Below are 184990 nucleotides of genomic sequence, written 5' to 3'. Positions count from 1 at the left end.
CTACGCGCGAAGTTCCTCAACCAGCCCGCCGACCTCGGCACCAAGAAGAAAACCAACCCCGGCGGCAGGGCCGGCGGGGCCAAGAAGAGCAACACCGACAACGGGCTGACCTCCACCAAGGCAGCCGTGAACGCATAGGAAGGACCCGATGGGTGGTCTGTTCGTGATGGCGCTGGGGGTCTGGGTGCTGGTCCAGGTCCTCGGCGGCGACGCGCTCGGCCGGCTCGGGCTGGTCGCGTGAGCTGGCGCGGCGTGTTCGCCGGGGTGCTGGTGCTGGTCGCGCTCGAGGCGGTGCTGCGCACCAACGCCTCAGCCAACCGGTTCGTCGCGATGCTACAACTCGGTCGCCGGCGGCATCGAGTGGCTGATGGACCCCAGCGTCCCGGCCATCCCCGACCTGGCCGGCCGCGGCACCCCCGACCTGCTCTCCGGGCTCGGCGGCACGGGCGGGCAGAAGGGCAAGGGCGGATCCGGTGGCTCGGGTGGGTTCGCCGGCGGTGAGGGCGGCGGCGCCGGCGGCGGCGGGTCCTGGTAATCGACAAGCAACCAAGACGAAGAGGGAGGCCGGGATGAAGACGGCACTGAAGTACGGCGGCGGGGCTGATCGCGCTCTACCTGGTGGTCGCGCACGGCACGCAGTTCGGCAAGGCCGCGCGCGGCGGCGCGGCCGGCGCGAGCAACATCATCAAGACCCTGCAGGGCCGCTGAGATGGGGTTCCGCAACCAGATCACCCGACCGGTGGCCGACTTCACCGTTGACCCCAACCGGCCGGGCGTGGACGTGTTCCGTGACGTCATCACCCGAGTGCAGGGGTTCTTGGTGCCGGCGATGGTCGGCGGCGACACCAACCCGGGCCTGCAGTTCTTCGGCTATGCCGAGTCCCCCCAGGAGTTCCGCGGGGTCGCTGCCCGGGTCACCACGCCCTCGGTGCTGCCTGACGGCACCGCCGACCTGGCCGACGCCGCGACCGCCGACCCGATGGGTGACCCGATCCACAAGATCTTCGCTGACCGACTCCGCCGGCGGATCACATGAGCGCCGGCCCGGAGAAGGTCTTCCCCGCCGACCCCGCCAGCTCGAACAGCTCGAGCGAGCTCGGGCGGCTCGGGGCGCTCCCGGGCACCATCGGGGTCGGGAAGCTCCGGATCCGCAAGCGCACCGCCGCGATCACCGGCGCCCGTGGCCGTGGTCGCCGGCCTGATCGCCGCCAACCGCAACCCCGCCGACGACACCGAGGAGGCCGACGGCGAGGGCTCGACCGCGATCCTCGACACCACCGACACCGACGTCTACAACGACCTCCAGGGTGCGATCGAGCAGCTGACCGACGGGCTGGGCGACCGGCCCCGCCCACCCAAGCCCGGCGGCGGCAACGGCGGAAGAGCACCGCGGCAACAAGCCCGGCCCCCGCGGCGGATCGGGCACCAAGGGCAACACCTACCGAGTCGGCAAGGGCGACAAGCTCAGCGTGATCGCGAAGAAGTTCAAGATCTCCCCGGTCCGGCTGTACCACCACAACCGGAAGGTGATCGAGGCCGCGGCCCGTGCGCACGGTCGCAAGTCTTCCCAGGCCGGCCGCTACCTCTACGCCGGCACCGTGCTGGAGATCCCGAAGAAGAAGTAGCCGATGGCCAGCTTGTCATACGCCCAGGTCTACGGCCTGGCGCGCGGCGCCGGGCTGGGCCGTGACGCCGCGATCACGGCCACCGCGGTCGCGTTCGCTGAGTCCGGCGGGAACAGTGCCGCGGTCGGTGATGTGAACCTGCAAGACGCCACCTGGGGGCCCTCGATCGGGCTGTGGCAGATCCGGTCGATGAAGGACGACCGCGGCACCGGGAACGTCCGCGACGCCACCCGGCTCAAGCAGCCGAGCTTCAACGCCAGGTCGATGGCGACGATCTCGAGCAACGGGCGCGACTTCGGGCCCTGGTCGGTCTACAAGTCCGGCGCCTACCGGGCCCACCTCGCCGCGGCCAGGAAGGCCGCTGGCGGCTCGTCCGGCCCCTGGCCCGACGTTCCTGCCGCCGGCGGCGCCACGGGCGCCGCAACAGGCTCTGGTGGCGGCTCTGGCGGCATCAGGGCACCGCACCCGACCCGAGGTGATACCCAGACCGCCGGCTGGGACTGGTCCCCGCTGCCCGGCGACGACGGGCTGCCCGGCTACTTCGATGACTTGCTGGGCGCAGCTGGTGACGAGATCCGCGGCGCGGTCCTCCAAGGCGTCGTGCTGGCCTCGCTGGTCGCGCTCGGCGGCACCCTGATCGTGCTCGGCGCCTGGCGGGCGGTCCAATGAGCTGGCAGCTGGGCGGGACCAAGCCGTGGGTGGCGGCCGCGGGCCGCGAGATCGGCCACAAGTTCGGGGTGGGCACCATCTACGGGCTCGGCTCGAGGCCCACCGCCGGCTCGGACCACCCCAAGGGCCTGGCGCTGGACTTCATGACCGGATCCGGGACGCCGATCGCGAACTACGCCAAGGCCAACGCCGGCCGGCTCGGGGTGACCTACGTGATCTGGCGCCAGCACATCTGGTCGGTCGCCCGCTCGAGCGAGGGGTGGCGGCTGATGGAGGACCGAGGTGACCCGACCTCGAACCACATGGACCACGTGCACGTCAGCTTCCAGGCCACGGCCCCAGCTGGCGGCGGTGGGGTGAAGTCCGGGGCCGGCGGCGGCGCCCCCGGTCCCGGCAGCAGCACCGGCACCAGCACCGGCAGCGGGGCTGGTGGCGCGAAGGGCGGCAAGAGTGGGTCGGGGTCGGGACCGAAAGGCGCTCAGAACGCCGCTGACACAACTGTCTCGATGTCGAGCTTCATTCTCGGTGGGGTGGTGTCCCCGATGAGCAACGCGATCGTGCTCGGGGGGGTCTTGTTCACCGGCGTCGCGCTGATCGCGGTCGGGCTGGCACGGATCACCAAGCCGCTGACCGACCAGGCCGCCGAGGCCGGCACCCAAGCCGCCATGGTCGCCGCCCCCGAACTCAGGGCCGCCGGCCTCGCTGCCGGCGCCACAACGAAAGGCACCAGCAGATGAGCGAACAGTCCGAACTCGACGCCCAGATCATGTTCACCGAGTGGCTCGAGACCCTCCGCACCCAGGTCATCGAGTCGGTCAACGGCGTCGCCCTGCACGGCTCCCGGCCCGTCCCTGTCGGCGCCGGCGTCACCCGACTGGCCACCAGCCCCACCAGCCTGGTCGGGTTCGCGCTCCGCAACACCAACGCCGGCGTGAGCACCCTGCTGCTGCGCGACGGGTTCGACGCCACCGGCGAGGTGATCGTCCCTATCACGCTGGCGCCCGGGGAGTCCGTGCGCGACTGGTTCGGCCCCGCCGGCGTCAACCTCTCGATCGGGCTCTACGCCGAGCTGACCGGCTCCGTGGACGGCGCGGTGTTCCTGCGGGGTGCACAGTGAGCTCGAGCGGCGTCGTCGGCGGCGGTGGCGGCGGAAGCCCCTACGAGCTACGCGGCGCCGGAAGCCCTCAAGGTGTGGTCGCCGCCCCGGTCGGCTTCTACTACACCGACGAGGCTGGCACCAACGGCGCGGTCCGCTGGGCCAGCTTCGAGGGGATCGGGACCACCGGCTGGCGCTGCATCGCCGGCGACACCGGCCGGCGTCAGCTCGACGCGCTCCTGGTCAACGGCTGGACCGTTGACATGCACATCTACGTGCGCCGAATCAACGACCAGGTCGAGTGGCGATTCGAGGGCATCAACGGCGCCGCTCGCACGCACAACGTGGGCGGCGCCGCCGAAGACTTCCTGGCCCACATCAACGGGTTCCGGCCCGCGATCCAGCCCAGCGGCCAAGGCAACGGGTTCGGGATCCCGCTCAACACCGGCTCGTTGGTGCTGCTCAACCACCACCAGTCCGGCTACTGGCGAGCCGATGGCCCGGTCTACAACGCCTGGGACTCCGTGAGGCTGCTCACCGCCGATGACTGGCCTGCCGCGCTGCCCGGGGTGGCTGGGTGACCGCCATGGACGTCTTCTGGGTAGCGGTGACCGTGCTCGTGGGGCTGGCGGTGACCGCGCTGTGGCGTGCGCTCGCGCGGATCGCGCAGCTGCCCGAAGCCGTTGACAAGCTCCGCGAGACCGTCGAGCACGCCGTGGAGCGCTACCGGGACCACGAGGCCCGGCTCCGGGCCCTCGAGGTGCCCGCCCAACAACAGAAAGCAGGACGACGATGAAGTCTCAGCTCGACCTCCTGGTGCTCGCCGCCCTGACCGCGCTCGCGCTGATCGCGGTGGTGGTCCTCGCGCTCGCCGGCGTGGCGGTGCCCGATGTGTTCGGGTACGTGGTCGCGGCCTGCATCGGCGCGGTCACCGGGATCACCATGCCCAAGCGCCGAGGCGGCTCGCAGTGAGCAGGGCCCGCAAGCCGTTCATCCCCGACCGGCAGGTGGCGCTGTGGATCGGGTACGGCGGCATCATCATCGGGGCGGTCGCGCTGTGGGACGCCTACGAGGGCCGCGGCCGGCGGCGCCCGTTCGCGACCAAGCTGCTGCCCGGCGGATAACCCCCGTGCCCCGCACGCACCTGCCCACCCAGCTCGCGCCGGCCTCGGCGTGGCTGATCGAGGACTACCGCCGCGCCGCGGTCCGCTCCCAACCGGCCGCCGGCGGTCTCGCCCAGGTCGAGCTGCCCCAAGTCCCGCAAGACGAGCTGTGGCTGGTCGAGCGGATCGTGGTGCACTGCACCTCGAGCAACCAGACCGCCGCGAGGCTCTACCTCGACAGCATCGCTCCGGCCGGCGTGCTCGACGGCTCGAGGGCGGGGAACTTCGACGTGGCCGACCAGGGCTCACCCATCCAGGTCCCTGGCGGGTCGGTGCTGATCTGTCAATGGACCGGCGCCGACAACAACGCGGTCGGCACCATGCGGGTCCAATACGTCGTGCTCAAGCAGCGCCGCTAGGCCAGCGCCACCCAGAAGAACCCGACCGTCTGGCCGGCGTCGGCGACCGCGTTGGTGGTCACGTTGCGGGCCTCGAACCACAGGGTCGTCGCGGTGTTGCTGCCCCGCATGTTCAGCATCCGCCAGTTCGCCGTGGTGGTCACCGGGCCGGTGAGCACCGCCACCGGAGCACGGCCCAGGTCGTGTGCGACCGAGACCTGCCCCGAGGCGTCCGTGGTCGGGTTGACGAAGCCGAAATCGACGGCCCGCAGACCCCTCGAGCCGTTGAGCACCAGGCCGTCACCGGTGGTGTGGATCCCGACCTTGTCGGCGTAGGCGTCGAGCTGGTTCCACGACCCGTCAGCTGCGGCCGAGAGGATCAATGAGGCGTTGCCGGCCGGGTTCTCGCCAGGGCCAGCCAGGAGCAGCTGATAGGAGTCCGGCGCAAACACCCGCGCGGCCGACAGCTCGGCCGGGAAATCTGAGGCCGGGTTCGTGAAGTAGTTGATGATCCCGCGGCCGGCGACCTCAGCGATCTCGACCCGGTTGCCGGTCTCGGCGGTCTTGATGATCGCACCCACCAGCTTGTCAGCCACCAGCTCACTGATCGCGGTCAACGGGTTACGAAACCCCACCTCGGTCTCCTCCTGGTGCTCACTGCTCGGCGTGCTTGTAGCCGGCGCTGATTGGCAGGGGTGGGCACCGGTAGGCTCGTGCGCGCGGGCGTCATAGAGCAGGTACCAGTGCGGGCCCCGGGCGCGGGTCTCGTCCAGCGCGCGGTTGAGGTCGCCGGGCGGGACGCCGATGCCGGCGGCGACGCGCTCGCGGTCGCGCGGGTGCGGGAGGTCGTAGATCACCACCCGGTCGGCCTGGGACAACAGCAGCGGGTCGATCGTGACCGGCCGCGGCGTGCACGCGATCAGGGAGGCGTACCAGTGCCGAGACTGCTGCAACAGGGTGCGAGCTGACGGACCGGTGCGGCCGGCGGGGAACACCTCGCCGGCCTCGTCCACCCACAACAACACCCTGCGGTGCTTGGGATACAGGGCCAGGCCCACAGCCCGGTCGAGATCCTCGCGGTAGGTCTTGCTCGAGGGGTCCGCGATCCAGCGGGTGGTCTTGAAGTCACCCTTGCGGATGCCCTCGGGCAGCTGGGCCGGCAGGGTGCGGATCGTGGTCGCTCCCGGGCCCGGATCGGCGTCGCCGGTCGGGTCGATCACGAACTTGTCGATGTAGGGCCAGCTAATGAAGACCTCGCGGGCGAACACCGACTTGCCCGACCCCTTGCGGCCGATCACCAACAAGATCTGGTTCAGGTCCGGGTTGAGCAGCGGGAACGAGACCGCATCGCTCACAGGGCAACCTCGTCGGGCTGCTCGGGCTCGGCCTCGTGGGGCATGTCCCCGGCGAAGGCCTGGTAAAGCTGGGTGCGCTTGACCCGCTGCTTTACCACGTAGCCGAGCAGACCGATCGCCAGACCGATCAGGTCGGTCACGTCAGGGTTCTCCGGGCCGTCGCCCATCCGCCTCGAGGCCAGCCCGGCCAGCGGGTCACCGATCGCCTTGGCGTCGTCGTCATCGGGCACCCACAGCTGCGCCTCCCGCTCGGGGGTGCCCGGGCGGGTCAGCAGCTCGGCCACGATCCCGCCGGCGGTGTGCACGCCGGCCCGGAACGGTTTGAGCAGCTGCTTGCGAGACCTAATCCAACGGACTCTGGAACCGGAACCGGCGTCGGCGCCGAGGTTCGGGCTCGCGTTGAGAGGGCCCGACAGTGGGTCCGGGCTCGGGATCTCCTCGCTCGGGGGCGGGGTCGCCTGGGAGAACAGGCTCGCCCCCGGCCCCGTCGTCTCCGCCGGCGGGAGCGGGTCGCTCAGGTCCGGGTTCGGGATCGGCAGATCGCTGCTCACGCTTGGGGACGGGCACATCGTAAGAGACCTCTTTCACCGGGGCGGCCGGCGCAGCGGGAGGGGTCGAAGCTCCCGCCGCGCCAGCCTGATTTGTGGGGTTGGACTCAGTGGCACGCGAGGCCGGCACCCGCCTGGCCGTCACCGTCAGCTCACAACCCGGCTCAGCGCACACGCCGGTCCAGGTCACCCGCTTCGGCGCGCCGTGGGTCTCGGTGACATGCCCAGCCCGGCAGGTGCCCCGCACCAGCGGGCCACGCCGAGACGCCGGCGCTGATTCAGTGCTCACGCGTCCGATACTCAGGGCAACCCGGGGTGTTCCCCCAGGCAATCACCCGCCGTGTCGTACCAACTTCCCCAAGGAGTACTCCATGACCACCGTGCTCGAGGACCTCGACGGCCTACCCGACCGGCTCCGCACCTCAGCGGCTCGAATCGCTGACCTCAACCAGCAGCTCCACGACGAGACGGTTCGCCGCAACCAGCTGATCGTCCAAGCCGTCGACGAAGCCGGCCTCCCCCAACGTGTCGTCGCCATAGCCGCCGGCATCAGCCCGCCCCATCTGACCCGGATCCTCGCCGCGAACTAGCGACGGTCGGCCTCGAGCTGGCTGCTTCCATCGCGGCCCTGATCGAGGCCGGCGCGACCTCGGTGTAGATCGCGGTCGTCTCGGGCTTTGCATGCCCGAGCAGCTCCTGGACCGCGCGCAGGTCGTGGGTGGCCGCGTACGTGACGGTGCCGCACCGGTGGCGCAGCGTGTGGGTGGTCAGACCCTCGGGGAGCCAGGCGGAGATGACCTTGCCGAGGTGGTGCGGGGTCAAGTGCCCGCCGTGCGACGAGGGGAAGATCCAGCCCGCCGGCTGCTTGAGCAGAGCCGTCGCCACCTCATCGGTGATCGGGACCAGGCGCTCGTTTCCGCCCTTGCCGATCACCCGGAGCACCTGGCTGCCGGTCACATCGGTCACGACGTCCTCGCGGCGTACGCGTGCAAGCTCGCCGCGGCGCAGGCCACACACCCCGCCGAGCAAGATCGCCAGCCTCGCCCGTGGGTCGGCGTGATCGACCGCCCACCAGTAGGCGTCCTCCGGAGTCGGCCTGGGCTTGGCTCTCGGCACTCGGATCGGTGGTTGCGTGTGGGCCGGGGAGCGCCGCGCACGACCGGTCAGCATCGCCCAGCTGTAGAACGATCGCAGGCTCGAGCGGTAGGCCTTGCGAGTGTTGGGCTTCCAGTCGTGCGCTGCGAGCCAGTCGGTCAGCTGCTCGGCCGTCAGCGCCTGAGGGGTTCCGCCCAGCTCGCGAGCGATCCGGCCCACGTGATACAGCCGCAAGTCGATGGTGCTGGGCGAGGTGCCGGCAGCCTTCATGTACTTCGACCACGCCCGCAGATCGCGGACCCAACTACCCCCGAGACGTTCCCACGCCTCCAACCTAGACCGAGCTATGCCCGGCCGTCAGGCCCGGTCTGGACCGGCCGACTGGTGCGACTTGGCCCAACCACACCCGGGATACCACAGCTCGTCCTCGAGCCTGGCGATCTCTCGCCGGCCGTACGCGAGGCGCTCCCGCAACAGGGCACGCACCTGCTCGAGATCCTCGAGCGACTCGACAGCTTCCAGCTCGAACAGCGCTTGGCTCAGAGCCTGTTGTACGGCTAGCTGTCGGTTCAACGCCGTCCGGAGCCTCACACAACCCATCCTGGCAGCCGCGGAACACTCAAAGCCACACCAGCCCGGGTCGGCGCGCCGCCGCGCGCTCCAGCTCGACCATCAGGCCGTCCAGCAACGTCTTGACGCAAGCCGGGCACCACGCCGGCGAGAACGGGTCGTCAGCTCGGTAGCGCTCCCACCGCGGCGGGAGTGGTAGCCCACTTCCACGTCCAGTTGAGAGGCCAGGCCCACCTACTCGACCCCACTCGACCTTGCCGCACCGATCACAGGTCCAGCTTCGGGCCTTCATGCGGCACGACCTTGCAGGTCAGCGCGATTTGCTTCTAGCCAGCGGGTTCGGGGTTCGAGTCCCTGATGGCGTACCACAGTGATCTGCCGATCAGGGCAGACTCACCTCGGCGAACACCGGACGCCCGACCTCGGGGTCGTTGAGCAGTCGGGTCAGGTCGGAGGTGTTGCGGGAGACCGACACCAGCAGATGACCTGGCGCGGTCGGGATCTCGGGATGGGCCAACGGAGCGTACTGATACTCCCCGGTGTCGAAGCCAGCGGGCGCCTTGAGGGCCTGGTGCGGCGCGAACGGACCAGTCGGCTGGGAGGACACCCAGGTGTAGACGAAGTCGCCGAGGTCGCCGCCACGCTTGGAGACGACCACGAACTTGCCCCGGGTGTAGTTGACCGACAGGGTCTGGGAGACCCCCTCCTCGGCGCTGATGACCGGCGACGCCCGACCTCGATCCGACTGCCACCGGCCTCCGTCCCAGAACTGCCACTTCGACCGATCCCGGGGGTTGCTCTGCGGCGCCCGGGCGGCGTATAGCGCGTGGCCGAAGACGCCGGCCTGCCCGGTCAGCCTGCTGCCGTAGACGTAGAACCAGGGGCCGTGGACCATCGCGGCCGCGCCCCAGTTGACCTGGTCCTCGGCGCCGTTGTCGGGCGTCACCTCGTAGACGTCGACCAGCGTCGGCACTCCGCCACGTTCGACGGTGAAGATCGCGGCACTGGTGCCCCGGAACTGGAAGTCCATGGTGCCGCCGGTGCCACGCTGGGTGCGCGCACACAGAACAACGAGGACCTCGGTCCCGGCCGGGACCTTGCCCGCGTGGTCGAGGGGGGCCACCGACATCGGCCAGCGCACCTGCGTCGAGGACACGTCGGGGATGATCGGGCCGTCGTCCGACGTCGTGAGCTGCGACACGCACCGGTTGGACGAGACGAGCATCGAGTTCGCAACGATGCGTGGCTGCAGCGCCGAGCTGCGCACGGTGTCCCCGAACACCCACACCAGACGCCCGTCGGCGAGCTTGACGCTCGCGCCGATGTCCGCGGCCTGCCATCCGGCCAGGTCGGTGGCGGCCACCACCCGGTTGACGAGCTTGGCCGTCGCCGGCCGGTCCGGCGCGACCGGTGCCGGGCAGGATGGCACGAGGCGGTAGCCCACCGTCGAGGATGGCTCATCGGCCGGCGGCCCCTTCCCCGAGCAGGCGCTCGTCAGGGTGAGCACGACGAGGAGACCGACAGCGAACCGTCGGCCCCGGCGCCTCATGCCTCGACGGCCTCGATCCGGCCACTGCCGACCGCAGCAGCCAGGTCCGCATGGTCACGCTCGGTCTGGTCGGCGTAGGTCTCGGCCAGATCCGCTAGTGCCCGGTCGAACTCCTCGGTGTCCCCGAGGTAGGCGGCGATCGCGATCCGGTCACCGGTGCGAGCATGCGCGCGAGCCAGCGTCCAGCCACACAAGGTGCCGTACTTCGCCATCTTCCCCGGGCCCAGCCGGGAGACGTCCACGGCAAACTTCCAGTCCCGGAGTTGCCTCAGGTAGTAGTCGACCGGCGCATTCCCCCGTGCCGACACCCGCTGCCAGCCCAGCAGGATGTCACCCACCGCCTGCATCAGCCGCTGGCCCTCGACGACTCGCTCACCCTGCTCGTCGTGCTCGCTGTCACCGAGATAGTCGGCCAACACCGATCGGTTGGCCTGCTTGGCCTGCAACAGCAGCGGATCGAGACCATCGCGTGGCTCCATCAGCAAGATCCAGGCGCGGGTGCCGACACTGCCTACGCCGACGACCTTCCGGGCGACCCTGGTCAGATGGAAGTTCTCCAACAGACGGCGACGATCGGGCGTGAGAGTCTCGGCGTACCGAGCAACGAGGTCGCGCAAGAACGCATACAACTCGTCGACCGCCATCTCCCCGGCCAGATCTTCGATCGGCACGATCAGGGGCGGGTCGCTGATGATCCGTCGCTCACCGTCGACCGTGCGCGACAGCTTGGCCAATGCCTGGGTGCTGTCGCGCGTCATCGCCTTGGCCACCTGGGAGCGCACTCGGCGGACGGTCTTCTTCGACAAGGAGTGCTCGAAGTCCTCGAGCGTCTGCGCGACGTCGAGCCTGGCGTACCACACGTCCAGCATGGGCTGGGCGGCGAAGGTGGCCATCGTGCGGCGGTACGCCGACACGGTCGTGCGGACCACCTTGCGGCGTTCCTTGGCGGTGAAGCCGTTCTCCCGACCGGCGACCGCCATGCTGACCGCCAGCCGTTTGACGTCCCACTCGAACGGGCCTGGCAGGGTCTCGTCGAAGTCGTTGAGGTCGAAGACGAGACGGCGCTCCGGTGAGCCGAAGGCGCCGAAGTTGGACAAGTGGGCATCGCCGCAGAGCTGCACCCGAAGACCTGAGGATGCTGTCGTCGATAGGTCGGCGGCCATCGGCAGCGCCGCCCCTCGATAGAACGTGAACGGCGAGACGAGCATTCGGCCATGCCGCACCGGGACGAGCTCTGGCTCGCGGTCGGCGTTCTGGGAGTCCAGCAGACCGACCACGTCACGATCCGGGCCGAACTCGATCGTGCCGTGCGACTCGAGGGGTGCCGACGATCGGGCCGCCGATCCCGTGGCCACACTGCGTTCCCGTTCGTCGACCATGGTGCTCCGATCCTAGAGATAAAGCCCAGTCGCAGAATCCCCCAGCCGCTCGGCGGCAACGGCGTGGATGTCGCGCTCGCGCATCACGGCGTACACCTCCCCGTTGACCTCGACCTCTGCCTTGTCCTCGGGGTCGAAGAGCACCCGATCGCCATTCTCGACCGATCGCGCGTGCGGGCCGACCGCGACCACCCGCGACCAGGAGAGCCGTCGGGCGCCCATCGCGGCCGTAGCCGGGATGACGATGCCGCCGGAGGAGCGGCGCTCACCCTGCTCACCGTCCAACTCGACCAGCACCCGATCGTGCAGCATCTTGATGGGCGTCTTCTCCGACATCTGGCACCCGGTCGCGCTCAGCGGACGAGCTTGCGGATGATCGCGAGCACCACGACCACACCGACCACGCCTCCGGCAACCTTGAGGATGTTGTCGGTGCGCGGCGCGCCGGTCTGGGGATCCACGAAGTGTGCCTTCGTGGACTCCAGTTGCCTGCTCACAATCGTCTTCGGGCTGCTCCGGTAGACCAGCTCGTCGATGGTCCCGGCGAGCCGCTCGCGGGTCTGCTCGATCTGGGCCTCGAGGTCAGACAGTTCCTGGTTCACGTCGGCAGGTTACCAACCGCCTGGGGATCGAAGCCCAACGGCAGCTCAAGTCGGTTCCGACTCATCAGTTCTCGATCGGTGAGCAGGGCGTACGTCGACCCGTCGGCGACCAGCGCGCCGTCGCTGAGAACCACCGAGCGGGGGCAGAGCTCGAGGGCATAGGGCAGGTCGTGGGTGACCATCAAGACGGTGACGTCCAGGCCGCGCAGGATGTCGGCCAGCTCGCGACGGGAGGCGGGATCGAGGTTCGACGAGGGCTCGTCGAGCACCAAGATCTCGGGCTGCATGGCCAGCACGGTCGCCACGGCGACCCGGCGCCGCTGACCGTAGGACAGGTGGTGGGGCGGCCGGTCGACGAAGTCGACCATGCCCACCTGGGCGAGGGCCTCCTCTACGACCCGGTCCAGCGCCGCGCCCCGGACGCCGAGGTTGGCCGGGCCGAAGGCGACGTCTTGGCGGACGGTGCCCATGAACAGCTGGTCGTCGGGGTCCTGGAACACGATCCCGACGCGGCGACGGATCTCTTGGAGATGGGGCTTGGCGACCGGCAGTCCGCTCACCGACACACTGCCGGCTTGGGGGGTGAGGATCCCGTTGAGATGCAGCACGAGCGTGGTCTTGCCGGCGCCGTTGGGGCCGAGCAGGGCGACCCGCTCACCTGCGTGAACATGCAGGTCGACGCCGGAGAGCGCACGATGGCCGTCCGGGTAGGCGTAGCTCAACTCGCGAACGTCCAGAACCGGGATGCTCACTGGTGCTCACCGCGCCCCAGGTCGGGCAGGCTGCCGGAGTAGCCCCGCGAGAGCATCGCGAGGTGAACCCGCTCCCCCCGCTCGTAGGAGCGCACGAAGAGGGCACCCAGCGAACGAGCCAAGGTCGGCCAGTGGCGCGGTGAGCGCGGATCGCAGCCGCGCGACCGCAGCGCAACGTTCATCCGGCCGAGCTCGGCGGTCACCACGTCGAGATAGCGGATCATCAGCCCCATGATCTGCACGATCAGGGTCGGGAAGCGCAGCCGCTGAAGGCCGCGCAGCACCTGATCTGGCTCGGTGGTGGCTGCCAGGGTCAGCGACGCAAGCACGCCGAGAGTGCCCTTGGCCAACAGGCCCCACGCGGCGAGCAGGCCCGGCTGGGAGACGGACACGCCGAGGACATCGATCCGCTCACCCGTGGCCACGAATGGCATCAGCACCGCGAACAGGACGAACGGGAGCTCGATCACCATCCGCTTGGCGATGAAGCCGTAGGGCACCCGGGCCACCCCGATGACCACCACCAGCGCGGCCAGGTAGACACCGAACATCAGGTAGCGCTGAGGCGGGGTCGCAACGACGAGCACCATAAAGGCGAGCACCGTCAGCAGCTTCCAGTGTGCTGGCGCGCGGTGGATGACGCTGTGCCCGTGGACGTAGAGCCGATGGGTGTGACCCGCGCCCACTAGCGGTCACCGTCGGCGGTCTTGCTACGGCGCCTCAACACCCAGAACAGGCCACCCCCCGCACCCAAGACGAGCAGGGTCCCGGTCACCCCGGCGATGCCGCCGCTCAGCCGGGCGTTGGACACGCCCTTGGTCTGATAGCCGGCCATCGGGCTGTCCTCGGCCGCCGAGGGCCGCTCGGTGTGCCCGAAGCCGGTCTGGTGGGCGACGTACTCCAACCCGTCCGGGTGGCTGCTCGCATAGAAGCTGACGAAGCCCGCGACGACCAGGGCGACCGCCAGGCCGACCCACCACCAGGCACGGTTGCTGAGGGATCTCGCGGGCCTGTTCATGCCGTCACCTCACTGCTCGGCGAGGCGGCGCGGGCAGCCAGAGCAGGCCGCGCGCCGTACACCAGATCGGGGCGGACGGAGACGACGCTGCGCACCACCAGCCCGGTGATCAGCGCCTCGCCGAGGCCGATCAGAACATGCCAGCCGACCATCGCCGACGCGACCGTGCCGAGCGGCACCGGCGCGGTGGGCGGCACGTCGAACCACTGATCGGAGAGCTGGCTGAATCCGAACAGCGCGGTGAACCCGAGCGCCGCTGTAGGGACGCTGACCAGAGCCGCGATCGCCGCGGCGACCGGGACCATCGACAGCCGGGTCGGCAGGACCCCGCGGACCAGCCGGAAGACCAGCCAGCCGACGCCCACGCCGACCAGCCCCATCAAGGTGATGTTGGTGCCGAGCGCGGTGAGTCCTCCGTCGGCCATCACTAGTCCCTGGACCAGGAGGACGACGCTGAGGCAGAGCACCCCCGTCCAGGGTCCGACCAGCACGGCGGCCAGCGCTCCACCGAGCAGATGGCCGCTGGTGCCACCGGCGACCGGGAAGTTGATCATCTGGCCGGCGAAGATGAAGGCGGCGACCAGGCCGGCCATCGGAGCGGTCCGGTCGTCGAGCTCACGCCGAGCGCCGCGGAGGGCGAGCCCTACCCCTGCGGCCGCGATCACACCGGTCGTGACCGAGGTCGGGATGTTCAAGAAGCCGTCGGGGACGTGCACGCGGGCTCCTCCCGGTGAGGCCCGATCCGACGGGCGGTAGGTTGGACGACGCGCGTCAGTGCGCCACTTGCCCACTCTACGTTATTGCACATTTATTGCAACAAGCCTCTCTCACAGGACCCTGAATGACCACTCCGCTCCGGCTCAGCCCCGGCGACCCAGCCCCCGACTTCACCCTCTCCGACGACCGAGGCGGCTCGGTGACCCTGAGCGACCTGCGCGGGCGCAAGGTGATCGTCTACTTCTACCCGGCCGCGATGACACCGGGCTGCACCAAGCAGGCCTGCGACTTCACCGACTCCTCGGACTCACTGCACGCCCAGGGCTTCGAGGTCGTCGGCATCTCGCCGGACAAGCCGGAGAAGCTTGCCAAGTTCCGCGAGCGGGACGGGCTGACCATCACCCTGCTCTCCGACCCCGACAAGCAGGTGATGACGTCCTACGGCGCCTTCGGTGAGAAGAAGCTCTACGGCAAGACCGTGCAGGGGGTCATCCGGTCTACCTTCGTCGTCGACGAGGAGGGTGACATCGAGATCGCACGGTACGCCGTCCGCGCCACCGGTCACGTCGCCAAGCTGCGCCGAGATCTCGGCCTCGCCTGACCGCGCGCACGGACCGCATAGACTCCGGCTGCACGCGCCCGTAGCCCAATTGGCAGAGGCACCAGGTTTAGGTCCTGGCCAGTGCGAGTTCGAGTCTCGCCGGGCGCACTCCCTCAGCCGACCTCCAGCGCGGCAGCGACTCGGGGAGCCAGTCGACGCAGGGCTCGACCACGGTGCGAGATGGCGTCCTTGTCGGCCTGTGGCAGCTCGGCCGAGGTCAGCTCGCGACCGTGAGAGGCGGACTCGTCGGGCACGAACAGCACGTCGTAGCCGAAGCCGCCGGACCCGCGGAGCTCCCGGATGATCCGGCCGGTCATCTGGCCGTGCTCGACGAGCTCGGTGCCGTCGGGGTGACAGAACGCGACGACACACTCGAAGTGCGCGCCGCGCCGCTCGTCGGGGACATCCTCGAGCTGCGCCAGGAGGAGCTGGTTGTTGCGGTCGTCGGACTTCGGCGGCCCCGACCACCGCGCCGAGAGCACCCCCGGCATCCCGTTGAGCGCGTCGACGCACAGCCCGCTGTCGTCGGCGAGGGTCGGCAGCCCGGTGGCCTGCAAACCGGCGCGCGCCTTCACCAGCGCATTGCCCTCGAAGGTGGGCTGGTCCTCGCGCGGCTCGTCGTACGCCGCCACGTCCTCGAGGCCCAGCACCCGGATCCCCGGGGCATGGGCCACCAGGATGCGCTGCAGCTCGCCGAGCTTCTTGGCGTTGCGGGAGGCGAGGAAGACCTCGGTCACCGGTCGGCGTTCCCGTCGGCCAACGCCTCGCGCTGCAGACGGGTCAGGTCGGCACAGCCCTTGGTCGCCAAGGTGAGCAGGGCGTCGAGCTCGCCACGATCGAAGGGCTGGCCCTCGGCGGTGCCCTGCACCTCGACGAAGGAGCCCTCCCCCGTCATCACGACATTCATGTCGGTCTCCGCCCGGACATCCTCCTCGTAGGGGAGGTCGAGCCGCGGCACGCCGTCGATGATGCCGACACTCACCGCTGCCACGGAGCCCGTCAGCGGCTCGCCGGTCAACGCACCAGCCGAGCGGAGGTGGGCGACCGCGTCGGCCAGGGCGACGTACGCCCCCGTGATCGAGGCGGTGCGGGTGCCTCCGTCGGCCTGCAGCACATCGCAGTCGAGCACGATGGTGTTCTCGCCGAGCGCCTGATAGTCGATCACGGCGCGCAGGGAGCGACCGACCAGCCGGGAGATCTCGTGAGTGCGCCCACCGATCCGACCGCGCACCGACTCCCGGTCGGAGCGGGTGTTGGTGGAGGCGGGCAACATGGCGTACTCAGCGGTCACCCAGCCCAGGCCCGAGCCCCGACGCCAACGCGGCACACCCTCCGTCGCAGAGGCGGCGCAGAGCACCCGGGTCTTGCCGAACTCGACCAGCACCGATCCGGCGGCGTGGTCGAGCCAGTGGCGGGTGATCGTGACCGGGCGCAGTTCATCGTCCGCGCGGCCGTCGGCGCGCGTCACTACTTCACCTCCGCGCGGACCGCGCGCCAGACGCCCACGACCAGCGGCAGAGCCAGCCAGAGCAGACCGGAGACGACCAGGTGGGCCCACTGCTTGCCGACGCCGGACTCCCCGATGAGCACCGACTGAGCGTCGTTGAAGTCGATCCACGGCTGGACCTTGGCGAACCAGTCCATCAGCTGCGCACCGATCGCGAAGATGCCTGGCAGCACGAAGGAGTAGACGAAATAGATGACGATCGCGACCGCGGAGTTGAGGAAGAGCACCCCGAACGCGAAGCCGGTCGCGAGGCCCAACACATGCAGGAGCAGATAGCGGGCCAGGTCGCCGATGCCGACCCCCCAGACGGCAGAGTCGCCCGACATGGCCGCGAAGAGAATGTTCGACAGGGAGGCGAGCGCCAGACCGACGATCAGGGCTGCGATCGCCCAGACGAGCAGACCCACGAACTTCGCTGCCAGCACCCGGACTCGAGAAGGCACCAGGGTGAAGGTGACCAGCGCGGTGCGCTGACCCCACTCCTGGGTGACGCCCAGGATGCCCAGCACGGGCAACAGGATGCCCATCGGAGTGTTCATGCCGATCATGAAGTCCTGAAAGGTCAGGTGCAGGTCGTTGGCCAGGCCGACCCAGAACTGGATCACCATCACGAGCGCGGTGATCAGGCCGATCGAGATCAGCAGCCACAGCCCGGCCCGGGTGTCGGCCATCTTCCGCAGCTCCACCCGGACCAAGCTGACGAAGGAGACCGGCCGGACGCTGGCGATGTCGAGGGTGAGCTGGTCCGCAGTGGGGGTGGCGCTCATCGGTGAGCTCCTTCCGGAGAGGCACCAGCGAGCACGGGGTCGCCCTGGAGGACGTCACGCTGGCCCTCGCTGGTGAGGGACATGAACAGGCTCTCGAGGCCGCCACCGTCGGGGCGGAGGTCGCTCAACACGATCTGGTGCCTAGCGGCGACGGTGCCGACCTGGAGGGGTTCCGCATCCACCGACAGACCCGTGCCGGAGGGGGCGACGGCGAGGCCCGCCTCGGCGAGCGCTGCGGCCAGCGCCGCGTTGTCGGTGGAGGTGACCAGGGCGCCGGTGTGGGTGCTCGCCAGCAACGTCGCCTTGTCACCCCCCGCGACGATGCGGCCCTGGTCGATGAGCAGCATGTCGTCGGCGACCTGCTCCACCTCGTGCAGCAGGTGGCTGGACAGCAGCACGGTCCCGCCGCGCGCCGCATAGGAGCTCAGCAGGTCGCGCATCCACCGGATGCCAGCCGGATCCAAGCCGTTGGCCGGCTCGTCGAGGATCAGCACCGAAGGATCGCCGAGGAGCGCATTGGCGATCCCGAGACGCTGCCGCATACCGAGGGAGTAGTTGCGGACTCGGCGCTTGGCCTCGGTCGCGTTGAGCCCGACCACCTCCAGCATCTCGTCGACCCTGGAAGAGGGCAGACCCATGGTGGCGGCACTGATCGCCAGCACCTCACGCCCGGTGCGTCCCGCGTGCTGGGCGGAGGCGTCGAGGAGCACGCCCACCAGCCGGCCCGGGTTGGGCAGGTCGGCGAATCGGTGGCCCCCGATGGTGACGGAGCCGGATGTCGCCGGGGTGAGCCCCACCATGACGCGCATCGTGGTGGTCTTGCCCGCGCCGTTCGGGCCGAGGAATCCGGTCACGCGTCCCGGCCGGCACGTGAAATCCACGTGGTCGACGGCGGTGAAGGCGCCGTACGTCTTGGACAGACCGCTCACAGTGATCATTGCTCCACCCTTACAGATCACCCCACAAGCCCCTGAATCCTGGGCGGCGTCGGCGCAGCTCAGAGGTGGTAGACCGCTCCGGTGCGGGCGAGTTCCACCGAGCCGTCGTACGTCGTCCGCGCGGCGGCCAGCGACACCTGGGGGTCGTGCCACGGTGGGATATGGGTCAGCACCAGACGACCGACCCCTGCCGTGGTCGCCACGCTGCCGGCCTGGGCGCCGGTGAGGTGGACCCCCGGCGGGTTCTCCGCTCCGTCCAGGAAGGACGACTCGGCGAGCAGAAGGTCGGCGTCAGCCGCCGCCTGCAGCAGTCCGTCACACACGGCCGTGTCCCCCGAGTAGGCCATCACCCGACCGTCACCACTGACCCGCAGCGCGTAGGCCGGGACCGGGTGCTCCACCGGCACCGGCTCGACCAGGAGCGGGCCGACCCGCACCGCGGCGTCGTACTCCTGGAAGTCGAACTCACCGGACATGCCCGGCTCGGGTGGGAGGTCGTAGGCGGCGGCCAGCCGACCGGCCACCCCGGCCGGACCGAAGACGGGGATGCGCGGCGGCGACCCCCGCGGGTGATATCTGCGCAGCACGTAGTAGCTGCACAGGTCCAGGCAGTGATCCGCGTGCAGGTGGCTGAGAAAGACCGCGTCGATGGCCAACGGGTCGACGTGACGGTGCAAGGCGCCGAGCGCCCCGTTGCCGAGGTCGAGCACGATGCGCCAGGTGCGGCCCTCATGATCGGCCTCGACCAGGTAGCAGCTGGCCGGGGAGTCCGGGCCCGGATAGGAGCCCGAGCAGCCGACCGCGGTCACCCTCATGCCCGGCCCCCGGATGCCAGCCCCTCCGATGCCAACCCTCCGGCGAACTGTGAGGCGGCACGGAGCTCCGGTCCCAGGAAGCGACTGCCGATGGACTCGAACTCCTCGGGCTCGCCAGTGGTCAAGAAGCGATACGTCGGCTCGCCGCCCGGGCGCATCAGGTCGGACTCCACCAGCATCCGGTAGACCTCCTTGGCGCACTCCTCCGCCGAGCTGACCAGGGTCACGTCGTCGCCCATCACATAGGAGATGACGCCCGTCAGCAGCGGATAGTGGGTGCAGCCCAGGACGAGCGTGTCCACGCCTGCGTCCGCCAGCGGGTCGAGATACTCGTGCGCCGCGGCAAGCAGCTCCGGCCCGCCCGTGATGCCCTGCTCCACGAAGTCGACGAAGCGGGGGCACGCCTTGGTGACCAGATCGACCTGCGGGGCAGCCGCGAAGGCATCGACATAGGCCATCGAGTCGATGGTCGCCCGGGTGCCGATCACGCCGATGTGGTGGTTGCGCGAGGCGGCCACCGCGCGGCGGGTGGCAGGGTAGATCACCTCCACCACCGAGACGTCGTACCTCTCGCGCGCGTCGCGCAGCATCGCGGCGCTGGCCGAATTGCAGGCGATCACCAGCGCCTTGACGCCCTCGGCGACCAGGTGGTCGAGGCACTCCAGCGCATATTCCCGCACTTCCCCGATCGGCTTGGGGCCGTAGGGCTGGCGGGCGGTATCGCCCAAGTAGACGATCGACTCGTGCGGCAGTTGGTCGATGACCGACCGGGCCACCGTCAGGCCGCCGAATCCGGAGTCGAAGATCCCGATCGGCGCCTCCCGGGTGAGCGCCACCTCGTCGACATCCAGTCCATCCAACACAAGGAGACAGGCTAGGCGTCTCACGCCGTCGATGCATGCGAAGGCGATGCACCTCACGTTGGGAGTCGCGGGTGGTTGCCCGTGGGTCGACAGCCTGGGCCACTCGCTCCCTGCGAGCGCCGAGCCGAAGACCCAATAGGGCCATCGATTGGACCGAAACTGCACCCCGCTCCGTCTGCCGCGCGCGGTCAGGCAGCACCAGCAACCCGGCCAGCGATCCCGACCACGAGCGGCGCTCTCCCGCCGTCGTTGCCCTGTCGGCCAGCGCCGGCTACTCGAACAGCTTCGGCTGGGGCGGGCCGAGGGACGGGTCGACGCCGTCGAAGAGGCTGCTGACGGACTCTCCGGCGTGGATCCGGGCGACCGCTTCGGCGAAGAGGCCGGCGACGCTGCGGATCTTCAGCTCGGGCCAGTCGGCGGGTGCGGGCACGGTGTCGGTGGTGACGACCTCGGTGATCATCGGGTGATTGCGGAGACGATCCACGGCCTTCCCGACGAAGAGACCGTGGGTGCAGGCCACCGAGGCGCCGGTGCAGCCAGAGTCCTCGAGCCGGTCGAGGAGCTCGACGATGGAGCCGCCGGTGGCGATCTCGTCGTCGAGCACGATCGCTCGCTTGCCGGAGACGTCGCCGACGATCGCGTCGATCACGACCCGGTCGTCGGCGAGTCGGCGCTTGCTCCCCGCCGCAACGGGCAGCCCGAGCAGGCGGGAGAACTGAGTGGCGGTCTTGGCGTTGCCGAGGTCGGGTGAGACGACCACGGCGTCGCTGAGGTCCTGGCTCGAGTAGTGGTCGGCGAGGATGCCGAGCGCGGTGAGCTGATCGACGGGAACGGAGAAGAATCCGTGCACCTGCGGTGCGTGCAGGGTCATCGTGATCACCCGATCGACGCCCGAGGTGGCCAGCAGGTCGGCGACCAGGCGACCACCGATCGAGATGCGGGAGGCGTCCTTCTTGTCCGACCGGGCGTAGGAGTAGTGCGGGATGACCGCGGTGACTTGGGAGGCCGACGCGCCGCGGGCGGCATCGATCATCAAGAGCAGCTCCATCAGGTGCTCCTGGGTGGGCGGCACCAGGGGCTGCACGATGTAGACGTCGCGCTGGCGACAGTTGGCCTGGAGCTGGGCCTGGAGACAGTCGTTGCTGAACCGGGTCATCTCCACGGGAGCGAGATCGACGCCGAGGTCGTCGCAGATGGCCCGCGCGAGCGGGCGGTGGGCGCTGCCGCTGAAGACGACCAACTCGTGCATCAGATCGCGCAGACTGTTGACCAAGGCGGGCTCCGTCAGGCCGTTCCGGTGGTGTCGAGGCTCACCCTAACCGACCTTCACTCGACCCAGACCCGGCCGACCATGGTCGTCGACGCCTGCTTGCCTCCGGGTCGCGCCCACAGCTCCGAGGGCAGCGGCCACGGATTGAACCGGCAGCCCGCCCGCCCCTTGGACTGCTGCATCATCACCGGCGCCAGCTTGCCCCGCCCGGGGCAGGAGGCGTGGCCGTGGCCGAGCCAGTGACCGGTCTCGTGGTTGACGACCATGGTGCGGTAGTCGCGCACGCTCCGCCCTGCCGCGCGCCAGGCCGGGCTGGCGTGCAGCCACCGGGTCTGGTTGACGATCACGTAACGGCCGACCCGGCAGCTCCACCGAGCGCTGCAGCTGGAGGAGAAGCGAGGCAGCCAGCTCGCCTCCGCGAGCACAAGCGTGAACGAGCCGCCCTTGGCCACCTGTTTGAAGCCGATCCCGGCGCCGCGCCACCCGCGCGGGTCGGCGTAGGTCTGTCGGGCCTGCGCCTTGAAGGTGGCCAGGCTCGCCTTGATCTTGCCGCGGGTCTCGACGTGGAAGGTGACCGTGCGGCGCAGCGGCACCCGCTGCCCGATCTTCGAGGTGCGCCCGGAGACCACGCTCAGCGGCCGGTAGCCGTCCCGACGCGCGGTCACCTGGACCCGGAGGCGATGGCCGACGTCGGCGGCGCTGAGCAGGTACGACGCCCTGGTCGCGCCGCGGATCCGGTCACCGTCACGGAGCCACCGGTAGCGCACTCGCTCGGCCGCGGGCGCGAACCGACCAGCGGTCGCACGGAGCCGGTGCGCGAACCGCTTCACCCCGGAGACTCGCGGTCGGGCCACCGTGGCGAGATCGGCCCGGGCAACGGCGCCGGTCTCGGCGCTGGTGGCGGAGGAGGACCCGCCTGCGGTCGAGGTTGCCGTCACCCGCACCGACATCCGGGCGCCCAGGTCGGCGACCTGAAGTCGATATCTGCGGGCAGTGGCGTCCTTGACCGCTCGGCCGTCCCGCAGCCACTGGTAGGCGAAGGTCAGCTCGTCGACGTCCCAGGTGCCAGGGCCGGCGCGTAGCCGCTGATGGAAGACCGACTCACCCGACACCGTCGGCGGAGTCAGGTTCACCGGATCGGTGTCGTCCGCGCGGGCCGGCCCCGACATGGAGAGCGCCACGGCCACGGTGCCCCCGATCAGGCGTCCCCTCAGGCCCATAGCTGGCCCTCCAGACCCTCCTCGGCCTCGTCGATGGTGCCCTCGTAGGCACCGGTCGAGAGGTACTTCCAGCCGCCGTCCGCGACCACGAACGCGATATCCGCCGACTGACCAGCGCGCTGTGCACGCACGGCCTGACCGAGAGCCGCATGCAGGATCGCACCGGTCGAGATGCCGGCGAAGACGCCTTCCCGCTCGAGGAGCTCGCGCACTCGGCGGACGGCATCGCGTGGCCCGACGGAGAAGCGGGTGTCGATCAGCTCGGGGTCGTAGAGTTCGGGCACGAACCCTTCGTCCATGTTGCGCAGGCCGTACACCAGTTCGCCGTACCGCGGCTCGGCGGCGACGATCCGCACGTCGGGCTTGTGCTCACGGAAGAAGCGCGAGACACCCATCAGGGTGCCGGTGGTCCCGAGGCCGGCGACGAAGTGCGTGATGGTGGGCAAATCGGCGAGCAGTTCGGGGCCGGTGCCGCGGTAGTGCGCCAGCGCGTTCGCCTCGTTGCCGTACTGATACATCATCACCCAGTCCGGGTGCTCCTCGGCGACCATCTTGGCGACCCTGACCGCCTCGTTGCTGCCGCCCGCGGCGGGTGAGGAGACGATCTCCGCACCCCACATCCGCAGCAGCTGGCGGCGCTCCTCCGACGTGTTCTCCGGCATCACGCAGACCAGTCGGTAGCCCTTGAGCTTGGCGGCCATGGCCAGGCTGATCCCGGTGTTCCCCGAGGTGGGCTCGAGCAGCGTGCAGCCGGGCTTCAGCCGGCCGTCGGCCTCGGCCTGCTCCAGCATCGCCAGCGCCGCGCGGTCCTTGATCGAGCCGGTCGGGTTGCGGTCTTCGAGCTTGGCCCATAGCCGTACGTCGGGACTCGGGGACAGGCTCGGGAGCCCGACGAGCGGAGTTCCGCCCACCGAGTCCAGGAGGTTCGCGAAGCGGGTCACCCGCCCGCGACGGCCGGGAGGATGACGAGCTGGTCACCGTCGCTGAGAGCCGCGTCCAAGCCGCCGATGAAGCGGACATCCTCGTCGTTGACGTAGACGTTGACGAACCGACGCAGCTCGCCCTGGTCGATCAGCCGCTCGCGGATGCCCGGGTGGTTGGCCTCGAGGTCGTCGATCAGCGCGGTCAGCGTGGCGCCGGACGCCTCGACGGACTTCTCGCCGCCGGTGTAGCTGCGCAGGATGGTCGGGATGCGGACCTCGATGGCCATGTCGTCGGTGCTCCAGTCTCTGGTGGGTTTAGTCGGGCAGGCGATCGACGACGGTCACGTCCTCTTCGGTGACCACGCCGTCGCTGATCCTGTAGGACCGAAACTCGACCGGGCCCTCGTTATTCCCGCTCTCGCGGGTGGAGACCAGCACGTAGTGCGCTCCCGGCTCCATCGCCAGGTCGGTGTCGGTTCGGCTCGGATAGGCCTCGGTGGCGGTGTGGGAGTGGTAGATCACCACCGGCTCCTCGTCGCGCTCGTCCATCTCCTTGTAGAGCGCCAGCAGCTCGGTGGAGTCGAACTCGTAGAACGTCGGGCTCCCGGCAGCGTTGACCATCGCCACGAACCGCTCCGGCCGGTCGCTCCCAGCCGGGCCTGCCACCACTCCGCAGGCCTCGTCGGGGTGGTCCCGCTTGGCGTGGGCGACGATGGCGTCGTAGGTCTCCTGGTCGATGGTCAACACGGTGCCCCACCCTACCGAGCGGTCACAGTCTGGATCCGGTTAGCGGGTCAGGGCGCTGACCAAGGTCTCCTGGAGATAGCCGACCCACTCGTAGATGTCGTGCGCCCGAGCTCGAGGGTCCTCGTCGGCAAGCGTCGCCCAGTAGGCCTCGTCGCCCTCCTCGACGCCGAGGCGGGTCGCGAGGGCGAGACGGAGGTCGGTGAAGCAGCGCAACCAGGTCTCGGCGGCCGCCTCGTCGAGCTCGACGTCGACGACCAATCCCTCCTGGTCGAGCTGGGGCGGCAGGCCGGCGGACTCGAGGGCGTCGATGACCGCACCGGCGGCAGCGGCCTTGCCGTCGCGCAGAGAGCCCTCGGTGAACCTGCGGAACTCCGCGGCCGCCTCCTCGTCGTCGGGATAGGCGGTCGGGAAGAGCCGCTGCAGCACCGGGTCCTCGGGCGCCGAGGTCGGGCCCGAGAAGTCGAGCATCGCCTCCAGCGGATCGACGGCCTCGGCTGGTGCGGCGCGCTCGTTGCGCAGCAGCTCGATCAGCTGAGACGCCAGCGACCGCAGCAGCTCGGCCTCGAACCCGGCGAACGTCGCGAAGATCAGGCGGCTGCGACGGTGGCGGGTGAACCCGCTCACCCGTCCTTCTCCATCGTCGCCCAGAGACCGAACTCGTGCATCGCCTGCACGTCGCGCTCCATCTCTTCTCGCGTGCCGGAGCTGACCTTGGACTTTCCGTCGTGGTGCACCTCGAGCATCAGCTTCTCGGCTTTCTTCTTGTCATAGCCGAAGTACTTGGTGAAGACGTAGGTGACATACGACATCAGGTTGACGGGGTCGTTCCAGACGATGGTCACCCACGGCAACGCCGGGACGACGACGTCGTCGGGGGTCAGGGTCGGATCGACCTCGACGGGACTCGCGGTGGACACACCTGCATCGTGGCACATGAGCGCCACCTGCCGAAGCGCCCTCCCGGACGCCTACGCTGTGCTCCGTGACCTCGACGGCGTTGCTGACCGACCACTACGAGCTGACCATGCTGCAGGCCGCGCTCCAGGCCGGCACGGCACATCGCCGGTCGGTGTTCGAGCTGTTCCCGCGGCGTCTGCCGGAGGGACGACGGTACGGCGTCGTGGCCGGCGTCGGTCGGGCCCTGGACGCGGTCGAGCGCTTCCGCTTCGACGACGAGGTGCTCACGGCGCTGCGCAACGGCCACGTGGTCGACGAGGCCACCCTGGCTTGGCTCGCCGACTACCGCTTCAGCGGTGACATCTGGGGTTATGCCGAGGGCGAGATCTACTTCCCCTACTCCCCCATCCTCATCGTCGAGGGCACCTTCGCCGAGGCCGTCCTGCTGGAGACCGTGCTGCTGTCGATCTACAACCACGACTCGGCGATCGCCTCGGCGGCCTCACGGATGACCACGGCCGCGGCAGGCCGACCCTGCATCGAGATGGGGTCACGGCGAACCCACGAGGAGGCGGCTGTGGCGGCCGCGCGGGCGGCGTACCTCTCCGGCTTCGCGACCACCTCCAACCTGGCGGCCGGGCACCGGTACGGCGTCCCGACCGCCGGCACCAGCGCGCACAGCTTCACGCTGCTGCACGACAGCGAGGCGGACGCATTCCGCGCTCAGGTGGCCTCGCTCGGCACCGGAACGTCACTGTTGGTCGACACCTACGACATCACCGAGGCGGTCCGACTCGGGGTGGAGATCGCCGGGCCGGAGCTGGGCGCGGTGCGCATCGACTCCGGAGACCTGGGCGTGCTCGCGGTGCGTGTCCGTGAGCAGCTCGACCGGCTCGGTGCCACCGAGACGCGGATCATCGTGACCAGCGACCTGGACGAGTTCGCGATCGCGGCGCTGCGCGCGGCTCCGGTGGATGGCTATGGCGTTGGCACCCAATTGGTGACCGGGTCTGGACACCCGACCTGCGGCTTCGTCTACAAGCTGGTCGCTCGCGCGGACGACCAGGGCGAGATGGTGTCGGTGGCGAAGAAGAGCACCGACAAGATCTCCATCGGCGGTCGCAAGTTCGCCCTGCGCCGACGCAACGCACAGGGTGTCGCCGAAGCCGAGGTGATCGGGGTCGGCGAGCCACCCGTCAACGACGGCGACGATCGCCCCCTCCTCGTGCCCCTGGTCCGAGACGGCGAGGTGGTCGGCCGGGAGCCGCTCGATGCGGCCCGCGAGCGCCATCTCACCCGCCGCAGCGAGCTCCCCCTCGCCGCCCGCCAGATGTCCAAGGGCGAGCCGGTGATCGACACCCTGCACGTCGGCGACGACCACTGACGCGGCGACTACGCTCAGGAGCATGAAGCGCGCGCTGATCGTGGTCGATGTCCAGAACGACTTCTGCGAGGGCGGATCGTTGCCTGTTGACGGCGGCGCCCAGGTCGCTCACGACGTCGGCGTGCTGCTTCACCACTGGAGCCGGCAGGACCCGGAGTCGCCGGACTATGCCCACGTGGTGGCCACCAAAGATCACCACGTCGACCCCGGGGAGCACTGGTCCCGCGAGCCGGACTTCGTCGACTCCTGGCCGGTGCACTGCCGGGTGGGCACCGAGGGCGAGGCGTTCCATCCCAACCTCGACCCGCAGCCGTTCGACGCGATCTTCCTCAAGGGCGAGCACCAGGCGGCGTACTCCGGCTTCGAGGGCGAGGACGCCTCCGGAGCCGGGCTGGCCGACTGGCTGCGCCACCACGAGGTGACCGAGGTCGACGTATGCGGGATCGCGACGGACTACTGCGTGCGCGCGACGGTGCTGGACGCGGTGGCTGCGGGCTTCTCGGTCCGTCTGCTGACCGACCTGTGCGCGGGTGTGGCTCCGGGCACCACCGAGGCCGCCTTGGTGGAGATGGTGGCCGCCGGTGTCACCGTCACCTGACCGCCTCGGCGCTCAGCACCAGCGGGTCACGATCTCCCGAAGCACCTTGGCGTAGCGGGCAGTGCCCACTCCCAGCGCCTTGAACTCCTTGCCGGTCAGCGTCTTGGAGTCGAGGATGCTGTTCGTCACCAGCACATGGGCGGCACGGCCCCGCACGAGCGCATGGTCGCCCAAGGCAAGCGCCTCGAGTGCACGGGCCGCTGCTTCCGGGGGCGGCTGCGAGTAGAGCGTCACCGAGTGCGCGGCGAATCCGTCGAATTGGCCGGCGAACTCGTCCGCGTCGGCCACCACCTGCCGCAGCTCGTCGACGGTGAACACGATCGTCGGCACCTCGAAGCCCCGGTCCGCCGCGAACGCGTCCTCGAGCGTGGCCGCCACCTTCTCGACCGAGCGCATCCGGCTCGTCAGCCGGACGTTGCCGGTGTTGATGTAGGTCGCGACATCGGTGGCACCGACCGACTCCACGGCCTCCTTGATCGCCTCCTTGGGGAACTTCCGGGTCGGCCCCAGGTTGATTGCGCGCAGGAAGGCGACGTAGGTCGGCATGGGGTGATTGTCGCGCATTCCGGTCTCACGCCGGCTCCAGTCGTGGAACCCTGATCGAGCAGTCGACCCAGGAGTGACCCCGTGGATGAGCCGACCCAGACCCTGGAGGGCAGGTCCAACCTGTCCTGGTCGAGGCGCGCCCGCCGGGTCTCGGCTATGACCCTGGTCGCCCGGGCCCGCCGCTGATCTTGGGCATCATCGTGCTGTTGCTGGCGCCGGTGGTCTGGTTTGGGCTCACCGCGAAGGCCGCCATCACTCACCTGGATCTCGAACACACCGGGATCATCGGCAACCGCGAGCCGGTCCTGCTCTACGAAGGCTCGACCTACCTGTTCGCCACCGAGGCCCAGCAGGCCGGCAAGCGTGACTGCGTGGTCCGGCTGCGCAACGGCCCGCAGATCTCGGTGAGCTCGGTCGGCGTTACCGAGGCGGGCGACGCGGTGATGTGGGGTGAGGACGCCTACGTGCCGCGCGGCAGCTTCTACACCGAGACGACCGGGCAGTACATCGTCAACTGCCCGCGTGCTGGCGCCACCCTGTTGTCGGTGCCGATCAAGGGCACCACCAGCGAGCTCGGGCTCGAGCTGGGCAAGGGTCTCCTGGCCGGCGGACTCGTGGGCCTGCTCGGGCTGTTGATGATCATCTTCCGGCGCAAGAACCCGCGCGAGCGGCGCTACTAGCCACCGCTTCCATCGGTCTCGGCGAGGCGTCGGCCTTGCCGACGATCCGGCCCCACAATGGAGCCGTGGACCTCACGAACATGTTCCGGGTGTTCGGCGGGGACCTGCTCGAGGTCGTGATACTTGGACTTCCCGCTGCGGTAGTCATCGTCGGCGTCAGATGGCTCATGCTACGAACAAATCGTCCCCAGAGGCAGGCGCTCCTTGATGCTGTGCTGGAAGCCGGCATCGTGCTCAACGTGGGAGCAGTCGCGTCGATCACGCTGATGCCCGAGCCGTACACCGAAGTTCAGAAGCGAGTGGTCTGGGAGCCGTGGACAAGCGACCTTGCCTATGGTCCCGAGCGCGTCCAGGTGATCGGCAACCTCATCTTGCTGGCGCCGCTTGTCCTCTTCCTGCTTTTGCGGCTGCGCCCCAGCCGCCGCCTAGCCGTCGGAGTCACCTTGTCGGTCGCCCTTCCGCTCGCTATCGAGTTGGGGCAGGCCACGATCATTGCCGGACGCGTCGCTTCCATCGAGGATCTGATCCTCGGTGCAGCCGGAGGCCTCCTGGGCACCGGAGCTGCTGCCGCGCTAGCGCCACGGCTGGAGCGATGGGCTACACCACAGGCGGTCCCGGACGACTACAGCTACGGCACCGTCAGCCGCTGATGTGGTGCAGCATCCTTGTCGCATCGTTGCTGCTCAGGGCCGACCTCGGCAGCGACCGCTGAACTCTGCTGTGCGTTGCGCACCGGAGAGGCGGCGCTACTGGGCGCGGCTGCGGGCTGCCCACTCACGTAGGCGGGTGATGCGGGCGGTGAGCTGCTCGGCCGAGGCCACGGCCGCAGCTGGCCCGCCGCACTCCTTGCGCAGAGCGGCATGGGTGACGCCATGCGCCTGTCCGGTGCGGTGGTGCCAGGCGGCGACCAGGCCGTTCAGCTCGCGGCGCAGGGTGGCCAGATGCTCGTGGGCGGTGACCTCGGCGACGTCCGGGACGACCGGCCCCTGCGGACGGGCCCGCTGCCGCTGACGTCGGTGCAGCAGCTCGCGGACCTGGTCGGGCTCGAGCAAACCGGGGATGCCGAGGAAGTCCATCTCCTCCTCGGAGCCGACGTGCACCTCACCCTCGTGACCGAAGCTCGCGCCGTCGTAGAGCACGTGGTCGAAGGTGGCGCTCGACCCGAGCGCCTCGAAGGGCAGGCCCTCTTCCCCGTCGACGGCGCCGGTGTCGGCCAGGGCCCGCGCCAACAGCTCGTCTTCGGCAGCGAAGATGTCCGCCTCGTCGGTGATCGGGCGACCGAGCGCATGGTCGCGCTCAAGCTCCATCTCGGCGGCGTACCCCAATAGCGTGGACACCGACGGCAAGAACACCGAGGCGGTCTCTCCCCGGCGTCGGGCTCGGACGAACCTGCCGACGGCTTGAGCGAAGAACAGTGGCGTCGCGGTCGTAGTGGCGTAGACCCCGACCGCCAACCGCGGGACGTCGACGCCCTCGGAGACCATCCGCACGGCGACCATCCAGCGCTGCTCGCCCTCGGTGAACGCCGCGATCCGCTTCGACGCGGCCTTCTCGTCGGAGAGTACGACGACCGGCGCCTCGCCGCTGATCCGCTTGAGAAGCGCAGCGTAGGCCCGTGCGGAGTCCTGGTCGGAGGCGATCACCAGGCCACCGGCGTCGGGAACATGGCGGCGCACTTCGGAGAGCCGGGTGTCCGCAGCTTCGAGGACGGCCTGGATCCAGGAGCCGGCCGGATCGAGGGCTGTGCGCAGCGCCTGTGCGGTGAGGTCGCGGGTGAGCGGCTCGCCGAGCCGAGCGGCCACCTCGTCTCCGGCCCGGGTGCGCCACTGCATTTCCCCGGAGTAGGCGAGGAACAGCACCGGTCGGACGACCTGGTCGGCGAGCGCGTCGGCGTACCCATAGGTGTAGTCCGCCACCGAGCGCGACACCCCGTCCGGCCCGGGTGCGTAGGTGACGAACGGGATCGGGTTGACGTCGGAGCGGAAGGGCGTGCCGGTCAGGCTGAGCCGGCGGGCGGCCGGGCCGAACGCCTCCAGCGTGCCCTCGCCCCACGACAGCGCATCGCCGGCGTGGTGCACCTCGTCGAGGATGACCAGAGTCTTGAAGCGCTCGGTCCGGATCCGCATGGCCAGCGGGTTGACCGCCACCCCGGCATAGGTGACCGCCACGCCGACGAAGTCCTTGGCCGTCCGGCCCTGCCCGGCAGAGTAGGTCGGGTCGATCGGGATGCCGGCCCGAGCCGCCGCCTCGGCCCACTGGACCTTGAGGTGCTCGGTCGGCGCCACGATGATGATCCGGTCGACGATCCGCCGACCGAGGAGCTCGGCGGCCACCGTGAGCGCAAAGGTCGTCTTGCCCGCCCCGGGCGTCGCGACCGCGAGGAAGTCACGCGGCGAGTCGGTCAGATAGCGCTCCAGTGCCGCCGCCTGCCACGCGCGCAGCGACCCGGCCGTGCCCCAAGCCGCCCGGTCCGGCCAGGCAGGTGAGAGAGGGACGGCGTCATGCCGTCCCGTCATCCGTCGGAGCCCTCGCCATCTCCGGGCTTGAGCGACTCCCAGATCTCCTTGCACTCCGGGCAGACCGGGAACTTCTCCGGCGCTCGGCTCGGCACCCACACCTTGCCGCACAGCGCCACGACCGGCGTGCCCATCACCATCGCCTCGGTGAGCTTGTCCTTCGGCACGTAGTGCGAGAACTTCTCGTGATCGCCATCCTCGGTCGGCAGCGTCCGCCGGTCCTCCAGGGTCTCGGTGCCGGGCGCGAATCCGATGGTGGGGTTGCTCACCGGGTCAGTGTAGGCCGACGGGACGGGGTCTCCGCGCAGGCTGCGCCGGGCATCCCGCATCGTCGAGGTCTGAGGCCGTGGTTGCGGTCCCGGGGGTTGCGGTCGGTGTGCGGGTGCGGCGTCCGGGCCGGCACAGGGGCCCCGCGCGCCAACCACCCCTGCGACCAGAGCTGCGCCAGCGACGGGATGGGTGCGTCGATTGGGCTGAAACTGCATCCCGCCCCGTCTCCCGCGGTGCTGTGGTGGCCCTGACCCAACTCCCGCGGTCCTATGGTGGCTGAGGACCCGGAATACGAGGCACTTTGCCACGACAAGACCGCGGCAGACGCAAGAAGACCGCAGTAGATCGCGCGACCGCGAGCGAGAAGCGCCAGCAACCCGGCTGCCAGGCACGACCAAGAGCGGCGCTCATCCGGCGTAGCTGCCATGTCGGCCGGAACCACCTGCGGCCAGCAACCCGACCGCCACTTGCACAGAGTTGTCAGTTCAGGTTCGGGTCGTGGGGGCGTGTCGAGTGCCAGGCGAGCTCACCGGGTTGGCGGCGCAGGACCTCACGCCACAGATCGGTGGGGTCGGCGCGGAAGACGTCCGGGGCGAGGGCGGGCACGACGTACCAGCTCCCCTCGTCGACCTCGGCCTGCAGCTGACCGACGCCCCAGCCGGCGTAGCCGGCGAAGATCCGCATGCCGACGAGCGAGCCGTCGACCAGCTCGACCGGGGTGTCCAGGTCCACCAGGCCCAGGCGGCCCGCAACCTCACGGAAGCCGACCGGCGCGTCGTCGGGAGTGCGCAGCATCCCGACGGCCAGCGCGCCCTCGGTGCTGACCGGTCCACCACGGAAGAGCACCTCTGGCTCGCCGACCACGCCTCCCCAGCCCTCGAGCACCTCGGCGACCGGCACCGGGGAGGGCCGGTTCAACACAACGCCGAGCGCGCCGTTCTCGTCCACGTCGAGGAGCAGCACGACGGTGTCGGAGAAGTTGGGGTCGAGCAGGGCCGGCGTGGCTACCAGCAGCATCCCGGCGCTGAGGTCGCTCATGGTCACATCATGGCAGGACCGCAGCCGGTGCCACTTCTTGGTGATGCGGTGCTACTTCTTGGTGATGGTGAACCCGCCGCCGTCGATGGGGACCAGCTCGAGCCAGGTGTGCCCAGCCGGGACGGTGAGGTCGCCGGCCTTGTTGCTCAGCGTGACGGTGCCGTCCAAGCCGTCCTTGTGCCACTGACACGGCACCATCCGACCGCCGTGGAAGAGCTGGCAGACGCCGTCGCCCTCGAACTTCGTCTCCGGCACCGGGTTGCCGGCAGGGTCGAGATAACCGGCGTCGCCGACCTTGACGTGCAGCACCAGCACAGTGTCAGCGGGAAACTGCTGCCCGGCATCCGCGTTGCTGTTGGTGTTGACGTACTTCCCGCCCTGATAGGACCACTCGGTGCGATGGCCACCGGAGAAGTTCGCCGTGAACGCGCTGGCGGGCTTGCCGCGCGGCAGATCCCCGGCGTCCCCCCAGGGGAGGTACTCCGGTGGCGTCGCCGCCTTGGTCTCGGCCTGCTTGGCGACCTTGCTCAGGTCGGCGAAGAGGTTGTACGGCGCGACGCGGCTCTCCTCGCGGTAGATGCCGGCGGCGCCCTCGGCGAAGAACGGGATGCCCGCCGACTTGATGATCGAGATGGTGCGCGCGGCAGCGCCGCTGGTGACCACCGAGGCGTCCACCGGCGAGACGATCCCGACGTCACTGGCTCGCATCGACCGGACCGGGCCAACCTGGTCGGGGATGTCGGAGTAGTAGAAGACAGCCAGCCGGGTCAGCCCGCCCTCGACCAACTCCTCGACCACCATGTCGGCATGGTCGAGCCCGATCTGGGGGCTGCTGGAGGTGGTGTTGTCGATCTTGGTGACCAGCACCGGATGCTTGAGTGCCACACTCTCGCCCGCCTTGGCCTGCAGGCCGGTCAGCGGCCAGATCTGCGGTGGCGCGTCGGGGCTCTTGGTCGGCGAGGTCGACGGGCTCGTGGGCTCGTCCTTGCTGCACGCGGCCAGCGCGAGGCTGGCGGCGAGCAGGCCGATCAGGGCGAGACGTCGCACGGAGGCTCCAATCATGCAAGGCGCTGTAGCGCTCGTTCGAGGGGATGCCGTCCAGTGTGGATGGTGGCTGGCGGTCGGGCGGGCAGGCGCGCCCAAGGCTCGGTTGCCGGGCTTGACTCAGACCAGCGTCGAGCCGCCGTCGACATAAAGCGTCTGGCCGGTGATGTAGGACGCCTCGTCGCTGCACAGGAACGTCACGGCCGCCGCGATGTCCTCGGGGCCGCCGACCCGTCTCACCGGGTTGTGCTCGGCGCTGAGCCGGCGGAACTCCTCGACATCCAGTCCGAGTCGCGTGGCCGTCGCGTCGGTCATGTCGGTGGCGATGAAGCCGGGGGCGACGGCGTTGACGTTCACGCCGAGCGGGCCGAGCTCGATCGCCAGCGTCCGGGTGAAGCCCTGGAGCCCCATCTTCGCGGCGGAGTAGTTGGCCTGTCCGCGGTTGCCGAGGGCGGAGGTGCTGGAGGTGTTCACGATCTTGCCGTACTTCTGGGCGACGAAGTGCTGCTGAGCGACGCGGGACATCAAGAAGGCGCCGCGCAGGTGCACCGACATCACTGTGTCCCAGTCGTCCTCGGTCATCTTGAACAGCAGGTTGTCCCGCGTGACACCGGCGTTGTTGACCAGGATGTGCAGGCCACCGAGTGCCTCGACCACCCGAGCCACCGCGGTCGCGACCGAGTCGGCATCGGCGACATCGCAGCCGATCCCGATCGACTGACCGGGCAGGCGGCCGGCCGCCTCTGTTGCCGCCGCCTCGTCCAAGTCGAGGATGGCCACGGAGGCACCCTCCTCGGCAAACCGGCTGGCGGTGCCGAATCCGATGCCGCGCGCCGATCCGGTGACCAGCGCGACGCGTCCGTCGAAGCGACCCATGGCTCCTCCTGCCCTCAGGTTGTCGAACCGAGCCTAGAGTCCGGCAACGTAGACCTTCCGCAGGGGGCTGGTGATCGACCACGTCGTCTGCTCCCCCGCGTGCAGGCGTACGGCGACGCCGGGCGACAGCTCGACCACGGAGCCGTCGGCGAACCGCACCTGCCCGGAGCCCGACAGCACGATGAAGATCTCGTCGGCCTCGGTGTCGCGCGCGGTGCCCTCGGTCATCTCCCACACCCCGACCTCGACGCCGTGCGCGCCCGCCAGCACACCCAACTCTCTGGTCGCGGTGGTCGGTGACCCTTCGTCGACCTCGTCGGCGGGCAGCGGTTCGTGCTCCAGCGGAACGGCGAGCAGGTCCTCACCCAGGCTGCGGTCGGTCATCGTGCGTCTCCCTCCATCACCGCGTGCAGACGGGCAGCGTAGTCGGCGGCCTCCTCGGCTGAGGCGTATCTCGTGCGTGGCCAGAAGAAGCCGCGCAGCCCGTCGCCCTTGGTGCGCGGGACGACGTGGCAGTGCAGGTGCGGCACGGACTGCGAGACAGTGTTGTTGAGCGCGACGAAGGAGCCCTGCGCCCCGAGCCCGTCGATCATGGCGGTCGCCAGCCGCTGCTGCCAGACGACCCAACCGGAGTGCAGCTCCGGTGGCAGGTCGGGCAGAGTCACCAGATGGGTGCGCGGGATCAGCAGGACGTGGCCCTTGAAGACTGGATGGTTGTCCAAGAAGCCCACAAAGTCGTCATCGGCGAGCACGATGTCCGCGGCCGTCTCTCCCGCGGCGATCGCGCAGAACAGGCATCCGTCACTCACCAGGTCACCGTAGCCTGACCCGCGGACGCCGAGGTCGCGCAGATAGTCGGCCATCCAACTTTCTCCCGTAGGCTGACCCCATGACAGCCGAGCGCGACCCGATCGCCGAGGCCCGGAGCCAGTGGGTCGGACACGGCTGGGAGGACGCCGCCGACGGCATGGTGATGGTGACCTCGCTGGTGCGCGCCCAGCAGCTGCTCATGGAGCGGCTCGATGCGGTGCTCCGGCCCCTCGGGCTGACCTTCGCACGCTACGAGCTGCTCCGCCTGCTCTCCTTCACCCGCACCGGCGCGATGCCGATGAGCCGGCTCGGCTCGCTGCTGCAGGTCCATCCGACCAGCGTGACGAGTGCGGTGGACCGGTTGGTGGCCCAGGGGTACGTCGAACGGCTGCGCCGCGAACAGGACCGCCGCGTCGTGCTCGCGTCGATCACGCCGAGCGGGCTTGAGGTCGTGGAGCAGGCGACCGAGGGCCTCAACGCCGAGGTCTTCACCTCCCCCGGGCTGACGGCCCAGCAGGTCACTGATCTGGCCGAACTGCTGGGTGCTCTCCGCGCGGCGGCAGGCGACGTGGTTGCTCAGCCGATCCGATGAGTGATCGGTTTCGCGAAATATCTGGATGTCCTACTATTGACGGATGGCCACCCCTCCGCGCCGTCTGCATGTGCCCCACCATCCGGTCCGGTTCGTGACCGCTGCCAGCCTCTTCGACGGTCACGACGCGTCGATCAACATCATGCGGCGGATCCTGCAGAGCCAGGGTGCCGAGGTGATCCATCTCGGGCACAACCGCTCCGTGCAGGACGTCGTCGAAGCCGCGCTGGAGGAGGACGTGCAGGGCGTGGCGGTGTCGTCGTACCAGGGCGGCCATGTGGAGTACTTCGAATACCTCTCCGAGCTGCTGGCGCAGGCCGGTGCGGGACACGTGAAGGTCTTCGGTGGTGGCGGCGGGGTGATCGTGCCCGACGAGATCGAGCGACTGGGCGAGGCCGGGGTGACCATCTTCTCCCCCGCCGACGGTCAACGGCTCGGCCTGTCCGCGATGGTCAACACCATGGTCGAGGCCTGCGACCTCGACCTGTGGGCGGGCCGGGGAGTGAGTGCGGAGGCCGTCCTCGGCGGTGAGCGGGCAGCGCTGGCACGCGCCATCACCGGGGCCGAGACGGGCCATCTGGACGAGGAGTTCCTGGCGACCATTCGGGCCGCGGCGGCTGCGCGGACGGTCCCCGTGCTGGGCATCACCGGCACCGGCGGCTCCGGCAAGTCCAGCCTGACCGACGAGCTGGTCCGCCGGTTCCGCACCGACCAGCAGGACAAACTGCGCATCGGGGTCGTCGCCGTCGACCCGACCCGGCGCAGAGGTGGCGGGGCGCTGCTGGGTGACCGGATCCGGATGAACTCCCTCGACGGCGACCGGGTCGGCTTCCGCAGCCTGGCGACGCGGGGTCAGCGCGAGCTGCCCGACAGCCTGCCCGACGTGATCGCGCTGCTCCAGACCGCCGGACACGACCTGGTCATCGTCGAGACGCCGGGCATCGGCCAGGGTGATGCCGCGATCGTCCCGTTCGTCGACCTGAGCCTGTATGTCATGACACCCGAGTTCGGCGCGGCCTCCCAGCTGGAGAAGATCGACATGCTCGACTTCGCCGACGTGGTGGCGATCAACAAGTTCGAGCGCCGCGGCGCGATGGACGCGCTGCGCGACGTCGGTCGTCAGCTGGTCCGCAACCGGGAGGCGTTCGGGCAGCGGCCGGACGACATGCCGGTCTTCGGCACCTCCGCGGCGACCTTCAACGACGACGGCGTCACCGCGCTCTACCAGCACCTGCGTGGCCTGCTGGCCGAGCGAGGACTGACGCTCGACGAGGGGACACTTCCCCACGTCGACGTCCGGCACTCGTCTGGCATCGCCCAGGTGGTGCCGGCCCAGCGGGTGCGCTACCTCTCCGAGATCGCCGAGACGGTGCGCGACTACCACACCCGGACCGTCGAGCTCGCCGAGCAGGCCCGCCGCGTGCAGCGACTCGACGCGGTGGCCGCGGAGCTTGCCGACGCCGACGCCGGCGACGTTCCACGCCTGCTCGATCAGGTTCGCGCCGAGCTCGACCCGGATGTCGCGGCCCAGCTCGCCGACTGGCCGCGGGTGGTCGAGTCCTATTCCGGGGACGAGCAGGTCGTCCGGGTCCGCGACCGGGAGATCCGCACCGCGCTGACCAAGGAGTCCCTCTCCGGCTCACGGATCCCGCGCGTCGCGCTGCCGGCGTACGCCGACCACGGCGAGCTGGTCTCGTTCCTACGCCGGGAGAACCTGCCCGGCTTCTTCCCGTTCACCGCGGGCGTCTTCCCGTTCAAGCGCGACAACGAGGACCCGGCCCGGATGTTCGCCGGCGAGGGCGACCCGTTCCGCACCAACCGCCGCTTCAAGCTGCTCTCGGAGCACGCGCCAGCCAAGCGACTCTCGACGGCGTTCGACTCGGTCACGCTCTACGGCAACGATCCCGCTCCGCGGCCCGACATCTACGGCAAGGTCGGCACATCCGGGGTCTCCGTGGCGACGTTGGACGACATGAAGGCGCTCTACGACGGCTTCGACCTGACCTCTCCGTCGACATCGGTGTCGATGACCATCAACGGACCGGCGCCGACGGTGCTGGCGTTCTTCCTCAACACCGCCATCGACCAGCAGGTCGACGCCTTCCGCGAGCGGGAGGGCCGCGAGCCGAGCGGGACCGAGCGCGCCGAGCTGACGTCGTACACCCTGCAGCACGTGCGCGGCACCGTGCAGGCCGACATCCTCAAGGAGGACCAGGGTCAGAACACCTGCCTGTTCTCTACCGACTTCAGCCTGAAGATGATGGGCGACATCCAGGAGTGGTTCATCGAGCGCGGGGTCCGCAACTTCTACTCGGTGTCGATCTCCGGCTACCACATCGCCGAGGCCGGGGCGAACCCGATCAGCCAGCTCGCCTTCACCCTCGCCAACGGGTTCACCTACGTCGAGTCCTACCTCGCCCGCGGCATGGACATCGATGACTTCGCGCCCAACCTGTCCTTCTTCTTCTCCAACGGGATGGATCCGGAGTACTCCGTGATCGGCCGCGTCGCCCGCCGGATCTGGGCGCTCGCGATGAAGGAGAAGTACGCCGCAGGCGAGCGGTCCCAGAAGCTGAAGTACCACATCCAGACCTCCGGCCGTTCACTGCACGCGCAGGAGATGGACTTCAACGACATCCGCACCACGCTGCAGGCGCTGATCGCGATCTACGACAACGCCAACTCGCTGCACACCAACGCCTACGACGAGGCCGTCACCACGCCGTCGGCTGAGTCGGTGCGACGCGCGCTGGCGATCCAGCTGATCATCAACCGCGAGTGGGGCTTGGCCATGAACGAGAACCCGCTCCAGGGCTCCTTCATCATCGACCAGCTCACCGATCTGGTGGAGGAGGCGGTGCTCGCCGAGTTCGACCGGATCACCGAGCGCGGCGGCGTGCTCGGTGCGATGGAGACCGGCTACCAGCGTGGCCGGATCCAGGACGAGTCGATGCTCTACGAGCAGCGCAAGCACGACGGTTCGCTCCCGATCGTCGGGGTGAACACCTTCCTCGACCCCGACCCGCACGAGGAGCACCGAGTCGTCGAGCTGGCCCGCGCCACCGAGAAGGAGAAGCGCTCCCAGCTCGATCGAGTCGAGAGGTTCCGAGAGATCCACCGCGAAGAGGCCCAGGTCGCCCTGGCCCGCCTCAAGGAGTCCGCGGTGGCCCACGAGAACGTCTTCGCCGTCCTGATGGACGCCGCGCGGGTCTGCTCACTGGGTCAGATCACCGAGGCGTTCTTCGAGGTCGGCGGACAGTATCGCCGCAACGTCTGAACCCCTCGGATCCGGTCAGGGCCTGCGTGGGAACTGGGTGAAGTCGGGCTTACGCTTCGCCTTGAACGCCTCGCGGCCCTCCTGGGCCTCGGCCTGGCCGTAGAAGAGCAGGTTGGCGTCGTGGGCCAGCTGCTGGATCCCGGCGTAGCCGTCCTCGTGGGCGTTGAAGCTCAGCTTGGACAGCCGCAGCGCCCACGGTGAGAGCTGGAGCATCTCTCGGCACCACGTCACCGTCTCGGCCTCGAGGTCGGCCAGCGGGACGACGGCGTTGACCAGGCCCATCTCGAGTGCTTGCGCGGCGTCGTATTGCCTGCACAGGAACCAGATCTCCTTCGCACGCTTGGGGCCGACCAGGTCGGCGAGGATCGAGGCGCCGTAGCCGCCGTCGAAGGAGCCGACCTTGGGACCCACCTGACCGAATCTCGCGTTGTCCGCGGCGATGGTCAGATCGCAGACCAGGTGCAGCACGTGCCCGCCGCCGATCGCCCAGCCGGCCACCATCGCGACGATCGGCTTGGGACAGCGGCGCATGGCCACGTGCAGATCGGTGACGTGGAACCGGCCGGTCGCCGCGGCATCGGTCTGATAGCCGCTGTCCCCCCGGACCCGCTGGTCGCCTCCGGAGCAGAACGCCTGTTCGCCCGCGCCGGTGAGGATGATGACCCCGATCGACTCGTCCTCCCGGGCGATGGTCAGCGCCTCGGAGACCTCGATCAGGGTCTGCGGCCGGAAGGCGTTGTGCACCTCGGGCCGATTGATGGTGATCTTGGCGATGCCGTCCTCGGTCGTCTCGTAGACGATGTCGTCGTAGCTCCCGAGGGCCTGCCAATCGATCCCGGTGACGGTGTCCATGGGCGTCATTGTGCCGGGTGTGATCGGCCTCCTCCGCGCGGGGCAGGCGGCCCGTGTCTAGACCGGCTAGCAGCAGAAGGTAAAGCCCTCCCGGATTCCGCCACGACGACCCCGCTCACCGGGTTTGCATGTGGGCACGCGACAACGAGGAGGCAGCGTGACCACCCCGACCATCCGCACAAGAGTCGGCCTGACGGTCGTTACGGCCGTGATCGTCGGCGGCCTCCTCAACCCGGTTGGTTTCACCGCTGCCGACGCTGCCGGGTCTACGTCAAGCACTTCCTCGAAGCCCACCCTCGTCAACGGGGAGTTCGACAACGGCACCCAGGGATGGCAGACCAACCGCAAGCGGCAGGTCTTCACCACGGTGCGCCAGGGCGCCGACGGGCACTCCGGGCGGCTGAGCATGGCCAAGCCGGGCCGGATGCTGCTGAAGACGACCACGCCCGCGGTCGCCGCGGCGAGCACCGCGGCGACGTACGTCGTCACCGCTCGCGTCCGCGCCACCAGCTCCCCGGTGTCTGGTCACCTGCGCGTCCGCGAGCTCGCGGACGGCTCCTGGAGCAAGCAGCACGCGATCGCCTTCCGGGCGACCAGGAGGTGGAAGGTGGTGCGACTCGCCGTGGATCCCACCAGCGCCGCTCCCCTCCAGGTTGCCGTCGTGGGTCTGGACATGCGCCCCGGTGGGACCGCCCTGCTGATCGACCGCGTGCGGATGACGACCACCGACGCGGACCTCGACACCCCGCCGACCCCGACCGGGTGCGTGGAGAGTCCGATGGGGATCCCGCCGACCGGTCAGACCTATCTGGGTGGTGCGGTGAACGGCACCTCGGACCTGACCACCCGGGAGAAGCAGCTGGGCCAGCGGCTGGCGCTGCACCGGACCTACTTCAAGAACTACGCCTTCGACAAGGCGGTCAAGCAGGCCAAGGCCGATCTTGCCGCCGACCGGCTCCCCTGGATCAGCTTCAAGGCGCCGTTGAGCTGGGAGCAGATGGCCGCCGGCGACGGCGACGCCTGGATCACTCAGCTGTCCGACGCCCTGGCGACCGTGCCAGGCCCCGTCTGGCTCGCGGTGCACCACGAGCCCGAGGGTGACGGCGACATGGCCGAGTGGACCGCGATGCAGCGCCGGATCGCCCCCATCGTGCATGCGCGGACCGATAACGTGGCCTACTCGGTGATCTACAGCGGCTGGAACACCTACGGTGGCGGCAAAGACACCGTCGCGAGCAAGTGGCCCGGCGACGCCAACGTGGACATCTTGGCGATCGACGCCTACAACGACTACGGCGTCAAGCGTGGCGGCCATGTGGGCACCACGACCCTCGACCTGTCGACGTACTTCACGAAGATGTCGGCCTGGGCGAAGGCCCACAACACCGCGTGGGCCCTCGGCGAGACCGGCCAGTCATCGGCGGCCTCGGCCGTCGACCCCGACTGGATCGCGCGCAGCTATCAGTCGATGGTCGAGCTCGGCGGCGCCGGCTTCTCCTACTACGACTCCTCGGCCAACTCGGCCGCGGACTGGACCCTGGACGACAGCGCCAAGTTCGCCTCCTTCCACAGCCAGCTGCCCGCCTCCGCGAGGCTCTGCTAGGCGTCAGCCGAGCGAGGAGTCGAGCAGCGCGACGATCGGCCAGGCGATGTCAGAGCTGGTGCCGAGCACGGTCCAGGTCAGCCCCCGGCTAGGGTCGTGCCAGGTGCAACAGGACACGCCCGCGTCGGAGCCGACCAGGTAGGCGCCGGGGCTCTCACGCTCCAGCCAGATGCCCAAGCCGTAGCACGCCCGGTCCTCCCCGATGTCCGTCGAACGCCGTCGAACCATCTCGCGCACCCAGGACTCGGGCACGATCTCACCGGCGAAGAAGCTCTGCCAGAGCCGGTGCAGGTCGGCGAGCGTGGTGTGTACGCCGCCGTCGCCGCTGCCGCGAACCGGCAGATGCAACACGTTGGTGCGCAACCCGTCCCGATGCAGGTAGCCCTTGGCCACGTCTCCGGGCAGCTCGTCGTTGCGCAGGAAGTCGGTGTCTGCCAGTCCCGCCGGTCGGCACACCCGATCGGTGACCAGCTGGTGATAGCTCACCCCGGCCACCCGCTCGGCGATCAGAGCGAGGACGACGAAGCCCCCGTTGCAGTAGGAGAACTCCGACCCCGGGGCGAACTTCTGGGGGTGCCCCTCGAGGGCAGTCAGGAAGTCCTCGGTGGTCGCGAACTGGTGCACGGGCACCGGCATGACGTAGTCGTTGGTCGCCACCTCGTCCTCGTCGAGGTAGTCGCCGATCCCCGATCGATGGGAGAGCAGATGCTCGACCGTCACGGCGTCGTCGATCTCGGGCAGGTCCTCACCCAGGATCGATCGGACTGCAGTGTCCAAGGTGAGCTTGCCGTCGGCGATGAGGCTGATCACCACCATCGCGGTGAGGCCCTTGGCGATGCTGGCCACGCCGAATCTGGCCTCGAGGGTGATCGGCACCCCCAGGGCGCGGTCGGCGAGGCCGAACGCCGAGGCGTACTCGACGGCACCGGCGCGGTCGACCCGCACCACGCCGGAGAACCCATGCTCGGCGGCCAGGCCAGCCACTGGGTCGGCCAGGGTCGCTGCGGACACAGGCACCTCACCGTCGAAAGTTGAGTGGAGCTGGGGGGAATCGAACCCCCGTCCTCGAGCGTCGAACCAGGTCTTCTCCGGGCGCAGTGAGTGAGGTCGTCTTCTCAGCCCCGGCGCTCGCACTCACACGTCGCCGACGGGCTCAGTCACGAAAGAGTCCCGCTCACCCCTCGCGACAGGAGATGAGCAGCAAGCCTTCTAGATGAGGCCTGGGTCCGGGACGAAGGCGGATGCCCGGTCAGACCCTTCGATCACCGCAATCAGGCGGCGAGAGCGAAGTCAGTGCGCTTAGCGTTGGCACTTATGGTTTTCCAGCGATCGTTAACGAGATGGCGCTGGCTCCTCGACCCGCTTCCCCTGGAACTAACGTCCCAAGTCGAAACCGATCAGCCCCTCTTGAGTTGTGTCCGGTGAGTCTACCGGTCTCAACCGACACCGCACGACTTGTTATTCCGCCTGCTCATTCCATGCCCTTGAGCCGCCGACCGATGGCCTGCTCCTTCTCGCGGTTGGCCTGACGCTCGGCGAGCGCATGGCGCTTGTCGTAGGTCTTCTTGCCGCGAGCCAGGGCGATCTCGACCTTCGCGCGGCCGTCCTTGAAGTAGAGCGAGAGCGGCACCAGGGTGTAGCCCTTGTCGCCCACCTTCCGCTCGATCTTGCTGATCTCGGAGCGATGCAGCAACAGCTTCCGCTTGCGGCGGGCTGCGTGGTTGGTCCAGGTGCCTTGGGTGTACTCCGGGATGTGGACACCGAGCAGCCACATCTCGTGATCGTCGACCTCGGCGAATCCGTCGACCAGGGACGCCCGACCCGCCCGCAGCGACTTCACCTCGGTGCCGGTCAACACCAGACCGGCCTCCCAGGTGTCCTCGATGAGGTAGTCGTGCCGCGCCTTCTTGTTCTGCGCGACGAACTTGCGCCCCTGCTCCCTGACCATGCGGGGATTCTCTCATCCTGCATAGCGGCCAGCCGGACAGGCAAACGACGAACGACGGCGCGGCGCCAAGCGCGAGCAGCGGTCAAGCCACCTCGTTTGCCTGTCCGGCTGGCCTGTGGATAGACGTTCGCGCCACGCGGCGCGGAGCGCCACGCTGGTTGGGTGAGGGTGGAGCAGGCATTGCAACAGTTGGGCGGGATAGCCACTGCTGCCCAGCTCGGAGACTTGACCTCACGTCGGAAAGTCCGCACAGCGGTGGCGGCAGGGAGAGTCGTCATGCTCCACCCCGGCCGCTACGCACTTCCCGAGCTCGCCCGAGCACGACAAGACGCGCACGCTGTTTCAGGAACCGTCTCGCATCTGAGTGCGGCGCTGCTGTGGGGCTGGCTGGTGAAGTGGACGCCGGAACGGAGTTGGGTGACAGTGCCTCGTAAACGCCACCGGCGCAGCCACCACGCTGGGCGCGTGCGCGTGGTGCACGCCGACCTGGCACCCGCCGAGATCGTGAACGGGGTCACCTCGCCCGTGCGGACGGTGCTGGATTGCGCCCGGCTACTCCCCTTTGACGAGGCCCTCTGCGTCGCCGACTCGGCCTTGCGCAGTGGTTCGCTCACGCGCCCCGAGCTGGAGGTGGCAGCAGTCAAGACGCGAGGGCCTGGGGCAGCGCAGTGTCACCGCGTTGCCGCTGAGGCGACGCGCTTGGCTGCCAATCCGTTCGAGTCGACGCTGCGAGCCCTCTGTCTGGAGTTCACCGCACTCCAGGTCGAACCACAGGCTCCGGTGAGGACCGCGAAGAGGACCTTCCACCCGGACCTGGTCGAGCGGTCACGGCGACTGGCACTCGAGGCCGACTCCTGGCAGTTCCACGCCGAGAGGGACGCCTTCGGACGCGACTGCGTACGGTACACCTCACTGACCCTTGCCGGTTGGCGGGTGATCCGATTCACCTGGGAGCAGGTGATGCAGCACCCCGACTACGTGCGGCAGGTGCTTGCCGAACTGGCCACCTGGCCGACCCTGAACGAGCAGGACCTCACAGCCACTTCATCGGGTCGACGGGGGTGCCGTTGACCATCACGGTGAAGTGCAGGTGGCAGCCGGTCGACCAGCCGGTGGTGCCGACGTAGCCGATCACCTGGCCGCGCGTAACGTGGTCGCCGACACCGACGGTGTAGCGGATGGCGTGATTGTAGATCGTGGCCAGGCTGACACCGCGGACGAAACCGTTGTCGATGATCATCCGGTTGCCGTAGGCGGTGTTCCAGTAGGACTGGATCACGGTGCCATCGGCGGCGCTGTAGAGCGGCGCACCGCAGCCGGCGCCGAAGTCGGTGCCGTCGTGCAGGGAGTAGTAGCCGTAGATCGGGTGGATCCGGTAGCCGAACGGCGAGGTGACCGGCCCGTTGACCGGATAGCTCAGGTAGCCGCCCGAGGGCTGCGGGGTGCTGCTGCCACCGTTCCTCGCGGCCGCTTGCTCAGCCCGTCGCTTGAGCATCGCCTGGATCCGCTGGTCCTCGCTCTTGAGGCGCTGCCACTCCTTCAGGTCGGTCTGCCGTGCCTCGGCGGCCGCCGCCTTCGCGTCGCGCGCCTTGGCCACGGTGGTCTGCAAGGTCGACTTCGCGGCCGCAGCCTCCTGCTCGAGCCGCTGCTTCTCGGTGAGCTGCTGGGCTGCTTCGCGACGCTTCGCTGCGGTGTCCGCCTTCGCGTCCGCAACCCGCTGCTCACGCACTTGGAGAAGCACCTCGGCGGCACGCAGCTCGTCGAGGGCCTGGACGTTGTTCTCCACCACGACATCACCGGTCTGCGCCTCGCTGGCGAGCTCGGCCGGCGTGGTCGAGTTGAGCAGCGCCACGAAGTTCAGCAGTTGCGGGTCACCCTGCTGATAGGTGTCGGCCAGCATGTCGGCGATCTGCTCCCGCTTGTCTGCCACCTCCTGCTGCCCCGTGGCCAGGTCGCCACGAGCCGCGGTCAGCTTGGCGATCGCCGCGTCGAGCGCCCGCTGCATCTGCCGATCCTTGATGCGCGCAGCAGTGAGCCGGGCCTGCGCAGCGGCCAGGGCGTCTCGGGCTGTGCTCAACTGCTCGCGAGAGCGCTGCAGCGCCAGATAGGTGCGATGCGCCCGTGCACTGGACTCGTCGAGGTCCTGGCGAGCCGACTTGATCTCCCGCTGCACCCGCTGGTGCTTCTCCTTGAGAGGGTCGTCGGCCACGGCGAGGTGAGGACTCACCAACGGCGCGCCGAGGGCACCAGCCAAGAGAACGGCGGTGAGGGACGCGAGCCCGAGACGGCGCTGCGGCCGGCCGGGGCGGCGTACGGCGGAAAGGGCACGGGGGAAGGGACGCACCTGTCGCAACCAATCGGGTGTTCGGGGAAGTGAACAGCCACGAGGCTAACCGGCCACGCTCACACTTTGGTGTATTTGCGGGTGAGTACGAGTGTCGGGAGCAGCGTGAGCAGCGGCCCGAGGATCGCGATGACCACGACCGCGGACCCGAACTCCGGCCATCGGATCCAGGGGATGAACTTAAGGTCGTCGCTGAGTCTTTCGAAGACATAGAACTGCATGAACGCCGCGAGCGCGCCGATCGCCATCGCGACGCTGAGCAACGCTGTGACCAGCGCTTCCAGCAAGAAGGGCAAGATGATGTAGAGCGTCGAGGCGCCAACCAGCCGCATGATGCCGATCTCGCGACGCCGCGCCAGCGCCGCCAACCGGATGGTGTTGCCGACCAGCAGCACCGCTGCGATGACCAGCGTCGCCGCGGCTCCGATGGCACCGAGCCGGAAGCGACTGATCGTCGCCAGGATCGGCTTGAGATAGTCACGCATATCGGCGATCGACGAGACGCCGTCGAGGCCCTGCACCGCACTCTCGATCCCTTGGTACTCCTTCGGATCCTTCAGCTGGATCCAGATCGACTCCCGCAGCGACTCCGGCGTCAACACGGGATGGGAGCCCTCGAAGAGCTTGGGCTCGTAGAGCTCCTTCGCCTTCTCGTAGGCCACCTGCTGGGACTCCACATGGTAGGTGTCGACCTCGGGGTTCTCCTCGATCACCTTGATGATCGCGTCGCGCTGGGCGTCGGTGACAGCACTGGAGCAGGACGGGCTGGTGTCCTTGTCCTTGCACAGCCAGACCATGATCTCGAGCTGGCTGCCCCAGAAGTCGGTGGCCTTGGTGGCTTGGGCGCTGAGCAGCACACCGAGCCCGACCAGGGTCAGCGAGACGAACAGGGTCAGCACGACCGCGACGTGCATGGACAAGTTGCGGCGCAGCCCTTGGCCGAGCTCGGAGAAGACATAGCGAAGCGTCATCGCAGGAAGGCTCTTTCGTTCGACTCAGTTTTGGAACCCGTAGACACCCTGGGCCTGGTCACGGATGACCTGACCCTGCTCCAGCTCGATCACGCGCTTGCGCATCTGGTCGACCACACCGTGGTCGTGGGTGGCCATCAACACCGTGGTGCCGGTCCGGTTGATCCGGTCCAGCAGCTTCATGATCCCGACCGACGTGGTCGGGTCGAGGTTGCCGGTGGGCTCGTCGGCGATCAGGATCATCGGCCGGTTCACGAACGCACGCGCGATCGCCACCCGCTGTTGTTCACCGCCGGAGAGCTCGTCGGGCATCCGGCCGCCCATGCCCTCCAGCCCGACCAGCTCGAGGGTCTCCGGGACGGTCCGGTTGATGTGCGACTTCGGCTTGCCGATCACCTGCAACGCGAAGGCGACGTTCTCGGTCACGGTCTTGTTGGGCAGCAGCCGGAAGTCCTGGAAGACGGTGCCGATCTGTCGGCGCAGCCGCGGCACCTTCCAGCCCGCCAGTCGGTTGATCTCCTTGCCCGCGACGTAGACGCGGCCCGCGGTGGGTCGGGCCTCGCGCAGCACCAGCCGCAGGAACGTCGACTTGCCAGAGCCCGAGGCGCCGACGAGGAAGACGAACTCGCCCTTCTCGACGTCGACGGAGACCTGGTCGAGGGCCGCGTGTCCCTGGCCGGGGTAGGTCTTGGAGACCTTCTCGAAGCGAATCACTGTGTCGAGGTTAGTGGGTGGCCCGCAACGGTCCCGGCAACCGGGTCCTCCGGCGCGCCCAGGTGGCCACCTCGGGCACGTATCTTGGGCGCATGCTCCGTGCCCGTTCTGCGTCCGCTCGGCGCCTGTCGACGGTGTTGCTGACGGTTGCCGTGGTCGGCGCTGGAGTGGCCGGATGTACGTCGGGCGACGGGGGCCACCAACCGACCGCGACCTCCACGCCATTGGCGCAGGTCGACACCCGCGCAGCAAGCGTGACTCGGGGCGCCTTCTGCGACCGGCTCCCGGTCGCCGGGATCGAGCATGCTCTCGGGGCGGCGGTGACGGACCACTCGTCGTACGCCAGTGGTGACCGGGCGTCGATCGCCGACGGGGTCAAGGACGTGGCGCACGAGTTCTCCTGCACCTTCACCGCCGAGGACGGCACCACCGCGCGAGCCTGGGTCTTCGCGCCGCCGGTGACTCGTGACCGCGGTCGCGACCTGGTGGCGCTCGCCACCCAGGGCGCCGGATGCAGCGACCTGGCCCAGGCACCCACCTTCGGCCGACCCGGGGTTGCCACCCGATGCGTCGTCGACGGGGTCACCACGGTGACCTTCGCCGGGCTCTTCGCGGACGCCTGGCTGAGTTGCTCCTTGGCCGTGCCGGCCGGGCAGTCGGCTGCAGACCTGCCCGATCGCGCTGGCACCTGGTGCGTCACCGTGCTTGCGGCCACCGCGCCGGCGTGAGAGACAGCGTCGGTCTGACGGTAGGCGCTCGTCCAGCCGTCAGTTCTGGGCGGCTCGGTCGGCGCCGCGACGCCAGCGGATGCCGGCCTCGATGAAGTCGTCCAGGTCACCGTCGAAGACCGACTGCGGGTTGCCGGTCTCGTAGCCGGTGCGCAGATCCTTGACGATCTGGTAGGGGTTCAGCACGTAGTTGCGCATCTGGTCCCCCCAGGAGGCGGCCACGTCGCCCTTGAGCTCCTTGAGGTGCGCCTCCTCCTCGGCCTTCTTGCGAGCGAGCAGCTTGGCCTTGAGCACGATCATCGCAGCGGCCTTGTTCTGCAGCTGCGACTTCTCGTTCTGACACGAGACCACGATGCCGGTCGGCAGGTGCGTCAGCCGCACCGCGGAGTCGGTCGTGTTGACCGACTGACCGCCCGGGCCCGAGGAGCGATAGACGTCGACCTTGACGTCGTTCTCGTCGACCTCGATCTCGTCGGTCTGCTCCAGCACGGGCACCACCTCGACCGCCGCGAAGGAGGTCTGCCGGCGGCCTTGGTTGTCGAACGGGCTGATCCGCACCAACCGGTGGGTGCCGGCCTCGACCGAGAGCGTGCCGTAGGCGTACGGCGCGTGCACGGCGAAGGTGGCGGACTTTAGGCCCGCCTCCTCGGCGTAGGAGGTGTCGAAGACCTCGGTGGGGTACTTGTGCTGCTCCGCCCAGCGCAGATACATCCGCATCAGCATCTCGGCGAAGTCGGCGGCGTCGACGCCGCCCGCGCCGGAACGAATGGTGACCAGCGCCTCGCGGGCGTCGTACTCCCCCGACAAGAGGGTGCGCACCTCGAGCGCCTCGACTGCCTTCTTGATCCGGCCCAACTCGGACTCGGCCTCGGCGAGCGAGTCGGCGTCGTCCTCCTCCTGGCCGAGCTCGACCAAGACGGCCAGGTCCTCGACGCGGCCGTTGAGCTCGGTGAAGCGGTCGATCTCGGCGTTGAGCGCGGACAGCCGACTGGTCACCCGCTGAGCGTTGGCCTGGTCGTCCCAGAGGTCCGGGGCAGCCACCTGCTCGCCCAGATCGGCGATCTCAGCGCGCATCGAGCCCAGGTCCAGAACCTGCTCGATGGTATGCATCGTCGCCTGGAGCTGCTTGATCTCGGGGTCGAAGTCGGGGCCTGCCACGAGCAGCAAGGGTACGGGATCAGCCGAGGACGCGACTCCGGTCGGGGTCGAAGAGCGGCCGCAACGAGGCACGAGCTGGGACGCGGGTCCCCGCCACATCGATCTCGACGGTGGCCGCAGCCAGATCGGCGCCGGTGAACCCGTGCTCGCGGGTGACGTCGGCGATGCCGCAGGCAGCGCCCAGGCTGTGGCCGAACCCGCCGCTGCGCACGATGCCGACCGGCTCACCGTCCCAATAGACCGGCTCGGTGCCGATCAGGTCGTAGTCGGGTGACTCCAACAGCACGTTGACCAACCGCTTGGCCGGCGGACCCGCCTCCCGCTGCTTCAGCAAGGCGTCCCGGCCGACGAAGCCGCCGGGCTTGTCCCAGGCGACCGCGAAGCCGAGTCCGGCCTCGAGCGGGGTGTCGGTCGAGTCGATGTCGGCAGCCATCTCGCGGAAGGCCTTCTCCAGGCGCATCGTCTCCAAGGCGCCGAGGCCGGTCGGGCGCAGACCGAGGTCGGTGCCGGCCTCGCGCAGCTGGTCGTAAAGGGCGGCGCCGAACTCCGTCGGCACCAGCAGGTCCCAGCCGAGCTCCCCGACGTAGGTGACCCGCAGCGCCCATAGCGGGGTGTAACCGAGCTCGACCTGTTGCGCGGTGAGATAGGGGAATGCCTCGTTGGACCAGTCCTGCGGGCTGAGCCGCTGCAGCAGCTCCCTCGACGCAGGCCCCTGCACCGACAGTAAGGAGTAGCTGCCGGTCACGTCGGTGACGGTGGCGAACTCCCCGTCGCGGGTGCGCCGGCGGATCCAGGACGGGATCCGGCGGTGCAGGACGTCGGCGCTGATCACCATGTAGCTGTCCTCGGCCAGCCGGGTGACGGTCAGATCGGCGACGATCCCGCCCCGGTCGTCGAGCCACTGGGTGTAGACGACCCGGCCGACCGCGGTGTCGATGTCGCCGGCGCAGACCCGGTTGAGCACCCGCATGGCGTGCGGTCCTTGGACCAGGTAGTGCGACATCGAGGAGAGGTCGAACGCCGCCACGTGCTCGCGGGCGTTGAGGTGCTCCTCCTTGGTCCGCTGGAAGCCCTCCCCCCTGGCGAAACCCCACTCGACGGATGGCGTGCTGCCTGGCTCACCGAAGAACTCGGGATACTCCCACCCGCTCGAGGCGATCAGGTGCGCGCCGTCCTGGACGTGGCGGGGGTGGTAGGGCGAACGGCGTACGCCGCGGCCCATCCTCGGCTGGGCGTTGGGCCACGACATGTCGTTGAGCAGGAAGCCCAGTCGCTCGACGGTGCGCTCCTTGCGGAACAGCCGGGTCGCCTGGAAGTCGTGGGTCCGGTCCGGAGCGACGGCGGTGAGGTCGATCGGCGGGTGCTCCTCGACCAGCCACTGGGCCATCACATGACCGAGGCCACCGCCCAGCAGGATGCCGGTGGAGTTGAGCCCGCAGGCGAGGTAGAGCCCGTCCACCTCCGGGGACTCCCCCACGAACGGGCCGAGGTCGTCGGTGAAGCTCTCGGGTCCGCAGAAGAGGGTCCTGATGCCGACGTCCTCCAGCGCCGGGAAGCGACGCATGGCCGTCTCGAGGAAGGGGGCCAGCCGGTCCCAGTCGGGCGGCAGCACCGTGAACGCGCTGTCGCGCGGGGTGCCGTCGAGCGCCCAGGCCTTGCCTACCGGCTCGAACATGCCGACCAGCAGCCCGCCGACCTCCTCGCGGTAGTAGCCGTAGGCCTCGGTGTCCTCGATCACCGGCACGCTCTCCGCGGTGACGCCCTCGATCGGCTCGGTGAGCAGGTAGTAGTGCTCGGCGGCCTGCAGCGGGACGCTCACACCGGCCTTGGCGGCCAGCTCGCGGCCCCACAGGCCCGCGGCGAGGACGACCTTCTCGCACTCGATGGTGCCCCGCTCGGTGACGACGCCGACCACCCGGCCCTGCTCGATCACGAAGTCGGTGACCTCGGTGTCCTCGAAGATCCGGGCGCCCTTCTGGCGGGCGCCCTTGGCCATCGACATGGTCACGTCGACCGGGTTGGCCCGGCCCTCGTCAGGTGTCCAGAAGCCGTGGATCAGGTCGTCGGTGCGCATCAAGGGCACCAGCTCGGCGACCTCCTGGGGCGAGAGGATCTCCTTGGTCATCCCCTGGGCGCGCATATAGGCCGTCTCCCGGCGATAGGACTCGTCGGAGCGCTCGGTGGTGGCGAGCTGGAGGTAGCCGCACTGGCGATAGCCGGTCGACAGGCCGGTCTCCTGCTCGAGCCGGGCGTAGAGGTCCCGCGAGTAGCGTGCCATCCAGAGCTGGTCCTCCGACGAGCCGCCGGACACCACCTCCCCCGCGGCGTGCCAGGTGGTCCCCGAGGTCAGCTGCTTGCGCTCCAGCAGGACCACGTCGGGTTGGCCCAGGGTAGCCAGGTGGTAAGCGATCGACGTGCCGATCACCCCGCCCCCCACCACGACGTACTGCGCTCGCGCCGGCAGATCCCCCGTCGTCGCGGTCTCGGCGGCGTGGGCCGCGGCGGGGTTGATGTCGCTGAACTCGAGGGCCATGCCAGCAGCCTGCCAGATGACTGACTGGCTGTTCAATCAATCCGGCGAAGTGCCCTTGCCCTACCTCGCGTTGCGCGTCGGCGGGTCACCCCAGCAAGACCATCCGCGCGCCGCTGACGATCAGCGATCCGGGGCGACGATCGCCGACCCAGCCGCTCCGATGACCGGATGGGCGGGTGAGCCGGGCACGGTGAGTGGGAGGTCCAGCGGTGCCCGGACGGACACGGTGACGGTGCGGCGAGCCGAGTCGACCGAGACGGCGTAGGTCAGGCCTGGATAGCGGCCACGGGCATCAGACCGAGCGAGGTAGTCTGCGACCCCGGCTCGGGCCCGTGCCGCGAACTGACGCAACCGCTCCGGGTCGACGCCCTCGGTGTAGACCTCCTCACCCGCAGCGCCCGCGTCGGCACCGGCGAGAGCGGCGCCGTCAGCCAGGTTGTCCAAGCCTTGGCGACGCAGGTAGGCCGCGGAGGCGTCGACCACCATGACGACCGTCATCAACAGCACGATCGCCAAACCGACGATGAAGATCGTGGTCTGCCCGGTCTCGTCTCGGACCCTCCGGTGACTCACCGCGCTCATCAGCCACCCGCCGCGATCTCGACGTACTGCCCGATCGGCACAGTGTGCCGCGACTCGATCCGGAAGCTGGGTGATCCGCCGCCCAGGGCATCGGGCAGCATCGGCACATCCACCCGCGATCGCACCACCACGGTGATCACCGAGGTGCCGCTGTGACAGTTGTGGGGGTACGGCGTGCAGGTCACGGTCAGCTCGAAAGGCGCCTCCACACCTTGATCCGTCAACGCCAACCGAGCCGCTTCCCGGGCACGCTGTTGACCGGTCGCATCGTCAGGAGCCAGGGCGTAGGCGCGGCCCGCTGCGCGAGAGGCGGCGCTCACCCCGAAGGCCCCGCGCTGCACATCGAAGACGGAGAGCACGATCCAGATCATCGGCACCAAGAGCAGGAGGCCCAGCCAGGTGAGCTCGACGAGCGCACTGCCGCGCTCGTCAGGAGTGTGGCGGGCGCGCAAGGAGCCGGGCCTTCTCACGGTTGCTCCTCGATCGCGTGACCGGTGACGGACAGATGGATGCCCGGTCCGCCGAGGCCTAGCGCCGGCACCGTTGCCTCCACCCTCACCTCGAGGGTCGGCGCTCCGGCCTGGTCGACCTGGTGGGCGGTGACCGCGCGGGCATACCGCTCGGAGAGGGTGGTGCGGATCTGCTCACGGGTCTTGAGGACTGCATCGCCGGGACCACGGTCGGCCGTCGCACCGTACCGCGCACCCTCGGAGGCGGCCGACACGAGGGTGTTTCGCACATGCAGGACGAGCGCCAGCTGCAAGATGCCGAGGAACAACGGCAACAACACAACCACGACCAGCACGAAGTCCACGACCGCCGACCCGCCCTCTCGGCGGCGGTGCGTCATCGGAATCAGTGGACCGAGTCGAAGGCGGCACCCAGCATCGCGGTCAACCGTCCCTCGGCCGTGCTCCAGATCAGGGCCACCAACCCGCCGGTCATCAAGGTGATCATCACCCAGCCAGGCACATCACCACGCTCGTCACGCACCCGCGGCGCGGTCAGTCCGATCCAGATCCTCAACAACCACGTGCTCCCCATCGTCATCCTCCCCATCACGGTGTGGTGAAACTCAGCCCGAGCACACCCGGCCAGAGCGCGAACAGGACGGTCACCGGCAAGACCAAGAAGACGACCGGCACCATCATGAAGATCTCCTTGCGCGACGCCGCTTCGATCAACTCGCGACGTCCTGCCTCTCGGACGTCGGCAGCCTGGGCGTGCAGGACATCGGCCAGCGGTGTGCCGCGCTCGACGGCGACGGCAATGCCGTCGGCGAATCGGGCGACCAGGGGGATCCCGGTCGTCGCGGCCAGCCTGTCGAACGCGACGCCGACCGGCTCCCCGGTGCGGACTGCCGCGAGCACCTTGGCCAGGTCGCGGGACAGCTCACCGCCGGAGCGGCGTACGACTCGGTCCAGCGCGGACACGGGGCTCTCCCCCGCCGCCACCGCCAAAGCCAGCAGCTCGGCGACTGTGGGGAACTCCATCAGGATCGCTCGCTCACGGCGCTTCACCTGGCCACTGAGGTGGCTGTCACGGGCCATCACACCGAGCACCAGAGCCAATGCACACACGACCAGCGACGAGATCGCGGCCGACGGCTCGGCAAGAGTGCGGACGACGCCAATGGCCGCGGCGATGACGAAGGCGACCAGCCCCCAGACGACCTGCTCGATGCGGAAGTCCTGCACGCTCCGCTGCAGGCCCGCGCGCTCAAGCCGACGGCGCACCGACGCAGACCCACCCAGGGTCCGCTCGACCAAGTGGCCCGCCGAGACCAACATCGGGCCGAACACCCCGGCGGCCGCCGTCGTTGGTGAGAGCTGTGTGCGTGGTGCTGCGCCGAGCGCCTGCGCCGCCTCGGGAAGATCGCGCAGGTAGGGCAGCACCCGCACCGAAAGCTGTGGGCGCCGGATAGTGGATAGCCGTGCCACGATCAGCATCACTCCGAGACCGAGACATCCCCCGAGCACCGCACCCCAAGTCGCCATCGTCATGCCAAGATCCGCTTCTCATCGGGGAGGCGGCCCAGCCGCATCATCAGCCAGTAGGCGAGCACACAGCAGCTTGCCCCGATGATCAGCACCACCACCCCGCCCGGGCTGGCATAGCGCCGGATCACCTCGCCCTGGAGCGACATGATCAGCAAGATCAACCAAGGCGATGCGGTTGCCAGCCTGGCCCCGTTGATCGTCCACGCCTGGCGGGCCTCCATCTCCGAGCGGGTCCGCGCTTCGTCACGCAGGTAGCCCGACAGGTTGCGAAGGAGCCGACCCAACTGTCCACCACCCACTTCGCGGGCGATGCGCAGCCCTTCGACGACCCGGTCTCCGACGGGGTCGGCTAGGCGCTCCTTGAGCCGGTCGAGCGACTCACCGAAGCGCCCACTCACCTGATAGTCGATGGCAAACCGATCGAACGCCTCACGCAGCGGCTCCGGCCCGCGCACCCCCAGAGCGGACAGTGCGTCCGGCAGCGACATGCCCGCCCGGACCGCCGAGGCGAGGTTGTCGACAGCCTCCGGCCAGACTTCGGCGAACTCCCGTTGACGTCGCCGAGCGCGGCCGCGGATGACCGCGATCGGGAAGTACGCCGCCCCGACGCCGAACGCCAAGGCCACCGGCAGAGTCCGCGACACCGCCTGGATGGCGACCGCTGCGACCACAGCAAGGCCGAGGCAGAGCGCGACCAGGCTGGCGCTGGACACGCCCGACATGCCGGCGGTCGCAAGCAGCCGGGAGACGGCCGAGGTGTGGGTGCTCCGTCTCGGCTGGCGAGGCAGCGCAAATGCCGACCAGACGAGGAGCAGGCCCAACCCGACGCCGAGGCCGATCAACGCGCCCATCAGCGATCAGCGCCCAGGATCTGGTGCAGGTCGATGCCGACCCGTTCGTAGCGCTCCGGTCGCGGTGGCATCCCGCCCACCCGGAGCAGCTCTCCTCGACTGCGCTCGAAGATCGGCTCCACCTCGATCACGTCGTTCTCGGCACGTCCAGGGACCGCCACGATCTCGTTCACGCGGCGTACGCTCTGCTCGTCGATGCCGAGATGCACCACCAGATCGACCGAGGAGGCCACGGTGGGCACGACGAAGCGAGCCGAAATGTTCTCGCCGGCTAGGAGCGGCAGCGTGCACATCTTCACCAGCGCTTCCCGCGCGCTATTGGCGTGGATCGTGCACATCCCCGGCAGTCCGGCGTTGAGCGCGAGGAGAAGATCCAGGCACTCCTCGGCCCTGACTTCCCCGACGATGATCCGGCTGGGCCGCATCCGTAGGCTCTCCTTGACCAAGTCGCGCAGCCGGATCTCGCCAGTGCCCTCCAGGCCAGCCTGGCGGGTCTGAAGTTGCACCCAGTCCGGATGGAGAACCCGAATCTCGAACACCTCCTCGACGCTGACGACGCGCTCACCACCGGGGATAGCCGCCCCCAAGCAGGTGAGCAGGGTCGTCTTCCCGGCCTGGGTACCGCCCGCGACGAGAAGATTCAGACCGGCCTTGACCGAGGCATCCAGGAAGGCTGCGGCTGATTGCGTCAGCGTGCCCAGGTCGACCAGGTCGCCGAGGCGGCCGGCCTTGAGCACGAACTTGCGAATGTTGACAGCGCTGAAGCCCCGGCTGATGCCTTGCAGAACCACGTGCAACCGGTGACCGTCGGGCAGCATCGCGTCCACGAACGGGGAGCTGAGGTCGACCCGACGGCCGCTGGACTTGAGCATCCGCTCCACCAACTCTTGGACCTGCCCAGCGGTGAGCATCAAGTTGGTGAGCTCGTGGCGGCCGTCGCGCGCAATGAAGACACGGGTTGGATCGTTGATCCACACTTCCTCCACGGTCGGGTCGTCCAGGAATGGCTGAAGCGGCCCGAAGCCGGAGACGCGAGCCAGCAGTTCGCCGACCATCCCGTCGGCGTCGGTGACGGGCGCGACCAGGCCGGCGAGACTGCGCTCGTCGTGCTCGCGCACCGCTTGCTCTGCGATCCGGCGAACGACGCCGGCGTCGCGCTGGGGATCCACGCCCTCCGTGCGGACCAACTCCCGCACCCGGGCATCGAGCAGCAACACCAGCTCGTCGTGGGTCTCGGCGCCCAACGCGGTCATCAGCACCTCCCCGAAGAGGTCAGTTCCCGAGAACCTAGGGCAATCTCCGTCCCGGGCGCTAGACACACAGGTATGGCCTGTGGATAGTCGGCGCCGGCCTCCGAGTCCCACCAGGCCCAGCAGACACACCGGTCCCAGAATGGTTTTCCTCCGGATGTCATCCTGAGAGCCCGTTCGAGCGAGTAGATGGGTGTGAGGACGATGGATCACCTCGACGTGTCGACCGCGGCTGCCGAGCAGCACCGCGGCCTGCCGTCGTTCGAGGAGTTCTATGCCGCCGAGCTGCCGCGGTTGGTCGTGCTGGCGCGGGGACTGTGCCCACCGGGGGTGGCCGAGGACATCGCCCAGGAGGCGATGCTGGCGGCCTACCGCAAGTGGGACCACGTCGCCCGGCTGGAGCGACCAGATCTCTGGGCCCGGCGGGCGTGCGCCAACCTCGCGGTCTCCAGCTTCCGGCGCAAGATGGTCGAGCTGCGTGTGGTCGGACGGCTGGCCAACCGGCGCGATCTGCCGCCGGTGAGCGAGGACACCGAGGAGTTCTGGCGCGCGGTCCGGGCACTGCCCAAGCGACAGGCGCAGGCAGCAGCGCTGCGCTTCGTCTACGACCTGCCCATCGCCGATATCGCAGCCGTGCTGTCGTGCAGCGAGGGCACCGTGAAACAACATCTGAGTCGAGCGCGCCGGGCGCTCAGCGACACCCTGGGCATCGCCGAGGGGTCGGCCGAGTCCGCCGCCGACGGAGGGGACGAGTGATGGATCTGAATGCGCGAGCCAAAGAGGCCACCGACGAGCTGCTCCGCACCACCCCGGACGTCGAGCAGGGCTGGCAGTCGCTGCGCCAGCTCCGCCGTCGCAGGCGGGCGACCAGGGCAGGCGCGGTGGTTGCCGTGCTGGCGGTCGTCGGCGTCGGCGTCGGCGTACAACAACTCCGTCCCGACAGTGCGCCGCCCGTTGCCGCCGGCCCGGTGTTCGACGCCAACGGCGCCCTCGTCGGCCTGTCCGTCGACGGCGACGGCCAAGCGGCGGTGACGCGAGCGAGTGGGAAGCCGACCACGCAACTGCCGGCGACCGCGGCCGGCGCGTTCGGCCCCTTCCAGTTCACGACGGACGGGTCGACCCTGATCTATACCTATGACGGCAAGCTCCGCAGCCGCTTCCTGGCCACCGGTGAAGACAGGGCGATCTACGACTGCCCCGACCGGACCTGCAATGTCGCCGTCTCAGCCGACGGCACTCAACTGGCCGCCTGGGACGGCAAGACGATCACTCGGGGCAGCATGGGCGGCGGCAGCGCGCCCCCACTGGCCGTCGGGCACGAGGTGATCTTCGCGGCCTGGTCGCCGGACGGTAGCCGGATCGCGTTCTCTGCCTACGCCGGCGCCTACCGGCAGGTGGCCTACTTCGTGGTCGACGTCGCCAGCGGGAAGGTGACCCGACTCGGCGCGGTCGGCGGCGTGCCCGCGGCTGGCCCGGCCTGGTCACCCGACGGCTCGAGTCTCGCCCTGCTGCAGGCGCACGGTTGGGACGCGGTGCGCGACATCGATCTGGTGGTGCTGCCGACCGACGGCAGCGACTCGACGGTGCTGCGCAGCATCGGGAGCTGCGGCTGCAAGCGCTACAACCCTGCGGTGACCTGGTCCCCGGACGGTGACTACATCGCGACCACGGCGGTAGGGCAGCCCGACGCGCACACCGTGGGCGGTCCGGTCTACGCCGTCCACCCCGACGGCAGCGACTGGCACCAGATCGCCGACGGCCGCTGGGTCAACCACCTCGCCTGGCAGCCCGTGGTGGACGAGGCAGACAAGTAGGTCCTGCGGGTCCCCGCCGATCAGGGTCGTTGGTGTCCTGGTCTGCCGCGGTGTTCTTGCGTCTGCCGCGGTCTTGTAGTGGCAAAGTGCCTCGTACACCGGGTCCTCAGCCACCACAGCACCGCGGGAGATGGCTCACGGCCGCCAGCAACCCGCGGCCGGATAGCCAGGCGACGCGCGGCGTAGGGATGACGCCCTTACGCGGCGACGACAGGCAGGTCGCTGAGCTGGGCGACCAGGGCAGCGATCTCGGCGTCGACGGCGGCATCGGCCACGACACCGTCCACCAACACCTGGTGGGCGATCGGGACGCCGACGGTGCTCTCCAGCGGCGCGGCGCCGGCGACCTTGAGGATGCGCACGGCGTCCTCGCGAGCCCACTGCGCGCCGCGCGGCGAGCCGCTGGCGGCGAGCACGGCCACCGGCTTGCCGGCGATGGCGGCGCTGCCTCGGGGCCGGGAGAGCCAGTCGATGGCGTTCTTGAGCGAGCCTGGCAGGGAGCCGTTGTACTCCGGGGTGACCAGGATCAGCGCGTCCGCCGACGCGACGGCATCGCGCAACTGCTGCACCCGGGCAGGAGCGTCGGCGCCGTCGAGCTCCTCGCTGTAGTGCGGCAGCTCGGCGATCCCGTTCCAGATCACTGCCTGCGCACCGGCTGGCAGATGCGAGATCGCGGCGTCAGCCAGCCGACGGTTCACCGAGTCGTCGCGCAGGCTGCCGACGAGGACCAGGACCTTCATGTGTTGCTCCCAGAAGCGATTGATTCTTCAACAAGCCTTCGAGAGGGACAACCGCGTGGCCGAGCCAGACATTCCCGGCTCGAGGTGACCTCCGCCACGACTCCGACCGGGCAACACGTTGCGTATCGAGTGCGGATGCTGCTAGTCCATAGGGATGACCGCACCCTCGGGCGAGGTGGTCGAGCTCCGAGTCCACGGCGTCCACGGCACGTCCCCCCAGTCGATGCTCGGCCTGCGCTCGGACCAGGTCGCCCAGGTCGCCGGCGACCGGCTGACCGGGATCTTTCGAGCGCGGCCGGGCGTCGCGCTCCCGCTGCGAGACCTGGCGGACACCCGCGTCTCGGTGGAGGCCTACTCGTGGGGGGCGCTGACCTCCGGCGCCCGCGGCGCACTGGGCTGGGTGTGGCGTGCGCTGTGGCTGCTGCTCCTTCCCTTCGCGCTGGCCAATCTGTCCTACTGGGCCCGGGTGCGGCTCCACGAGGACAGCGGTACGGCGCGCTGGGGCGCCCGCGCCACCCGGCTAGGCGCCGTGCTGCTCACCGTCTTCATGGTGCTCACCTCGTGCCTGGTCGGTATCGACCTGATCTCCTGGCAGTGCTATCGCGGCGACAGCCCCGGCTGTGCGCTGCCGAGGGCGTTCGACTTCATGGCCCAGCTGGACGCGACCCAGCGGATCGCCGTCGGCTGCGGTGTGCCGCTGGCGGTGATCCTGGTGTTGTGGGCGCTCTCTCGGGCGACCCTGGCACGCTACGAAGCGTGCACGGGCGCACCCGCCCCGGCCAGCACTGGCGGCGTGCTGGAAGACCCGCGCCTGTGGCGCGGCATGACCCGCACCCGGCAGCTGCAGCGCATCCATCTCACGGTGGCCCTCTGGGTGGTCGTGGCGTTCTCCGGAGTGCACGTCTACCTGGTCGGCTCGGAGCGCTCGCTCCGGGTCGGCCTCACCGTCGCCACCGCGACCGCTCTCGCCGGGACCGCGGTCTGCTGGTGCCAGGTCGTCCAGCGCGACGACATCGACTACTTCCCCGAGCACACCTCGCCAGTGGTGCGGCTGCGGCGGCGCCTACCCACATCTCTACGACGCTGGCTGCGCGATCAGCTCCCGCTGGCACTCCTCGGTGCGATGGCGGCGGTGACCGTCGTCCATCTGATCGTGCTGCTGACTCTGCCCGAGACCCTGGACGAGAGCCGCGACTTCGTCGGCCACAACCTCTGGTTCATCGGCGTCTTCGTCGCGCTGACGGCGGTGCACCTCAGTGTGTTCACCGGCGGGCGGATGCGGCCGCGCTGGGCGATCGCGGTGATCCTGACGGTGTTCGCGCTCGCCGGGGTCGCCCTCGCGCTACATCTGCACTCCCGCTGGGTGCGCGACGGCACCCCCGCCCTGGTCGTGGGCGGCATCGGCCTCGCGGCCCTGTGGCTGGCGCTGGTCGTCTGGCACTTCCGACAGCGCGAGCGGTTCGCGGCCGTGGCCTGGAACGGCGCCGGTGCCTCGGTCATGCTGGCCGCCGCCGCCTGGGTTGCGCTGCTGTTCACCACCGGCGTGGTCACCGGGACGGCGACCTACCTCAACGGTCGCGACCACGGCGTCGCCGATCTGGTGTCCCGGTCCAGCGTGGTCGCCCGCGCCGCCGCCGAGCCGACCAGCTCCGAACGCGGCGGCACCCCGCGCTATGCCGCCACCGGCGAGGTGATGGCTCGGCATGCGATCATCCACCGCTCGGCCGATGGCCCGGTGCTGACGGCTGGCTCGTTGCAGATGACCACACTCCTCGACGCAGCCGACCAGAAGACCGGCGCAGAAGAGGGGCTGGCCCGCGCAGTGACCAGCACCCGCGTGGATACGGCCGAAATCACCCTCCCGTCACGGCTCCTGCTCCTCGAGGACAGTTGCTTGCGCGGCCCGGCCCGCGCCAACGACACCACCTGCTCCGCCGAAGACCCGGACTTCGTGGCCGGCGGCGCCCTCGCGGCTCCGAGGCGGCTGGTGACCGTCGCCGCCCCGGGCGACCCGGTCACCCTCGCCGTCACCGACCCACCCGCCCGGCCCTTGGTCGTGCCCCAGGTGCTGATCTGGTCACCGATGTTCCAGCTGCTGTGGCTACTCCTGGTCGCCGTCTTCTTCTTTGTGGCGGTCATCCGCTTCCGGGGGTGCCTGCCTGCGCTGGACCAACAGCTCGAGGCTGACATCCCCATCCCGATCCAAGCCTGGACAGCTGCACAGAAGGCACGCCGCACCGCCGCGTTCGCGCATCGAGCCGAGCGCCTCCTCGACGGGATCGGAGCGATCACCGCATTCCTGGCCCTTCTGCTGATCGCGCTCTCCTCGGTCGGAGAGCCGCCCTGGGACCTCTGGCCGTGGACCCGCAACCTCGCGACGCTGTCGATGTATGTCGTCCTGCTCCTCGGGCTCGCCCTCCTGCTGCTCGCCTCCCAACTGCGCAACTCCGACGGTGCTCGACGCGGGGTCGGAGTCGTCTGGGACCTGGCCACCTTCTGGCCACGCGCCGCACACCCGCTGGCGCCACCCTGCTATGCCGAGCGGGTCGTCCCGGAAGTCCACACCCGCCTGAACTGGGCGCTGCACAGCAGCCCGGGTGAGGAGAACTTGGTGGTGCTCTCCGGGCACAGCCAGGGCTCAGCGATCGTGGCCGCCGTCGTCAGCCGGCTGTCCCCCGACGATCTGCGCCGCGTGCGAGTGATCACCTACGGCAGCCAGCTTCGAGCCTTCTACGGCCGGGTCTTCCCCCAAGTGCTCGGTCCGGACCGCTTAGGCTACCTGCCCACCAGAGGGGTGACCCGACTCGGGGACGCCTTCCCGGACGCAGGCAACGGCGAGCGGGCGACGTACCACCCGCCCCGACCAGCACCGCCCACCGACGCCGTCGACGACAGCGGGGCGAGCCGTCCACTCCTGGACCGGGTGTTCGGGGTCGGAGGGGACTGGGCGAATCTCTTCCGGCGCACGGACCCGCTCGGCTTCCGAGTCTTCTCCGACGCCGATGCGTCGCCGGACCACTGGGTGCCGGAGGTGCCGCCGGAGAGCGCCGGAGACCCGGGCGCCGTGGTGCACGGCCACAGCTACTACCAGCACTCCGGGGAGTATCGCTTACTGGTGGCCGGGTGGACCGGTGAGACGGTCGTGTCCGATCCGGTCGGCACGATCGACATTCCACCACTGCCAGAGCCCTGAGCCTGGGTCCAAGACAGCCCGGCCCGGCATTGTCCCACCTCCGGCGCTGGGGCGCCATGACTAGATCTGACTATTCGGTTCGCCCGAGCGGCGAGGAAAGATAGACCCCGTCGCAGAGTCCGCCGCTGTGGGGACGGGGGTCGGCCACCTCAATCGAGCAAGGTCGGCACAACCGTTGCGGCGACGATGACGCAAGGCCGCGAGGGAGCATCAGCACTCTCGCGGCCCGTCACGTGTGGCCCTTCGCCCGGCAACCCTCTATTGCAGTGCAGCGGTCAACCGCATCACGTTGTCGACGTAGCGCAGCCGCCATGGTCGATCGGCCCACTCCACCCGAGTCAGCTCGCGAGACCGCGCGCGGTAGTCGTCTTGCACCTCCCGCATCGCGGCGACCACGCTCGGCCCGAGCAACATCGTGCTGACCTCGTAGTTCAGCGCGAAGGAGCGCATGTCCATGTTGCTCGAACCGATCACCGCCACCTGGTCGTCGACGGTGAAGTGCTTGGCGTGCAGGATGTACGGCGCCGGGTAGAGGTAGATCCGCACCCCAGCATCGAGCAACGCCCGGTAGTACGACGCCTGCGCGTGGCCCACCATGAACTGGTCGGACACCTCGCTGACGAACAGCTCCACATCCACGCCACGCTGGGCGGCGGTCGTGACGGCGTACAGCAGCGACTCGTCCGGCACGAAGTAGGGGCTTGGTGATCGACAGCCTCCGGGTCGCCGCATAGATCAGCGTCGTGAACAGCCGCAGGTTGTTCTCCGCCGGGTAGCCGGGGCCACTCGGCACCAGCTGACCGGCCACGTCGTCCAGCTGGCCGGGCCGATCGACCGGGTCCACCAGCAGGGCGGGCCGAACCTCAAGGATATCGCCGGTCTCGGCAAACCAGTCCTGGGCGAAGATGCCCTCCAGGCTCGTCACCAGGCGACCCTCGACCCGCATCATCAGCTCGACCCACTCCCGGCCGGCCTTGTGGTTCTTCGGCTTGTTGTAGCCGGGCTCGGTCAGGTTGAGCGAGCCGGTGAACCCGGTCCGTCCGTCGACGACGAGCAGCTTGCGGTGGTTGCGCAGATCGGGGCGACGGATCTTGCCCTTCAAGGGCGCGATCGGCAGCATCGCGTGCCACTCGATCCCCGTCTTCTCGAGTCGCCCGAGCATCTGCTGGTAGCCGGGGATGCCCCGCGACCCGAGGTGGTCGAACAGCAACCGCACCTCGCAGCCGCGCTCGGCGGCATCGGTCATGGCCGCAAAGAGCGGGTCGGTCAACCGATCCCAGGCGGTGATGTAGAACTCCGCGTGCACCGATCGCTCGGCGCGCGCCACGGCCTCGGTCATCTGCTCGATGGTCTCGCCGTAGTCGGGGAGCAGCTGCACGGCGTTGCCGGCGCACAGCGGCAACGACCCGAGGGTGCGGTTCAAGGTCACCACCAACGGCACGTAGTCCGGGGCGGCATCCTGGGGCAGGTCGTCAACCACGACCTGAGCCCGCTCTGCGATGAGGCGCTTGATCTCGTGCTGGCGCGCGCGACGCTTGCGGTCGAGTCGATTCGACCCGAAGAAGGCGAACGCGATCAGGCCCAGCCCCGGGCTCAGCAGCACCAGGAGCAGCCACGCCATGCCGGTCGACGGCCGCCTGTTCTCCGGAATGACGCCCAGCGCGAGAATGCGCAGCGCGATGTCGACGACGACCACCAGCGCGCCGATCACGGCAGCGAGTGTTGAACCCGACATGGACATGCGCGCACGGTAGCGTGTTCCGCGGGCGCGTCGCCGACTTCCCCGCGACGCCACGACCTATGGAGGACCCATGGAGACCGACTCGTTGACCCCGTCGTGGCAGATGATCGTGCTGCGGGGGTTCGTCGCCATCATCTTCGGCATCCTGGCCATTGCCTGGCCGCTGAGCACCGCGCTGGCACTGGTGATCCTGTGGGGCATCTACGCGCTCGTGGACGGCGCCTCCTCACTGGTCCAGGTGTTCACCCGAGAGCACTCCGGCCTCGCTCGGATCGGCCTGGCGCTGATGGGTGTGATCGCACTCGCCGCCGGCCTGATCGCGATCTTCCACCCGCTCAAGGCGGGCCTGATCCTGGCCTGGTTCCTCGGCATCTGGCTGATCGCGCGAGGCATCATCGAGCTTGCGATGGCCATCGGCGGCGGGACCGCCGCACCACGCGGGCTGCTGGTGCTGGGTGCCCTACTGGACTTCCTGCTCGGCTACCTGTTCATCTCCCACCCGGGTCACAGCGCCCTCGGCATCACGGTGTTCATCGGGATCGTCGCACTGGTCTGGGGTGTGGTGTTCATCGCCCTCGGCTTCACGCTCCGCAAGGCCACCAAGGAGTTCGCGGCGGCCTGACTGGTCGAGCGCGCTGGTGGTCCCCTGGGAAGTGCGAAGACAGGTCAGGGCGCGACCAAGTCGCCCTGGTCGGCGGCACGCTTGAGGACCTCGGTCAAGGTGAGTTGAGAGATATCCAGTGGATCGGCCGCTCCAGCCTCCACCTCCGCCCAGGTCAGCGGGGCAGCCACGAGGGGCCGCTGCCGCCCGCGTAGGGAGTAGGGCGACACGGTGGTCTTCGCGCCAGCGTTCTGCGACCAGTCCAAGAAGACCTTGCCCGGACGCCGGGACTTGGTCATCATGGCGGTGACGAGATCGCCGTGCTCGGTCTGGAGCTCCTCGGCGATCTCCTTGGCCAACGCCGTGGTCTCCTCCGGGTTCAGCTTCCCCGGCAGGGCGGCGTACAGATGCATCCCCTTGGAGCCGCTGGCGACCGGCCTTCCGACCAGGTCGCGCTCGGCGAGTCGGTCGCGCACCAAGAGAGCGACCCGACAGCAGTCCGACAGCCCCGCCGGCTCACCGGGATCGAGGTCGATCACCAGACGATCGGGGTTGCGCGGCTGCCCGTTCCGGCCGACCCGCCACTGGTGGACATGCAGCTCCAATGCGGCCAGATTGGCCAGCCAGGTCAGCGTGGCCAAGTCGTCGACGATCGGGAACACGAGATGGTCGCCGTTGCGTGACGGCGCCCGGCTCCCGGTCGTCGGGACGCGCGCCGTGTGCACCCAGGACGGCGTCCCGGCCGGCGTGTTCTTCTCGAAGAAGCTCGGGGCGTCCACGCCGTTCGGCCACCGGATCCGGGTCACGGCACGGCCAGCCAGATGCGGCAGCAGCACCGGCGCGATCTGCGCGTAGTAGTGCAGCACCTCTCCCTTGGTGGTGCCGGTCTGGGGATAGAGCACCTTGTCGAGGTTGCTCAGCTTGAGCGTGCGCCCCTCGACATCGACGCGCACCTCGCTGGCGGCTGGGCTCACGGCAGATCCTCCGGGCCGAGGTCAGGGCGCAGCCCACGGTACGACGGCTGCCGCAGCCGCTGCTGGCCGGACAGACCGAGCGCCTCCACCTCGACCACGAGGAGCGGCTCCACCCATCGGGTGCCTGCGGCATCGATGGTGGGGACCTCGTCGGCGAAGGGGCTGGTCGGTCGACCGATCGACAGCAGCGAGTCCAAGAGCCGTTGTCCCACCCTGCCAGCGAGGCCGCTGCCGACCCTCCCGCGGTAGAGCAGCCCCTCAGACGTCGGCTGCCCGACCAGGACCGCCCCGAGCCGACTCGTCGAGTCCACCTCGGGTCGCCACCCGCCGACCACATAGGACTCTCGACGGCGGTGCGGGAACTTCAGCCATCGACGAGTGCGCGTCCCGAAGTCGTAGCGCGAGGCCCATTGCTTGCTGACGATCCCTTCCAGATCCTGCTGCCGGGTCGCTTCGAAGAGCATCGCTCCGTCCGGGTGAGTCTCCGGCACCAGCCAATGGTCACCGGCAAGCTCCAGCTGTTCGAGCAGCTCGCGTCGCCGCCACAGCGGCTCTCGGGTGAGGTCACGCCCACTCAGGCGGAGCAGGTCGAAGACCAGGAACGTCGTCGGGATCTCGGTCGCCAGCCGTGCCGCCCGATCAACCCTGCTCACGTGCATCCGGTCGGCCAGCGTGCCGAAGGACGGCCGGCCGTCCACGAGCGCGACCAGCTCGCCGTCTAGCAGCAGGTCGTCGCCGGGGAGACCGAGCAGCTCGGGGAAGGAGACCGTGACGTCGCGCTCGGTGCGACTGGTCAGCCGGACCCGCCGATCGCCTCGGCTGGCGTCCAGGTCCGCCAGCACCCGCATGCCGTCCCACTTGACCTCGTGGACCCAGTCCGCGCTCTCGGGCACGTGATGGCCACGGGTGGCCAGCATCGGACGCATGGCGACCATTGTGGCGCGTCGTAACGATGGGCGCGCCGGAGGTGGAGCGGAGCCTCTGGGTGCATATCGCGACGAGTTCACGGATACTGGACCGATTGCGGTCCGCCGCACTGCTGCGAAAGGTGCTTCCCCATGCGAGCGATCTGGAAGGGCGCGGTGTCCTTCGGGCTGGTGAACGTCCCCGTCAAGCTCTACTCCGCGACCGAGTCCCACGACGTGACCTTCCGTCAGGTGCACGCCAAGGACGGTGGCCGGATCAAGTATCAGCGGGTGTGCTCCCTCGATGGCGAAGAGGTCGAGTACGCCGACATCGCGAAGGGCTATGAGACCGAGGACGGCGAGATGGTCATCCTCAGCGACGAGGATCTAGCCGAGCTCCCGGTCAGCTCGTCACGAGAGATCTCGGTCGAGAAGTTCGTGCCGAGCGACCAGATCGACCCGATGCTGTTCGAGAAGTCCTACTACCTCGAGCCGGAGAAGAGCGGGGCGAAGCCCTACGCCCTGCTGCGGCAGGCATTGCAGGACTCCGACCGGATGGCGGTGGTGACCGTCGCGCTGCGCCAGCGAACCTCGATCGCCGTGCTTCGTGTCCGCGACGACGTGATCGTGCTGCAGACGATGATGTGGCCCGACGAGATCCGCCAACCCGACTTCTCCGTCGAGGTCGGCGAGATCAAGGACGCCGAGGTGAAGATGGCCGACTTGCTGGTCCAGACGCTGGCCGGCGACTTCGACCCCGAGGAGTTCGAGGACGACTACGCCACCGCTCTGGAGGCGCTCGTCGAGGCCAAGATCGAGGGCGGCGAGGTCAAGCGAACTCCCACCACGACGAAGTCGTCCGGCGAGGTGGTCGATCTGCTGGCCGCCCTGCAGCGCTCGGTGGAGGCCGCCAAGGCATCACGCGGCGAGGACACCGAGGACGAGGCTCCGGCCAAGAAGCGGGCCGCCAAGAAGCCCGCCAAGAAGAAGGTCGCCTCCTAGCTCAACTCCCGGCCAGCAACCCCCGGACCACCCGCAGACCTACCGACATCCGGGCCAGGTCGGCTTTGTCGTCGGCGCAGATCTCCTCGAGCGTCTCGGCCGCACGCTGGACCAGGATGCCGCGCTCCTCCTCCCAGTCGGCGATCCGCGCGGCGGCCGGCTCCGCGGCGGGGGTGCTGGTCAACGCCTGGGCGGTGAGCTGGGCGTGCACGGCGTACAAGTCGTCGCGAAGCGCCGCTCGGGCCATGGTCTGCCAGCGGTCGGCGCGAGGCAGCTCCAAGATCCGGGAGACCAGGGCCGGCAACCCGAGCCGCTCGCCGAGGGCAAAGTGCACCCGGCCCACGTCGGCCGGGTCCAGGTCCTCGCGAATGGCCGTCTCGACCACACTGAGCAGCATGTACGACGGGTGCAGGACGGCCACCTTCGTGGCCAGCTCCTCGGGCACCTGGGCGGCGACCAGCGCGTCTCGACGCGACTCGAACGCCTCCAGCTCCCGTCCGGTCATCAGCTCGGGCAGCTGGCCCATCACCCGCTGGACCGGGACGGTGAAGAACTCGGCGACCGCCTCGCTGTCCATGGGTGGGCGCCGGTTGTTCACCAGCCAGCGACTGGACCGCTCCACGAGCGTGCGCATCTCGACCCGCATCCGAGTCTGCACCGCAGCATCCAGCACGTTGTCGAACTGCTTGATCTCGTCGCGCATGGCCAGCGACCCGAAGATCTCTCGCGCCACGAAGTTGGCGTTGGTCAGCTCGGCGGCCGAGACCCCGGTCTCGCCGGAGAGCCGTGGCCAGAAGGTGATCCCGGCACCGTTGACGAGGTCGTTGACCACCTGGGTCACGATGATCTCCCGCTTCAGCGGATGGGTGAGCATCTGCTGGCGGTAGGTGTGCTGCATCTTGGTCGGGAAGTAGGCGAACAGATCGGAGTGCAAGAACGGGTCGTCGGGGAGATCGGAGTCGAGCAGCTCTTCGGCGAGCACGATCTTGGTCCACGACAACAGCACGCTGAGCTCGGGCACGGTGAGGCCCTCCCCTCGCTCCAGCCGCTGGTTGACCTCCTTGGTGCTCGGCAGCCCCTCCAGGACGCGGTTCAAGACTCCTTCTCGCTCCAGCTTGACCATCCAGTCCTGGTGGACGTGCAGCAGCGACGGCGCGTTGGCGGCGGCGTTGGCGAGGGCAAGGTTCTGCTCGTAGTTGTCGCGCAGGACCAGGCTGGCGACCTCGTCGGTCATCTCTGCGAGCAGCAGGTTGCGCTGCTTCTCGGTCAGGTCCCCTTCGGAGACGATGTTGTCGAGCAGGATCTTGATGTTCACCTCGTGGTCGGAGGTGTCGACCCCGGCGCTGTTGTCGATGAAGTCGGTGTTGATCCGACCACCGGCCAGGGCATACTCCACCCGGCCCAGCTGAGTCAGACCCAGGTTGCCGCCCTCGCCCACACACTTGGCGCGGACCTCGTTGCCGTTGATCCGGATCGCATCGTTGGCCTTGTCGCCGGCGTCGGAGTTCTGCTCGACGGAAGCCTTGACGTAGGTGCCGATGCCGCCGTTCCAGAGCAGGTCGACCGGCGCCCGCAGGATCGCCTTCATCAACTCGGCCGGCGTCATCTGCGACACCGACGGGTCGATTCCGAGCGCGTCGCGGACCTGGGTGGTCAGCTTGATCGACTTGGCCGCGCGGGAGTAGACCCCGCCACCCTCCGAGATCAGGGTCTGGTCGTAGTCCTGCCAGCTCGACCGGGGTAGCTCGAAGAGTCGCCGCCGCTCGGCGTACGACGTCGCGGCGTCGGGGTTGGGGTCCAAGAAGATGTCGCGGTGGTCGAAGGCCGCCACCAGCCGGGTGTGCTCGGAGCAGAGCATGCCGTTGCCGAAAACGTCGCCGGACATGTCGCCGATGCCGACGGCGGTGAAGTCCTCAGTCTGGCAGTCGATGCCGCGCTCGCGGAAGTGGCGCTGCACCGAGACCCAGGCACCGCGCGCGGTGATGCCCATCGCCTTGTGGTCGTAGCCCACCGAGCCGCCGGACGCGAAGGCGTCGCCGAGCCAGAAGCCGTAGTCCTTGGCCACTCCGTTGGCGATGTCGGAGAAGGTCGCGGTGCCCTTGTCGGCGGCGACGACCAGGTAGCTGTCGTCGCCGTCGTAGCGCACGACGTCTCGCGGCGGCACGGTCTGCTGGGCCACCAGGTTGTCGGTGATGTCGAGCAGGCCGCTGATGAAGGTCGTGTAGCAGGCGATGCCTTCGGCCAACCATGCGTCTCGGTCGCCGGGGTCGGGGAGCTGCTTGCAGAAGAAGCCGCCCTTGGCGCCGACCGGCACGATCACGGAGTTCTTGACCATCTGGGCCTTGACCAGGCCGAGCACCTCGGTGCGGAAGTCGTCGCGGCGGTCCGACCAGCGCAGGCCACCGCGAGCAACGGCGCCGAACCTGAGGTGGACGCCCTCCACCCGTGGGGAGTAGACGAAGACCTCGAACCGGGGCCGTGGCTCGGGCAGGTCGGGGATCACCTTCGGCTCGAGCTTGAAGCAGATGTAGGGGTGTGCCGCTCCGTCGTCAGCGGTCTGGAAGTAGTTCGTGCGCAGCGTGGCGGTGATGTGGGCCAGGTAGGAGCGCAGGATCCGGTCGTGGTCGAGGCTGGCGACGTCGTCGAGGGCGAGCCCGATGCTCTTCTGGAGCTTCTCGACCCGCTTGGTGCGCTCCTCCGCCTCGTGGTCCAGGCCGCCCTGACTCGGGTCGAACCTCGCCTCGAACAGCTGGACCAGCATCCGGCTGATGTCGACGTTGCTGCGCAGGGCCTCCTCGATGTAGTCGACCGCGAAGGGGCTGTTGCCCTGCTTCATGTACTTCGCGTAGGCCCGCAGCACGCTGGCCTGCCGCCAGGTGAGGCCGGCCGCGAGCACCAGGCTGTTGAACCCGTCTATCTCGTTCAGCCCGCCCCAGATGGCAGCCAGGGCGTCTTGGAAGAGCTGCCGGCGGGCGTCGGGGATCCCGCCGGCGCGGTGCAGCCCGAACTCGTAGACCACGCTCTGCCGAGGCAGGTTCTCCAGCTCGTAGGGTCGCTCGTCGACGACCTCCACGCCCATCGACGAGAGCATCGGCAGCACCTGGGACAGGGAGAGCGGTGAGCCGATCCGGTAGACCTTCAGCCGACCCTCTCCCCGCTCGGAGTCGATGGGCTCGTAGAGGCTGAGGTCGATTCCTTCGCCACCTGAGATCGCTTCGAGTCGACCGACGTCGACGGAGGCTGTCCGGGGCGGGAAGTCCTCCTTGTAGGCCTCGGGGAAGGCGTCCGAATAGGTGCGCGCGAGCCGGGAGGCGCGCTCCTCCCCGAAGTCGGCGTTGAGTGCCCCGAGCAGATCGTCGCGCCAGGACCGGGAGGCCTCCGCGAGCTTGCGCTCCAACTCGTCGAGGTCGAACTCGGGGATCAGCTCGCCGCGGCGCGGGCGCACCACGAAGTGCACCTGCGCGAGGTAGGACTCGTTCATCCGGATGGTGAACTCGACGGTCTCCGCACCGAGCTCGTCTCGCAGCAGGTTGGCCAGCCGCTCTCGGACCGCCGTGTTGTAGCGGTCGCGCGGCAGGTAGACCAGGCAGGAGACGTAGCGGCCATAGGTGTCGCGGCGGGTGAACAGACGCAGCTGCCGACGCTCGCGGGTGATCATCACCTGCTCCGCGATCGGCACCAGCTCCTCGATCGGGGTGTGGAAGAGCTCGTCTCGCGGATAGTTCTCGAGGACGTTGATGAGGGTCTTGCCCGCGTGGCTCTGCGGCTCCGTCTCGGTGCGGCGCAGCACTTCGTCGACCTTCTCGCGCAGCATCGGGATGCGCATCACCGACTCGGTGTAGGTGGCGGCGGAGAACAGGCCCAGGAAGCGCCGCTCGCCCACCACCGTGCCGTTCTCGTCGAAGCGCTTGACGCCGATGTAGTCCAGGTAGGCCGAGCGGTGCACGGTCGCCATGGAGTTCGCCTTGGCGAGCACCAGCACCTTGGCCTCTCGTGCCCGTGCCCGGACCATGGTGGGGAGAGCCGAGAAGGCCGCCGACTGCAACTGGTCACCGCGCAGGATGCCCAGACCCGAGCCCGGCAACGCGCGGAGGAGGAGATCCGGGCCGTCCTCGACGAGGTCGTACTCCCGGAACCCGAGGAACGCGAAGTGGTCGTCGGCGAGCCACCGCAGCAGCTCGACGCTCTGAATGAGCTCCTCAGCGGCGATGCCCACCGGTGGAGCCTCGACCAGCTCGTCCACGATGTCGAGGAGCCGGGTCTGCATGCGCGGCCAGTCCTCGACGGCGTCCCGCACGTCGCGGAGCACCCCCCGCAGGGCGTCCTCGATCGCCTGGCGATCATGCTCGTCGCTGACCCGGTCGATCTCGACGTGCATCCAGGACTCGGCCAGGATCTCCAGCCCGTCGACGACGCCGTGCTCGCCCGCATCGATCTCGGGGGCCGCCTCCCTGAGCTCCCCGGTGACGTCGCGGAGCACCTCCAGCACGGGGTGCACGACGAGGTGGACGGTGCGCTGCTGGGCCGCCAGCGCCATCGTCACCGAGTCGACCAGGAACGGCATGTCGTCGGTGACGATCTCGATCACCGAGTGGCCGCCTGCGGACCAGCCGTTCTCGGAGACGCTGGGCGTGAACACCCGGACCTGGGCGGTGCCCTGGGGTCGGTGTTCGGCCAGGCGATAGTGCGAGGCCACCGCACCGTAGAGATCGACGTCCGCGCGGTCACTCAGGTCGTCCGGCGCGACGCGATGGTAGTAGGCGCGTAGCAACTCCACGGCGCCCTCGGGCGGCGGCCCGCCCTTGCCCTTGCGATGGGCCGCGAGGTCCGCGGCCTTGCTCAGCAGATCAGAGAGTGGATCGTCCAGGCTCAGCGTCACCCTCAGACAGTAGGACGCCACGCTGGACGGAACAACCGAACCGCCGATCCCCCTCGGCACGGATCATCGCCAACCTGCCCCGAGTCGGTGATGATGGCGCCATGAAGTTCCACCACGAGGTGACCTATCCCGCTGCCCCCGATGCCGTCCACGCCATGCTTACCGACGCAGACTTCCGGGCTCGGGTCTGCGAGTTCCAACAGGTGCTGCGCCACACCATCCGGGTGGAGGAGTCCGTCGCCGGCTTGGTGGTGGACGTGCGCCAGGTCCAGTCGACCGAGCTCGCCCCGGCCGCCGCCCGCAGCCTGGTCGGCCCCGAGATCGAGATCGAGCAGCGAGAGACCTGGACCTCCACGGGCCTGGCGACCTTGCTCGTCACCATCCCCGGCAAGCCGGGCCGGATGGACGGTCGAATCTCGCTTCTCGAGCGCGGCCGCGACACCGTCGAGACGGTCACCGGCGACATCAAGGTGAGCGTCCCGCTGCTCGGCAGCAAACTGGAGGCGATGGTCGGCCAACTCTTCACCTGGGCGCTCGACGCCCGCGGCCGCTTCGCGCAGACGTGGTTGGACGGCTCCGGAGCACCGTGACCCAGCGGTCGGGTCAGCCCATGTGCGGGTAGCGGTAGTCCGTCGGCGCGACGAACGTCTCCTTGATCGAACGGGTCGACGTCCACCGCAGCAGGTTCTGCGGAGCACCGGCCTTGTCGTTGGTGCCTGAGGCCCGGGCGCCGCCGAACGGCTGCTGACCCACCACCGCGCCGGTGGGCTTGTCGTTGATGTAGAAGTTGCCGGCAGCGAACCGCAGCCGCTCGGTCGCCCAGTCGACGACCCGCCGGTCGCGGGCGATGATCGAGCCGGTCAGGGCGTACGACGCGAACCCCTCCATCTGGTCGACGGCCTTCTCGAAGTCGGCGTCGTCGAAGACGTGGATCGCCAGGACCGGTCCGAAGTACTCCGTCGAGAACATCTCGTCGGTCGGGTCGTCGGAGAGCACCACCGTGGGACGCACGAAGTAGCCCACCGAGTCGTCGTAGGTCCCACCGGCGGCGACGGTGAGCTTGCGACTGCGGCGGGCACGGTCGATCGCCGCCTTCTGGGTGGCGAAGGAGCGGTCGTCGATGACGGCCCCCATGAAGTTGCTCAGGTCGGTGACGTCGCCCATAGCCAGCTCATCGACCTCGGCCAGGAACCGCTCGCCCATCTTCTTCCAGACCGAGCGCGAGACGTAGGCGCGCGAGGCGGCCGAGCACTTCTGGCCCTGATACTCGAACGCGCCGCGGATGAGCGCCACCCGGAGCACGTCGGGATCAGCCGACTTGTGGGCGACCACGAAGTCCTTGCCTCCGGTCTCGCCGACCAACCGCGGATAGCTGCGGTACGACGCGATGTTGGCGCCCACCTGAGCCCAGAGCCGCTGGAAGAGCCCGGTCGACCCGGTGAAGTGGATGCCGGCCAGATCGGGGTGCTGGAGGGCCACCTCGGACACCTCGACGCCGTGACCGGGCAGCAGGTTGATCACGCCGGGCGGCAGGCCCGCCTCCTCGAGCAGCTCCATCAGGTAGTGCGCGGCCAGCATCTGGGTGGTCGACGGCTTCCAGATCACCGTGTTGCCCATCAGGGCGGGTGCGGTCGGGAGGTTGCCCGCGATCGCGGTGAAGTTGAAGGGGGTGATCGCGTAGACGAAGCCTTCCAGCGGCCGGTGGTCGGACCGGTTCCACACGCCGCGGGAGTTGGCGATCGGCTGCTCGGCCGCGATCTGCTTGGCGAAGTGCGCGTTGAAGCGCCAGAAGTCGATCAGCTCACAAGCGGAGTCGATCTCGGCCTGCCAGGCGGTCTTGGACTGGCCCAACATGGTCGCGGCGTTCAACTTGGCGCGCCACGGCCCGGCGAGCAGGTCGGCCGCCCGCAACAGCACGGCGGCACGCTCATCGAGGGGCAGCGCCCGCCACGCCGGTGCGGCTTCGGTCGCCGCCTTGATGGCGGCCTTCGCCTCCGGCTCTCCCGCACTGCGCAGCACACCGAGCACGTGCTGGTGGTCGTGTGGCTGGACGACCTGGATCTCCGCCCCCTTGCCGGCGACCTTGCGACCGCCGATGGTCGCTTTGAAGGCGTGCTGGATCTTCTCCAGTCGGGCCAACTCGGCAATCAAGGTCTCGCGTTCGGGGCTGCCGGGGGCGTAGTCGAGGTTGGGCTCGTTCACCGGGGTCGGGGTGTGGGTGATGGCATCCATATCGCGATGCTGTCAGACAGCCTTGTCGTCACTCAACGCTGCCCCCTGCGAGCGTGTGGCCGCCGCGGCGTCACGGTGTCCTTCAACTCCTCGAGTGCCTCGGCCAAGCAGGGACCGAGCAGGTCGATATCGGGGAGCAGATCCCGGTCGGCGGTGATCCCGTAGTGCACCGCTCCGTCGTACGACGTCACCCCGATCGCGAGGGCGTGATCGGGCAGCAGCGGCGGCACCGGATAGGTCTCGGTCATCCGAGCGCCGGCGGCGTAGAGCGGGAACTGCGGGCCCGGGACGTTGGTCACCGAGAGGTGGAAGCCGCGGCGCAGCTCGGCCGCCGCGACCCGCGACCCGAGTGCGTGGAAGGTGGTCGGCGCGAAGCCCGCGATCCCCGCGAGTCGGTTGGCCGCGACCGCACGGCCACCCGCTCTGTGCGCCTCGAAGGAGTAGGAGACCTGATGCAGTCGGACCAACGGGCTCGGCTCGCCGATGGGCAGGTCGACGAAGTGGCTGGCCACCTGGGCCCCGAGCGAGGTCGCCTCCATCTCGTCGTCGATCACCGACATCGGCACCACGGCCTTGAGTTGGCGGACACCGCCGAGGGATTCGCTGCGGGCCATCAGCCAGCCACGTAGTCCGCCGGTGATCGTCGCCAAGATGACGTCGTTGACCGTGCCGCCGTGGGCTTGGCGCACTGCGCGATAGTCGGCAAGGTCGGTCCGCAGGGCCACGAACCGACGCTGCTGGGACAGATGGCCGGTCACCGGCGAGTCCCAGGGCGAGCGTCGGTTCGACAGCAGGCTGATCACGTCCCCGGTGCGTTGGACGGTCGACGCCATCGAGCGACCGGCGCCCGCGAGCCGGCCGCGCACGTTGGAGGCCAGCACCCGTGGGTCGCGCACCGAGTCGTGGAGCGCGTCCAGCATCAGGTTCACCGAGCCGGGCCGCCGGCGCGGGGCCCAGTCGTCCTGGGCGACTCGCTTGGGATCGGGTGCGACGTCGAGCAACACCTGGCCGAGGTCCACGGTCTCCACCCCGTCGACCAGGATCTCGTGGGACTTCGACAACACCGCCACCCGGCCACCCTCGAGGCCCTCGACGAAGTAGACCTCCCACAGCGGTCTGCTGCGGTCGAGCGGACGCGAGACGATCCGCGCGACCAGCTCACGGAGCTGATCGAGGTTGCCCGGTCGTGGCAGCGCGGAGCGCCGGACGTGGTAGCCGAGCTCGAAGTCGGGGTCGTCCACCCAGACCGGGTTCGCCAGGTTGCCCGGCACGGGCTGGAGCCGCTGCCGATAGCGGGGCACGAACGCGATCCGGTCCGCGATCAGGTCGACCAGCTGTGCGTAGTCGAAACCCGAGCCCTCCGGGTCGAAGATCTCGACGGTGGCGTTGTGCAGGGGGGTGGTCGGCGCCTCCCAGGCCAGGAGCTTGAGGTCCCGCGCACGCAGCCGCTCGATCAACACCAGGGCTCCGTGCTCATGGACTCTCCTCACAACAAGGGCGGCGAGATCCGACCGTCAGAGATTCTGGCATGACGACGCTGCGGCACGGGGGAAGCGATCAGTGGTTCGCCTAGCCCCGGCGACCCCGACCCGCCGCGCGCCGCTTGATCCGGCGACCGTTCGCCGATGCCTGAGAGGGCGGCACCAGGTCGGTGACCAGGCGGCCGACGGCCTGGCGCAGCGGCGAGTCGCCCACCTCGACGATCGTGCGCCCGGACACCAGGGCACGATCCACGATCGGGTCGTCAGGGAAGAAGTAGACCTCGGCGACCCGGCCGAAGCCACGCACCATCGAGATGACATCCGCCTCGGACCAGCCCAGGCTGGCGCGCTGCCGGTTGACGACCACCCACACCGACCGCGGTCCAACCGACTCCCGCAGATCCACCAGACCTCGAGCCAGGCGGGAGAGTCCGACCGGGTCAGGCGCCCCGACCACCACCACCTGGTCGGCCGTGCCGAGCGCTGCCAAGGTGAGCCCGTTGCGAGAAGGCCGCCCCGCGAGCTCCGCGGAAGGATCGGGCTCCAGGCAGAAGCCGGTGTCGACGACCACCGGGCCGCGCGGACGCAGGGCCTCCAGCAGCGTCTCCAGGGCACCCGGTCGCATCTCGACCCACCGATCTGCCCGAGGGAGCCCGGTGACCACGGCCAGTCCACCGCCGACATCGCGCGGAACACCGGCCACCCGCTCGGCGAGGCTGCCGGTGGATGCCAGTCGAGCCGCCGCCAGCAGCCCCGAGACCTCGTCGAGAACACCCAGTTGCTGGGCCACGGCACCGCCGTAGGGGTCGGCGTCCACCAGGGTCGTCGCGCCCGTCCGATGAGCCACCTCCGCGGCGATCGCCGAGGCGATAGTGGTGCGACCCGGGGCCCCCTGGGCTCCCCAGACCGTGATCACCGGACCATCTTCGGCTCCCCCGGTCTCTGCCAGGTCATCGGCCGCGATGGATCGTGGCGGATCCGGATCGTCGTCGAGGAGCACTGCGGGAAGGTGGGCCAGGGCGTCGGTCTCGACGATGGCTTGGATGCCGATCCGGTTGGCGTGGGCTCGGCCTTGGTCTCCGGCAGGTCCGGGGTCGACGACACCGATCGGACGAACCTGCTGCCGACGTAGTTGGTCGACACTGGTGGCATCCAGGCCGGGCGCGTCCACCGAGATCACCGCGGCATCCGCCTGTCCCGCGGCAGCGGAGGCGAGCAGGTCGTCGATATCGACACAGCGTTTGAGGACGGCCAGGTCTCGGTGCCCGGCAACGGAGCCCAGCACCGCTGCCTCCCAGGAGGCGCCCGCAGCGACCACCAGCACGCAGATCATGGCCGGCTCAGTCCCGGCCGATGACGGTGATCCCGGCGTCGCCAGCCGCCGCCAGCACTCGGCCCAGCGCCTTCTCCTGGATCGGATCCACGCCGAGCACGAGTTGACGATCGCCGGTCGCGCCGAACCCGTCGGCGGAGGCGGGAGCCGCCAGGATCACGACGTCACGCAGGACCGGCCGAGCGACGACCCGGCCACTCCGGCTCTCGGCGGTCACCCACACGTCCACTCGCGAACCGGCATCCAAGCCGGGCGGTACGCCGAGAGCAGGCAGCGCCAGCGGCACCGTGAGCAGCGGGTCCCCGTCGTCTGCGCCCAACGCGCTGAGAGGCACCAGCTCACCCGCGCCCAGCGCGCGGATCAGATGCATGTCGCCCGGGAACTCGTGGCTGACACCGAGATAGCGGTCCAGGTCGGCGTCGGAGTCGAACCGCACCCGGACGGCGGTGAGGTCGGCCTCGGTCAAGGTGTCACCGGGTGCGTGGTCGGCGGTGACCGCCCACACGGGGACGGTGTCGTCGGCCCGCGCGAGCAACCTGGCTCCGGCGAGCACTGAGACGGCCACGATCGCGACGCCGAGCCAGAGCCGCGGGTCGCGCCAACCCGGCCGTCGAGGGCGCACCGCCGGCGTCGGTGCCGGAGTCCCGAGAGTGGACGTCATCGGGTCATCATGCGGCAAACCGGCGCGAATGGGCACCCCGTTCTCCACAGCGGACGTTTCGGGGTCCCATTACTTCACCCTGGGTGTCACCATGGAGGACATGGACCACCAGGACGCACAACCCCGCTTCCTCACGCTCTCAGACGTTGCGGAGATCTTGAACACCTCGGGTGCCCAGGTCTACGCCTTGGTCCGTCGCGGTGACCTGCCCGCCATCAAGATCGGTGGCCGTGGTCAATGGCGGGTCGAGTCGAGCGAGCTGGAGACCTATATCGAGCGGATGTATGCCGAGACCAAGACGTTCGTCAAACAGCACCCCTATGTCGAGTCGGAGACCGGCACCGAGGTCAACTGAAACTTCGCGGCCCCGAGGCGCCACCGTGGTCGGGGTTTGCCGGTCGGGTCGCTGGTCGCCTTGGGTTGCGACCGACAGGGCAACGACGACGGGTGAGCGTTGCTGTTGGCTGGGGTTGCTGGCCGGGTCGCTGGTCGTCCGGCTTGCTGCGCGGTGGGCCGTCTGCCGCGGTCTTCTTGCGTCTGCCGCGGTCTTGTAGTGGCAAAGTGCCCCGAATACCGGGTCCTCAGCCACCATAGGACCGCGGGAGTTGGGTCCGGGCCACCACAGCACCGCGGCAGACGGACCGACGGCGACGTGGCAGATCAGCCGACCTTGGCGTCCAAGGTGACCTCGACGGCCCGCTGGACACTGCCGCGCTGGATGGTCAGTTTCACGGTGTCGCCCGGGAGGTGACTGCGGATCGCCACGATCAAGGCGATGCCGTCGCCGACCCGGACCCCGTCGATCGCGGTGACCACGTCGTCGGGCTTCAGACCAGCCGCCGACGCTGGGGTGTCGGCGGGCACCTCGTCGATGACGGCACCCCGGCCATCGCTCGCCCCCGTCTTCACGGTGGCGCCGATGACCGGATAGCTCGCTTCGCCGTCGGCCAGGATCTGCCGCGTGGTCACCCGCACCTGCTCGATCGGGATGGCGAAGCCAACCCCGATGTTGCCCGCCTGACCGGTCGATGCCCCGGTGGTCGCGATCGCCGAGTTGACCCCGACCACCTGACCGCGCAGGTTGACCAGCGGCCCACCGGAGTTGCCCGGGTTGATGGCCGCGTCGGTCTGGACGGCGTTGATATAGCTGGTCTCGTCCGCCGAATCGCCCGTGGTCACCGGTCGATTCACCGCGCTGACGATGCCCGCCGTCACAGTGGAGGTGAGGCCGAGTGGCGACCCGATCGCGACGACCTCGTCGCCGACGAGCAGCGCCGAGGAGGACCCCAGCGCTGCCGGGCGGAGCCCGCGGGCCTCGGAGACATGCAACACCGCCAGGTCATAGACGGGGCTACGGCCGACCAGCTCGGCCGTGTGCTGGTTGCCCGACTCGTCGACGACCACGATCGGCTCGTCATCGGCCGCGGAGCCCGCGACGACGTGGTTGTTGGTCACGACGTGGCCCTTGCGGTCCAGCACGAAACCGGAGCCGCTGACGGCGCCGTCCTCGCCCTGATAGCTCGCGATCACCTGAACGGTGCTGGGCAGGACGCGCTTGGCCACGGCGCTGACCGAGGTGTTCCCCTTCGGCAGCGGCGCCCGCTCTTCGGCGATGTCGGTGCTGCTCGCCGCGTCGGGCGTTCGGTCGCCGTCAGTGGCGAGGTTGTACGCCGCGCTGCCGAGCGCTCCGCCCAGCAGCCCGACAGCCAGCGCCAGACCGGTCACCGCAGGCCACAGCCACCCCGGACTCTTGCCCGTCGAACCAGTCGGCGCCGCCCAGGGCTGGCCGTAAGGCCCGGGCGCCGGCGGGCCGGCGCGATGCCCAGGCGCGGAGTAGGCCGGCAGCGGGTGGGTCGGCGGTCCGGGTGGATACGGCTGCGCCGGGTAGGGCTGAGCTGGGTGCGGCTGGACCGGCTGCTGCTGAGCTGCGGGCGGCTGAACCCGATGCGGCTGGACCGGGTGCGACGGGGGTGGTCCCGCGAGGGGTCGCTGAGGCTGACCCAGGGAATGACCCAGGGGCTGGGTCGGGTCCTCGGCAAGATGCCGCGGGCGGGTGCCTTCGGGCGTGCCGCCAGCAGCCTCGGCTGGGTCTCCGGAGGGTTCGCGGGGGTCGGTCACCACACCATTGTGTCGTGTGGACGAACGCCGTGGGCGACTTCTCGGCGCTCTCGCTGCAGGATGCCGTCACCGGTGCTCGACACCGGGCTGCTCGGCCGCGTGCTGACGCCGGGCGAGCGGACCTCCATCGTGGGCGAGGAGCCCGGCACGCCGACGAAGGCAACCATGCCGACCAGGGCGGCCCCGAGCGCGCCACCTCCGAGAGCGGCTAGCGCCGGTCGCACGCGAGGACGCTCGCTCTCCAGAAATCCACCGGTGGCGACGGTGCCGAGCGCCGAGGCGTCGAGCAGGGACCCCTTCAGGTCGTCGGGCGCGGTGCCCTGGCCGAACGAGAGGCCCGCGAGCCTGGTCTTCACCCAACCCTCACGCTCGACCAGGTCCCGACACTGATGGCAGGTCATCACATGGTGCCAGGCCCGGTCCTCGTCCTCCGAGGTGAGCTGTCCGTCGAGAAGCTGGCTCACCCGCGCACCGAGATGACCGATCACGAGCGGGACTCCTGCGCCGGAACGGCCTGGGGGCCGGCGTACCGCTGCCGTCCTGCGGTCGGTGCGCGGTGCGCCAGCGCGGCGCGCAACTGGGCACGGCCACGGTGGATGCGAGACCGGACCGTGCCCAGTTTGGCGCCGAGAATGTCGGCGATCTCCTCGTAAGTCAGGCCCTCGACGTCGCACAGGACGACGGCGGCGCGGAACTCCGGCGGCAGAGCGGCCAACGCCTGCGCCACGTCGTCGTCGAAAGTGGTGTCCACGAGCGCGGCGTCAGGGCTCGGCGCTCGACTCGCGAGCCGGCTGGCTCGCTCGTCGGAGAGCGCGTCGAACCGGATCCGCTGGCGCCGGCGGGCCTGGTCGAGGAAGAGGTTGGTGGTGATCCGATGCAGCCAGCCTTCGAAGGTGCCCGGGGTGTAGGTGTCCAGGCTCCGGAACACCCGGACGAAGACCTCCTGGGTGAGGTCCTCGGCATCGTGCCTGTTGCCAGTCAGGCGGTAGGCGAGGCGGTAGACCCGATCGGAGTGCAGCTCGACGATCTCTTGCCAGGACGGGACCCCGACCTGCCCCACGGCGCTTTCGGCGTCTGGGCCTTCCCTCACGGGGATCTCCTTTGCGCGCTGACGCACCATCCGACTAAACAAGACCGTCCTCACGCTAAGAAGTTGGGCTGAGAGGATGCTGTGAACAACCCCCGGCATTTGCTGGGAACCTCGTGAGGAGAACGATCCTGTGCGCTCCGGTGTTCCCGGCAGCCACCACGGTAGGGTCGAGACAGCCGTCACGCCCGCGAGCGGCTCGATCCAGGGAGGCCGCCATCACTACACCGATCGCAGCGACGAGCTGGACCTACGCCGAGCAGTTCGTGCCCGAGGACGAGGTCCTCGCAGCGGCTCGGACGCGTGCCGAAGAGGTCGGCGTGGTGCCGATCGGCGCCGGCGCCGGCGCGATGCTGCAGTTCCTCGCGGCAGCGCTGGATGCCCGCGCCGTCGTCGAGATCGGCAGCGGGACCGGCGTCTCCGGGGTTTGGCTACTGCGCGGGATGCGCTCGGACGGTGTGCTCACCACGGTGGACATCGAGGCCGAGCACCAGTTGCTGGCCCGGCAGTCCTACACCGAGGCCGGCTTCGCCACGCAACGAGTGCGCACCATCGCGGGGGCCGCGCTCGAGGTGCTTCCCCGGCTGACCGACGGCCACTACGACCTGGTCTTCTGTGACGGCGACAAGCGGGAGTACGCCGCCTACCTGCGCGAGGCCCTGCGCCTGCTCCGTCCTGGCGGCGTGGTGGCCTTCGACAACGCGCTGTGGCACGACCGAGTCGCCGACCCCGCCGTCCGCGACGTGCAGACCACCACTATCCGAGACCTCGGACACACCGTCCGCGACCACGAAGGCCTGGTGCCGGTCCTGCTGCCGGTCGGTGACGGGCTGCTGGTGGCGAAGAAGGAGTGGTCGCCGGAGGCCAGCGACTGACCCACCCCTGGCCGGTCCGACTGTTCGGTCAGACGCCGTCGAGCGGGTCGGGGTGGCCCAGCCAGGCGAGCAGGGCGCGCACGGAGTAGCCGGTCGGCCCTTCGGTCCACTCGAAGCTGTCGCTCGGTGAGTCGCCGACCGACGCCACGTCCAGATGTGCCCACGGCACCGAGCCCACGAAGTGCCGGAGGAACAGCGCTGCGGTGATGGCCCCCGGCCCGCCGGGTGCGTTGTCGGCGTCGGCGACCTTCGAGGCGAGCTTCTCTTCGTACTGCTCGGCGAGCGGGAAGCGCCACAGTGGCTCACCCGACTCCTCGCCGGCCCGCTCCAGGGCCGCGGCGAGGGCGTCGTTGTTGGCGAAGAAGCCGGCCATCCGCTGGCCGAGGGCGACCTTCATCGCGCCGGTCAGGGTGGCCACGTCGACGATCGCGGCAGGCTTGACCTGGTCGACGGCGTAGGCGAGCGCGTCGGCCATCACGAGGCGGCCCTCGGCATCGGTGTTGGTCACCTCGCTGGTGCGACCGCCGTAGTGCCGCACCACGTCGCCGGGCCGCAGCGCGTTGCCGGAGACGGCATTCTCCGCGGCTGCCACCAGGCCGACCACGCGAACCGGACAGCGGACGGCGCTGAGGGCGTCCATGACCGAGAAGACCACGGCGCCGCCGGTCATGTCCCGCTTCATCGTGGCCATCGATTCGGCGGGCTTGATGGAGAGGCCGCCGGAGTCGAAGGTGATGCCCTTGCCGACCAGCACGACCGTGGCCGTGCGTCGCCCCGCGCTCGCAGGCGCGTAGTCGAGGCGGATCAGGCGTGGCGGCGTCGCCGAGGCCTGGCCCACTCCGAGCAGGCCACCCATGCCGAGCTCGGCGAGCTCTTGCTCGTCCCAGACCCGCATCTCCAGGCCAGCCTGTTCGGCGATCTCGGTGGCACGCTCCACCAGCCAGGCCGGGTTCTTCAGGTTCGACGGCACCGTCGCGAGGGTGCGCGAACGCCAGCCGGCGCCACCGACGGCGATCGCTCGGAACAGGTCCGGCGTGCGCTCACCCGCATCCTCGAGACCGGCGAGGACGACCCGCTGGACCGGCTGGTGACGCGGTCCGCCGGAGCGCCAATGGAACTCGAAGGAGCCCAACATGAGCCCCACGACGAACGCCTCCAACCCGTCAGTCGGAGCGACGGCAGGGATCGAGGTCGCGAGGCTGTCGGTGTCTCGGCAGGCGCGGGCAAGCGTGGCTCCCGCGCGGCGGAGGTCGACCAGCCGCGCCTCGCCGATGCCAACGAGGTGGACCGTCAGCAGCCCGCCGTCACGGCTCACCGGAACCGACGCGATCTCACCCACCGCTCCGGTCGCACGGTTGGCCTCAAGAACCGCCATCAGGTCGAGGCCCACCTCGGCACCGAGTGCGTCGGCATCCGCGGGCAACAGGGGAGCATCCGTCCCCGGCTGGACGGCGTACGCAACAGCGTCGACGCCTTGTAGGGCTGCCGCGGGCAGCCCGCTGAGCGCGAACTCCGGAGGACTGACCTGAGCTGGAAGGGTGGCCGGAACCGATGTCACCGCGTCAGCCGACGACGGCCTTGAGCGCGTCACCCAGCGAGCCCGCCTCCTCGGCGTTCAACTCGACCACGAGGCGACCGCCGCCTTCGAGAGGCACCCGCATGACGATGCCGCGCCCTTCCTTGGTGACCTCCAGGGGTCCGTCACCGGTACGAGGCTTCATCGCCGCCATCCGCACACCTCTTCCTGTCCTTGCTGCAGGTCGCGGCGTTCCCGGGCCGCCCCGACTTCTGTTGTCCGGGACCCATTATTCCTCACCGCCCGCGCGATGCGCCCAGGACCCGGATCAGCTGCTTCGGCGCACGCTGCCGCATGCGGGCGCGGGCGGGGTGGGCGTTGTACTCCACGGTCAGCGCACTGCCCTTGAACCGGTGGTTGTACCAACCGGTCATGGTGCCGTGGCAGACACCGCCGCAGTCGAACGACGTGGCGGGCAGGTGCAGCGCTCGGGCCAGCCGGCGGGCGAACGCGGGTCGCTTGGTGTCGGTGTCCACGCCGTACAACGGCTGGTGGAAGCTGATGATCTGACTGGGCCGGACCTTGCGGAGGAACCTCATCACCGCGCGTGTCTCCGGCTCCGAGGCGGGCTTTCGACCGGAGTTGTAGGTCCCGCGCAGCTTCACCCAGCGGTAGGGGAAGTTGCGATTGAGGTCCACGCCGCGCGCGTTCTGCCGGGTGTGGCGTGCGACGCCGTCGGGGTTGTACGTCGGAACCACCCACAGGTCGATGCCATGCACCGGCGGGCCGTCGGCCAGCGAGTGCAGGATCTTGCTGGGCGCGGTCTCGTTGCCGTGCATGGCGGCGAACATCACGATCACCCGCTTGCCCGGCTCCCCGAGCCGCAGCGCCACGATCGGTCGCTTCTTCACCGAGTGCCCGATCACCTTGCGCTGGATCACGGCGTCGTGGGCCAGACTCTGCGACACCGCAGGCGTGGTGGCAGTGAGCAGACTCAGCGTCACTGCCAAAGCCAGCGCCCAGACCGCAGAGCGCTGTCTCATCGTGGCGCCGGCTCGCCGCCCGATCACAGCGTGTTGAGCATGTAGGAGATGGTGAAGAAGGCGACCGCGAGGAACATCCCGACATGGGCAAGCACCGAGAGACCGGGCCCGTCACTCCAACTGTCCTCGGTCGCCGCCGAGGCGTGCCGACCCCGGCTCGGCAGCCAGCGAAGCAGGATCATCAGCCCGAGCACCGACAAGATCCACAGGCAGGCCAGTGCCACGATGCCGACCAGCTCCCGGTCCACGCCAAGGGTGGTGTCGTGACCGTGGGTCAGCAGGTAGGCCAGCCAGGAGACCAGTCCCAGCACCCCGGAGACGGTGTGCCCGAGGACCACGCCCCGAGGCACCTGGTGGACACCGGCAGCACCCTCGCGGCGCATCCGGATGCGGGTCAGGACGACGACGAGCGCGCCGAGCGCCACCAGGACATAGGCGATCAGGCGGGGGGACACAGGCGGAAGTCTGCCCTAGTCGTTCCGCAGGCTGCCATCGGTGGTCGCGGAGTCGGGCTCCATTTCGCGGGCCAGTCGGTCGAGCAGCTCGTCGACCTCCGACATCCGATAGCCGCGGAAGGCGAGTGAGAAACGGACCCGGCGCAGGTCCTCGGCCCGAATCGCTCCGGAGGCGGGCACCAGCGCGTCCGGGCGGTCGCCGTACTCCTCCGCGAGCGGATCGCCCCTGCCTGCCGCGAGCAGGGCAACGCCACCCATCGCCAGCACGATCAACACAGCGAAGAGCCAGATCATTGGTCCTCCCCCTCTCGTCGGTGGTGCGCCTCGACCATCAGCCGCACCGCCTCGTCCACGTCGTCGGTGATGCTGATCAGATCCAGGTCGGTCGCCGAGATGTTGCCGGCCGCCAGCGCGGTGTCTCGCAGCCAGCCGACCAGACCGCCCCAGTAGGCGCTGCCCAGCAGCACCACCGGGAAGCTGGTCACCTTCTGGGTCTGCACCAGAGTCAACGCCTCGAACAGCTCGTCGAGGGTGCCGAGCCCGCCGGGCAGGACGATGAACCCTTGGGCGTATTTGACGAACATCGTCTTGCGAGCAAAGAAGTAGCGGAAGTTGATGCCGATGTCGACCCACTGGTTCAGCCCGGACTCGAACGGCAGCTCGATGCCGAGGCCGACGCTCACACCGCCTGCCTGTGAGGCGCCCTTGTTGGCGGCCTCCATCCCGCCCGGGCCACCGCCGGTGATCACCGCGAACCCGGCCTCGACGAGCTTGCGGCCGGCCTCCTCGCCCAGCGCGTAGTCCAGGGTGCCGGGCCGCAACCGGGCCGATCCGAACACACCGATCGCAGGCCCGAGCTCCGCTAGCGCGCCGAACCCCTCGATGAACTCGGCCTGGATCCGCAGCACCCGCCACGGATCGGTGTGCACCCAGTCTCCGGTGCCCTTGGAGTCCAGCAGCCGCTGATCGGCCGTGCCGTCCTCGACCTGATCCCGACGCATCAACACCGGTCCCTTGTAGGTCGGCTCTTCCGCTCCAGGGGTGTTCATCGGGGGTCCCCGAGCCAGGCGGCGAGCCGGGCTTCGCAACTGCGGATCTGGTCGACGGGCACGTGCTCCTCCTGCTTGTGCGCAAGCATCGGATCACCGGGGCCGAAGTTGACCGCCGGGACGCCGAGGCTGCTGAACCGAGCCACGTCGGTCCAGCCGAACTTCGGGTTCACCTGCCCGCCGACCGCCTCGACGAAGGCGCGCGCGGCTGGCACCGCCAGTCCGGGGAGGGCTCCGGGCGCAGTGTCGGTGACCTGGACGTCGTACCCCTCGAACAGCTCGCGGAGGTAGGCCTCGGCCTCGGCTTCGCTGCGATCGGGGGCGAAGCGGTAGTTGATGACGACCACGCATTCGTCGGGGATGACGTTGCCGGCCACGCCGCCACGGATGCCGACCGCGTTGAGACCCTCGTAATAGTCGAGCCCGTCGATCTCCGGGCGTCGCGGCTGGTAGGCCCGCAAGCGGTCGAGAACCTCGCCGGCCTGATGGATCGCGTTGCGACCCATCCAGGATCGAGCCGAGTGGGCCCGCTCCCCCGCGCTGCGGACCTCGACGCGCATCGTGCCCTGGCAACCGGCCTCGACCACGGCGTTGGAGGGCTCCATCAAGATGGCGAAGTCGGCCCGCATCAGCTCGGGGTCGCTCTCGGCAAGCTTGCGCAGGCCGTTGTGCTCGGACTCGATCTCCTCGCCGTCATAGAGGACAAAGGTGACATCTCTGGTGGGCTCGGGCACGGTCGCTGCCAACTTGAGGATGACCGCGTCGCCACCCTTCATGTCACAAGAGCCGAGACCGTAGAGGAGGTCGCCCTCCATCCGCGACGGCAGGTTGTCGTTGAGCGGCACCGTGTCGAGGTGACCGGCGATGACCACCCGCTCGGGTCGATCCAGCGCGGTCCGTGCCACCACCGTGTTGCCGCGCCGGGCCACCTCGAGGTGAGTGCACGGCGCCAGCGCGTCGGCCACCGCATCGGCGATCTCCGTCTCGTCGTGACTCACCGACTCGATGTCGACAAGCTGCCGAGTCAGCGCCACCACGTCGGAGTTCAGGTCCAGTTGCACGGGCCCATCCAACCAGGCTCGCGGATGGATCGGACTCAGAGGTTCCGCCGGGAGGGGCTGTCGAGTCGGGCGTCGTCCCAGTGCGTGGATGAGTGCCGCGACGAGGGAGACGGGCCGGAGGCCCGGCGACCGAGGAGAAGGTGCTCAGGTGCGTGCTGGGGCGGCGGCCAGCCGGCATTCGCCCTGCTGGCGGGACCTCTCAACTCTTGGCGACGGCAACCTCGATCCGGCCCGTCTCGGTCCCCTCGGTCGGCGGGTCATCGGCGACCACCAGGACCTCCGCCAGCGTCTCCCCCGCGATCAGGGCCTGGTGCTCACGGGCCGCTGCGCGGACGTCGGCCGACCCGTCGACCGCCAGCTGGATCCGGTCGGAGACCTCCAGCTCGGCATCCTTGCGGGCCTGTTGCACGGCTCGGATCACATCGCGAGCGAGCCCCTCCGCGGCCAGCTCGGCCGTCACGGCGGTGTCGAGCACGACGAAGCCTCCGCTCGGCAGCAGACCGGTCGCGGACTGTCCGTCGGACTCCGCGGCGACCGTCTCGAGGGAGAACTCACCGTCCTGCAGCGGCACGCCGGCACAGGTCACCACCCCGTCCTCGGCCACCGACCAGTCGCCGGCCTTGGCGCCTCGGATCACGCTCTGGACCTCCTTGCCCAACCGTGGTCCGGCCGCGCGGGCGTTGACGGTGAGCCGCTGCGTGACGTCGTACGACGACGCGGCGGGGTCGTCGATGTCGAGCAGCCGGACCTCCTTGACGTTGACCTCGTCGGCGACGATGCCGGTCAGGTCTGCCAGTCGGCCGGCGTCCGGGACGACGACGGTCAGCGCCGCCAGGGGCAAGCGGTTGCGCAGGCCGGCGCCCTTGCGCAGCGCGGACGCCGCCGAGCACACCTCTCGAACCTGGTCCATCGCGGCGACACCCTCGGCATCAGCCGGGAGGTCGGCGGCCAGCGGCCAGTCGGCCAGGTGGACCGAGCGCTCTCCGGTCAGGCCACGCCAGACCTCTTCGGTGGTCAGCGGCAGCAGCGGCGCCGCGGCTCGGGTGGTCACCTCGAGCACGGTGTAGAGCGTGTCGAAGGCGTCGCGGTCCAGGCCGTCGTCGGTGCCCCAGAACCGCTCGCGGGAACGCCGGATGTACCAGTTCGTGAGCACGTCGAGGAACGCCCGAGTCGAGTCGCACGCGTTGGCGACCTCGTAGTTGTCCAGCTGGCGCGTCATCGCCTCGACGTAGTCGTGCAGCTTGGCCAGGATGTAGCGGTCCATCGGATGCTCGGCGTCGGTGCGCCAGCCCGCGCTGTAGCCGGTCACTCCGGCGGCGTTGGCGTAGAGCGCGAAGAAGTACCACGAGTTCCACAGTGGGATGAGGACCTGCCGCACCGACTCGCGGATGCCCTGCTCGGTCACGATCAGGTTGCCGCCACGCAGGATCGGTGAGCTCATCAAGAACCATCGCATCGCGTCGGCGCCGTCGCGGTCGAACACCTCGTAGACGTTCGGGTAGTTGCGCAGCGACTTGCTCATCTTGTTGCCGTCCGAGCCCAGCACGATGCCGTGCGAGACGCAGGTCGAGAATGCCGGCTTGTCGAACAGCGCCGAGGCGAGCACGTGCATGGTGTAGAACCAGCCGCGGGTCTGGCCGATGTACTCCACGATGAAGTCGCCCGGGAAGTGGTGCTCGAACCAGTCCCGGTTCTCGAACGGGTAGTGCACCTGGGCGAACGGCATCGACCCCGACTCGAACCAGCAGTCGAACACGTCGGTGACGCGGCGCATCATCGACTTGCCCTCCCCGACCGGCCGCGGGTCGTCGGGGTTCGGGCGCACGAGCTCGTCGACGAAGGGACGGTGCAGGTTGTCCGGCCGCACCCCGAAGTCGCGCTCCAGCTCGTCCAGCGAGCCGTAGACGTCGATCCGCGGATAGGCCGGGTCGTCGGAGCGCCAGACCGGGATCGGGGAGCCCCAGAAGCGGTTGCGGGAGATCGACCACGGGCGGGTGTTCTCCAGCCACTTGCCGAACTGCCCGTCTCGAACGTGCTCGGGGACCCAGCGGATGTCCTGGTTGATCTCCAGCATCCGGTCACGGAACATGCGGGTGTCGACGAACCACGACGACACCGCCATGTAGATCAGCGGCTGCCGGCAGCGCCAGCAGTGCGGGTAGGAGTGCTCGTAGCTCTCTCGCCGCACCAGGACGGTGCCGGGCACGACGCTGCCGATCTCCCCCTCGCCGCGGGTGGCCGCCTTGAGGTGCCCGATGATCGGGACGTTCGCGTCGAAGACGTGCATCCCGGCGTAGTCGGTGATCGGGTAGGTGAACCGGCCGTCCTTGCCGACGGCGACCACGAGCTCGATGCCCTCGCGGTCGGTGATCACCTTGTCCTCCTCACCGTAGGCGCCGGCCGAGTGCACCAGCCCGGTGCCGTCCTCGGTCGTCACGAACGGCGCCTCGACCACCCGGTGCGCATGCGCCGTGCCCTCGAAGTAGGTGAACGGCGGGGTGTAGGCGCGCCCGACCAGGTCGCGTCCCTTCAGCCGCTCCACGACCGGCGCGTCCACGCCCAGCTCTCGTTCGTACGCCGGCAGCCGCGCCTCGGCCAGCAGATAGCGCTCGGTGGATCCGGTCGGCTGGTCCGACTCCACCACCACGTAGTCGATGTCGTCGCCCACCATGATCAGCAGGTTGGACGGCAGCGTCCACGGGGTCGTGGTCCAGACCAGCGCCAGCTCACCGGTCTCCAGCCGCATCCCGACGGTGACCGCGGGATCCTGGCGATCCTGGTAGACGTCCTCGTCCATCCGCAGCTCGTGGTTGGACAGCGGGGTCTCGTCGTTCCAGCAGTAGGGCAGGACGCGGAAGTCCTCGTAGACCAGGCCCTTGTCGTAGAGCTCCTTGAACGCCCATAGGACGGACTCCATGAAGTTCAGGTCGAGCGTCTTGTAGTCGTTGTCGAAGTCCACCCACCGGGCCTGACGGGTGACGTAGTCACGCCACTCCTGGGTGTAGGTCAGCACCGAGCGCCGACACTCCGCGTTGAACTGCTCGATGCCCAGATCGAGGATCTCCTGGGTCGTCTTCATGCCCAGTTGGCTCATCGCCTCCAGCTCGGCAGGCAGGCCGTGGGTGTCCCAACCGAACCGGCGCTCCACCCGACGGCCGCGCATGGTCTGGAAGCGCGGGATCAAGTCCTTGACATAGCCGGTGAGCAGGTGCCCGTAGTGCGGCAGTCCGTTGGCGAACGGCGGGCCGTCGTAGAAGACGAACTCGTTGTCCCCGTCGACACCGGAATCGCGGAGCTCGACGCTCGCCTCGAAGGTGTGGTCGCGCGCCCAGTAGGCCAGCACCCGCTCCTCGATCGCCGGGAAGTTCGGCGTCGCTGGAACGTGCTCGTGCTCACCGGACTGGCCGGTGGCGACCTTCGGGTAGGTCATCGCGTCTCTCCTGGTCGTCGTACGTCGTGCTCCTGCACGAGGACGACCCGACCGGGCCGCGGTACCACCTCGCTTGCCCCGACCGCCTGCGCGGCGGGACCGCTCGTTGCCGGCTGTGACGGGCCTACCCGTCCGGTTCTACTGAGCCGGTCTCATCCGAGGCCAGCTGTTCTTCCGGAGGCTCGCCGCTGATGACGGCTCGAACGCCTGTGTGAGCAAGGGTACGGCGCCGCACCCACTCCTTGCCAATCACTTCCCCTTGGAGTATGCCGTCTAGGGTTGCCGCATGACCACCGCCGCCTGGGGCTTCGGCCTGGCCACGCTCGACGCCACCGGCGCCGTGCTCGATCTCTGGGTCCCCGAGCCCCGTCTGGGCCAGCCGGACGCCGATCCGACCGCGCCCGAGGCGTTGGCCGGGTTGGCCACGCCCGACCCGGTGCGCAAGGTGACCCGGGAGGTGAAGCTGGTCGTCATCGCCGACCTGGCCGCGGCGCCCGAGTCGACCGAGGACGTCTGGCTCCGACTGCACCTGCTCTCCCACCGGCTGGTCCGGCCGCACGGATTGTCGACGGAGGGCGTGTTCGGGCTGCTCACCAACGTCGTGTGGACCTCGGCAGGGCCCTGCGCTGTCCCCGACTTCGAGGCGACCCGCGCGCGGCTCAAGGCGACCGGGCAGCAGGTGGCGGTGTACGGCGTCGACAAGTTCCCGCGGATGGTCGACTACGTGGTGCCCAGCGGGGTGCGGATCGCAGACGCGGACCGAGTGCGGCTCGGCGCCCACCTCGCGCCCGGGACCACGGTCATGCACGAAGGCTTCGTGAACTACAACGCCGGGACCCTCGGCACCTCGATGGTCGAAGGCCGTATCTCGGCCGGTGTGGTGGTCGGCGACGGCTCCGACATCGGTGGCGGCGCCTCGATCATGGGCACCCTGTCGGGAGGCGGCAAGGAGACCATCCGCATCGGCGAGCGCTGCCTGCTCGGCGCCAACTCCGGCATCGGCATCTCGCTGGGTGACGACTGCATCGTGGAGGCGGGCTGCTACGTCACCGCCGGAACCAAGGTGACCATCCACGACGAGACCGGTGAGACTGGCGTGGCCAAGGCGCTGGAGCTCTCCGGCGCGAGCAACGTGCTGTTCCGCCGCAACTCGGTGTCCGGCGCCGTCGAGGCCGTGCCCCGCAAGGGCATGGGGATCGCTCTCAACTCCTCGTTGCACGCCAACGACTGACCTCCGGGTCACCCGCCGCCATGAGACGACTCCCATGAGACGACTCCGCCTGATGTTCACGCTGCTGGTCGTGGTGGCCATCTTCGTGGTGGTGGGCGTGGTGGCGTGGCATCACAAGGACGATCTGCTGCCCTTCGCCGAAGGGTGTCATGCCGAGGTTGGCGGCCATCGGGTCGATCTCGACCTGGAGCAGGCCCAGAACGCCGCTCTGATCTCGGCGGTCTCGGTGCAACGTGGTCTCCCCCCGCGCGCCGCCACGATCGCGCTCGCGACCGCCTTCCAGGAGTCCAAGTTGCGCAACCTGGAGCACGGCGACCGGGACTCCATCGGCCTGTTCCAGCAGCGTCCCTCGCAGGGATGGGGCACCCGCGACCAGATCCTGGACCCCTACTACTCGATCAACAGGTTCTACGACGCGCTGGTGAAGGTCGACGGCTACACCGAGATGGAGATCACCGACGCGGCCCAGGAGGTGCAGCGGTCGGCGTTCCCGGGTGCGTATGCCGACCACGAGGCGGACGCTCGTGCGCTGGCGTCAGCGCTGACCGGCGAGACCACCGGCGGAGCCTTCACCTGCCAGATCCGCGACGACGCCGAGCCCGCGTCCACGAAGCTCAACTCCCGCGGTCTGACCCGGCGCGCGGAGACGGTCCGCAAGGAGCTCCTGGGCGTGTTCGGCGACGTGTCGTTGGGGGGCTTCGAGCCCGGCGGCGCGCGCTCAGGTCACATGACGGGCTCGGCACACTACGACGGTCGCGCCATCGACATCTTCGTGCGTCCGGTCTCGCCGGCGAACAAGCAGCGCGGGTGGGCGATCGCCGCCTACCTGGTCGCCCAGGCCGGCCGCCTGGACATCCAGCACGTCATCTTCGACAACAAGATCTGGACCGCCGGCCGAGCCTCTAGCGACGGGTGGCGCGCCTACCATGTCCCGTCCGGATCGAGCGGCAGCCGGGTGATCCTCGAGCATCGCGACCACGTCCACGTCGACGTCGCGCCCTGACCGGTCCGGCCCTGCTCCACGGGGTGCCTAGTCCGATCGGACTATCCAACCCTGACCGGATTCTCGCCTCGACCTCCGTGTTGCCAAGGTCCAATGGATCCACCCATCCGACCGATTCCCGAGTGAGGTCACCGATGAGCGGCTCCAATGTGTACACCGTCGGCTCTGCCCTGCGTCAGGCCGAGAACGACGACCTCTCCGTCAGCCTGTTGGTCGGCGGCGAGTGGTTCTCCGGCGCCGTCGCCGGACTCGACGGTGACGGGGTGATGCTCAGCTCGGTCGAGTCCGATGTGCTCGTCCGGCTGACCGCGATCTCCGCAGTGCGGATGGGCCAGGCGAGCGCTGCGGTCGCACCCGCTCCCGCACCCGTTGCTCCGGTCGCCCTCGCTCCGGTCGTGGAGCCTGTCGTTGAACCGGTCGCGGTCGAGGAACCCGTTGCGGAGGCGGTCGAGCCGATCCAGTCCGGCAAGCCCGAGCCGCTGGTCGTGGCTGAGCTGGAGCAGGTGGCAGCCTGCGACCCGGTGCTGGCGGCGGCCGAGGAGATCCTTGAGGAGGCGCATCTGAGTTCCGCCTCGGTCCAGTCCGACGACTGGCGGGCGATGCTGGTCTCGATCCGCGAGGAGGCCCGACCCGTGGTCGAGACCGAGAAGCGACGGGCCTGGAAGCTCGCGCGCTGAGTCTGACGCTGCCACGCCAGCCTCAGACTCAGATTCAGCCCAGCCGTTCCACGGCCGCACCGACGCGTTCGTCGGTGGCGGTGAAGGCGACCCGAACGTGCTCATGCCCGGTGGCGCCGTAGAAGGCGCCGGGTGCCACCAGGATGCCCCGATCGGCCAGCCACTCGACGGTCTGCCAGCAGTCCTCACCACGCGTGGCCCAGAGGTAGAGCGACGCCTCGGAGTGGTCGATCCGGAAGCCCGCGCCCTCGAGCGCATCCCGGAGCCAGCGTCGGCGTCGTGCATAGACCGTGTGCTGGGCTGCCACCTGCGCGTCGTCGTCCAGCGCCGCGATCATGGCCCGCTGTTGTGGGCCTGGCATCTGCAGCCCGAGGTTCTTCCGCACGGCCAGCAGCTCTCCGACCAGCGCCGGGTCGCCGGCCACGAAGGCGCAGCGGTAGCCGGCCATGTTGGACCGCTTCGACAAGGAGTGCACCGAGAGCAGGCCTTCGTGGGAGCCCCCACAGACGTCGGGGTGCAACACGCTGACCGGTGGGCTGCTCGGGTCCCACGAACATTCCAGGTAGCACTCGTCGGAGACCAGCACCGTGCCCCGGTCGCGGCACCAGTCGACCATCTTGCGTAGGTGCTCGACTGGCAGCACCCGCCCCGAGGGGTTGGCGGGTGAGTTGACGAAGAGCAGTCGCGGGCGCCGCGGTCCGATCGCCGTGAGGGCATCGGTGGCCAGCACCTCCGCGCCGACCAGCGCCGCTCCGACCTCGTAGGTCGGATAGGCGAGCTCGGGATGGACGACCAGATCACCGGGCCCGACACCGAGGTGCAGGGGCATGCTGCCGATCAGCTCCTTGCTGCCGATCACCGGCAGCACGGCGTCCAGGCCCAGCCCGGTCACTCCCCAGCGTCGGGCCAACCAGTCGACGGCCGCCTGGCGCGTCTCGGGCAGGCCGATGGTGAGCGGATAGCCGGGCGCATCCGCGGCCTCGGCCAACGCGGCCTGCACCACCACAGGCGTCGGATCGACCGGGGTGCCGACCGAGAGGTCGACGATTCCGTCGGAGTGCGCTCGCGCGCGGGCGGCGTACGCCGTCAGGTGGTCCCAGGGAAAGTCCGGGAGCCGCGAGGAGACCGAGCGGGCGGGGCCTGGCGGTGCGGTGCCTGGCAGTGCGATGTTCAGTCCTGGTTCTGCGGGGGCAGGCCTGCGACGAACGGGTGATCGTGGTCGATCTCACCCATCTTGGCGGCGCCGCCGGGCGAGCCGAGGTCGTCGAAGAAGCCCACGTTGGCGGCGTAGTACTCCTGCCACTCCTCCGGCGTGTCGTCTTCGTAGAAGATGGCCTCGACCGGGCAGACCGGCTCGCAGGCACCACAGTCGACGCACTCGTCGGGATGGATGTAGAGCATCCGCTTGCCCTCGTAGATGCAGTCGACCGGACATTCGTCGACACAGGCGCGGTCCTTGACATCGACGCACGGCTGGGCGATGACGTAGGTCACCAGATCCTCCTGAGGGAGCATGTGAAGGGCAATCGGGCTCAGCCTAGTATCCACCCGTGGGTGCGGCACCAGGACACGCGGTCGGTCGGCATGGACTCGGTGCCCACGTCGTCGGGCAACGAGTCGTCGTGCGCCATCTGCTGCCGGGCCAGACCGGTCCGTCCGGAGGGCCGGCCGTCACGGACGTGCTCGGTGTCTGTACGTCGTGGGACGACGACTCGATGACCGTCGAGCGGGCCGACGGGAGCGTGGTCACCATCTCGCGCCGCCTCATCGTCTCCGGCAAGCCGGTGCCGTCGCGGCCGTCGGTGCGCGGGCGCGTCACCCCGGCCGAGGCCCACGAGCGCGCCTTCGCGCAGTGGACCGACCTGACCATCGAGCGACTGGGTGGCTGGACCTTGCGTCGATCCGCCACCCACCCCAACCGACGGGCCAACTCGGTGCTGGCCATGACACCCGCCGAGGTGGAGGACCCAATCGCTCGAGTCGTGGAGTGGTACGCCGCGGCCGGGCGGCCGCCGATCGCCTGCGTGCAGCCCGACTCCGACGAGCACGACCGGTTCGTCGGGGCCGGCTGGCAGGTGCACCGTCAGGAGGCGGACACGCTCTTCTGCCTCGCCGGTGTCGCCGCAATCCGGCGTCAGCTCGTGGAGCTGCCTGACTTCGGGGTGCGCCTGGTGGGCTCCGGCGACCGGGTCGAGGCCCGGATCGGCGAGGACGCGCGCGGCCAGGCGGCGTACTCCCGCGACTGGATCGGCCTAGGTGGCCTGGAGGTGCGGCCAGAGCGCCGCCGACGGGGCCTCGGCCTGGCCATCATGGCCGCACTCCTCGACTGGGGCGCCGAGCACGGCACCACGACGGCGTACCTCCAGGTCGTGGCCGACAACGCTCCCGCCGTCGCCCTCTACGACCGGCTCGGCTTCACCACCCACCACGCCTACCGCTACCTGGCGCCGGGCGGATAATGCGTCCGCGGCCCGGGTGCGACCCGGGTAGACTGCCCGCCGTTCCTGCTGGGGCGTGACGACCCCCGACGAGCGGGGGCCGCGCGTCCGGCGAACCGACGAGAGGCCGGCGGCGTTGCCGGCGAAGGTGTGGTGGCACCGCGACCTAGCCCCCGCCCGCACCTCCAGGGCTCACTCGAGACCGGAGGTGAACCCCTGATGACCGACCCTGCCCGTCCCCACCGCAGGCTCGCTGCCGACCTACCCACCGCTCCGCCCGGGGACCTGGTCCTGCTCCAAGGCTGGGTGCATCGGCGCCGTGAGCTGGCCACGGTGACGTTCCTGGTCGTGCGCGACCGCACCGGCCTGGCCCAGGTCGTGCTGCCCGCAGACGCGGACGTCCCTCCCGAGGAGACGCCGGTCGAGGTGATCGGCACGCTGGTCGCCAACGCCCAGGCGCCCGGCGGCGTCGAAGTGACCGAGGCGAGGGTGCGGCCACTGAGCGAAGCGGCCCAGACTCCGCCGTTCGAGCTGTGGCGCCCGCACCTGTCGGCAACCCTGCCCGTGCAGCTCGACCACGCGGCGGTGGCGTGGCGCCACCCCGCTCAGCGCGCCCGATGGGAGCTGGCCGCGGCGAGCATCCGCGGTTTCCGCGGTGCGCTGGACGGGCTGGGCTTCACCGAGATCCAGACCCCGAAGCTGGTGGCCCAGGCCACGGAGTCGGGCGCGAACGTCTTCGAGGTCGACTACTTCGGGCGGCCCGCCTACCTGGCCCAGAGCCCGCAGTTCTACAAGCAGCAGATGGTCGGTGTCTTCGAGCGTGTCTACGAGGTCGGTCCGGTCTTCCGGGCCGAGCCGCACGACACCGTGCGACACCTGGCGGAGTATGTCTCCCTCGACGCCGAGCTGGGCTTCATCCGGGACCATCGCGATGTGCTCGCGACTCTCCGCGCCGCGTTGGCGGGGATGATCGGCGCTATCGAGCGGGAGGCCGCCGCTGCGGTCGACCGGCTCGACCTGACCCTGCCCGCGCTGCCGGAGGAGATCCCGGTGGTGCACTTCCGTGACGCGCTGCGACTGGTCGGTGCCGCCGAGGACGAGCCCGACCTCGCCCCCGACCACGAGCGTTGGCTGGGCGAGTGGGCGCAGGCCGAGCATGGCTCAGACTTCATCGCGGTCGAGGGCTATCCGATGGCGAAGCGGCCGTTCTACACCCATCCGCAGCCCGACGACCCACGCTGGTCCAACAGCTTCGACCTGCTCTTCCGAGGCCTCGAGCTGGTCACCGGCGGACAACGCCTGCACCGCCCATCGGAGTACGACGCCGCGATCTGCGCCCGCGGCGAGAACCCGGCCGACTACGCGTCGTACCTCCAGGCGTTCCGGCACGGCATGCCACCACACGGTGGCTTCGCCATCGGGCTCGAGCGCTGGGTGGCGCGACTGGTCGAGGCGGCGAACATCCGCGAGGTCACCCTGTTTCCCCGGGACCTGCATCGGCTCGGTCCGTAGGCGGGCTCCCGCTGGTCGGGCCGCTGCCGCGGTCTTCGTGCGTCTCCCGCGGTCTTGTAGTGGCAAAGTGCCCGGTATACCGGGTCCTCAGCCACCACAGCACCGCGGCAGATGGGTCACGGCCACCACAGCACCGCGGCAGATGGGTCGGCGCCGCTACTTGCAGATCACCGTGTCGGAGGGGATGTAGTGGGTGTGGAACTTCTCCGAGCGGACCACGTCGGTGGAGCCGGGCTTGCGGAAGTAGCGCCAGACGTTGATGTCGAAGCCGCCGTATCCGGTGTTGGGGTAGCAGTCGGCGGTGTCCAGCACCCGGGTGGCCGGTGAGGTGAGGTTGTAGCGCTCGCCGGTCTTGGTGCCGATGTCCCAGTACTTCGTCGACCACATCGAGACCGTGACGACACCTTGGGCGGTGGGTGTGGACGGGGTGACGTGCGCTTCGATCAACACGCCGTAAGGGGTGTCGTTCTTGAACTTCAGGTCGACCGTGGGCCAGGCGACGGTGGCCTCGCGGCCGACCGGATAGCGGTCGATGTAGAACGAGTGTGGCTTGTGCTCGATGTCTTCGAGGCCGGCGAAGAACATCGCATTGAAGGTCGTGGTGGCCATCTGGGAGACGCCGCCGCCGAGGTCCTCCTTGAAGATGCCGTTGCTGATGATGAACCCCTCGGTGAAGCCGTTCTCCCGGGTTCGTTCACCGACCACGCCGTTGAGCGAGAACACCTCGCCCGGCTTCAACACGGTGCCGTTGACGAGTTGAGCCGCGCGGCCGATGTTGACATTGCGATACTCGGCGTAGGGGTAGTAAGTCGTGAAGCTCGACACCTTCTCGGTGATCTTCAGCTTCCTGGCGTCTCGGGTGGTGAAGTCCGGCTCGGCCACGGTCGACTTCACCGCCGCGGTGCGCTTGCCGGCGGGTTGGTCCACCACCGAGAGCAGGGCCGTGGCGACGTCGTCGGGGTCGTAGGTCACGCCGGGCTTGGCGGGGACCACCTGTGGCTCGCCGTCGACCAGGGCGACGGTGGCATCGACTGGTGCGCCAGGCTCACCGACCTCCTCGTCCACCAGCGCCTGCAGCTTCTTGGCGTCCACCCGGGCGGTCAGGGCGCCGTCCTCGACGACCACCTCCAGCGCTCCGGTGTAGTCGGCCGGCCGCAACACCACCGGCGACTTGCCGAAGCGAAGCGTGACCGGACCTGACACGGCTGGATTGGCGAAGGTGTCGACGAACTGTTGCGCGTCGTCGTCGGAGACGTCCGGGTCGGTCTCGACCAGCGGCATCTCGGCGACCGGATCGTCGGCGAGGAACGCCTGCACCAACGCCTCGCGGCCGGTCTCCGGGTCGATCGCCTCACCCTCGACGGCCGAGGTCGTCCGGATCCGGGTGCCCCGAAAGACCACGCCGGCATCTCGAGGAGGGGTGCCGAGCTGCCCGGTCACCTGGTCGAGCGCCTTGTCCATGGCGCCGTCGTCGACCTCGACGACCGCATCCAGGTCGGCGCCGTCGGTGTAGTAGTGCCACAACCGGGAGGGTGACCAGCTGGCTCCGCCGCCCGCGGCGGCGACCGAGGCGTCGTAGTCGACGCTCAGGCCGGCCTTCGCCGGGTCGACCTGTGTCTCCTGGTCGCCGACCTGGGCAGTGATCGGCCGGTCCACCAGGTCCGCGAGACCGTCCTGCAGCGCGGCGACGGCGTCATCGGGCGCCAGTCCCCCGAGCTCGACTCCGGCCACGGTGGTGCCGCGTGGGACCTTGTCGCCCGCGGCGAAGTGGGCGACCGCGTAGGCGCCGCCGAAGAGGACGAGCAGCCCCAGCACCAGCAGCACCACGACCCAGCCGCCCTTGCGGTCGGGCCTGCCTCTCGGCGCGTCGGCGGGGTCCTCCCAGTCGGCCACCGGGTCATCCTAGAGGCCACTAGGTGCCGGCGGAGTGGGCCGGCTGGCGCGGAAGGTCAGGATGGCCATCAGCAGCACGACCGGCACCACCAGCAACAAGGCGTAGCCCTGCACGTTGCCCGGCACCAGATAGTCACCCTCCGGTCGCGGCACACTGGCCCGCACGACGACCGCGCTCCAGGCGCCAGCGAACGCGAGTCGGGCACCACCACGAGAGAGCGCCGCAGTCACAGCGAGCACGGCGAGGACGGCAAGCACGAGCCCCCACCAGCGCTGATGGACGACGACCGAGGCCACCCCGGTCACCCCGCCGAGGAGCAGCGCGCCGGCCCACGAGACCAGGCGGGCCAGGAGGCGCATGGACGGGGCGGCGGCCGTCAGAGGCCGGCGAACAGATCGGTCTCGAGGCCGTCGGCGCCGACCGGGCCGCGGTGCCCCTTGGCGAGGCGGAAGAACTCCAGCCCCCACACGGAGTTGCCCAGGTTGTTGCTGAGCGCGAAGAACGGCCCGTCGACCGTGATCTGGGTGGCGTGGGCACGCAGCGCCGCCATCTTCTGCTCGACGTGCTCGCCACCGTCCACACAGGCGTCGAGGTCCTCGTCCTTGGAGACGATGCGAGGCAGCGGCCCGTCGGGGTCCATCCCCTCGAAGGTCGTCGTGTCCCCCGCGTCTCGCAGCGCCCGCAGGCCCTGTCGCATCCGGCTCTCCGACATCGTCCCCCAGTAGATCTTGGGGATGTCCCAGGCCTCTCCGAGATCGCGACGGTACGACGGCACCGCGGCCAGCAGGGCGCCGTACATCGCCACCCGATGGGCCTGGATGTGGTCGGGGTGGCCGTAGCCACCGAACTCGTCGTAGGTCACCAGCACCTGGGGACGCACCTCGCGGATGATCTCGACCAGATGGGTGGCGGCCTCGGTCAGATCGGCGTGCCAGAAGCCGTTCTCCGGGACGAACTCGCCGGCCACCGCGTGGCCGTCCTCGTGCCAGGCCATTCCGGAGTCGTGGTAGCGGCCGAAGCCACCCAGCCAGCGGTGGTCGGTGACGCCGAGAGCCGCCATCGCCTCCGCGATCTCCTCTCGGCGATGCTCGCCGAGGCCACCCTCGCGCTCGAAGGCGAGGTGCTCCAGATCCGGGACCAAGACCTCGCCCATCTCGCCTGCCGTGCAGGTGACCAGGGTGACCCCCCGGCCCTCGGCGGCGTACTTCGCCATGGTGGCGCCCTGACCGATCGACTCGTCGTCGGGGTGGGCATGGACCAGCAGCATCCGCTGCGCGGGCAAGTCAGTCACATTGGCAGAGCCTACGGGTGCGCCGGTGGCCAGGCGGACGCCCGTCACCTGCATCCAAGGCGCTACTACTGTTGCCGCGTGGCGCAGCACAGGGAGCCCGGGGTGCACCTGGTCCGGACCGACGAGAACGTCGAAGAGATCGCCGCACTCGGTCAGCTGCTCGGTGGGCCGGTCGGCATCGACGCGGTGCTCGGCGATCTGAACCGGCAGGGCCGCCGGTCGCACGGCTGGCACGGTCGCAGGGTTGGCCGCGCGCTGACCTGGGATGCCGCCGATCGGAGCACCCGGGACTGGTGGCCGCAGGGCGTCTCCACCTCCGCCGACGCCTCGGACACCGAGGAGATCGCCGGCCGGCGGGTGTTGGCCGTCACCTGGTATGCCAAGCAGGTGGGCGGGATCCACCAGGGTGCCCGGATCACCTTCTGGGATCTGGCTGACAACCACTACCGGCATGTGCTGCTCGTGGTGCCGACACTGCGCGACGGACGCCTGGAGCTGGAGCCGTTGAAGGTGCATGCCGGCGGCGTGGTCTGGCTAGGCCCCTACTTGCACGTCGCGGCCACCTCCCGCGGCTTCATCACCTTCCGGCTCGACGACCTGATGCGGATCCCGGACGACCTCGGCGGGGGCGAGCTCCGCGCGCTCGGCGTGCGTGGTGACCAGGTGGCGTCGTACGGCTATCGCTACGTGCTCCCGGTCCGCTTCTCCTACCGAGCGGTGACCGACGACGGACATGCCAAGCTGCGCTACTCGTTCCTGTCCTTGGACCGAGGCTCGACGCCGCCGGCGCTGGTCGCCGGGGAGTACGCCCTCCGTCGGGACCAGACCCACCGGCTGGCCCGCTTCCCGGTCGATGTGGGCAGTTGGCTCCTGGAGACCGGCGAGGACGGCCGGTCGCAGCCCACCGAGCTCGACCGGGGTGTTCCTCGGATGCAGGGCGCCTCGGTCGTGGACGGGACCTGGTATGCCACCGTCTCGAACGGCCCCTTCCTGCCAGGCTCGCTCGCCGTCGGCCGGCCCGGACGACTGCGTCGGCACCTGCTTGCGCTTCCGGTGGGACCCGAGGACATCGCCTTCTGGCCGTCGACGGACTCCTTCTGGAGCGTGACCGAGCATCCCTTCCGGCGTTGGATCGTCGAGATCCCCCGCGCCGGTCTGCGTGAGCGCTGACGTCCGCCGCTCACCGCTCGGCGATCAGCGCCGCCGCGATGGCCAGGTCGTCGACCCCGCGGCTGAGCTCCTCGGGACGGTCGGTGGTCAGGTCCAACAAGAAACCCACCAGCGCAGAATCCACCAGCGTGATGATGCGGTCCACTCGGTCGACTGGGGTGCCGCTGCGCGCCAGGAAGTCACGCAGTCCACGGCACCATCGATCGTTGCTGGCGCGCACGTCGGTGACGAAGGGCTCCTGCCCGATCACGCCGGTAGCGGCTGCCTGGAGGTAGACCGACAGGCAGCCACGCAGCGGGTCGACCTGGTACGCCGCCCAGAGGGCGCGGACGGCGGCGCGTACACCGCGCGCGGCCGGGAGTCGGTGCAGTTCGACCGTCCCGCGGTCGCTGGCCCGCTCGACGACGGCCGAGACCAGCCCTTCGCGGGTGCCGAAGTGATAGATCAGCATCCGATCGCTGGTGCCGATCGCCGCGGCCACCGGACGCAGGGTGAGGCCGATGATTCCGTGCTCGAGCACGTGGTCGGTGACCGCGTCCAGCAACTCGTCGCGACGACTCACCGAGGCAACGTAGCATGTGCTACATTGTTCGATGTAGCGACCGCTACGTTGTGGTTGAGGAGGAGTTTCCCATGGTGGGCGCAGGCCTGCTGCTGCTGGTTGCCATCGCTGTCGAGATCGTTGCCACGGCACTGCTGCCGCGAGCCGAGGGGTTCACCGACCCGCTCTGGAGCGTGGTGGTGCTGGGCGGCTACGGCGTCTCGATTTGGCTGCTGGCGATCGTGGTGCGCACCATGTCGGTGTCCGTTGCCTATGCCGTCTGGTCGGGCCTGGGCACCGCGATCGTGGCGGCCGTGGGCTATGCCTTCTTCGGCGAGACGATGAGCTGGGCCAAGGCCCTCTCGATCGGCCTGATCGTGGCGGGCGTGGTCGGCCTCAACCTCTCCGGCGCCTGACGCTCTTCGCTCAGGCGTGCAGGACCGGCCGGGTGCCCCGGGTGCGCAGCACGACGGCCAGGAGCAGCATGGCCACCGCGAAGGCGGCGTGGCGCGGACCCGGGTGAGGGCTGTTCAACACGTAGCCGGCCAGGACCACGTAGAAGAAGGCCGTCGCGGCCTGCACGCTGGTGCGCAGCCGGCAACCCCGGCCGAGGACCCCGGCCGGGAGGTAGCTGCCCAGCACCAGCCCGCCGAGCACGGCCGTGACCACCGCCATCGCCATCCAGCCGAGGTGCTGCATCCGGTCGACCTCGAGTAGAGATCGCTCGCCCCACAGCAACACGGGGACGAGGATTCCGCCGGCCAGCAGACGACCACGGGTCCACGGCAGCCGCCAGGCCGGCAGCTCGCGGGCGAGCGCCGCGGCTCGCGAGACGGTAGGCATCCGCTGGGCGGCCTCGGCCGGGCGCACAGCAGCCCCAACCGACCGAGCCTCGGACGATGCCGACCAGGACATGCTCATGGTGGGCATCATGTCCTGAGTTTGCCCGCTCGGTAGGCAATTCCTGGCAAGTCGACGGTTCCGCGTGTCGCAACGGCACCGAACAACTTATTTCGTTCTCAGGCCCCGGCAGGGCCGCCGAAACCGTGGCCACTGGTCTAGCCCCGAGGATTAATCCCCGACGGCGTCGCGGCCGCGGGAGACCAGGAGGGGGTCGGGAGCGAAGACCACGTCGGGGTCCTTGCCGTCGTACTCCACCATGTTCAAGAACAGCCGCATGGCGTTGATCCGCGCGCGCTTCTTGTCGTTGCTCTTGATGGTGTACCACGGCGACTCGTCGGTGTCGGTGTGCAAGAACACCTGCTCCTTGGCGTCGGTGTAGGCATCCCAGCGGTCGAGGCTCTCCAGGTCCATCGGCGAGAGCTTCCACCGGCGCACCGGGTCGATCTGTCGGATCGCGAACCGGGTGCGCTGCTCCTGCTGGGTCACCGAGAACCAGAGCTTGGTGACGGTGATGCCGGACTCGGACAGCATCCGCTCGAACACCGGGGCCTGGTGCATGAACGTCCAGTAGTCGTGGTCGGAGCAGAAGCCCATCACCCGCTCGACGCCGCCGCGGTTGTACCAGGACCGGTCGAACAGCACGAACTCCCCCGAGGTGGGCAGGTGCGAGATGTAGCGCTGGAAATACCACTGACCGAGCTCGGTGCGGGTCGGCTTGGTGAGTGCCACCACCCGAGCCGCCCGCGGATTCAGGTGCTCCATGAAGCGCTTGATGGTGCCGCCCTTGCCGGCCGCGTCACGGCCCTCGAAGACGATCACATGCTTACGACCATGGTCTTGCGCCCAGTACTGGAACTTCAGCAGCTCGATCTGGAGGAGGTACTTCTCCACCTCGTAGTCGTTGCGCGACATCAGCTCGTCGTAGGGGTAGTTCTCCCGCCAGGTCTCGACCGCACTGCCGTCCGGCGCGATCAGGATGGGGTCGTCCCCATGGTCGTCGCGCACGGTGTAGCCGGCGTTGCGGAGGCTGTCGATGTGCTCACGCAAGGACATCTGCATGGGTCACTCGTAGCACATCGCCGATCCGCACGGGACGACCACCCGCCTCTGTTCGCCAGAACTTCACCGACCAGAGCCCGCCGAGGTCGACGGCACCACGGTGGTCGACGTCTACGGCTGGGCGAAGGAGGTCCTCGGCGGGCCGACCGCGTGGTGGCCGCCGTAGTGGGCTGACAGCGAGGGAGCTCACAGTTCGACCCATGTGTCTGACCCACCCCACTACGGTGGGGGCATGAAGACCAACTGGCACGACCCGGATGCGATCTCGTTGATGCTCGACGAGTGTGAGACCTGGGCCGTCGTGGGACTCTCGGGGGACCCACACCGCACGGCGTACGAAATCGCCGAGCTGCTCCAGCAGCACGGCAAGCGGATCGTCCCGATCCATCCGAACGCGCCGGTCGTGCTCGGCGAGCAGGGCTACCCGACCCTCGCCGACGTCCCGTTCCCGATCGATGTCGTCGACGTCTTCCGCCGATCGGAGGCGGCCGGTGAGTTCGCCGACCAGGCTGTCGCCATCGGCGCCAAGGGCGTGTGGTTCCAGCTCGGCGTGATCGACGAGGACGCCTTCGCCCGCACCACCGCTGCCGGCGTACCCATGGTGATGGACACCTGTCCGGCCATCGAGTGGCGCCGCCGGTGAAGCGACTGCTGGTGGCGGTGGTCGCGCTCGCGATCGTCGTCGCCGTCGGGGTGGTGGTCGGCCAGCGGCTCTGGAACCGCTACCAGCTGCGACGCACGGTCGACCCGTCCACTCCCCTGGCAGACCAGTGCGACCAGGTGCCCGCCAACGCGAGCAGGATCACCTTGACCGCCTCGGACGGTCGCACCCTCGGCGCGGCCCTGGTCGGCCCCGACGATGCGACCGTCGGCGTGGTGTTTCGCCAGGGCGCGTCCCAGCGGATCTGCGAGTGGCTCCCCTGGGCCGGCCAGGTCGCGTCCGACACCGGCGCCCGGATCCTCCTCTTCGACCGGCGGGGTCGCGGCTCCTCCCCCGGCGAGGGCGACCTCACCAAGGAGCCCGACGACACCCTGGTGGCGGTGCGAGCGCTCCGCCACACGGGAGTACGACGGGTGGCGCTGGTTGCCTCCTCGATGGGCAACTCGATCATGTTCTCCGCGCTTCCGTCCGTGCGGCCCGCCCCGTGCGCGGTCGTCTCGATCTCCCCGGTGCTGGTGTCCGGCGACGCGCATGGCACGGTGAACGCGACCGCGCTGAAGAGGCTGCCGCAGAACCTGTGGGTGACCTGGGAGACCGGCAACGCCGGAATCGACGACAACGCGAAACTGATCCTCTCGCGAGCCGGCGACGAGGGCCTGAAGGACTTCCGTCAGCTCCCCGTCGACACCACCGACCACTCCCGCCAGCTGATCCTCAACCATCCCGAGGCCGCCGACTTCGTCACCCAGGCGATCGAGTCCTGCCGATGAGTCGGCCGGGTGGCGACCTCACCGTGCCGCCCGGGCCCGGCATTCCGGTCGGTCTGGTGGTGCCGGCGAGTGATCTCGTCGAGCGGTTCTCGCGCTCCTCCGGCCCTGGCGGCCAGTCGGTCAACACCACCGACAGCCGCGTCGAGGTCGAGCTCGATGTGGCCACGACGACCGCGCTCACCGATCTGCAGCGCCAGCGCGTCCTGGCCCGGCTGGCCTCGCGGCTGAGCGAGAGCCGGCTCGTGGTGGTCGCCTCCGAGCACCGGTCTCAGCACCGCAATCGCGTGGCCGCCCGCGAACGTCTGGCTGCGCTGCTCCGTGAGGCGCTCGCCCCGCCGCCTCCTGCTCGCCGAGCGACCAAGCCCTCCCGCGCCGCTCGTGAGCGACGGCTGACCGCCAAGCATCACCGCAGCGACCTGAAGTCCATGCGACGTCGGGTCGACCGGGACTAACTGCTCGCCCGGTAGACCAACATGCTGCCGTCGGAGGCGGTGAGGGTCAGGGCGGCTCCCTCGATGACGTAGTCCAGCGGGCCCGAGTCGAAGACCAGGGCCACCTCGCGTTCGACATCGCCGCGCTCGTCGGCACAGGCCATCATCGTGCTCGCCAGCTTGTTGGCGGTGATCGTGGAGTCGGTCACCTCGACCCGGCCGTTCATCTGGTTGCAGCCAGGGGACAGGTGGATCCGGTCCTCGGAGATCGTCAAGGTGGAGGTCACCTTGCCCGGGACGCTGGACACCGCGCTGTCGTCACCGCCGCCGCTCCCGATCGACTCCAGCGTCCACAGCGTGTCCTGCAGCGGCGCGTCCGCGACGGGCTGCTGCTCGACGAAGGCGAGCACGGTGTCGTCCTTGGTCACGGTGAATCCGTCCCCGTCCGAGGCGACGTCGAGCTTGCCGGAGAAGACCTCCGCCAGCCAGGTGTCTTGATCCGTCAGCGGCTGCTCGCAGCCCATCTGGGTCATCGCGAGGTTGCCCACGGTCAGGGAGTCCGAGGTCCAGGTCGCCCCACCGGACATGCCGTTGCAGCCCGCATTCAGGTGCACGCTCTCCCCGTCGACGGTGAGCACGATCTGAGACCCCGGCACCAGCGGATGCTCGGCACCGGCCACGGTGACCGAGTCGGAGACGTAGGTGCCGTCGGCCACCCGGCTGTCCTGGGAGTCGGCACCGCCGGGATCGCTTCCCTGGTCGTCAGAGCCGCAGGCTGCCAGCAGCAGTGCGCCCGTCAGCAGGATGGGGAGCAAGAAGACGCGCATGGAGGTATGACGCGGAAGACGCGAGCTCGGCTCCTTCCTCATCACGCGAAGCCGATCCGGGGAGCGGACGACGCGGCGCGGCGTACGGCCTCACCCTTGGCCTGGGCCGTCTGCTTCAACGTCGCTTGGAAGTCGACCATCTGCTGTTGGAGGTCGGCGTCGGTCGCCGCGAGGATGCGCACCGCGAGCAGGCCGGCGTTGCGGGCATTGCCGACGGCCACGGTGGCGACCGGGACCCCCGAGGGCATCTGCACGATCGACAGCAAGGAGTCCAGGCCGTCGAGGTGCTTGAGCGGAACCGGCACGCCGATCACCGGCAGTGGGGTGACCGCGGCAAGCATCCCCGGCAAGTGCGCGGCCCCACCTGCGCCTGCGATGATCACCGACAGCCCGCGGCAAGCAGCCTGCTTGCCGTAGGCGATCATCTCCTCGGGCATCCGATGCGCGGAGACCACGTCGGCCTCGAACGGAACGGAGAACTCCTCCAGCGCCGCGGCGGCCTCCTTCAGCACCGGCCAGTCGGAGTCGGACCCCATCACGATGCCGACCCGAGGGCCAGCCTGCCGGCTCGCCTCGGGTGCTTCGAGCTCACTCACTGTGGTCTCCCAACTCACCGGCGAACCACGCGGCGGCGTGGCGCGCTCGCTCCAGACAGTCGGCCAGGTCCTCACCATAGGCGTTCACATGCCCGACCTTGCGACCCGGCCGAAGCTCCTTGCCGTAGAGGTGCACCCGCAGCTGTGGGTCTCGGGCCAGCGCATGGGGGTAGCCGCTCCACAGCGGACCGGCGTCGCTCGGCCCGCCGAGGATGTTGACCATCACCGTCCACGGCGCCCGCGGGTGCGGTGCGCCCAGCGGCAGGTCGAGGACCGCCCGAAGGTGGTTCTCGAACTGGGAGGTGATCGCACCGTCCTGGGTCCAGTGGCCGGTGTTGTGCGGGCGCATGGCCAGCTCGTTGACGAGGATCCGCCCATCGGTGGTCTCGAAGAGCTCCACGGCGAGGATCCCGGTCACATCCAACGCGCCAGCCACGGTCAGCGCGATCTGTTGTGCCTGCGCCGCCAGATCGGGAGCGAGATCGGGGGCCGGCGCCACCACCTCACGACAGATGCCGTCGACCTGGGTGCTCTCCACGACGGGGTACGCCGCCGCCTGGCCGCTCGGCGACCGGGCCACCAGCGCCGACAGCTCGCGACGAAAGTCGACCAGCTCCTCGGCGAGCAGCTGGACGGCGGCCCGCTCCGCCGTCGCGAAGGGCTCGGCGCACTCTTCCTCGGAGCGGACCACCCAGACCCCCTTGCCGTCGTACCCCCCGCGGGTCGTCTTCACCACACACGGGAACCCGAAGGCCACGACGTCACGCGCGGACTCGACGACGCTGTGCCGAGGACAAGGCAGCCCCAGCCGGGACAAGGCCTGTCGCATCACGGCCTTGTCCTGGGCGTGCACCAAGGCCTCGGGACCCGGTCGGACGGCGTGCCCGGCAGCCGCCAGGGCGTGCAGGTGCTCGGTTGGGACGTGTTCGTGGTCGAACGTGACGACCGCGCAACCCTCGGTCACCCGCTGCAGCGTCGCCAGATCGCGGTAGTCACCGACCAGATGGTCGGGGATCACCTGGGCGGCCGAGACGCCCTCGGCCTCGGCCAGCAGCCGCAGCGGCAATCCGAGTGCGTTGGCCGGCTCGGCCATCATCCTGGCCAGCTGGCCACCCCCGATGACGGCGAGCCGGGGCGGGATCGAGGAGGCGGCCTGGGTCACGGGCCAAGAGCCTATGAGATCGGGTCGGCGTGATCCGCCGGGTGGTCGGCGGTCAGCCGGCGGAGCGGTGCTCGCCGGCCTGGGCGCTCTCGAACCGCAGTCCCTGCCCGCGGATGGTGGTGATCAAGCTGGGGTTGCGGGTGTCGTCGCCGAGCTTGCGGCGGACCCAGCCGAGGTGCACGTCGATGGTCTTGGACGAGGTCCAGAAGTTGGTGTGCCACACCTCGCGCATCAGCTGGTCACGGGTGACGACCTGACCAGGCCTGGAGATCAGCGCCTCGACCAGGTCGAACTCCTTGCGCGACAGCACGATCTCGCGCTGCCCACGCCACGCGCGGCGGCTGACGGGATCGACCCGCACGTCTTGAACTGAGTACACGCGAACACCGTAGGAAGAACCGGCGCGCAGCGTGACCGGAATGGCGAAAAATGGCCCGAAATGGTCAGCCCGGTCACCATCCCATGTCACGATGCCATCGCACCTGGTCAGGTCAAGGGTCGTGCCGTCAGCGGCTCGATCACCCCGAAGCCGCGCACGGGGCGCGCGGGCAGCCGCCGGATCTGGTACTCCTCCCGGGGCAGTTGCTCGGCGGTCGCCTCGTCCACGATCACCCGATTGCGACGGGCCACGGCAGTCAGCCGGGCCGCCAGGTTCACCGGCGGGCCGAAGACATCCCCGAGCCGGGTGACGACCGGGCCGGTGGCCAGGCCGACCCGGACATCGGGGAGTCGCTTGTCCCGGCCGACCAGCTGGATGATCCCGCTGGCGATGGCGAGCGCCTCGCGCGGGTCATCGTGCAAGAAGAGCACGGAGTCCCCGATGCTCTTCACCACTCGGCCACCCTGTGCGGCCACCACGTCCGCGCAGCGGGACTCGAAGACCTCGACCAGATCGCCGATGCGGTCCTTGTCGAGCCGGTTGGAGAGCGCCGTGAACGCCACCAGGTCGGCGAATCCGACGGTGACCTCGACGGTGTCGACGTCCTCCTCCGTCCCACCCAAGGTGGCGCGGACGCGCTCCGTGGCAGCGGCCAGGTGTCGCCGCCAGACGTAGATCAGCAGGTCCTCGAAGGCCGGGTTGACCTCCTCGACCACCGCCAGCGCGGCGGCTGCCCGGCTCGTCGGTGTCTGGTCCTCCTCCGCGAGGTCCACGTGGTCGGTCAGCGTGCCCACCTCCCAGTCGGCCAGCCGAGCCATGGTCTGGCCTAGGGCGCGACCCAGGTTGAGGGCGGTCTCAAGGTCCAGTACGCCGGCCTCGATCAGGTCGCTCACCCGACGGAGGGCCTCGACGTCTGCTCGGGTGAAGGCCACCTCGGAGCGGTAGGTGGGGAAGCCGAGCGCCCGCCACAGCCGGCGAGACTGCTCGACGTCCACCCCGGCTAGGTCGGCCACCTGATGGGCGTCGTACTCAGCGTTGTCGCGAAGGACGTCCGACCGTGGCTCAACTTCCGTCATCTGCCCTGGGGGACTCACCGAGATCGTGCAGCAGGTCGTTGAGGCGGCGCTGGGTCTCCTCGACGTGCGGGATGTCGTGCAGCGGCACCCGACCGAGCGTGCTCGCGTCGCTGATGATCAAGGTGCCGCACCCGAGCATCCGGTCCACGACGCCCAACTCGTAGGCCACGTCGCTGATCCGGCTCAGCGGGATGTCATGCCCCCGCCGGACCAGCACACCCCGCCTGGTGATCAGCCGACGGTTGGTGATGGTGTAGGACGCCGACAGCCACTCCAGCAGAGGCCAGACGGACAGCCAGAGGATCAGGCCGACCGCGACAACCCACATCCCCCAGGAGAAGGCACCCCCCACGAAGGTCCGGTCGGAGAAGATCGCCACCACGAGGATCAGCAGGAGGATCAGGCCCGGGACGATGAGCGCCTTGGGGTGAGTGCGAGTGCTGATGATGACGTGCTCGCCCTCGTTGAGGATCTTCGGGTTGATGGCCACGGGCAGATCCTCTCACCCTTCGGCCAGGGGGCGAAGATGCACCACGTCGCCGGCGTTGACCGTCACGTCCCCGTCGTCGGTGGCCACGACCAGGCCGCCGGACTCGTCGACCGTGCGGGCGCTGCCGGTGATGGCGGTGCCGTTCGGCAGGTCCGCCCGAACCGGCCGGTCCGGCACCGTGATGCACAGGTCGAGGTAGGCATCTCGCAGTCTGGCCGGGTCGGCGAGCCACCCGGTGTAGGTGGCCCCCAGCACCTGCAGGAGGGTGGACAACAGACCGGTGCGATCGACCTCCACGCTCTCGAGCAGCAGCGAGGTCGCGCTGCTGAGTGGGACCTCGTCGGCGGTCATCGCGACATTCAGCCCGACCCCGGCGATCGCAGCCGGCCCGGTCGGGGTGTGGACCAGCTCGACCAGGATCCCCGCGATCTTGCGGCCGTGCACCAACACGTCGTTGGGCCACTTGAGTTGCGCTGGGACACTGGCCTCGCGCAGCGTGCGCGCCACCGCGACCCCGACCAACAGGGGCAGCCAGGGCCATCGTGCCGGCGGCACCTCGGGCCGAAACACGACGGACACCGTGATCGCCGTCCGGGCCGGCGTCTCCCAGACCCGGTCGAGGCGGCCCCGACCAGCGGTCTGGTGCTCCGCGACGACGACCGTGCCCTCCCCCGCACCGCTGTGGGCCATCTCAGCGGCCAACGCGTTGGTCGACGGGGTCGCCTCGACCACCGTGACGTCGTACCTCACCCGTCCGCCGGCCAGGCCGCGCAGGGCGTCGGTGTCGAGGGGTGGGCGCGGCGGGGTGGAAGGGGTCATGGGACTAGTGTCAGCAATCAGATGGGTCGAGCGAAACCCGAGGAGGCCACCGCGTGAGCGTTCACCCCGGCGAGGGGACCGACGTCCCCGCCGACATCGACATCCACAGCACGGCCGGCAAGCTCGCCGACCTGGAGCGCCGCATCGACGAGGCCGTGCACGCCGGGTCTGCCAAGGCCGTGGAGAAGCAGCACGCCAAGGGCCGCAAGACCGCCCGCGAGCGGATCGAGCTGCTCTTCGACGAGGGCAGTTTCGTCGAGCTCGACGAGCTCGCTCGGCACCGCTCGACCGCCTTCGGCCTGCAGAACCGGCGGCCCTACGGCGATGGCGTGGTCACCGGCTACGGCACCATCGACGGCCGACAGGTGTGCGTCTTCTCCCAGGACTTCACCATCTTCGGTGGGTCGCTGGGCGAGGTGTACGGCGAGAAGATCACCAAGGTGATGGACCTGGCCATCAGGACCGGCTGCCCGATCATCGGCATCAACGAGGGCGCGGGCGCACGGATCCAGGAGGGTGTGGTCTCCCTCGGCCTCTACGGTGAGATCTTCCGCCGCAACGTGCACGCCTCGGGAGTCATCCCGCAGATCTCGATGATCATGGGCTCCTGCGCCGGCGGGCACGTCTACTCCCCTGCTGTCACCGACTTCACGATCATGGTCGACGGCACCTCCAACATGTTCATCACCGGGCCGGACGTCATCAAGACCGTGACCGGCGAGGACGTCACGATGGAGGAGCTCGGCGGCGCGCGGACGCACAACACCAAGTCCGGCAACGCCCACTACATGGGCGCCGACGAGGACGACGCGATCGACTACGTCAAGGCGCTGCTGTCCTACCTGCCGCCCAACAACCTCGACCCAGCGCCGTCGTACGACGAAGAAGCCGACCTCGAGGTCAGCGACCTGGACCGGTCGCTGGACACGATCATCCCGGACAGCCCGAACCAGCCCTACGACATGCATGACGTCATCACCGCCGTCCTCGACGACGAGGAGTTCCTCGAGGTGATGGCGCTGTTCGCGCCGAACATCCTGATCGGCTTCGGTCGGGTCGAGGGGCAGCCGGTCGGTGTGGTCGCCAACCAGCCGATGCAGTTCGCCGGCACCCTCGACATCGACGCCTCGGAGAAGGCCGCGCGCTTCGTCCGCTTCTGTGACGCCTTCAACATCGCGGTGCTGACGTTCGTCGACGTGCCCGGCTTCCTGCCCGGCACCGACCAGGAGTGGGACGGCATCATCCGGCGCGGCGCGAAGCTGATCTACGCCTACTCCGAGGCCACCGTCCCCCTGGTCACCATCATCACCCGGAAGGCCTACGGCGGGGCGTACGACGTGATGGGCTCCAAGCACCTCGGCGCGGACATCAACCTGGCCTGGCCCACCGCCCAGATCGCGGTGATGGGCGCCCAAGGGGCGGTGAACATCCTCTACCGCAAGGAGCTGCACGAGGCCGAGGACCCCGAGGCGCGCCGGGCCCAGCTGATCACGGAGTACGAAGACACCCTCGCCAACCCCTACCTGGCCGGCGAGCGGGGCTACATCGACGGCGTCATCGCACCCCACGAGACCCGCGCCGAGGTCGTCAAGGCGCTCCGTCTGCTGCGGACCAAGCGTGCCGTCCTGCCCGCCAAGAAGCACGGGAACATTCCGCTGTGACTGACGACGCGCAGGGTCCTCTGCACGACGGGGCCGACCCGGTCGGGCGCCCCGTCCTGCGGGTGATCAACCCCGACGCGACCCCGGAGGAGATCGCCGCGCTGACGGCGGTCTTCGCGGCCCTCGGGTCCAGCCAGGGCAAGCCGAGACCGACCCAGCGCTCGGAGTGGGCCTCGCCCCACCGCGCCGTCCGGGTGCGCTACTCCAGCGGTCCCGGCGGCTGGCGCTCCTCGGGGCTGCCCCGCTGAGGTCTGGCTCTGTGGTGGCCCCGGCCCATCTGCCGCGGTGCTGTGGTGGCCCCGGCCCATCTGCCGCGGTGCTGTGGTGGCTGAGGGCCCGGAATACAGGGCACTTTGCCACGACAAGACCGCGCCAGACGCAAGAAGACCGCGGCAGACGAGGGATAGGGTCGGCCGGGTGAGCAGCGAGCGACCTGTGGATGCCATTGCCGATCGGTTCGTCGAGGAGTCGGTGGCGCTCGACCCGCTCGAGGCGACGTACGCCGGGATCGCCGGCCACGACCACGAGCTGCCCGATCTCTCCCCCGACGGCTTCGCGGCCCGAGAGGAGCTGGTCGCCAGGGCGCTAGCGGCGGCCGAGGCCGCCACACCGACCGACGAGCGGGAGGCGGTGGCGCGGGAGGCGTTCTGCGAGCGGCTCGGGCTGCAGCGAGAGATGGACGAGGCCGGCTACAGCCGCAGTCAGCTGAGCGTGATCGGGAGCGCGGTCCACGGCATCCGGGAAGCCTTCGACCTGATGCCCACCGAGGGCGAGGAGGCGTGGAGCAACATCGACGCCCGCCTGGCCGCGATCCCCGAAGCGATCGAGGCCTACCAGCGCACGCTGGCGCAGGAGGCCGCCCAGGGCCGAGTCGTGGCGCGGCGACAGTACGCCGAGGTCGCCACCCAGACTCAGAACTGGACCGGGCAGTCCGGCGAGAGTGGCGACCTCTTCGCCCAGCTCGTCGCGGGGGCGGAGGTCAGCGACTCCTTGCGCGCCCAGCTCGCCGGGCACGCCGCCGGGGCCAGCCGCGCCGTGGCCGGATTCGGCGAGTTCCTCACCCGGGAGCTCGCGCCGAAGGGCCGCGAGAAGGAGGCCGTGGGGCGCGAGCACTACGCGCTGGCGTCCCGCTACTTCCTCGGGGCGACCATCGACTTGGGGGAGACCTACGCCTGGGGCTGGGAGGAGCTCAAGCGGTTGGAGGACGACATGGCCGCCACCGCCCAGCGGATCGCCCCGGGTGCCAGCGTCGCGGAGGCGGTGGTGGCGCTGGATGCCGACCCGGCCCGCAGGATCCCCGACAAGGCGGCCTTCCGAGACTGGATGCAGGAGCTCGCCGACGCCACCATCGAAGAGATGGCCGGCGTCCACTTCGACATCCCCGACCCGATCCGGCGGATCGAGTGCTGCCTGGCGCCGACGAACGACGGCGGGATCTACTACACCGGGCCGTCGGAGGACTTCAACCGACCCGGTCGGATGTGGTGGTCGGTGCCCGACGACGTGACCTCGTTCTCGCCGTGGCGGGAGGTCACCACCGTCTATCACGAGGGCGTCCCCGGTCATCACCTCCAGGTCGCCCAGACCGCCTACCGAGCCGACCTGCTGAACCGCTGGCAGCGTCTGCTCTGCTGGGTCAGCGGGCACGGCGAGGGCTGGGCGCTGTACGCCGAGCGGCTGATGGACGAGCTCGGCTACCTCGCCGACCCGGCCGACCGCCTCGGCATGCTCGACGGGCAGGCCTTCCGGGCGGCGCGGGTGGTCGTCGACATCGGCATGCACCTGGAGCTGACCATCCCCACTGACAACCCGTTCGGCTTCCACCCCGGCGAGACCTGGACACCGGCCCTGGGCTTGGAGTTCATGCGTCAGCACTGCCAGATGGAGGACTCCTTCATCCGCTTCGAAGTGGCGCGCTACCTCGGCTGGCCGGGCCAGGCGCCGTCGTACAAGGTCGGCGAGCGGATCTGGCTGGACGCCAGGGCCGACGCGAAGGCGCGTCACGGCGCCGACTTCGACCTCAAGGCGTTCCACCGCGCCGCGCTCGACCTCGGCTCGCTCGGTCTCGACCCGCTGCGGGCCGCACTGGCCAGGCTGTGACGGTCAGCCCATGACCACACTGGTGCTGGCCTCGGCTTCGCCTGCCCGGCTGTCCACGCTGCGCAGCGCCGGCGTCGAGCCGGTGGTGATCGTGTCCGGCGTCGACGAGTCCCAGATCACCGACCTGCCGCCGGCCGAGCTGGCCCTGCAGCTGGCGGAGCTGAAGTGCGCGGCGGTGGCGGGACGCGCCGACCTGCCTCCGGACCCGGTGGTCCTCGGCTGCGACTCGGTCCTGGAGCTGGACGGCGAGGCCCTCGGCAAGCCTGCCGATGCCGAGGACGCTCGCCAACGGTGGCAGCGGATGAGCGGTCGCTCGGGCGTGCTGCACACCGGTCACTCGCTCCGCGATGTCGCGACCGGGCAGGTGGCGGCGGCCACGGCGTCGACCGTGGTCAACTTCGCCGAGATCACCGACGAGGAGATCGCTGCCTACGTCGCCACGGGTGAGCCGTTGCAGGTGGCCGGCGCCTTCACCGTCGACGGGCTCGGCGGACCGTTCGTCACCGGCCTCGAAGGCGATCCTCACAACGTCGTCGGGGTGAGTCTCCCGCTGGTCCGGGAGCTGCTGGCTGAGCTGGGTCGCTCGTGGATCCATCTCTGGTCGCGGTGAAGTCCAGCGGCCCGCCGGCCAACTCGGGACGGCGGAAGACCCAGGTCCGGAAGAGATAGAACCGCGCCGCCGTCCCCGCACCCAGCCCGAAGACGTTCGCGGCAAGGTTGTCCGAGAACGGGTCGGTCTGGTGCAGCACGTTCCGGCTGACCCACAAGAAGCCGACCGGGATGCTCATGGTGACGAGATTGATCACCACGAACGCCGTCCGTCCGCCGTCGGGATGCGCCGTACGGCGATGGCGGAACGCCCAAGACCGGGTGCCCCGATAGCTGATCACCATGCCCACCGCGTTGGCCACGATGTAGGCCCACAGCGGGTGATCCCCCAGCGGTGGCTCCTTGATCACCCAGAAGCCGTGCAGCAGCAGGTTGAACAGGAACAGCGCGACCAGGGTTGCCACCCCGCCCACAGCAAGGAACCGGGTCGCCTCGCCGACCAGGCGATGCCAGCGTCCCTCAGCCATGACGAGAAGGCTAACGCGGTCGAGGAGGGTGCTCGCCGAATGTTCCCGACCGTCGTGCCGACGACCCTGCGTCGCCGGAGAGCGTGTGGTGTCGAGCACGTTCATCACGATTTGCATCGAAACACACAAATGACCATACCAGTATGAGATGCTCCGGTCGTTCGCTCACAGCATTGAGAGGTAAGCACCATGACGAGTGAGATGCCCCCCGGCACCCCGCCGGGCACTCCGCCAGGCATCCAGCCCGGGGTTGACCCGAAGGCGGCCGCCAAGGCAGCCAAGGCCTACGCCAAGGCCACCCGCCCCTGGTACAAGAAGAAGCGATTCATCATCCCGATCGGCTTCGTGGTCTTGATCGCGCTCATTTCCGCGTTGAGCGGAGGCGACGACGGCGGCGCTAAGAAGGTGGCTGGATCGGAGTCCAGCACCAAGGCCAACACGGGCAAGGACACGGGGTCGGGTGACCAAGGTTCCGACGACCAGGGTTCCGATGACGAGACCTTCGCCGTGGGCGACACCGTGAAGCTCGCCGGAACGAAGTACACCGTGACTCGCGTGCGCACCGCTGCCACTGTCGGCGACAACGAGTTCACCCAAGAGGAGGCCGACGGCGTCTTCCTCATTGTGGACCTGACCATCGAAAACACCAAGGACGAGACCAAGACCTTCGACAGCTCCAACGCCACCGTCCTCGCAGGCAACGGCAAGTCCTACTCCACCGACGACGACGGCACCTTCGCCGTGATCGGCGATGGTGGTGAGTCGCTCATCTTCGCGGACATGCAGCCAGATCTGCCCAAGAAGGGCACCCTCGTCTTCGACCTTCCGAAGAGCGCGGTCAAGGGCTCATTCCTCGTGGTCTCGGACTTCTGGGGCAGCGGCGACGCGAAGATCGACCTCGGCCTGTAACCAGCCACCAGGTCATCGCGGCCGGGCAGCACCCATCGCCCGCGGCGCTGGGCCTCCCCTACTCGACGGGGAGGCCCAGGCCGCGGGCGATCAGCATCCGCTGCACCTCCGAGGTGCCTTCGCCGATCTCGAGGACCTTGGCGTCGCGGTAGAACCGCGTGACGGGATACTCCTCCATGAAGCCGTAGCCACCGAAGACCTGGGTGGCGATCCGGGTCGCGGTGACCGCCGACTCGGTGGCGTAGAGCTTGGCGATCGCCGCAGCCTGCTTGAACGCTTGCAGCGAGGGACCGCGGCCATCGGCCATCGCATCACGCATCGCGGCGGCCTGGTAGGTCAATAGCCGCGCGGCGTCCAGCATCACCTTCATGTCGGCGATCTGGAAGGCGAGGCCCTGCTTGCGTCCGATCGGGACGCCGAAGCTTCTCCCGCTCACCGGCGTACTGCACGCTCATGTCGAGGCAGGCCTGCAGGCAGCCGACGGCCAGTGCGGCGATCGCGACCCGGCCGTCGTCGAGGATGGCGAGGAACTGGGCGAAGCCGCGCCCGCGCTCGCCGAGCAGGTTGGCCTCCGGCACGTGCACGTCGGTGAAGGTCAGCGGATGGGTGTCCGAGGCGTGCCAGCCGAGCTTGTCGTAGGCCGGCTCGGCGACGAAGCCGGGCGTGCCAGCAGGCACCAGGATGGCACTGATCTCGGGACGCTCCTTGCCGGCGGTCGAGGTCGCGGACACCCCGGTCCGCGCCGTCACGGTGACCACGCTGGTGATCTCCGAGCCCGAGTTGGTGATGAACTGCTTCGCTCCGTTGACGACCCATTCGTCGCCGACCAGCTCGGCACGGGTCCGCGTCGCACCCGCGTCGGAGCCGGCGCCCGGCTCGGTGAGGCCGAACCCGGCCAGCCGCTGGCCGGCGACCAGGTCGGGCAGCCAGGTGTCCTTCTGCTCGTCGGTGCCGTAGGTCAGGATCGGGTTGATGCCCAGTCCGACGGCGGCCTCGAGGGTGATGCCCAGGGACTGGTCGACCCGGCCGATCTCCTCGATCGCGAGGCAGAGCGAGGTGAAGCCGCCGTCGTCACCCTCGAGCCCGGCACCGCCGTACTCCTCCGGCGCGGTGAGCCCGAACAGTCCGAGCTCGCCCATCTTCTGCACCACATCGGTCGGGAAGTGGTGCTCGCGATCCCACGCCGCGGCGTGGGGAGCGATCTCCGCCGCCGCGAACTCGCGGACGGTGCGACGGAACTCCTCGTGCTCACGCGACAGTTGGAACGCCATGGCGGAGATGCTAGCCGGACAAGTTAGCGATTGTTAACCTCAGTCGATCGCCGAGCGCGCCAGTGCGCCGGCCCGCCAACCCGCTCGGGGGTCGAGGCCGCGAGCCGCACCAACTCGCCGTCGAACAGCTCGTCATGGATGTCGCAGCGGTCCTCGCTGGTCGGATGGAGACACGGCACCCCTGCGGGCTTCGTGGCGGAGAACTCCCGACCACGCGGATAGGGCAGGGCAACGCAGCACAGGCCAGAGCAGCGCGTACAGTCCGCGCGTAGCGTGATCGGCGGACAACCTCAAGGTTGTTCGACGCCGTGCCCGCGAGGGCTCGCCCCACCATGCCGGCGCCAAGGACGGCGATCTCCATGGATCCATACTGCCGCGAACCCTGGCTGCCCAGAACCCTGGCTGCCCAGAACCCTGGCTGCCCAGAACCCTGGGCGGCCGCAAGGGCTGCGTGGCGATACGCTGCGACGTGGTGTCCGCGCGGGTCGGACGATCATCGGCGGCTTCAAGGAGTGTTCGAGTGCCAGAGACGCGTGGCTTGCAGAAGGTTCTGGTCGCCAACCGTGGTGAGATCGCCGTCCGGGTCATCCGGGCCTGCCATGACGCCGGGATCGGCAGCGTGGCCGTCTACGCCGACCCCGACCGCGACGCGGTGTTCGTCCGACTGGCCGACGAGGCCTATGCCCTCGACGGAGCGACCCCCGCGGAGACCTACCTGGACATCGCCAAGATCATCGACGTCGCCCAGCGGTCCGGCGCCGACTCGGTGCACCCGGGCTACGGCTTCCTGGCCGAGAACGCAACCTTCGCCCAAGCGGTGATCGATGCCGGCCTGATCTGGATCGGGCCGCCGCCGGCCGCGATCGAACAGCTCGGTGACAAGGTGCAGGCCCGGCACATCGCCCAGCGGGTGGGCGCCCCCCAGGTGGTCGGCACGCCCGACCCGGTGAGCGGTGCCGACGAGGTGGTCGCCTTCGCCGAGGAGCATGGGCTGCCGATCGCCATCAAGGCAGCGTTCGGCGGCGGTGGCCGCGGCCTCAAGGTGGCGCGCAGCCTCGACGAGGTCGCCGAGCTCTACGACTCGGCGGTGCGTGAGGCGGTGACCGCGTTCGGTCGCGGCGAGTGCTTCGTGGAGCAGTATCTCGACCACCCCCGCCACGTGGAGACCCAGTGCCTGGCCGACCAACACGGCAACGTCGTGGTCGTCTCGACGCGAGACTGCTCCCTCCAGCGGCGGCACCAGAAGCTGGTCGAGGAGGCGCCCGCGCCGTACCTCACCGCTGAGCAGCGCGAACGCCTCTACTCTGCCTCGAAGGCGATCTTGACGGAGGCCGGATATGTCGGCGCCGGGACGTGCGAGTTCCTGGTCGGAAAGGACGGCACCATCTCGTTCCTGGAGGTCAACACCCGACTCCAGGTCGAGCACCCCGTGAGCGAGGAGGTCACCGGCATCGACCTAGTCCGGGAGATGTTCCGGATCGCCGCCGGCGAGGAGCTGGGGTACGACGACCCGGAGATCGTGGGCCACTCCATCGAGTTCCGGATCAACGCCGAAGACGCGGGCCGCGGCTTCATGCCTGCCCCCGGCACCCTGACCGTGTGGAACCCGCCCAGCGGGCCTGGCGTGCGCGTCGACGGTGGGTATGTCGCCGGAGAGACGATCCCCGGCTCCTTCGACTCCCTGATCGCCAAGCTCGTCGTCACCGGCCGCGACCGCACCCAGGCGCTCGAGCGCTCGCGCCGCGCGCTGGCCGAGTTCGAGGTCGACGGCATGCCGACCGTGATCCCCTTCCACCGCACCGTTGTCTCCGACCCCGCGTTCGTGGGGGACGACGACGGGTTCGGCGTCTACACGCTCTGGATCGAGAGCGAGTTCGACAACCAGATCTCTCCCTACTCCGGTGACACAGCCGTGGCCGACGAGCCCGCCGAGCGGCAGCGGGTCACCGTCGAGGTCGATGGTCGCCGCCTCGAAGTAGTGCTGCCCGGCGACCTCTCGGCCGGGGCCGCGTCTGGTGGAGCCAAGAAGCCGCGCCGCAGCGCCGGCAAGAAGGCCGGTGCCGCCGCCTCCGGCGACGCGGTCGCCTCACCGATGCAGGGCACAGTGGTGAAGGTCGCCGTCGAGGAGGGGCAAGCCGTCGCCGAGGGCGACGTCGTCATCGTGCTCGAGGCGATGAAGATGGAGCAACCAATCAAGGCCCACAAGGCCGGCACCGTGACCGACCTGTCCGCCGAGGTCGGCGCCACCGTCGGCAGCGGTCAGGTCATCTGCGAGCTCAAAGACTGACGCCGGGTTACGCCTCGCAGGCCGTGCCGTCGTTATCGCGATCGAGCCGGCTCTTGTTGGTCTTGTAGACAGCCTTGGCTTTCTTCGTGGTCGACGGCCGCCCGTACCCCTGGCGGACCTGCTTCTGCGCTGCTTTGGCGCTCTTGGCCACCCCGTGCTTGAAGTCCTTGTGCAACTTGTCGCATGAGCTGTAGTACTTGCCCTCGGCAGCGCCGGCTGGTTCGGCGGTTGCCACCAACGCCACGCCTGGCAAGGTGAGGGCGAGAGCGGTCAGGGTTGCTGCCAGCCTGGGGCGAGCCATTGCTCGGTAGTTCGTTTCGGTCACGGCACCGACAGTAGGTCGCGGCACGCCCTTGGCGCAGAGGAATGCGAGAAGGGACGGGTGCACAGCAGATCACGCCTCAGCACACTTCGTGACCGCCTACGCTTCGCCCATGAGAACCCGCTTCGACTTCGATCGCAACGTGCTCGGCCGAGTGCTGACGGAGACCACCTTCGTCCCGCGTCTGGGCGGTCTGCTGTGCCTGGGATATGGGATCGGTGCTCCGTTCGAGAGCACCGAGGCGTGGCTTGCCTATCTGGTGGGCTGCCTGCTCCTATCCCTCACGGGACTGCGACGGAACGCCGAGGTCAACCTCCGGCAGCAGTGAGGAGAGGCACTGTGCGGTCGGGATACGCCTGGTTCGCGTACTGCTTCTTCGCGATCTGCATGGTCTGCGCAGTCGCGTCCTACCTCTGGTCAGACGGCTTCTTGTGGTGGCCGCTGCTGTTCTCTGCGCTCGGCGTGGTCGTCATCGCGCCCATCATCCTGGGGCCACCCATCCGAGCCGTGATCTCCGCGCTGCGGTGACCTTGGTCGCCAGCCCATTTCGGGAGCGCAACCACGCCCGAGCGGCCAGCCGGACAGGCAAACGGGTTCGGTTCAGCGTTGCTCACGCGGGGACCCGGAGGTGAGCAGGGCGTTTGCCTGTCCAGCTGGCCGCTTCAGTCCCCCAGCGCGGCCTCGATCGCATCGGCGGCGCCACGCATGCCGGAGCGGAAGGGGTGGAAGGCGAGCGCCTTGCCGGGCACCGAGTGGGCGCCGCTGACCCAGGCGTCGCGCCCGGCGCAGATGTCGTGGCCGCGAGAGGCCGACGCCAGATCGACGTACGTCGCGTCGTGGGCCGCCGCGGCGCGGCGCAGGGAGTCGTTGAGAATAGCCTCGATCCGACGCATCGCCGGATAGTCCGCAGCCGGGAAACCCGCTCGGGCACAGCTGCCGGTCTGGGGCAGCAACGTGGGATAGCCGACCACCAGGATCCGCGCATCGGGGGCACGCCGATGGATCTGCTGCAGGGCACGACCGACGGACTTCTCGACTCTTCTAGCCGACGCGAGCCTGGCGGTCAGCGTCGCAGGATCGGCGAACTGCCGAGGACAGCCCGCGGTCCCGGACCCTAGACAGGCCCCGACGATCGAGCCGAAGAGACCCTCGTCGTTGCCGCCGATCCCGATCGTGACGAGGTCGGTGGCCGAGGTCACCGCCGCGAGTTGCGGCGGAGCCAGCCGCCCACCGAGCAAGGCGCGCTGACCGTGGGTCAGGTCACGGGTAGTGGCCGCGGCGCAGGACACGTCGACGTACGACGTCAGGTGCAGCCGCTGCGCCACCAACGCCGGGTAGTTCGCGGCGGAGCGCAGACAGGCGTCACCGTTCTCTGCGTACGGCGTCAGGTAGGGGCCGGAGGTGTAGGAGTCGCCGAGGGCGACGTAGCGGATCGGCGCGACAGCGACACTGGACGGCCCGCCGCTGCCCGCCTCGCCGGGGGCACCCTGGGAGACCGAGCAGCCGACCAGCATGGCCCCGATAGCCGTCGCGGACAGCAATCGGGCCACGACGAGGAGAGCTGGCGCGCGCACTCAGCGACGATAGCCCCGAGACGAAACCGGCTTCGGCCAAACCAGCGTCGATCGAACTACCTTCGGGCGACCATGCCCGTGCTGCGGGACACGGCCGAGGAGGCGCCGCGCCGCGGACTACCCTCGGCTCTCATGTTCTCCAAGGTGCTCGTGGCCAACCGCGGCGAGATCGCCATCCGCGCCTTCCGGGCCGCCCAGGAGGTCGGCGCGTCCACGGTCGCGGTCTTCCCGTGGGAGGACCGCTGGTCCGAGCACCGGCTGAAGGCGGACGAGGCTTACGAGATCGGTGACCACGGCCATCCGGTGCGGGCCTACCTCGACGCCGGCGCGATCGTCGCCGTGGCACAGCGGGCGGGCGCGGACGCCGTCTATCCGGGCTATGGCTTCTTGTCGGAGAACCCCGACCTGGCCGAGGCCTGCGCTCGAGCAGGGATCACCTTCGTCGGTCCGCCAGCCGACGTGCTCACCCTGACCGGCAACAAGGCCCGGGCGGTCGCGGCGGCCAAGGCCGCCGGTGTGCCGACGCTGGCCAGTGTCGCCCCGTCCACCGACGTCGACGAGCTCTTGGCCGCGGCAGCAGAGCTGCCGATGCCGGTCTTCGTCAAGGCGGTCGCCGGCGGTGGTGGCCGCGGCATGCGCCGGGTCGACGACGCCGGCCAGCTGCGTGAGTCGATCACGACCTGCATGCGCGAGGCCGACGCCGCCTTCGGCGACCCGACCGTCTTCATCGAGCAGGCCGTGCAGGATCCACGCCACATCGAGGTGCAGATCCTGGCCGACGCCGAGGGCAACGTGATCCACCTCTACGAGCGCGACTGCTCGGTCCAGCGGCGTCACCAGAAGGTGATCGAGATCGCCCCGGCTCCACGGCTCGACCCGGACCTGCGCGACCGGATCTGCGCCGACGCGGTGCGGTTCGCCCGCCAGATCGGCTACCTCAACGCCGGCACCGTGGAGTTCCTGGTCGACCCGGACGGCAACCACGTCTTCATCGAGATGAACCCTCGGATCCAGGTCGAGCACACCGTGACCGAGGAGGTCACCGACGTCGACCTGGTCCAGTCGCAGCTGCGCATCGCGGCCGGCGCGACGCTGGCGGACCTCGGCCTCAGCCAGGACAGCATCCGGCTCCGCGGGGCTGCCCTGCAGTGCCGGATCACCACCGAGGATCCGGCCAACGGGTTCCGGCCGGACACCGGCAAGATCACGACGTACCGCTCCCCCGGCGGCCCCGGTGTTCGCCTCGACGGCGGCACCATCTACACCGGCGCCGAAGTCAGCGCACACTTCGACTCGATGCTCGCCAAGCTCACCTGCCGCGGTCGGACCCACGAGCTGGCCGTCGAGAAGGCCCGCCGGGCGCTCGCGGAGTTCCGGGTCACTGGCGTGGCCACCAACATCCCCTTCCTGCGCGCCGTGCTGGACGACCCCGATTTCACCCGCGGTGGGGTCACCACCTCCTTCGTCGAGACCCATCCGCAGCTGCTGGCCGTGCGGTCTCTGGCAGATCCGACCAGCCGGCTGGTGCAGTACCTCGCCGAGGTCACCGTCAACCAGCCGCACGGGCCGACCCCGATCACCGTCGACCCCGCTGCGAAGCTCCCTCCGCTCGATCTCGGCGTTCCTCCCCCGGATGGCACTCGCCAGCTGCTGCAGCGGGTCGGGCCGGAAGAGTTCGCGCGGCTGCTGCGCGCACAGACGACCGTCGCGGTCACCGACACCACCTTCCGCGACGCCCACCAGAGCCTGCTCGCCACCCGGGTCCGGACTCGCGATCTGGTGCGGGTGGCCGGGCACGTCGCCCGGCTGACTCCGCAACTGTGGTCGTTGGAGTGTTGGGGCGGAGCGACGTACGACGTCGCGCTGCGCTTCCTCTTCGAGGATCCCTGGGAGCGACTCGCGGCGCTGCGAGCTGCTGTGCCCAACGTGTGCCTGCAGATGCTGCTCCGTGGCCGCAACACGGTCGGCTACACGCCGTACCCCACCGAGGTCACCGACGCCTTCGTGGCCGAGGCGGCCGCGACCGGCATCGACGTGTTCCGCATCTTCGACGCCCTCAACGACGTCGAGCAGATGCGACCGGCCATCGAGGCGGTGCGCGCGACGGGGACGGCGGTCGCGGAGGTGGCGCTGTGCTACACCGGCGATCTGTCCAGCCCCGACGAGAAGCTCTACACCCTCGACTACTACCTCGAGCTGGCCGAGCGGATCGTCGCGGCCGGTGCACACGTGCTGGCGATCAAGGACATGGCCGGCCTGCTGCGTGCGCCCGCCGCGGCCCGTCTGGTCACCGCGTTGCGGGAGCGTTTCGACCTGCCCGTGCATCTGCACACACATGACACTCCCGGCGGTCAGCTGGCCACTCTGCTCGCCGCGATCGACGCCGGCGTGGATGCCGTCGACGCCGCCACCGCCTCGATGGCCGGCACCACGTCGCAGCCGCCGCTCTCGGCGTTGGTGTCGGCGACCGACCACTCCGGCCGGGAGACCGAGCTTGACCTCGAGGCGGTGTGTGCGCTGGAGCCCTACTGGGAGGCGACCCGGCGGGTCTATGCGCCGTTCGAATCCGGCCTCCCGTCGCCGACCGGACGCGTCTACACCCACGAGATCCCCGGCGGCCAGCTGTCCAACCTGCGCCAGCAGGCGATCGCGCTCGGACTGGGCGAGAAGTTCGAGCAGATCGAGGACATGTACGCCGCGGCCAACGCGATCCTCGGCAACCTCGTCAAGGTCACCCCCTCCTCGAAGGTCGTGGGCGACCTTGCGCTGCACCTGGTCGCGGTGGGCGCCGATCCGGGCGAGTTCGCCGCCGACCCCGGTCGCTTCGACATCCCCGCCTCGGTGATCGGCTTCCTGCACGGTGAGCTGGGCGACCCGCCGGGCGGCTGGCCGGAGCCGTTCCGGACCCGCGCCCTCGCGGGGAGGTCCTGGACCGCACCGGCCGAGACGCTGACCGAGGAGCAGCGCGCCGGGCTAGCGGCGGATCGTCGCGCCACCCTCAACCAACTACTCTTCCCCGGTCCGACCAAGGAGTTCACCGATTCCCGGGAGCGGTTCGGCGACGTGTCGGTGCTGCCGACCACCGACTTCCTCTACGGCCTGGTCGCCGGCGAGGAGCACCGGGTCGACCTGGCCGAGGGCCGGCGCATGCTGGTCGGTCTGCAGGCGATCGGCAATCCGGACGAACGCGGCTTCCGCACCGTGATGACGACGGTCGACGGTCAGCTCAAGCCGGTGAGTGTGCGCGACCTCAGTGTCTCCGCCGAGGTCGCCGCCGCCGAGAAGGCCGACCCGGCCAGCCCCGGCCAGATCGGGGCACCGTTCCAAGGCGTCGTCACGGTGGTCGTCGCTGCCGGCGACGAGGTCAAGGCCGGCGACACGGTCGCCACCATCGAGGCGATGAAGATGGAGGCCGCCATCACCGCATCCCGCGACGGCGTCGTCCAGCGCGTCGCGCTCGGCGGCACCCAGGCCGTCGAAGGCGGCGACCTGGTGCTCGTGCTGGACTGAGCTTGAGCGGATCGCCGTCCCTACTGAGCTAGCCCTCTACGCGCCCAGGAGAGCCAGCGGCACGACGGCCACGCCGTCGGGTCGCCGGTAGGCATGGCGGCCTGTGGTGATGATGATGCGGTCGACGAGGTCGTCCCCGATCTTGTTCTGAAGCCAGTTGAGGTGCCGCACGGCGTGATCATCGACATCCGAGGCGAGTTTGACCTCAATCGCAAGAACGCGCGCATCGGGTGCTTCCACGATGAGGTCGACTTCGTGGTCACCACTGTGGGTGCGCAGATGGCTGACGGCACTACCGACCGGCTGGGCGTAGACCCGGACGCTCAAGGTGACGAGTGACTCGAACAGCGCCCCCAGCAACGGGCCCTTGCGGATGCGCTGATATGCCTTGGCCCGATCCGCCGTCGTGGTGGCATGCAGCAGCGTGTCCCGGCTAGCACGAAGCAGACGAGCGGCGAGTGCCGGATCAGCGAGTTGGTGCTTGGGTGCCCTTCCTAGGCGGCTGAGCTCACTGCCAAAGGGCACCCACGCGGGCACTTCATCGAGCAACCAGAGCTGGCTGAGAGCTTCTCGATAATCACCAATGGTCACCCGAGTCGGTCGCACATCCTTCGCCACGGCATCGGCCACTTTCTCGAAACTCGCCGTGCTGGACGACGCGGCTGCGTAGGCACGAAGCCATGCTTCCAGCGCCTTGGGTCGTCGGACCATCGCGCCGAGGGCTGGCACCTCGCGCGAGAGCGCGAAGGAGAGATAGGACTCGAGTTGCGTCGCGTGAGTGGACTCGTCACTCGTCCTGATGCCGGGGAATCCGGACGCGAGGATCTCGTCGACATAGTGATCGAGTCCGATCGTGGTCTCGCCCTCGATGGCCCCGACCTCACCAGTCAGCAACGCACCAAGGCTCACCGTGGGAATGGCCCGCCCACGCTCGGCGAAGGAGAGCGGTCGCATCCGCATGCGCACGATGCGGCCCGCCCCTGAATGGATCTTGGTGTTTCGGGGGTTTGCACTGCCAGTCAGGATGAAGTGCCCGGGCGCACGATCGGCGTCAACGCTGCGGCGTACCGCATCCCAGATCGGCGGGTCGAGTTGCCACTCGTCGATAAGCACGGGACGTTCGAGTCGGTTGATCCGATCGCGGTCGGCGCGCAGGATCGTGACCTCCTCTGGACGGTCCAACCGCAGGATGCTCTTGGCCACGCGCTCCGCCGTGGCTGACTTCCCCACCGCCTTCGCCCCGTCGATCGCCACCGCCGGGAGCCCCCTTAGGGCAGATTCAAGGACCGGATCGATGATTCGAGGAAGGTAGTCCACGGCCCTACTATACAGTCCCGCAGCATTGGACTAAACAGTTTCGCTGATCTCTACTAAACAGCTTCGCAGTCACCGGGACCCGCGGATGGAGCGCGAGGGCTGGCTCGGCCGAGGTTCAGCGGGCCTTGACCCGGAAGGTGAACCAGGTGGAGCGGAGGCCGAGGGCGAACCGGAAGGAGTCGCCGGAGACCCGCACGGTGTTCTTGCTGCCGACCAGCGTGACCCGGCCGACCCGGCCGCCCCACTGGCCGTGGCCGTCGCGGCCGGACACGCGCAGCCGCTTCAGGTTGCCGACGGCCGGATAGGCGCGCTCCAGGTCGCGATCGGTCAGCGTCACCGACCAGGAGTGCACCGGATTGCCCGACCAGCCGTCGTAGGGGTCCTTCTTGGCGCGCAGATAGGGCATCGACCCGGCCGCCGTCCAGCCGCCGCTGCTGGCAGAGAACTGGGTGAACGCCGGCTTCCCGCCATAGGTCAGCACCCGCTTGGCGGTGGCGCGGATCGCGGCGTTGGAGCCGGGCTGCTCGACGTCGGCGCCGCCGTACACCTGACAGGACGTGGTGTCGCAGATCTGATAGCCCGAGGTCAGCGGATGGTCTCGTTCGTACGCCGCGTAGGTGCGCGCCGCGATCGCCTGAGCCTGCACGGCCGCCGGGCTCCACGAGGCGGGGATCTCCATCGGGACCACACCGCGCAGGTAGTCCTCCAGCCGCAGCACGTTGACGGTGCTGCGGGACGTGGAGCCGACCAAGCGGAGAGCGCCTCGATAGCGGGCCTGGACCGACGGGGTCACCAGGGTGATCGGCTTGCCGGCAGCGATGAACTCCGCCTCGCCGGACACTGTCTTCCACCGATGCCAGCCGCCGTGTCGATAGGAGACCGCGGTGTCCGCCCCGGCAGCGGTCAGCCGCCAGCGCTTGGCCTTCCCGGTCGGGAGTGTCCACGACTTGCCCGAGCCGAGGCTGCGCACCTCGAGGCGCTTGCGTGGGAGCACCACGACGTCACCGCCGGTGTCGCCGCTGATCAGCACCTTGACCTTCCCGCCGGCCTTCCCCCACGACGTGCCTGGGTAGTAGAACTTCACGATCTTGCGGGCGTTGAGGCCGGCGCGGGCGGCGCCCTCGGCGCCGTACTGCGACATCCCGTGACCGTGACCGTAGCCATGGCCGTTGACGGTCACCTGAGCGTTCGCCGGCACCTTCCAGGAGCTCTTCGCCTCCGCCGCCGGACTCATGGTGAGCACTAGCGCGGCGGCCAGTCCAGCGGCCACCACCAACCGCACCCAACGCGCGAGGACGGGACGGTTGTGGCTGATGGGGCGACCGGACATCGCTCCACCCCAGCACGGATCGGTCGGGAGCGCCACCCGAACCCAGGAGAACAGCGCGAGTTGCTCAGCCGACCGTCCACCGGCCAGTCGGACAGGCAAAGGGGCTCGGGTCAGCAACGCCCACGCGGAAGACCGCAGCCAGACACGGCGTTTGCCTGTCCCGCTGGCCGCTCGACTCAGCGCCGGCGTCACACCCGGTGCAGACGTCGGGCGGCCTCGGCGATCGAGCCGCTCATGGAGGGATAGACCGTGAAGGCGTGGGCGAGCTGGTCGGCGGTGAGTGACTCGGCGACGGCCACGGAGACCGGGTGGATCAGCTCGGAGGCGCGCGGGCCGACCACGACGCCGCCGACGACGATGCCGGTGCCACGCCGACAGAACAGCTTCACGAAGCCATCGTGGACGCCCTGCATCTTGGCGCGCGGGTTGCCCGACAAAGACAGCAGCACAGCGCCGGCGTCGATCTCACCGCCGTCGACCTGCTGCTGTGAGCAGCCGACGGTGGCGATCTCGGGGCTGGTGAAGACGTTGGAGGAGACCCGACCCAGGTCGAGGGGCGCGACGGCGTCGCCCATGAAGTGCCACATCGCGATCCGGCCCTGCATGGCAGCCACGGAGGCGAGCATCAGGACTCCGGTGCAGTCGCCGGCGGCGTACACGTTGTTGGCCGAGGTCCGCGACACCCGGTCGACCCGCACGAATCCACTGTCGTTGACCCGGATCCCTGCCGTCTCCAGGCCGAGGTCGCCGGTGTTGGGCACCGACCCGAGGGCGAGGATGCAGTGCGAGCCGTCAACCTCGCGGCCATCGGTCAGCCGCACCGTCACGGTGTCTCCGCGCCGGGTGGCCGACTCCATCCGTGAGCGGGACAGCACCTGCATGCCGCGCCTGGTGAGCACATCCTCGAGCACCCCGGCAGCGTCCGCGTCCTCGCCGGGCAGCACCCGGTCGCGGGAGGAGACCAGGGTCACCGGGATACCCAAGGCGAGGTACGCCGAGGCGAACTCCGCGCCCGTGACGCCCGACCCCACCACGATCAGGTGGCTCGGCAGCTCGGTCAGGTCGTAGACCTGTTCCCAGGTCAGGATCCGCTCGCCGTCAGGCTGCGCGGTCGGCAGGGTGCGGGGGGAGGCGCCGGTCGCGATCAGGACGGCGTTGGCCTCGATCCGCTCCTCCGAGCCGTCCGGGAGGGTGGCCACCACGGTCGACGGGCCGTCCAGCCTGCCCCGGCCGTGGACGACGCGCACTCCCTCGCCCTGCAGGCGCTCGGCGATGTCGTGGGACTGGTCGGCGGCCAGGCGCAGCACTCGGGCGTTGATCCGGGCCAGGTCGACGCGCACGGAGGCGGCCGCTTCATCCGAGCCGGCGTCACCGCGCAGGTCCACGCCCAGCTCGTGGGAGGTGGCGAGCTCGGTCATCACCTCGGCCGTGGCGATCAGCGTCTTGGACGGCACACAGTCGGTGAGCACCGCGGACCCGCCGATCCCGTCACTGTCCACGACCGTGACGCGGCCGCGCAGCTGGGCCGCGACGAGCGCGGCCTCGTAGCCACCGGGTCCACCCCCGATGATGACGACGCGATTCATGGACCTGAACTCGGGATCACAGGTTGATCATGTGGCCGGCGATCCCGTGGATGGCCTCCTTGACCGCCTCCGAGAGGGTCGGGTGGGCGAAGATGTTGCGGGACACCTCGTCGGCGGTGAGGTCCCATTGCTGGGCCAAGGTGAGGACCGGCAGCAGCTCGGTGACATCGGGCCCGATCATGTGGGCGCCCAGGATCTCGTTGTGCTCGGCGTCGGCGACCACCTTGACGAAGCCGACCGCGTCACCGAGGCCCTGTGCCTTGCCGTTGGCCGCGAACGGGAACGAGGCCGTCTTGACGTCGTACCCCCTGTCCTTGGCCTGCTGCTCGGAGAGGCCGAAGGAGCCGATCTGCGGCTGGCAGTACGTCGCCCGCGGGATCATGTCGAAGTCGATCTCCACCGTCTCCGCTCCGGCGATGGTCTCGGCCGCGACGATGCCCATCGCCTCGGCGACGTGGGCCAGCATCATCTTGCCGGTGACGTCGCCGATCGCGTAGACGTGCGGAACATTCGTCCGACCGAGGGCGTCCACCTCGATCGCACCGCGGTCACTGACCTTCACACCGGTGTTCTCCAGGCCGTAGCCGTCGACCCGCGGAGCGAAGCCGAACGCGGCCAGGAACTTGTCGGCCTCCAGCACCTGCTCCTCACCACCACCCGCCGGCGCGACGGTGACCCGGACGCCCGAACCGGTGTCCTCGACACTCTTGACGGCGGTGCTGGTGAGCACCTTGACGCCCAGCTTCTTGTAGTGCTTGGCGAGCTCCTTGGACACGTCGGCGTCCTCGGTCGGCACCATCCGGTCGAGGAACTCCACGATGGTGACGTCGACGCCGAAGTTCTTCAGCACGTAGGCGAACTCCACGCCGATCGCACCCGAGCCGCCGACGATGATCGAGCCGGGCAGGTTCTCGTCGAGGATCTGCTCCTCGTAGGTCACCACGTTCGGACTCAGCGTCACGCCCGGCACCAACCGCACGGTCGCGCCGGCGGCGATGATCAGGTCGTTGAAGGTGTGTGACGTCACCTGGCCGTCGGCGTCCTTGACGTCGACGCCGGTCGGGCTGGTGAGACGGCCCCAGCCGTTGATCTCGGTGATCTTGTTCTTCTTCATCAAGAAGTGGACGCCCTTGACGATGCCGGCCGACACCTGGCGGCTGCGGGCGTGGGTGGGGCCGTAGGACATGGTCGCGTCGCCCTCGATGCCGAACTTCGCCTTCTCGTGCTGCAGCAGATGCGCCAGCTCGGCGTTCTTCAGCAGCGCCTTGGACGGGATGCACCCGACGTTGAGGCAGACACCGCCCCAATACTTCTCCTCGACGACCGCAACGGTCTTGCCGAGCTGGGCTGCGCGGATGGCGGCGACGTAGCCACCGGGGCCCGCACCGAGGACGAGGACATCGAAGTGGGTCACGGGGTCAGCCTATTGGCTCGCCGGACGTCATACGAACCGGTCGTCCGGGCGACCGATGGGGATGACGTTGCGCGGGGCGACGACGAGGACGACGAGCTGGCGCGGACCGTGCACTCCTTCGACGCGGTCCAGTTCGATATCGCTGGTGGCCGACGGTCCGCTGATCCAGGTGTGTGGACGCCGCGGGTCGAGCAGTGGGAGGGCATCGGGGACGTCTGGCACGATCTGGTCTGCCTCGACGACGCAGACATGGAGGTCGGGCACCAGGCTGATCGCTCGTCGGCCCTGACCGGGGCCGTGGTCGAGGATGACCGTGCCGGTCTCGGCGATCCCGACTCTGGCCCGGGTCACCACGGCGTCGTAGCCGTCGAGGTCCGACGCGGTCAGCGCGCCGTCGTCGGCGACGGCCTCCGGCACCACCAGGTCCAGGTCGCTCGGGACGAGGACTCTGGCACCGACCGGAACCGCGGCCCCGATCTCGGCCAGGAGGTCCGAGGGGTCACACCGCACCACCGTGGCGCGGTAGTCCGAGACCCGGTCGACGAAGTGGGCGACCAGGTCGGGGATGGCGGCGATCCGCGGGGCCTCCGGTGGCGTAGGCGCCGGCTCCACGTTCGCGAGGGCGGACCGAACCCTGGCGAGGATCTCCTCGCGGGCCGTCACCGCCGGCCTCCGTCGGTCCGCCGCCACCACGCGCGGAACGACTCGGCGGGCGCCACGGGGAGGTCTCGGGCGCTGGTCCAGCGCCGGGCGCCGAAGCGTCGCGCGAGCGTCAGCACCACCCCGGTCAGCCGCTCGGCTGTCGCGAGCAGTCTGGGCCGGGAGAATGGCACGGTCGCGCCCTTGACCGCGAGCGACTCGGCGACGTGGCCCAGTCTGAGCGTCAGTCTGGGCACCGAGCCGCGCCGAGCGTCGACCACCTGCACACGCTGGTCGACCAGCACGCTGGGGATGTCGATGCGCACCGGGCAGACCTCGAAGCAGGCGCCGCACAGCGACGAGGCGTAGGGCAGGGAGTCGATCTGCTCGTCGTGGCCCACCCCCCGAAGGAGTGGGTTGAGGATCGTCCCGATCGGACCGGGATACACCGAGCCGTAGGCATGGCCGCCCGTTCGCTCGTAGACAGGGCAGACGTTGAGGCAGGCCGAGCAGCGGATGCAGCGGAGGGCCTGGCGACCCACCTCGTCGGCGAGGGCGCGGGTGCGGCCGTTGTCGAGGAGGACCACATGCACCTCCTGCGGCCCGTCACCAGGAGAGACCCCGCTCCAGGTCGAGGTGTAGGGATTCATCCGCTCCCCCGTCGACGACCTGGGCAGCAGCCGGAGAAGAGGGTCCAGGTCGGACCAGGTCGAGACGATCTTCTCGATCCCGACCACCGAGATCAGCACCTCGGGCAGAGTCAGGCACATCCGCCCGTTGCCCTCGGATTCGACGACGACCAGGGTGCCGGTGTCCGCCACCGCGAAGTTGGCGCCGGAGATGCCGACCCGGGCGCGCAGGAACTTCTCCCGCAGGTGAGCACGGGCCGCCGCCGCGAGCACCGCCGGCTCGTCGGTCAGCTCCGGAGGCGCGGGGCGACCGACGCGAGCCATCTCGGCCAGGAAGATCTCCCGGATCTCCGCCCGGTTGCGGTGGATCGCAGGCACCAGGATGTGCGAAGGCAGGTCGTCACCGAGCTGCACGATCAACTCAGCCAGGTCGGTCTCCCACGCCGCGACGCCAGCCGCTGCGAGGGCCTCGTTCAGACCGATCTCCTGGGTGAGCATCGACTTGACCTTGACCACCTCGTCGGCCCGGTGCCGCTGGACGACCGAGGTGACGATCGCGTTGGCCTCGGCGGCGTCGCGCGCCCAGTGCACGGTGGCGCCGTTGGCCACCAGCGCCGACTCGAGCTGCTCGAGCCGATCGGCGAGCGAGCGCAGCGCGGACTCCTTCACAGCGGTCCCGGCGACGCGCAGCGCCTCCCAGTCGCTGGTGGCGTTGACCTCGTCGACGAGGCGCTGCCGTTTGGCCCGGATGGTGCCGGTCGCATGCGCCAGGTTGTGCCGGAGCTGGGTGTTGCCCAGTGCCGCCCGGGCGGCTGCGGGGAAGGTGGGCATCCCGACGAACGTGCCAGTCACGGTGCACCCACCCGCTCGCTGGTGGAAGCGAGGATCTCGGCCAGGTGGACCGCGCGGACGCCGGCGCGCTGTCGCGACATCAGCCCGCCGATGTGGGTGAGACAGGAGTTGTCCCCGGCGACCACGACCTCTGCTCCACTCTCGCGGATGTGCCGCACCTTGTCGGTGCCCATCGCGATCGAGGTGTCGGCGTTCTTGACCGCGAAGGTCCCCCCGAAGCCGCAGCACTCCTCGGCGCACGGGAGGTCGACCAGGGTCAGGCCGCGCACAGCCTCGAGCAGTCGACGGGGGCGGTCACCCACGCCGAGCATGCGCAACGAGTGACACGTCGGGTGGTAGCTGACCCGGTGAGGGTAGTAGGCACCCACGTCGACGACACCGAGCACGTCGAGGAGGAACTCCGAGAGCTCGTAGACCTTCGGCGAGGTGTCGGCGACGGCGGCGGCCAGCAAGGCGTCACCGGACCGACGCGCGACGAGCGAGTGCTGGTGCCTGACGCAACCGACACACGACCCGGACGGCGTGACGACGGCGTCGAAGCCGCCGAACACCTCCACGAAGTTGCGGACCAGCGGCACGGCTTCGTCGAGATAGCCGGTGTTGACCATCGGCTGCGAGCAGCAGGTCTGCCCCTCCGGAAACTCGATGTCGACGCCCAGCCGACGCAGCAGTCGCACCACCGCCTGCCCGGTGCCGGGGTACAGCGCATCGTTGATGCAGGTGATCATCAGCGCGACTCGCACAGCCCGCCTCAGCTCATCGCGCGGGGTCGGTCGTGATGGGCTCCGCCCTCGACGATGTGCACGACGTCCACCGTACGACCGGTGAGCTCGTGTTGGAGCACCCGGACCGGCCCGGCTCGTGTTTGAGCACCCGGACCGACCCGGTCGGAGCAACACCGGTGCGGAGACGACCAGAGCCGGTGGCTTCTGGCTAACCTGAGCGGGTGACGCTGTACGCCGCCTACGGGACCAACCTGGACCCCGCCCGGATGAGTGAGCGATGCCCGCACTCGCCGCTGCAGGCGACCGGGTGGCTGACCGGCTGGCGACTCACCTTCGGCGGCGAGGAGCACGGCTGGGACGGCGCGCTGGCCACCATCGTGCAGGATGCCTTCGAGCAGGTCTTCGTCGCGATCTACGACGTGACCAGCGAGGACGAGGCCGAGTTGGACAAATGGGATGCCGCCGACACCGGCCTGTTCTTCAAGACCAAGGTCAGGGTCTCCACGCTCAGCGGAGAGACAGTGGTGTGGGCCTACGTGCTCGACGCCTACGAAGGCGGGCTGCCGTCGGCCTCCTACCTCGGCCTCCTCGCCGATGCCGCAGAGGCGGCCGGTGCTCCCGCCGACTACGTCGCCGCCCTGCGTCGCCGCCCCTGTCGCTCGATCGGTCTCTAGGACGCTCTAGCGCGGTCGGCGTATCCGGGTCCACGCTGGTGACTCCTGGGTGACGTAGCCGGTCCACTCCGGCCGGCTCGACCGACGCACCCGCTCGCGAAGGAGGCCACGATGGCCGCGAACCACATCTGCAACGTCGTCCCGTCCCACGAGACCGAGAAGGACTGGAGGTTCAAGCAGTCGGTGGACGCCGGTGTGCTCCGCGCCGCCGGCCCGTTGCCCAAGGAGGTCGACCTCCGCGAGGACTGGTGGACGATCAACGACCAGGAGAGCACCGGCTCCTGCGTCGGCTGGGCCACCGCGGACGGTGTCGTGCGCTGGCACATGACCAAGGCCCGCCGGCTCGCGAAGACCAAGATGCTCTCCCCCCGTCATGTGTGGATGTCCTCGAAGGAGACCGACGCGATCCGGACCCGCCCCGAGACGTTCATCGAGGAGGCCGGCACCACGCTCAAGGCCGCGCTCGACGTGGCCCGCAAGCACGGTGTGGCCCTGGAGGCCGATCTGCCCTTCCATCTGGACACCACGATGTACATCGGCCCCGAGTCGACGTTCTACGCCCGCTGTGCCAACCGCAAGATCGCGTCGTACTTCAACCTCGAGCTGCAGCTGACCAACTGGAAGACGTGGCTCGCCTCGCAGGGGCCGATCCTGGCAGCGCTGATGGTGGACGCGGCCTGGGACAACGCCGGCGCGAACGGCGGCAAGATCGACAAGTTCGAGCCGGCCACCGTCCGCGGCGGACATGCCATCGCGATCATCGGCTACCGCCGCGACGGCCGCTTCATCGTCCGCAACAGCTGGGGCACCAGTTGGGGCGACGAGGGCTTCGGCTATCTCAAGCCGGCCTACATCCGCGCGGCATTCTTCCCCGAGTCCTACGGCGTCAGCCTCTAGCCAACCGCTGGTGCTGTCGTGGCCCCAACCCATCTGCCGCGGTGCTGTCGTTGCTTGGAACCCGGTATACAGCGCACTTTGCCACCATAGGACCGCGGCAGAAGCAAGAAGACCGCGGCAGACGCCACCACTCAGAGCCGCAGGCTGCCGGCCGCCTCACAGGTGGTTGACAGGCTCGGCATCGACTCTGCTCAACAACGGCTGATGGCCTGTCTCTCGGCAACCGAGAGGACGTATGCGGTCTCTCGAACAGACGAGCAGAGAGGCTGGCGATGCCGCGCGTGTTGGGGAAGGCGGTGAGCCGGTCGGTGGTCGTCAACGCCGTCTTGGCGTTGGCCGTGCTCGTGGTGGTCGGGTTGGCCGTGCGAGCCGTCACAGCTGGCGGTGAGAACGAAGCCAGCAACCAGACGACGACCACCGTCGACACGGGCAACGTCGTGGCCAGTGTGACCGCCTCGGGCAATGTCGCGGCGGCGACCACCGTCGCGGTCGACTTCGACGACAGCACTCAGATCGTCCGCAAGATCTATGTCAAGGCCGGCCAGCACGTCGGCAAGGGACAGTTGCTCGCCAGGATCGACCAGACCGATGCCAGACAGACCCTGCGCTCGGCCCAGATCCAGCTGCGAGCGGCCCAGGCGTCCTATCAGGAGACCGTCTCGGGACAGACGTCAGCCGAGCGGGCCGTCGACCAGGCCTCGATCGCGTCGGCCCAGCAGTCGGTGAAGAACGCGGAGCTCGCGTTGCGCCAGGCCGAGCAGAGTGCCCGACTGAATCGCAACCAGGCCAACGCGACGGTCAACCAGGCCCAGCGTGCGGAGAATGCCGCCGAGAGGGCTCTTCGCAAGGCCGAACAGGCCTATCGCGACGATGACAGCGCTGAGAACCTGCAGGCTCTTCAGACCGCCAGGTCCACCCTGTCGGCGGCCAGGAGTTCACTGACCGGCGCGCGACAGCAGCGCGCACAGACCATCCTCTCCGGCCAACAGCAGCTCCAGACCCAGCGGGCCAACCTCGCGGCGTCGCGCCAACAGCTCACCTCGACCCGAGCCTCGGTCAACGCCGACTCTCAAGGCGCCACCGACTCCGAGATCGCCAACGCCCAGGCGGCCGTGGACACCGCCCAGGTGACCGTGGACCAGGCCGCCACCGCCCTTGAGGCAACGGTGCTGAAGGCGCCCGTCGCGGGGACCGTCGCCGAGATCAGCGGCTCGGTCGGCCAGACCGCCTCCGGCTCCTCGACCTCCTCCAGCTCTTCCTCGTCCTCCTCGTCCTCCAGCGACAGCTCGACCAGCTCGAGCTCGTCAGGTTTTGTCACCCTGACTTCGACCCACGTCTTGGAGGTCACCACCTATGTCGCCGAGGCGGACATCGACAGCGTCCGGATCGATCAGCCGGCCGCGGTGACCCTGTCCGCGAGTGATCGTGAGCTGAAGGGCGCCGTCACCTCGATCGACACGGTGCAGACGGTCACCAACAACGTGGTGGAGTACGGCGTCACCGTGCGGCTGGACAAGACCAAGGGGGTCAAGCTCGGCGCGACTGCCGAGGTGGTCATCACCACCGGCAGCAAGGACGACGTGCTCCGCGTCTCCAGCTCGGCGCTCACCACGGTCGGCAACACCACCACCGCCACGGTCCTGCAGGACGACGGCACCACCAAGACCGTCCAGGTCGAGGTCGGCCTGCAAGGCGACAGTCAAACCCAGGTCGTCAGCGGTCTCGACGCCGGGGATGTTCTCGTGGTTCCCGAAACCGACAGCAGCTCGAGTGACTTCACCTTCCCGGGCGCCGGCGGCGGGGCGGGTGGCCTGGGCGGCGGTCCCCGGTGACCGATCGCGCAACCCCGCCCGTCATCGAGATGACTCGCATCTCGAAGACCTACGGCTCCGGCGAGGCTGCCGTCCATGCTTTGCAGAGCATCGACCTCACCGTCGAGCGCGGCGACTACGTCGCGATCATGGGAACCTCGGGATCGGGCAAGTCGACGCTGATGAACATCATCGGTTGTCTCGATGTGGCCAGCTCGGGTCGCTACCGCCTCGACGGCATCGACGTACGCCGGCTCACCGAGCAACAGCTGTCCTTGATCCGCAACCGGAAGATCGGCTTCGTCTTCCAGAGCTTCAACCTGATCGCCCGCACGTCGGCCCAGCTCAACGTCGAGCTCCCACTCGCCTACGCAGGCGTGTCGGCCGTGGAGCGCCGGGAGCGGGCGGCGGTCGCGCTCGACCGGGTCGGCCTCGCCGACCGCGTGCTCCACCAGCCCTCGGAGTTGTCGGGTGGTCAGCAACAACGGGTCGCGCTCGCGCGAGCGATCGTGACCAAGCCCGTGCTGCTGCTCGCCGACGAGCCGACCGGCGCGCTGGACAGCCACAGCAGCGCCGAGGTGCTCGACCTCTTCGATGAATTGGCAGCAAGCGGTCGGACCGTGGTGATGATCACCCACGAGGACGACGTGGCTCAGCACGCCAAGCGGATCCTGCGGTTCAGCGACGGCCAGATCGTCTCCGACATCCGCCAAGTCCCCCTCGATGCGCCGCCACCCAACTGGCGGTCCGGAGTCGGCGCATGAACCTGCGCGAGATGTGGCGCTTCTCCTGGCGGGGCGTCACGGCCAACAAGACCCGCTCGGCGCTGACCACCCTCGGCATCCTGATCGGCGTGGCCGCCGTGATCGTGCTCGTTGCCGTGGGCACCGGGTCGAGCAAGGCCGTCCAGGACCAGATCAGCTCGCTGGGGAGCAACACCTTGACCGTCACCTCGACCTCGACTGGCGGGGGCGGCTTCGGCGGAGGCGGCGGCCCCGGCGGCGGCTCGGAGGCCACCAGCCAGAACGCGACCAGCACCCGCGCCCCGCAGCTGACCATGTCCGACGCAAAGGCGATCGCAACCAGCGACGAGGCCCCGGATGTGCTGGGGGTCGCCCCGGTCGTGTCGGTGTCCTCGGTGACCGCCACCAGAGACGGCGCCGAGCACTCGGTGAGCACCTTCACGGGCACGACGCCGTCCTACCTGCTCATCGACAACACCTCGGTCACCCATGGCCGCTCCTTCACCGATGCGGAGTACGAGCAGCATTCCCGGGTTGCGCTGCTAGGAGTCAGCGTTGCCGAAGACCTGACCGCCGGAGACGTCGCCGACCTGGTCGGCGAGAAGGTGTCCTTCAACGGCGTGCCCTTTACGGTGATCGGCATCTTGGAGGAGAAGGGCAGCACCGGTCCCACCGACTCCGACGACCGGGTGATCGCTCCGGCGACCGCGGTCCAGGACACGCTGGCCGGGTACGGCGACCTCGGCTCGATCTCGATCAAGGCCACGTCGGCGGACACCGTCGATGCGGCCACGGCTCAGGTCGAGGCGATCTTGGACGCGCGCCACGGAGTCACCTCCGACGACCGCGACTACTCGATCAGCAGCGCTTCCTCCATCCTTGAGGCCGCGACATCATCGAACCAGACCTTCACCGTCCTCCTCGGCGCCGTCGCCGCCATCTCCCTGCTCGTCGGCGGCATCGGGGTGATGAACATCATGTTGGTCACCGTGACCGAGCGAACCCGCGAGATCGGCATCCGCAAGGCGATCGGCGCCTCCCGCTCCGACATCATCGGCCAGTTCCTCACCGAGGCGGTGCTGCTCTCCCTGATCGGTGCGGTGGCGGGTGTCGTCGCCGGATTGATCGGGTCGCAGTTCAAGATCGTCGGGGTTCAGCCGGTGGTCGCGCCGTACTCCGTCGTGCTCGCCTTCGGCGTAGCCGTCGCCATCGGTCTGTTCTTCGGTCTCTACCCAGCCAACCGCGCGGCCTCGCTGCGCCCGATCGAGGCCTTGCGCTATGAGTGAGGAGCACCGTTGAGCCATCAGGTGTCGTACGTCGAGGAAGACCCACGCGACCCCGACCTGGTCGAGGACGACTCGTGGGACCAGGAGTGGCTCGCGCAGCCGAAGCGTCGCTCGCGCAGTCGGCGACTGCTGCTGGTCGCGCTGGCAGCCTCGCTCGTCTTCTGGGCCGGCGTCGAGGTCGAACAGCGTTGGGGATCCAGCGGTGGCGTCGGTTCGGCCGCCGACCAGCAACCCGGTGGCGGCGCGGGCGGACTCCCCGGCGAGATGCCGTCCGGCTCCCCTGGCCAGGGCGGCGCGTCGGACGACCAGAGCGGCGAGGGTGCCCCGTCGGGCAACCAGAGCGGGCAGGCAGCTCCACAGGGCGGCAGCGAGGACTCGGCCGGCTCGACTCAAGTCATCGGCACCGTGGTGGCCAAGCACGGCTCGGTCTGGGTTGTGAAGGACCTGGGCGGCACCAAACACCGGATCAAGGTCACCGACGACACCTCCGTGGTGGAGGAGAAGAAGGTCGACAGCTCCGCTGTCAAGACCGGTAGCACCGTCGACATCACCGTCAACGCGGACGACTCGGCCACGGCCGACTCCGTCACCGTCCGCTGAACAGCAAGGAAGGCACCAGCATGAAGAAGCTCTCGACCAGGCCCGTCCTCACCGTCACGATCCTCCTCGCCACAGCCGCCGTCCTGGTCGGGTGCGGATCTGACGACAGCGGCTCGGCAGGCTCGTCGAACGAGTCCTCGGACACCGCATCTGCGGCCACTGCGCCGTCCGGCGGGCCCGGAGGCGGCGTCATGGACGCCAAGACGCAGAAGAAGATCCGCGCCTGTCTCAAGGCGGCCGGGCTGGCCGACGAGATGCCGACCATGCCCACTGATGCACCCAGCGATGCACCCAGCGAGCAACCCACCGGGTCACCGCCGAGCGGGACGCCCTCGGACATGCCCAGCGACCTCGGCAGCGGCGGCCCCGGCGGGCAGGGCGGACAGGGCGGACAGGGCAGCTTCCTCAGCGAGGAGGCCCAACAGGCGCTGCAGGCCTGCGGGATCGAACTGCCCAGCGGCGGACCGGGCGGTCAGCCGTCCAGCAGCAACTGACCACCCCTCGACCTCAGTCGCCCTCGGACGCGGTGTGGCAGACGGCTTCGACGTTGTTGCCGTCGGGGTCGCGGACGAAGGCGCCGTAGTAGTGCGGGTGGTATTCCGGCCACATCCGCGGCTCGTGCAGCGTCTCCGCTCCCGACGCCACGGCGGCGGCGTGCCAGGCACGCACCGTCGCGGCGTCGGGAGCGGCGAAGGCGATGTGGGTCTCCCGGTTGGGGCCGATTCCCTCGAAGGTCGAGATCCAGAAGTGCGGCTGCCCCGTGCCGTAGCCGATGGCAACCCCGAAGTCCATCAGTCGACGATGGCCGAGGACACCGAGCACCTTGTCGTAGAAGGCGGCGGCCGCCTCCATGTCCGTGCAGTTGATGCCGAAGTGATCGATCATGGCACCACTGTGCACCAGGCCACCGACAGGCCGCCGTACCGCGATCTACGTCAGCCGTGCAGGCGACTTCCGCTCAGCTCTCGGAGAGGTCGATGTCGCACTCCTTCTTGGCGTGCTCCTCGATGTTGTCGGCGGCCTTCTGGAAGTCCTCCGAGGAGAGGTCCTGCATCTCCTGGACCACCTGCTGGAGCTTCGCCATGTCGACGCCCTCGGGTGCCTCACCGCTGGACAGGGCCTCTAGGTCGGACAGCTTGAGACCGGCGTCGTCGAGAGCGTCCTCGATCTTGTTGACGGCTTCGTCGAGCTTCTCCCAGTCCGGCTTGACATCAGCCGGTGCATTGGCAGCGAAGTCGTCGACCATGTCGAAGAAGTCCTCGATGTCCGCCGCGCCGGTGCCGCTGCCGCCGAGATCGCTCAGGCTGGACTTGGCGTCCTTCAGATCGTCGCAGTAGGTGTCAGTGCTGCTGCCACTGCCACTGCCACCACCGCTCCCGCAGGCCGTCAGCGCGCCCGCCATCATCACGGTCGCCGCAGCCAGTGTCATGCTTCGCTTCACAGTCTCCCCCTGGGGTAGGTGCCGGCCCGGCCCGGCCGGCCAGGTCGCATCGACGCCGTCCATCCTTGCCGATCGGCGGCCTCGGACGCGAGTTGGCGCGTCGGTGGCTGCGGGAGGTACGGCGGACGCTCGCTACAGTCAGCCAGGTGAGTGACACGATCACCCTGGCCGCTGACGCGGCAGCTCGGCTCCGTGAGGTGACCGGAGTCGAGCGGCATGACATCGCGCTGGTCCTCGGCTCGGGCTGGCTGCCCGCGGTCGACGAGCTGGGCGAGGTGATCGCCGACCTGGCGACCACCGACCTGCCCGGCTTCGCCCCACCGGCCGTGGCCGGGCATGCGGGTCGGATCCGGTCGATCCGGGCGGGCGACCGGACCCTGCTGGTCTTCTTGGGGCGCACGCACTACTACGAGGGCCGCGGTGTCGCGGCGGTCGTCCACGGCGTCCGGACCGCGGCGGCCGCGGGCTGCCGCGTCGTCGTACTCACCAATGGCTGCGGCGGGTTGCGCCCCGAGTGGTCGCCCGGCACCCCGGTGTTGATCAGCGACCACATCAACCTCACCGCGACCTCGCCGATCGAGGGGGCCAACTTCGTCGACCTCACCGATCTCTACTCCGCGCGGCTGCGGGAGCTGTGCCGCACCGTCGAGCCGGATCTGGACGAGGGCGTCTACGTGCAGTTCCCCGGCCCGCACTACGAGACCCCGGCCGAGATCCGGATGGTGCGCACCATCGGCGGCGACCTGGTCGGGATGAGCACCACCCTCGAGGCGATCGCTGCCCGCGAAGCGGGGATGGAGATCCTCGGTCTCTCCCTGGTGACCAACCTCGCCGCCGGACTGAGCGGTGAGCCGCTCAACCACGAAGAGGTGCTCGCCGCAGGTCGGGCGGCGGCCAGCCGGATGGGCGCCCTCCTCGGCGCCATCGTGCCCCGGGTCTGACCATGCGGGTCCTGCTCACGGGTGCGGCCGGCGCGATCGGGCGCACGCTGCTGACCGGGCTGGCCGATCGGGGCCATGACGTCGTCGGCGTCGATGTGCTCCCCGAGCCCGCTGGCTACGACGGCCCCTGGCACACCCTCGACTGCACCGATCCGGATGCCGTGGCCGACCTCTTCGCCGAGGAGAGCGTCGACGCGGTCGCGCACCTGGCCGGGCTCAACTCCGAGGGCGGGCTCGTCGAGGAGCTGCACTCCCACACCATCAGCACTGCCGCGGTCTTGGACGCGATGGTCGAGCAGGGCGTGCGCCGCATCGTCTACGCCTCGTCCAACCACGCCGTCGGCCGAGTGCCGGCCACCGGCTGATCCGGCCACCCTCGGTCGTTTGGACGCTGGGGTTGACTGGTCGCATGACGACCACCCCCATCGGCACCCGCAAGCTCGGCACCAGCGCACCCCTGACCGTCTCCATCCTCGGCCTCGGCTGCATGGGGATGTCGGAGTTCTACGGAGCCCGAGATGAGAGCGAGGCCCATGCCACCCTGCATCGCGCGCTCGACCTGGGTGTGACGTTCCTCGACACCGCAGACATGTACGGCCCGTTCACCAACGAGAAGCTGGTCGGCGACGCCATCGCCGGGCGCCGCGACGAGGTGCAAGTCGCGACCAAGTTCGGCAACGAGCGCGCCGAGGACGGCACCCGGCTCGGGATCAACGGGCGGCCCGACTACGTCCGGCGCGCCTGCGACGCCTCCCTCCAGCGACTGGGGGTGGACCACATCGACCTGTACTACCAGCACCGGGTGGACCGCACCGTCCCGACCGAGGAGACCTTCGGCGCGATGAAGGAGCTAGTCGAAGCTGGCAAGGTCCGCCACCTCGGCATCTCCGAGGCCTCCGCTGACACGATCCGGCGGGCGCACGCGGTGCATCCGCTGACCGCTCTGCAGACGGAGTACTCCCTGTTCACCCGTGACGTCGAGGACGAGATCCTGCCGACCCTGCGCGAGCTGGGCATCGGACTGGTGCCCTACTCGCCGTTGGGCCGGGGCATGCTCACCGGTGCGATCACGGGGCCGGAGTCGTTCAGCGACGACGACTCTCGACGCAGCGGCTACTTCCCGCGCTTCGCGGATGGCGCCTTGCAGAAGAACCTCGATCTGGTCGCACCAGTCCTGGCGGTGGCGGCTGACAAGGGCTGCACGCCCGGTCAGCTGGCGCTCGCCTGGCTGCTGGCGCAGGGCGACGACGTCGTCCCGATCCCGGGGACCAAGCGGCGGGCCTACCTGGAGGAGAACGTCGGCGCGGCCTCGGTGTCCCTCACTCCAGAAGACCTGCTCGCCCTGACCGAGGCGGTCCCGCGGGACGCCGTCGTCGGCACCCGCTACCACGAGTCGGCGATGGGCAACCTCAACGCCTGACGAGGCGTCCGCGCAGGCCGGCGATGCCGGAGCGCATCATCTGCTCGTGGTTCCAGGCCAGCAGCGGACGAGCGGCCCAGGCGGCGGTGCGGAGGGCCCGACTGGCGACGGAGACCTCCTGGTCGAGGGAGAGGCGGGTGCCTGTTGGCGTCTCGGCGAGCCGCCAGGCCACCCGCCCGTCGAGATCACCGGTGGCGCTCACTTCGAGCAGCGGCGGCGTGGTCGAGGTGGCGTGCAGCACCAGGTCGAGGGTGTAGGGCAGCCGCGAGCGACACAGCACCCGCGCATCCTCGGGACCGAGGGTGGCGACGGCGCGGACTTCGGGCCACCAAGAGGGGTACGCCGCCAGGTCGACCAGCACGTCGGCCACCACGTCGACCGGCGCCGCGACGTACCACTCCCCGGTGAACCGGAACCGTCGCGCCATGGCGTCAGTCTCGCAAGCGGTCAATCGGCCCCGGCCGTTGCCGTCTGAGCAGCCACCGGGTTCACGGGGCTGCGGATGCGGTGCTGATACCGACCGGTCGTCAGCCTCGACCAGGACGAGCGGCTAGGAAACCGACGGGCGCAGGCCGGTCAGGAGGCTGCGTAGCGTTGCCGGGCGGCTTCTCCGGTGGTGCCAATGGCTTCGCCGACCTCGCGCCAGGACAGGTGTGCTTGCCGGGCGGCGGTGATGGCTTCGGCGAGTTCCTTCTCCGCGGCAGCGCGACGGAACGCGGCGAGCTTGACCGCCATCAGCGGCGGCAGCGGCGCATGGAAGTCAGCCTCGATGGGCTCGTAGTTCTCGAAGGCGTCGGCCAGTTCGTCGGCGTGGGCGATCAGGTCGGCCAGGGATCGTTTGGTCATCTCGGGTTTCCCCTCTTCAGATACTTCTCGCGGGCGGGACTCATGGCGTGGACGATCGCGAGGATGCCGTGCCAAGTCACGACACCGACCTCGATCAGGTTCCCGGCCCGGTCGGGGCCGATGAACATGACCATGTCGTCGTCTTGGCGAACGTCGACGATCGCGAACCGTAGGGCGTGCAGCATGTCGGCATCGGCGAGCCCGTGACGGTGTGCCGACTCCACGATGACCGGCTCCTCGACCTCGTCGGGACTCTCGCCGGGCTGCTGCTTGTCCACCACTCACCCCCCTTCAGGTTGACAAGGTTACTTGCGGCAAGGTTTCTTGCCAAGCATCGGCGGTGGCCGACGCCGCACCCACTGCGTCTGCTCCTCCCACGCGAGGGCCAGCGACAGCAGCGCGGCATCGGCGTGATGTGGCCCGATCACCTGGAGGCCGATCGGCAGCCCGTCGGTGCTGAAGCCGGCTGGGAGCGCCAGGGTCGGGGCGTTGATCAAAGTGCCGATAGCGGCGACCTCCATCCAGCGGTGGTACGACGACATCGGCACGCCACAGATCTCCCGCGGCCAGGTCTCCTCGACGGGGAACGGCATCACTTGAGCCGTCGGCAGCACGGCGAAGTCGTAGGTCTCGAACAGGCTCTGGAAGGCGAGATAGAGGTCCGACCGCCGCACGGATGCGGTGAAGACGTCGAGGGCGCTGAGCGGGCCGCCGCCGTCCGGGCCGTGCAGCAGGCCCTCGACCTCGAAGAGGGCCTCGGGCTTCAGCGCCGCTCTCATCGCAGGCTGCTCGTAGAGCGCGGCGAGGCCGCTCCCGGCCAGCCAGTGTCGGTAGGTGAGCCAGGTCGGCCACAGATCCTGGTTGCCGCGGAAGGTGTCCCCCGCGGGCAGCTCGTCGAGCGTGGTGACCTCGAAGCCGAGATGCTCGAAGTCGGCCAGCGCTGCGCTCGTCACGCGCAGCACGTCCGGCTCCATCGGCAGATAGCCGCCGAGGTCTCCCAGCCAGGCGATCCGGCCGGTCCGGCGCGCGACCTCGGCCGAGCCGTCGACCGTGCCGGGGTCGAGGGACAGCGGTGAGCGGGCGTCGTACCCCGCCATGGTGTGCAGCAGCATCGCCAGGTCCGTTGCGGTGCGCGCGATCGGGCCCTCGACGCCGCCCTGGGAGCAGAACAGCTCGGGGCCGCCGGATGGCACTCGACCGACCGACGGCCGCAGCCCGAAGACGTTGTTCCAGCCCGGCGGGTTGCGCAAGGAGCCCATGAAGTCACTGCCGTCGGCGACCGGCACCATCCGGAGCGCCACCGCGACCGCGGCGCCGCCGCTGCTGCCACCGGCCGATCGAGTGGGGTCGTAGGCGTTGCCGGTCACGCCGTACACCCGGTTGTAGGTATGCGAGCCGAGGCCGAGCTCGGGAGTGTTCGTCCGACCGATGAAGATCGCACCCGCCCGCCGCAGCCGCGCGACGAAGAGCTCGTCCGTGGTCGCCACCGCTGCGAGGAACGGCGGCCGGAAGAAGCCCGCCGTGGTCGCCATCCCGGCGACGTCCGCCAGGTCTTTGACCGCATGGGGGAAGCCGTGCATCCAGCCCTGGCGCTGACCCTGATCGAGCAGGTCGTCCTTGGCCGCCGCCTCCGCCATCAGCTCCTCACGCGGTCGCAGCACGACGATCGCGTTGACCCGCGGGTTGACCCGCTCCATGTGGTCGAGATAGGCGGTCATCACCTCCACGCAGGAGACGACCCGATCACGGATCGCACAGGAGAGGCTCGGTCGCGGTCCAGTCGACGATCCGGGCCAGATCGGCGGGGCGCCCGGGCACGGGCCCCGGCGGCTCGAAAGAGCCACTGGCCTCCAACGGTTCGTCCGGGCGTCCCACGGGGGCATCGTAGAGTCACGCTACGGTGCGGTCATGGACAGTGCCGACCTGATCGTCCGTGCCCACGCCTGGGTGGCCGAGGATCCCGACGAGCAGACTCGGGCCGAGCTCGAAGCGATCGTGGCCCAGGTCGAGGCGGGCGGCGATCCGGCCGATCTCGCCGATCGGTTCTCCGGGACGCTCGAGTTCGGCACGGCGGGGCTCCGTGGGGCGCTCGGCGCCGGACCGAACCGGATGAACCGGGTCGTCGTGCTCCGGGCGGCCGCGGGGCTGGCGGCGTACCTCCGCGATCAGGGCGCACCTGACGGCGCCCCGGTGGTGATCGGCTACGACGCCCGGCACAACTCCGATGTCTTCGCCCGCGACACCGCGGAGGTGATGACCGGCGCCGGTCTGCGTGCGCTGCTGCTGCCGCGACCACTGCCCACTCCCCTGTTGGCGTTCGCGATCCGCGAGCTCGGCTGCGTCGCCGGTGTGATGGTGACCGCGAGCCACAACCCGCCCCAGGACAACGGCTACAAGGTCTATCTCGGCGACGGCAGCCAGATCGTGCCGCCCGCCGATGCCGAGATCGCAGCACGGATCGCGGCCGTGGGCGCGGTCTCCGAGATCCCGCGTGGCGACGCGGGGAAGGTGCTCGACGAGGAGATCGTCGACCGCTACCTCGACACTGTCGCAGATCTTGCCGAGGACGGTCCGCGAGACCTGCGCGTGGTCTACACGCCGCTGCACGGGGTCGGTGGCACGTCTGCCCACCAGGTGCTCGAGACCGCGGGCTTCGCGGCGCCGGTGGTCGTCACCCAGCAGGAGGAGCCGGACCCGGAGTTCCCCACCGTCGCGTTCCCGAACCCCGAGGAGCCGGGCGCGATGGACCTGGCGATGGCGCTGGCGGACTCATCCGGGGCTGATCTGGTGGTGGCCAACGATCCGGATGCCGACCGGTGCGCGGGGGCGATCCCAACTGCGGGCGGCTGGCGGATGCTGCGCGGCGACGAGGTCGGGGCACTGCTGGCGCACCACCTGCTGAGCCGCGGTCGGCAAGGCGTCTATGCCACCACGATCGTGTCCTCGACTCTGCTCGGCAAGCTGGCCCGTGCCGCTGGGCAGGGCTACGTCGAGACGTTGACGGGCTTCAAGTGGATCGGCCGGGTGGAGGGGCTGGCCTTCGGCTACGAAGAGGCACTCGGCTATTGCTGCGACCCCGAGCACGTCCGCGACAAGGACGGTCTGTCGGCGATGCTGTTGCTCTGCGAGCTCGCCGCCGGCCAGAAGGCGGCGGGGAGGTCGCTGCAGGATGTGCTGGACGACCTCGCGCGAGCCCACGGACTGCACGCGACCGACCAGCTGTCGATCCGTGTCGACGACCTGGCTCTGATCCAGCAGGGCATGGCCGCGTTGCGGTCCACTCCTCCGTCCTCGTTGGGCGGGCTCACCGTCGAGCAGGTGGACGACCTGGCGCTCGGGTCGGCCGACCTGCCGCCCACCGACGGGCTCCGGTTCCGGCTGGCCGACCAGGCCCGCGTCGTCGTACGCCCGAGCGGCACCGAGCCGAAGCTGAAGTGCTATCTCGAGGTCGTCGTGCCCGTCGCGGACGGCGACGTGACCGCTGCGCGGACGATCGCGACCGAGCGGCTGGCCGCGATCAAGGACGACCTCCGGGTCGCGCTCGGCATCTAGGGAGCGCTGATCGTCCTCGGCAGTGTGCTGCTGCTGTGCTTCGGGGGCGTCAGAGCAGGAACGCGATGACCAAGGCCGCCCCGGAGAGCGCGAGTGCGACGATCTCGGGCCACGCCGGCTCGCGGCGTACTGCCTTGCCGAGGGCTACCTGCTCGGCCGACCCGCGCCGAACTCCGGCCAGGTCCCGAGCGTCGTTGACGGCGTGCCGGATCCGCTCCTCGACGAAGTCGGGGTAGGACCGCTGGGAGAGCAGGCCATCGCTGCGCCGCGCGGTCTTGTCACCGCGGGCGAGCGTCCGCCAGGACTTGCCGACGGCCGGGGAGATGTAGCGGTGGTCCCCTGCCCGGACCGCGGTGACCTGCCGGATGGACAGCTCCTCGACCGCAGCGAGCGGGATCGTCACGGTCTCCAGCATGTTGTGCATCACCAGCGCCGACGGCGACAGACCCAGCCGCGGCCGGAGGATCGCCGACCAGACCAACACCGCACCGAAGACGGCAGCGAGGCCGAGCTCGGCTGAGAAGGGCTCGCGGTGATACCAGACAGCGGCGACGACCAGGCACACGGCGATTACCTGGCCGACCACACCCATGACCCGCCCACTGGTCGGTCGGAACCACTCGATCCCAGCCGCGTCGGCCGACTCCGTCATCCGCCGTCCTCTCGCCTCCGGAAGCCACAACCCTATGAGATCCCGCCAGGAGGGGCTGGATCTCTATGCTGGGGCGGTGACGACCTCCTCACCACCGATCCCGAGCGGCATCGCCGGCGATTTCGCCGACGTCACTGCCACCGAGGCCTCGCTGCGGCGGTTCCTGCACGGTCTGCCCGGCGTCGACCAGGTGGGCGCGGAGGCGCGGACCGCAGGTCTGGGCACCAGGTCGATCAAGACCACGGCCAAGGACTGGGCGATCGACCTGGCCATCCGGATGGTCGACCTGACCACGCTGGAGGGCCAGGACACTCCCGGCAAGGTGCGCGCACTGGCCAGCAAGGCGATGCGGCCCGACCCGGCCGACCCGAGCTGCCCCGCGGTCGCGGCGGTGTGCGTCTACCCCGACCTGGTGGCCGTCGCCAAGGAGGTCGTGGGTGACAGCGGGGTCCAGGTCGCCTCGGTGGCGACCGCGTTCCCCAGCGGTCGCGCCGCCCTCGACGTCAAGCTGGCCGACACTCGGGTAGCCGTCGAGGCGGGGGCGGACGAGATCGACATGGTCATCGACCGCGGTGCATTCCTCGCCGGGCACTACCTGCAGGTGTACGACGAGATCGTCGCGGTCCGTGAGGCCTGCGCACGGTCCGATGGCAGTCATGCGCACCTGAAGGTGATCTTCGAGACCGGAGAGCTGCAGACCTACGACAACGTCCGCCGGGCGTCCTGGCTGGCGATGATGGCCGGTGCGGACTTCATCAAGACCTCCACCGGCAAGGTCCAGCCCGCCGCGACGATGCCGGTCACGCTGGTCATGCTGGAGGCGGTCCGCGACTTCCTCGAGACCACCGGACGACAGGTCGGCGTCAAGCCGGCCGGCGGGATCCGCACCAGCAAAGAGGCGATCAAGTATCTCGTCATGGTCAACGAGGTCGCTGGCGAGGAATGGCTCACGCCGACCTGGTTCCGCTTCGGCGCCTCGAGCCTGCTCAACGACCTGCTCATGCAGCGCACCAAGATGGCCACCGGCCGCTACTCCGGCCCCGACTACTTCACCCTGGACTGATCATGGCCGACTCCTCCCCCTTCACCTACGCCCCCGCTCCGGAGAGCCGGAGCATCGTCGACCTCAAGGCGTCGTACGGCCTCTTCATCGACGGCGCGTTCGTCGACGGCCACGGCCGCAGCTTCAAGACGATCTCGCCCGCGACCGAGGAGGTGCTGGCCGAGGTCGCCGAGGCGAACGACGCCGACGTCGACCGGGCCGTCGCCGCGGCCCGCCGGGCACACACCAAGGTCTGGGGCCCGATGCCCGGCCGGGAGCGGGCGAAGTACCTCTTCCGGATCGCCCGCATCGTCGCCGAGCGCAGCCGTGAGCTCGCCGTGTTGGAGTCACTCGACAACGGCAAGCCGATCAAGGAGTCCCGCGACGTCGACATCCCGCTGGTGGCGGCGCACTTCTTCTACTACGCGGGTTGGGCCGACAAGCTGGAGTACGCCGGCTTCGGCACCACCTCGCTCGGTGTCGCCGGCCAGGTGATCCCGTGGAACTTCCCGATGCTGATGCTCGCCTGGAAGATCGCACCCGCCTTGGCGGCCGGCAACACCGTCGTCCTCAAGCCCGCCGAGACCACCCCGCTGACCGCGCTCCTCTTCGCCGAGATCTGCCAGCAGGCCGACCTGCCGCCGGGCGTGGTGAACATCGTCACCGGCGCCGGCGCCACCGGGGCGGCGGTCGTGAACCACGCGGACGTCGACAAGGTCGCCTTCACCGGCTCCACCGCCGTCGGCCGCGCGATCGCCAAGGCCGTCGCCGGCACCCGCAAGCGGGTCACCCTCGAGCTGGGCGGCAAGGCCGCCAACATCGTCTTCGACGACGCGGCCGTCGACCAGGCCGTCGAAGGCATCGTGGACGGGATCTTCTTCAACCAGGGCCACGTCTGCTGCGCCGGCTCCCGGCTGCTGGTCCAGGAGAACGTGTACGACCACCTGCTCGACCGGCTCAAGCGTCGGATGTCCACGCTGCGGGTCGGTGACCCGCTGGACAAGAACACCGACGTCGGCGCGATCAACTCCGGCGAGCAGCTGACCCGGATCCGGGAGCTCTCCGAGGTGGGTGATGCCGAGGGTGCCGAGCGGTGGGAGGTTGCCTGCGACCTGCCGACCAGCGGCTTCTGGTTCCGGCCGACCATCTTCACCGGTGTCTCCCAGGCCCATCGGATCGCTCGGGAGGAGATCTTCGGCCCGGTCCTGTCGGTGCTGACCTTCCGGACTCCGGCGGAGGCGGTCGAGAAGGCCAACAACACGCCGTACGGCCTCTCTGCGGGGATCTGGACCGAGAAGGGGTCGCGCATCCTCTGGATGGCCGACCGGCTGCGGGCCGGTGTGGTGTGGGCCAACACGTTCAACAAGTTCGACCCGACCAGCCCGTTCGGCGGCTACCAGGAGTCGGGCTACGGCCGCGAGGGTGGCCGGCACGGCCTAGAGGGGTATCTGGCATGAGCGAAACCCGCGTCGACGTACGCAAGACCTACAAGCTCTTCATCGGTGGCACCTTCCCACGCTCGGAGTCGGGCTACTCCTACGAGGTGACCGACCACCGCGGCCGCTTTCTCGCCAACGCCGCCAAGGCGTCCCGCAAGGACGCCCGCGATGCGGTGTCGGCCGCCCGGAAGGCGTTCGCGGGCTGGGCCGGGCGGACGGCGTACAACCGCGGTCAGGTCGTCTACCGGATCGCCGAGGTGATGGAGGATCGGCGCCCGCAGTTCGTCGACGCCGTGCGCAGCGCCGAGGGCGCGACCGCCGCTCGTGCCGAGCGGATCGTGGACGCCTCGATCGACCGGGTGGTCTGGTATGCCGGGTGGGCCGACAAGATCGCCCAGGTGGTCGGCGGCACCAACCCGGTGGCGGGGCCGTACTTCAACATCTCCTCGCCCGAGCCGACCGGCGTCGTCGCGATTCTGGCGCCGCAAGCGTCGTCGCTGTTGGGGCTCGTCTCGGTGGTCGCCCCCGCGATCGTCACCGGCAACACCGTCGTCGTGGTGAGCTCCGCCGAGCGGCCGCTGCCCGCGGTCAACCTCGCCGAGGTGCTGGCCACCTCGGACGTGCCCGGTGGGGTGGTCAACATCCTCACCGGCCCCTACGCCGCTCCCGCGCCGTGGCTGGCCTCGCATATGGATGTCAACGCGATCGACCTGACCGGCGCAGCCGGAGACCCGGAGACCGCCACCGCGCTGGAGGTCGCCGCCGCGGACAACCTCAAGCGCGTGGTGCGGGCGCCCGACACCGAGCCCGACTGGACCAAGGATCCCGGCATCGGGCGGTTGACCGCCTTCTTGGAGACCAAGACCGTCTGGCATCCCAAGGGGATCTAGAAGGTGGGGATCTAGGAGGTGCCGACTCCAGGGCGGGCGCGGGTGATCGTGCTCGCCGGACCGTCCGGCGCCGGGAAGTCACGGCTGGCCGCCCGACTCGGGCTGCCGGTGCTACGGCTCGACGACTTCTACCGCAACGGCTCCGATCCGGTGCTGCCCCTGATCACCGAAGGGGCCAACGCCGGATTGATCGACTGGGACGACCCGGCAGCGTGGGATCACGAGGACGCCCTTGCCGCCGTCGAGAAGCTCTGCGCCACCGGCTCGGCCGAGGTGCCGATCTATGACATCGCCCGGAACGGTCGCTGCGGGAGCCAGTCCATCGACCTCCAGGGCGCTGCGTACTTCCTCGCCGAGGGGATCTTCGCCCAGGAGATCGTGCGTGAGTGCGACGAGCGTGGGCTGCTAGCCGGCGCCTACTGCGTCACCCAGCATCGAGCCGTCACATTCTGGCGCCGCCTGGTGCGCGATCTGCGCGAGCGCCGCAAGCCCCCGCTCGTGCTGGTCCGACGTGGTCTGGTCTTGATGCGCGAGCAGCCGGAGGTGGTCGCGCGCGCAGTAGCCCTCGGCTGCCGCGAGGTCGGGCCTGATCAGGCGCACGACGAGATCCGGGCGTTGCTGCGATGACCACCCCCGGTCGCTGGAGTCGTGAGCTGCTCGGCCACCGCCTCGTCCAACCGGACACCCGCTCCTGCGGGGCGGCGGCCTTGGTGATCGCCCAGGCGGTGCTCGACGACTCCTACGCCGAGCTCCTGGTCACCGGCACCCACCCACGCACCGGCTGGGGGCTGATCGGCGAGGGACCGGTCGACCGATTCCGCGCCGAGACCCTCGCCATGCACGATCGGATCACCGGCTTTGTCGACCTGATTGGTCGGCTCCAGCTCCCGTGGCCGCGCCTGCTCGGCACGCCACCGTGGGCCGTTGCCCACCAGCTCACCGCAACCACCGGGACTCCGTACCGCATCCGGCTTGCCGTCGGCGACCGGTCGCGGCTCCCCGACTCGGTGCTCCTCGCTCTCGCGGACGGGCATCCGGTCGCGCTCTACGTCGGCGACCGCTGGCTGCCGCGCCACGTGCTCATGGCGATCGGGTCGACCGAGCGCGGCGACCTGCTCGTCTTCGACCCCGCCCTTGGCCGCACGGTCTCCCTCACTCGGGCTTCGCTGGAGTCCGCCGAACTCCCCGGCCGCTGGCCGCGGCCCTGGTTCGTCGTCCTCCCGCACTGACCTGTCCGATCACCGACTCTGGGCATGCCGAGGACCCCACCGTGGTCGGTGGGGTGTGGGGCGGGGTAGCTAGCCGGGTGGTCCCGAGTCCGGAGCGTCGTTGCCATCGTCGCCGCCCGGCACGGCCCGGCAGCCGGGGATGGCGGTCAGCCCGGTCGGGGTGACGTCGGTGGTGCCGGTGTGGTCGCGGAGGAACACATACCCGTGCGGGGACGTCCACACATAGACCCCGGGTTCGGGCATCACATAGCGCCACGGCGTATGCGTCTTCAACCGATGGTGCCGCCTGCATAGGGCGGCGAGGTTGCAGCTGCACGTCGTGCCGCCGCCGGCGTGCGGGATGACATGGTCGTGATCACAGCCTCGGGCGGGTCGGGTGCACCAGGGGAACACGCAGGTCAGGTCTCGTTGGTCGACCTGGGCTTGGAGTCGGTCGGGCACCTCGTAGGCCTCGACGTGGACATGGTCTTCGAGGTCCAGCACCGGCCTGACCGTGACGACCGTGCGGGGGTGGCTACACCATTCCCGGATCGCCTCGATGCTGACCGGGGTCCGGGTGTTGCCACACCGGCCCACCCCACCAACGCCGGTCAGGGCGTCTTGTGAGAGGTGGAGGAACAGGGTCACCGGCCGTGGCTGGCGGCGGCCCGAGCGACGCACCGGAGCCCCGACTGGGGTCTCGACTGGTCCGGTCTCATCGAGCGCATCCGCCGTCGGCTCGGTCGGCTCGGTCGGCTCGGCCTGTTCGCTCGGGTAGGTCAGGGCGAGTTGGTTGCGGGCGATCTCACCCAACGCGGCCGCCCGGCGGGCATCGAGTGACTCGACGGAGCCGAGATCCTTCAACTGGCCAGCGGTCACCGCCAGGGCCTGGTCGAGGTCCAGCGCGTCGGGTAGGTCGACCTCGGCGTGGATCTCCACGGTGCCGTCGAAGGACACCTGGTCGGCATCGACCCTGACGTGCCGCAGATCGGGGCAGTCGTACTCATCGGCCGGCAGCGTCTCGGCCATGAACCGCGCCCGCGCCTCGGTGATCAGCCGCTCCAGCTGGACCGGACCGATCTTCCCGGCGACCGCGGCGACCTGACCGTCCACGAACGCTGCCGCCTCCACGCTCAAGGACTTGGTGTGGTCGGCCACCCGACGCCCCACCCACGCCGGAATCAGCAGTGCCTGGACACCCTTCCAGGTCTCCGGCAGCCGGTAGGCCAGCTCCAACGCGTCGCCGAGGATGTGCCTGCCGGCATCGGTGGAGACACCCACCGCGGCCGCGAACTCCGGCACCGCCCACTCCGCGATCAACGGCGCCCCCTCACCGGCCAGCGGGACCATCTCACCGCTGGTCCACCAGGCCGCGGCCTCGGAGTCCTCGACCGGCTCGTGCATGCCAGCCCACTCCACACCCCCGACCAACACCCGCACCGCAGCCGACTGCTCAGCCAACCTGGCGTCGCGCACCATCGCCAACACCGCGCCGGGAGACCCCGGCGTCGGCTGGTGGGTGGCGGTCTGGCTCATACCAGTAAGCCAACACCTGACCACCGACACAACCACCCCGAACCCGCCCTGCTATCCCAGTATCCGGACACTATCCAGAAATACTTTCGGGTCATCGCGGACCTCTGCCGATGAGCAGATCGACGAGTCCTGTTGATGAGCCCAGCCGAGCGTCGGGGCGACCTGGTAGACAGACAGCCATGCAGCCGAGCCCCGACCTGACCACCGGACGACGGTCCGATGGTGCTGCCCCGGCAGCGACAGCGACCGGCGGCGACCTGCGCGGCCAGGCCGAAGCCCACCTGCGGGCCTTGGTCGGCAGCCCGGCCGCCGAACTGCGTGAGGACCAGTGGGTCGCGATCGAGGCGCTGGTGGTGCAACGGCGTCGAGCACTCGTGGTGCAACGCACCGGGTGGGGCAAGTCGGCGGTCTACTTCGTGGCCACCCTGCTGCTTCGCGAGCAAGGTGCCGGCCCCACGGTGATCGTCTCGCCGCTGTTGGCGCTGATGCGCAACCAGATCGCCGCGGCGCAGCGGGCCGGCATCCGTGCGGTCACCATCAACTCCACCAACATCGAGGAGTGGGAGCCGATCCAGGCGGCCGTGGCGGCCGGAGAGGTCGACGTACTCCTGGTCAGTCCGGAGCGACTCAACAACCCTGGCTTTCGAGACGAGGTGCTGCCGCGGCTCGCCTCGACCTGTGGGCTGTTGGTGGTCGACGAGGCGCACTGCATCTCCGACTGGGGCCACGACTTCCGACCCGACTACCGCCGGATCCGCACCCTGTTGGCCGACCTTCCGACCGGCATCCCCGTGCTGGCCACGACGGCGACCGCCAACGCGAGGGTGACCACGGACGCCGCCGAGCAGCTCGGCGAGACCGGCGAGGTGCTGGTCCAGCGCGGCTCGCTCGACCGTGAGTCGTTGCGCCTCGGTGTAATCCGGTTGAAGACCGCCGAGCAGCGCCTGGCCTGGCTGGCCGACCACCTGGCCGAGCGACCGGGCTCGGGCATCGTCTACTGCCTGACCGTGGCCGCGACCCGAGAGGTCGCCGACTACCTGCGCACCCGCGGACTGGATGTCGCAGCCTACTCCGGTCAGACCGAGCCGACCGAACGGCTGGCGCTCGAGGAGGCGCTGGCCACCGGTCAGATCAAGGCGCTGATCGCGACCAGCGCGCTCGGCATGGGCTTCGACGCCACCTTGGGTTTCGTGGTCAACCTGGGCGCACCCGCCTCCCCGGTCGCCTACTACCAGCAGGTCGGTCGCGCCGGTCGCGGCAGCAACCTTCCTCCCGACGGCGCGACGGTCGTGCTGCTTCCGGGCCACGAGGACCGTGACATCTGGGCCTACTTCGCCTCCCTCGCCTTCCCCCGGGAGGAGCAGGTCCGGCACACCCTCGCCGCGCTGGCCGAGGAGGGCAGGCCGATGAGCACGGCCACCCTGGAGACCTACGTCGACCTCAGCCGCAGCCGACTGGAGACGATGCTCAAGGTCCTCGACGTCGACGGTGCAGTGCGCCGAGTCCGGGGCGGCTGGGAGGCCACCGGTCGGCCCTGGGAGTACGACGCCGAGCGTCACCGCCGCGTCCGGGAGTCCCGCCAACGCGAGCAGCAGGCGATGCTCGACTACCTGGCGACCGACCAGTGCCGGATGCGCTTCCTGCGTGAGCAGCTCGACGATCCCGAAGCCACCGATTGCGGCCGGTGCGACAACTGTGGCGGTCTGGCGCTCTCTACCGACATCTCAGCCGGCGCGGTCGAGGCCGCCGGCGCCCAGCTCGCCCGTCCGGGAGTCGCGGTGGAGCCGCGCAAGCTGTGGCCGTCGGGACTGGCTCACCTCGGCATCGACCTCAAGGGCAGGATCGCCGAGATGGCCGACGAAGGACGTGCGGTGGCCCGACTGACCGACCTGGGTCATGGCAATGCGCTGCGACCCCTGTTCGCCGCCGGCACCGAGGACGGACCGGTCCCCGACTCACTGGTGCGTGCGGTGATCGAGATGCTCACCGAGTGGCGCCCGCCCGTCGACGGGATCATCGCCGTCGATTCGGCCACCCGGCCGCGGCTGACCACCAGCTTCGCCGAAGGACTGTCCCGCTATCTCCAGGTGCCGATCCTGGGTCGCTGGGCAATCGTCGATCCGCAGGTCGGGCCCGGCCAAGGCGCGGCCAACTCCGCCCAACGGGTCGCCGCGATCGGTCGCCGCTGTGCTCTCGACGTCGACCTCGAGGCGCTGCGTGACCAGCGAGTGCTGCTGGTCGACGACCGCACGGTCACCGGTTGGACTCTCACCCTCGCCGCCCGAGCCGCGCTCCTCGCGGGTGCGGCCGAGGTGCGACCGCTGGTGCTGGCCACGACCACATAGGCCCGGTCGTTGGGGGCGCGTGAATCAGCCCGCCCCCAGCGCGGCGTACCCCGGCTTGATCACCTCGTCGATCAGCGCCAGCCGCCCGTCGAAGGGCAAGAACGCCGACTTCATCGCGTTGATGGTGAACCAGCGCAGATCCGCGAGCGAGTAGTCGAAGGCCTCGACCAGGCTGGCCATCTCGTCGGTCATCGAGGTGCCGCTCATCAGCCGGTTGTCGGTGTTGACGGTGACCCGGAAGCGCAGTCGAGCGAGCAGCCCGATCGGGTGGTCGGCGATCGAGGCAGCAGCCCCGGTCTGCACGTTGGAGGCCGGGCACATCTCCAGCGGGATCCGTTTGTCGCGGACGTACGCCGCCAGCCGGCCGAGCTCGACACTGCCGTCGTCGGCGACGGAGATGTCGTCGATGATCCGGACACCGTGACCGAGCCGGTCGGCGCCGCACCACTGCAGCGCCTCCCAGATCGACGGCAGCCCGAAGGCCTCACCGGCGTGGATGGTGAAGTGGAAGTTCTCGCGCTGGAGATACTCGAACGCGTCGAGGTGGCGAGTGGGTGGGAAGCCAGCCTCGGCGCCGGCAATGTCGAAGCCGACCACGCCGCGGTCACGCCAGGCCACTGCCAGCTCGGCGACCTCCCGGGAACGGGCGGCGTGCCGCATGGCGGTGAGCAGTTGGCGCACCACGATGCGGCCGCCTGAGGCGGCGACGCCCTCTTCGATCCCGGTCTGAACGGCCGCCACCACGTCATCGAGGGCGAGACCGAGGCGACCGTGTTGCTCGGGGGCGTAGCGCACCTCGGCATAGACCACCCCGTCCGCGGCCAGGTCCTCCACACACTCCCTGGCCACCCTGGTCAGCGCCTCGGGGCTCTGCATCACGCCGACGGTGTGGTCGAAGGTCTCCAGGTAGCGCTCCAGGGAGCCGCTGTTGGCGGACTCGGTGAACCATCGCGCCAGCCCCGCCAGATCCCCTTCCGGCAAAGCATGCCCACATTCGGCTGCGAGCTCGACGATGGTGGCCGGTCGCAGACCACCGTCGAGGTGGTCGTGCAGCAGCACCTTCGGCGCCGCTCGGGTCAGGTCACGGGTCGGGACCGGTTCGGCAGGTTCGGAGTCGGTCATGCCAGCCATCCTCGCACCGCCACCGTTGTCGGCGCGGCTCAGTCGATCCGATCGAGGACGAGGGACGAGGGTGAGTACGCCGTGTCCGGGGCCGCGATGTCGAACCCGCCGTCGAGCGTGGCCACCGCACGGTCGAAGCGGTCGGGGTCGTCGGAGTGCAACGTGAGGAGCGGTTGACCGGCGGTGACGGTGTCACCCGGCCGGGCGTGCCAGACCACTCCGGCACCAGCTTGAACCGGGTCCTCCTTGCGGGCGCGACCGGCACCCAGCCGCCAAGCGGCGAGCCCGACGGCCATGGCGTCCAGGCGGGTGAGCACACCCGAGGTGGGCGCGGCGACGACATGGGACTCTCGCGCCACCGGCAGGGCAGCCTCAGGATCGCCGCCCTGAGCCCGAATCATCGCCCTCCAGGCGTCCATCGCCGATCCGTCGGCGAGCCGGTCGGCCGGGTCGACGTCGTCGACCCCCGCGCCGAGCAGCATCTCGCCAGCCAGAGCGAGGGTCAGCTCGACCACGTCGGAGGGGCCACCGCCGGCGAGCACGTCGACCGACTCGGCCACCTCGAGTGCATTGCCAGCAGCGAGCCCGAGCGGCGTGCTCATGTCGGTGAGCAGTGCGACGGTGGGCAGACCCGCATCGGTGCCGAGCGCGACCATCGTCTCGGCGAGCTCACGGGCTCGGGCGAGATCCTTCATGAAGGCGCCCGTGCCGACCTTGACATCCAGCACGAGTGACCCGGTGCCTTCGGCGATCTTCTTCGACATGATCGACGAGGCGATCAGCGGGATCGCCTCGACGGTGCCGGTGACGTCGCGGAGGGCGTAGAGCTTCTTGTCCGCAGGCGCCAGGCCCGCTCCGGCTGCGCAGACCACGGCGCCGACCGACTCCAGCTGGGCGAGCATCTCCTCGTTGGAGAGCGAGGCGCGCCAGCCCGGGATCGACTCGAGCTTGTCGAGCGTGCCTCCGGTGTGGCCCAGACCGCGACCGGACAGTTGCGGCACCGCGACGCCGCAGGCGGCGACCAACGGCGCCAACGGCAAGGTGATCTTGTCCCCCACCCCGCCAGTGGAGTGCTTGTCGACGGTGGGCCGCGACAGCGAGGAGAAGTCCATCCGCTCCCCCGAGGCGATCATCGCGTCGGTCCAGCGGGCGATCTCGCCCCGGTCCATGCCGTTGAGCAGGATGGCCATCGCCAGCGCGGACATCTGCTCTTCGGCCACTTCGCCGCGGGTGTAGGCGTCGATCACCCAGTCGATCTGACTGTCGCTGAGCCGACCACCGTCCCGTTTGGCGATGATCACCTCGACCGCGTCGTGCTGCTCCACCCTCAGCTCCTCTTCGAGCCCACGGGGACGGAGTGGTAGCCGCGCAGCACGAAGGTGCCGCGCGACACCGGGTCACCGACCAGATCGAGCTCCGGGCACGCGTCGAAGAGCGCGGTGACCGACTCGAACAGCTCCATCCGGGCCAGCGGCGCGCCGAGACAGAAGTGCACGCCGACGCCGAAGGCGACGTGGTTGTTGGGCTCACGGTCGACCCGGAGCTCGTCGGGGTCGTCGAAGACAGCCTGGTCGCGGTTGGCCGATCCGAGCAGGACGGCGATCTTCTGGCCTTCCTCGACGGTGATCCCGCCGACCTCGACCGGCTCCATCGCGGTCCGTTCGAAGAGCTGCAGCGCCGAGTCGAAGCGCAGCATCTCCTCCACCGTGACGGCGACATCGGCGCCGGGTCGCAGTCCGCGTTGGAGCATCGCGGTGAGCCCGTTGCCGAACACGTTCACCGAGGCCTCGTGGCCGGCGTTGAGCAGCAGCACCCCCGACGCCACCATCTCGTCCTCGCTGAGCTCGGTCTGAGCCAGGTCGCTGAGCAGGTCCTCGCGAGGTCGGACGGTGCGCTCCCGGATCAGGTCGCGGATCAGGCCGCCGAAGTCGGCGGCCGCCGCCACGGCCGCGTCGACCACGGCCGGTGACGGATCGACCTCGTACATCCTCACGATCGCCTGGGACCACTCCCGCAACTCGGCCGCGGTCGAGGACGGCACACCCAGAAGCTCGGCGATCACCAGCACCGGCAACGGCTCGGCGAACTGGCCGATCACGTCGAACGACGCCGGGTCCACCTCGTCGAGCAACTCCCGCGCCAGCTCACCGACTCGCGGTCGAAGCCGCTCGATGTGGCCTCGGGCGAACACCCGGGCCACGGGGCGCCGCAACCTGGTGTGCTCGGGGGGCTCGTTCTCCATCATCTGGTTGCGGTGCAGCAGGTTGAACGGCTTGAGGTAGTCGGCGGGCTGCTTGTCCTTCCAGAGCCGGCCGAGCCGACGATCACGCTGCACCGCGCTCACCGACGCGTGGTCGAAGGCCAGCCACATCTGGGACGCCTCGTGCCAGGCCACCGGATGGCGGGCGCGCTCGGCGGCGAAGAAGGGATAGGGGTCGGCGATCACCTCCGCCGCAGTGAGGTCAAGCGAGGTCGTCGGGACCGAAGGCATCGGGCAGCACCTCATCCATTCGTCGTACGCCGGCACCTGTCATCAGCAGCAGGTCCGGTCCACCGTTCTCCCAGAGCAGTTGGCGGCAGCGGCCGCAGGGCATCAGCACCTGACCGTCGCCATCGACGCAGAACACGTGCGTGAGGCGGCCGCCGCCGGTCAGGTGCAACTGCGAGACCATCCCGCACTCGGCGCACAGCGCGACGCCGTACGCCGCGTTCTCCACGTTGCAGCCGCTGACCACGCGGCCGTCGTCGACCAGGCCGGCGACACCGACCGGGAAGGAGGAGTACGGCGCATACGCATGCTCCATCGCGGCGACAGCATGGAGCCGGAGCGACTCCCAGAGCTCCGGTGGGTCGGGGGCGACCATCAGCCGACCGACCCCTTCCGATAGACCAGTCCGTCGGCCTTGGGCATGCGTAGTCGCTGCGTGGCGAACGCGAGCACCAGCAGCGTGGCGACGTACGGCGTCATGCTGGCGAAGTCCCTCGGAACCGAGTCGGTGAGGAAGAACCAGAGCAGGAAGCCGATGCCAAAGGCAGCAAAGACAATCCCTCCCACGGTCTGTTGCCGGCGGATGCGGAAGGCGGCGAAGACGAGCAGCCAGAAGCCCACCAGCAGCAGGAGAGCGTGGATCACGTCGGGGTCGCGTAGATGGAGGCTGTCGGTGTAGCCGAACATGCCCGAGCCGAGCAGCACTCCCCCCGGGCGCCAGTTGCCGAAGATCATCGCGGCTAGGCCGACGTAGCCACGGCCGTTGGTCTGGTTGGTGTGGAAACCGGACGAAGAGACCAAGGCGAGGTAGCCGCCGCCGAGACCGGCCAGGCCGCCGGAGACGATGACGGCGACGTACTTGTAGAGCCGGACGTTCACGCCGAGGCTCTCCGAGGCGTACGGGTTCTCCCCGCACGACCGCAGCCGGAGACCGAAGGAGGTGCGCCACAACAGCCACCCGGTCACCGGGACCAGCAGAATCGCCACAATGGTGACGATCGAGATCCGGTTGGTCACCGCCGCGACCATCGCAGCCACGTCCGAGACCAGGAACCAGTGCTTCTGCGCCAAGCTCGAGGCCGCGTCGGAGAGCCCGGGGATGGTGATGGACGCCGGTTTCTGTAGTCCGGTGAGCTGTTGGGCGCCGCCGTGGCCGTACTCCGAGTCGAGGTCGGCGAAGTAGGCCTCGGCGAGGAAGGTCGTCAGGCCAAGAGCGATCACATTGAGCGCGACACCGGACACGATGTGGTCGACGCCGAAGGTCACCGTCGCTACGGCGTGGATGAGGCCCCCGATCGCGCCGAACGCGACCGCACCGAGGAGCCCCCAGTAGGGGCCGTACCAATATGTGCAGTACGCCGCCCCCCAAGTGCCGAGCAGCATCTGGCCCTCCAGGCCGATGTTGACGACACCGGAGCGCTCGCTCCACAACCCGCCGAGAGCCGCGAGCAGGATGGGGCAGGTCGACACGATCGCGGCCCGCAATCCGCCCTCGGAGTCGATCTCGTTGGCGCCGGTGATGACTCGGACCAAGGAGACCGAGACGAGGCCGGCCAGGAGGTAGAGATACCAGGTCGGTCGACCACGCCGTTGGCCGCGGGTCTCGGTGGGCTCCATCAGCATGGACGCGCTCATGCCGCGCTCACCCCCTCCGGCGTCACGCCGGCATCAAGGGCCGTGCGCAGCGCGCGCTGCTCGGCGATCGCCCGCCAGCGCTGCACCACGGCGTAGGCGACCACGACCGAGAGCACCACCACGCCCTGGGTGATCTGCACGATCGAGGGCGAGATCCCTGCCTGGAGCTGGAGCTTGTTGGCCTGCTCGGAGAGCCAGGCGAAGAGCACGGCGCCGAAGAAGATGCCGAGCGGACGGTTGCGACCGAGCAGGGCAACCGCGATGCCGGTGAAGCCGAGCTGGTGTTGGAAGGTGGGGCCGTAGTAGCCCGCCTGACCGAACAGAGCCGGCATCCAGATCAGGCCGGCGATCCCACCGGAAAGCAACATCGAGATCACGATCATCTTCTTGACGTTGACGCCGGAGGCCACCGCGGCCGCCTCGTTGGCCCCAGTGGCCCGCAGGTCGAAGCCGAATCGGGTCCGGTTGATCAAGACCGACACTCCGATCCCGACGACGACAGCCAGCAGCACCAGCGTCCAGACGTTGCCGTCGGTCTTCTCGAAAAGCTGCCAACCCTCGAACCTGCTGGAGTCCGGGAGCGGAGGGGTGCGTCGACCCTGGCCGTACTGCTGGCCATGGTTGGACAGCAGGTAGCCCACCAGCGTGATGGCGATCGCGTTGAGCATGATCGTCGAGATGACCTCGCTCACGCCCCTGGTCACCTTGAGGATGCCGGCGATGCCTGCCCAGATGGCGCCCACCACCACGGCGACGACCAGCGCGACGAGGACGTTGAGCTTGCCGGGGAAGATCGCCGCACCGGCGACCAGCGCGGCGGTGTACGACGCCAGGGTGTACTGCCCCTCGAGCCCGATGTTGAACAGGTTCATCCGGAAGCCGATGGCCGCCGCGAGGGCGGCCAGGAAGATCATCGACGTCTGGTTGATGATGTTCACCCAGCTGCGACCGCTCGGTGCAGTGAAGATCAGCGACCAGAAGTCGCCCACCGAGGCGCCGGCCACCATCAGCACCAGGCTGGTCACCACGACCGCTGCGACGACCGCGATCAGCGGCGCCAATAGCGCCATGCCTCCCTGCAGCACCTTGTTCATTCGGGGCCCCGGCGGAAGTGTGGGCTGGCGGAGCGCAGCGGGGGAAGCCCGCAGTTTCGTGGGGTGAGTTTCATGCTGCGCCCTTCCCGCCGGTCATCGCAGAGCCGAGCTCTTGTGGGGTGACCGTGCGCGGGTCGAACTCACCGACCAGCTCACCGCGCAGGATCACCTCGATGCGGTCGGAGAGCCCGATCAGCTCGTCCAGGTCGGCGGAGATCAGCAGCACGCCCAGGCCCTCCTGGCGGGCACGCTTGATGTGTCCCCAGATCGCGGCCTGGGCGCCGACATCGACGCCGCGGGTCGGATGGGAGGCGATCAGCAGCACCGGCTCGCCGCTCATCTCGCGGCCGACGATCAACTTCTGCTGGTTGCCCCCCGACAGCGCTCGGGCGGTGGTGTTGATCGAGGGGGTGCGGACGTCGTACTCCGCGACGATGCGAGTGGTGTCGTCCCTGGCACCCTTGCGGTCGATCATGCCGTGCTTGCTGTTGGGCGGCTGGGTCTGGTGGCCGAGCATGCGGTTCTCCCACAGCGGACTGTCCAGCAACAGGCCATGGTGGTGGCGATCCTCGGGGATGAAGCCGATGCCGGCCTCCCGGCGCGCGCGGGTGCCCCAGCTGGTCATGTCCTCGTCGTTGAGCTCGATCACCCCGGCCGCCCGGGCCATCCCCATCACGGTCTGGACCAGCTCGGATTGGCCGTTGCCCTCGACCCCGGCGATGCCGAGCACCTCGCCGCGGTGGATCTTGAAGCTGATGTCGCGCAGCAGGTAGCGGCCTTCGGCGTTGACCAGGTCGACGCCGCGGAGCTCCAACAGCTCGATGTCGGTGACGGTGGACTCCTCGGTCTCGGGCGAGGGCAACTCGGAGCCGACCATCAGCTCGGCCAGCTGACGCTTGGTGGCCGTCTTGGGGTCGGCCTCGCCGACGGTGGTGCCGCGCCGCATGACGGTGATGTCGTCGGCGATGGCGAGCACCTCGTCGAGCTTGTGGGAGATGAACAGGAGCGTGCAGCCGGAGGCGCGCAGCTCGCGCAGGTTCGCGAAGAGTGCGTCGACCTCCTGGGGGACCAGCACCGCGGTGGGCTCGTCGAGGATGATGATCCGGGCGCCGCGATAGAGCACCTTCAAGATCTCCACCCGTTGGCGGGCCCCCACCCCGAGATCCTCCACCAGGGCGTCGGGGTCGAGGTCGAAGCCGTAGGCGTCGGAGATCCGGACGATCTCCGCGCGCGCCCGGTCGCCGATGCCGAACAGCTTCTCCGCGCCGAGCACGACGTTCTCCAGCACGCTGAGGTTGTCGGCCAGCATGAAGTGCTGGAAGACCATGCCGATGCCGGCCTTGATGGCGTCGGTCGGCGAGGAGAAGTGCACCTCCTCGCCGTCGAGGGTGACGCTGCCCTCGTCAGGCTTCTGGACGCCGTAGAGGATCTTCATCAGCGTCGACTTGCCGGCGCCGTTCTCACCGATCAGCGCGTGCACCGTGGCTGGTCGGATGGTGATGTCGACATCCTTGTTGGCGACCACACCGGGGAAGCGCTTGGTCACACCGCGCACCTCGATGCCCCCGCCGGTGGCGCTGGGGACCTCCGCCTCACGAGCCTGTGTGGTCACGGGTGCTCCTCTCTGGAGGCCAGAATGACTCGGGCCCGGTGCGCACGCTACCGCGTGACACCGGGCCCGAGTGAGAAGGAACGGCTTCGATCAGCGATGCCTCTCCGTCACGGAGCGGTCGGCACCTTGATCTTGCCGGACTTGATCTTCTTGGCGTAGCCGTCCAGCTGACCCGTGATGTCGTCGATGAAGCCACCCGAGGTGGAGTAGCCCACACCATCGGCCTTCAGGTCGTAGGTCTGGTAGCTCACCAGCGGTGAGCCGTCGGCCACGGACTGGATCATGTCGAACGTCGCCACGTCGACCCGCTTGAGCATCGAGGTGAGGATGTGCGGCTGCTGGTCGGCCGGAGCGGTGAGGTACTGGTCGGAGTCGACACCGATCGCCCACTGACCCGCCTCGGTGGCGGCTTCGAACACACCGGAGCCGGAGGCACCCGAGGCGTGGTAGACGATGTCGGCACCCTTGTCGAACTCGGCCGCGGCGGCGGCCTTGCCCCCGGCCGGGTCGGAGAAGCCGGACAGGTCGCTCTCCTCGATGTACTTCACCTCGACCTTGATCTTCGGGTTCACCGCCTTGGCGCCCGCGACGTAGCCGGCCTCGAACTTCTTGATCAGGTCGGTGTGCACACCGCCGACGAAGCCGATGTGGTCGGCCTTGGTCTTCAGCGCCGCAGCCGCACCCACCAAGAAGGAGCCCTCGTTCTCGGCGAAGCCGAGGTAGGCGACGTTGTCGTTGGCCTTGTCGTCGGGGTCGTAGCCGTCGATCACCGCGAAGTTGATGTCCGCATAGTCGGGGGCCACCGCGTTGACCGCGTCGCTGTAGGCGAAGCCGACACCGATGATCGGGTTCATGCCCGCCTCGGCCATCTGGCGCAGCCGGTCCTCACGGGCCGACTCGGCTTCACCATCGGTCGCCTCGCCCTCCTTGCAGGTCGCGCCCAGCTCGGAGACAGCCTTCTCCAGACCGGCATAGGCCGAGTCGTTGAAGGACTGGTCGCCACGGCCGCCCACGTCGTAGGCCAGGCCGACCTTGGGCCCGTCCCCGCTTGCGTCCGCGCAGGCGTCCTTGCCACCGGCAGCGCTGCTGGTGTTGTCGCTGCTCGGCGCAGAGTCGTCGTTCTTGGCGCAGCCGACGAGCGCCACGGACGCCACCGCCGTCACTGCCACAATCTTGGTCAACCGACGCAAGGGTCCTCCTGGTGATCGTTTCGCTTCGCGCCGGACGGCGCTCGCGCCTCACCCTAATACCGCTCCCGGGGCCTGATGGAACACGGGGCGCACAACTGTTATCAGGTGGTGATCCCCGTTATCCGTTGGTGATCTGGGTCAAGCTGGCGAGAGGACGGCGCCGACGGCGGCCTCGGCCAGGATCCGCGCGCCCAGCCCGATCGCGCCCTCGTCGATGCGCAGGTCGCCTTGGTGCAGGTCGAAGGTCGGTCCGCCGGGGGTGCGCGTGCCCAGGCGACCCATCGCTCCCGGCACCGACTCCAAGAACCAGCCGAAATCCTCACCGCCCAGGCTCTGCGAGGTCGCCACATGCCGGGACTCCCCGACCACCCGGTCGATGGCCGCACCGAGCAGCTGGGTCGCGTCGCGCTCGTTGACCACCGGCGGCACCCCGCGCAGGTAGGTGATGTCTGCTGCCACGCCGTACGGCGCCAGGATCTGACCGACCAGCTCCCGGACCAGGTGCTCCGCGTCGGCCCACGCGACGGCATCGAGCATCCGCACGGTGCCGGCGACGCGGCCGGCCGTGGGGATCACGTTGGGGGCGCCGCCCGCCTGCACGATCCCCCAGCTCACGCTGACGCCGGCTCGCGGGTCCATCCGCCGCGACAAGATCGCGGGCAGCTCGGTGACCAGCTTGGCCAGCGCGAAGGTGAGATCCTCGGTGAGATGCGGTCGCGACGTGTGGCCGCCCTTGCCGCTGAGCCGGACGTCCAGCAGGTCCGAGGCGCCGGTGATCGGCCCCTCCCGCAGCCCGACCATGCCGACGTCGGTGCTCGGGTCGCAGTGCAGCGCGAAGATGTGCTCCACCTCCTCCAGCGCACCCTGAGTCATCATCGCCAGGGCCCCGCCGGGCATCTTCTCCTCGGCCGGCTGGAACAGCAGCCGCACCCGACCGGGCAGACCACCCTCGGCGTGCAACTCGGCGAGCGCCAGGCCGGCGCCAACCAGGCAGGCGGTGTGCACGTCGTGGCCGCAGGCATGCGCGACCCCCACCACCGTGCTCCGCCAAGGGTCCGCGGTGGTGTCCTGCACCGGGAGCGCGTCCAGGTCCGCACGCAGCGCCACCCGCGGGCCGACGTCACCCAGATCCGCGATCAATCCCGTCGCCGAGTGCCGGGTGACCTGCCAGGCGGAATCGGCCAAGGCGGCGGCCACGCAGTCAGTGGTCCGCAGCTCGGCGAAGGCCAGCTCCGGGTGCGCATGGAGGTCGCGCCGAAGCTCGATCAGCCCGGGCAGCCGTCGATCGACGACGCCCTGGATGAGCCGCGATGCCGCGGCAAGGTTCGCTGAGGTGAGCATCACGGGAGACTCTAGTCGTGACCCATCTGCCGCGGCGCTGTGGTGGGTGGGGACCCGGAATACGAGGCTTCTTGCCACGACAAGACCGCGGCAGATGCCTCAGCGCTGGTCAGCGTCGTAGGCCGCGAGGATGCGGTCGGCCGCGAGAGGAGCGGCCAGCTGGCCGGCGAGCACGGCGGCACGGACCTCGTCGCGGATGGCGGTGACGCCAGGCGAACGGCGCAACCGCTCGCTCAGCTCGTCACGGACGAGTGCCCACATGAAGTCGAGCTGTTGGCCGGCCCGCTTGTGCGTCAGACCCTCGGGGCCGAGGTGGTCGCGGTGCCGCGCGATCTCGGCCCACACCTCGTCGACGCCGGACTCCTCGAGGGCCGAGCAGGTCAGCACCGGGGGGATCCAGCGCTCGCTGCCGCGATAGACCATCCGCAGGGCGCCGGACAGCTCGCGGGCCGCCCCGCGAGACTCGCCGAGCAGCTCGCCGTCGGCCTTGTTGACCGCGATCACGTCGGCGATCTCGAGGATGCCCTTCTTGATCCCTTGCAGCTGGTCACCGGTGCGGGCCAGGGTGAGGAAGCAGAAGGTGTCGACCATGCCGGCGACGGTGACCTCGGACTGGCCGACCCCGACCGTCTCGACGAGCACGACGTCGTAGCCCGCCGCCTCGAGGACCAGCATCGCCTGCGTCGTGGCCCGGGCGACCCCGCCGAGCGTCCCGGCCGCAGGCGAGGGCCGGATATAGGCGTGCGGATCGGCGGCGAGCTTCAGCATCCGGGTCTTGTCGCCGAGCACGGACCCTCCGCTGCGCACCGACGACGGGTCGACCGCGAGCACGCCGACCCGATGTCCCTGCGCGGTGAGCCGGGTGCCGAGGGCCTCGATGAAGGTCGACTTGCCGACCCCTGGCACCCCCGAGATGCCGACCCGGGTCGAGCTGAGCGAACCGGGCACCGCGACGGCCTCCAGCAGCTCCCGCGCCGCGGCCCGGTGCGCGGGCAGGGTCGACTCGACCAGCGTGATGGCGCGCGCGACGGCGGCACGCCGGCCGTCGCGGACCCCCGCGACGAGCGCGGGGACATCCACCGGGCGCGCCATCCGACGTCGGCCCTCAGCCCTGGCTGGCGCGCAGCTTGGCGAGCAGGTCCAGTGCCGAGTCGGCGATGACGGTGCCGGGCAGGAAGACCGCTGCCGCGCCCATCTCCTCGAGCGTCGCCACGTCGTCCGGCGGGATGACCCCGCCGATGACGACCATGATGTCGGGCCGACCCAGATCGGCCAGGGCACGCTTGAGAGCGGGCAGCAAGGTGAGGTGCCCGGCAGCCAGCGAGCTGACCCCGACGATGTGGACGTCCGCGTCCACCGCCTGCTGGGCGACCTCCTCGGGAGTCGAGAAGAGAGGCCCCACGTCGACGTCGAAGCCGAGATCGGCGAAAGCGGTGACGACGACCTTCTGGCCGCGGTCATGGCCGTCCTGGCCCATCTTCGCGACCAGGATGCGGGGCCGCCGACCCTCCTCGGCCTCGAACTCGGCGGTCGCTGCCAACACCTGCTCGGTCTTGTCGTCGCCGTCGCGGCGGGCTTCGTCGCGATACACCCCAGCGATGGTACGGATCACGGCCTGGTGGCGGCCGTAGACCTTCTCCATCGCCTCGGAGATCTCCCCGACGGTGGCCTTGACCCGAGCCGCGTTGACCGACAGCTCCAACAGGTTGCCCGACGACGTGGCGGCGGCGTTGGTGAGAGCGTCCAGCGCACGGCGTACCTCTTCGGGGTCGCGCTCGGCCCGCAGTCGCTCCAGCTTGGCGATCTGCTGGCGGTAGACCTCGTCGTTGTCGACCTTGAGGACCTCCAGCGGCTCCTCGTCGGCGATCCGGTAGGTGTTCACCCCGATGACCGCCTGGGCGCCGGAGTCGATCCGCGCCTGGGTGCGGGCCGCGGCCTCTTCGATGCGCATCTTCGGCAGGCCCTGCTCGATGGCCTTGGCCATCCCCCCGGCCTCCTCGGCCTCGGTGATGTGCGCCCAGGCCCGCTCGGCCAGGTCGTGGGTGAGCCGCTCGACGTAGTAGCTGCCTGCCCACGGGTCGATGATCTCGGTGGTCTTGGTCTCCTGCTGCAGCAGCAGTTGGGTGTTGCGAGCGATCCGGGCGGAGAAGTCGGTCGGCAGGGCGATCGCCTCGTCCAGGGCGTTCGTGTGCAGGGACTGGGTGTGCCCCTGGGTCGCCGCCATCGCCTCGATGCAGGTGCGGGCGACGTTGTTGAAGACGTCCTGGGCGGTCAGCGACCAGCCCGAGGTCTGGCTGTGCGTGCGCAGCGACAGGGACTTGGGGCTCGTGGGATCGAACTGACCGACCAGCCGTGCCCACAGAGCCCGGGCCGCGCGCAGCTTGGCGACCTCCATGAAGAAGTTCGTCCCGATCGCCCAGAAGAAGCTCAGCCGCGGGGCGAAGGCGTCGATGTCGAGGCCGGCGGCCAAGCCGGCCCGGATGTACTCCACGCCGTCGGCGAGGGTGTAGGCGAGCTCGAGGTCGGCGGTCGCGCCTGCCTCTTGCATGTGGTAGCCGGAGATGGAGATCGAGTTGAAGCGGGGCATGTTGGTCGCCGTGTAGGCGAAGATGTCGGAGATGATCCGCATGCTCGGCGCCGGCGGGTAGATGTAGGTGTTGCGGACCATGAACTCCTTGAGGATGTCGTTCTGGATGGTCCCCGCGAGCAGCTCCGGCTTCACCCCCTGCTCCTCGGCCGCGACGATGTAGAGCGCCATCACGGGGAGCACCGCGCCGTTCATCGTCATCGAGACACTCATCTGGTCCAGCGGGATGCCGTCGAAGAGGGTCCGGGCGTCGTAGATCGAGTCGATCGCCACCCCGGCCATGCCGACGTCGCCGCGGACCCGCGGATGGTCGGAGTCGTAGCCGCGGTGGGTGGCGAGGTCGAACGCGACCGAAAGGCCCTTCTGTCCCGCCGCGAGGTTGCGCCGGTAGAAGGCGTTGGACTCCTCGGCGGTGGAGAAGCCGGCATACTGTCGGATCGTCCAGGGTCGGGTGGTGTACATCGTCGGGTAGGGCCCGCGCAGGAACGGCGCCAGCCCCGGCCAGGTGTCGAGTGCGTCCAGGCCGGCCAGGTCGGCCGGGCCGTACGACGGCGCGATGTCGATGCCTTCCGGCGAGTGCCAGGCGGGTCGTGTGTCGCCCGAAGTGTTGCGGTTTGGGCCCAAACGGCGGAGATCCGGGGCCGAATCACGCAGTTTCGGCCCATTCGGTGGGGTCAACGGGAGCCCGGCGAAACTCTGCGGGATGGTCATGACGCGTCCTCTCGGGCCTGCCCCAGGGCCTCTCGGGTCCGGCCTAGGAAGGCCAGGGCGTCGAGGCCCATGGCGCAGGAGTCGTCGAGCAGGTCGGCCTCGACGGTCCGGGCGCTCGGCTTGCCTGCGAGGATCACGCGTCGTGCCCCGGCGTCCCGCAATGCGGAGACCAGTTCGGCCCCCCACTCGGCGTAGGCCCCGTCGGTTCCGGCCAGGCAGACCACCGGTTGGCCGGCGTACGCCGCCACGACCTGCTCCGGTCCGCCCGTCGCGCCGGCAGAGTCCACGGCTACACCACCTGCCGCGAAGAGGTTCGTCGCGAAGGTGGCCCGAGCAGTGTGCGCCGCGACCGTCCCCATCGTCGCGAGGAAGACGCGGCCGGTCGGCGGATCGGCACGCAGCGCTTCGAAGGCGGCGCCGTAGCGTCTGACCGGGTCCGGCTCGCCGCGACGCTCGGGCCGCACCTCGGCCAGGTTGGGAAACTCGCTGAGCCCGGTGATCGGATGCCGTCGCGTCGCCACCAGGGCGTCTCGCCGAGCGACGACGTCGTCGATGCGGGTGCGCAGGGAGCCGTCGGCGAGGGCGGCCTCGACGCCGCCCGCATCTTCGATCCGACCGAACTCGGCCCAGGCCGCCTCGGCAAGGTCGTGGGTCAACTGTTCGACGGCGTACGCCCCGCCGGCAGGGTCGCTGACCGCCGCCACATGCGACTCGGCGATCAACAGAGAAGAGACGTTTCGCGCGATCCGCCGCCCGAACGCGTCCGGCTCGCCGAGCGGCAGGTCGAAGGGCAGCACAGTGACGGCCTCCGCGCCCCCGACGCCCGCAGCGAACGCCGCCACGGTGGTGCGCAGCATGTTGGCGTAGGGGTCGTAGGCGCTCATCATCGGTCGGCTGGTGACCGCGTGCTGCCGTTGGCCGCGCGTGTCCTCCCCCGCTCCCGACAGCTCCGCGACCCGCGCCCAACAGGCCCGGGCGGCGCGCAGCTTGGCGATCGTCGGGAACTGCTCGTCGGTGGCGGCGTAGCGGAACTCGAGGAGTCCGAGCGCATCCTCCACCGCGATCCCCGCGCCCACCAGCGAGCGGAGGTACGACGCCCCGACGGCTAGCGTGAAGCCGAGCTCTTGGGCGTCGGAGGCGCCGAGATCGTGCACGGTGGTCCCGTCGACGACGACGCCGAGCATGCCCGCGCCGAGCGCGAGCCGAGCCACCGTGACCAGGTCGTCGGCATCGGTGCCGCAGAGACCCCGCACGGTCGCCCCCACCGGGTCGACACCGAGGTTCGTCCCGGGGGCGGGTGTGACCCCGTGTCCGGCGACCAGGGCGAGCAGTTCCTCGGCGGCTGTCCGTGGCGCGGTTGGGGCGTCGAGCACGACCGGCGCGAGGTCGAGCATCACCCCGGCGAGCAGGGTCGCTAGGTCGGTGTCAGCGGTGGCGGTGACCCAGAGGGAGGTAGCCCCGTTCTCCAGGTCGGCGACCACGTCTGCACTGTTGCCACCCAGCACCGGTGCCCGCAGGTCCCAGGGACCGACCCGCGGTGGCCGGACGGGGGCAGGCAGGTCCTCGGTGGACGCTGCGACGCCTAGCGGCGGCACCGCGATGCCGTCCAGGGTGGTGCGTGCCAACTTCTCCCAGACGAGCGAGTCGGGATCCTCCCCGGCCATCGTCCTGGTCTTGCGCAGGACGGCTGCGGTGGCGGCCTCCCACTGCGCGCGGCTGTGCCGGGCGGGCTCCACGTCGAGCGGCAACGACCGGTCGACGGAACTGTCGGCGGAGGTGCTCATACTGGTGAGAATAGGAGTCCCGCAGACGCCACGGCCACCGGTTGCGGCCCAGTGAGACCCATCCCACTCCGCCCGGTCGACGACGGCGACCGGCAAGCGGACGTCGTCCTGCTCCGGAAGGCAGCCCAGGTCAACCAGGCCTGGGCCGCCGCGCAGCCGGGCCGCCGCGCAGCCGGGCCGCCGCTACCGACAGCACGCATTGACGTCGATCGAAGAACCTCTCTAGCGTGTCTTCGCACGAGGCGTGATCCAGGGTCGCCACTGGCCGAATCATCCCCGTCCGAATCGTCCCGGTCTGTATCATCCCCGTCTGGAGGGGTCGTTGATATCTGTGTTGTCGTCTCCCGAACACCCGCACACCGAGAACGTGTGGGGGACGTCTCGGCCGTCGCGAGCGGCCCATCCGTGGGATGCTCCGCAAGGCGCGGAATCGAAGCCATACCGGGTTGTCTCGCGAGATTTCGCAACGCCGCGGAGCGCCCTCGGGGCGTCGCGCAGCAGACCATCGGCTTCCCCAACACGTTCTGAGAACCTCCGATGAGCTCGGTCAGCGGGGATCTCATGCAGGACAGAGGAGAGGACGGGGTGGCTGGGTTGGCCGACGTGGTGCGCTCCGTCGTCGAAGCGCACCGCCATGAGCGCGGTCCGCTGCTCGTCATCTTGCAGGACCTGCAGCACCGGCTCAGGCATGTGCCGGCCGACGCGGTGCCACTGATCGCCGCCGAGCTCAACCTGTCTCGCGCCGACGTCCACGGCGTGCTCAGCTTCTACCACGACCTGCGCGACCAGCCTGTCGGCCGGACGATCGTCCAGGTGTGTCGCGCGGAGGCTTGTCAGGCCGTCGGCGCGGAAGCCCTCGTCTCCGCGGTCGAAGACGAGTTCGGCATGAAGGTCGGCGAGACGACCGCCGACGGGTCGTTGACACTCGACCAGGTCTTCTGTCTCGGCAACTGCGCACTCGGGCCGTCCATCCTTGTCGACGGCCGCGTCCACGGCCGGGTGAGGCCGGAAGATGTCGCCGCGCTCGCCAAAGGCCAGGCGTGACCAGAATCTATGTGCCGCGCGACTCCGCGGCCACCTCGGTCGGCGCCCATCAGGTCGCGGACGCCATTGCTGCTGCCGCCGCCTCCCGTGGGCTCGACATCACCCTCGTCCGCAACGGCACCCGCGGGATGCTCTGGCTCGAGCCGTTGGTCGAGGTCGAGACACCTGAGGGACGCTTCGGTTACGGGCCCGTTGTCCCCGATGACGTCGAGGGCCTGGTCGACGCCGGGCTCCTCGACGGGTTCTCCGGCGGGGCGGACCATCCGCTAGCGCTCGGGCTCGTCGAGGAACTCCCCTGGATGCGGGAGCAGCAGCGGATCTGCTTGGCCCGGGTCGGTCTCATCGATCCGCTCTCCGCCCAGGACTATCTCGCCCACGGGGGGCTCGTCGGGCTACGGCGTGCCCTCTCCCTCACCCCGGAGGAAGTGGTGGAGGAGGTCGTGGAGTCGGGTCTGCGCGGCCGCGGTGGGGCGGGATTCCCGGCGGGCGTCAAGTGGCGCACGGTGGCTGGCGCGGAGGATCCACTGAAGTTCGTCTGCTGCAACGCAGACGAGGGCGACAGCGGGACGTTCGCGGACCGGATGATCCTCGAGGGCGACCCCTTCGCCCTGATCGAGGGAATGACGATCGCCGCCGCCGCAGTCGGCGCGCACGAGGGCTATGTATATCTGCGGTCGGAGTATCCCGACGCTGCCGCCATCTTCCGGGAGGCGCTCACGATCGCCCGAGAGCTGGGCTGGCTCGGTCCGGATGTGTTGGGCTCGGGCTACGCTTTCGATATAGAACTCAGGGTCGGGGCCGGTGCTTACATCTGTGGCGAGGAGACCTCGATGTTGGAGAGCATCGAGGGGAATCGTGGCACGGTCCGAGCCAAACCACCCATTCCCGCGCTGAGCGGCCTCTTCGGACGTCCAACCGTCGTCAACAACGTGCTCACCATGGTCAGTGTCCCAGCCGTGCTCGCCGAGGGAGGAGCTGCGTACGCCGCACTCGGCGTCGAGCGCTCGCGCGGCACCCAGGTCTTCCAACTTGCCGGCAACATCGCGCGCGGAGGAGCATTCGAGACCGTCTTCGGGATCTCCCTGGCCGACCTGGTCCATCGGCTGGGCGGCGGCACCCGCTCCGGACGACCTGTGCGCGCGGTGCAGGTCGGCGGTCCCCTCGGCCAGTACATCCCGGCCAGCCGGCTGGACATCCCCACCGGCTACGAGGCGTTCGCGGCTGTCGGAGCGATGCTGGGACACGGTGGGATCGTCGTCTTCGACGACACCACGGACATGGCGGCGATGGCCCGCTTCGCCATGGAGTTCTGCGCCGAGGAGTCCTGCGGCAAGTGCACGCCGTGCCGCATCGGCTCGACCCGTGGCGTCGAGACCATCGACAAGATCCGGAGCGGCGTCGACCGCGATGCCAACCTCACCCTGCTGACCGACCTGTGCGACCTGATGGCGACCGGATCCCTCTGCGCGATGGGCGGTCTCACCCCCAATCCGGTCCTCAGTGCGCTCCAGCACTTCCCGGAGGACTTCGACACCTTGGAGACAGGACGATGACCCTGCAAGTCGACCACGACCTCGGCACACCGGCACCCGCCCACGAAGCGCCTGCCGTGACCGTCCACATCGACGGCGTTCCCGTCACGGTGGCCGAGGGCACCTCTGTGATGCGTGCCGCGGCGCTCGCCGGCATCGATATCCCCAGGCTATGCGCCACCGACAGCCTCGCGGCGTTCGGATCCTGCCGACTCTGCCTAGTCGAGGTCGAGGGCGGCCGCGGCACCCCGGCCTCATGCACCACCCCCTGTGTCGACGAGATGAAGGTGAGCACACGCACCGAGAAGATCGACAAGCTCCGCCAGGGCGTGATGGAGCTCTACCTCTCCGATCACCCCACCGACTGTCAGACCTGCGCACCGACCGGTGGCTGCCACCTCCAAGATCTCGCCGCGGAGGTCGGGCTGCGCGAGATGCGCTACGGCTACGACGGCCACCATCACCTCGGCTCGCTGGTCGACTCCAGCAATCCCTACTTCACCTTCGATCCCTCGGCGTGCATCGCCTGCTCACGCTGCGTCCGAGCCTGCGGCGAGATCCAAGGCACCTTCGCGCTCACGATCGAGGGGCGCGGCTTCGAGTCCAAGGTCTCGGCCAGCGCCGGCGAGAGCTTCCTCGAGTCTGAATGCGTCTCCTGCGGCGCCTGTGTGGCGGCCTGTCCGACCTCCGCGCTGCAGGAGAAGCTGGTGACCGATCTCGGCATGCCGACCCGGACGGTTAAGACGACCTGTGCCTACTGCGGCGTGGGTTGCTCGTTCAACGCCGAGTTGAAGGGCGAAGAACTCGTCCGCATGGTTCCCGACAAGTTCGGTGGGGCCAACGAGGGCCACGCCTGCGTCAAGGGTCGCTTCGCCTTCGGCTACACCCACCACCCCGACCGGATCACGACGCCGATGATCCGCGAGAAGATCACCGACGAGTGGCAGGTCGTCGACTGGGAGACCGCGATCTCCTACGTTGCGCGGCGCATGCAAGAGATCCAAGCCAGCTACGGTCCGGCCGCGATCGGCGGCATCACCTCCTCCCGCACCACCAACGAAGAGGTCTACGCGGTCCAGAAGATGGTCCGCGCGGCCTTCGGCAACAACAACGTCGACACCTGCGCCCGCGTGTGCCACTCACCGACGGGCTACGGCCTCAAGCAGACATTTGGCGAGTCTGCGGGAACCCAGGACTTCAAGTCGGTTGCCGAGGCGGATGTCATCGTGGTGATCGGCGCCAACCCGACCGACGGCCATCCTGTCTTCGCCTCCCGGTTGAAGCGCAGGCTGCGCGAGGGCGCCCGGCTCATTGTCGTCGACCCTCGCCGGATCGACTTGGTCCGCTCACCGCACGTCGAGGCGACCCACCACCTCGCGCTGGCGCCGGGCACCAACGTCGCGATCGTCAACGCCCTCGCTCATGTCATCGTCACCGAGCGCCTGGTCGACCGAGAGTTCGTCGATGCGCGCTGTGAGGAGTTCGACACCTGGGCGGAGTTCATCGCTCGCCCCGAGAACAGCCCCGAGGTTGCTGCCGAGGTCACCGGAGTGCCGGCAGAGGACATCCGCGCTGCGGCTCGCCTGTACGCCGAAGCACCCAACGGCGCGATCTACTACGGGTTGGGGGTCACCGAGCACAGCCAGGGCTCGACCATGGTGATGGGCATGGCGAACCTCGCGATGGCCACCGGCAACATCGGACGCGAAGGGGTCGGCGTCAACCCGCTACGCGGGCAGAACAACGTGCAGGGTTCGTGTGACATGGGGTCGTTCCCCCACGAGCTCCCCGGCTATCGCCATGTGTCCGACGACGTCGTGCGAGGCACGTTCGAGGAGCTCTGGTCCAAGAAGCTCTCGTCGATCCCCGGGCTCCGGATTCCCAACATGTTCGACTCCGCCCTGGACGGCTCCTTCCGCGGGCTGTACGTCCAGGGCGAGGACATCGCGCAGTCCGATCCGAACACCAGCCATGTCTACGCCTCTCTCAAAGCGTTGGACCTGCTGGTCGTGCAGGACCTCTTCGTCAACGAGACGGCGCAGCTGGCCCACGTGTTCTTGCCAGGCACGTCCTTCTTGGAAAAGGACGGCACCTTCACCAATGCCGAGCGACGCATCAATCGGGTCCGGCCGATCATGGACCCGGTCTCGGGCAAGCACGAGTGGCAGATCGCATGCGACATCGCGACGGCGATGGGCTACCCCATGGCGTACGACGACGCGAGCCAGATCATGGACGAGATCGCCGCCCTGACTCCCACCTTCACCGGTGTCTCGTTCGCTCGGCTCGATGCCGCTGGCAGCGTCCAGTGGCCGTGCAACGACGACTTCCCCGACGGCTCGCCCGTCATGCACGTCAAGGAGTTCACCCGGGGCAAAGGCCGCTTCCAGGTCACCGCTTTCGTCCCCACCCTCGAACGCACGAGCCGCAGGTTCCCCCTGATCCTCACCACTGGCCGCATCCTGAGCCAGTACAACGTCGGCGCACAAACACGTCGCACGCCGAACGTGGTGTGGCACGCCGAGGACATCTTGGAGATCCACGAATCCGACGCCGAGGTGCGGGGTATTCGCGACGGCGACGAGGTGACCATCACCAGCCGGACGGGTGAAACGATCCTGCGTGCGGTCATCTCCGACCGGATGCCCGCTGGCGTCGTGTATACAACCTTCCACTATCCGCTCAGCGGAGCGAACGTGGTGACCACGGAAAACTCGGACTGGGCCACCAACTGTCCGGAATACAAGGTGACCGCAGTGCAGGTGACGGTCGGGACGCATCCGGAGGCCGCACTGACCCAGTTGGCCGGATCGGTTCCCGCGGGTGCGCCGCAGCGGAGCAGCGGAGGATGAGCGACCACGTTCCGTCGGCGAAGCTCCGGATGGCGAACGACATCGTTCGTCAGTGGGCCCACCTATCCGCCCAGGAGCGCTCGGTTCGGCTGGCACAGCACGTCAACTCCTTCTGGGAGCCACGCATGCACGTCCGATTCGAGACGCAGGTCGCCGCGGCCGGGGACACTTGCGACCCGGTGATCGTCGAGGCCGTGCGCCTACTCGTCGGTCCCTGAGGGCCGACTGGCCACAGCGGGGTCAGCGCGCTTCCCCACCTCCGCCTCCCCCACTGGCGATCCTGGTCGTCCAGCAGCTCCGCAGCGCGGTGACCCACCGGTAGCCGGGGATTTGTCACATGGGGCCCGGGCATCAGAGTCCGGGGCGGAACGATACGGTGACCGGGTGGCATCGACGTCCCTCGTGAAGGGAGCGCGGGCAGCGCGCTCGACCATCGCACTGAAGATCGTCATGGCCGTGAGCGGCTTCGTCTTCGTCGCCTTCGTGCTCGCGCACATGTACGGCAACTTGAAGATGTTCGCCGGCCACGACGCCTTCAACGAATACGCCCACCACCTGCGCACGTTCGGTGAGCCGATCCTGCCGTACGCCGGGTTCCTCTGGCTGCTGCGGATCGGGTTGATCATCGCGCTGATCGCCCATGTGTGGTCGGCGGCCAAACTCTGGGGCCGGGCCAACCACGCCCGCACCGTGAAGTACTCCGCCAGACCCAAGACCGCCTCGATGCTCTCCTCACGCTGGATGCGCTGGGGCGGCATCGCCCTGCTGCTCTTCATCATCTGGCACCTGGTCAACTTCACCATCGGCAAGGTCAACGTGTCCGGTGGGCCGACCGACGACCCCTACAACCTGGTCGTGGACACGTTCGCGAGCTGGTGGATGACGCTGATCTACCTGGTCGCGATGTTCGCACTCTTCCTGCACCTGCGGCACGGGGTCTGGAGTGCCTCCCAGACCCTCGGCTGGACCAACTCTGCGCGCGCCCGGGTCTGGGCCAAGGGGCTCGCGCTCGGCATCGCGGTCGTCGTCGCCGGCGGCTTCTCCCTCGTCCCGATCTTCGTCGTCGCCGGCGTGATCGCGAAGTAGACCCGAAGGACCTGAAGATGGCTACCCCGAAGACCGCGAGCAAGGCCTCCGTGCAGACCTCGGACGACGCGCACGGCTACTACGTCCTCGGCGACCCGATCGCCGATACGAAGGGCCCTGACGGGCCGGTCCAACAGCGTTGGGACACCCGGAAGTTCGAGGCCCGACTGGTCAACCCGGCCAACCGGCGCAAGCTCTCGGTGATCATCGTCGGCACCGGCTTGGCCGGCGGCTCGGCCGCCGCCACCCTCGGTGAGGCGGGCTACCAGGTCAAGGCCTTCTACTACCAAGACTCCGCCCGCCGGGCCCACTCGATCGCCGCCCAGGGCGGCATCAACGCAGCGAAGAACTACAAGGAGGACGGCGACTCGGTCTTCCGGCTGTTCTACGACACGGTCAAGGGCGGTGACTACCGCTCGCGGGAGTCCAACGTCTACCGGCTGGCAGAGGTCAGCGCGAACATCATCGACCAGTGCGTCGCCCAAGGTGTGCCGTTCGCCCGGGAGTACGGCGGTCTGCTCGACAACCGCTCCTTCGGCGGTGTGCAGGTCTCGCGCACCTTCTACGCCCGGGGCCAGACGGGCCAGCAGCTCCTCATCGGGGCCTACCAGGCGTTGGAGCGCCAGGTCGCCGTCGGCTCGGTCACGCAGTACTCCCGCCACGAGATGCTCGACCTGATCGTCGTGGACGGCCGCACCCGGGGCATCGTCGCCCGCGACATGGTCACCGGCGAGATCGAGACCCATGTCGCGGACGTGGTGGTGCTCGCCACCGGCGGCTACGGCAACGTGTTCTTCTTGTCCACCAACGCAATGGGCTGCAACGTCACGGCCAGCTGGCGGGCCCACCGCAAGGGCGCGCTGATGGCCAACCCTTGCTACACCCAGATCCACCCCACCTGCATCCCCGTCTCCGGTGACCACCAGTCGAAACTGACCTTGATGTCGGAGTCGCTGCGCAACGACGGCCGGATCTGGGTGCCGAAGCGGCGCGAGGACTGCGACAAGGATCCGAGGGAGATCCCCGAGGAGGACCGCGACTACTACCTGGAGCGGATCTACCCCTCCTTCGGCAACCTGGTCCCCCGCGACATCGCCTCCCGGCAGGCGAAGTACGTCTGCGACGAGGGTCGCGGGGTCGGGCCGATGGTGGGCGACTTCCGCCGCGGCGTCTACCTCGACTTCGCCGACGCGATCAAGCGCCTGGGTCGAGGCGCCGTGGAGGAGAAGTACGGCAACCTCTTCGACATGTATGCCCGGATCACCGGCGAGAACCCCTACGTCACGCCGATGCGGATCTACCCGGCCGTGCACTACGTGATGGGCGGACTGTGGGTCGACTACGACCTCGAGTCCAACCTGCGTGGCCTCTTCGTAGCGGGTGAGGCGAACTTCTCCGACCACGGCGCCAACCGGCTCGGCGCCTCGGCGTTGATGCAGGGGCTGGCCGACGGCTACTTCGTGCTCCCCAACACCATCCGCGACTACCTCGCCGACGGACCGTTCGAGCCGATCGGTGACGATCACCCCGAGGTGGTCGCCGCGCGCGCCGCCGTACAGGAGCGGATCGACCGGCTGATGTCGATCGGCGGCACCCGCTCGGCCGACAGTTACCACAAGGAGCTCGGCAACATCATGTGGGAGTACTGCGGCATGGAGCGGACCGAGGAGGGTCTGCGCAAGGCCATCGACCTCATCCGCGAGCTGCGGGCGGACTTCTACTCCAACCTCAAGGTGCTCGGCACCGCCGACAGCCTCAACCAGTCGCTGGAGAAGGCCGGCCGGGTCGCCGACTTCATCGAGCTCGGCGAGTTGATGTGCATCGACGCGTTGAACCGGCGCGAGTCCTGCGGCGGCCACTTCCGGGCCGAGTCGCAGACGGAGGACGGCGAGGCGCTGCGTCACGACGACCAGTTCGCCTATGTCGCTGCCTGGGAGTTCGGCGGTGACGACGGGGAGCCGGTCTTGCACAAGGAAGACCTCATCTACACCGCGATCGAGATGAAGCAGAGGAGCTATAAGTGAGACTGACCCTGAAGATCTGGCGTCAGGCCGACTCCTCCTCTACGGGGGCGATGCACACCTATGAGCTCGACGACGTCTCGCCCGACATGTCGTTCCTGGAGATGCTCGACGTCCTCAACGAGCGACTCAACGACCAGGGCGAGGAACCGATCGCCTTCGACTCCGACTGTCGCGAGGGCATCTGCGGCATGTGTGGCCTGATGATCAACGGGCAGGCGCACGGGCCCGAGGTGACCACTACCTGCCAGCTGCACATGCGCTCCTTCTCCGACGGCGACACCATCACCGTCGAGCCGTGGCGCGCCGACCCGTTCCCCGTCCTGAAAGACCTAGTCGTCGACCGGAGCGCCTTCGACCGGATCATCCAGGCGGGCGGCTTCATCTCGGTCAACACCGGCTCAGCGCCTGATGCCGAGGCGATCCTGGTCCCCAAGCCGGACGCCGACCGCGCCTTCTCGATGGCGATGTGCATCGGCTGCGGGGCGTGCGTGGCGGCCTGTCCCAACGGGTCGGCGTCGTTGTTCCTGGGTGCCAAGGTGACTCACCTCGGCATGCTCCCCCAGGGTCAGCCCGAGCGGGACGAGCGGGTGACGGACATGATCGCCCAGCACGACCACGAAGGCTTCGGCGGCTGCACCAACATCGGCGAGTGCACCGCGGCCTGCCCCAAGGAGATCCCGCTCGACGCGATCAATCAGCTCAACCGGGACCTGCGCCACTCCTTCATGCACGGGCACTGACTCACACTCAGCTCCCGCCCGGTTTGCGAACGTCAGTGCCCGCGACATCCACACAGCATGGACGCTCCGCTGATGTGGCGATTGTGCTACGTTTGCGCACATGTCCTCCGTCGCCGCGCGAGAGTTGCGCAACCACACGGCCCGGGTCCTCGACCGGGTTGCGCACGGTGAGCAGGTGACCATCACCGTCAACGGCGAGCCCGTCGCCGACCTGATCCCCACGCGGTCGCGGCGGCGTCGCTTCATGACCCGCTCGGAGTTCCTGCAGATCCCGTCGGCGGACCCGGGACTCAGGGCCGAGTTGGCAGAGCTGGCCGGCCAGACCCTCGACGAGCTGGGGCCGATCGAGTGACCCGCGGACTACTCGACACGAGCGTGTTCATCGCGCGCGAGTCCGGCCGCCCCGTCGATCACGCCAAGCTGCCCGACGAGGCGTTCGTGAGCGTCGTGACGCTCGCCGAGCTCCAGGCCGGAGTCCTGGCTGCCCAGGGCACCGACGTGCGCGCGCGTCGACTGCGCACGCTGGAGGCGCTCGCCGCCTATGACCCGCTCGTGGTCGGGCCCGCGGCCGCTGCCGAGTGGGCGCGAATGCGTGTGCTGCTGGCTGGCTCGCGACGCAAGGTGAACGTGAACGATCTGTGGATCGCCGCTGTTGCCGCCGCCAACGGGCTCCCCGTCGTGACCCAGGACGACGACTTCGACGTGATCGAGGATGTGGGCGGGCCGGCGGTCGTGAAGATATGACGGGTGGGGCACCGCCAGGCCCGTACCCAGAGCCCGCAACAGCCAGATCAGCTGTTCCCGATCGACCCCAGGGGGCTGGCTGCCGCCTTCTTGAAACGGCCGAAGTCACCGCACGCAAAGTACGTGTTTAAGAAGTCTCGGCCCGTTCCGCGTCAGAGAACAACGACCCCGGCGCAGTCAACACCCGCCCGATAGACACACCGCCAGCCCGACAGCAACCACCGAATAGATTCCGGGCGGACTCTGCCTCACCGTCCCTGGTCGCGCTTCTCGGTCCGGGCACGCCATGCGCGGCGGGCTGCCGCCAGGGTCAGCACGGAGCCAGCTCCCGCAGCGAAGACGGCTGCGGCACATCGGCGGCCCCCAGACGCCCGATCCGCTGACTCCTCCGGAGCGCGTGTCGACCCCGGCTGCCCATCCGGTCCAGTTGCTCCTCTGGGGCCGATGCTCCCCACCTCGGACCCGTCGGCGGGCGAGGCACCGGCAGCCCCCGCCTCGGTCGGTCCGGAGTCAGCCTCGTCATGGGGTGCGATGGGCGCGACCCGGATGGCCCGGGACGCCGGTGCGGTATGCGCCCAGGCGGCGCCGTACAAGGTGATCCGGGCGAAGTAGTTGATCCAGACCATCACGATCAGCGCGATCCCGAACAGCTGGAACGCGGGTTGTCCGGCCGTGCTGCTCAGCAATCGCGAGGCGAGCAGCTTGAGCACCTCGAACCCGGTGGCGGCCAGCAGCGCACCCTGCCACAGGACGCGGCGAGGGTTCTCACTCGCGCCGAGGATGACATACATCGCCATGAACAGCAGCGCCGAGGTGACCACACCGACCAGCACGGAGATCACGGTCAGCACCGGCGCCAGGCCCTCACCGAGGTCGACCCAGCCCAGCAGCTGCCTCGAGAAACGGGTCACCACGCCCGACAGCGCCACGCTGACCGCGAGCGAGACGCCCAAGACGGGGAGCATCACCAGGTCGCGCAGCATGCCCATGACGAAGTTCGGCCGATCGACCTGGTCGACGTCGAAGACGTGCAGCAGCGCCGTACGCATCGCGGAGACCCAGCCCAGGCCGGTGTAGAGCGCACCGAGCAGACCGAACCAACCGAGCGCCGACGTCAGCCGCTGCACCTCCTGGAGCGACAGCGCTCCGTCGGAGCTGCCGAACACCCCCGGGAACGCCGAGGTGACCGCCTTGGTGAGGGTGTCCTGGGCCTCGGGATAGACCTCGGTGACCCGTCCGATCACGAACAGCGCCAGCGCCATCAGGGGGAAGAACGACAAGAAGCCGAAGTAGCTGATCCCGCCCGCGTTGACCGAGCCCTGGTTCTGCGAGTAGTGCTCCTGGGTGCGGATCAGATGGTCCAGGATCGGCAGCCTGCGACGGGCTGCCGAGAAGCGCCCCATCACCCGGCTGACCAGCGACGGTCGGTCCGCCATCGTTGTCCCTAGCTCCGCCGCACCTAGGCGAGGGCGGCGGTCGGGGCCAAGGTGAACTCCCCCGTCGGCTGCCAGCCGCGGGTCGGGTCGTGCTCGTAGAGGTGGAAGCTGTCTGCGGTGAACTCGCAGGTGAA

General features: G+C 69.4%; 193 protein-coding genes, 1 tRNA gene, 1 other RNA gene and 2 pseudogenes (1 of these 197 running past the window's edge). 76 read left to right on the top strand and 121 right to left on the bottom strand.

Annotated elements, in window-relative coordinates; translation table 11 throughout:
- The first annotated feature begins 367 nt into the window (after positions 1-367).
- On the top strand, positions 368-535 hold the full coding sequence (locus QM714_RS19675; RefSeq protein WP_415103021.1) for a hypothetical protein: 168 nt from the start codon (positions 368-370) through the stop codon (positions 533-535).
- A gap of 174 nt (positions 536-709) precedes the next feature.
- A complete protein-coding gene (locus tag QM714_RS19670) occupies positions 710-1036 on the top strand; it encodes a hypothetical protein (RefSeq protein WP_415103020.1) in 327 nt (108 codons plus the stop codon).
- A gap of 132 nt (positions 1037-1168) precedes the next feature.
- On the opposite strand, the gene QM714_RS19665 is transcribed toward QM714_RS19670, so the two are convergent.
- Positions 1169-1438, bottom strand: a complete 270-nt coding sequence (locus QM714_RS19665; RefSeq protein WP_415103019.1) for a hypothetical protein — start codon at positions 1436-1438, stop codon at positions 1169-1171.
- A gap of 31 nt (positions 1439-1469) precedes the next feature.
- Between QM714_RS19665 and QM714_RS19660 the strand changes: the two genes are divergently transcribed.
- Genes QM714_RS19660 through QM714_RS19620 form a run of 9 tightly spaced genes read left to right on the top strand, consistent with a single transcriptional unit; the run spans position 1470 to position 4912 of the window.
- On the top strand, positions 1470-1625 hold the full coding sequence (locus QM714_RS19660) for a hypothetical protein (protein ID WP_415103018.1): 156 nt from the start codon (positions 1470-1472) through the stop codon (positions 1623-1625).
- A gap of 3 nt (positions 1626-1628) precedes the next feature.
- Positions 1629-2294 carry a hypothetical protein gene (locus tag QM714_RS19655; protein WP_415103017.1) on the top strand — a complete coding sequence of 222 codons (666 nt, stop codon included), beginning with the start codon at positions 1629-1631 and terminating at the stop codon, positions 2292-2294.
- Entirely contained in the window at positions 2291-3031 is a 741-nt protein-coding gene (locus tag QM714_RS19650) for a hypothetical protein (protein WP_415100899.1), read from the top strand. The genes QM714_RS19655 and QM714_RS19650 overlap by 4 nt, the downstream gene beginning before the upstream one ends.
- Complete coding sequence (locus tag QM714_RS19645; RefSeq protein ID WP_415096376.1) at positions 3028-3411, top strand: hypothetical protein; 384 nt, start codon at positions 3028-3030, stop codon at positions 3409-3411. The genes QM714_RS19650 and QM714_RS19645 overlap by 4 nt, the downstream gene beginning before the upstream one ends.
- Positions 3408-3971, top strand: a complete 564-nt coding sequence (locus QM714_RS19640) for a hypothetical protein (protein WP_415103016.1) — start codon at positions 3408-3410, stop codon at positions 3969-3971. Before QM714_RS19645 ends, QM714_RS19640 begins: the two co-directional genes overlap by 4 nt.
- Positions 3968-4186: a hypothetical protein gene (locus tag QM714_RS19635; RefSeq protein ID WP_415096372.1), complete on the top strand. Its 219-nt coding sequence runs from the start codon at positions 3968-3970 to the stop codon at positions 4184-4186. The genes QM714_RS19640 and QM714_RS19635 overlap by 4 nt, the downstream gene beginning before the upstream one ends.
- A complete protein-coding gene (locus tag QM714_RS19630; protein ID WP_415096370.1) occupies positions 4183-4362 on the top strand; it encodes a hypothetical protein in 180 nt (59 codons plus the stop codon). Before QM714_RS19635 ends, QM714_RS19630 begins: the two co-directional genes overlap by 4 nt.
- The gene (locus tag QM714_RS19625) at positions 4359-4514 is read left to right on the top strand and encodes a hypothetical protein (RefSeq protein WP_415096368.1); all 156 of its coding nucleotides are present in this window, start codon (positions 4359-4361) and stop codon (positions 4512-4514) included. Before QM714_RS19630 ends, QM714_RS19625 begins: the two co-directional genes overlap by 4 nt.
- 5 nt (positions 4515-4519) lie before the next feature.
- Positions 4520-4912, top strand: a complete 393-nt coding sequence (locus QM714_RS19620; protein WP_415096366.1) for a hypothetical protein — start codon at positions 4520-4522, stop codon at positions 4910-4912.
- Here the strand turns inward: QM714_RS19620 and QM714_RS19615 are convergent.
- Positions 4909-6246: a hypothetical protein gene (locus QM714_RS19615; protein ID WP_415103015.1), complete on the bottom strand. Its 1338-nt coding sequence runs from the start codon at positions 6244-6246 to the stop codon at positions 4909-4911. The two genes, QM714_RS19620 and QM714_RS19615, sit on opposite strands and share 4 nt — an antisense overlap.
- On the bottom strand, positions 6243-6797 hold the full coding sequence (locus QM714_RS19610; RefSeq protein WP_415103014.1) for a hypothetical protein: 555 nt from the start codon (positions 6795-6797) through the stop codon (positions 6243-6245). The genes QM714_RS19615 and QM714_RS19610 overlap by 4 nt, the downstream gene beginning before the upstream one ends.
- A gap of 368 nt (positions 6798-7165) precedes the next feature.
- Between QM714_RS19610 and QM714_RS19605 the strand changes: the two genes are divergently transcribed.
- On the top strand, positions 7166-7384 hold the full coding sequence (locus QM714_RS19605; RefSeq protein ID WP_415103013.1) for a hypothetical protein: 219 nt from the start codon (positions 7166-7168) through the stop codon (positions 7382-7384).
- Here QM714_RS19605 and QM714_RS19600 read toward each other — a convergent pair.
- From QM714_RS19600 to QM714_RS19555, 10 genes are all read right to left on the bottom strand, one after another.
- Positions 7344-8159 (bottom strand): tyrosine-type recombinase/integrase, encoded by an 816-nt coding sequence (locus QM714_RS19600; RefSeq protein ID WP_415103012.1) that lies wholly within the window; start codon positions 8157-8159, stop codon positions 7344-7346. The genes QM714_RS19605 and QM714_RS19600 overlap by 41 nt on opposite strands.
- 87 nt (positions 8160-8246) lie before the next feature.
- Complete coding sequence (locus tag QM714_RS19595; protein WP_415103011.1) at positions 8247-8480, bottom strand: hypothetical protein; 234 nt, start codon at positions 8478-8480, stop codon at positions 8247-8249.
- A 361-nt stretch (positions 8481-8841) separates the two neighbouring features.
- On the bottom strand, positions 8842-10008 hold the full coding sequence (locus QM714_RS19590) for a DUF4185 domain-containing protein (RefSeq protein WP_415103010.1): 1167 nt from the start codon (positions 10006-10008) through the stop codon (positions 8842-8844).
- On the bottom strand, positions 10005-11387 hold the full coding sequence (locus QM714_RS19585; RefSeq protein ID WP_415103009.1) for a DUF2252 domain-containing protein: 1383 nt from the start codon (positions 11385-11387) through the stop codon (positions 10005-10007). Before QM714_RS19585 ends, QM714_RS19590 begins: the two co-directional genes overlap by 4 nt.
- Positions 11388-11399: 12 nt before the next feature.
- Positions 11400-11723 (bottom strand): GroES family chaperonin, encoded by a 324-nt coding sequence (locus QM714_RS19580; protein ID WP_415103008.1) that lies wholly within the window; start codon positions 11721-11723, stop codon positions 11400-11402.
- Between the two features lie 17 nt (positions 11724-11740).
- Positions 11741-11989, bottom strand: a complete 249-nt coding sequence (locus QM714_RS19575; protein ID WP_415103007.1) for a DUF3618 domain-containing protein — start codon at positions 11987-11989, stop codon at positions 11741-11743.
- Positions 11986-12741: an energy-coupling factor ABC transporter ATP-binding protein gene (locus tag QM714_RS19570; RefSeq protein WP_415103006.1), complete on the bottom strand. Its 756-nt coding sequence runs from the start codon at positions 12739-12741 to the stop codon at positions 11986-11988. The genes QM714_RS19575 and QM714_RS19570 overlap by 4 nt, the downstream gene beginning before the upstream one ends.
- On the bottom strand, positions 12738-13427 hold the full coding sequence (gene cbiQ, locus QM714_RS19565; protein ID WP_415103005.1) for a cobalt ECF transporter T component CbiQ: 690 nt from the start codon (positions 13425-13427) through the stop codon (positions 12738-12740). The genes QM714_RS19570 and cbiQ overlap by 4 nt, the downstream gene beginning before the upstream one ends.
- The gene (locus QM714_RS19560; RefSeq protein ID WP_415103004.1) at positions 13427-13759 is read right to left on the bottom strand and encodes a PDGLE domain-containing protein; all 333 of its coding nucleotides are present in this window, start codon (positions 13757-13759) and stop codon (positions 13427-13429) included. Before QM714_RS19560 ends, cbiQ begins: the two co-directional genes overlap by 1 nt.
- Complete coding sequence (locus QM714_RS19555) at positions 13756-14475, bottom strand: energy-coupling factor ABC transporter permease (protein WP_415103003.1); 720 nt, start codon at positions 14473-14475, stop codon at positions 13756-13758. The genes QM714_RS19560 and QM714_RS19555 overlap by 4 nt, the downstream gene beginning before the upstream one ends.
- 125 nt (positions 14476-14600) lie before the next feature.
- Between QM714_RS19555 and bcp the strand changes: the two genes are divergently transcribed.
- Together bcp and QM714_RS19545 are read left to right on the top strand one after the other, a co-directional pair.
- Positions 14601-15077, top strand: a complete 477-nt coding sequence (bcp, locus tag QM714_RS19550; protein WP_415103002.1) for a thioredoxin-dependent thiol peroxidase — start codon at positions 14601-14603, stop codon at positions 15075-15077.
- Positions 15078-15111: 34 nt separating this feature from the next.
- A tRNA-Leu gene (locus tag QM714_RS19545) sits at positions 15112-15185 on the top strand.
- A gap of 5 nt (positions 15186-15190) precedes the next feature.
- On the opposite strand, the gene rdgB is transcribed toward QM714_RS19545, so the two are convergent.
- The 13 genes from rdgB to clpS all read right to left on the bottom strand — a co-directional run bounded on the left by rdgB (position 15191) and on the right by clpS (position 25044).
- Positions 15191-15814: an RdgB/HAM1 family non-canonical purine NTP pyrophosphatase gene (rdgB, locus tag QM714_RS19540; protein ID WP_415103001.1), complete on the bottom strand. Its 624-nt coding sequence runs from the start codon at positions 15812-15814 to the stop codon at positions 15191-15193.
- On the bottom strand, positions 15811-16545 hold the full coding sequence (gene rph, locus QM714_RS19535; protein ID WP_415103000.1) for a ribonuclease PH: 735 nt from the start codon (positions 16543-16545) through the stop codon (positions 15811-15813). The genes rdgB and rph overlap by 4 nt, the downstream gene beginning before the upstream one ends.
- Positions 16545-17351 carry an ABC transporter permease gene (locus QM714_RS19530; protein ID WP_415102999.1) on the bottom strand — a complete coding sequence of 269 codons (807 nt, stop codon included), beginning with the start codon at positions 17349-17351 and terminating at the stop codon, positions 16545-16547. Before QM714_RS19530 ends, rph begins: the two co-directional genes overlap by 1 nt.
- Complete coding sequence (locus QM714_RS19525) at positions 17348-18289, bottom strand: ABC transporter ATP-binding protein (protein WP_415102998.1); 942 nt, start codon at positions 18287-18289, stop codon at positions 17348-17350. The genes QM714_RS19530 and QM714_RS19525 overlap by 4 nt, the downstream gene beginning before the upstream one ends.
- A 59-nt stretch (positions 18290-18348) precedes the next feature.
- On the bottom strand, positions 18349-19104 hold the full coding sequence (locus QM714_RS19520; protein WP_415102997.1) for an MBL fold metallo-hydrolase: 756 nt from the start codon (positions 19102-19104) through the stop codon (positions 18349-18351).
- Complete coding sequence (gene murI, locus QM714_RS19515) at positions 19101-19967, bottom strand: glutamate racemase (RefSeq protein ID WP_415102996.1); 867 nt, start codon at positions 19965-19967, stop codon at positions 19101-19103. The genes QM714_RS19520 and murI overlap by 4 nt, the downstream gene beginning before the upstream one ends.
- A gap of 271 nt (positions 19968-20238) precedes the next feature.
- Positions 20239-21216: a ribose-phosphate diphosphokinase gene (locus QM714_RS19510; protein WP_415103069.1), complete on the bottom strand. Its 978-nt coding sequence runs from the start codon at positions 21214-21216 to the stop codon at positions 20239-20241.
- A 77-nt stretch (positions 21217-21293) separates the two neighbouring features.
- Positions 21294-22457, bottom strand: coding sequence for a DUF3152 domain-containing protein (locus tag QM714_RS19505; RefSeq protein ID WP_415102995.1), 1164 nt, complete (start codon positions 22455-22457; stop codon positions 21294-21296).
- Positions 22448-23398, bottom strand: coding sequence for a PLP-dependent cysteine synthase family protein (locus QM714_RS19500; protein WP_415102994.1), 951 nt, complete (start codon positions 23396-23398; stop codon positions 22448-22450). Before QM714_RS19500 ends, QM714_RS19505 begins: the two co-directional genes overlap by 10 nt.
- Entirely contained in the window at positions 23395-23667 is a 273-nt protein-coding gene (locus tag QM714_RS19495) for a MoaD/ThiS family protein (RefSeq protein WP_415102993.1), read from the bottom strand. The genes QM714_RS19500 and QM714_RS19495 overlap by 4 nt, the downstream gene beginning before the upstream one ends.
- A gap of 28 nt (positions 23668-23695) precedes the next feature.
- Entirely contained in the window at positions 23696-24127 is a 432-nt protein-coding gene (locus QM714_RS19490) for a Mov34/MPN/PAD-1 family protein (RefSeq protein ID WP_415102992.1), read from the bottom strand.
- A gap of 39 nt (positions 24128-24166) precedes the next feature.
- Positions 24167-24751: a DUF2017 domain-containing protein gene (locus tag QM714_RS19485; RefSeq protein ID WP_415102991.1), complete on the bottom strand. Its 585-nt coding sequence runs from the start codon at positions 24749-24751 to the stop codon at positions 24167-24169.
- Positions 24748-25044, bottom strand: coding sequence for an ATP-dependent Clp protease adapter ClpS (clpS, locus tag QM714_RS19480; RefSeq protein ID WP_415102990.1), 297 nt, complete (start codon positions 25042-25044; stop codon positions 24748-24750). The genes QM714_RS19485 and clpS overlap by 4 nt, the downstream gene beginning before the upstream one ends.
- Before the next feature lie 65 nt (positions 25045-25109).
- Here clpS and QM714_RS19475 point away from each other — a divergent pair, with 65 nt between their 5' ends.
- Complete coding sequence (locus tag QM714_RS19475; protein ID WP_415102989.1) at positions 25110-26408, top strand: nicotinate phosphoribosyltransferase; 1299 nt, start codon at positions 25110-25112, stop codon at positions 26406-26408.
- Between the two features lie 22 nt (positions 26409-26430).
- A complete protein-coding gene (locus tag QM714_RS19470; protein WP_415102988.1) occupies positions 26431-27006 on the top strand; it encodes an isochorismatase family protein in 576 nt (191 codons plus the stop codon).
- 12 nt (positions 27007-27018) lie between these two features.
- Here QM714_RS19470 and QM714_RS19465 read toward each other — a convergent pair whose 3' ends face one another.
- Positions 27019-27552, bottom strand: a complete 534-nt coding sequence (locus tag QM714_RS19465; RefSeq protein WP_415102987.1) for a DUF1697 domain-containing protein — start codon at positions 27550-27552, stop codon at positions 27019-27021.
- A 206-nt stretch (positions 27553-27758) separates the two neighbouring features.
- Here QM714_RS19465 and QM714_RS19460 point away from each other — a divergent pair, with 206 nt between their 5' ends.
- On the top strand, positions 27759-28232 hold the full coding sequence (locus QM714_RS19460) for a hypothetical protein (RefSeq protein ID WP_415102986.1): 474 nt from the start codon (positions 27759-27761) through the stop codon (positions 28230-28232).
- 80 nt (positions 28233-28312) lie between these two features.
- Positions 28313-28882 carry a VanZ family protein gene (locus tag QM714_RS19455; RefSeq protein WP_415102985.1) on the top strand — a complete coding sequence of 190 codons (570 nt, stop codon included), beginning with the start codon at positions 28313-28315 and terminating at the stop codon, positions 28880-28882.
- A 96-nt stretch (positions 28883-28978) separates the two neighbouring features.
- Here QM714_RS19455 and QM714_RS19450 read toward each other — a convergent pair whose 3' ends face one another.
- From QM714_RS19450 to QM714_RS19420, 7 genes are all read right to left on the bottom strand, one after another.
- Positions 28979-30748, bottom strand: coding sequence for a DEAD/DEAH box helicase (locus tag QM714_RS19450; protein WP_415102984.1), 1770 nt, complete (start codon positions 30746-30748; stop codon positions 28979-28981).
- Positions 30745-31017, bottom strand: coding sequence for a DUF3039 domain-containing protein (locus QM714_RS19445; protein ID WP_415102983.1), 273 nt, complete (start codon positions 31015-31017; stop codon positions 30745-30747). The genes QM714_RS19450 and QM714_RS19445 overlap by 4 nt, the downstream gene beginning before the upstream one ends.
- Positions 31018-31498: 481 nt before the next feature.
- Positions 31499-32056, bottom strand: coding sequence for a YqgE/AlgH family protein (locus QM714_RS19440; protein ID WP_415102982.1), 558 nt, complete (start codon positions 32054-32056; stop codon positions 31499-31501).
- Between the two features lie 51 nt (positions 32057-32107).
- Entirely contained in the window at positions 32108-33118 is a 1011-nt protein-coding gene (locus QM714_RS19435; protein WP_415102981.1) for a DUF3048 domain-containing protein, read from the bottom strand.
- 102 nt (positions 33119-33220) lie between these two features.
- Positions 33221-33976 carry an SDR family NAD(P)-dependent oxidoreductase gene (locus tag QM714_RS19430; protein ID WP_415102980.1) on the bottom strand — a complete coding sequence of 252 codons (756 nt, stop codon included), beginning with the start codon at positions 33974-33976 and terminating at the stop codon, positions 33221-33223.
- 33 nt (positions 33977-34009) lie between these two features.
- Positions 34010-34360, bottom strand: a complete 351-nt coding sequence (locus tag QM714_RS19425; protein WP_415102979.1) for a cupin domain-containing protein — start codon at positions 34358-34360, stop codon at positions 34010-34012.
- A complete protein-coding gene (locus QM714_RS19420; RefSeq protein ID WP_415102978.1) occupies positions 34357-34839 on the bottom strand; it encodes an HIT family protein in 483 nt (160 codons plus the stop codon). The genes QM714_RS19425 and QM714_RS19420 overlap by 4 nt, the downstream gene beginning before the upstream one ends.
- Positions 34840-34865: 26 nt before the next feature.
- On the opposite strand from QM714_RS19420, the gene QM714_RS19415 reads away from it, so the two are divergent.
- Positions 34866-35378: a MarR family winged helix-turn-helix transcriptional regulator gene (locus tag QM714_RS19415; protein ID WP_415102977.1), complete on the top strand. Its 513-nt coding sequence runs from the start codon at positions 34866-34868 to the stop codon at positions 35376-35378.
- A gap of 43 nt (positions 35379-35421) precedes the next feature.
- Positions 35422-38655, top strand: coding sequence for a fused isobutyryl-CoA mutase/GTPase IcmF (gene icmF / locus QM714_RS19410; protein ID WP_415102976.1), 3234 nt, complete (start codon positions 35422-35424; stop codon positions 38653-38655).
- A 15-nt stretch (positions 38656-38670) separates the two neighbouring features.
- On the opposite strand, the gene menB is transcribed toward icmF, so the two are convergent.
- Entirely contained in the window at positions 38671-39507 is an 837-nt protein-coding gene (gene menB, locus QM714_RS19405; protein ID WP_415102975.1) for a 1,4-dihydroxy-2-naphthoyl-CoA synthase, read from the bottom strand.
- 157 nt (positions 39508-39664) lie between these two features.
- On the opposite strand from menB, the gene QM714_RS19400 reads away from it, so the two are divergent.
- The gene (locus QM714_RS19400) at positions 39665-41110 is read left to right on the top strand and encodes a cellulase family glycosylhydrolase (protein WP_415102974.1); all 1446 of its coding nucleotides are present in this window, start codon (positions 39665-39667) and stop codon (positions 41108-41110) included.
- 3 nt (positions 41111-41113) lie between these two features.
- On the opposite strand, the gene QM714_RS19395 is transcribed toward QM714_RS19400, so the two are convergent.
- From QM714_RS19395 to smpB, 3 genes are all read right to left on the bottom strand, one after another.
- Positions 41114-42121 carry a serine hydrolase domain-containing protein gene (locus QM714_RS19395; protein WP_415102973.1) on the bottom strand — a complete coding sequence of 336 codons (1008 nt, stop codon included), beginning with the start codon at positions 42119-42121 and terminating at the stop codon, positions 41114-41116.
- A 22-nt stretch (positions 42122-42143) separates the two neighbouring features.
- Positions 42144-42515: a transfer-messenger RNA gene (gene ssrA / locus QM714_RS19390) on the bottom strand.
- Positions 42516-42581: 66 nt separating this feature from the next.
- Entirely contained in the window at positions 42582-43058 is a 477-nt protein-coding gene (smpB, locus tag QM714_RS19385) for an SsrA-binding protein SmpB (RefSeq protein ID WP_415102972.1), read from the bottom strand.
- Positions 43059-43523: 465 nt separating this feature from the next.
- Between smpB and QM714_RS19380 the strand changes: the two genes are divergently transcribed.
- Positions 43524-44129 (top strand): endonuclease domain-containing protein, encoded by a 606-nt coding sequence (locus QM714_RS19380; RefSeq protein ID WP_415102971.1) that lies wholly within the window; start codon positions 43524-43526, stop codon positions 44127-44129.
- On the opposite strand, the gene QM714_RS19375 is transcribed toward QM714_RS19380, so the two are convergent.
- The 3 genes from QM714_RS19375 to ftsE are packed head-to-tail and all read right to left on the bottom strand — an operon-like array spanning position 44092 to position 47087.
- Positions 44092-45402, bottom strand: a complete 1311-nt coding sequence (locus QM714_RS19375; RefSeq protein WP_415102970.1) for a peptidoglycan DD-metalloendopeptidase family protein — start codon at positions 45400-45402, stop codon at positions 44092-44094. The two genes, QM714_RS19380 and QM714_RS19375, sit on opposite strands and share 38 nt — an antisense overlap.
- Positions 45403-45461: 59 nt before the next feature.
- Entirely contained in the window at positions 45462-46373 is a 912-nt protein-coding gene (gene ftsX / locus QM714_RS19370; RefSeq protein WP_415102969.1) for a permease-like cell division protein FtsX, read from the bottom strand.
- A 24-nt stretch (positions 46374-46397) separates the two neighbouring features.
- Positions 46398-47087: a cell division ATP-binding protein FtsE gene (gene ftsE / locus QM714_RS19365; RefSeq protein ID WP_415102968.1), complete on the bottom strand. Its 690-nt coding sequence runs from the start codon at positions 47085-47087 to the stop codon at positions 46398-46400.
- Between the two features lie 92 nt (positions 47088-47179).
- On the opposite strand from ftsE, the gene QM714_RS19360 reads away from it, so the two are divergent.
- Positions 47180-47815: a hypothetical protein gene (locus QM714_RS19360; RefSeq protein WP_415102967.1), complete on the top strand. Its 636-nt coding sequence runs from the start codon at positions 47180-47182 to the stop codon at positions 47813-47815.
- A gap of 39 nt (positions 47816-47854) precedes the next feature.
- Here the strand turns inward: QM714_RS19360 and prfB are convergent, their stop codons facing one another.
- From prfB to QM714_RS19315, 9 genes are all read right to left on the bottom strand, one after another.
- Positions 47855-48973, bottom strand: a complete 1119-nt coding sequence (prfB, locus tag QM714_RS19355; protein ID WP_415102966.1) for a peptide chain release factor 2 — start codon at positions 48971-48973, stop codon at positions 47855-47857.
- 19 nt (positions 48974-48992) lie between these two features.
- A complete protein-coding gene (locus tag QM714_RS19350) occupies positions 48993-51506 on the bottom strand; it encodes an FAD-dependent oxidoreductase (protein ID WP_415102965.1) in 2514 nt (837 codons plus the stop codon).
- Positions 51507-51626: 120 nt separating this feature from the next.
- Positions 51627-52088, bottom strand: a complete 462-nt coding sequence (locus tag QM714_RS19345) for a pilus assembly protein TadG-related protein (protein ID WP_415102964.1) — start codon at positions 52086-52088, stop codon at positions 51627-51629.
- Positions 52088-52558, bottom strand: a complete 471-nt coding sequence (locus QM714_RS19340; RefSeq protein WP_415102963.1) for a hypothetical protein — start codon at positions 52556-52558, stop codon at positions 52088-52090. Before QM714_RS19340 ends, QM714_RS19345 begins: the two co-directional genes overlap by 1 nt.
- Positions 52555-52938, bottom strand: coding sequence for a TadE family protein (locus QM714_RS19335; protein ID WP_415102962.1), 384 nt, complete (start codon positions 52936-52938; stop codon positions 52555-52557). The genes QM714_RS19340 and QM714_RS19335 overlap by 4 nt, the downstream gene beginning before the upstream one ends.
- Before the next feature lie 5 nt (positions 52939-52943).
- Positions 52944-53132: a hypothetical protein gene (locus QM714_RS19330; RefSeq protein WP_415102961.1), complete on the bottom strand. Its 189-nt coding sequence runs from the start codon at positions 53130-53132 to the stop codon at positions 52944-52946.
- 14 nt (positions 53133-53146) lie between these two features.
- Positions 53147-54091 carry a type II secretion system F family protein gene (locus QM714_RS19325; RefSeq protein ID WP_415102960.1) on the bottom strand — a complete coding sequence of 315 codons (945 nt, stop codon included), beginning with the start codon at positions 54089-54091 and terminating at the stop codon, positions 53147-53149.
- Entirely contained in the window at positions 54088-54939 is an 852-nt protein-coding gene (locus QM714_RS19320; protein WP_415102959.1) for a type II secretion system F family protein, read from the bottom strand. Before QM714_RS19320 ends, QM714_RS19325 begins: the two co-directional genes overlap by 4 nt.
- The gene (locus QM714_RS19315; RefSeq protein WP_415102958.1) at positions 54939-56192 is read right to left on the bottom strand and encodes a CpaF family protein; all 1254 of its coding nucleotides are present in this window, start codon (positions 56190-56192) and stop codon (positions 54939-54941) included. Before QM714_RS19315 ends, QM714_RS19320 begins: the two co-directional genes overlap by 1 nt.
- 201 nt (positions 56193-56393) lie before the next feature.
- Between QM714_RS19315 and QM714_RS19310 the strand changes: the two genes are divergently transcribed.
- Positions 56394-56945, top strand: a complete 552-nt coding sequence (locus tag QM714_RS19310) for a sigma-70 family RNA polymerase sigma factor (protein WP_415102957.1) — start codon at positions 56394-56396, stop codon at positions 56943-56945.
- Entirely contained in the window at positions 56945-58003 is a 1059-nt protein-coding gene (locus QM714_RS19305; protein ID WP_415102956.1) for a TolB family protein, read from the top strand. The genes QM714_RS19310 and QM714_RS19305 overlap by 1 nt, the downstream gene beginning before the upstream one ends.
- Positions 58004-58200: 197 nt before the next feature.
- Here QM714_RS19305 and QM714_RS19300 read toward each other — a convergent pair whose 3' ends face one another.
- Positions 58201-58743 carry an NADPH-dependent FMN reductase gene (locus QM714_RS19300; RefSeq protein WP_415102955.1) on the bottom strand — a complete coding sequence of 181 codons (543 nt, stop codon included), beginning with the start codon at positions 58741-58743 and terminating at the stop codon, positions 58201-58203.
- 154 nt (positions 58744-58897) lie between these two features.
- Here QM714_RS19300 and QM714_RS19295 point away from each other — a divergent pair, with 154 nt between their 5' ends.
- Entirely contained in the window at positions 58898-61936 is a 3039-nt protein-coding gene (locus QM714_RS19295) for a hypothetical protein (protein ID WP_415102954.1), read from the top strand.
- A 258-nt stretch (positions 61937-62194) separates the two neighbouring features.
- On the opposite strand, the gene QM714_RS19290 is transcribed toward QM714_RS19295, so the two are convergent.
- Positions 62195-62668 carry a phospholipase D-like domain-containing protein gene (locus QM714_RS19290; protein ID WP_415103068.1) on the bottom strand — a complete coding sequence of 158 codons (474 nt, stop codon included), beginning with the start codon at positions 62666-62668 and terminating at the stop codon, positions 62195-62197.
- Positions 62669-62885: 217 nt separating this feature from the next.
- Positions 62886-63557: pseudogene (locus QM714_RS19285) on the bottom strand (phospholipase D-like domain-containing protein); the annotation flags it as partial.
- Positions 63558-63747: 190 nt separating this feature from the next.
- On the opposite strand from QM714_RS19285, the gene QM714_RS19280 reads away from it, so the two are divergent.
- Positions 63748-64299 (top strand): HdeD family acid-resistance protein, encoded by a 552-nt coding sequence (locus QM714_RS19280; protein WP_415102953.1) that lies wholly within the window; start codon positions 63748-63750, stop codon positions 64297-64299.
- 44 nt (positions 64300-64343) lie between these two features.
- On the opposite strand, the gene ligD is transcribed toward QM714_RS19280, so the two are convergent.
- Together ligD and QM714_RS19270 are read right to left on the bottom strand one after the other, a co-directional pair.
- Positions 64344-65252 carry a non-homologous end-joining DNA ligase gene (gene ligD / locus QM714_RS19275; protein ID WP_415102952.1) on the bottom strand — a complete coding sequence of 303 codons (909 nt, stop codon included), beginning with the start codon at positions 65250-65252 and terminating at the stop codon, positions 64344-64346.
- Positions 65249-66178, bottom strand: coding sequence for a DNA ligase (locus tag QM714_RS19270; RefSeq protein WP_415102951.1), 930 nt, complete (start codon positions 66176-66178; stop codon positions 65249-65251). Before QM714_RS19270 ends, ligD begins: the two co-directional genes overlap by 4 nt.
- Positions 66179-66310: 132 nt before the next feature.
- Between QM714_RS19270 and QM714_RS19265 the strand changes: the two genes are divergently transcribed.
- On the top strand, positions 66311-67159 hold the full coding sequence (locus QM714_RS19265) for a Ku protein (protein WP_415102950.1): 849 nt from the start codon (positions 66311-66313) through the stop codon (positions 67157-67159).
- A gap of 1 nt (position 67160) precedes the next feature.
- Here QM714_RS19265 and QM714_RS19260 read toward each other — a convergent pair whose 3' ends face one another.
- The gene (locus QM714_RS19260) at positions 67161-72038 is read right to left on the bottom strand and encodes an NAD-glutamate dehydrogenase (protein ID WP_415102949.1); all 4878 of its coding nucleotides are present in this window, start codon (positions 72036-72038) and stop codon (positions 67161-67163) included.
- Between the two features lie 101 nt (positions 72039-72139).
- On the opposite strand from QM714_RS19260, the gene QM714_RS19255 reads away from it, so the two are divergent.
- Positions 72140-72628 carry a DUF2505 domain-containing protein gene (locus QM714_RS19255; RefSeq protein ID WP_415102948.1) on the top strand — a complete coding sequence of 163 codons (489 nt, stop codon included), beginning with the start codon at positions 72140-72142 and terminating at the stop codon, positions 72626-72628.
- 13 nt (positions 72629-72641) lie between these two features.
- On the opposite strand, the gene pruA is transcribed toward QM714_RS19255, so the two are convergent.
- From pruA to QM714_RS19235, 4 genes are all read right to left on the bottom strand, one after another.
- Positions 72642-74270, bottom strand: coding sequence for an L-glutamate gamma-semialdehyde dehydrogenase (pruA, locus tag QM714_RS19250; protein ID WP_415102947.1), 1629 nt, complete (start codon positions 74268-74270; stop codon positions 72642-72644).
- A 32-nt stretch (positions 74271-74302) separates the two neighbouring features.
- Entirely contained in the window at positions 74303-75730 is a 1428-nt protein-coding gene (locus QM714_RS19245; protein WP_415102946.1) for a WS/DGAT/MGAT family O-acyltransferase, read from the bottom strand.
- A gap of 109 nt (positions 75731-75839) precedes the next feature.
- A complete protein-coding gene (locus QM714_RS19240) occupies positions 75840-77084 on the bottom strand; it encodes an AAA family ATPase (protein WP_415102945.1) in 1245 nt (414 codons plus the stop codon).
- Positions 77085-77091: 7 nt separating this feature from the next.
- Positions 77092-77745, bottom strand: coding sequence for a hypothetical protein (locus tag QM714_RS19235; RefSeq protein ID WP_415102944.1), 654 nt, complete (start codon positions 77743-77745; stop codon positions 77092-77094).
- Between the two features lie 91 nt (positions 77746-77836).
- Between QM714_RS19235 and QM714_RS19230 the strand changes: the two genes are divergently transcribed.
- Positions 77837-78100, top strand: coding sequence for a helix-turn-helix transcriptional regulator (locus tag QM714_RS19230; protein WP_415102943.1), 264 nt, complete (start codon positions 77837-77839; stop codon positions 78098-78100).
- Between the two features lie 305 nt (positions 78101-78405).
- On the opposite strand, the gene QM714_RS19225 is transcribed toward QM714_RS19230, so the two are convergent.
- The 3 genes from QM714_RS19225 to sigE all read right to left on the bottom strand — a co-directional run bounded on the left by QM714_RS19225 (position 78406) and on the right by sigE (position 80953).
- Complete coding sequence (locus QM714_RS19225) at positions 78406-79470, bottom strand: S1C family serine protease (RefSeq protein WP_415102942.1); 1065 nt, start codon at positions 79468-79470, stop codon at positions 78406-78408.
- A gap of 389 nt (positions 79471-79859) precedes the next feature.
- A complete protein-coding gene (locus QM714_RS19220) occupies positions 79860-80351 on the bottom strand; it encodes a hypothetical protein (protein ID WP_415102941.1) in 492 nt (163 codons plus the stop codon).
- Positions 80348-80953, bottom strand: a complete 606-nt coding sequence (sigE, locus tag QM714_RS19215) for an RNA polymerase sigma factor SigE (protein ID WP_415102940.1) — start codon at positions 80951-80953, stop codon at positions 80348-80350. The genes QM714_RS19220 and sigE overlap by 4 nt, the downstream gene beginning before the upstream one ends.
- A gap of 263 nt (positions 80954-81216) precedes the next feature.
- Here sigE and QM714_RS19210 point away from each other — a divergent pair, with 263 nt between their 5' ends.
- Positions 81217-81825, top strand: a complete 609-nt coding sequence (locus tag QM714_RS19210) for an O-methyltransferase (RefSeq protein ID WP_415102939.1) — start codon at positions 81217-81219, stop codon at positions 81823-81825.
- 28 nt (positions 81826-81853) lie between these two features.
- Here the strand turns inward: QM714_RS19210 and QM714_RS19205 are convergent, their stop codons facing one another.
- The 8 genes from QM714_RS19205 to ileS all read right to left on the bottom strand — a co-directional run bounded on the left by QM714_RS19205 (position 81854) and on the right by ileS (position 90379).
- Positions 81854-83383 carry a leucyl aminopeptidase family protein gene (locus tag QM714_RS19205; protein ID WP_415102938.1) on the bottom strand — a complete coding sequence of 510 codons (1530 nt, stop codon included), beginning with the start codon at positions 83381-83383 and terminating at the stop codon, positions 81854-81856.
- A gap of 4 nt (positions 83384-83387) precedes the next feature.
- Positions 83388-83555, bottom strand: a complete 168-nt coding sequence (locus tag QM714_RS19200) for a DUF3117 domain-containing protein (RefSeq protein ID WP_182540000.1) — start codon at positions 83553-83555, stop codon at positions 83388-83390.
- Between the two features lie 82 nt (positions 83556-83637).
- Positions 83638-84384 (bottom strand): M14 family zinc carboxypeptidase, encoded by a 747-nt coding sequence (locus tag QM714_RS19195; RefSeq protein WP_415102937.1) that lies wholly within the window; start codon positions 84382-84384, stop codon positions 83638-83640.
- Positions 84385-84407: 23 nt separating this feature from the next.
- A complete protein-coding gene (locus tag QM714_RS19190) occupies positions 84408-84839 on the bottom strand; it encodes a hypothetical protein (RefSeq protein WP_415102936.1) in 432 nt (143 codons plus the stop codon).
- Between the two features lie 15 nt (positions 84840-84854).
- The gene (locus QM714_RS19185; protein ID WP_415102935.1) at positions 84855-85133 is read right to left on the bottom strand and encodes a DivIVA domain-containing protein; all 279 of its coding nucleotides are present in this window, start codon (positions 85131-85133) and stop codon (positions 84855-84857) included.
- Positions 85130-85888, bottom strand: coding sequence for a TIGR00730 family Rossman fold protein (locus QM714_RS19180; protein ID WP_415102934.1), 759 nt, complete (start codon positions 85886-85888; stop codon positions 85130-85132). The genes QM714_RS19185 and QM714_RS19180 overlap by 4 nt, the downstream gene beginning before the upstream one ends.
- Complete coding sequence (gene dapE / locus QM714_RS19175; RefSeq protein ID WP_415102933.1) at positions 85885-86949, bottom strand: succinyl-diaminopimelate desuccinylase; 1065 nt, start codon at positions 86947-86949, stop codon at positions 85885-85887. The genes QM714_RS19180 and dapE overlap by 4 nt, the downstream gene beginning before the upstream one ends.
- Positions 86950-87148: 199 nt before the next feature.
- Complete coding sequence (ileS, locus tag QM714_RS19170) at positions 87149-90379, bottom strand: isoleucine--tRNA ligase (protein ID WP_415102932.1); 3231 nt, start codon at positions 90377-90379, stop codon at positions 87149-87151.
- Between the two features lie 286 nt (positions 90380-90665).
- Between ileS and dapD the strand changes: the two genes are divergently transcribed.
- From dapD to QM714_RS19155, 3 genes are all read left to right on the top strand, one after another.
- On the top strand, positions 90666-91610 hold the full coding sequence (gene dapD / locus QM714_RS19165; protein WP_415102931.1) for a 2,3,4,5-tetrahydropyridine-2,6-dicarboxylate N-succinyltransferase: 945 nt from the start codon (positions 90666-90668) through the stop codon (positions 91608-91610).
- Between the two features lie 34 nt (positions 91611-91644).
- Entirely contained in the window at positions 91645-92613 is a 969-nt protein-coding gene (locus tag QM714_RS19160) for a hypothetical protein (protein WP_415102930.1), read from the top strand.
- Between the two features lie 134 nt (positions 92614-92747).
- Complete coding sequence (locus tag QM714_RS19155; RefSeq protein WP_415102929.1) at positions 92748-93290, top strand: hypothetical protein; 543 nt, start codon at positions 92748-92750, stop codon at positions 93288-93290.
- 34 nt (positions 93291-93324) lie between these two features.
- Here the strand turns inward: QM714_RS19155 and dapC are convergent, their stop codons facing one another.
- On the bottom strand, positions 93325-94452 hold the full coding sequence (gene dapC, locus QM714_RS19150) for a succinyldiaminopimelate transaminase (RefSeq protein WP_415103067.1): 1128 nt from the start codon (positions 94450-94452) through the stop codon (positions 93325-93327).
- An 8-nt stretch (positions 94453-94460) separates the two neighbouring features.
- Complete coding sequence (gene fdxA, locus QM714_RS19145) at positions 94461-94784, bottom strand: ferredoxin (protein WP_415102928.1); 324 nt, start codon at positions 94782-94784, stop codon at positions 94461-94463.
- 56 nt (positions 94785-94840) lie between these two features.
- Between fdxA and QM714_RS19140 the strand changes: the two genes are divergently transcribed.
- Positions 94841-95749, top strand: coding sequence for a GNAT family N-acetyltransferase (locus QM714_RS19140; protein WP_415102927.1), 909 nt, complete (start codon positions 94841-94843; stop codon positions 95747-95749).
- Between the two features lie 198 nt (positions 95750-95947).
- A complete protein-coding gene (gene aspS / locus QM714_RS19135; protein ID WP_415102926.1) occupies positions 95948-97240 on the top strand; it encodes an aspartate--tRNA(Asn) ligase in 1293 nt (430 codons plus the stop codon).
- A gap of 156 nt (positions 97241-97396) precedes the next feature.
- On the opposite strand, the gene QM714_RS19130 is transcribed toward aspS, so the two are convergent.
- From QM714_RS19130 to mshB, 3 genes are read right to left on the bottom strand one after another with little or no spacing between them, the layout of a single operon-like run.
- Positions 97397-99133 carry a VanW family protein gene (locus QM714_RS19130; RefSeq protein WP_415102925.1) on the bottom strand — a complete coding sequence of 579 codons (1737 nt, stop codon included), beginning with the start codon at positions 99131-99133 and terminating at the stop codon, positions 97397-97399.
- A 9-nt stretch (positions 99134-99142) separates the two neighbouring features.
- Positions 99143-99493, bottom strand: a complete 351-nt coding sequence (locus QM714_RS19125; protein WP_415102924.1) for a DUF6113 family protein — start codon at positions 99491-99493, stop codon at positions 99143-99145.
- Between the two features lie 17 nt (positions 99494-99510).
- Positions 99511-100425 carry an N-acetyl-1-D-myo-inositol-2-amino-2-deoxy-alpha-D-glucopyranoside deacetylase gene (gene mshB, locus QM714_RS19120; protein ID WP_415102923.1) on the bottom strand — a complete coding sequence of 305 codons (915 nt, stop codon included), beginning with the start codon at positions 100423-100425 and terminating at the stop codon, positions 99511-99513.
- 78 nt (positions 100426-100503) lie between these two features.
- Between mshB and QM714_RS19115 the strand changes: the two genes are divergently transcribed.
- Positions 100504-101595, top strand: coding sequence for a hypothetical protein (locus QM714_RS19115; protein WP_415102922.1), 1092 nt, complete (start codon positions 100504-100506; stop codon positions 101593-101595).
- Between the two features lie 10 nt (positions 101596-101605).
- Here the strand turns inward: QM714_RS19115 and QM714_RS19110 are convergent, their stop codons facing one another.
- Positions 101606-102157, bottom strand: a complete 552-nt coding sequence (locus QM714_RS19110) for a TetR/AcrR family transcriptional regulator (RefSeq protein WP_415102921.1) — start codon at positions 102155-102157, stop codon at positions 101606-101608.
- A 71-nt stretch (positions 102158-102228) separates the two neighbouring features.
- Here QM714_RS19110 and QM714_RS19105 point away from each other — a divergent pair, with 71 nt between their 5' ends.
- Entirely contained in the window at positions 102229-102552 is a 324-nt protein-coding gene (locus QM714_RS19105; protein ID WP_415102920.1) for a DMT family transporter, read from the top strand.
- 10 nt (positions 102553-102562) lie between these two features.
- On the opposite strand, the gene QM714_RS19100 is transcribed toward QM714_RS19105, so the two are convergent.
- Together QM714_RS19100 and ppk2 are read right to left on the bottom strand one after the other, a co-directional pair.
- Complete coding sequence (locus QM714_RS19100; protein WP_415102919.1) at positions 102563-103057, bottom strand: hypothetical protein; 495 nt, start codon at positions 103055-103057, stop codon at positions 102563-102565.
- Positions 103058-103207: 150 nt separating this feature from the next.
- A complete protein-coding gene (ppk2, locus tag QM714_RS19095) occupies positions 103208-104098 on the bottom strand; it encodes a polyphosphate kinase 2 (RefSeq protein ID WP_415102918.1) in 891 nt (296 codons plus the stop codon).
- 232 nt (positions 104099-104330) lie between these two features.
- Between ppk2 and QM714_RS19090 the strand changes: the two genes are divergently transcribed.
- From QM714_RS19090 to arfB, 3 genes are read left to right on the top strand one after another with little or no spacing between them, the layout of a single operon-like run.
- Positions 104331-104741, top strand: coding sequence for a CoA-binding protein (locus QM714_RS19090; protein WP_415102917.1), 411 nt, complete (start codon positions 104331-104333; stop codon positions 104739-104741).
- Entirely contained in the window at positions 104738-105529 is a 792-nt protein-coding gene (locus tag QM714_RS19085; protein ID WP_415102916.1) for an alpha/beta hydrolase, read from the top strand. The genes QM714_RS19090 and QM714_RS19085 overlap by 4 nt, the downstream gene beginning before the upstream one ends.
- Positions 105526-105981, top strand: coding sequence for an alternative ribosome rescue aminoacyl-tRNA hydrolase ArfB (arfB, locus tag QM714_RS19080; RefSeq protein WP_415102915.1), 456 nt, complete (start codon positions 105526-105528; stop codon positions 105979-105981). Before QM714_RS19085 ends, arfB begins: the two co-directional genes overlap by 4 nt.
- Here arfB and QM714_RS19075 read toward each other — a convergent pair.
- The 7 genes from QM714_RS19075 to QM714_RS19045 form a co-directional block, all read right to left on the bottom strand.
- The gene (locus QM714_RS19075; RefSeq protein WP_415102914.1) at positions 105978-106787 is read right to left on the bottom strand and encodes an META domain-containing protein; all 810 of its coding nucleotides are present in this window, start codon (positions 106785-106787) and stop codon (positions 105978-105980) included. The two genes, arfB and QM714_RS19075, sit on opposite strands and share 4 nt — an antisense overlap.
- 41 nt (positions 106788-106828) lie before the next feature.
- The gene (gene purE, locus QM714_RS19070; RefSeq protein WP_415102913.1) at positions 106829-107461 is read right to left on the bottom strand and encodes a 5-(carboxyamino)imidazole ribonucleotide mutase; all 633 of its coding nucleotides are present in this window, start codon (positions 107459-107461) and stop codon (positions 106829-106831) included.
- Positions 107376-108545 (bottom strand): 5-(carboxyamino)imidazole ribonucleotide synthase, encoded by a 1170-nt coding sequence (locus QM714_RS19065; protein ID WP_415102912.1) that lies wholly within the window; start codon positions 108543-108545, stop codon positions 107376-107378. Before QM714_RS19065 ends, purE begins: the two co-directional genes overlap by 86 nt.
- Before the next feature lie 52 nt (positions 108546-108597).
- Positions 108598-108924: a winged helix-turn-helix domain-containing protein gene (locus QM714_RS19060; RefSeq protein WP_415102911.1), complete on the bottom strand. Its 327-nt coding sequence runs from the start codon at positions 108922-108924 to the stop codon at positions 108598-108600.
- 107 nt (positions 108925-109031) lie between these two features.
- On the bottom strand, positions 109032-110000 hold the full coding sequence (locus QM714_RS19055) for an adenylate/guanylate cyclase domain-containing protein (RefSeq protein WP_415102910.1): 969 nt from the start codon (positions 109998-110000) through the stop codon (positions 109032-109034).
- Positions 109987-110490 (bottom strand): PH domain-containing protein, encoded by a 504-nt coding sequence (locus QM714_RS19050; RefSeq protein WP_415102909.1) that lies wholly within the window; start codon positions 110488-110490, stop codon positions 109987-109989. The genes QM714_RS19055 and QM714_RS19050 overlap by 14 nt, the downstream gene beginning before the upstream one ends.
- 12 nt (positions 110491-110502) lie before the next feature.
- Positions 110503-111309: a biotin--[acetyl-CoA-carboxylase] ligase gene (locus QM714_RS19045; protein WP_415102908.1), complete on the bottom strand. Its 807-nt coding sequence runs from the start codon at positions 111307-111309 to the stop codon at positions 110503-110505.
- 53 nt (positions 111310-111362) lie between these two features.
- On the opposite strand from QM714_RS19045, the gene QM714_RS19040 reads away from it, so the two are divergent.
- The 4 genes from QM714_RS19040 to QM714_RS19025 all read left to right on the top strand — a co-directional run bounded on the left by QM714_RS19040 (position 111363) and on the right by QM714_RS19025 (position 115680).
- A complete protein-coding gene (locus QM714_RS19040) occupies positions 111363-112970 on the top strand; it encodes an acyl-CoA carboxylase subunit beta (protein WP_415102907.1) in 1608 nt (535 codons plus the stop codon).
- The gene (locus QM714_RS19035; protein WP_415102906.1) at positions 112967-113218 is read left to right on the top strand and encodes an acyl-CoA carboxylase subunit epsilon; all 252 of its coding nucleotides are present in this window, start codon (positions 112967-112969) and stop codon (positions 113216-113218) included. The genes QM714_RS19040 and QM714_RS19035 overlap by 4 nt, the downstream gene beginning before the upstream one ends.
- Before the next feature lie 169 nt (positions 113219-113387).
- Positions 113388-115070, top strand: coding sequence for a DUF885 domain-containing protein (locus tag QM714_RS19030; RefSeq protein ID WP_415102905.1), 1683 nt, complete (start codon positions 113388-113390; stop codon positions 115068-115070).
- A 10-nt stretch (positions 115071-115080) separates the two neighbouring features.
- Complete coding sequence (locus QM714_RS19025) at positions 115081-115680, top strand: Maf family protein (protein ID WP_415102904.1); 600 nt, start codon at positions 115081-115083, stop codon at positions 115678-115680.
- Here the strand turns inward: QM714_RS19025 and QM714_RS19020 are convergent.
- Entirely contained in the window at positions 115571-116146 is a 576-nt protein-coding gene (locus tag QM714_RS19020; RefSeq protein ID WP_415102903.1) for a GtrA family protein, read from the bottom strand. The two genes, QM714_RS19025 and QM714_RS19020, sit on opposite strands and share 110 nt — an antisense overlap.
- A 189-nt stretch (positions 116147-116335) precedes the next feature.
- Here QM714_RS19020 and QM714_RS19015 point away from each other — a divergent pair, with 189 nt between their 5' ends.
- Entirely contained in the window at positions 116336-117055 is a 720-nt protein-coding gene (locus QM714_RS19015) for a DUF4352 domain-containing protein (protein ID WP_415102902.1), read from the top strand.
- A 58-nt stretch (positions 117056-117113) separates the two neighbouring features.
- On the opposite strand, the gene QM714_RS19010 is transcribed toward QM714_RS19015, so the two are convergent.
- Positions 117114-117425 (bottom strand): acyl-CoA dehydrogenase family protein, encoded by a 312-nt coding sequence (locus QM714_RS19010; RefSeq protein WP_415102901.1) that lies wholly within the window; start codon positions 117423-117425, stop codon positions 117114-117116.
- On the bottom strand, positions 117367-118326 hold the full coding sequence (locus QM714_RS19005) for an acyl-CoA dehydrogenase family protein (RefSeq protein WP_415102900.1): 960 nt from the start codon (positions 118324-118326) through the stop codon (positions 117367-117369). Before QM714_RS19005 ends, QM714_RS19010 begins: the two co-directional genes overlap by 59 nt.
- Positions 118327-118864: 538 nt before the next feature.
- Between QM714_RS19005 and QM714_RS19000 the strand changes: the two genes are divergently transcribed.
- A complete protein-coding gene (locus tag QM714_RS19000; protein ID WP_415103066.1) occupies positions 118865-120613 on the top strand; it encodes an acetyl/propionyl/methylcrotonyl-CoA carboxylase subunit alpha in 1749 nt (582 codons plus the stop codon).
- A gap of 7 nt (positions 120614-120620) precedes the next feature.
- On the opposite strand, the gene QM714_RS18995 is transcribed toward QM714_RS19000, so the two are convergent.
- Positions 120621-120938, bottom strand: coding sequence for an excalibur calcium-binding domain-containing protein (locus tag QM714_RS18995; protein WP_415102899.1), 318 nt, complete (start codon positions 120936-120938; stop codon positions 120621-120623).
- A 109-nt stretch (positions 120939-121047) separates the two neighbouring features.
- Between QM714_RS18995 and QM714_RS18990 the strand changes: the two genes are divergently transcribed.
- Entirely contained in the window at positions 121048-121263 is a 216-nt protein-coding gene (locus QM714_RS18990) for a hypothetical protein (protein ID WP_415102898.1), read from the top strand.
- Between the two features lie 11 nt (positions 121264-121274).
- Positions 121275-121463 carry a hypothetical protein gene (locus tag QM714_RS18985; RefSeq protein WP_415102897.1) on the top strand — a complete coding sequence of 63 codons (189 nt, stop codon included), beginning with the start codon at positions 121275-121277 and terminating at the stop codon, positions 121461-121463.
- Between the two features lie 134 nt (positions 121464-121597).
- Here the strand turns inward: QM714_RS18985 and QM714_RS18980 are convergent, their stop codons facing one another.
- Complete coding sequence (locus QM714_RS18980; protein ID WP_415102896.1) at positions 121598-122509, bottom strand: SGNH/GDSL hydrolase family protein; 912 nt, start codon at positions 122507-122509, stop codon at positions 121598-121600.
- 132 nt (positions 122510-122641) lie between these two features.
- Between QM714_RS18980 and QM714_RS18975 the strand changes: the two genes are divergently transcribed.
- On the top strand, positions 122642-126019 hold the full coding sequence (locus tag QM714_RS18975; protein ID WP_415103065.1) for a pyruvate carboxylase: 3378 nt from the start codon (positions 122642-122644) through the stop codon (positions 126017-126019).
- Between the two features lie 36 nt (positions 126020-126055).
- Here the strand turns inward: QM714_RS18975 and QM714_RS18970 are convergent, their stop codons facing one another.
- The 7 genes from QM714_RS18970 to QM714_RS18940 all read right to left on the bottom strand — a co-directional run bounded on the left by QM714_RS18970 (position 126056) and on the right by QM714_RS18940 (position 134514).
- Positions 126056-127336: an ATP-binding protein gene (locus QM714_RS18970; RefSeq protein WP_415102895.1), complete on the bottom strand. Its 1281-nt coding sequence runs from the start codon at positions 127334-127336 to the stop codon at positions 126056-126058.
- Positions 127337-127451: 115 nt separating this feature from the next.
- Positions 127452-128666: a SpoIID/LytB domain-containing protein gene (locus tag QM714_RS18965; RefSeq protein WP_415102894.1), complete on the bottom strand. Its 1215-nt coding sequence runs from the start codon at positions 128664-128666 to the stop codon at positions 127452-127454.
- Between the two features lie 188 nt (positions 128667-128854).
- Positions 128855-130252: an NAD(P)H-quinone dehydrogenase gene (locus tag QM714_RS18960; protein WP_415102893.1), complete on the bottom strand. Its 1398-nt coding sequence runs from the start codon at positions 130250-130252 to the stop codon at positions 128855-128857.
- A gap of 16 nt (positions 130253-130268) precedes the next feature.
- Positions 130269-131666 carry a dihydrolipoyl dehydrogenase gene (lpdA, locus tag QM714_RS18955; RefSeq protein ID WP_415102892.1) on the bottom strand — a complete coding sequence of 466 codons (1398 nt, stop codon included), beginning with the start codon at positions 131664-131666 and terminating at the stop codon, positions 130269-130271.
- 27 nt (positions 131667-131693) lie between these two features.
- Positions 131694-132329 carry a LutC/YkgG family protein gene (locus QM714_RS18950; RefSeq protein WP_415102891.1) on the bottom strand — a complete coding sequence of 212 codons (636 nt, stop codon included), beginning with the start codon at positions 132327-132329 and terminating at the stop codon, positions 131694-131696.
- Positions 132326-133786 carry a lactate utilization protein B gene (locus QM714_RS18945; protein WP_415102890.1) on the bottom strand — a complete coding sequence of 487 codons (1461 nt, stop codon included), beginning with the start codon at positions 133784-133786 and terminating at the stop codon, positions 132326-132328. Before QM714_RS18945 ends, QM714_RS18950 begins: the two co-directional genes overlap by 4 nt.
- Positions 133783-134514, bottom strand: a complete 732-nt coding sequence (locus QM714_RS18940) for a (Fe-S)-binding protein (RefSeq protein WP_415102889.1) — start codon at positions 134512-134514, stop codon at positions 133783-133785. The genes QM714_RS18945 and QM714_RS18940 overlap by 4 nt, the downstream gene beginning before the upstream one ends.
- Positions 134515-134732: 218 nt before the next feature.
- Between QM714_RS18940 and QM714_RS18935 the strand changes: the two genes are divergently transcribed.
- The 7 genes from QM714_RS18935 (at position 134733) to QM714_RS18905 (ending at position 141016) form a co-directional block, all read left to right on the top strand.
- Entirely contained in the window at positions 134733-135185 is a 453-nt protein-coding gene (locus QM714_RS18935; protein WP_415102888.1) for a gamma-glutamylcyclotransferase family protein, read from the top strand.
- A gap of 111 nt (positions 135186-135296) precedes the next feature.
- Positions 135297-136082 (top strand): C1 family peptidase, encoded by a 786-nt coding sequence (locus QM714_RS18930; RefSeq protein WP_415102887.1) that lies wholly within the window; start codon positions 135297-135299, stop codon positions 136080-136082.
- A gap of 272 nt (positions 136083-136354) precedes the next feature.
- The gene (locus QM714_RS18925) at positions 136355-137914 is read left to right on the top strand and encodes a biotin/lipoyl-binding protein (RefSeq protein ID WP_415102886.1); all 1560 of its coding nucleotides are present in this window, start codon (positions 136355-136357) and stop codon (positions 137912-137914) included.
- A gap of 29 nt (positions 137915-137943) precedes the next feature.
- Positions 137944-138657: an ABC transporter ATP-binding protein gene (locus QM714_RS18920; protein ID WP_415103064.1), complete on the top strand. Its 714-nt coding sequence runs from the start codon at positions 137944-137946 to the stop codon at positions 138655-138657.
- The gene (locus tag QM714_RS18915; RefSeq protein ID WP_415102885.1) at positions 138654-139922 is read left to right on the top strand and encodes an ABC transporter permease; all 1269 of its coding nucleotides are present in this window, start codon (positions 138654-138656) and stop codon (positions 139920-139922) included. Before QM714_RS18920 ends, QM714_RS18915 begins: the two co-directional genes overlap by 4 nt.
- A 9-nt stretch (positions 139923-139931) precedes the next feature.
- The gene (locus QM714_RS18910) at positions 139932-140522 is read left to right on the top strand and encodes a hypothetical protein (RefSeq protein WP_415102884.1); all 591 of its coding nucleotides are present in this window, start codon (positions 139932-139934) and stop codon (positions 140520-140522) included.
- A gap of 20 nt (positions 140523-140542) precedes the next feature.
- Positions 140543-141016 carry a hypothetical protein gene (locus QM714_RS18905; protein ID WP_415102883.1) on the top strand — a complete coding sequence of 158 codons (474 nt, stop codon included), beginning with the start codon at positions 140543-140545 and terminating at the stop codon, positions 141014-141016.
- Positions 141017-141029: 13 nt separating this feature from the next.
- On the opposite strand, the gene QM714_RS18900 is transcribed toward QM714_RS18905, so the two are convergent.
- Positions 141030-141407: a VOC family protein gene (locus QM714_RS18900; RefSeq protein WP_415102882.1), complete on the bottom strand. Its 378-nt coding sequence runs from the start codon at positions 141405-141407 to the stop codon at positions 141030-141032.
- A gap of 73 nt (positions 141408-141480) precedes the next feature.
- Positions 141481-141951, bottom strand: coding sequence for a hypothetical protein (locus QM714_RS18895; RefSeq protein WP_415102881.1), 471 nt, complete (start codon positions 141949-141951; stop codon positions 141481-141483).
- A gap of 158 nt (positions 141952-142109) precedes the next feature.
- Between QM714_RS18895 and QM714_RS18890 the strand changes: the two genes are divergently transcribed.
- Genes QM714_RS18890 through QM714_RS18880 form a run of 3 tightly spaced genes read left to right on the top strand, consistent with a single transcriptional unit; the run spans position 142110 to position 144324 of the window.
- Positions 142110-142904, top strand: a complete 795-nt coding sequence (locus QM714_RS18890; RefSeq protein WP_415102880.1) for a purine-nucleoside phosphorylase — start codon at positions 142110-142112, stop codon at positions 142902-142904.
- A gap of 2 nt (positions 142905-142906) precedes the next feature.
- Positions 142907-143269 carry an NAD-dependent epimerase/dehydratase family protein gene (locus QM714_RS18885; protein WP_415102879.1) on the top strand — a complete coding sequence of 121 codons (363 nt, stop codon included), beginning with the start codon at positions 142907-142909 and terminating at the stop codon, positions 143267-143269.
- 44 nt (positions 143270-143313) lie between these two features.
- Positions 143314-144324 (top strand): aldo/keto reductase, encoded by a 1011-nt coding sequence (locus QM714_RS18880; RefSeq protein WP_415102878.1) that lies wholly within the window; start codon positions 143314-143316, stop codon positions 144322-144324.
- On the opposite strand, the gene QM714_RS18875 is transcribed toward QM714_RS18880, so the two are convergent.
- The 5 genes from QM714_RS18875 to QM714_RS18855 form a co-directional block, all read right to left on the bottom strand.
- Positions 144314-144751, bottom strand: a complete 438-nt coding sequence (locus QM714_RS18875; protein ID WP_415102877.1) for an SRPBCC family protein — start codon at positions 144749-144751, stop codon at positions 144314-144316. The two genes, QM714_RS18880 and QM714_RS18875, sit on opposite strands and share 11 nt — an antisense overlap.
- 149 nt (positions 144752-144900) lie before the next feature.
- Positions 144901-145170, bottom strand: a complete 270-nt coding sequence (locus QM714_RS18870) for a hypothetical protein (protein ID WP_415102876.1) — start codon at positions 145168-145170, stop codon at positions 144901-144903.
- The gene (locus QM714_RS18865) at positions 145167-145448 is read right to left on the bottom strand and encodes a hypothetical protein (RefSeq protein ID WP_415102875.1); all 282 of its coding nucleotides are present in this window, start codon (positions 145446-145448) and stop codon (positions 145167-145169) included. The genes QM714_RS18870 and QM714_RS18865 overlap by 4 nt, the downstream gene beginning before the upstream one ends.
- Positions 145449-145475: 27 nt before the next feature.
- Positions 145476-146888 carry an amidase gene (locus QM714_RS18860; RefSeq protein ID WP_415102874.1) on the bottom strand — a complete coding sequence of 471 codons (1413 nt, stop codon included), beginning with the start codon at positions 146886-146888 and terminating at the stop codon, positions 145476-145478.
- Between the two features lie 25 nt (positions 146889-146913).
- Entirely contained in the window at positions 146914-147045 is a 132-nt protein-coding gene (locus tag QM714_RS18855) for a hypothetical protein (protein WP_415102873.1), read from the bottom strand.
- 33 nt (positions 147046-147078) lie between these two features.
- Between QM714_RS18855 and QM714_RS18850 the strand changes: the two genes are divergently transcribed.
- Complete coding sequence (locus QM714_RS18850) at positions 147079-148722, top strand: phospho-sugar mutase (protein WP_415102872.1); 1644 nt, start codon at positions 147079-147081, stop codon at positions 148720-148722.
- 49 nt (positions 148723-148771) lie between these two features.
- On the opposite strand, the gene QM714_RS18845 is transcribed toward QM714_RS18850, so the two are convergent.
- A complete protein-coding gene (locus QM714_RS18845; RefSeq protein WP_415102871.1) occupies positions 148772-149374 on the bottom strand; it encodes a hypothetical protein in 603 nt (200 codons plus the stop codon).
- A 76-nt stretch (positions 149375-149450) separates the two neighbouring features.
- Here QM714_RS18845 and deoC point away from each other — a divergent pair, with 76 nt between their 5' ends.
- Genes deoC through QM714_RS18820 form a run of 5 tightly spaced genes read left to right on the top strand, consistent with a single transcriptional unit; the run spans position 149451 to position 153974 of the window.
- Positions 149451-150437, top strand: a complete 987-nt coding sequence (gene deoC, locus QM714_RS18840) for a deoxyribose-phosphate aldolase (RefSeq protein WP_415102870.1) — start codon at positions 149451-149453, stop codon at positions 150435-150437.
- A gap of 2 nt (positions 150438-150439) precedes the next feature.
- Positions 150440-151873 carry an aldehyde dehydrogenase family protein gene (locus QM714_RS18835; RefSeq protein ID WP_415102869.1) on the top strand — a complete coding sequence of 478 codons (1434 nt, stop codon included), beginning with the start codon at positions 150440-150442 and terminating at the stop codon, positions 151871-151873.
- Entirely contained in the window at positions 151870-152745 is an 876-nt protein-coding gene (locus QM714_RS18830; protein ID WP_415102868.1) for an aldehyde dehydrogenase family protein, read from the top strand. The genes QM714_RS18835 and QM714_RS18830 overlap by 4 nt, the downstream gene beginning before the upstream one ends.
- An 18-nt stretch (positions 152746-152763) precedes the next feature.
- A complete protein-coding gene (locus QM714_RS18825) occupies positions 152764-153372 on the top strand; it encodes a uridine kinase family protein (RefSeq protein ID WP_415102867.1) in 609 nt (202 codons plus the stop codon).
- The gene (locus tag QM714_RS18820) at positions 153369-153974 is read left to right on the top strand and encodes a hypothetical protein (RefSeq protein ID WP_415102866.1); all 606 of its coding nucleotides are present in this window, start codon (positions 153369-153371) and stop codon (positions 153972-153974) included. The genes QM714_RS18825 and QM714_RS18820 overlap by 4 nt, the downstream gene beginning before the upstream one ends.
- Before the next feature lie 69 nt (positions 153975-154043).
- Here the strand turns inward: QM714_RS18820 and QM714_RS18815 are convergent, their stop codons facing one another.
- Complete coding sequence (locus QM714_RS18815) at positions 154044-155489, bottom strand: HNH endonuclease signature motif containing protein (protein WP_415102865.1); 1446 nt, start codon at positions 155487-155489, stop codon at positions 154044-154046.
- Positions 155490-155668: 179 nt separating this feature from the next.
- Between QM714_RS18815 and QM714_RS18810 the strand changes: the two genes are divergently transcribed.
- The gene (locus QM714_RS18810) at positions 155669-157834 is read left to right on the top strand and encodes a RecQ family ATP-dependent DNA helicase (RefSeq protein WP_415102864.1); all 2166 of its coding nucleotides are present in this window, start codon (positions 155669-155671) and stop codon (positions 157832-157834) included.
- Positions 157835-157858: 24 nt separating this feature from the next.
- On the opposite strand, the gene QM714_RS18805 is transcribed toward QM714_RS18810, so the two are convergent.
- From QM714_RS18805 to QM714_RS18750, 12 genes and pseudogenes are all read right to left on the bottom strand, one after another.
- Positions 157859-158956 carry an adenosine deaminase gene (locus tag QM714_RS18805; protein WP_415102863.1) on the bottom strand — a complete coding sequence of 366 codons (1098 nt, stop codon included), beginning with the start codon at positions 158954-158956 and terminating at the stop codon, positions 157859-157861.
- Between the two features lie 38 nt (positions 158957-158994).
- The gene (locus tag QM714_RS18800; RefSeq protein WP_415102862.1) at positions 158995-160281 is read right to left on the bottom strand and encodes a thymidine phosphorylase; all 1287 of its coding nucleotides are present in this window, start codon (positions 160279-160281) and stop codon (positions 158995-158997) included.
- A 2-nt stretch (positions 160282-160283) separates the two neighbouring features.
- Positions 160284-161447, bottom strand: a complete 1164-nt coding sequence (locus tag QM714_RS18795) for a cytochrome P450 (protein WP_415102861.1) — start codon at positions 161445-161447, stop codon at positions 160284-160286.
- On the bottom strand, positions 161419-161967 hold the full coding sequence (locus QM714_RS18790) for a cytidine deaminase (protein WP_415103063.1): 549 nt from the start codon (positions 161965-161967) through the stop codon (positions 161419-161421). Before QM714_RS18790 ends, QM714_RS18795 begins: the two co-directional genes overlap by 29 nt.
- Positions 161968-162119: 152 nt before the next feature.
- A pseudogene (locus QM714_RS18785) lies at positions 162120-163061 on the bottom strand (ABC transporter permease); the annotation flags it as partial.
- A 14-nt stretch (positions 163062-163075) separates the two neighbouring features.
- Positions 163076-164149, bottom strand: coding sequence for an ABC transporter permease (locus tag QM714_RS18780; RefSeq protein ID WP_415102860.1), 1074 nt, complete (start codon positions 164147-164149; stop codon positions 163076-163078).
- Between the two features lie 94 nt (positions 164150-164243).
- Positions 164244-165785 carry an ABC transporter ATP-binding protein gene (locus QM714_RS18775; protein ID WP_415102859.1) on the bottom strand — a complete coding sequence of 514 codons (1542 nt, stop codon included), beginning with the start codon at positions 165783-165785 and terminating at the stop codon, positions 164244-164246.
- 107 nt (positions 165786-165892) lie between these two features.
- Positions 165893-166966 (bottom strand): BMP family lipoprotein, encoded by a 1074-nt coding sequence (locus QM714_RS18770; RefSeq protein ID WP_415102858.1) that lies wholly within the window; start codon positions 166964-166966, stop codon positions 165893-165895.
- A gap of 147 nt (positions 166967-167113) precedes the next feature.
- Entirely contained in the window at positions 167114-168316 is a 1203-nt protein-coding gene (locus QM714_RS18765) for an amidohydrolase (RefSeq protein WP_415102857.1), read from the bottom strand.
- Between the two features lie 99 nt (positions 168317-168415).
- Positions 168416-169408 carry a methylmalonyl Co-A mutase-associated GTPase MeaB gene (gene meaB / locus QM714_RS18760; protein WP_415102856.1) on the bottom strand — a complete coding sequence of 331 codons (993 nt, stop codon included), beginning with the start codon at positions 169406-169408 and terminating at the stop codon, positions 168416-168418.
- 13 nt (positions 169409-169421) lie between these two features.
- The gene (scpA, locus tag QM714_RS18755; RefSeq protein ID WP_415102855.1) at positions 169422-171614 is read right to left on the bottom strand and encodes a methylmalonyl-CoA mutase; all 2193 of its coding nucleotides are present in this window, start codon (positions 171612-171614) and stop codon (positions 169422-169424) included.
- Positions 171611-173398, bottom strand: a complete 1788-nt coding sequence (locus tag QM714_RS18750) for a methylmalonyl-CoA mutase family protein (protein ID WP_415102854.1) — start codon at positions 173396-173398, stop codon at positions 171611-171613. The genes scpA and QM714_RS18750 overlap by 4 nt, the downstream gene beginning before the upstream one ends.
- Positions 173399-173959: 561 nt before the next feature.
- On the opposite strand from QM714_RS18750, the gene QM714_RS18745 reads away from it, so the two are divergent.
- The 9 genes from QM714_RS18745 to QM714_RS18705 all read left to right on the top strand — a co-directional run bounded on the left by QM714_RS18745 (position 173960) and on the right by QM714_RS18705 (position 183420).
- On the top strand, positions 173960-174442 hold the full coding sequence (locus QM714_RS18745; RefSeq protein WP_415102853.1) for an NAD(P)H-dependent oxidoreductase subunit E: 483 nt from the start codon (positions 173960-173962) through the stop codon (positions 174440-174442).
- Positions 174439-175995: a formate dehydrogenase beta subunit gene (locus QM714_RS18740; protein ID WP_415102852.1), complete on the top strand. Its 1557-nt coding sequence runs from the start codon at positions 174439-174441 to the stop codon at positions 175993-175995. Before QM714_RS18745 ends, QM714_RS18740 begins: the two co-directional genes overlap by 4 nt.
- Entirely contained in the window at positions 175992-178826 is a 2835-nt protein-coding gene (fdhF, locus tag QM714_RS18735; protein WP_415102851.1) for a formate dehydrogenase subunit alpha, read from the top strand. The genes QM714_RS18740 and fdhF overlap by 4 nt, the downstream gene beginning before the upstream one ends.
- Complete coding sequence (locus QM714_RS18730) at positions 178823-179044, top strand: formate dehydrogenase subunit delta (protein WP_415102850.1); 222 nt, start codon at positions 178823-178825, stop codon at positions 179042-179044. Before fdhF ends, QM714_RS18730 begins: the two co-directional genes overlap by 4 nt.
- A gap of 166 nt (positions 179045-179210) precedes the next feature.
- Positions 179211-179912, top strand: coding sequence for a succinate dehydrogenase cytochrome b subunit (locus tag QM714_RS18725; protein WP_415102849.1), 702 nt, complete (start codon positions 179211-179213; stop codon positions 179910-179912).
- Positions 179913-179929: 17 nt separating this feature from the next.
- On the top strand, positions 179930-181936 hold the full coding sequence (locus tag QM714_RS18720; protein ID WP_415102848.1) for a fumarate reductase/succinate dehydrogenase flavoprotein subunit: 2007 nt from the start codon (positions 179930-179932) through the stop codon (positions 181934-181936).
- Positions 181933-182676, top strand: a complete 744-nt coding sequence (locus QM714_RS18715; protein ID WP_415102847.1) for a succinate dehydrogenase/fumarate reductase iron-sulfur subunit — start codon at positions 181933-181935, stop codon at positions 182674-182676. The genes QM714_RS18720 and QM714_RS18715 overlap by 4 nt, the downstream gene beginning before the upstream one ends.
- 100 nt (positions 182677-182776) lie before the next feature.
- Positions 182777-183028: a type II toxin-antitoxin system Phd/YefM family antitoxin gene (locus QM714_RS18710; protein ID WP_415102846.1), complete on the top strand. Its 252-nt coding sequence runs from the start codon at positions 182777-182779 to the stop codon at positions 183026-183028.
- Positions 183025-183420, top strand: coding sequence for a type II toxin-antitoxin system VapC family toxin (locus QM714_RS18705; protein ID WP_415102845.1), 396 nt, complete (start codon positions 183025-183027; stop codon positions 183418-183420). The genes QM714_RS18710 and QM714_RS18705 overlap by 4 nt, the downstream gene beginning before the upstream one ends.
- A 248-nt stretch (positions 183421-183668) precedes the next feature.
- Here the strand turns inward: QM714_RS18705 and QM714_RS18700 are convergent, their stop codons facing one another.
- Complete coding sequence (locus QM714_RS18700) at positions 183669-184856, bottom strand: YihY/virulence factor BrkB family protein (RefSeq protein WP_415102844.1); 1188 nt, start codon at positions 184854-184856, stop codon at positions 183669-183671.
- 23 nt (positions 184857-184879) lie between these two features.
- On the bottom strand, positions 184880-184990 hold the 3' end of the coding sequence (locus tag QM714_RS18695) for a 2'-5' RNA ligase family protein (protein WP_415102843.1). Its footprint extends 417 nt past the window's final position; the window shows 111 of its 528 coding nt (coding positions 418-528); the start codon falls outside the window, past its right edge; the stop codon is at positions 184880-184882.

The sequence above is a fragment of the Nocardioides sp. genome, from assembly GCF_047602075.1.
GTDB lineage: Bacteria > Actinomycetota > Actinomycetes > Propionibacteriales > Nocardioidaceae > Nocardioides.
Note: the sequence above shows the minus strand (reverse complement) of the source record. Positions and strands in the feature narration are given on the sequence as shown.

Coding starts and splice junctions, on each gene's coding strand:
- QM714_RS19675 (WP_415103021.1), top strand. CDS start 368: ATGGACCCCAGCGTCCCGGCCATCCCCGACCTGGCCGGCCGCGGCACC.
- QM714_RS19670 (WP_415103020.1), top strand. CDS start 710: ATGGGGTTCCGCAACCAGATCACCCGACCGGTGGCCGACTTCACCGTT.
- QM714_RS19655 (WP_415103017.1), top strand. CDS start 1,629: ATGGCCAGCTTGTCATACGCCCAGGTCTACGGCCTGGCGCGCGGCGCC.
- QM714_RS19650 (WP_415100899.1), top strand. CDS start 2,291: ATGAGCTGGCAGCTGGGCGGGACCAAGCCGTGGGTGGCGGCCGCGGGC.
- QM714_RS19645 (WP_415096376.1), top strand. CDS start 3,028: ATGAGCGAACAGTCCGAACTCGACGCCCAGATCATGTTCACCGAGTGG.
- QM714_RS19630 (WP_415096370.1), top strand. CDS start 4,183: ATGAAGTCTCAGCTCGACCTCCTGGTGCTCGCCGCCCTGACCGCGCTC.
- QM714_RS19605 (WP_415103013.1), top strand. CDS start 7,166: ATGACCACCGTGCTCGAGGACCTCGACGGCCTACCCGACCGGCTCCGC.
- QM714_RS19600 (WP_415103012.1), bottom strand. CDS start 8,159: ATGAAGGCTGCCGGCACCTCGCCCAGCACCATCGACTTGCGGCTGTAT.
- QM714_RS19590 (WP_415103010.1), bottom strand. CDS start 10,008: ATGAGGCGCCGGGGCCGACGGTTCGCTGTCGGTCTCCTCGTCGTGCTC.
- QM714_RS19585 (WP_415103009.1), bottom strand. CDS start 11,387: ATGGTCGACGAACGGGAACGCAGTGTGGCCACGGGATCGGCGGCCCGA.
- QM714_RS19580 (WP_415103008.1), bottom strand. CDS start 11,723: ATGTCGGAGAAGACGCCCATCAAGATGCTGCACGATCGGGTGCTGGTC.
- QM714_RS19560 (WP_415103004.1), bottom strand. CDS start 13,759: ATGAACAGGCCCGCGAGATCCCTCAGCAACCGTGCCTGGTGGTGGGTC.
- bcp (WP_415103002.1), top strand. CDS start 14,601: ATGACCACTCCGCTCCGGCTCAGCCCCGGCGACCCAGCCCCCGACTTC.
- QM714_RS19530 (WP_415102999.1), bottom strand. CDS start 17,351: ATGAGCGCCACCCCCACTGCGGACCAGCTCACCCTCGACATCGCCAGC.
- QM714_RS19525 (WP_415102998.1), bottom strand. CDS start 18,289: ATGATCACTGTGAGCGGTCTGTCCAAGACGTACGGCGCCTTCACCGCC.
- QM714_RS19520 (WP_415102997.1), bottom strand. CDS start 19,104: ATGAGGGTGACCGCGGTCGGCTGCTCGGGCTCCTATCCGGGCCCGGAC.
- QM714_RS19510 (WP_415103069.1), bottom strand. CDS start 21,216: ATGCACGAGTTGGTCGTCTTCAGCGGCAGCGCCCACCGCCCGCTCGCG.
- QM714_RS19505 (WP_415102995.1), bottom strand. CDS start 22,457: ATGGGCCTGAGGGGACGCCTGATCGGGGGCACCGTGGCCGTGGCGCTC.
- QM714_RS19495 (WP_415102993.1), bottom strand. CDS start 23,667: ATGGCCATCGAGGTCCGCATCCCGACCATCCTGCGCAGCTACACCGGC.
- QM714_RS19470 (WP_415102988.1), top strand. CDS start 26,431: ATGAAGCGCGCGCTGATCGTGGTCGATGTCCAGAACGACTTCTGCGAG.
- QM714_RS19465 (WP_415102987.1), bottom strand. CDS start 27,552: ATGCCGACCTACGTCGCCTTCCTGCGCGCAATCAACCTGGGGCCGACC.
- QM714_RS19455 (WP_415102985.1), top strand. CDS start 28,313: ATGTTCCGGGTGTTCGGCGGGGACCTGCTCGAGGTCGTGATACTTGGA.
- QM714_RS19450 (WP_415102984.1), bottom strand. CDS start 30,748: ATGACGGGACGGCATGACGCCGTCCCTCTCTCACCTGCCTGGCCGGAC.
- QM714_RS19440 (WP_415102982.1), bottom strand. CDS start 32,056: ATGAGCGACCTCAGCGCCGGGATGCTGCTGGTAGCCACGCCGGCCCTG.
- QM714_RS19435 (WP_415102981.1), bottom strand. CDS start 33,118: ATGATTGGAGCCTCCGTGCGACGTCTCGCCCTGATCGGCCTGCTCGCC.
- QM714_RS19430 (WP_415102980.1), bottom strand. CDS start 33,976: ATGGGTCGCTTCGACGGACGCGTCGCGCTGGTCACCGGATCGGCGCGC.
- QM714_RS19425 (WP_415102979.1), bottom strand. CDS start 34,360: ATGACCGACCGCAGCCTGGGTGAGGACCTGCTCGCCGTTCCGCTGGAG.
- QM714_RS19420 (WP_415102978.1), bottom strand. CDS start 34,839: ATGGCCGACTATCTGCGCGACCTCGGCGTCCGCGGGTCAGGCTACGGT.
- QM714_RS19415 (WP_415102977.1), top strand. CDS start 34,866: ATGACAGCCGAGCGCGACCCGATCGCCGAGGCCCGGAGCCAGTGGGTC.
- icmF (WP_415102976.1), top strand. CDS start 35,422: ATGGCCACCCCTCCGCGCCGTCTGCATGTGCCCCACCATCCGGTCCGG.
- menB (WP_415102975.1), bottom strand. CDS start 39,507: ATGGACACCGTCACCGGGATCGATTGGCAGGCCCTCGGGAGCTACGAC.
- smpB (WP_415102972.1), bottom strand. CDS start 43,058: ATGGTCAGGGAGCAGGGGCGCAAGTTCGTCGCGCAGAACAAGAAGGCG.
- ftsX (WP_415102969.1), bottom strand. CDS start 46,373: ATGACGCTTCGCTATGTCTTCTCCGAGCTCGGCCAAGGGCTGCGCCGC.
- QM714_RS19360 (WP_415102967.1), top strand. CDS start 47,180: ATGCTCCGTGCCCGTTCTGCGTCCGCTCGGCGCCTGTCGACGGTGTTG.
- QM714_RS19350 (WP_415102965.1), bottom strand. CDS start 51,506: ATGGCCCTCGAGTTCAGCGACATCAACCCCGCCGCGGCCCACGCCGCC.
- QM714_RS19345 (WP_415102964.1), bottom strand. CDS start 52,088: ATGAGCGCGGTGAGTCACCGGAGGGTCCGAGACGAGACCGGGCAGACC.
- QM714_RS19335 (WP_415102962.1), bottom strand. CDS start 52,938: ATGACGCACCGCCGCCGAGAGGGCGGGTCGGCGGTCGTGGACTTCGTG.
- QM714_RS19330 (WP_415102961.1), bottom strand. CDS start 53,132: ATGGGGAGCACGTGGTTGTTGAGGATCTGGATCGGACTGACCGCGCCG.
- QM714_RS19325 (WP_415102960.1), bottom strand. CDS start 54,091: ATGACGATGGCGACTTGGGGTGCGGTGCTCGGGGGATGTCTCGGTCTC.
- QM714_RS19320 (WP_415102959.1), bottom strand. CDS start 54,939: ATGGGCGCGTTGATCGGCCTCGGCGTCGGGTTGGGCCTGCTCCTCGTC.
- QM714_RS19315 (WP_415102958.1), bottom strand. CDS start 56,192: ATGACCGCGTTGGGCGCCGAGACCCACGACGAGCTGGTGTTGCTGCTC.
- QM714_RS19310 (WP_415102957.1), top strand. CDS start 56,394: ATGGATCACCTCGACGTGTCGACCGCGGCTGCCGAGCAGCACCGCGGC.
- QM714_RS19305 (WP_415102956.1), top strand. CDS start 56,945: ATGGATCTGAATGCGCGAGCCAAAGAGGCCACCGACGAGCTGCTCCGC.
- QM714_RS19300 (WP_415102955.1), bottom strand. CDS start 58,743: ATGAAGGTCCTGGTCCTCGTCGGCAGCCTGCGCGACGACTCGGTGAAC.
- QM714_RS19295 (WP_415102954.1), top strand. CDS start 58,898: ATGACCGCACCCTCGGGCGAGGTGGTCGAGCTCCGAGTCCACGGCGTC.
- QM714_RS19290 (WP_415103068.1), bottom strand. CDS start 62,668: ATGCGGCGACCCGGAGGCTGTCGATCACCAAGCCCCTACTTCGTGCCG.
- QM714_RS19280 (WP_415102953.1), top strand. CDS start 63,748: ATGGAGACCGACTCGTTGACCCCGTCGTGGCAGATGATCGTGCTGCGG.
- QM714_RS19270 (WP_415102951.1), bottom strand. CDS start 66,178: ATGCGTCCGATGCTGGCCACCCGTGGCCATCACGTGCCCGAGAGCGCG.
- QM714_RS19265 (WP_415102950.1), top strand. CDS start 66,311: ATGCGAGCGATCTGGAAGGGCGCGGTGTCCTTCGGGCTGGTGAACGTC.
- QM714_RS19255 (WP_415102948.1), top strand. CDS start 72,140: ATGAAGTTCCACCACGAGGTGACCTATCCCGCTGCCCCCGATGCCGTC.
- pruA (WP_415102947.1), bottom strand. CDS start 74,270: ATGGATGCCATCACCCACACCCCGACCCCGGTGAACGAGCCCAACCTC.
- QM714_RS19240 (WP_415102945.1), bottom strand. CDS start 77,084: ATGATCTGCGTGCTGGTGGTCGCTGCGGGCGCCTCCTGGGAGGCAGCG.
- QM714_RS19235 (WP_415102944.1), bottom strand. CDS start 77,745: ATGACGTCCACTCTCGGGACTCCGGCACCGACGCCGGCGGTGCGCCCT.
- QM714_RS19230 (WP_415102943.1), top strand. CDS start 77,837: ATGGAGGACATGGACCACCAGGACGCACAACCCCGCTTCCTCACGCTC.
- QM714_RS19200 (WP_182540000.1), bottom strand. CDS start 83,555: ATGGCGGCGATGAAGCCTCGTACCGGTGACGGACCCCTGGAGGTCACC.
- QM714_RS19195 (WP_415102937.1), bottom strand. CDS start 84,384: ATGAGACAGCGCTCTGCGGTCTGGGCGCTGGCTTTGGCAGTGACGCTG.
- QM714_RS19185 (WP_415102935.1), bottom strand. CDS start 85,133: ATGATCTGGCTCTTCGCTGTGTTGATCGTGCTGGCGATGGGTGGCGTT.
- QM714_RS19180 (WP_415102934.1), bottom strand. CDS start 85,888: ATGAACACCCCTGGAGCGGAAGAGCCGACCTACAAGGGACCGGTGTTG.
- ileS (WP_415102932.1), bottom strand. CDS start 90,379: ATGACCTACCCGAAGGTCGCCACCGGCCAGTCCGGTGAGCACGAGCAC.
- dapD (WP_415102931.1), top strand. CDS start 90,666: ATGACCACCGCCGCCTGGGGCTTCGGCCTGGCCACGCTCGACGCCACC.
- QM714_RS19160 (WP_415102930.1), top strand. CDS start 91,645: ATGAGACGACTCCGCCTGATGTTCACGCTGCTGGTCGTGGTGGCCATC.
- QM714_RS19155 (WP_415102929.1), top strand. CDS start 92,748: ATGAGCGGCTCCAATGTGTACACCGTCGGCTCTGCCCTGCGTCAGGCC.
- aspS (WP_415102926.1), top strand. CDS start 95,948: ATGACCGACCCTGCCCGTCCCCACCGCAGGCTCGCTGCCGACCTACCC.
- QM714_RS19125 (WP_415102924.1), bottom strand. CDS start 99,493: ATGCGCCTCCTGGCCCGCCTGGTCTCGTGGGCCGGCGCGCTGCTCCTC.
- QM714_RS19105 (WP_415102920.1), top strand. CDS start 102,229: ATGGTGGGCGCAGGCCTGCTGCTGCTGGTTGCCATCGCTGTCGAGATC.
- QM714_RS19100 (WP_415102919.1), bottom strand. CDS start 103,057: ATGAGCATGTCCTGGTCGGCATCGTCCGAGGCTCGGTCGGTTGGGGCT.
- ppk2 (WP_415102918.1), bottom strand. CDS start 104,098: ATGCAGATGTCCTTGCGTGAGCACATCGACAGCCTCCGCAACGCCGGC.
- QM714_RS19090 (WP_415102917.1), top strand. CDS start 104,331: ATGAAGACCAACTGGCACGACCCGGATGCGATCTCGTTGATGCTCGAC.
- arfB (WP_415102915.1), top strand. CDS start 105,526: ATGAGTCGGCCGGGTGGCGACCTCACCGTGCCGCCCGGGCCCGGCATT.
- QM714_RS19075 (WP_415102914.1), bottom strand. CDS start 106,787: ATGCGCGTCTTCTTGCTCCCCATCCTGCTGACGGGCGCACTGCTGCTG.
- purE (WP_415102913.1), bottom strand. CDS start 107,461: ATGGTGAGGACCTGGCCGACTGTCTGGAGCGAGCGCGCCACGCCGCCG.
- QM714_RS19055 (WP_415102910.1), bottom strand. CDS start 110,000: ATGACGGAAGTTGAGCCACGGTCGGACGTCCTTCGCGACAACGCTGAG.
- QM714_RS19045 (WP_415102908.1), bottom strand. CDS start 111,309: ATGACCCCTTCCACCCCGCCGCGCCCACCCCTCGACACCGACGCCCTG.
- QM714_RS19025 (WP_415102904.1), top strand. CDS start 115,081: ATGACCACACTGGTGCTGGCCTCGGCTTCGCCTGCCCGGCTGTCCACG.
- QM714_RS19020 (WP_415102903.1), bottom strand. CDS start 116,146: ATGGCTGAGGGACGCTGGCATCGCCTGGTCGGCGAGGCGACCCGGTTC.
- QM714_RS19015 (WP_415102902.1), top strand. CDS start 116,336: ATGACGAGTGAGATGCCCCCCGGCACCCCGCCGGGCACTCCGCCAGGC.
- QM714_RS19010 (WP_415102901.1), bottom strand. CDS start 117,425: ATGAAGGTGATGCTGGACGCCGCGCGGCTATTGACCTACCAGGCCGCC.
- QM714_RS19005 (WP_415102900.1), bottom strand. CDS start 118,326: ATGGCGTTCCAACTGTCGCGTGAGCACGAGGAGTTCCGTCGCACCGTC.
- QM714_RS18990 (WP_415102898.1), top strand. CDS start 121,048: ATGAGAACCCGCTTCGACTTCGATCGCAACGTGCTCGGCCGAGTGCTG.
- QM714_RS18975 (WP_415103065.1), top strand. CDS start 122,642: ATGTTCTCCAAGGTGCTCGTGGCCAACCGCGGCGAGATCGCCATCCGC.
- QM714_RS18965 (WP_415102894.1), bottom strand. CDS start 128,666: ATGTCCGGTCGCCCCATCAGCCACAACCGTCCCGTCCTCGCGCGTTGG.
- QM714_RS18960 (WP_415102893.1), bottom strand. CDS start 130,252: ATGAATCGCGTCGTCATCATCGGGGGTGGACCCGGTGGCTACGAGGCC.
- QM714_RS18940 (WP_415102889.1), bottom strand. CDS start 134,514: ATGATCACCTGCATCAACGATGCGCTGTACCCCGGCACCGGGCAGGCG.
- QM714_RS18930 (WP_415102887.1), top strand. CDS start 135,297: ATGGCCGCGAACCACATCTGCAACGTCGTCCCGTCCCACGAGACCGAG.
- QM714_RS18925 (WP_415102886.1), top strand. CDS start 136,355: ATGCCGCGCGTGTTGGGGAAGGCGGTGAGCCGGTCGGTGGTCGTCAAC.
- QM714_RS18920 (WP_415103064.1), top strand. CDS start 137,944: ATGACTCGCATCTCGAAGACCTACGGCTCCGGCGAGGCTGCCGTCCAT.
- QM714_RS18915 (WP_415102885.1), top strand. CDS start 138,654: ATGAACCTGCGCGAGATGTGGCGCTTCTCCTGGCGGGGCGTCACGGCC.
- QM714_RS18905 (WP_415102883.1), top strand. CDS start 140,543: ATGAAGAAGCTCTCGACCAGGCCCGTCCTCACCGTCACGATCCTCCTC.
- QM714_RS18900 (WP_415102882.1), bottom strand. CDS start 141,407: ATGATCGATCACTTCGGCATCAACTGCACGGACATGGAGGCGGCCGCC.
- QM714_RS18895 (WP_415102881.1), bottom strand. CDS start 141,951: ATGACACTGGCTGCGGCGACCGTGATGATGGCGGGCGCGCTGACGGCC.
- QM714_RS18885 (WP_415102879.1), top strand. CDS start 142,907: ATGCGGGTCCTGCTCACGGGTGCGGCCGGCGCGATCGGGCGCACGCTG.
- QM714_RS18880 (WP_415102878.1), top strand. CDS start 143,314: ATGACGACCACCCCCATCGGCACCCGCAAGCTCGGCACCAGCGCACCC.
- QM714_RS18875 (WP_415102877.1), bottom strand. CDS start 144,751: ATGGCGCGACGGTTCCGGTTCACCGGGGAGTGGTACGTCGCGGCGCCG.
- QM714_RS18870 (WP_415102876.1), bottom strand. CDS start 145,170: ATGACCAAACGATCCCTGGCCGACCTGATCGCCCACGCCGACGAACTG.
- QM714_RS18860 (WP_415102874.1), bottom strand. CDS start 146,888: ATGACCGCCTATCTCGACCACATGGAGCGGGTCAACCCGCGGGTCAAC.
- QM714_RS18850 (WP_415102872.1), top strand. CDS start 147,079: ATGGACAGTGCCGACCTGATCGTCCGTGCCCACGCCTGGGTGGCCGAG.
- QM714_RS18845 (WP_415102871.1), bottom strand. CDS start 149,374: ATGACGGAGTCGGCCGACGCGGCTGGGATCGAGTGGTTCCGACCGACC.
- QM714_RS18835 (WP_415102869.1), top strand. CDS start 150,440: ATGGCCGACTCCTCCCCCTTCACCTACGCCCCCGCTCCGGAGAGCCGG.
- QM714_RS18830 (WP_415102868.1), top strand. CDS start 151,870: ATGAGCGAAACCCGCGTCGACGTACGCAAGACCTACAAGCTCTTCATC.
- QM714_RS18820 (WP_415102866.1), top strand. CDS start 153,369: ATGACCACCCCCGGTCGCTGGAGTCGTGAGCTGCTCGGCCACCGCCTC.
- QM714_RS18815 (WP_415102865.1), bottom strand. CDS start 155,489: ATGAGCCAGACCGCCACCCACCAGCCGACGCCGGGGTCTCCCGGCGCG.
- QM714_RS18810 (WP_415102864.1), top strand. CDS start 155,669: ATGCAGCCGAGCCCCGACCTGACCACCGGACGACGGTCCGATGGTGCT.
- QM714_RS18805 (WP_415102863.1), bottom strand. CDS start 158,956: ATGACCGACTCCGAACCTGCCGAACCGGTCCCGACCCGTGACCTGACC.
- QM714_RS18795 (WP_415102861.1), bottom strand. CDS start 161,447: ATGCCTTCGGTCCCGACGACCTCGCTTGACCTCACTGCGGCGGAGGTG.
- QM714_RS18780 (WP_415102860.1), bottom strand. CDS start 164,149: ATGGCGCTATTGGCGCCGCTGATCGCGGTCGTCGCAGCGGTCGTGGTG.
- QM714_RS18765 (WP_415102857.1), bottom strand. CDS start 168,316: ATGCTCACCTCAGCGAACCTTGCCGCGGCATCGCGGCTCATCCAGGGC.
- meaB (WP_415102856.1), bottom strand. CDS start 169,408: ATGGCGCGCCCGGTGGATGTCCCCGCGCTCGTCGCGGGGGTCCGCGAC.
- scpA (WP_415102855.1), bottom strand. CDS start 171,614: ATGACCATCCCGCAGAGTTTCGCCGGGCTCCCGTTGACCCCACCGAAT.
- QM714_RS18750 (WP_415102854.1), bottom strand. CDS start 173,398: ATGAGCACCTCCGCCGACAGTTCCGTCGACCGGTCGTTGCCGCTCGAC.
- QM714_RS18745 (WP_415102853.1), top strand. CDS start 173,960: ATGCAGGACAGAGGAGAGGACGGGGTGGCTGGGTTGGCCGACGTGGTG.
- fdhF (WP_415102851.1), top strand. CDS start 175,992: ATGACCCTGCAAGTCGACCACGACCTCGGCACACCGGCACCCGCCCAC.
- QM714_RS18730 (WP_415102850.1), top strand. CDS start 178,823: ATGAGCGACCACGTTCCGTCGGCGAAGCTCCGGATGGCGAACGACATC.
- QM714_RS18720 (WP_415102848.1), top strand. CDS start 179,930: ATGGCTACCCCGAAGACCGCGAGCAAGGCCTCCGTGCAGACCTCGGAC.
- QM714_RS18710 (WP_415102846.1), top strand. CDS start 182,777: ATGTCCTCCGTCGCCGCGCGAGAGTTGCGCAACCACACGGCCCGGGTC.
- QM714_RS18700 (WP_415102844.1), bottom strand. CDS start 184,856: ATGGCGGACCGACCGTCGCTGGTCAGCCGGGTGATGGGGCGCTTCTCG.